At 51.5% G+C, this 179868-nt stretch carries 168 protein-coding genes, 6 tRNA genes, 4 rRNA genes, 1 other RNA gene, 1 pseudogene and 1 riboswitch; of the genes and pseudogenes, 62 read left to right on the top strand and 118 right to left on the bottom strand.

Annotated elements, in window-relative coordinates:
- A partial coding sequence (locus BIY29_RS02995; protein ID WP_147437134.1) for a transposase domain-containing protein occupies positions 1 to 151 on the top strand: 151 nt, incomplete at its 5' end.
- Positions 152 to 401: 250 nt separating this feature from the next.
- Here BIY29_RS02995 and BIY29_RS02990 read toward each other — a convergent pair.
- From BIY29_RS02990 to BIY29_RS02975, 3 genes are all read right to left on the bottom strand, one after another.
- A complete protein-coding gene (locus tag BIY29_RS02990) occupies positions 402 to 1538 on the bottom strand; it encodes a helix-turn-helix domain-containing protein (RefSeq protein ID WP_121573630.1) in 1137 nt (378 codons plus the stop codon).
- Complete coding sequence (locus BIY29_RS02985; protein ID WP_147437133.1) at positions 1535 to 2206, bottom strand: hypothetical protein; 672 nt, start codon at positions 2204 to 2206, stop codon at positions 1535 to 1537. Before BIY29_RS02985 ends, BIY29_RS02990 begins: the two co-directional genes overlap by 4 nt.
- Positions 2207 to 3217: 1011 nt before the next feature.
- A complete protein-coding gene (locus BIY29_RS02975) occupies positions 3218 to 4318 on the bottom strand; it encodes a DUF1615 domain-containing protein (RefSeq protein WP_121573626.1) in 1101 nt (366 codons plus the stop codon).
- A gap of 254 nt (positions 4319 to 4572) precedes the next feature.
- Between BIY29_RS02975 and metC the strand changes: the two genes are divergently transcribed.
- The 3 genes from metC (at position 4573) to dkgA (ending at position 7654) form a co-directional block, all read left to right on the top strand.
- Positions 4573 to 5766 (top strand): cystathionine beta-lyase, encoded by a 1194-nt coding sequence (gene metC, locus BIY29_RS02970; protein ID WP_121573624.1) that lies wholly within the window; start codon positions 4573 to 4575, stop codon positions 5764 to 5766.
- A 209-nt stretch (positions 5767 to 5975) separates the two neighbouring features.
- On the top strand, positions 5976 to 6635 hold the full coding sequence (locus tag BIY29_RS02965; RefSeq protein ID WP_121573622.1) for a DedA family protein: 660 nt from the start codon (positions 5976 to 5978) through the stop codon (positions 6633 to 6635).
- A 191-nt stretch (positions 6636 to 6826) separates the two neighbouring features.
- Complete coding sequence (gene dkgA, locus BIY29_RS02960; protein WP_121573620.1) at positions 6827 to 7654, top strand: 2,5-didehydrogluconate reductase DkgA; 828 nt, start codon at positions 6827 to 6829, stop codon at positions 7652 to 7654.
- Positions 7655 to 7706: 52 nt separating this feature from the next.
- Here the strand turns inward: dkgA and BIY29_RS02955 are convergent, their stop codons facing one another.
- Positions 7707 to 8453, bottom strand: a complete 747-nt coding sequence (locus tag BIY29_RS02955) for a GntR family transcriptional regulator (protein WP_121573618.1) — start codon at positions 8451 to 8453, stop codon at positions 7707 to 7709.
- Between the two features lie 476 nt (positions 8454 to 8929).
- On the opposite strand from BIY29_RS02955, the gene BIY29_RS02950 reads away from it, so the two are divergent.
- Both BIY29_RS02950 and BIY29_RS02945 read left to right on the top strand, forming a co-directional pair.
- Complete coding sequence (locus tag BIY29_RS02950; protein ID WP_121573649.1) at positions 8930 to 10354, top strand: purine-cytosine permease family protein; 1425 nt, start codon at positions 8930 to 8932, stop codon at positions 10352 to 10354.
- Positions 10351 to 11295 (top strand): PfkB family carbohydrate kinase, encoded by a 945-nt coding sequence (locus BIY29_RS02945; RefSeq protein ID WP_121573616.1) that lies wholly within the window; start codon positions 10351 to 10353, stop codon positions 11293 to 11295. The genes BIY29_RS02950 and BIY29_RS02945 overlap by 4 nt, the downstream gene beginning before the upstream one ends.
- Before the next feature lie 3 nt (positions 11296 to 11298).
- On the opposite strand, the gene ftsP is transcribed toward BIY29_RS02945, so the two are convergent.
- The 3 genes from ftsP to parC form a co-directional block, all read right to left on the bottom strand.
- A complete protein-coding gene (gene ftsP / locus BIY29_RS02940; protein WP_121573614.1) occupies positions 11299 to 12717 on the bottom strand; it encodes a cell division protein FtsP in 1419 nt (472 codons plus the stop codon).
- 147 nt (positions 12718 to 12864) lie between these two features.
- Complete coding sequence (locus BIY29_RS02935) at positions 12865 to 13620, bottom strand: 1-acylglycerol-3-phosphate O-acyltransferase (protein ID WP_121573612.1); 756 nt, start codon at positions 13618 to 13620, stop codon at positions 12865 to 12867.
- Positions 13621 to 13822: 202 nt separating this feature from the next.
- Complete coding sequence (gene parC / locus BIY29_RS02930) at positions 13823 to 16093, bottom strand: DNA topoisomerase IV subunit A (RefSeq protein WP_121573610.1); 2271 nt, start codon at positions 16091 to 16093, stop codon at positions 13823 to 13825.
- A gap of 356 nt (positions 16094 to 16449) precedes the next feature.
- On the opposite strand from parC, the gene BIY29_RS02925 reads away from it, so the two are divergent.
- The gene (locus BIY29_RS02925) at positions 16450 to 18831 is read left to right on the top strand and encodes a TonB-dependent receptor domain-containing protein (RefSeq protein ID WP_121573647.1); all 2382 of its coding nucleotides are present in this window, start codon (positions 16450 to 16452) and stop codon (positions 18829 to 18831) included.
- Positions 18832 to 19033: 202 nt separating this feature from the next.
- A complete protein-coding gene (locus BIY29_RS02920) occupies positions 19034 to 19615 on the top strand; it encodes an NAD(P)H-dependent oxidoreductase (RefSeq protein ID WP_121573608.1) in 582 nt (193 codons plus the stop codon).
- An 86-nt stretch (positions 19616 to 19701) separates the two neighbouring features.
- On the opposite strand, the gene parE is transcribed toward BIY29_RS02920, so the two are convergent.
- The 5 genes from parE to nudF form a co-directional block, all read right to left on the bottom strand.
- The gene (gene parE, locus BIY29_RS02915; protein WP_121573606.1) at positions 19702 to 21597 is read right to left on the bottom strand and encodes a DNA topoisomerase IV subunit B; all 1896 of its coding nucleotides are present in this window, start codon (positions 21595 to 21597) and stop codon (positions 19702 to 19704) included.
- Between the two features lie 129 nt (positions 21598 to 21726).
- Positions 21727 to 22308 (bottom strand): esterase YqiA, encoded by a 582-nt coding sequence (gene yqiA / locus BIY29_RS02910; protein WP_121573604.1) that lies wholly within the window; start codon positions 22306 to 22308, stop codon positions 21727 to 21729.
- Positions 22308 to 23135, bottom strand: coding sequence for a 3',5'-cyclic-AMP phosphodiesterase (gene cpdA / locus BIY29_RS02905; protein WP_121573602.1), 828 nt, complete (start codon positions 23133 to 23135; stop codon positions 22308 to 22310). The genes yqiA and cpdA overlap by 1 nt, the downstream gene beginning before the upstream one ends.
- An 85-nt stretch (positions 23136 to 23220) precedes the next feature.
- A complete protein-coding gene (locus BIY29_RS02900; RefSeq protein ID WP_121573601.1) occupies positions 23221 to 23652 on the bottom strand; it encodes a DUF1249 family protein in 432 nt (143 codons plus the stop codon).
- Between the two features lie 4 nt (positions 23653 to 23656).
- Positions 23657 to 24289 carry an ADP-ribose diphosphatase gene (nudF, locus tag BIY29_RS02895; RefSeq protein WP_121573598.1) on the bottom strand — a complete coding sequence of 211 codons (633 nt, stop codon included), beginning with the start codon at positions 24287 to 24289 and terminating at the stop codon, positions 23657 to 23659.
- Between the two features lie 341 nt (positions 24290 to 24630).
- On the opposite strand from nudF, the gene tolC reads away from it, so the two are divergent.
- From tolC to BIY29_RS02880, 3 genes are all read left to right on the top strand, one after another.
- Positions 24631 to 26040 carry an outer membrane channel protein TolC gene (gene tolC, locus BIY29_RS02890; protein ID WP_121573596.1) on the top strand — a complete coding sequence of 470 codons (1410 nt, stop codon included), beginning with the start codon at positions 24631 to 24633 and terminating at the stop codon, positions 26038 to 26040.
- Positions 26041 to 26471: 431 nt separating this feature from the next.
- Positions 26472 to 27140: a DUF1190 family protein gene (locus BIY29_RS02885; RefSeq protein WP_121573594.1), complete on the top strand. Its 669-nt coding sequence runs from the start codon at positions 26472 to 26474 to the stop codon at positions 27138 to 27140.
- Positions 27141 to 27150: 10 nt separating this feature from the next.
- Positions 27151 to 28311, top strand: coding sequence for a glutathionylspermidine synthase family protein (locus BIY29_RS02880; RefSeq protein ID WP_121573592.1), 1161 nt, complete (start codon positions 27151 to 27153; stop codon positions 28309 to 28311).
- A 201-nt stretch (positions 28312 to 28512) separates the two neighbouring features.
- Here BIY29_RS02880 and ygiD read toward each other — a convergent pair whose 3' ends face one another.
- From ygiD to rsmI, 3 genes are all read right to left on the bottom strand, one after another.
- Complete coding sequence (gene ygiD / locus BIY29_RS02875; RefSeq protein ID WP_121573590.1) at positions 28513 to 29298, bottom strand: 4,5-DOPA-extradiol-dioxygenase; 786 nt, start codon at positions 29296 to 29298, stop codon at positions 28513 to 28515.
- A 220-nt stretch (positions 29299 to 29518) separates the two neighbouring features.
- An RNA gene (gene rnpB / locus BIY29_RS02870) (RNase P RNA component class A) lies at positions 29519 to 29897 on the bottom strand.
- Positions 29898 to 29929: 32 nt separating this feature from the next.
- A complete protein-coding gene (gene rsmI / locus BIY29_RS02865; RefSeq protein WP_121573588.1) occupies positions 29930 to 30793 on the bottom strand; it encodes a 16S rRNA (cytidine(1402)-2'-O)-methyltransferase in 864 nt (287 codons plus the stop codon).
- 60 nt (positions 30794 to 30853) lie between these two features.
- On the opposite strand from rsmI, the gene BIY29_RS02860 reads away from it, so the two are divergent.
- Genes BIY29_RS02860 through dolP form a run of 4 tightly spaced genes read left to right on the top strand, consistent with a single transcriptional unit; the run spans position 30854 to position 34470 of the window.
- Positions 30854 to 32899, top strand: a complete 2046-nt coding sequence (locus BIY29_RS02860; RefSeq protein WP_121573586.1) for a penicillin-binding protein activator — start codon at positions 30854 to 30856, stop codon at positions 32897 to 32899.
- Positions 32896 to 33252, top strand: a complete 357-nt coding sequence (locus BIY29_RS02855; RefSeq protein ID WP_205680299.1) for a YraN family protein — start codon at positions 32896 to 32898, stop codon at positions 33250 to 33252. The genes BIY29_RS02860 and BIY29_RS02855 overlap by 4 nt, the downstream gene beginning before the upstream one ends.
- A 41-nt stretch (positions 33253 to 33293) precedes the next feature.
- Positions 33294 to 33884: a DnaA initiator-associating protein DiaA gene (gene diaA / locus BIY29_RS02850; RefSeq protein ID WP_121573583.1), complete on the top strand. Its 591-nt coding sequence runs from the start codon at positions 33294 to 33296 to the stop codon at positions 33882 to 33884.
- Between the two features lie 10 nt (positions 33885 to 33894).
- Positions 33895 to 34470, top strand: a complete 576-nt coding sequence (gene dolP, locus BIY29_RS02845) for a division/outer membrane stress-associated lipid-binding lipoprotein (protein ID WP_121573581.1) — start codon at positions 33895 to 33897, stop codon at positions 34468 to 34470.
- 85 nt (positions 34471 to 34555) lie between these two features.
- Here the strand turns inward: dolP and mtgA are convergent, their stop codons facing one another.
- The 4 genes from mtgA to mnmL form a co-directional block, all read right to left on the bottom strand.
- The gene (gene mtgA / locus BIY29_RS02840) at positions 34556 to 35287 is read right to left on the bottom strand and encodes a monofunctional biosynthetic peptidoglycan transglycosylase (protein ID WP_121573579.1); all 732 of its coding nucleotides are present in this window, start codon (positions 35285 to 35287) and stop codon (positions 34556 to 34558) included.
- Positions 35284 to 35937: an isoprenoid biosynthesis glyoxalase ElbB gene (gene elbB, locus BIY29_RS02835; protein WP_121573577.1), complete on the bottom strand. Its 654-nt coding sequence runs from the start codon at positions 35935 to 35937 to the stop codon at positions 35284 to 35286. Before elbB ends, mtgA begins: the two co-directional genes overlap by 4 nt.
- A 260-nt stretch (positions 35938 to 36197) precedes the next feature.
- Positions 36198 to 38561 carry an aerobic respiration two-component sensor histidine kinase ArcB gene (gene arcB, locus BIY29_RS02830; RefSeq protein ID WP_121573575.1) on the bottom strand — a complete coding sequence of 788 codons (2364 nt, stop codon included), beginning with the start codon at positions 38559 to 38561 and terminating at the stop codon, positions 36198 to 36200.
- A gap of 75 nt (positions 38562 to 38636) precedes the next feature.
- Positions 38637 to 39566, bottom strand: a complete 930-nt coding sequence (gene mnmL, locus BIY29_RS02825; RefSeq protein ID WP_121573573.1) for a tRNA modification radical SAM protein MnmL/YtqA — start codon at positions 39564 to 39566, stop codon at positions 38637 to 38639.
- A gap of 650 nt (positions 39567 to 40216) precedes the next feature.
- On the opposite strand from mnmL, the gene gltB reads away from it, so the two are divergent.
- From gltB to BIY29_RS02810, 3 genes are all read left to right on the top strand, one after another.
- Entirely contained in the window at positions 40217 to 44677 is a 4461-nt protein-coding gene (gltB, locus tag BIY29_RS02820; RefSeq protein ID WP_121573572.1) for a glutamate synthase large subunit, read from the top strand.
- Positions 44678 to 44686: 9 nt separating this feature from the next.
- On the top strand, positions 44687 to 46105 hold the full coding sequence (locus tag BIY29_RS02815; protein ID WP_121573570.1) for a glutamate synthase small subunit: 1419 nt from the start codon (positions 44687 to 44689) through the stop codon (positions 46103 to 46105).
- A 159-nt stretch (positions 46106 to 46264) separates the two neighbouring features.
- Positions 46265 to 47038 carry a (S)-acetoin forming diacetyl reductase gene (locus tag BIY29_RS02810; protein ID WP_121573568.1) on the top strand — a complete coding sequence of 258 codons (774 nt, stop codon included), beginning with the start codon at positions 46265 to 46267 and terminating at the stop codon, positions 47036 to 47038.
- Between the two features lie 327 nt (positions 47039 to 47365).
- Here the strand turns inward: BIY29_RS02810 and sspB are convergent, their stop codons facing one another.
- The 5 genes from sspB to zapE all read right to left on the bottom strand — a co-directional run bounded on the left by sspB (position 47366) and on the right by zapE (position 51137).
- A complete protein-coding gene (gene sspB / locus BIY29_RS02800; protein WP_121573564.1) occupies positions 47366 to 47866 on the bottom strand; it encodes a ClpXP protease specificity-enhancing factor in 501 nt (166 codons plus the stop codon).
- Positions 47867 to 47871: 5 nt separating this feature from the next.
- On the bottom strand, positions 47872 to 48513 hold the full coding sequence (gene sspA, locus BIY29_RS02795; RefSeq protein WP_121573562.1) for a stringent starvation protein SspA: 642 nt from the start codon (positions 48511 to 48513) through the stop codon (positions 47872 to 47874).
- A 423-nt stretch (positions 48514 to 48936) separates the two neighbouring features.
- Entirely contained in the window at positions 48937 to 49329 is a 393-nt protein-coding gene (gene rpsI, locus BIY29_RS02790; protein WP_011091939.1) for a 30S ribosomal protein S9, read from the bottom strand.
- A gap of 15 nt (positions 49330 to 49344) precedes the next feature.
- A complete protein-coding gene (gene rplM, locus BIY29_RS02785; protein WP_121573560.1) occupies positions 49345 to 49773 on the bottom strand; it encodes a 50S ribosomal protein L13 in 429 nt (142 codons plus the stop codon).
- Between the two features lie 233 nt (positions 49774 to 50006).
- On the bottom strand, positions 50007 to 51137 hold the full coding sequence (gene zapE / locus BIY29_RS02780; protein WP_121573559.1) for a cell division protein ZapE: 1131 nt from the start codon (positions 51135 to 51137) through the stop codon (positions 50007 to 50009).
- 221 nt (positions 51138 to 51358) lie between these two features.
- Between zapE and zapG the strand changes: the two genes are divergently transcribed.
- From zapG to degS, 3 genes are all read left to right on the top strand, one after another.
- Entirely contained in the window at positions 51359 to 51763 is a 405-nt protein-coding gene (gene zapG / locus BIY29_RS02775; RefSeq protein ID WP_121573557.1) for a Z-ring associated protein ZapG, read from the top strand.
- Positions 51764 to 51973: 210 nt separating this feature from the next.
- Positions 51974 to 53344, top strand: coding sequence for a serine endoprotease DegQ (gene degQ / locus BIY29_RS02770; protein WP_121573555.1), 1371 nt, complete (start codon positions 51974 to 51976; stop codon positions 53342 to 53344).
- A gap of 236 nt (positions 53345 to 53580) precedes the next feature.
- Complete coding sequence (gene degS, locus BIY29_RS02765) at positions 53581 to 54672, top strand: outer membrane-stress sensor serine endopeptidase DegS (protein WP_121573553.1); 1092 nt, start codon at positions 53581 to 53583, stop codon at positions 54670 to 54672.
- 65 nt (positions 54673 to 54737) lie between these two features.
- Here the strand turns inward: degS and murA are convergent, their stop codons facing one another.
- The 7 genes from murA to mlaF form a co-directional block, all read right to left on the bottom strand.
- Positions 54738 to 56000 carry a UDP-N-acetylglucosamine 1-carboxyvinyltransferase gene (gene murA, locus BIY29_RS02760; RefSeq protein ID WP_121573551.1) on the bottom strand — a complete coding sequence of 421 codons (1263 nt, stop codon included), beginning with the start codon at positions 55998 to 56000 and terminating at the stop codon, positions 54738 to 54740.
- A gap of 56 nt (positions 56001 to 56056) precedes the next feature.
- On the bottom strand, positions 56057 to 56311 hold the full coding sequence (ibaG, locus tag BIY29_RS02755; RefSeq protein ID WP_121573549.1) for a BolA family iron metabolism protein IbaG: 255 nt from the start codon (positions 56309 to 56311) through the stop codon (positions 56057 to 56059).
- Between the two features lie 123 nt (positions 56312 to 56434).
- On the bottom strand, positions 56435 to 56737 hold the full coding sequence (mlaB, locus tag BIY29_RS02750; RefSeq protein ID WP_121573547.1) for a lipid asymmetry maintenance protein MlaB: 303 nt from the start codon (positions 56735 to 56737) through the stop codon (positions 56435 to 56437).
- Positions 56738 to 56751: 14 nt separating this feature from the next.
- On the bottom strand, positions 56752 to 57381 hold the full coding sequence (gene mlaC / locus BIY29_RS02745; RefSeq protein WP_121573545.1) for a phospholipid-binding protein MlaC: 630 nt from the start codon (positions 57379 to 57381) through the stop codon (positions 56752 to 56754).
- Positions 57382 to 57393: 12 nt separating this feature from the next.
- Complete coding sequence (gene mlaD / locus BIY29_RS02740) at positions 57394 to 57960, bottom strand: outer membrane lipid asymmetry maintenance protein MlaD (RefSeq protein WP_121573543.1); 567 nt, start codon at positions 57958 to 57960, stop codon at positions 57394 to 57396.
- 4 nt (positions 57961 to 57964) lie between these two features.
- On the bottom strand, positions 57965 to 58747 hold the full coding sequence (mlaE, locus tag BIY29_RS02735; protein ID WP_121573541.1) for a lipid asymmetry maintenance ABC transporter permease subunit MlaE: 783 nt from the start codon (positions 58745 to 58747) through the stop codon (positions 57965 to 57967).
- A 7-nt stretch (positions 58748 to 58754) separates the two neighbouring features.
- Positions 58755 to 59570 (bottom strand): phospholipid ABC transporter ATP-binding protein MlaF, encoded by an 816-nt coding sequence (gene mlaF / locus BIY29_RS02730; RefSeq protein ID WP_121573539.1) that lies wholly within the window; start codon positions 59568 to 59570, stop codon positions 58755 to 58757.
- Positions 59571 to 59864: 294 nt separating this feature from the next.
- Between mlaF and BIY29_RS02725 the strand changes: the two genes are divergently transcribed.
- From BIY29_RS02725 to npr, 11 genes are all read left to right on the top strand, one after another.
- Positions 59865 to 60830 (top strand): calcium/sodium antiporter, encoded by a 966-nt coding sequence (locus tag BIY29_RS02725; protein WP_121573537.1) that lies wholly within the window; start codon positions 59865 to 59867, stop codon positions 60828 to 60830.
- A gap of 54 nt (positions 60831 to 60884) precedes the next feature.
- Complete coding sequence (kdsD, locus tag BIY29_RS02720; protein ID WP_121573535.1) at positions 60885 to 61871, top strand: arabinose-5-phosphate isomerase KdsD; 987 nt, start codon at positions 60885 to 60887, stop codon at positions 61869 to 61871.
- Positions 61872 to 61946: 75 nt separating this feature from the next.
- On the top strand, positions 61947 to 62513 hold the full coding sequence (gene kdsC, locus BIY29_RS02715) for a 3-deoxy-manno-octulosonate-8-phosphatase KdsC (protein ID WP_121573533.1): 567 nt from the start codon (positions 61947 to 61949) through the stop codon (positions 62511 to 62513).
- Entirely contained in the window at positions 62510 to 63076 is a 567-nt protein-coding gene (lptC, locus tag BIY29_RS02710) for an LPS export ABC transporter periplasmic protein LptC (protein WP_121573531.1), read from the top strand. Before kdsC ends, lptC begins: the two co-directional genes overlap by 4 nt.
- The gene (lptA, locus tag BIY29_RS02705; protein ID WP_121573529.1) at positions 63057 to 63629 is read left to right on the top strand and encodes a lipopolysaccharide ABC transporter substrate-binding protein LptA; all 573 of its coding nucleotides are present in this window, start codon (positions 63057 to 63059) and stop codon (positions 63627 to 63629) included. The genes lptC and lptA overlap by 20 nt, the downstream gene beginning before the upstream one ends.
- A gap of 3 nt (positions 63630 to 63632) precedes the next feature.
- Entirely contained in the window at positions 63633 to 64358 is a 726-nt protein-coding gene (gene lptB / locus BIY29_RS02700; protein ID WP_121573527.1) for an LPS export ABC transporter ATP-binding protein, read from the top strand.
- A gap of 47 nt (positions 64359 to 64405) precedes the next feature.
- Positions 64406 to 65839, top strand: coding sequence for an RNA polymerase factor sigma-54 (gene rpoN / locus BIY29_RS02695; RefSeq protein ID WP_121573526.1), 1434 nt, complete (start codon positions 64406 to 64408; stop codon positions 65837 to 65839).
- 23 nt (positions 65840 to 65862) lie between these two features.
- A complete protein-coding gene (gene hpf, locus BIY29_RS02690; protein WP_121573524.1) occupies positions 65863 to 66150 on the top strand; it encodes a ribosome hibernation promoting factor in 288 nt (95 codons plus the stop codon).
- 97 nt (positions 66151 to 66247) lie between these two features.
- Positions 66248 to 66721, top strand: a complete 474-nt coding sequence (gene ptsN / locus BIY29_RS02685; protein WP_121573645.1) for a PTS IIA-like nitrogen regulatory protein PtsN — start codon at positions 66248 to 66250, stop codon at positions 66719 to 66721.
- A gap of 136 nt (positions 66722 to 66857) precedes the next feature.
- Positions 66858 to 67715, top strand: coding sequence for an RNase adapter RapZ (gene rapZ / locus BIY29_RS02680; protein WP_121573522.1), 858 nt, complete (start codon positions 66858 to 66860; stop codon positions 67713 to 67715).
- Positions 67712 to 67984: a PTS phosphocarrier protein NPr gene (npr, locus tag BIY29_RS02675; protein ID WP_121573519.1), complete on the top strand. Its 273-nt coding sequence runs from the start codon at positions 67712 to 67714 to the stop codon at positions 67982 to 67984. Before rapZ ends, npr begins: the two co-directional genes overlap by 4 nt.
- A 36-nt stretch (positions 67985 to 68020) precedes the next feature.
- Here npr and pmbA read toward each other — a convergent pair whose 3' ends face one another.
- Positions 68021 to 69361 (bottom strand): metalloprotease PmbA, encoded by a 1341-nt coding sequence (gene pmbA, locus BIY29_RS02670; protein WP_121573517.1) that lies wholly within the window; start codon positions 69359 to 69361, stop codon positions 68021 to 68023.
- A gap of 208 nt (positions 69362 to 69569) precedes the next feature.
- Here pmbA and yjgA point away from each other — a divergent pair, with 208 nt between their 5' ends.
- On the top strand, positions 69570 to 70118 hold the full coding sequence (gene yjgA, locus BIY29_RS02665; RefSeq protein WP_121573515.1) for a ribosome biogenesis factor YjgA: 549 nt from the start codon (positions 69570 to 69572) through the stop codon (positions 70116 to 70118).
- A gap of 65 nt (positions 70119 to 70183) precedes the next feature.
- Here yjgA and tldD read toward each other — a convergent pair whose 3' ends face one another.
- From tldD to csrD, 8 genes are all read right to left on the bottom strand, one after another.
- Positions 70184 to 71629, bottom strand: a complete 1446-nt coding sequence (tldD, locus tag BIY29_RS02660) for a metalloprotease TldD (RefSeq protein ID WP_121573513.1) — start codon at positions 71627 to 71629, stop codon at positions 70184 to 70186.
- Positions 71630 to 71688: 59 nt separating this feature from the next.
- Entirely contained in the window at positions 71689 to 75507 is a 3819-nt protein-coding gene (yhdP, locus tag BIY29_RS02655; protein WP_121573511.1) for an AsmA2 domain-containing protein YhdP, read from the bottom strand.
- A 128-nt stretch (positions 75508 to 75635) separates the two neighbouring features.
- Entirely contained in the window at positions 75636 to 77105 is a 1470-nt protein-coding gene (rng, locus tag BIY29_RS02650) for a ribonuclease G (RefSeq protein ID WP_121573510.1), read from the bottom strand.
- Positions 77095 to 77688 carry a Maf family protein gene (locus BIY29_RS02645; RefSeq protein ID WP_121573508.1) on the bottom strand — a complete coding sequence of 198 codons (594 nt, stop codon included), beginning with the start codon at positions 77686 to 77688 and terminating at the stop codon, positions 77095 to 77097. Before BIY29_RS02645 ends, rng begins: the two co-directional genes overlap by 11 nt.
- A gap of 8 nt (positions 77689 to 77696) precedes the next feature.
- On the bottom strand, positions 77697 to 78185 hold the full coding sequence (gene mreD / locus BIY29_RS02640; protein WP_121573506.1) for a rod shape-determining protein MreD: 489 nt from the start codon (positions 78183 to 78185) through the stop codon (positions 77697 to 77699).
- Positions 78182 to 79153, bottom strand: a complete 972-nt coding sequence (gene mreC / locus BIY29_RS02635) for a rod shape-determining protein MreC (RefSeq protein ID WP_121573504.1) — start codon at positions 79151 to 79153, stop codon at positions 78182 to 78184. Before mreC ends, mreD begins: the two co-directional genes overlap by 4 nt.
- Before the next feature lie 227 nt (positions 79154 to 79380).
- Positions 79381 to 80424 carry a rod shape-determining protein MreB gene (gene mreB, locus BIY29_RS02630; RefSeq protein ID WP_009114770.1) on the bottom strand — a complete coding sequence of 348 codons (1044 nt, stop codon included), beginning with the start codon at positions 80422 to 80424 and terminating at the stop codon, positions 79381 to 79383.
- A 318-nt stretch (positions 80425 to 80742) separates the two neighbouring features.
- Complete coding sequence (gene csrD / locus BIY29_RS02625) at positions 80743 to 82674, bottom strand: RNase E specificity factor CsrD (RefSeq protein WP_121573502.1); 1932 nt, start codon at positions 82672 to 82674, stop codon at positions 80743 to 80745.
- Positions 82675 to 82795: 121 nt separating this feature from the next.
- Here csrD and acuI point away from each other — a divergent pair, with 121 nt between their 5' ends.
- The 12 genes from acuI to fis all read left to right on the top strand — a co-directional run bounded on the left by acuI (position 82796) and on the right by fis (position 93541).
- Positions 82796 to 83773, top strand: coding sequence for an acrylyl-CoA reductase (NADPH) (gene acuI, locus BIY29_RS02620; protein WP_121573500.1), 978 nt, complete (start codon positions 82796 to 82798; stop codon positions 83771 to 83773).
- Positions 83774 to 83935: 162 nt separating this feature from the next.
- Positions 83936 to 84937, top strand: coding sequence for a protein-methionine-sulfoxide reductase catalytic subunit MsrP (gene msrP / locus BIY29_RS02615; protein WP_121573498.1), 1002 nt, complete (start codon positions 83936 to 83938; stop codon positions 84935 to 84937).
- A 44-nt stretch (positions 84938 to 84981) separates the two neighbouring features.
- On the top strand, positions 84982 to 85581 hold the full coding sequence (msrQ, locus tag BIY29_RS02610) for a protein-methionine-sulfoxide reductase heme-binding subunit MsrQ (RefSeq protein WP_121573496.1): 600 nt from the start codon (positions 84982 to 84984) through the stop codon (positions 85579 to 85581).
- Between the two features lie 242 nt (positions 85582 to 85823).
- A complete protein-coding gene (gene aroQ / locus BIY29_RS02605; protein WP_121573494.1) occupies positions 85824 to 86276 on the top strand; it encodes a type II 3-dehydroquinate dehydratase in 453 nt (150 codons plus the stop codon).
- Positions 86277 to 86300: 24 nt separating this feature from the next.
- Entirely contained in the window at positions 86301 to 86771 is a 471-nt protein-coding gene (gene accB, locus BIY29_RS02600; RefSeq protein ID WP_121573492.1) for an acetyl-CoA carboxylase biotin carboxyl carrier protein, read from the top strand.
- Positions 86772 to 86782: 11 nt separating this feature from the next.
- Positions 86783 to 88126 carry an acetyl-CoA carboxylase biotin carboxylase subunit gene (accC, locus tag BIY29_RS02595; RefSeq protein ID WP_121573490.1) on the top strand — a complete coding sequence of 448 codons (1344 nt, stop codon included), beginning with the start codon at positions 86783 to 86785 and terminating at the stop codon, positions 88124 to 88126.
- A 120-nt stretch (positions 88127 to 88246) separates the two neighbouring features.
- Positions 88247 to 88489, top strand: coding sequence for a YhdT family protein (locus tag BIY29_RS02590; RefSeq protein ID WP_121573488.1), 243 nt, complete (start codon positions 88247 to 88249; stop codon positions 88487 to 88489).
- Positions 88479 to 89930 carry a sodium/pantothenate symporter gene (panF, locus tag BIY29_RS02585; protein WP_121573487.1) on the top strand — a complete coding sequence of 484 codons (1452 nt, stop codon included), beginning with the start codon at positions 88479 to 88481 and terminating at the stop codon, positions 89928 to 89930. The genes BIY29_RS02590 and panF overlap by 11 nt, the downstream gene beginning before the upstream one ends.
- 17 nt (positions 89931 to 89947) lie before the next feature.
- Positions 89948 to 90829 carry a 50S ribosomal protein L11 methyltransferase gene (gene prmA, locus BIY29_RS02580; RefSeq protein WP_121573485.1) on the top strand — a complete coding sequence of 294 codons (882 nt, stop codon included), beginning with the start codon at positions 89948 to 89950 and terminating at the stop codon, positions 90827 to 90829.
- A gap of 305 nt (positions 90830 to 91134) precedes the next feature.
- The gene (locus BIY29_RS02570; protein ID WP_121573481.1) at positions 91135 to 91875 is read left to right on the top strand and encodes a carbonic anhydrase; all 741 of its coding nucleotides are present in this window, start codon (positions 91135 to 91137) and stop codon (positions 91873 to 91875) included.
- Positions 91876 to 92255: 380 nt separating this feature from the next.
- Positions 92256 to 93221, top strand: coding sequence for a tRNA dihydrouridine synthase DusB (gene dusB, locus BIY29_RS02565; RefSeq protein ID WP_121573479.1), 966 nt, complete (start codon positions 92256 to 92258; stop codon positions 93219 to 93221).
- 23 nt (positions 93222 to 93244) lie between these two features.
- Positions 93245 to 93541 (top strand): DNA-binding transcriptional regulator Fis, encoded by a 297-nt coding sequence (gene fis / locus BIY29_RS02560; protein ID WP_012883002.1) that lies wholly within the window; start codon positions 93245 to 93247, stop codon positions 93539 to 93541.
- Positions 93542 to 94064: 523 nt separating this feature from the next.
- Here the strand turns inward: fis and BIY29_RS02555 are convergent.
- The 49 genes from BIY29_RS02555 to BIY29_RS02310 form a co-directional block, all read right to left on the bottom strand.
- The gene (locus BIY29_RS02555) at positions 94065 to 95720 is read right to left on the bottom strand and encodes an SGNH/GDSL hydrolase family protein (protein WP_121573477.1); all 1656 of its coding nucleotides are present in this window, start codon (positions 95718 to 95720) and stop codon (positions 94065 to 94067) included.
- 12 nt (positions 95721 to 95732) lie between these two features.
- Positions 95733 to 96620: a tail fiber assembly protein gene (locus BIY29_RS02550; protein WP_121573475.1), complete on the bottom strand. Its 888-nt coding sequence runs from the start codon at positions 96618 to 96620 to the stop codon at positions 95733 to 95735.
- The gene (locus tag BIY29_RS02545; RefSeq protein ID WP_121573473.1) at positions 96620 to 97378 is read right to left on the bottom strand and encodes a tail fiber protein; all 759 of its coding nucleotides are present in this window, start codon (positions 97376 to 97378) and stop codon (positions 96620 to 96622) included. Before BIY29_RS02545 ends, BIY29_RS02550 begins: the two co-directional genes overlap by 1 nt.
- A gap of 2 nt (positions 97379 to 97380) precedes the next feature.
- Positions 97381 to 97965, bottom strand: coding sequence for a YmfQ family protein (locus BIY29_RS02540; protein WP_121573471.1), 585 nt, complete (start codon positions 97963 to 97965; stop codon positions 97381 to 97383).
- Positions 97950 to 99023, bottom strand: a complete 1074-nt coding sequence (locus tag BIY29_RS02535; RefSeq protein WP_121573469.1) for a baseplate J/gp47 family protein — start codon at positions 99021 to 99023, stop codon at positions 97950 to 97952. The genes BIY29_RS02540 and BIY29_RS02535 overlap by 16 nt, the downstream gene beginning before the upstream one ends.
- Positions 99013 to 99462, bottom strand: coding sequence for a phage GP46 family protein (locus BIY29_RS02530; protein ID WP_121573467.1), 450 nt, complete (start codon positions 99460 to 99462; stop codon positions 99013 to 99015). The genes BIY29_RS02535 and BIY29_RS02530 overlap by 11 nt, the downstream gene beginning before the upstream one ends.
- On the bottom strand, positions 99459 to 99998 hold the full coding sequence (locus tag BIY29_RS02525) for a phage baseplate assembly protein V (RefSeq protein ID WP_121573465.1): 540 nt from the start codon (positions 99996 to 99998) through the stop codon (positions 99459 to 99461). The genes BIY29_RS02530 and BIY29_RS02525 overlap by 4 nt, the downstream gene beginning before the upstream one ends.
- A complete protein-coding gene (locus BIY29_RS02520) occupies positions 99989 to 101068 on the bottom strand; it encodes a phage baseplate assembly protein (RefSeq protein WP_121573463.1) in 1080 nt (359 codons plus the stop codon). The genes BIY29_RS02525 and BIY29_RS02520 overlap by 10 nt, the downstream gene beginning before the upstream one ends.
- Positions 101061 to 102320, bottom strand: coding sequence for a DNA circularization protein (locus BIY29_RS02515; RefSeq protein ID WP_121573461.1), 1260 nt, complete (start codon positions 102318 to 102320; stop codon positions 101061 to 101063). The genes BIY29_RS02520 and BIY29_RS02515 overlap by 8 nt, the downstream gene beginning before the upstream one ends.
- Positions 102320 to 104098 (bottom strand): phage tail tape measure protein, encoded by a 1779-nt coding sequence (locus BIY29_RS02510; protein WP_121573459.1) that lies wholly within the window; start codon positions 104096 to 104098, stop codon positions 102320 to 102322. Before BIY29_RS02510 ends, BIY29_RS02515 begins: the two co-directional genes overlap by 1 nt.
- Positions 104099 to 104196: 98 nt before the next feature.
- On the bottom strand, positions 104197 to 104580 hold the full coding sequence (locus tag BIY29_RS02505; protein ID WP_121573457.1) for a phage tail assembly protein: 384 nt from the start codon (positions 104578 to 104580) through the stop codon (positions 104197 to 104199).
- A 2-nt stretch (positions 104581 to 104582) separates the two neighbouring features.
- Positions 104583 to 104933, bottom strand: coding sequence for a phage tail tube protein (locus tag BIY29_RS02500; protein ID WP_095835522.1), 351 nt, complete (start codon positions 104931 to 104933; stop codon positions 104583 to 104585).
- Between the two features lie 9 nt (positions 104934 to 104942).
- On the bottom strand, positions 104943 to 106421 hold the full coding sequence (locus BIY29_RS02495) for a phage tail sheath subtilisin-like domain-containing protein (RefSeq protein WP_121573455.1): 1479 nt from the start codon (positions 106419 to 106421) through the stop codon (positions 104943 to 104945).
- A 2-nt stretch (positions 106422 to 106423) separates the two neighbouring features.
- A complete protein-coding gene (locus BIY29_RS02490) occupies positions 106424 to 106618 on the bottom strand; it encodes a DUF2635 domain-containing protein (protein WP_121573453.1) in 195 nt (64 codons plus the stop codon).
- On the bottom strand, positions 106599 to 107219 hold the full coding sequence (locus tag BIY29_RS02485) for a hypothetical protein (RefSeq protein ID WP_121573451.1): 621 nt from the start codon (positions 107217 to 107219) through the stop codon (positions 106599 to 106601). The genes BIY29_RS02490 and BIY29_RS02485 overlap by 20 nt, the downstream gene beginning before the upstream one ends.
- Complete coding sequence (locus tag BIY29_RS02480) at positions 107216 to 107758, bottom strand: phage virion morphogenesis protein (protein ID WP_121573449.1); 543 nt, start codon at positions 107756 to 107758, stop codon at positions 107216 to 107218. The genes BIY29_RS02485 and BIY29_RS02480 overlap by 4 nt, the downstream gene beginning before the upstream one ends.
- Positions 107758 to 108195 carry a gp436 family protein gene (locus tag BIY29_RS02475; protein ID WP_095835527.1) on the bottom strand — a complete coding sequence of 146 codons (438 nt, stop codon included), beginning with the start codon at positions 108193 to 108195 and terminating at the stop codon, positions 107758 to 107760. The genes BIY29_RS02480 and BIY29_RS02475 overlap by 1 nt, the downstream gene beginning before the upstream one ends.
- A complete protein-coding gene (locus BIY29_RS02470) occupies positions 108192 to 108620 on the bottom strand; it encodes a hypothetical protein (protein ID WP_121573447.1) in 429 nt (142 codons plus the stop codon). Before BIY29_RS02470 ends, BIY29_RS02475 begins: the two co-directional genes overlap by 4 nt.
- 63 nt (positions 108621 to 108683) lie before the next feature.
- A complete protein-coding gene (locus BIY29_RS02465; protein ID WP_121573445.1) occupies positions 108684 to 109586 on the bottom strand; it encodes a Mu-like prophage major head subunit gpT family protein in 903 nt (300 codons plus the stop codon).
- Positions 109586 to 110551: a phage protease gene (locus BIY29_RS02460; RefSeq protein WP_121573443.1), complete on the bottom strand. Its 966-nt coding sequence runs from the start codon at positions 110549 to 110551 to the stop codon at positions 109586 to 109588. Before BIY29_RS02460 ends, BIY29_RS02465 begins: the two co-directional genes overlap by 1 nt.
- Positions 110552 to 110762: 211 nt before the next feature.
- Complete coding sequence (locus tag BIY29_RS02455) at positions 110763 to 111596, bottom strand: phage head morphogenesis protein (protein ID WP_121573441.1); 834 nt, start codon at positions 111594 to 111596, stop codon at positions 110763 to 110765.
- Between the two features lie 104 nt (positions 111597 to 111700).
- A complete protein-coding gene (locus tag BIY29_RS02450; protein WP_121573439.1) occupies positions 111701 to 112147 on the bottom strand; it encodes a hypothetical protein in 447 nt (148 codons plus the stop codon).
- Positions 112140 to 112364 (bottom strand): hypothetical protein, encoded by a 225-nt coding sequence (locus tag BIY29_RS02445; RefSeq protein ID WP_121573438.1) that lies wholly within the window; start codon positions 112362 to 112364, stop codon positions 112140 to 112142. The genes BIY29_RS02450 and BIY29_RS02445 overlap by 8 nt, the downstream gene beginning before the upstream one ends.
- A gap of 11 nt (positions 112365 to 112375) precedes the next feature.
- A complete protein-coding gene (locus BIY29_RS02440) occupies positions 112376 to 112681 on the bottom strand; it encodes a hypothetical protein (protein ID WP_121573643.1) in 306 nt (101 codons plus the stop codon).
- Positions 112674 to 114254, bottom strand: coding sequence for a DUF935 domain-containing protein (locus BIY29_RS02435; protein WP_121573436.1), 1581 nt, complete (start codon positions 114252 to 114254; stop codon positions 112674 to 112676). Before BIY29_RS02435 ends, BIY29_RS02440 begins: the two co-directional genes overlap by 8 nt.
- Positions 114254 to 115825, bottom strand: coding sequence for a terminase large subunit domain-containing protein (locus BIY29_RS02430; RefSeq protein WP_121573639.1), 1572 nt, complete (start codon positions 115823 to 115825; stop codon positions 114254 to 114256). Before BIY29_RS02430 ends, BIY29_RS02435 begins: the two co-directional genes overlap by 1 nt.
- Positions 115826 to 115851: 26 nt before the next feature.
- On the bottom strand, positions 115852 to 116427 hold the full coding sequence (locus tag BIY29_RS02420; protein WP_121573434.1) for a DUF3486 family protein: 576 nt from the start codon (positions 116425 to 116427) through the stop codon (positions 115852 to 115854).
- Positions 116417 to 116695 (bottom strand): hypothetical protein, encoded by a 279-nt coding sequence (locus tag BIY29_RS02415; RefSeq protein WP_121573432.1) that lies wholly within the window; start codon positions 116693 to 116695, stop codon positions 116417 to 116419. The genes BIY29_RS02420 and BIY29_RS02415 overlap by 11 nt, the downstream gene beginning before the upstream one ends.
- Positions 116695 to 116982 carry a VpaChn25_0724 family phage protein gene (locus tag BIY29_RS02410; RefSeq protein WP_121573636.1) on the bottom strand — a complete coding sequence of 96 codons (288 nt, stop codon included), beginning with the start codon at positions 116980 to 116982 and terminating at the stop codon, positions 116695 to 116697. Before BIY29_RS02410 ends, BIY29_RS02415 begins: the two co-directional genes overlap by 1 nt.
- A gap of 10 nt (positions 116983 to 116992) precedes the next feature.
- Positions 116993 to 117295 (bottom strand): DUF2730 family protein, encoded by a 303-nt coding sequence (locus tag BIY29_RS02405; RefSeq protein WP_095835537.1) that lies wholly within the window; start codon positions 117293 to 117295, stop codon positions 116993 to 116995.
- The gene (locus tag BIY29_RS02400) at positions 117276 to 117506 is read right to left on the bottom strand and encodes a TraR/DksA family transcriptional regulator (RefSeq protein WP_095835538.1); all 231 of its coding nucleotides are present in this window, start codon (positions 117504 to 117506) and stop codon (positions 117276 to 117278) included. The genes BIY29_RS02405 and BIY29_RS02400 overlap by 20 nt, the downstream gene beginning before the upstream one ends.
- Complete coding sequence (locus BIY29_RS02395; RefSeq protein WP_121573430.1) at positions 117499 to 118107, bottom strand: hypothetical protein; 609 nt, start codon at positions 118105 to 118107, stop codon at positions 117499 to 117501. The genes BIY29_RS02400 and BIY29_RS02395 overlap by 8 nt, the downstream gene beginning before the upstream one ends.
- The gene (locus tag BIY29_RS02390; RefSeq protein WP_121573428.1) at positions 118095 to 118469 is read right to left on the bottom strand and encodes a hypothetical protein; all 375 of its coding nucleotides are present in this window, start codon (positions 118467 to 118469) and stop codon (positions 118095 to 118097) included. The genes BIY29_RS02395 and BIY29_RS02390 overlap by 13 nt, the downstream gene beginning before the upstream one ends.
- Positions 118444 to 118680 (bottom strand): hypothetical protein, encoded by a 237-nt coding sequence (locus tag BIY29_RS02385; protein WP_113865497.1) that lies wholly within the window; start codon positions 118678 to 118680, stop codon positions 118444 to 118446. The genes BIY29_RS02390 and BIY29_RS02385 overlap by 26 nt, the downstream gene beginning before the upstream one ends.
- Positions 118681 to 118682: 2 nt before the next feature.
- Positions 118683 to 119264: a glycoside hydrolase family 108 protein gene (locus BIY29_RS02380; protein ID WP_121573426.1), complete on the bottom strand. Its 582-nt coding sequence runs from the start codon at positions 119262 to 119264 to the stop codon at positions 118683 to 118685.
- 105 nt (positions 119265 to 119369) lie between these two features.
- The gene (locus BIY29_RS02375) at positions 119370 to 119681 is read right to left on the bottom strand and encodes a hypothetical protein (RefSeq protein WP_121573424.1); all 312 of its coding nucleotides are present in this window, start codon (positions 119679 to 119681) and stop codon (positions 119370 to 119372) included.
- A gap of 5 nt (positions 119682 to 119686) precedes the next feature.
- Complete coding sequence (locus BIY29_RS02370) at positions 119687 to 120091, bottom strand: Mor transcription activator family protein (protein WP_121573422.1); 405 nt, start codon at positions 120089 to 120091, stop codon at positions 119687 to 119689.
- Entirely contained in the window at positions 120081 to 120611 is a 531-nt protein-coding gene (locus BIY29_RS02365) for a hypothetical protein (protein ID WP_121573420.1), read from the bottom strand. The genes BIY29_RS02370 and BIY29_RS02365 overlap by 11 nt, the downstream gene beginning before the upstream one ends.
- Positions 120608 to 121138 (bottom strand): gp16 family protein, encoded by a 531-nt coding sequence (locus BIY29_RS02360; RefSeq protein ID WP_121573418.1) that lies wholly within the window; start codon positions 121136 to 121138, stop codon positions 120608 to 120610. The genes BIY29_RS02365 and BIY29_RS02360 overlap by 4 nt, the downstream gene beginning before the upstream one ends.
- Positions 121139 to 121224: 86 nt before the next feature.
- Positions 121225 to 121419, bottom strand: a complete 195-nt coding sequence (locus BIY29_RS02355; protein ID WP_121573416.1) for a hypothetical protein — start codon at positions 121417 to 121419, stop codon at positions 121225 to 121227.
- Positions 121420 to 121421: 2 nt separating this feature from the next.
- Positions 121422 to 122036 carry a DUF3164 family protein gene (locus BIY29_RS02350; protein WP_121573414.1) on the bottom strand — a complete coding sequence of 205 codons (615 nt, stop codon included), beginning with the start codon at positions 122034 to 122036 and terminating at the stop codon, positions 121422 to 121424.
- Positions 122033 to 122476 carry a hypothetical protein gene (locus tag BIY29_RS02345; protein WP_113865505.1) on the bottom strand — a complete coding sequence of 148 codons (444 nt, stop codon included), beginning with the start codon at positions 122474 to 122476 and terminating at the stop codon, positions 122033 to 122035. The genes BIY29_RS02350 and BIY29_RS02345 overlap by 4 nt, the downstream gene beginning before the upstream one ends.
- 8 nt (positions 122477 to 122484) lie before the next feature.
- A complete protein-coding gene (locus BIY29_RS02340) occupies positions 122485 to 122694 on the bottom strand; it encodes a hypothetical protein (protein WP_121573412.1) in 210 nt (69 codons plus the stop codon).
- A gap of 7 nt (positions 122695 to 122701) precedes the next feature.
- A complete protein-coding gene (locus BIY29_RS02335) occupies positions 122702 to 122938 on the bottom strand; it encodes a hypothetical protein (RefSeq protein WP_121573410.1) in 237 nt (78 codons plus the stop codon).
- A 1-nt stretch (position 122939) separates the two neighbouring features.
- Positions 122940 to 123191: a host nuclease inhibitor protein gene (locus BIY29_RS02330; protein WP_147437132.1), complete on the bottom strand. Its 252-nt coding sequence runs from the start codon at positions 123189 to 123191 to the stop codon at positions 122940 to 122942.
- Positions 123192 to 123196: 5 nt separating this feature from the next.
- Positions 123197 to 123394: a hypothetical protein gene (locus BIY29_RS02325; RefSeq protein ID WP_121573406.1), complete on the bottom strand. Its 198-nt coding sequence runs from the start codon at positions 123392 to 123394 to the stop codon at positions 123197 to 123199.
- Positions 123391 to 124347 carry an AAA family ATPase gene (locus BIY29_RS02320; RefSeq protein WP_121573404.1) on the bottom strand — a complete coding sequence of 319 codons (957 nt, stop codon included), beginning with the start codon at positions 124345 to 124347 and terminating at the stop codon, positions 123391 to 123393. The genes BIY29_RS02325 and BIY29_RS02320 overlap by 4 nt, the downstream gene beginning before the upstream one ends.
- 12 nt (positions 124348 to 124359) lie before the next feature.
- A complete protein-coding gene (locus BIY29_RS02315) occupies positions 124360 to 126345 on the bottom strand; it encodes a transposase domain-containing protein (protein WP_121573402.1) in 1986 nt (661 codons plus the stop codon).
- 10 nt (positions 126346 to 126355) lie between these two features.
- A complete protein-coding gene (locus tag BIY29_RS02310; protein ID WP_121573400.1) occupies positions 126356 to 126568 on the bottom strand; it encodes a helix-turn-helix domain-containing protein in 213 nt (70 codons plus the stop codon).
- Positions 126569 to 126762: 194 nt separating this feature from the next.
- On the opposite strand from BIY29_RS02310, the gene BIY29_RS02305 reads away from it, so the two are divergent.
- The 4 genes and pseudogenes from BIY29_RS02305 to argD all read left to right on the top strand — a co-directional run bounded on the left by BIY29_RS02305 (position 126763) and on the right by argD (position 130029).
- A complete protein-coding gene (locus tag BIY29_RS02305) occupies positions 126763 to 127410 on the top strand; it encodes a helix-turn-helix domain-containing protein (protein WP_205680297.1) in 648 nt (215 codons plus the stop codon).
- 268 nt (positions 127411 to 127678) lie between these two features.
- A pseudogene (locus BIY29_RS02300) lies at positions 127679 to 127885 on the top strand (cysteine ABC transporter permease); the annotation flags it as partial.
- 222 nt (positions 127886 to 128107) lie between these two features.
- Positions 128108 to 128683 carry an aminodeoxychorismate synthase component II gene (locus tag BIY29_RS02295; RefSeq protein WP_121573398.1) on the top strand — a complete coding sequence of 192 codons (576 nt, stop codon included), beginning with the start codon at positions 128108 to 128110 and terminating at the stop codon, positions 128681 to 128683.
- Between the two features lie 119 nt (positions 128684 to 128802).
- Positions 128803 to 130029, top strand: coding sequence for a bifunctional acetylornithine/succinyldiaminopimelate transaminase (gene argD, locus BIY29_RS02290; RefSeq protein WP_121573396.1), 1227 nt, complete (start codon positions 128803 to 128805; stop codon positions 130027 to 130029).
- Positions 130030 to 130155: 126 nt separating this feature from the next.
- Here argD and rrf (BIY29_RS02285) read toward each other — a convergent pair.
- The 5 genes from rrf (BIY29_RS02285) to BIY29_RS02265 all read right to left on the bottom strand — a co-directional run bounded on the left by rrf (BIY29_RS02285) (position 130156) and on the right by BIY29_RS02265 (position 135816).
- Positions 130156 to 130271: ribosomal RNA gene (rrf, locus tag BIY29_RS02285) — 5S ribosomal RNA — on the bottom strand.
- Positions 130272 to 130458: 187 nt separating this feature from the next.
- Positions 130459 to 133604, bottom strand: a 23S ribosomal RNA gene (locus tag BIY29_RS02280).
- A gap of 320 nt (positions 133605 to 133924) precedes the next feature.
- Positions 133925 to 134000, bottom strand: a tRNA-Ala gene (locus BIY29_RS02275).
- A 122-nt stretch (positions 134001 to 134122) separates the two neighbouring features.
- Positions 134123 to 134199, bottom strand: a tRNA-Ile gene (locus tag BIY29_RS02270).
- A gap of 74 nt (positions 134200 to 134273) precedes the next feature.
- Positions 134274 to 135816 (bottom strand): 16S ribosomal RNA (locus BIY29_RS02265).
- Together the 16S, 23S and 5S rRNA genes with 2 tRNA genes alongside form the textbook arrangement of a ribosomal RNA operon.
- Positions 135817 to 136419: 603 nt before the next feature.
- Here BIY29_RS02265 and purH point away from each other — a divergent pair.
- Both purH and purD read left to right on the top strand, forming a co-directional pair.
- On the top strand, positions 136420 to 138009 hold the full coding sequence (gene purH / locus BIY29_RS02255) for a bifunctional phosphoribosylaminoimidazolecarboxamide formyltransferase/IMP cyclohydrolase (protein WP_121573393.1): 1590 nt from the start codon (positions 136420 to 136422) through the stop codon (positions 138007 to 138009).
- 17 nt (positions 138010 to 138026) lie between these two features.
- Positions 138027 to 139313 (top strand): phosphoribosylamine--glycine ligase, encoded by a 1287-nt coding sequence (gene purD / locus BIY29_RS02250; RefSeq protein WP_121573391.1) that lies wholly within the window; start codon positions 138027 to 138029, stop codon positions 139311 to 139313.
- Between the two features lie 101 nt (positions 139314 to 139414).
- Here purD and BIY29_RS02245 read toward each other — a convergent pair whose 3' ends face one another.
- The 6 genes from BIY29_RS02245 to nudC all read right to left on the bottom strand — a co-directional run bounded on the left by BIY29_RS02245 (position 139415) and on the right by nudC (position 143846).
- The gene (locus BIY29_RS02245) at positions 139415 to 140113 is read right to left on the bottom strand and encodes a DUF1481 domain-containing protein (RefSeq protein ID WP_121573389.1); all 699 of its coding nucleotides are present in this window, start codon (positions 140111 to 140113) and stop codon (positions 139415 to 139417) included.
- A 3-nt stretch (positions 140114 to 140116) separates the two neighbouring features.
- Complete coding sequence (hupA, locus tag BIY29_RS02240) at positions 140117 to 140389, bottom strand: nucleoid-associated protein HU-alpha (RefSeq protein WP_009114799.1); 273 nt, start codon at positions 140387 to 140389, stop codon at positions 140117 to 140119.
- 186 nt (positions 140390 to 140575) lie between these two features.
- Positions 140576 to 141166 (bottom strand): YjaG family protein, encoded by a 591-nt coding sequence (locus tag BIY29_RS02235; RefSeq protein WP_121573387.1) that lies wholly within the window; start codon positions 141164 to 141166, stop codon positions 140576 to 140578.
- Between the two features lie 91 nt (positions 141167 to 141257).
- The gene (nfi, locus tag BIY29_RS02230) at positions 141258 to 141932 is read right to left on the bottom strand and encodes a deoxyribonuclease V (RefSeq protein ID WP_121573385.1); all 675 of its coding nucleotides are present in this window, start codon (positions 141930 to 141932) and stop codon (positions 141258 to 141260) included.
- 7 nt (positions 141933 to 141939) lie between these two features.
- Positions 141940 to 143004 carry a uroporphyrinogen decarboxylase gene (hemE, locus tag BIY29_RS02225; protein ID WP_121573383.1) on the bottom strand — a complete coding sequence of 355 codons (1065 nt, stop codon included), beginning with the start codon at positions 143002 to 143004 and terminating at the stop codon, positions 141940 to 141942.
- Positions 143005 to 143015: 11 nt separating this feature from the next.
- A complete protein-coding gene (gene nudC, locus BIY29_RS02220; RefSeq protein ID WP_121573381.1) occupies positions 143016 to 143846 on the bottom strand; it encodes an NAD(+) diphosphatase in 831 nt (276 codons plus the stop codon).
- Between the two features lie 103 nt (positions 143847 to 143949).
- Between nudC and rsd the strand changes: the two genes are divergently transcribed.
- The 7 genes from rsd (at position 143950) to thiH (ending at position 150266) form a co-directional block, all read left to right on the top strand.
- Positions 143950 to 144411: a sigma D regulator gene (gene rsd / locus BIY29_RS02215; protein WP_121573380.1), complete on the top strand. Its 462-nt coding sequence runs from the start codon at positions 143950 to 143952 to the stop codon at positions 144409 to 144411.
- A 139-nt stretch (positions 144412 to 144550) separates the two neighbouring features.
- A riboswitch (TPP riboswitch) is annotated at positions 144551 to 144692 on the top strand.
- 115 nt (positions 144693 to 144807) lie between these two features.
- Entirely contained in the window at positions 144808 to 146757 is a 1950-nt protein-coding gene (gene thiC / locus BIY29_RS02210) for a phosphomethylpyrimidine synthase ThiC (protein ID WP_121573378.1), read from the top strand.
- Complete coding sequence (thiE, locus tag BIY29_RS02205; RefSeq protein WP_121573376.1) at positions 146754 to 147404, top strand: thiamine phosphate synthase; 651 nt, start codon at positions 146754 to 146756, stop codon at positions 147402 to 147404. The genes thiC and thiE overlap by 4 nt, the downstream gene beginning before the upstream one ends.
- Before the next feature lies 1 nt (position 147405).
- Positions 147406 to 148155 (top strand): HesA/MoeB/ThiF family protein, encoded by a 750-nt coding sequence (locus tag BIY29_RS02200; RefSeq protein WP_121573375.1) that lies wholly within the window; start codon positions 147406 to 147408, stop codon positions 148153 to 148155.
- Positions 148152 to 148352, top strand: coding sequence for a sulfur carrier protein ThiS (gene thiS / locus BIY29_RS02195; RefSeq protein WP_121573373.1), 201 nt, complete (start codon positions 148152 to 148154; stop codon positions 148350 to 148352). Before BIY29_RS02200 ends, thiS begins: the two co-directional genes overlap by 4 nt.
- Position 148353: 1 nt before the next feature.
- Entirely contained in the window at positions 148354 to 149136 is a 783-nt protein-coding gene (locus BIY29_RS02190; protein ID WP_121573371.1) for a thiazole synthase, read from the top strand.
- Positions 149136 to 150266: a 2-iminoacetate synthase ThiH gene (thiH, locus tag BIY29_RS02185; protein WP_121573369.1), complete on the top strand. Its 1131-nt coding sequence runs from the start codon at positions 149136 to 149138 to the stop codon at positions 150264 to 150266. Before BIY29_RS02190 ends, thiH begins: the two co-directional genes overlap by 1 nt.
- Positions 150267 to 150473: 207 nt before the next feature.
- Here thiH and BIY29_RS02180 read toward each other — a convergent pair whose 3' ends face one another.
- Positions 150474 to 151892, bottom strand: a complete 1419-nt coding sequence (locus BIY29_RS02180) for an aminotransferase-like domain-containing protein (protein ID WP_121573366.1) — start codon at positions 151890 to 151892, stop codon at positions 150474 to 150476.
- A gap of 173 nt (positions 151893 to 152065) precedes the next feature.
- Between BIY29_RS02180 and BIY29_RS20775 the strand changes: the two genes are divergently transcribed.
- Positions 152066 to 152257, top strand: a complete 192-nt coding sequence (locus tag BIY29_RS20775) for a DUF1127 domain-containing protein (RefSeq protein WP_121573364.1) — start codon at positions 152066 to 152068, stop codon at positions 152255 to 152257.
- Positions 152258 to 152440: 183 nt separating this feature from the next.
- On the top strand, positions 152441 to 159787 hold the full coding sequence (xopAD, locus tag BIY29_RS02170; protein ID WP_121573362.1) for a XopAD/skwp family type III secretion system effector: 7347 nt from the start codon (positions 152441 to 152443) through the stop codon (positions 159785 to 159787).
- Between the two features lie 13 nt (positions 159788 to 159800).
- On the opposite strand, the gene shiA is transcribed toward xopAD, so the two are convergent.
- The 14 genes from shiA to BIY29_RS02100 form a co-directional block, all read right to left on the bottom strand.
- Entirely contained in the window at positions 159801 to 161135 is a 1335-nt protein-coding gene (gene shiA / locus BIY29_RS02165; protein WP_121573360.1) for a shikimate transporter, read from the bottom strand.
- 111 nt (positions 161136 to 161246) lie between these two features.
- Entirely contained in the window at positions 161247 to 165470 is a 4224-nt protein-coding gene (gene rpoC, locus BIY29_RS02160) for a DNA-directed RNA polymerase subunit beta' (protein WP_121573359.1), read from the bottom strand.
- Between the two features lie 105 nt (positions 165471 to 165575).
- A complete protein-coding gene (rpoB, locus tag BIY29_RS02155) occupies positions 165576 to 169604 on the bottom strand; it encodes a DNA-directed RNA polymerase subunit beta (RefSeq protein WP_121573357.1) in 4029 nt (1342 codons plus the stop codon).
- 330 nt (positions 169605 to 169934) lie between these two features.
- Positions 169935 to 170300 carry a 50S ribosomal protein L7/L12 gene (gene rplL / locus BIY29_RS02150; RefSeq protein ID WP_121573355.1) on the bottom strand — a complete coding sequence of 122 codons (366 nt, stop codon included), beginning with the start codon at positions 170298 to 170300 and terminating at the stop codon, positions 169935 to 169937.
- Between the two features lie 66 nt (positions 170301 to 170366).
- Positions 170367 to 170864, bottom strand: a complete 498-nt coding sequence (gene rplJ / locus BIY29_RS02145) for a 50S ribosomal protein L10 (protein ID WP_048636585.1) — start codon at positions 170862 to 170864, stop codon at positions 170367 to 170369.
- A gap of 299 nt (positions 170865 to 171163) precedes the next feature.
- The gene (gene rplA / locus BIY29_RS02140) at positions 171164 to 171868 is read right to left on the bottom strand and encodes a 50S ribosomal protein L1 (RefSeq protein WP_121573353.1); all 705 of its coding nucleotides are present in this window, start codon (positions 171866 to 171868) and stop codon (positions 171164 to 171166) included.
- A 3-nt stretch (positions 171869 to 171871) separates the two neighbouring features.
- Complete coding sequence (gene rplK / locus BIY29_RS02135; RefSeq protein WP_121573351.1) at positions 171872 to 172300, bottom strand: 50S ribosomal protein L11; 429 nt, start codon at positions 172298 to 172300, stop codon at positions 171872 to 171874.
- A 158-nt stretch (positions 172301 to 172458) separates the two neighbouring features.
- Entirely contained in the window at positions 172459 to 173004 is a 546-nt protein-coding gene (gene nusG, locus BIY29_RS02130; protein WP_121573349.1) for a transcription termination/antitermination protein NusG, read from the bottom strand.
- A gap of 1 nt (position 173005) precedes the next feature.
- The gene (gene secE / locus BIY29_RS02125) at positions 173006 to 173389 is read right to left on the bottom strand and encodes a preprotein translocase subunit SecE (RefSeq protein WP_121573347.1); all 384 of its coding nucleotides are present in this window, start codon (positions 173387 to 173389) and stop codon (positions 173006 to 173008) included.
- Between the two features lie 238 nt (positions 173390 to 173627).
- The gene (gene tuf, locus BIY29_RS02120) at positions 173628 to 174812 is read right to left on the bottom strand and encodes an elongation factor Tu (RefSeq protein WP_121573345.1); all 1185 of its coding nucleotides are present in this window, start codon (positions 174810 to 174812) and stop codon (positions 173628 to 173630) included.
- A gap of 108 nt (positions 174813 to 174920) precedes the next feature.
- Positions 174921 to 174996, bottom strand: a tRNA-Thr gene (locus BIY29_RS02115).
- A gap of 7 nt (positions 174997 to 175003) precedes the next feature.
- A tRNA-Gly gene (locus BIY29_RS02110) sits at positions 175004 to 175078 on the bottom strand.
- Between the two features lie 129 nt (positions 175079 to 175207).
- Positions 175208 to 175292, bottom strand: a tRNA-Tyr gene (locus BIY29_RS02105).
- Positions 175293 to 175307: 15 nt separating this feature from the next.
- A tRNA-Thr gene (locus tag BIY29_RS02100) sits at positions 175308 to 175383 on the bottom strand.
- Positions 175384 to 175714: 331 nt separating this feature from the next.
- On the opposite strand from BIY29_RS02100, the gene BIY29_RS02095 reads away from it, so the two are divergent.
- On the top strand, positions 175715 to 176263 hold the full coding sequence (locus BIY29_RS02095) for a GNAT family N-acetyltransferase (protein ID WP_121573343.1): 549 nt from the start codon (positions 175715 to 175717) through the stop codon (positions 176261 to 176263).
- Between the two features lie 218 nt (positions 176264 to 176481).
- Positions 176482 to 177432, top strand: a complete 951-nt coding sequence (gene coaA / locus BIY29_RS02090; protein WP_121573341.1) for a type I pantothenate kinase — start codon at positions 176482 to 176484, stop codon at positions 177430 to 177432.
- A gap of 42 nt (positions 177433 to 177474) precedes the next feature.
- Here coaA and birA read toward each other — a convergent pair whose 3' ends face one another.
- From birA to rrf (BIY29_RS02075), 3 genes are all read right to left on the bottom strand, one after another.
- Entirely contained in the window at positions 177475 to 178434 is a 960-nt protein-coding gene (birA, locus tag BIY29_RS02085; protein ID WP_121573339.1) for a bifunctional biotin--[acetyl-CoA-carboxylase] ligase/biotin operon repressor BirA, read from the bottom strand.
- Positions 178431 to 179468 (bottom strand): UDP-N-acetylmuramate dehydrogenase, encoded by a 1038-nt coding sequence (gene murB, locus BIY29_RS02080; RefSeq protein WP_121573632.1) that lies wholly within the window; start codon positions 179466 to 179468, stop codon positions 178431 to 178433. Before murB ends, birA begins: the two co-directional genes overlap by 4 nt.
- A gap of 181 nt (positions 179469 to 179649) precedes the next feature.
- Positions 179650 to 179765 (bottom strand): 5S ribosomal RNA (rrf, locus tag BIY29_RS02075).
- Positions 179766 to 179868 lie beyond the last annotated feature (103 nt).

Below are 179868 nucleotides of genomic sequence, written 5' to 3'. Positions count from 1 at the left end.
GATGGCGTCTATCCTGAGTCTGCTGGAAACCGCGAAACTCAACGGCCACGACCCGTATATCTGGCTGCGTGACGTATTAACGCGCTTGCCTATCTGGCCCAACAACCGGATCAGCGAACTGTTGCCTTACGCCGAAAATAGCTTTAGCTGATACCGACCAGTCTATAATGTTACTTCAGTCGCGCAATGTGAGTTCGCCGGACGCTTACCTAACATCCTGCAACTACCAGAAAGCTACCATAGCCAGAAAAGAAAAAAACCCACATTGGAACGAGGCATTATGGGCATTGGTGTCTGACTCAGAATTCTGAACGCTCTCACCAAGAATTCGTTGCCATAACAATGAAATCAATGAATAACAGTAAGTTACCTTTTCACTTCGATTCCGAATGTACACAAGTCTAAGGGCGTCGGTTCCTATATCTTGAGAACGGAATGACATTTGAGTGCGGTGATTCAATGACTCTCAGAGAGTTAATGTCAAAATCCAAAATTTGGTTGATGACGACATCATCGACTAAGAGTTCGTTAAGTAAATCATCCACCGTTTTGTTGTATGCCGATAAATAATTCTGGATTGCGTTGACTATTAGCTCCGAGCGCTCAAACGGGATGAGGTAATCGTCCTTCTCTTTTTTTGCCTCGTATTTCTTAAGCGTAATGATATGAGAGGTGTATTTGGCCTCAGTCAGTAGATCAAGTTGCCTTGCTCGGTATAACAGAGCAGCTTTGCTTACCCCCCAGCGTCCTTTAAGTTCTGAAAGCATACGCCAATCCATTCTTGCTCCAACCTTGAACTCTTTTATGAATACTGTTCTTGGCAGAAGAAAAGCACTGGCAAAACGGTTTGCTTGAGACTCTGTGAGCTTGCAACCGGTCTGAATACCTTGATGCATAACCAAGTGACCAAGCTCATGGGCTATATCAAATCTCAGGCGTCCTGGGCTATCTTTGGCATCATTTCTAACAATGATTGGCCTTCTGATTACACTTGAAAGTGCATCAACATCAGAAGATATTCCTCGGAAGAATGTTACAACTGCACCGGAACGTTCGACCAAACGAGTCGTATTAGATATAGGGCCGAATCCTAACTGCCAATAGTTTCTTGTATATTCAGCAGCCTGCTCTACATCACTTGCAGTTTCAACGACCTTCTTACTTGATGGAAAATCCACACTTGGAAAAGTGAGGTAATTTTCTAACAGGGTGATCAATCTCATGAAGAGATCAATGCTAGCTTTTGCTCTTAATCTGGATACTTGTTTCGCTGTCCTGTTACTTCTGAAATGTACACTTTCGTCATCCAAAACTGATGAATGAGGCGTATAAAAAAATTTAGGCCGGACATGCAGCAATGTACCAAGGGTATCAAGTAACTCATCCGTAGGGTGCTTAACTCCAGTTTCAAGTTGATGGATGAATTGCTTAGATTTACCGACACTATCAGCGATGTCAGATAAAGTTAGCCCGCTTATTAAGCGAGCTAATTTGATGTTGTAGCCGATAAATTCGCTATCGAACTTAACTTTTTTCATTGGTCATCTGGTGAATCTTCATCGAGTTTATCGTTAACTTGTTTTTTCACACTTTTCTGAGGCACTTTGGCCACAGCAGGGGAAAGCTCAACAGCTTCATGTTCCGTGTCATCAACACTGGTTGCAAAGGCAACCTTGTTAGCGTATTCCCAAACGCAAACCGCTTCTTTTAACTCATTAAAGCCAACAAAGTAAATATTGTAATCACGTTCATCTTCCAGACTTTCACTTACTTCGACAAAAAAGCGCCAAACTGAAGGTTTTCTAGCCTGTTCACTGCAAGAAGAACCATCAAAATCCATTTCCATCTGGCTTTCGATGATGAATTTCTCTCTCTGGATTGCCTCTGTGCCAGATACCAATAAAGTAGCGGGTTTACGAGGAGACTTATGCTCATCACGAGCAAAACGGAATGGAAGCCCTTCAATTGACATAACTAACCGATTACTGCCATCAGAGATTGTTAGCCAGTTGTATTTCAGTGCTAGTAACTTCAGCTTATTTTTTTGTCTGTCAAAACGAGTACAACCTCGTGAGTACCCAGAATCGTATGTAGATTGTAGGTCATCTTCCGTTGTGTAACATTCTTCAAGCAGCGCTTTTGCTAAGACATTTAAACGCTCTTCAGTAAGTACCTGCTCAAAATGCTGAGGATGAGGTGTGGACATTACTAGTTGGCCTTTTTTCGTAATCGTAAACCAAAATTTATGGTGAAAATTAGAATGAGTCAAGCCAGAAAGGAAAAAAAACAAGATAAGTCAAGCTTTGGCAGATCTTGCATTCAAAACCTCCTTTAGATAGACGTTGTGGAGGTCCATAGCTACTTTTGAGTGGAATTGCGCGATGGTTAGCTTCTCATGTTCACAAGCTGATTTTTATCCTTATTGACCTATTGTCCGTAGGTTAGGATACAAACTGTTAGAATGTCTACCCAATAGTTATCGCCCACTGTAAAGTTTGCGTGCCGGTTTCTCGTACTTATTAGTCTGTCAAATTTACTGGCCTCTCTTGTCAGTAAGGGGAGATTATACTCCTTCTTATCTATGCGACAGCCTCTCCAAAAAGTGTCCAAAATAGCGTTGTATAAAGCACGCTGGAGTCAATATGGTAGTCGATGAAATCATCGTGATTTTAAAAAACATAATAATATAATTATTTTCGAGTCAGGCTTTCGCACCATTGTATAAAATTAAGTCACCTCAGGGTCGGTAGCTGTCAACCTCGATTGCCAGCGCTTTCCGATTAAAATCACCGACTATGTTAAATAAGACTAAATTCAGGGGGGACTACACAGAAGAGGCCTGCGCGAAAGTCACTGCAATATGCGGTGATATTTCCTGGGCTGTTTTTCCGCAAGTGCCGATCACAGCACATTCCTAAAGCAGGTTGATATTTCACGGAGAAACAGTGCATCTGGTGTTATCGCCGGGCGTTCACTGTGGAAAGATTGTATTTCCCTTGATCGAAATGTTTCCAAAGAAAAATTATCATCAATTGCAGTATCTCGATTATGGGATATCCAGAAATTGCTGGAAAAATACCAAGCAAAATAACTGAATGAAGCGTAATCACATATTTTGATAATCTGGCCGTGGGTTGTACAATCTGCGGCCAGAAATACGTTAAAATAATCAATACATTCCCCGGCAATTTTCAGGCACCGCCATTCGTTTGCAACGTTATCGCGCCCTAACCATACAGCGCTGGCGACGTTCATCCACCCGCTTCGCGAACCACGCCGTCGTCAATTTACGGGTGATCTTCGGGCTTTCAAGCGTAATACCCGGCAGGATTTCACGGGGAACCTTTCCTCTTGCCGATTTATCGGCCAGCGCATAAACCCGTTGATATAGCCCGGTTTTTTCAAAATCCAGACTGTTGCCTTTTTCCAGTGCGCGTCGGATCGCTGCATCGTTCATATCCAGACGTTTACCCAGTGAACGCACCGCCAGTTCTGTCGAACCCGGTTTATCGGAACCGTAGTTGATCAAATCGCCATCCAGCGTCAGCGAAATACCGCTTAACTGACTGACCGCACGCTGGAATGCCGCATTCCGGCTGGCGTACCAGCCAGCATTAAAATCAGCAAAACGGTAGAGGGGCTGTGTGTAATTCGTCGGATAACCCAGCAAATGCATAATGCCGAAGTACATTCCCCCACGCTGGCTGAATACTTCCCGGCGGATCGTGCCGTCAACCTTGTACGGATAGCCTTTGGCGTTGGCCTCGGCGAACGCAATGCTCACCTGCATCGGCCCGCCGGTATGTACAGGGTTCAGACGACCAAACAGCTTTTGCCCCATCGGCACCATATTAATGAAATCGTCAAAAACGGCGCTCAACGCTTTCTCGCTGCGAACTGTATCCAATCGCTCACTGTAACTTTTGCCATTCGGTGATTTGATTAGCAGCGCAGTACGCACCAGCAAAGCCGGGATATGCAGTTTTTCCGCACGGCGATCAATCTCCTGCCAGGCGATTTTCGATAAGCCCGGCACCTGCGGATCGGCGTTAAAAGTAGATTCCTGTTCCGTCACCGCCAATACCGAACACAGGTTCTCATTGCTGGGATCAATGCCCTGCGCGCTAAAAGCAGCAGCAATATCCGTTGCCCATCCTTGACGATCGCTGACACTGGCAGGCAACAGTTGCATAAGCCGGGCCTTGACGTCCACCGGGCGAGGCGCTGGCTCCTGCGTGGTCTGACTCGAACACCCGGCCAGTACCAACAAAGCCGCCAGACAAAGTGGGCGACATTCGTAAACACGATAATGTGACATCTTATCCCTGAGAATGAGGAGAAAGGCTGAGAAACGTTAGCTTAACCAGCGTCGCTGATCCAGTGAACAAAAAGAGAGGACGGTACACTTTTTATCGTTTTACCTGGCATCATTAATCAAATGACTGGCAGCGTTTTTCACGTCAATCAGAAAAGCCCGCCCACGAACAGCTTAAGCCGTGATAACGTAGAAAGTATCAGCCAAATGGGGGTCAGCCCGGCACGTTCCAAAAAGAGAATAAGGTGATATCGGTTATGACAAGCAAGAAAACAGCAACAACTCTGGTCGCCGCAGGGCGAAGCAAAAAATTCACGCAGGGATCGGTAAACCCAGTCATCCAACGAGCCTCCTCGCTGGTATTCGATACCGTTCAGGATAAAAAACACGCTGCCGTTAACCGGGCTAAAGGCGCGTTGTTCTATGGTCGTCGTGGCACATTGACACATTTCTCTTTGCAGGAAGCCATGACCGAACTGGAAGGCGGCGCTGGCTGTGCATTATATCCCTGTGGCGCGGCGGCGATTTCCAACGCCATCCTTTCTTTTGTGGCGGCAGGGGATCATGTGCTGGTCACCGGCTCGGTCTATGAACCTACTCAGAGTTTCTGTAACACGGTTCTCCGTAAGTTGAATGTCGGCACTACCTATTTTGATCCGTTGATCGGTGCAGGCATCAGCGAACTCATACAGGAAAACACCAAAGTGGTGTTCCTTGAATCTCCCGGTTCCATCACCATGGAAGTTCAGGATATCCCGGCGATTGTGCAGGCCGTTCGCCGTATCAATCCGGAAATCGTTATCATTATGGATAATACCTGGGCGGCGGGTGTTCTGTTCAAAGCGCTGGAGTTTGACATCGATATCTCTGTGCAGTCCGGCACAAAGTACATTGTGGGCCATTCTGATGCCATGCTGGGTACAGCCGTCGCAAATGAACGCTGCTGGGTTCAGCTACGCGAGCATTCCTATCTGATGGGGCAAATGGTTGATGCCGATACCGCCTATGTCGCCAGCCGCGGCCTGCGTACCCTGGGGATCAGACTTAAACAGCATCAGGAAAGCAGTATTCGCATCGCAAGATGGCTATCGGAGCGCCCCGAAGTTGCCGTGGTTAATCATCCGGCCCTGCCTGAATGCAAAGGTCACGAATTCTATGTCCGTGATTTTAAGGGTTGTAATGGCTTGTTTTCATTTGTATTGAAAGAGAGGCTGAACAGCAAGCAGTTGGCCCATTATCTGGATAACTTTGAACACTTCAGTATGGCGTATTCATGGGGCGGCTTTGAATCGCTGATTCTGGCCAATCAGCCGGATGATTTGGCAACGATCCGACCGGTTGCCGGCGTTGACTTCAGCGGCACCCTGATTCGGTTACATATTGGACTTGAAGACTGTGATGATTTAATTGACGATTTGGCTACCGGATTTAACAGAATTCAGGAAGTGTGACCATTACAGCCCCCTATCCCTTGATTTAACTGCATCGGGAAAGGTAAAGCGTGTATCATAGAAAGCGATAAACTCTTACTAAAACCGCTTTACCTTAACTGAAATAAGCATATAGGCCTGCGCGGATATCAACGCACTAAGCACCCTATGCGTGGGTATTTATTTTGTTCCGTTTTCCTTGGGGCTTCAGTCATCTGGCAGGAAGTAATATGAGCATGGTTCATGAAATTATTCAGGCGCTATGGCAGCAGGATTTCAGCGCGCTGGCCGATCCCCATGTAATTTGGGTGATTTACGGTATTTTATTTACAACCCTGTTTCTGGAAAATGGTTTACTGCCAGCCTCTTTTCTTCCCGGCGATAGCCTGTTATTGCTGACGGGAGCCATGATTGCCAAAGGCGTCATGAATTTTATTCCCACCATGCTGCTGCTGACCGTGGCCGCAAGCCTCGGATGCTGGTTCAGCTATCTTCAGGGCCGCTGGCTGGGTGATAGCCGGTTGGTAAAAGGCTGGCTGTTGCAGTTACCCGCCCACTATCATCAACGGGCTTATCACTTATTTCGCCATCACGGCCTGGTCGCACTGCTGATTGGCCGTTTTTTGGCATTCATCCGTACTCTGTTACCCACTATCGCGGGTATTTCCGGACTAAATAATACACGTTTTCAGATATTCAATTGGCTTAGTGGTTTCCTCTGGGTCGGCGGCATCATCACACTTGGCTACACCATGAGCCACATTCCACTGATTAAACGCTATGAAGATCAGGTGATGACTGCGCTGATTCTGCTGCCCATCATTCTGCTGGTCAGTGGGTTAATCGGCATGGCTGTGATGGTATGGCGTAAAAAACACTCCACAGCCTGATCGATCCCCATACCAATCTGTAACTGTTATAAAGAATATTCCTTAGCCCGCTAAACAATAGCATCAGTTGTCGACTAGAATTACGTCATATACCCAATATTGTAGAGGAAACCGATATCGCATCGGCCACGACATTAATGGGCTACCTATCTCCGTTACACATTGATTAACGGTCGAAAAAGGAGAGTGATATGACGCAACCCAAACTTAAGCTGGCTGACGGCAATATCATACCCCAGTTGGGACTTGGCGTCTGGCAGGCAAGTAATGAAGAAACAGTGGCTGCCGTAACCGAAGCACTCAAAACGGGGTATCGCGCTATTGATACCGCCGCCATTTATAAAAATGAAAAGGGTGTCGGTCAGGCATTACAATTAGCTGAAATTCCACGTGAAGAATTATTTATCACTACTAAGCTCTGGAACAGCGACCAGAAAAACCCACAGAAAGCATTGGAAGAAAGCCTGAGAAAGCTGCAACTGCGCTACGTGGATCTTTATCTGATTCACTGGCCACAACCACAACAAGATATTTATGTGGATGCCTGGCGAGGGTTGATTAAATTGCAGCAACAGGGGCTGGTAAAAAGCATTGGCGTCAGTAATTTTCACACCCATCACATACAACGGCTGAAAGATGAAACCGGCGTGTTGCCGGTTATCAATCAGATTGAGCTTCATCCCCTTTTCCAACAGCGCCCGCTTCACACCTGGAATGCAACCCATCGTATTCAGACCGAGTCCTGGAGCCCGCTGGCACATGGCGGCGAGGGAGTATTCGATCAGCCTATTATCCGTAAACTGGCGACCAAATATGATAAAACCCCTGCGCAAATCGTGATCCGCTGGCATCTTGATAACGGATTGGTGGTCATCCCGAAATCCGTTACGTCTTCACGCATCAGAGAAAATTTCAACGTGTTTGATTTTCGTCTGGATAAAGATGAGTTAAGCGAAATAGCTAAACTGGACTGCGGCAAGCGTCTTGGCTCCGATCCAGACACCCTGAGGAACAACTGATACCGCCTTCCTCTTCGCCGGTCAGGCTGTTTTTTTACCGGCGATATTTCATTCACGAAATGCCGCCCGTCACCTGAAACTCATATACATCACTGCGGCAATAGATTTCACAGTATTCCAGCAGATCGCCCTGTGCGTTATACGTATGCTGACGGCATAACAGTAATGACGACCCTACCGGCACTTCCAGATACCCGGCAACATCGGTCGGTGATGCCACCGCCTTTAGCCGATAGCGTTTTTTATCCGGATAAATATTTCTGGCGGCCCAGTATTGATAAAGCGAATGTTCCAGTTGTTCCGGCTCTGGTAATAGCGCCAGCGGGATCCATGTCGTTTCCAGCGATACCGGTTTCTCATTAATTAACCGAACACGCCGCAGGTTCGTCGCCAGGGTATCTTGCGGTAAAGACATTTCTTTGGCGATCGCGGCCGGGAGGTTTTTCCTGCACCTTTCCAGCCAAAGATTGCCAGCAATCCCACCCTGTTGCAGAACCAATGAGGTAAAACCCGATTCATCGTCATCCAGCGAGTAATTTAAACGCTGGCTCACTCTGGTACCAACACCTTGCTTACGCACGATTAAACCTTTTTCTTCCAATAAGGCCATCGCACGGGAAACCGTTACACGAGACAATCCAATTTGTTGAGCAATCAATCTTTCAGCAGGTAAAAATTGGCCAGATAATGCTTTTCGCCGTTCAATTTCCGACTCAAGCAGCGACGCAAGCTGCATATAACGAGGCGCTGAAGACGGTTCAGTCAGCCCGGCCCTCACCCAAAGAAGTAACTCCTGCATATCGTAGCCTTTTTATTGCGTTATCCTGCTTTCAGCATACCCAATTGTTAAACACAAATGTTGAGCCAGATTAAGGTGTAGAACAGAATCCGCCTGGCCTTAGATTGGTATCATAAAGGCCTCGAATTGGCCTTGCGAATTTAGTTTGCTTTTCATAAACTGGCGTAAGATTTGCCAACACCAGGGTCACTAAACGACCAACAAAAAAACTCTGGCGACACCATCCTTGGTTGCCTATGTAGGCGACGAAAGGTGGCGCCATCAGAATGATGACCATAGAAACAGGTTCGCCAGTATTTTGGTTGAATCGAAAACATTCTTTTCGGCTCTAATAATAGATACATATCAAACTAACGCATTCACCATATCTTTACTATATTGGACTAGTCTAATAAGCCCGTACGCTGTCGGATCCGCTGGTACCGACTAAGCTTTATGATACGTTGCAGGCAGGTATGAAAAAGGAACATGCCAACATGGGTGAAGCACGGCAAAACGAAGAAGTACAACCACAAAATAAAACATGGAAAGTCGAAAATACCGGTATTGAACGAGTACCAGAGGCCGAACGGACAGGTCGACCTCTGGAATTATTTTGGATCTGGTGTGCGGCTAATATTGGCATCCTCGGTATTGTCTACGGCGCGATTGTCGTTTCGTTCGGCCTCTCTTTTATTCAATCAATGCTTGCCGCTATTCTTGGTATAGCCAGTTTCACACTGGTAGGCTTTACCTCATTTGCTGGCCAAATCGGCCGCACCACCACACTGACGCTATCGCGCACTATTTTCGGCTTTAAAGGTAATATTGCGCCCACGGCATTCAGTTGGTTCACGCTGATGGGCTGGGAGGCCGTTAACCTCATTACCGGCACACTTACGCTGTCTGCTCTGTTTGAAGCAACGGGGCTCAACAGCAGTCATGGACTGACCGCCGTTTGCCTGCTGCTTTTTGGCGGACTGACAATTGCCGTCAGCATTCTGGGGCAGAATACGCTGATCCTGCTGCAAAGCTGGATCACCCGGATTTTCGGCACCATGACGCTGGTGGTGGTGATTTATATTCTGTTCAACACCCCCTGGCATACGGTGCTGTCACTGCCGTCCGGCGACTGGTTAACGGGATTCCTGCCCGCCGTTTCGGTGATTGCTGCCGGCACCGGCGTAGGCTGGACTATCGCTGGCGCGGATTACAGTCGCTATCAGAATCCGTCGTCTAGCCGTCGCAGCGTGTTCGCGGCTGTAGTCGGCGGCTCGGCGTTACCGTTGATACTGCTGATGCTGGCCGGTATTTTGCTGTCATCCCAATTGCCCGACCTCTCCAGTTCCGCCAACCCGATTGCGCTGATCGGCACGATATTGCCAGCCTGGATGTCCGTGCCTTACCTGTTGACCGCCACGGCGGGCATCGTGACAATTGCCGTATTAAGCCTCTATTCTGCCAGCCTTAACCTGCTGACCATCGGCGTTAAGGTGCGCCAGTCGGTTGCAGTGGCATTTGATGCCGTACTGGTCGTGGGTATCGCTATCTATATACTGTTTATTTCCGATGATTTCCTTACCCCCTTTATCTCCTTCCTGATTTTTTGCGGTTTGTTTCTCGGCCCCTGGTCTGCGGTGTTTATCCTTGATTACATCCTGCTTCGCCGTCATAACGGCTACAGCGACGAGCTGGTGTTTGGCTTAAACGGCAGAAATCTTGGCGTACGCTGGGTACCGCTCTTTTGCTGGCTGCTGGGCGCCATCGCCGGTCTGATGGTGACAAAAACCGGCTTTATTGACGGACCGCTGGCGGTGGGCATTTTCGCCGACTCCAGTTTAGGGCTGTTTATCTCATTCGGTATCAGCCTGATCGCCTACTGGTTGTACCTGCTGGTTAAACCGCAAGAGAAAGCGCGATGACAACATTTACTCCTCAACGCCCTGTCGTCGTGGTCGGCGGTGCCTGCGGCGATATGCTGATAGCACTTCCCCGCCTGCCGCTCAGAGGTGAAGATATCGAGGGCAAAGATCTCGGCCAGCAGATTGGCGGCTGCGCGTTCAACGTGGCCCGTGTCCTATACCGTCTCAACGTTCCGATAATCAACGGTATGCCGGTCGGTAACGGGCCGTGGGGAAAGGCTGTCGAAACCGCTATGACGGAAATGAGCCTGCCGGTCTTGTTGCGTAATACGGAAATGGATAACGGCTGGTGCCTGGCGATGACGGAGCCTGATGGCGAGCGGACATTCATCGGCATGACCGGGTGTGAGGCACACTGTAGCCGGGAAATGCTGCAACGGCTGACGCTGCCAGAAAATGCGCTGCTGTACCTGAATGGCTATGAATTGTTCGGTACAGGCGGACAAGCATTGCGCGAATGGACGCTGGAGCAGACACAGCAAAAGCTGATTGATTTAGGCCCACGCTTACCGTTTATCCCATCGGACTTTATTACGGCGCTGTCTGGCAGCAACTCTATCCTGACCTTAAACCGCGATGAGACAAAACAGCTCTGCGGAGACGGCGATGTGGTTTCACAAGCCATGCGTTATGCGCAATGCAGCGGTTTAACGTTGATTTGTCGGCTGGATAAGGAAGGGGCCTGGATTTGCCCTCCTGATGGTAAGCCGACAGCGATCGCGGCCTACCCGGTGAAGGTCGTGGATACTATTGGTGCAGGCGACGCGCACAGTGGTGGTCTACTGGCTGGCTTATCATCGAACTGGCCGCTGGATGATGCCGTCAACCTGGCAAATCAGGTAGCAGCCTGCGTAGTATCCCTCCAGGGTGCGGCTGGCGCGCCGGACTGGGATACACTGCGCCAATATTTTCCTGACGCTAGTCCGCAGCGGACTGGTTAACCATCAGACCGGAGGCTGCTGAACAATAAGTTGCCCGGTTGAGCCGTGATCGGCCATTTCCAGCGTCTGGCTGTAGTAGAGGAAGGGAAAAGCCAGTGATGATGGTTGGGTGAAATAAACCAGCAGTTCGACATCGCTATCAACCCAAACCGTATCCTTCCAGCCGCTATCCTCTATCGGTACCGCCCCGCCGTTAATACTACGCAACAAAAACTTCACCCCCTGAATATGGAATGACTGAGGCGTATCCGCATGAATAAGCCAACGCTCACAGCGGCCAAGTTGGGTCTGGACATCGGCGCGGGTCATATCCCATATTGCGCCATTGATGCCCGGCAGGTTGTCACCCAGACGAAACTCACGCGTGCGGCTGATACTGCCTTCGATAATATTATCCGCCAGCAGGCGCATCGGCAGATTATCGGTCACCAGGGGTAATAACCCCGTCGGCTTAAGCGTTAGTATCTGCGTCGAAATTAAAATGCTGGACGGTTCAAACAGCCCGCGCAGACGATCCATAATGCCGGCTGACTCACCCGCGGTAAGCGTAACCTCTTCCCCTTGCGACATATCAATCAGGATTTCCCGCCGTTCGCCAGGCGCCAGAGAAAGTTGATTCGTCGCCATCGGGGCAGGCAGTAGCCCCTGATCGCTGGCGATAACGTGAATCGGTCGTCCGTCACTCAACCGCATAACATAACGGCGGGCATTCGATGCATTAACTAGCCGCAATCGTACCCAGCCACGGGACACCTCAACATAGGGATTCTGCACGCCATTAACCAGCAGCGTATCGCCGACAAAACCGCCACTGCCAGGTGGGTTATAAATCGGCACGCCAAAGTTATCCAGCCGCTTATCCTGAATAATCAGCGGAAAGTCATCCACGCCATAATGATTGGGAAGCGGTAATGATTTACTGGTGCTGTCTTCCACCAGCCAGAGACCCGCCAGCCCGTTGTAAATATGAGGAGCCATACGGTTTGGCGTGTTTGCATGATACCAACAGGAGGTTGATGGCTGCCGGATCGGCAATACAGGCGACCAGTCCATACCCGGCGATATAATACGGGCAGCCCCTCCCATCAGCGAACCGGAAACCTGTAATCCGCTGATCGTCATGGATACCGGTTCATTGAGCCGATTACTGTAAATCAGCTTAACGTCATCCCCATCAAACACCCGCACAGTCGGCCCCAGATATCGTCCGTTTATGCCCCAGACTGACGCCTTACGATCGCCGGTGAAAGCCCAATGGGCACGTTGCATGGTCAGAAACAGAGGTTGACCCCGGCGCGACTCCAGCAATGGGGGGATCGGTAATGGGGTTGCCGCTCCACTGACTCGCGCCGACAAAGGCTGACTCCCCGCCCACAACGCAAAACCCGATGCCTGTATAAACTGACGCCGGCTGAGTGACATAGTTGCTCCGTAAATCTGTTAAACCGTATGCAAAATTCAGCTTCCGAACGAGGGTACGCAAGATATAAATTCCTGACCCGAACGTTCAAAACCACGATCAATAATCAAACTACCCTCAACAGCGATATTGCCGGGTTTCATCGCGGATCAAAGGTTGCCGGCTGGCTTATTTTTTTCTGCCGCCTCGCGTTCTGCGACTTCTGCGTCTAACTGCGCCAGTTTGGCCACCATAATGTCATGACAGTGCGCGGCCAGTTCACGTACCTGCTCTTTAGTGTAGGAACGGGTATCGATCGGTGGCAACATTTCCACGATGACATAGCCATTATTCCAGCGATTCAGTTTTATTTTATTACTAGTGGTGGAAACGCAAATCGGCACGATCGGCACTTCCGCACTAATGGCGGCATGAAATGCCCCGGTTTTAAACGGCAGCAGCCCACGTCCGCGGCTGCGTGTTCCTTCCGGGAACATCCAGATGGAGATATTTTTCTCTTTGATATGCTTAACCACCTGAGCAATGGTGCCATGCGCTTTGGTGCGGTTTTCGCGGTCAATCAGCAGATTACCGGTCAGCCAATACAGCGGGCCGAAGAAAGGGATCCACAGCAGGCTTTTCTTACCCACGGTAACCGTGCCTGGTTGAACTGCATTTGATGCTGTGACCATATCGTAATTATTCTGGTGGTTTGCGATATAGATACAGTTACCATAATGCGCCGCCTCTTCCGGTATCCGCATTTCTACTTTTAAACCGAAAACCACCGACAGGCGACCGAAAAGACGACCGAATGTCGAGACATGATGTGGATTTTTAGGGCTGAAAAGACAGTAGATAGAGCCAAAAATACAGATCAGAAGCGAAAATACAATCACCACAATAAAACGAAGAATGAATAACATAACAACCTCATTAGCCAACAGCCGCCGCTAGTATAGCGGCTTCGCTATAAAACACACGGTGATTCCTTTTATAAAATAGTCGGTTTTCCCGCTGCATTGTGCGGAAGGCTGGCGATCTGTTCATTAGGTGAAACGAGAAAGGATCAAGACAGAGCGGGGAAAGCGCAACATCATATTGTCGCGTTTTCCCGGCGTTGATTATTTACTCTTCGCTACTGCCGTCGCCAGCCTGTTTAGGCGCATCGACATCAATGCGGTCAATACGTTGCAAACCACGCAGCAATGTGCCTTTCCGGCCACGTTCAGAGTAATATTTCTGTAGCTCGTTCGCACGCAGGGCCAGCTTGCGTTTACCAAAGTATAGCGTCACCGATGCCTGCGGCGGCAACAGCAGCAGCCAGCTTAGGCGATCCTTGCCGCTGGCGAAATCCGCTGACGAAATAGACACGATTTTATTGCCTTTCCCCTTCGACAGTTGCGGTAAGTCAGAAACCGGGAACAGCAGCATCCGGCCTGCGGCGGTGATCGCCAACAACATATTGTCATCACCGTTGATCTCCAGCGGCGGCAGTACCCTGGCATTGTCCGGCAGGGTGATAATCGCTTTCCCTGCACGGTTACGCGCCACCAGATCGTTAAAGGTGCAGACAAACCCATAACCGGCATCAGAAGCCATCAGCAGCGGTTGATCGTCTGCGGCCATCAGTACCTGCTCAATGGTCGCCCCCGGCGGCGGCGTCAGTTTGCCGGTCAACGGCTCACCCTGGCCGCGCGCTGATGGCAGCGTTAACGGATCGAGCGCATAGCTGCGGCCAGTCGAATCGATAAACACCACCGGCTGGTTGGTTTTACCGCGGGCGGCGGAACGGAAGCTATCGCCCGCTTTATAACTCAGCCCGGCGGGATCAATATCATGTCCTTTGGCGCTGCGTACCCAGCCCATCTCCGACAACACGATAGTGACAGGTTCAGAAGGCACGAAGTCATGTTCGCTCATGGCCTTCGCTTCACCACGCTCTTTCAGCGGTGAACGACGATCATCACCGTGGGTCTGCGCATCGGCCTGAATTTCTTTTTTCAGCAAATTACTCAGCTTGCGTTCGGATGCCAGTAACGCCTGTAGTTGATCGCGCTCTTTAGCCAGCTCATCCTGCTCGCCACGGATTTTCATCTCTTCCAGTTTGGCCAAATGACGTAATTTCAGTTCCAGAATCGCTTCGGCCTGCGTTTCGCTCAGGCTGAACTGGCGCATCAATACCGGCTTAGGCTCGTCTTCCGTGCGGATGATGTGGATCACCTCATCAATATTCAGGAACGCAACCAGCAACCCTTCCAGAATATGCAGGCGCTTAAGCACCTTTTCCAGTCGGTAATTCAACCGGCGGCGCACCGTATCACGACGGAATACCAGCCATTCAGTCAGAATTTCCACCAGCCCTTTAACCGCCGGGCGGCCATCCAGACCGATCATATTCATATTGATGCGATAGCTTTTTTCCAGATCGGTGGTGGCGAACAGATGGTTCATTACCTGATCCAGATCGATACGGTTAGAGCGTGGCACCAGCACTAAACGGGTGGGATTTTCATGGTCGGATTCATCGCGCAGATCTTCGATCATCGGTAATTTTTTGGCGCGCATCTGGCTGGCTATCTGCTCCAGCACTTTGGCCCCCGAAACCTGATGAGGCAGCGCGGTGATCACCACATCGCCATCCTCCTTCTTCCAGATGGCGCGCATACGCACCGAACCACGCCCGTTCTGGTAAATTTTACGCACTTCATCACGCGGGGTAATGATTTCCGCTTCTGTCGGGAAATCGGGCCCCTGAACGTGCTGTAACAAATCTTCCAGTGAAGAGTCAGGTTTATCAATCAGCGCCACCGCCGCCGCGGCAACTTCACGCACGTTATGCGGCGGAATGTCGGTTGCCATACCGACGGCGATCCCGGTAGTGCCGTTAAGCAGAATATTCGGCAGACGGGCAGGCAGCATTTTCGGCTCCTGCATCGTACCGTCAAAGTTCGGCACATAGTCAACCGTCCCCTGCCCCAATTCATTAAGTAGAATTTCAGCATATTTGGACAACCGGGATTCGGTATAGCGCATTGCCGCGAATGATTTCGGATCGTCCGGCGCGCCCCAGTTCCCCTGCCCGTCCACCAGCGGGTAGCGATAGGAGAATGGCTGCGCCATTAACACCATAGCTTCGTAACAGGCGCCGTCGCCGTGCGGGTGATATTTACCTAACACGTCGCCAACGGTACGGGCGGATTTTTTAAATTTGGCGCTGGAATTCAGGCCCAGCTCCGACATGGCATAAACAATGCGGCGCTGTACCGGCTTCAGACCATCACCGATAAACGGTAATGCCCTGTCCATAATGACGTACATGGAGTAGTTCAGGTAAGCATTTTCAGTAAACGTGTGCAGCGCAAGGCTTTCTGCGCCGTCATGCGTTATCTCGCTCATTTATCTCATTTCCTCACATCGCAACGCGATTATTGCTCTTTCCGACGGCGGTCTGTTTGGCGGGAATAGTACCTTATCCGGCCATGCTCTGTCACAGAGAACAGAGACCCGCGACAGCTAAAGGCTGCTTGGCTTAATAAGCAGGAATGACGGCGGCATGACATTTTTATTAAGAGTTCTTAATAAAATCACAATTGAAAAAGAGAATGATAACTTTTAATGTTTTGATAACAATTATCATTACGATAATTTCGTGTTGTTATTAAACACAGACTTCATTCCTGCTGAAGTCTATTGCCAGCGTGACCATGCCTTTGGTCGCTGGCCGGACAGCCGCCTATCAACAGAGTATCACTATGTTAATAAATAAGAATCTCAAAAAAATCATCCTCACCGGGATAGTGGCGGGTACAGCGTTGAACAGCGCTGCCGCCAACAGTCAAACCGCCTCGCAGACTAATCCGGCCCACGAGTCAGAACCGACAGGCGACGTAATGACCGTTTATGCGCCTGAAATCGAGAAAAAAGCGGGTTCTTCCGTCACGCTGACGGCTGACGACATGCAGAAAAACGGCGGTAATGATTTTGGCACCATTATGCGCTACCAGCCATTGATTAGCGCGACCGGCGCCAGCGGCGGTTCGACTGCAGGTAAAAGCGGCTTCGATCGCAGTGGTTATACCGGCTACAATATCCGCGGGATAGAAAGTAACCGTGTGGCCATCGATGTTGACGGCATCAGCCTGCCCAATGCCACCGGGCGCAGTTACGCCAGCCGTGCAGGATTCAATACGTTTGGGATGGGAAGAGACTACATCGACCCTTATATGTACGGACGGGTTAATATTGAGTCTGGCGTCACCTCTGCCGAGCGCGCAAATAATGCGCTTGGCGGTGCGGTATCTTTCCTGCCTAAATCAGCCGATGACTATCTGTCGGCCAGCAAACATTCATACTTTGGCTTCCAGAGTGATTACGACTCTGCCAACCATGGTTGGCATAACGGCATCACCGCCGCAGGTGGTGATGCCGAATTGCGCGGAATTATAGTGATCAGCCGCCGTGACGGGCAGGAAACCGAAAACAACAGCGGAACTATCGATGCGTATCCGGTCAACTGGCATTCGAACGCCATCATGGCTTCCGCCATCTGGCAACCGAATGACCAACACCAGTTCACCGGCACGGTGGATTACTATCATAAAACCAACCATACCCATTATGATTACTGGGGCAACGATCCGGTCAACAACACCATTGACGGCACCGCGCAGCAAAGCAGCCAGACCCGCCGCTGGAACATCAGCCTGAAAGATCGCTGGACACCGGTTAACAACACCCTGGTCGATCTTGTCGATAGCCGCATTTTCTTCCAGAACAGTGAATCACACGACAATACCTTGCTGCCAACGGCTCAAGAGGTGTTTTCCTCTCACGACAGTTATCGGGTTTATTCTGACTATAATGTCAAAACCTATGGACTGGAAACCCGTATGGTAAAAGCCTGGGATCGGCATGAATTCAGTTGGGGCTTCAACGCCAGCGAATCCAAAACCGATCGTCCGTTCAGACAAGATCCTATCCAGACCAGCGCCAATAACATCATGCAACCGGAGGCGAACAGCGAGAGCTATACCGTCGGCGGTTTCATACAGGACACCATCACCTGGGATCTGGCCGGGCACAATTTCGCCGTGGTTCCCGCCGCACGCGTGGTGCATCAACGCACAAAACCGGTGGATTTGAACAGTCTGAGCGTTGACAGCAGCGTTATTGACACCTCTGACGTCAACAACCTCTACAGCAAAGCCAACAGCGACACTCAGGTACTACCTTCCCTGAGTTTCCTCTATGACATCACGCCGAAGCTGACCACCTATCTGCAATATAAGCGCGGTGCCCAGTTCCCGGACGCCAGCCAGCTTTACGGCTCCTGGAGTCTGGACGCCAACTATGCGGGGCCGTTCCAGTATGCCTTTATCGGCAACAGCGATCTTGACACCGAAACCAGCAATAATTTTGAATGGGGCCTGAAAGGTGAAGCAACGGAAGGCGTGACGTTCCGCACCTCGTTGTTTTACAACACCTATAAAAACTTTATTGCCAACACCCGATATACCCGCGCTGGCAATCCTGACAAATTTGTCAATGTCCCCAGCAATATCAATACGACCTTTCAAGCGGAAAACCGCGACAAAGCCTATATCTACGGAGGTGAAATCAGTACCAAGATCAACTTTGGCACCTGGTTCCCCTCTGTTGACGGCCTGAGCACCACGCTGGCATTCGGTTACACCAAAGGCGCGGCCAAATCCAGCTATTTGGGCGACAAATACATCGACCTGGACAGCGTGGCACCGATGAAAGCCGTAGTGGGTATTGCCTATGATGATCCAGACCAGCGTTACGGCGCGGCGTTAACCTCTACCTTCCAGAAAGGCAGACAAGCAGAGGATACAAACAGGCAGAGCTATAACAATACCGGTACGGCCATTACGGATTCGACGGTCGAATATATGCGCGTTCCCGGTTATGGCTTGATTGACCTCACTGCATACTGGCGCGTACTGCCCAATGTGAAACTGAGCGGCGGTGTCTACAACATCACCGATCGTAAATACTGGGATTACCTGAGCAGCCGTAATATTGAAACGGCTACGGCGCAGGATCGATACGAACAGGCGTTAGCCGTAGCGCCAGGCCGCACCTTCCAGCTTGGCGTTAATGTTGATTTCTGATTAACAGAACAACAGGCGGAACCCATGTGTTCCGCCTGTTATTAGGCTAAACACCCCAAAGCCCCTCAAACGGCATTTATCCCGCCATCGTATTATTGCGTTTCAGCCAACTGTGTTGTGCCAATACGTATATTCCTCTCTTCCGCCAAAGCGCCTAAACTACGTCAACACGCTATGTAATCACGAATCTGGAACACCTATCATGCGAAATATTTTACTGATCAATGCGGGCAAATCATTCGGCCACTCTAAAGGCCAGCTCAACAATACGCTTACCGATATCGCAACCCATTTCTTACGTAATAAAAACTATGACGTACGCGTTACCGTTGTCGATCACGGTTATAATATAGAACAGGAAGTGCAGAATTACCTTTGGGCCGATACCATCATTTACCAGATGCCTGGCTGGTGGATGGGCGCCCCCTGGATCCTGAAAAAATATATTGATGAAGTTTTTACCGCAGGGCATGGCTTACTGTATGCAGATGATGGTCGAACCAGGGCGGACGCCAGCAAAAAATACGGTTCTGGCGGACTGTTGCAAGGCAAAAAATATATGCTGTCGTTGACCTGGAACGCGCCGCTGGAAGCCTTTGAAGACCCGGAACAATTCTTCCACGGCGTGGGCGTGGACGGTGTGTATCTTCCGTTTCATAAAGCCAATCAATTCATCGGGTTAGCCCCGTTGCCGACGTTTATCTGTAATGATGTGATGAAGCAGCCGGATGTACCCGCATATACCATCCACTACCAGCAGCACCTGGACGCTATTTTCCCCTGACAGAAGTGCGCCGCTATAAGAGAAGTTAACTCATGGCGGCGTGCAGTAGCGTGATTTCCCCTACCTGAAACCGGAAAACACATACGTTATACTTCGATCTCCGCCCGGTCGCCCTTCTCTTGCAGCCAGTTACGGCGATCTTCCGAACGTTTTTTCGCCAACAGCATATCCATCATCGCCATCGTCTGATCGATGTCGTCGTCATTAATGGTTAACTGCACCAGGCGGCGGGTATTCGGATCAAGCGTGGTTTCACGTAATTGCAACGGGTTCATTTCACCCAGGCCTTTAAAACGCTGCACGTTGGGTTTGCCTTTTTTCCGCTTGAGCTGTTCCAGCACGCCCGCTTTTTCCTCTTCATCGAGGGCGTAATAGACTTCTTTGCCAAGGTCGATACGGTACAGCGGCGGCATGGCCACATACACATGGCCACCTTTTACCAGCGAGCGGAAATGGCGTACGAACAGGGCGCACAGCAGCGTGGCGATGTGTAAACCATCGGAGTCCGCATCCGCCAGAATACAGATCTTGCCGTAACGAAGCTGACTTAAATCGTCGCTATCAGGATCAATGCCGATCGCCACCGAAATATCATGAACCTCCTGTGAGGCTAATACCTCATCGGAAGAGACTTCCCAGGTATTCAGGATCTTACCCTTAAGCGGCATAATCGCCTGAAATTCACGCTCCCGCGCCTGTTTCGCAGAGCCGCCTGCGGAGTCCCCTTCCACCAGAAACAGCTCGGTGAGATTCAGATCCTGCGAGGTACAATCCGCCAGCTTGCCGGGCAGCGCCGGGCCGCTGGTCAGTTTTTTACGTACCACCTTCTTGGCGGCGCGCATCCGGCGCTGGGCGCTGGCGATCGCCAGTTCAGCCAGTTGTTCCGCCATCTGAATATTCTGGTTCAGCCACAGGCTGAAAGCATCCTTAACCACACCGGAAACAAACGCCGCACACTGACGTGAAGAAAGACGTTCTTTGGTTTGTCCGGCAAACTGCGGCTCCTGCATCTTGACCGACAACACATAAGCGCAACGTTCCCAGATATCATCGGCGCTCAATTTCACGCCGCGCGGCAGAATATTGCGGAACTCACAGAACTCACGCATGGCGTCCAGCAAGCCCTGACGTAAGCCGTTAACGTGAGTGCCGCCCATCGGGGTGGGGATCAGGTTAACATAGCTTTCGGTCAGCAACTCTCCCCCTTCCGGCAGCCACAACAGCGCCCAGTCAACGGCTTCCGTATCACCGACAATCGAGCCGAGAAACGGTTTTTCCGGCAGGGTGATCAATCCATTCACCGCTTCACACAGATAATCTTTCAATCCATCCTGATAACACCAGCGTTGCTCGGTATTATTGAGCTTATCTTTAAAAACAATCTCGACGCCGGGACACAATACGGCTTTGGCTTTCAGTAAGTGCGTCAGGCGTGAAACAGAAAAACGCGGGCTGTCGAAAAATTTTTCATCCGGCCAGAAATGCACGCGAGTACCGGTATTACGGCGACCGCAGGTGCCGGTTACGGTGAGATCCTGTACTTTGTCGCCATTCTCGAACGCCATATCGTACACCTGACCATCACGCCGTACCGTCACTTCCACACGTGAAGACAGCGCGTTGACCACCGAGATCCCCACGCCGTGCAGACCGCCTGAGAATTGATAATTCTTATTGGAGAATTTACCCCCGGCATGTAACCGGCACAGGATCAGTTCAACCGCCGGCACCCCCTCTTCAGGGTGAATATCCACCGGCATCCCACGCCCATCATCAATCACTTCCAGCGACTGATCGGCGTGCAAAATCACATCGACACGGCGTGCATGCCCTGCTAATGCCTCATCGACGCTGTTGTCTATCACCTCTTGCCCCAAATGATTAGGGCGCGTGGTATCGGTGTACATTCCTGGGCGACGGCGCACCGGTTCCAGTCCGCTGAGTACTTCTATCGCATCAGCGTTATAACTTGATTGAGTCATGGTTTGAGTTAATTCGTTGTTTTAAAGGAATAAGTGGTGAACTGTACCGATGGTGTGTTATTCACCAGCGAATGACAGGCTACGTTCATTTTTGCCCTGTCGCTACTATCGCTGTTGGCATCCTGTTGATCAGTCTGTCGTAAGCCCCAAAAAATTCACTATGGGTGAAAAAAAGCGCTCAAATCCGACAAAGGCGTGATTGCCCCCTGATTCTACTGTTTGGCGACAGGCCGTGTAATAAGCAACCGCCTGGCGATAATCCAAAACTTCATCCCCGGTCTGAATCAATAACCACAGCAAATCTGGCGATTTCAGCGGATCAACCTGCATTATCTTCAGATCGAAAACATGCCGTGACTCTAGCACATATTGTTCGCCGGTGTAGGGGTTCTGATATTCCCCCAGGTAGTCAAGCAACAGCTCAAATGGCCTCACGGCTGGATTCACCACCACCGCGGGCAGGGTAAAACACTGGGATAGCCAGGTGGCATAATAACCACCGAGAGAAGAGCCAACAATCCCCAGCGGCCTACCGGCCCGCGCCATTACCAGCGACTCCATCATCTCGGCAGCCTCAGTTGGATAAGGAGGAAGCTGTGGCGTCAGTATCTCAATTTCAGGATGCCGGCTTGCCAGCCAGGTTTTCAGCGCCGTCGCTTTCGCTGAATGGGGCGTGCTGTTGAAGCCATGAAGGTAGAGTAAGGTCGGCATCAGTAACCATCCGAATCCATATCAGGCAAGAATTCACTCCCCGACAGACGAAACACCTCGGTTTCCAACTGACCATCCGGCATCAAGTCCAGATAACGCCAGCCAGGCGCCACATTGTCAATGGTGAAATTCGTGCAATGGGGTTTAAACTGAACGCAGGTAGATGGCGTTGCCAGCAGACGGCGGCCATGCCAGCCAAGATCCAACTCCTGATGAATATGTCCGCACAGAATAGTATTCACCCGTGGATAACGGGCCAGCACAGCAGCCAGATTATGGGCGTTACGCAAACTGTGTTGATCAAGCCAGGTGCAACCGGAAGGATGGGGGTGATGATGCAGTAATAGCAGGGTAAAGCGCTCCGGCTGGCTTTGCAGACTTCGCTCGAGCCATTCGAGCTGATAATCACTCAGTTCGCCATGCGGCACGCCAAACACCTGGCTATCCAGCAGAATAATCTGCCAGTTATCGCCCAGCAGTACATGTTTAGAGGGGGCGACTTCCGCTTCAGCCAGGGCATCGACCATCGCGGGCTGAAAATCATGATTACCCGGCAACCATACGCAGGGCGCATCCAACTGACGGATCCCACGAGAGAAATGACGATAGGCTTCCAGAGAATGATCCTGCGCCAAATCGCCTGTCGCGACGATTAAATCAAACGCATATTGCTGGGCCTGTATGGCATCCAGCACCGCGTGAAAACTTCGGTATGTATTAATACCAAGCAATGTTTCATGCTCACCGGCAAAAAGGTGGGTATCTGTTATTTGTAAAATCCTGATTCTGGCCCCACTCGCCACAGGAAGTGTCAACAGGCTTTCCAAATGATGGTGTCCTTGGTTACTTAAATCTGTCTATACCCGTTATCTTTCAAGTCGCAGCTGCGTTGGTTTACTACAACCGTGAAAGCTATTGGATATCAAAAACCGGAATCGACATCGAACCATACGCCAAACAATATTTTAGCCAATCAGCAAGAAACTGATTAATTTGATGCTTTTCGTCACGTTGATGTAACTTATTATTCGGGTAATCATAACGTGCCTTGAAGCGGAAGATCTGCTGACTGGCACACACTTCCGCAACCAGCGCGTCATGATATAGCCTGACCGTCATCATTGGCAGACTCCAGTAGCTTACTGCTGGCGCAGTTTGCTGAATTTCCACCAGTGAGGTGTAACGGGTTGATTCAAGAATGGTTAAGCGATAAACAGCATGATTAACGTGATAAACCGCAGTTTCGCCGACTTCGTCGATACGGGGCAGCAAACGCCGTAATTGCATGAAATTGGTTTCGCATAGCCTCATCATTGCCGGGAAATCCGGGGTATAACGCTTCATAAGTTCAATCCACCCACGCGTTTCTCAGTTTTTTATGGTGCAACGCCAACCATTGCAAGGCAATGACAGAAGCTGCGTTATCGATAATCCCTTCCTCAACCCACTGATAACTCTGTTCACGGCTGACAACATGCACCCGGATATCTTCATTTTCTTCCGCCAGCCCATGAATACCAGCCGCAGTCCGGGTATCCACTTCCCCTACCATAACAGCCAGACGTTCGCTGGTGCCACCTGGGCTGGCAAGATAGTTGACTATTTGTTGGCATCGACCGACAACCAAACCCGCTTCTTCCTGGGCTTCCCGCCGGGCAACCTCTTCCAGACTTTCTCCCGGTTCAATCATGCCAGCCACCAGTTCAAACAGCCAGGGGGATACGCTGGTGTCATAAGCGGCAATCCGTATCTGTTCAACCAGCACTACCTCATCGCGCACGGGATCGTAAGGTAGCAGAACAACCGCATGCCCGCGTTCAAAAATCTCGCGGCTGACTTCACCGCTCATTTCACCATTAAACAGGCGATGGCGAAAACGGTAGCGTACCAGTGAAAAAAAACCATTGTATAATTTTTCACGTGCAATAATTTCTACATCGTCTTTATTGAAAGTAACCGGACTGGGTACTGAAGACACCATGACTACGCTCCTGTAACGAGTACCATTGGAATTCATCATTGTATGGTGAAAATCCCAGTCATCATACTCGCTGTTGTTTGTGGTAGATTCACATAAATACAGAATCCGTCTCAGCAGGCATTATTACCGCAGACGGTTTTAATACGGCAAGTGCGATCTGTAATATGAAGGCCCTTCACCTCAGGCCCGAATAGGACGGAAACTTGCCTGATCGGGTCGGTTTCAGGGCAAGATGGCACATTCAGCTACCTTATCCTATTGGCAGATTCTGATAGAATCGGCGACTATTCGTCTATCGACAGCGCTACAATAGCGACATTGCTGCACAACAAGGAATGCAAATGAAGAAATTGCTCCCTCTTCTTATCGGTCTGAGTCTGGGTGGTTTTAGTGCCATAGGCCAGGCAGAAAATCTGTTACAGGTTTATCAGCAAGCCAAAACGACCAATCCTGATTTACGCAGCTCCGCAGCAACCCGCGATGCGGCGTTTGAAAAAATCAACGAAGCCCGAAGCCCGCTGTTGCCACAATTGGGTTTAGGCGCAGATTATACCTATACCGACGGTTTCCGGGATAACAATGGCATTAACAATGACGAAAAAAGCGCGTCATTGCAGTTAACCCAGACGCTGTTTGATATGTCTAAATGGCGTGCCCTGACATTGCAGGAAAAACAAGCCGGCATTGAAGATGTCACGTATCAGAGCGCTCAACAGACGCTTATCCTGGATACCGCGACCGCGTATTTCAATGTCCTGCGCGCCATTGATTCGCTGTCTTATATCAACGCCCAGAAACAGGCTATTTACCGCCAGTTGGATCAAACCAGCCAGCGCTTTAACGTCGGCCTGGTGGCGATAACCGACGTCCAAAACGCCCGTGCGCAATATGACAGCGTCTTGGCGAATGAAGTTTTGGCGCGCAATACGCTGGAAAACGCACTAGAAGTTCTGCGTCAGGTCAGCGGTAATTTCTATCCGCAGCTGGCGGGTCTGAATATCGAACGGTTTTCAACCCAGAAACCAGGGGGCGTTAACAATCTGCTGAAAGAGGCGGAAAACCGCAACCTGAATCTGCTGTCCGCCCGTCTGAGCCAGGATCTGGCGCGTGAACAAATCCGCTACGCACAAACCGGTCATATGCCTACGTTGGATTTGACCGCATCCTCCAGCGTGAGTGATACCAGCTATTCAGGCTCTAATGCGCGCGGCAGTTCGTATATTGACCGTGACGTAGGCCAGAACCAGGTGGGCATCAGTTTTAACTTACCGCTGTATAGCGGCGGAGCAACCAGTTCACAGGTGAAACAGGCTCAACACAGTTTCGTCAGCGCCAGCGAGTTGCTGGAAAGCGCCCACCGCTCCGTCATCCAAACCGTGCGCTCTTCTTTTAACAATATTTCCGCCTCTATCAGCAGCATCAGCGCTTATAAACAGGCTGTAGTCTCCGCGCAAAGCTCCCTGGATGCGATGGAAGCCGGTTATCAGGTAGGAACCCGCACTATTGTTGACGTGCTGGACGCCACCACCACGCTGTATAACGCCAAGCAGCAGCTTTCCAGCGCCCGTTATGATTACCTGATTAATCAACTGAACATTAAATCCGCTCTGGGTACGTTGAATGAAAACGATCTGCAAGCGCTGAATGCCGCGTTAGGTCAGCCGGTTTCGACCACGCCGCCAGTCACTGACGACAACAGCGGTACGCCGTTCGTCGACACCACAACGGCATCCGCAGTACCGCAGCAGTAATCATATCGGCTCAAAGGGAACACGCTGTTCCCTTTTGAGTTTGATGACAAACCCATAGTGGTGAGATCGAGATACCCGGGCTTATCGCACCGAGGGGCGCTCCGGCGGCTTACGCCGCTACGGCACCATCGGTACGCTGTCCCTAATATCGGACTTTGTCAGCAGTCTGAAAGGGAACACGCTGTTCCCTTTTTTTATAGCGGACTATCCCGCCCCTCTTATGGGCCGCCGCCAGCCACGTTTAAAATCACGCCCGGCGATTTTTTGTCTCCGCCAGCCGGATAAAGCGAAACACTGCACAACTGAATGTATAGCAACGTAAAGAGTCGCCCGGTTACTACCATTGGTGCTTTAAATTCAAACAACCTTCCCCTATTCTTAAGCGCATTGTTAATAATTGGGCCTGATGCCTTTTTTCTGGGATTAACACGATGAAACGTACCAAAAATATCAATCAGGAAACATTCCGGAAGGGATGGCGAACGTACCGACTGGCTCCCATCGCATTAGCGGTCAGTACCGTATTTATATTAGCTGGCTGTGAGCAGGCTGATGAAACCGTTTCTCTTTATCAGAATGCCGATGACTGTTCACGCGCCAATCCATCCATGAGCGAACAATGTACAACGGCTTACAATAACGCACTGAAAGAAGCCGAAAAAACCGCACCTAAATATGCAACCCGCGCAGACTGTGTGGCCGAGTTTGGTGAAGCGCAATGTACCCAGGCTCCAGCGCCCGCGCAGGCCGGGGTAGGCGCGGCCGCTGAATCCCAGCAGAGCGGCAGCTTCTGGATGCCGCTGATGGCCGGCTACATGATGGGCCGGATGATGGGCGGTTCAGGTTTTGCGCAACAGCCGCTGTTTACCTCTAAGTCGCCAACCAGTCCGGCCAACGGCAAATTTGTGGATGCAACCGGTAAAAATTACGGCAATGCCACCACAGGTCGTACCATTAACGTACCGAAAACGGCGCTAGCGCCGAAACCGGCTACCACCACAACCGTTACCCGCGGCGGATTTGGTGAGACCGTCGCCAAACAAACCAGTATGCAACGCAGCAGCGCCAGTTCCGGCACTTCCCGCTCAATGGGTGGCTGAGGCGTATTTGATGAAGCGGATTGACATTAAAGAACGTCCTGACTGGCGTGAGAAAGCCTCTGAATTCGGATTCCGTTTTCACACTATGTATGATGAGCCTTACTGGTGTGAAGAGGCCTATTATCAGTTTACGCTCGCCCAGATTGAAGAGCTGGAGGACACCACCGCAGAGTTGCACCAAATGTGTTTACAGGTGGTGGAAAAAGTCGTCAACAGTGAATCGTTACTGGCGAAATTCCGCATTCCCAAGCACACATGGGAGTTTGTCAGAACCTCATGGCGTACCAATCAACCTTCGCTCTATTCTCGCCTCGATCTGGCTTATGACGGCAAGACGCCGGCCAAACTGCTGGAAAATAATGCCGATACGCCGACATCGCTCTACGAAGCGGCATTTTTCCAATGGCTGTGGCTGGAAGATCAAATCAAAGCCGGGCAACTGCCGCAAACCGCCGATCAGTACAATAGCATTCAGGAAAAGCTGATCGACCGTTTTGACGATCTCAAACTGAATCACGGCTTCGGCCTGCTGCATTTTGCCTGCTGTCAGGATACCGAAGAAGATCGCGGTACGGTGCAATACTTACAGGATTGCGCACTGGAAGCCGGCCTGCCGAGTGAGTTTCTTTATATGGAAGAAATTGGTCTGGGCGAGAAAGGCCAGTTTACCGATCTGGAAAACCAGATCATCAGTAACCTGTTCAAGCTGTATCCCTGGGAATTCATGCTGCGCGAGATATTCTCCACCAAACTTGAAGATGCAGGTGTGCGCTGGCTGGAACCGGCCTGGAAAAGCATTATCTCCAATAAAGCGTTGCTGCCAATGCTGTGGGAAATGTTCCCGAACCACCCGAATCTGTTGCCCGCCTATTTCACGGAAGATGAGCACCCCGCGCTGGAGAATTACGTCATCAAGCCATTGTTTTCACGCGAAGGCGCCAATATTCAAATCGTGGAAAACGGCAAGGAGATTGCCGCTGTGGGTGGGCCGTATGGTGAAGAAGGCATGATCATCCAGCAATATCATCCCTTACCCAAATTTGGCGACAGTTATACGCTGATCGGCAGTTGGCTGGTAAACGATCAACCATGCGGCATCGGTATGCGCGAAGATCGTGCACTGATTACACAGGATCTGTCGCGTTTTTACCCGCATATCATTCTGGACTAGCGGGTATAACCTGAAAAAAGGCACGGTTTTTATACGATGTTGCTGACAAAGTAGCCGGTAAGCCTGAGATACACGGGCCTACCGTACCGAGGGGCGCTCCGGCGGCTTACGCCGCTACGCCCCCTAAGCACGCTCTCCCTAATAATGAGCTTTGTCAATGGTCTGAGGCACGGTTTTTATACCGTGCCTTAACAAAATAGTTTATCCCACCTGTACCGACAGCATACTCAGTGAACCCATTTCAATTCCATCCACCGGAATACTGATGGCTTCCTTACCATCCCAGCTTCCCAACACGTAAAGCAGCGGCAGATAGTGATCGGGCATTGGGTTGGATAATGCCGCGCCCTCATGCTGCATAAAGTTTATCAGGGGATGATTGTCTCCCTGATATTTCAGGTTATCTCGCACAAACTGATTGAACGAAATAGCCCAGGGATAGGGTTCTGCTTCCCCGTCCCATTTAACCATACGCAGGTTATGCACCACGTTGCCGCTGGCAACAATCATGATGCCTTCATCACGCAATCCAGCCAGTTTACGCCCCAGTCGGTAATGATACTCCGCAGGCTGTGCCCCGTTTACACTAAGCTGTACGACGGGGATATCGGCCTGTGGATACATTTTTATCAGTACCCCCCAGGCGCCGTGATCCAGTCCCCATTCGCTGCGATCCGCCGCTACCGGAATTGGAGCCAGAAGCTGTTGAATTTTTTCAGCCAACTCAGGCGAACCGGGCGCAGGATAGCGGGTATCAAACAATGCCTGTGGAAAACCGCCGAAATCATGGATCGTCCGGGGGCTTTCCATTGCCGTCACCGCTGTGCCGCGGGTGTACCAGTGAGCGGAAACCGCCACAATGGCTTTCGGGCGCGGTAATGTTTCCCCCAGCGTCCGCCATGCCTGGGTATAAGGGTTGTTTTCCAACACGTTCATCGGACTGCCATGACCGAGAAACAGTGCGGGCATACGGGAAGCGTTGTTCATAGCCGTATCCTTAACAAAATGTGAGCATTGTGCAGCAGCACGTTATGCAATTACTGTACGCCATTTACGCATTAGAAAAAGTCGGATATCGGTGATGAAGATCATCAAGAAATTTGAAAAGAATAGCTACGCATAAAAAAACGGCCAACATGCATGGTGAAACACATGTTGGCCGTATAAAAATGAAGGAAACCCGCCGGAGCGGAATTTTTATAAATAGAGTTGGAGTCGACCGTTAAGCCGGGTTCTGTCGTGGACAGTCATTCATCTAGGCCAGCAATCGCTCACTGGCTCAAGCAGCCTACCCGGGTTCAGTACGGGCCGTACCATGTGAACCCCTATTTGGCCTTGCTCCGGGTGGAGTTTACCCTGCCACGCACTGTTGCCAGCCGTGCGGTGCGCTCTTACCGCACCCTTTCACCCTTACCTGATCCCACTCGCGCAGGCCATCGGCGGTTTGCTCTCTGTTGCACTTGTCGTAGGCTTGCGCCTCCCAGGCGTTACCTGGCACCCTGCCCTATGGAGCCCGGACTTTCCTCCCCTCCGCCTGTCTCCCCCGAAAGGGACGGCAGCGAAGCGGCGACTGTCTGGTCAACTCCGGCGCGGATTGTATAGTGTTTTACTTTACCTGTCATCCTTCCTGCCGGTCGAGAGCATACTTATACAGCGCATTCTTCTTAACGCCGTGGATTTCTGCGGCCAATGCGGAGGCCTTCTTCAACGGCAGCTCTTTTTGTAACAGGGACAACGTGCGCAGTGCCTCTGCCGGCAAGGCTTCAACATCCACTTTATGCCCTTCCACAATCAGTACCATTTCACCTTTACGACGATTTTCATCTTCCTTCACCCAATCCAACAATTCGCCTACCGGCGCGCCGTGAATGGATTCCCAGGTTTTGGTGATTTCACGCGCCAGTACCACATAACGCTGCGGCCCCAGTACATCGATCATGTCCTGCAAACTATCCAATAACCGGTGTGTCGATTCATAAAAAATCAAGGTGCGCGGCTCTTCCAGTAACTCGCGCAGCGTATCCGTACGCGCCTTGGTTTTTGCCGGCAGGAAACCTTCATAGCAAAAACGATCGGAAGCCAGCCCGGCGGCTGAAAGCGCGGTAATCGCCGCACAGGCGCCAGGTAACGGAACCACCCGAATCCCCGCTTCGCGGCAGCGGCGCACCAGATGATAACCGGGATCATTAATCAAGGGAGTGCCTGCGTCAGAAACCAGAGCAATACTTTGCCCCGCCTGCAACTTCGCCAATAACGAGTCTGCTTTTTGTTGTTCATTGTGGTCATGTAATGCGAACAGCCGCGCATTAATGGCAAAATGTTGTAACAACAGGCCGGTATGGCGGGTATCCTCTGCGGCAATCAAATCGACGCACTGCAACACGGCCAAGGCACGCTGGGTAATATCGCCCAGATTGCCAATCGGCGTAGGGACGATGTAAAGGGTCGATGCAGAAATATCTGCTTGTTGGTCTTGATTCATTGTTTCATCCGGGTTGCCGATTTAATATTGAGCATCTCTAAAAAAATCACTGGATACAGTATGCTTCCCTTTCATTTCGTCCGTAGTCAGGCAGGGCGCATTATCCCTGTTTTGTTAGCGGCGCTGTTTCTTGCAGGCTGTCCAAGTCGGGCGCCGCAGAGCCCGCCGCCTGAGGTTCAAGGCAGGGCTGATGCCGCATCCGCTTATTATCTGCAACAGATGCAGCAAAGCGGCGATAATAACAAGGCTGACTGGCAATTACTCGCTATTCGTGCCTTATTGCAGGAAGGCAAAACACCGCAGGCAAGCCAGCAATTCAGCGCATTACCACCCAATTTAAGTGCGGTACAGCAACAAGAACAGCAATTGCTGGGCGCTGAACTGTCGGTTGCGCAAAACAATATGGATGCCGCGAATACGGCATTGAGCCAACTGGACGTCAGCACGCTCTCCCCTCATCAGCAACTTCGCTACTATGGGGCATATATTCAGGCGAGTCAGGGACGCCCATCCCTGACACTACTGCGTGCCTATGTCGCTCAGGAACCTTTACTGCAAAATAGCGCTCACCAACAGAATCTTGATCAAACCTGGCAAACGCTGGTGCAGATGACACCGCAGGAATCAGCATCATTACTGATTAATGCCAACGAAAACGTTCTTCAGGGGTGGATTGATCTGCTTAACACCTATCAGAACAACCGTCAGTCTCCCGATCGGTTGAAAACGGCGGTCCAGGACTGGCAAACCCGTTACCCGCGTCATCCGGCCTCCAAAACACTACCAACACAGTTAACACAGGTGGTCGATTTCCAGCAGTCACAGGTCAGCAGTATCGCGCTGCTGCTGCCATTAAACGGTCAGGCCCAGGTGTTTGCCAATGCTATCCAACAAGGGTTCAACGCGGCGAAAAACGGTCAGGCGGCGATGGCGGGAACGTCACTGGTAACCCAGCCTGCCAGCGACACCCAGCAAGAGAGCCTCCAGGATCAAAATACCGGGACTGCCGATGATCAGAATGGGCAAGATGAACAAAACGGCCAGGATGGTCAGGACCACGCGGAATACAGCGCCGACGTTAATGCCGTTGACACTCCCCCCACGGCAGTTCAGCCCCCAGTTTCCAGCGCTTTACCGGTAAAAGTGTATGACACCTCATCACAACCTTTATCGAATGTATTAACTCAGGCACAACAGGATGGCGCTTCCCTCGTCGTCGGGCCGCTATTGAAAAATGAAGTGGAACAATTAGCAGGAAGCCTGTCTTCGTTGAATATTCTGGCGCTCAATCAGCCTGAACATGCGCAGAACAGCCCTAATATCTGCTACTTCGCCTTATCGCCGGAAGATGAAGCCAGAGATGCCGCAAAATTTATGCACCAACAGGGTAAACAGCAGCCATTATTGTTGGTGCCACGCGGAAACCTGGGCGATCGCGTCGTCAACGCCTTTGCGCAAGCCTGGAACCAGCAAGGTGGAGGCAACCTGTTGCAGCAACGCTTTGGCAGCGCTTTTGAGCTAAAACAAGCTATTAACAGTGGGGCAGGCCTCAGCCTGAGTGGTCAGCCTGTCAATATGACGCCGCCGCAAACACAAACCGAAACAACCGTGGGCGGCTTAACTATCCCGGCTCAGGTGGAACCCGTAGTCAGTTCATCCATAAGCGGTAATATTGATGCCGTTTATATTATCGCCACACCCGATGAACTGGCGCTAATCAAACCCATGATCGATATGCGTACCACATCGCGATCACGTCCTGCGCTGTATGCCAGTTCCCGTAGTTTTCAAGCGGGTAGCGGCCCTGACTTCCGTCTCGAAATGGAAGGATTACAGTTCAGCGAGATTCCGCTGTTAGCCGGTGAAAATCCGGCGCTGATGCAACAGGTGATCAACCAGTTCAAAAATGATTACTCATTGGTACGCCTTTATGCCATGGGAATGGATGCCTGGACCCTGTCCAGCCACTTTGCCGAAATGCGCCAGATTCCCGGCCATCAGGTCGCCGGAGCAACGGGCATACTGAGCGCAACTTCCGATTGTGTGATTAGCCGGCAAATGACCTGGCTGCAATATCGTCAGGGACAGTTGGTGCCAGCATCCTGAACCGGCGAACAACGGGCGCAGATTACGAACAGCAGGCCCGGCGCTATCTTGAACGCGCTGGCTTGACCTTCACCGCAGCCAATGTAACGTTGCGCGGTGGGGAACTGGATTTAGTTATGCGCGATCGGCAAACCTGGGTCTTTGTGGAAGTCCGCTATCGGCGAAATGCCGACTTTGGCGGTGCGGCTGCCAGTATTACCCGACAGAAACAACAGCGGTTGCTCCATGCCGCCGCCGTCTGGCTGGCGCAACGGGGAGCCAGTTTTGATACGGTTGACTGCCGTTTCGACGTGCTGGCCATTACGGGAAACCAGTTTGCCTGGATCCCTAACGCCTTTAACGCGCAGAGATGACTCGTTTTTCATGGACTTTAATTAAAGTAGGTTAACTCAACGTGCTGGATAGAATAAAAGTTTGTTTTACTGAGAGTATTCAAACGCAGATTGCTGCTGCGGAAGCCTTACCAGATGCAATCTCACGTGCCGCAATGGCACTGGTGCAGTGTCTGCTGAACGGCAATAAAATTCTGTGCTGCGGTAATGGAACGTCGGCTGCCAACTCCCAGCATTTTGCTGCCAGCATGATCAATCGTTTTGAAGCTGAACGCCCTAGCTTACCGGCAATTGCACTTAATGCTGATAATGTGGTCTTAACTGCGATCGCCAACGATCGACTGCACGAAGAAATCTACGCCAAACAAGTTCGTGCGCTGGGACAAACCGGCGACGTATTACTGGCAATATCTACCCGCGGAAATAGCCGTGACATTGTAAAAGCAGTGGAAGCGGCAGTAACCAGAGACATGACAATTATCGCCCTGACCGGTTACGATGGCGGCGAATTGGCCGGGTTGCTTGGTCCACAGGATGTGGAAATCCGCATTCCTTCACACCGTTGCGCCCGTATTCAGGAAATGCACATGCTGACGGTTAACTGCCTGTGCGATTTAATTGATAATTCACTTTTTCCACACCAGAACGATTAAGGAGCACTACATGAGGATAAGTTCTGCATTTGCCGTGCTGTCTATCGCCCTCTTACTACAAGGTTGCGTTGGCGCGGTAGTTGTCGGAAGTGCCGCGGTTGCCACCAAAAGCGCCACCGATCCCCGCACGGTGGGAACACAGGTTGACGACGGCACGCTGGAAATACGCGTGACCAATGCAATCAGTAAAGATGCGCAATTGAAAAAAGACGCCCGCATTGTTGCTACCGCCTATCAGGGCAAAGTCTTGCTGACGGGGCAAGCGCCCAATACAGAACTCGCAAACCGAGCAAAGCAAATTGCACTTGGCGTGGAAGGCGCAGCCGAAGTCTATAATGAAATACGCCAGGGTACACCAGTTTCACTGGGAACTGCGTCAATGGATACCTGGATCACAACCAAAGTTCGTTCGCAGATCCTGGCGAGCGACACGGTTAAATCTTCAAACGTGAAAGTCACCACTGAAAATGGTGAAGTCTTCCTGTTAGGTCTGGTTACCCAGCGTGAAGGAGCGTCAGCCGCTGAACTTGCCAGTAAGGTCAGCGGAGTGAAGCACGTCACCACTGCTTTTACCTATCTGCAATAAGGCCTGACCACAACCGCCCTCGCTTTCGCGAGGGTTCATCCTAATAACTTATGCTTTGATAATAATTGGCTGCGTGATTATTCGTTCAGTTTAATCCATTTGAACGCAAAAAGGCTTCGCCGCCTATCTGGCGCATCTGGCGTAAAATCCATTGCTGGCGTTGGATCACATACCCGGACGGCGCACTCACGCGAAAACGGATAGGGTTTGGCAACACCGCCGCCAGCAAAGCCGCTTCGCTTGCGGTAAGCCTGCCGGCAGGCTTGTTGAAATAGCGCCTTGCGGCTGCCTCTACGCCAAAAATACCGGGACCGAACTCAGCGATATTGAGATATACCGTCAGGATCCGCCGTTTAGTCCATACCAGTTCAACGCCTGCGGTTATCCCGGCTTCGAGACCTTTTCGCAGCCAGCTACGACCATCCCACAAGAACAAATTTTTCACCGTTTGCTGAGAGAGCGTAGAGGCTCCTCGGACCCGCTGCGTATTACGTTCGTTATGTTTCAGCGCTGAGTTAATGGCGTCAATATCAAAACCCCAGTGCTGAGGGAATTTCTGATCTTCGGCGGCGATCACCGCCAGCGCCATCGCCGGAGCTATCTCATCCATAGAAACCCAGTCCGAATACGCAACATATGCAAAATCGCCGCGCAGCCACGCGCTGATCTGACGGTCAACCATCACGGCGGAAAATGGAACAGGCAGAAAAGAAAACAGCAGTATGCCTGCCAGCCAGAATCCCACTACCACCAGCAGGCACCGAATAACCAGGCGTTTAAAACGCATCAGCAGACCGTTGCGGCGGCTCAATCTCATTCAATAAAATCCAACACGCGCTGCACCAGTTTATCAATTCCCTTTGCCGCTTCACTAATCGAGTTAGCTAGCATGTAAGCGGGCGTGGTGACAATTTTATGTTCAGCATCCACCACGATATCATCAACCGGGCAAACCACGTGAATACCACCCATTTCTTCAACAATTTCAGCAGTATCAATATCATTACCGATGGTAATTCTGACTGGCTCTCCCAATAACGTTGGCAACAGGGCAGGGCTGATGCAAATAAAACCAATTGGTTTGTTTTGCTTATAAATTTCCTGTGTGAGTAATTTCAAAGATTCATCAACCTGACATGCCGAACCCTGGGTGGCGAAGTCGCTTAAATTTTTAGCTGAACCGAAACCGCCGGGTACAATTAACGCATCAAGTTGTTGCGCATCCGCTTCAGAAAGCGGCCGAATTTTCCCTCTGGCAATCCGTGCGGATTCAACTAAAACGTTGCGATTTTCATTGGTTACGTCACCCGTCAGGTGATTAACTACCTGTAATTGCAACTTATCTGGCGCAAAGCAAACCGCTTTGGCCCCTGCTCGATCAAGCGCAAGCAGCGTCAATACTGCTTCGTGAATCTCTGAACCATCATAAACACCACACCCGCTAAGGACGATACCGACTCTTTTCATGATCTTTTCCCTCATTTCATTACATCAACTAATTGATTTTTTAATTGACAAACACTAATCTACATCACACATTTTAATGATTCTTGTAACTAACGTTTCTGCATTTGCTATTTTGTTGCTTGATAAAGATGTAAATTAGCTAAGATTTAAATATCCGCACTTGCGAGTTCACGAACCCTGATATCTAAACGCAGGTGCCCGTTTTCCCTGGTGTTGGCGCAATAATTCGCGCACCCCGGCTTCGGTCGGGGTAATTTTTTTTACTCCCCACATCCCTGTGACTCGCTTTTCTCAAACGCCGCAACCCAATCCCGCAGAACCTGAACGTCATGACGCCAGTCATGCTTAAGCTCATCAATCCATTCCTGTACGTTATCCCACCAGGCCGGTAACGTTGGCGTCTGTATCTGTTGGGCAACCTGTTGCAGATGACGAAGACCAACCGATCCCGCCGCGCCTTTAATCTTGTGCCCCTCTTCGGTAATTCCTTTCTGGTCGCGCGCCGTCATGTTGGAATCAAGAATAGCCAGATATCCCGGCATCATTTGCTCGAACATATCCAGGCTTTGGTAAATTAATTTTGGTCCAACCAGATCCAAATACTGTTCCAGCATTGCAATGTCCAACAGTGTCTGGTTAACCATTTCGCCACTTTTGCCAGTAACAGGTGCATCTGCACATGCTATTTGATGATCCCAATATTGTTGGATGACGGTGGTCAGCGCAGGCACTGACAGCGGTTTACTCAGCACGTCATCCATACCGGCATCCAGATACTCTTTTTTATCTTTCAGTACGTTGGCCGTTAACGCAACCAGAGGCGGCAGGCTGCGGCTGGCATAACGTTTGCGTATACGGCGGGCTACATCCAACCCGGACATATCCGGCAATTGAATATCCAGCAAAACCAGATCAAACTCATCGGGATCGAACATATCCAGCGCGTCCTGCCCGGTCATTGCCACTTCCACACTGCTGCCCAATTTTTCCAGCACCGAGCGCGCCACCACCACATTCAGTTCAATGTCCTCCACCAGCAACACATGCAGCGCCGGTAGCGGCATTTCATCATCGGCATCCTGATTACTGATGCCCTCTTCAACACCTGGCGCCGTAACAGTCAGGGTGAAGCAAGAACCTTTCCCCTGAAGACTCGTAACATGGATGTCGCCCCCCATGTTTTGGGCCAGACGTTTTGAAACCGACAGACCGATACCCGTCCCGGTCGCAGGCTTCCCGCCATGCTGATCCGTCACCTGATAGTACATGGCAAAGATTTTTTCCAATTCATCCGCCGGGATCCCCATGCCGGAGTCCTCGACCTCAATGCGCAGGCGGTCACCTTGATCATGCCACACCCGCACCACAATTTTTCCTTGCGGAGTGAATTTCACGGCGTTACTGAGCAGGTTCCACAGGATCTGCCGCAGGCGAGTGCCATCGGTAATAATTTTCTGCGGCAAAGGCGGGTGCGGTTCCATAATCAGCTTCAGTCCTTTAGGTTGAGCCAGCAACCCGCCCAAATTCTCCAGATCGATCAGAAATCCGGTGAAATCTATCGGCTGGTTATCCAACTGCACCTTCCGACGTTCCTGCTTGTCCATTTCAATCACGTCATTGAAAATGTTGCCCAGCGTGATAGCACTGACATGAATCGTTTTTAAATATTTCTGCTGTTCTGCATCGAGCTGGGTATCCAGCAAAATACGGCTTAATCCGACAATGCCATTAAGCGGCGTACGCAGCTCGTGGCTGATCGTTGAGATAAAAGTGGTCTTCTCCCTGCTGGCATTCTCTAACGCGTCCTGGTAACGCTTACGCTCCGTTATATCGCGGCCAAAACCCATTAGCCCGTGACGTTTGCCCATTCGATCGTAAAATGGGACTTTTCGTAGTTCAAAACAGGCTTTGCGACCATCGGGATACACCAGCCACTGTTCATACGTGAGCGACACGTTATGGCGGAACACTTTCTCGTCGGTTTCCATCACTTTATCAGCAATGTCCGGCGGATAAACGTCCTGCGGCGTCAGGCCGATGAGTTGCTTCTGGCTTTTGCCCACCAGCAATTCCATCGCACGGTTACAACCAGAAAACTCTTTTTCTTCATTACGGTAATAAACCAGATCAGGGGAGGCATCGAGAAAAGATCGTAGCAACGCTGACTGTTGCTCCAGCTCAATCTGCGCCTGTTCACGGCGGGTCATTTCCTCTTTCAGCTTACTCACCACCCGCAGACGCGCTTCTTCTGATTTGATACGGTCGGCAATTTCCTGATTAAGCTGGGTAATGTTTTCCTGGAGCTGCTGGTTCAACTCAAGATCCCGGTGACGCATCTCTTCCAGTTTCGCCACCAGCTTTGACAGCCGCTGACGCGACTCTTCAAGTTGTTCCACGACCACGGAAAGAAAATAAACTGCCCACGGGGTAATCAACAAGCCGAAAAAGATGGAACGAACGACATCAATATTTTCCACTTCCCCTCTGAGCAGCAGGGTGACGGCCATCTGCACGACCATCGCCAGCAGCACCAGTACCGAAGCCAGCAGTAGTGAAAAACGGACAAGTCCCAGTTTTACCATTAAATCAACATAATACTGAGCTAACAGGCGGATTTGCTTCATAGCGGTTTCCTTAGGTCACGAACCACCGGATCATATCGTAAAATGACCAGTAAAATAGCCCCGATGGGATAGACGCTAAATAACACGGTATAGATAAGGCGTGCCCAATGCCGACCCCTGAACGCCATGAATCTGTAGATAACGATCCAACTCTACCATGCCGGTCCAGCGATTCTCACACCATAGCGGAGCCAGCAATGTCGGGCGGCGGGCACTGGCGGAAATGCGGTGATAGACAATCTTCGGCGGCGTGCGGCGAATCATCTCGCCGGCGGTCGATACATACTCTTCCAGCGACAGAGCGGGTAATCTGCCAGCTCGCCAGGCTTTCGCCATAATGCTGCCCTCCACGATGTGCAGCGGATGGAGCTTAATGCCTTCCACGCCGGTATCGATCACCTGGTCGAGCGTGGATAAACAACACTGCGCATCCTCGCCCGGCAGGCCAACGATCAGGTGACAGCAGACCTTCAGACCACGTTCGCGGGCGCGCCGGACCGTCTGCTGGTAACAGGCGAAATCGTGGCCGCGGTTAATCCGGCGCAGCGTTTTGTCACACGCACTCTGGAGGCCCAGCTCCAGCCACACCTCATAGCCCTGCTCATGATAACCGGACAGCAAATCCAGCACCGCATCCGGCACACAATCCGGTCGGGTGCCGACACACAGCCCAACCATATCCGCCTGAGCCAGCGCCGCCTGATACATATTTTCCAACACCTTAACTTCGGCGTAGGTGCTGGTATAGGCCTGAAAATAGGCCAGATAACGGTTTGCCCGGTTTATCTTCCCGGCCTGCGCGGCCAACTGTTGAATAATACTGCGCTGCTGCATCTGCTCATCAGCAAACGAGGCAACATTACAGAAAGTGCAGCCTCCCCGCCCCAGCGTTCCGTCCCGGTTTGGGCAGCTAAAACCACCATGCAGCGTGAGTTTGTGTACCTTTTCCCCATACCGGCGTTGAAGATTTCCACCAAACATATTGATTAATTTTTGTAATTGCATATTCTTACCAGCCCTCTTGAGGAAGAGCAGCCTACTCTGTCAGTCTCTGTGCCGTGATGACGCCGATCAATCCCCTATCTTCAGTTAAAATGAATTATTATTCGCTTTTAGTGCAAATAAAGTCACATTCCCGCTAATTAATTTTTCTTATCCGCCTACTTGACATTAAAAGATGACGAACAAATGAAAAACAGTGGCATAAATCAAAAAAAATAACAAAAGCAGTATAAAATTCCAAAAGGCACAAATATTGCAGCATGTAGCAGAGATATTATGATATATGCATAGTGATACAGCTCACAGTTCCAACATAACCAATAATGCGGCAGTAACGTATTTTATCTAAAAAAATCATTAACATTCATAGGTATAACTAAAAATTATCCCTTACTAACACTGTTTGCACTGGTATTTGACCTGAACAGGCTTTCTCGCTAATTTGGGGATCCGCTGGAAGCTTTCCTGATGAGTCCTCGACTCGTCATATTTATGCAGTAAAGAAGACTCCCTCTAAAAACAAGTCATTTACCACTTGTGAGACCGTCACGAGAGGCCGAAGAAGAGAGCGGCAGGTATACGCAGCTCAACGCCAAGGTGCTTTCTCGCAGTAGGTTGTGAGAGTCACACAGAGCCCGGGGAGGTTCACTATTATGTTGTACGATGCATCTCAAGAGAGAGACAACTGTGGTTTTGGATTAATCGCCCATATAGAAGGTGAGCCGAGCCACAAGGTAGTGCGTACCGCGATTCATGCGCTTGCCCGTATGCAACACCGTGGCGCAATCCTTGCTGACGGCAAGACCGGCGACGGCTGTGGCTTATTGCTTCAAAAACCCGATCGTTTTTTCCGTCTGGTGGCGGAAGAGCGCGGCTGGCGGTTAGCCAAAAATTATTCCGTCGGCATGATGTTTCTCAATCAGGATGAAGATCTGGCCCGCGCCACCCGCCGGATTGTGGAAGAAGAACTGCAAAACGAAACGCTTTCCGTGCTTGGCTGGCGCGAAGTGCCGACCAATCCTGACGTATTGGGTGAAATCGCACTGTCGTCTTTGCCGCGTATTGAGCAAATCTTTGTCAACGCCCCGGCCGGCTGGCTACAGAGCGATATGGAGCGCCGTTTGTTCATGGCGCGCCGCCGTATCGAAAAACGTATTGAAGATAAAGAGTTCTACGTTTGCAGTTTCTCCAATCTGGTGACGATCTATAAAGGCTTGTGTATGCCTGCGGATCTGCCGCGCTTTTATCTCGATCTGGCCGATCTGCGGCTGGAATCGGCGATCTGCCTGTTCCACCAGCGTTTTTCGACCAACACCGTACCGCGCTGGCCACTGGCGCAACCATTCCGCTATCTGGCGCACAACGGTGAGATCAACACCATTGCCGGTAACCGCCAATGGGCACGCGCCCGTGCTTATAAATTCAAAACCCCGCTGATCCCGGACTTACAGGATGCCGCGCCGTTCGTCAACGAAACCGGCTCCGACTCCAGCTCACTGGATAACATGCTGGAGCTGTTCCTCAGCGGCGGGATGGACATCATCCGCGCCATGCGTCTGCTGGTGCCGCCAGCCTGGCAGAACAATCCGGATATGGATCCAGAGTTGCGCGCCTTCTTTGACTTTAACTCTATGCACATGGAACCGTGGGATGGCCCGGCTGGTATCGTGATGTCCGACGGACGCTACGCCGCCTGTAATCTGGACCGTAACGGCTTGCGTCCGGCACGCTATGTCATCACCAAAGATAAACTGATTACCTGTGCCTCCGAAGTGGGCATCTGGGATTATCAGCCGGATGAAGTGGTTGAGAAAGGCCGGGTTGGCCCGGGCGAACTGATGGTTATCGATACCCGTCGTGGACGCATTCTGCATTCAGCCGAAACCGACGACGATTTAAAAAGCCGTCATCCTTACAAAGAATGGATGGAGAAAAACGTCCAACGTCTGGTGCCGTTTGAGGATCTGCCGGACGATCAGGTCGGTAGCCGCGAACTTGACGACGCGTTGCTGGAAACCTATCAGAAGCAGTTTGGTTACAGCAGTGAAGAACTGGACCAGATCATCCGCGTGCTGGGCGAGAACGGTCAGGAAGCGACTGGCTCGATGGGCGACGACACCCCATTTGCCGTACTTTCCAGTCGTCCGCGCATTATTTATGACTATTTCCGGCAACAGTTCGCCCAGGTGACCAACCCGCCCATCGATCCACTGCGTGAAGCACATGTTATGTCGCTGGCAACCTGCATCGGCCGGGAAATGAACGTCTTCTGTGAAGCGGAAGGCCAGGCCCACCGCCTGAGCTTTAAGTCTCCCATTCTGCTGTATTCCGATTTCAAGCAGTTGATCTCGCAAGATCAGCAACACTACCGCGCCGATATTCTGGATCTGACATTCGAACCGCAACAGCAAACGCTGCAACAGACCATCGACAAACTGTGCGATGAAGCTGAACATAAAGTTCGTGATGGTGCAGTGCTGCTGGTGCTTTCCGACCGTGAGATCTCCGCGAAACGCCTGCCGGTGCCGGCACCGATGGCCGTTGGCGCGATTCAACGCCGTCTGGTTGAGAAAAGCCTGCGTTGCGATGCCAACCTCATTGTTGAAACCGCCAGTGCACGCGATCCGCACCACTTTGCGGTGCTGCTCGGCTTCGGCGCCACGGCGATTTACCCTTACCTCGCCTACGAAACACTGGCGCGGATGGTAGACAACCACACCATTGAAAAACCCTATCGCACGGTGATGCTGAACTACCGTAACGGCATCAACAAGGGGCTGTATAAGATCATGTCCAAAATGGGCATATCCACCGTCGCCTCTTATCGCTGCGCCAAACTATTTGAAGCTGTCGGTCTGCATAAAGATGTTGCTTCACAGTGCTTCCTGGGTGTAGTCAGCCGTATCGGCGGGGCCAGTTTCAGCGATTTCGAACAGGATTTGCTGAACCTCTCCAAACGCGCCTGGCTGAAACGTAAAACGCTGGATCAAGGCGGGCTGCTGAAATTCGTCCACGGCGGCGAATACCACGCCTACAACCCTGATGTGGTCACCACCTTGCAGACTGCGGTTAAAAGCGGCGAATACAGCGATTACCAGCAATATGCCAAACTGGTCAATAACCGTCCGGCAGCGACCTTACGCGATCTGCTGGCATTGAAGCCGCAGGAAGGCAGCGCCATTTCTATCGACGATGTCGAGCCGGTAACAGAGATGTTCAAGCGCTTTGATACCGCGGCGATGTCAATTGGCGCACTCAGCCCTGAAGCGCATGAATCACTGGCTGAAGCCATGAACAGCCTGGGTGGTTTCTCAAACTCCGGCGAAGGCGGGGAAGATCCGGCGCGTTACGGCACCAACAAGGTTTCCCGGATCAAACAGGTGGCCTCTGGCCGCTTCGGCGTAACGCCAGCCTATCTGGTCAACGCTGACGTCATTCAGATCAAAGTGGCGCAGGGCGCCAAGCCCGGAGAAGGGGGGCAGCTACCCGGCGATAAAGTTACGCCTTATATTGCCAGACTGCGTTACTCAGTACCGGGCGTAACATTAATTTCGCCGCCGCCGCACCATGATATTTATTCAATCGAAGATCTGGCGCAGTTGATTTTCGATCTGAAACAAATTAACCCGAAAGCCATGATCTCGGTCAAACTGGTTTCCGAGCCTGGTGTCGGCACCATCGCTACCGGTGTGGCGAAAGCCTATGCTGACCTGATCACCATTGCCGGTTACGATGGCGGCACGGGCGCCAGCCCGCTGACATCGGTGAAATACGCGGGCTGTCCGTGGGAATTGGGCCTGGTGGAAACCCAGCAGGCGCTGGTGGCCAACGGTCTGCGCCACAAAATCCGCTTACAGGTGGATGGCGGCCTGAAAACCGGGCTGGACATCATCAAGGCGGCGATTCTGGGTGCGGAAAGTTTCGGTTTCGGTACTGGCCCGATGGTGGCGCTAGGCTGCAAATACCTGCGTATCTGTCACCTGAATAACTGTGCCACCGGGGTCGCCACCCAGGATGAAAAGCTGCGCCGCGATCACTATCACGGCCTGCCGGAACGCGTGACCAATTATTTCCAGTTTATCGCGCACGAAACCCGTATGCTGATGGCGGAACTGGGTGTTACCCGACTGGTGGATTTGATTGGCCGCACCGACCTGCTGATTGAGCTGGATGGTTTCACCGCCAAGCAAAACAAACTGGATCTGTCGCCGCTGCTGCATACGGCGCAACCTCATCCGGGCAAAGCGTTGTACTGCACAGAAAGCAACCCATCGTTTGATAAAGGGCTGCTGAACAGAGAACTTCTGGCGCAGGCGCAGCCTTATGTGGAGGCGAAGCAGAGTAAAGCGCTCTACTTTGATATCCGCAACACTGACCGCTCCGTCGGCGCCACCCTATCTGGCGCGATTGCTGCACAGTATGGCGATCAGGGGCTGGCGAGCGATCCGATTAAAGCCTACTTCTCCGGTACTGCCGGGCAGAGCTTTGGCGTCTGGAATGCGGGCGGCGTCGAACTGGCGCTGACCGGCGATGCCAATGACTATGTCGGTAAAGGCATGGCTGGCGGCAGCATTTCCATTCGTCCTCCAGTAGGTTCCGCGTTCCGCAGCCATGAGGCCAGCATCATTGGCAACACCTGCCTGTATGGCGCCACCGGCGGCAAGCTATTTGCAGCAGGCCGCGCAGGCGAACGTTTCGCCGTGCGTAACTCCGGCGCCATCACCGTGGTAGAAGGCATCGGTGATAACGGCTGTGAATATATGACAGGCGGTATCGTTTGTGTACTGGGTCGCACCGGCGTCAACTTTGGCGCGGGGATGACGGGTGGTTTCGCTTACGTTCTGGACGAAGATGGCGAATTTCGCAAACGCGTTAACCCTGAGCTGGTAGAAGTGCTGGATGTAGAACAACTGGCTATTCATGAAGAACATTTGCGCGGTCTGATTACCGAGCATGTACAACATACCGGTTCGCAGCGTGGCGAGGAGATCCTCGCCAACTGGCAGGCATGGGCATTCAAATTCGCTCTGGTGAAACCAAAGTCAAGTGATGTGAAGGCATTGTTGGGTCACCGTAGTCGTTCCGCAGCCGAGCTGCGGGTTCAGGCGCAGTAAGAGGTCATCATGAGTCAGAATGTTTATCAGTTTATCGACTTACAGCGCGTTGATCCGCCCAAAAAGCCGCTGAAAATTCGTAAAATTGAATTTGTTGAGATTTACGAGCCGTTCTCAGAAAGTCAGTCCAAGGCACAGGCCGATCGTTGCCTGTCTTGTGGTAATCCATACTGCGAATGGAAATGCCCGGTTCATAACTACATCCCCAACTGGCTGAAGCTGGCGAATGAAGGCCGCATCATCGAAGCGGCAGAGCTATCCCACCAGACCAACAGTCTGCCGGAGGTATGTGGCCGAGTTTGCCCACAGGATCGCCTATGTGAAGGGTCTTGTACGCTGAATGACGAATTTGGCGCCGTCACCATTGGTAATATTGAACGCTATATCAATGATAAAGCGCTGGAAATGGGCTGGAAGCCGGATATGTCCAGCGTTATGCCAACCGGTAAACGCGTGGCGATTATCGGCGCCGGACCAGCCGGGCTGGCCTGTGCTGACGTACTGGCGCGTAATGGCGTACAGGCAGTGGTGTTTGATCGTCATCCTGAGATTGGCGGCTTGCTGACTTTCGGCATCCCGGCTTTCAAGCTGGAAAAAGAAGTCATGATTAAACGCCGCGAAATCTTCAGCGGCATGGGTATCGAATTCCGTCTGAATACCGAAGTGGGTAAAGACATCCAGATGAAAGAACTGCTGGATGAATATGACTCCGTATTCCTCGGTGTGGGAACCTATCAATCCATGCGTGGCGGGCTGGAAAACGAAGACGCGCCAGGCGTCTATGACGCCCTTCCGTTCCTGATCGCCAACACCAAGCAACTGATGGGCTTCGAAGCATCACACGAAGAACCTTACATCACTATGCAAGGTAAGCGGGTTGTGGTGCTGGGTGGTGGCGATACCGCGATGGACTGTATGCGTACCTCGGTTCGTCAGGGTGCTACGCACGTTACCTGTGCCTATCGCCGTGATGAAGAAAACATGCCGGGTTCTAAACGCGAAGTGAAAAATGCGCGTGAGGAAGGGGTAGAATTCAAATTCAACCTGCAACCTCTGAGCATTGAAATCAATGGCGCTGGCAAAGTCTGCGGCGTAAGAATGGCACGCACAGAGTTGGGCGCGCCCGATGCCAACGGTCGCCGTCGTCCTGAGATTGTTGAAGGTTCAGAGCACGTGCTGGAAGCGGATGCAGTGATTATGGCGTTCGGTTTCCGTCCGCATAAGATGGCGTGGCTGGCGGAACACGGCGTTGAACTGGATAGCCAGGGTCGCATCATCGCCCCTGAAAACAGTAACAATGCGTTTCAGACCAGCAACCCGAAAATCTTTGCCGGTGGTGATGCCGTGCGCGGCTCGGACCTGGTGGTTACCGCCATTGCCGAAGGCCGCAAAGCCGCCGAAGGCATTGTCGACTTCCTGGAAGTCTAATCCCCTCCGCCTGGACCGCCGTTTCGGTCCAGGCATATCGTTCGCTCCTGATAATCTCGGCTAATGTCCCCCTTCTGCCTGGCACAATTTCTCTTAGCGTCTAGTATTGATACGTGCTTGCACGTTGATATTAGTAGTAATTTAACATTAGGAGATAACATGACAGTTAAAGTAGCGCTTGTTACTGGCGCAGGTCAGGGGATTGGCCGCGCTATTGCGCTTAGATTGGCAAAAGACGGCTTTGCCATCGCCGCAGTCGACTACAATGCGGATACCGCCCGTAGCGTGGCGGAGGAAATCGGGCAGTCTGGTGGTCAGGCTATTGCGATTCAGGCTGACGTTTCAGATCGGGACGCTGTTTTTGCCGCAGTCACAGAAACCCAGCAAAAATTCGGCGACTTCAACGTCATCGTCAGTAACGCCGGGATTGCCCCCACTACGCTCATTGAAGACATTACCCCGGAAATTGTTGACCGGGTGTACAACATCAATGTTAAAGGCGTTATCTGGGGGATCCAGGCCGCCGTCAAGGCTTTTAAATCCCTTAACCACGGCGGTAAGATCATTAACGCCTGTTCTCAGGCCGGCCATGTGGGTAACCCTGAACTTGCGGTCTACAGCTCGAGCAAATTTGCCGTTCGCGGCCTGACACAGACTGCCGCTCGCGACTTAGCCCCGCTGGGTATTACAGTAAACGGTTACTGCCCTGGAATTGTAAAAACGCCGATGTGGGAAGAGATTGACCGTAAAATTTCCGAAACAGCGGGCAAAGCGCCGGGCTACGGCACCGCCGAATTTGCAAAACGCATCACGCTGGGACGCCTCTCAGAACCGGAAGACGTTGCTGCTTGCGTATCTTATCTGGCAGGTCCCGATTCCGACTACATGACGGGACAGTCCTTATTGATCGATGGCGGTATGGTATTTAGTTAATCGCTTAACGACATACCCTACCCACAACCGGGCATCAGAGGCCCGGTTATTACCTCAAAGAAAGCGCTTGATGCCCCCTCCGTATTCATCCCATTGCACCGAAGCCCGCGTATAGCCTCTCATCACGCCTATAAAAAAGGCACAATAGATTGTGCCTTCAGACCATTGACAAAGTTCCTTATTAGGGAGAGCGCGCTGAGGGGTCGAAGCGGCGTAAGCCGCCGGAGCGCCCCTCGGTACGCTAGGCCCGTGTATCTCAGGCTTACAAGCGACTTTGTCAGCAACCTCAAGGCACAATAAATTGTGCCCTCATACAAGTGTGATAATTTATTTAACGACCCGTAATGAGGGTCTTCCCCCCTTGGGAGGCTGCGGCGGATCGTCATCAGGATTAGCGTCTTCATCCGTCACGACTGGCGGATTATTATCGACAATCGACATCACCGTGTTGGATGTGACATTTTCATCCTGAAAATCTTCAAATTCCCGCGCTGACTCATAAGCAGGTTCCGGCTCAAACATCGTGCCAGCACCATTTTCACGGGCGTAAATAGCCAACACTGCCGCCATAGGAACATAAACCTGGCGTGGTACGCCGCCAAAGCGGGCGTTAAAACGAACGCTGTCATCAGCTAACTCAAGGCCACCAACAGCACGGGGGGCGATATTCAGCACAATCTGCCCGTCGCGGGCAAACTCCATCGGCACCATGACATCCGGCAGAGTGATATCGACCACCAGATGAGGCGTCAATTGGTTATCCAGTAACCAGTCATAAAAGGCCCGTAATAAATACGGACGACGCGGAGACAGTTGAGACAACGCCATGTTGTTTAACCTCTGGTTTGCAAACGCATTTCACGTTCGGTTTCCGTCAGGGAAGCCAGGAACGCGTCACGCTCAAATACGCGTGTCATGTAGCCTTTCAATTCTTTCGCACCAGAACCGCTTAATTCAATCCCTAACTGCGGCAAACGCCATAACAGAGGGGCCAGATAACAATCTACCAGGCTGAACTCTTCGCTCATAAAGTAGGGCGCTTCGTTGAAGACGGGGGCAATCGCCAACAGCTCTTCACGCAGTTGTTTACGAGCGCTATCCGCTTCCTGAGCACTGCCCTGCATGATTCTCTTTAGCAGAGAGTACCAGTCGTTTTCAATACGGTGCATCATCAGACGACTATTACCACGCGCCACCGGATACACAGGCATAAGTGGCGGATGAGGAAAACGTTCATCCAGATACTCCATGATAATACGAGATTCATAGAGCGTCAGTTCCCTGTCAACTAGCGTCGGAACTGAACCATAAGGATTGAGATCAATAAGATCCTGCGGCAGATTATCCATGTCCACCTGCTCAATCTCGACACTCACACCTTTTTCCGCCAGTACAATGCGGACCTGATGGCTAAAAATGTCGGACGGACCAGAAAACAGCGTCATTACCGAACGTTTGTTGGCAGCGACAGCCATGAAAACCTCCAAGTTTATCGAGAAAATACGGCGAATAACCGATCTGCTATTATCCTGCGAACCCATATTCTGCGTTTTTGTCACCCGATATCGGGAAAAGCGACTTGCTGGAAAACAGGCATAAAATTGGCAAATAGTTTATCAGATTTTGTTCGTTTTGTGGGGATGTACGCGCAATTTCATCGTTAACATCCAGAAAATAAAGATTATTATTTCAACAAAAATAGTCTTTTGGACAGAAAAAATTTCCGGGGAAAATTTTTAACGTCGTAAATCGACGATCCGAAGGATAGCGGGCTGGAGCGTCTTTCAACGGCATACCATGACGGCCCGTAAGGTGGCGGACAGGATAGCCCGCCATAAAAAACCCGGTGACGAGCACCGGGTTTTCCGCATTGATTCCGCTGCAAAGCAGCAAGGAAATTAACGCTTGGAGAACTGAGGACGACGACGTGCTTTACGCAGACCGACTTTCTTACGTTCAACCTGACGAGCGTCACGGGTAACGAAGCCTGCTTTACGCAGTTCGCCACGCAGGGACTCATCATACTCCATCAGCGCACGGGTAATACCGTGACGGATCGCACCAGCCTGACCGGAGATACCACCACCCTTAACAGTGATGTACAGATCGAATTTACCAACCATGTCGACCAGTTCCAGCGGCTGACGAACTACCATGCGGGCAGTTTCACGACCGAAGTACTGTTCCAGACTACGCTGGTTGATAACGATATTGCCACTGCCCGGTTTGATAAATACGCGAGCGGCGGAGCTTTTGCGGCGACCAGTGCCGTAGTATTGATTTTCAGCCATTGCCTATAATCCCGATTAAATGTCCAGAACTTGCGGTTGCTGTGCCGCGTGATTGTGCTCGGTGCCCGCGTAAACTTTCAGCTTACGGAACATGGCACGACCCAGCGGGCCCTTCGGCAGCATTCCTTTAACCGCGATTTCAATCACGCGCTCAGGACGGCGGGCAATCATCTCTTCAAAGGTCGCTTGTTTGATACCACCGATGTGGCCGGTGTGATGGTAATAAATCTTGTCAGAACGCTTGTTACCGGTTACGGCAACTTTGTCGGCGTTCAGAACGATGATGTAATCACCCGTATCAACGTGCGGAGTGTATTCCGCTTTATGCTTGCCGCGTAGACGACTAGCCAGTTCAGTTGCGAGGCGACCTAAGGTCTTACCGCTCGCGTCAACAACGTACCAGTCGCGTTTTACGGTTTCTGGTTTAGCTGTAAAAGTTTTCATTAAAAGCTTACCCAATAATTAGTTACACGCAGGTGAACACCCAAACGCTCAAAAACAGTTGAGGCTCACACGACCATCAAGTCCAGCAAACCTACCCCTTCGAATAGCCATTGCCGGCACTATAAAGTTTTTGGGAAAAAAACTTTGTTGTAACGTGGGGTCGCAGGATTATAGAGAAGTCGCTACTAAAGATCGACCTTTTTTCTTAGCCAGGCCAGAAAAGCCGCTATTTTTTACACTAAATGCGGCTGGAGTAAATACTCCTCGCTCTGCATCTCCTGTAGACGTGATAAACAACGCTGGTATTCAAACTTCAGGTGCTCTCCCTGATAAATCTCAAGCATAGGTACTTGCGCAGAGATAATCAGTTTAATCCGGCGCTCGTAAAACTCATCGATCAACGCCAGAAAACGACGGGCGGTGTTCTCCTCTGCGCTTCCCATGACCGTAACATTGTGTAGCAACACGCTGTGGTAAAGACGGGAAAGTGCAATGTAATCATTCTGACTGCGCGCTTGCGTACACAGCGTAGAAAAATCGATGGCAAGCACGCCTTCACTCGCACCGAGCGTTGGCAATGGGTGGTGATTTATCTCAAGGATCGGCCCCGGCGTCGCCCATTGCTGCCCCGACAAACGGGTAAACATCTGCCGCATCGCCGCTTCAGTCTGTGCGTTAAGCGGGGTCAGATAAAGATGAGCCTGCGTCAGTGTGCGTAAACGATAATCAATACCTGCATCGACATTGCACACGTCACAATGCTGCTTAATCAGTTCAATCGCGGGTAGAAAACGCGCCCGCTGTAGGCCGTTACGATATAGTTCGTCCGGCGAAATGTTAGACGTCGCCACCAGCGTAATTCCACGGGAAAACAGCGCACGCAGCAGCTCGGCCAACAGCATGGCATCCGTAATGTCAGCGACAAAAAATTCATCAAAACACAGCACATCCGTTTCGGCTTTAAACCCATCGGCGACCTTTTCCAATGGGTTTTCCTGCCCCTGTAGCTGGTTCAGTTCCTCATGCACCCGCAGCATAAAACGATGAAAGTGCAGCCGTAATTTTCGTTCAGTTGGCAGACTGTGGAAAAACAGATCCATCAGCCAGGTTTTGCCGCGTCCCACACCGCCCCACATGTATAGACCCTGAACGGGAACCGATATACTTTTATTACTTAACCCCAGCCACGATCGCCACTTCCCCAACCTCCCTGCCGAAACATCGGTGGAATGCGCCGTGCGCTCGTATAATGCCTGATGGATAGTTTCTAACCGCGTCACGGTTTGATGCTGTACGTCGTCAGCTTGATAATCCCCGGCTGACAATGCTTGTTGGTAAAGCGCCAACGGTGTTGTTTGCTGCATAATGATCGCAATCCCTGAGAAAAAATTTAATGGTGTTTTGCTGCGCGTTGTCGTCGATATGAGCCGTAATCGTAGCAGTTAACTACCTTGATGCCAGATATGAGTCAACATGCCCCGAAGTCATCACGCTTCAGGATTCCACTAAGACAAGGTTAGCGGTTATAGTGACTATTATTAAGTGAAAAACTCTACGGAACAACGAAGTCAAAATAGGAGTCATTATGACCTGGGAGTATGCGCTGATTGGTTTAGTCGTCGGTATTATCATTGGTGCTGTCGCCATGCGTTTTGGCAATCGTAAACTGCGGCAACAACAGGTATTACAGCAAGAACTGGAGAAAAGCAAAGCAGAACTGGACGAGTATCGTCATGAGCTGGTCGGGCACTTTGCCCGTAGCGCGGAGTTACTGGACAACATGGCGAGTGATTACCGTCAGCTTTACCAGCATATGGCAAAAAGCTCCAGTAGCTTACTGCCCGATGTTCCCGGTCAGGATAATCCGTTTAAATACCGCTTAACGGAAGCCGAATCGGATAACGATCAGGCTCCGGTTGATATGCCGCCGCGAGACTACTCTGATGGCGCATCCGGCCTGCTGCGTGGCGAGAAACCGATCCGCAAATAAATACTGCTTATTGCGTGAGGCATAATCCGGCCTCACGTTTTCCGTGTTGTTCCTTCCCATAAAAGTCGGCTGCGTAAGCTATAGTTACAATCTACTGACGAAACACCAGTGAACTTTACACACTGATTGCCAGTCTGACTCTTCACCATGTGTTTAAGTTTATATATCATCATTTTATTCATCCGCAGGTCGTGAGAGAGTTAATCAACAATGAAGAAAAAATCTTTATTATTTAGTGCACTGGCGATGAGCATAAGCTTAACCCTGTTATCGTTTCCGGCGGCTAATGCCGCGTTGCCTGCGGTAGTTCAGGGGCAGCAGCTTCCCAGTCTGGCGCCGATGCTGGAAAAAGTCTTACCCGCGGTAGTCAGCGTGCATATCGAGGGCACACAGGTACAGCGCCAGCGCGTACCCGAAGAATTTAAGTTCTTTTTCGGCCCCAACTTTCCAACAGATAAACAAAGCTCCCGCCCCTTTGAAGGGTTAGGGTCTGGCGTCATCATCAGCGCCGCAAAAAGTTATGTCCTAACCAATAATCACGTCATTAATAATGCAGATAAAATTCGCGTACAACTGAACGACGGGCGCGAATACGAGGCAAAATTGATTGGCCGTGACGAACAGAGCGATATTGCTTTGCTCCAGTTGATCGATGCCAAAAATCTGGTTGAAATTAAAATGGCGGACTCTGATCAGTTGCGCGTCGGCGATTTTGCCGTTGCCGTGGGTAATCCCTTTGGACTGGGGCAAACAGCAACATCCGGTATTATCTCGGCGCTGGGTCGCAGCGGGCTGAATCTCGAAGGGCTGGAAAATTTCATTCAGACAGATGCCTCGATCAACCGTGGAAACTCCGGGGGCGCATTAGTAAACCTTAATGGTGAACTGATCGGCATTAATACCGCTATCCTGGCCCCAGGGGGCGGAAATATCGGTATCGGCTTTGCCATTCCCAGCAATATGGCGCAAAACCTGGCCCAGCAATTGGTCGAGTTTGGTGAGGTGAAACGCGGTGTCCTGGGCATTAAAGGCAGTGAGATGACGTCCGAGATGGCGAAAGCCTTCAAGGTTGATGCCCAGCGCGGCGCATTCGTCAGTGAAGTGCTGCCGAAATCCGCCGCAGCAAAAGCGGGTATCAAGGCAGGTGATGTCCTCACCTCACTGGACGGAAAACCTATCAGCAGTTTTGCCGAGTTGCGGGCTAAGATAGGCACAACCGCTCCCGGTAAAACCGTGAAAATCGGCTTACTGCGTGAAGGCAAGCAACAGGAAGTCTCCGTCGTCCTGGATAACAGCGCCACCTCTACCACCAGCGCGGAAACCCTGACCCCTGCGCTACAAGGCGCATCCCTGACCAACGGCCAGTTGAAAGACGGCAGTAAAGGCATACAAATTGATAACGTCGCCAAAGATTCACCGGCGGCTCAGATTGGGTTGCAGAAAGGGGATATCATCATCGGCGTGAATCGTGAGCGGGTAGAAAACATTACCCAGTTGCGTAAGATTCTGGAAACGAAACCTTCCGTTCTGGCGCTAAACATTGTCCGTGGCGACGAAACGATTTATCTGCTGTTGCGTTAAATGCCGAAAGCGGTGCTCCACCTTTAAAAAACACCGCCTCATGACGGCCCGGAGGGTGGCGAACAGGACGTTCGCCATAAAAAAACGTCGGGAGCGTTTTTTAACGTCGCTTGCGACGGCCCGGAGGGTGGCGAACAGGACGTTCGCCATAAAAAATCGGGCACTGCACTATGCGGTGTCCATTCATCTCATGATATTCTCACTACCATATTCCTTTTTTACAGTAAAACACGCTCATGTTTGTTAAGTTATTTCGTTCTGCGCTGCTTGGGGTGATCGTTGCTGGCCTTCTGCTGGTGGCACTTCCCATACTGCGCTCAAATACGCCATTGTTTAACAACAATGAGAGTAATGATAAAGCCTCCGACGATGCGCCGTTAAGTTACTATCAGGGCGTTCGCCGTGCGGCTCCCGCAGTAGTAAATGTCTATAACCGTGTTCCTAATCCAGCGCAGCAAAATGAACTCAACATCCGAACCCTCGGCTCTGGCGTTATTATGAATGACAAAGGTTATATTCTGACCAACAGGCACGTCATTAATAACGCACAACAGATATTGGTTGCACTTCAGGATGGACGGCTCTATGAGGCAATGGTCGTTGGTTCAGATAGTCTGACCGACCTGGCCGTACTGCGGATCGACGGTATCAATTTACCCGTTATTCCGATTAACCCGGATCGAACCGCTCGTATCGGTGATGTAGTGATGGCCATCGGCAACCCTTATAATCTGGGACAAACCATCACGCAGGGAATTATCAGTGCCACGGGCCGTGTCGGGCTTAGTGCCGCTGGGCAGGATAACCGCCAGAATGGTCGTCAAAACCTCCTGCAAACCGATGCATCCATTAACCGGGGCAACTCAGGTGGCGCTTTGGTTAATACGCTGGGCGAGTTGGTCGGCATTAATACCTTGTCTTTTGATAAAAGCAGCGACGGAGAAACACCGGAGGGCATCAGCTTCGCCATCCCCGTCGCACTGGCAACCAAAGTGATGGGCAAGCTCATCCGTGATGGCCGTGTAATCCGTGGTTATATCGGTATCAACGGTATACAAATGGAAAATATAGACAGCAAAGGTATTGAGCAGGGAAGATTAAGCGGAATTCTGGTCAAAACGGTCGACCCAGGAGGGCCTGCGGATAAAGCCGGTATTCAGATTGATGATATTCTGTTGAGCGTCGACAACAAGCCTACCCGCTCCGTTATCGAAACCATGGATCAGGTGGCGGAATTGCGTCCGGGAACCATGATCCCCATCACCATCGAACGCGATAAAAAATCGATAACGTTGAATATGACTATTCAGGAGTTTCCGGTTAACTGATATCGCCAGATAGCGCTGCGAGAATAAATCGAAGCCGGGTAGTCAACCCACCCGGTGTGCATTGATTATTCGCTTTCTTTCACACGTTCGATATTGGCGCCCAGCGCACGTAGCTTTTCTTCAATACGCTCGTAACCACGGTCAATATGATAGATACGATCAACGACCGTCACGCCGTCGGCAATACAGCCAGCCAGCACCAGACTGGCCGATGCGCGCAAGTCCGTCGCCATCACCTGCGCGCCGGACAACTTTTCCACCCCGTGACAAATCACCGTATTACTTTCGATTTCTGCCTGCGCCCCCATGCGGATCAGCTCCGGTACGTGCATAAAACGGTTTTCAAAAATCGTTTCGGTGATAACCCCCGTCCCTTCCGCCACCAGGTTCAGTAAGCTGAACTGCGCCTGCATGTCTGTCGGGAAGCCGGGATGCGGCGCGGTACGGAGAGTGACCGCTTTCGGGCGCTGACCGTGCATATCAAGGCTTATCCAATCCTCGCCGGTTTCTATATCCGCACCCGCTTCACGCAGCTTCGCCAGCACCGCATCCAGCGTTTCTGGGCGGGTATGACGACAAACCACTTTGCCGCCGGAAATCGCAGCCGCGACAAGAAACGTTCCGGTTTCTATACGGTCTGGCAGGACACAGTATACCCCGCCCCCCAAGCGCGCGACGCCTTCAATGGTGATTTTATCACTACCCGCGCCGCTGATTTTCGCACCCAGCGTATTCAGGAAGTTTGCCGTATCGACAATTTCCGGCTCACGGGCGGCGTTTTCAATGATGGTAGTCCCTTCAGCCAGCGTCGCTGCACTCATGATCGTCACCGTGGCCCCCACGCTGACCTTATCCATGACGATGTGCGCACCTTTCAGACGACCATTCACGGAGGCTTTAACATAGCCTTCTTCCAGCGTGATTTCCGCCCCCAACTGTTCAAGGCCGTTGATATGCAAATCAACCGGGCGCGCACCGATGGCGCATCCACCCGGTAATGAAACCTGACCTTGCCCAAAACGCGCCACCAGCGGCCCCAGCGCCCAAATGGAAGCACGCATGGTTTTCACCAAATCGTAAGGCGCACAAAACACGTTCACCGCACTGGCGTCAACATGTACCGAACCATTACGTTCGACACGCGCCCCCAGTTGGCCGAGTAATTTCATTGTTGTATCAATGTCCCGCAGCTTCGGCACATTCTGGATCTCTACCGGCTCTTCAGCGAGCAAGGCAGCAAACAGGATGGGCAGAGCAGCATTTTTGGCCCCGGAAATAGTGACTTCACCAGTGAGCCGGGTTGGCCCCTGCACACGAAATTTATCCATAGTTGCTGTTTCTCAATGTTTCAAATTCAATATTGCGACGTCACATAACCGCTGGCTTAAAAACCGTTAAGCTTGCGGTCTCGCTGCCATTCTTCCGGCGTATAGGCTTTGATCGACAGGGCGTGAATACGGTTATCCGCGATATACTCCGCCAAAGGCGCATAAACGGCCTGCTGTTTCTTCACCCGACTCATTCCGGCGAACAACTCACCCACAACAATAACCTGAAAGTGGCTGCCATCGCCGGATACATGGGCTTCCTCCAGTGCCAATTCTTTCATCAGCACATCTTTAATTTCATTATTTTCCATTGCTCTCGATTTCTATGCCAGGGGGAATGATAAACAGGGTGGTATCTTAGATGAATAAGGCGCTATCTTAAACAAAGAAATCCCCCTAAGCCTGAGGCAAACGGGGGATCGTTCAAATGCAAACTATTCTGCCTGAGACACCGGGATGATTTCATTCAGGTTATACAATGCTATCAGCGTTTTTAACCGATCGCCTGCCCCGGTAATGCCCAGTTCGACGCCTTTCTGCGACTGCTGGTGATAGAAGTGAATCAGCAAAGCCAGGCCGGCAGAATCAACACGGGTTAGCCCAGACACATCCAGCGATGTTTTATCTGCCAGTAACATGCCGCGTTGCTGCCAGAGTGGCAGCAACGTTTCACGATCCAACGCGCCCGATAAAACCAATGTCGATTGCTGCGACTGCCAGTTCAGTGCATTAACCATTTTTCTTACCCAGATTAGTTTTGCTTATCCAACGTAATAGGCTGTTTTGCGGCGGCGTCTAACTGCTGGGTCAGGCCGTCAACGCCTTTCTGACGCAATGTCGCCGCCCATTCATTCTGCTTGGTGGTAATCATACTTACGCCTTCCGCAATCATGTCATAAGCCTGCCAGTTGCCGGATTGACTATTTTTACGCCACTGAAAATCAAGCCGAACCGGCGGACGACCACCGTTATCGATAATCGTCACGCGAATAGCAATAATATCGGCATTCCCCAACGGCTGGTCGGGTGCTATCTGATAGGTTTGCCCGTGATATAACGCCAAAGCCTGACCATATGCCTGTTCCAGATAGGCTTCAAATGCTTTGAAATAAGCATCACGCTGGGCGGGAGTCGCATCTTTATAATAACGGCCAAGCACCAACGCCCCGGCATACCTGACCTGTACATATGGCAGAAGCTCTTCACGCACGACGCTACGCAGATAATCCGGGTTTTGTCTGATCCGTGGCTGCTCAGTTTTCAAGCGGCTAAAGGTTTTCTCCGCCGCTTCACTCATCAAACGATATGGGTTGGTTTGATCCGCGGCGCTGGCCAAAGGTGCAACCACCAGCAAAGCCACCATCAGTAAACGTTTAAACATACAGCTATCCTCTTATGGATGTGAAGTAACAGGTTGGCTCTGCGGCTCCGGTGTTACCGTAGGATCCGTTGCCGGTGCAGCACTCCCCTGACCGGCATTATCCTCGCTATTGCTGCCGCTCTTATATAAGAATTGGCCGATGAGATCTTCCAGCACCATGGCTGACTTGGTGTCCTGAATGACGCCGCCGTCTTTCAATATTGAGGTCCCCATCTCTTCGTCTTCAAAACCGACATTCAGTGCCAGATACTGTTCACCCAACAGACCGGACGTACGGATTGCCAGCGAACTGGTATCTGGAATATGGTCGTAACGCTGCTGAATATCTATCGCCACGCGAGGAAGGTAGGTTTTCTCATCCAGCGAAATATCCGCCACCCTGCCAATCACCACGCCGCCGATTCTGATCGGCGAACGGGTCTTAAGTCCGCCAATATTGTCAAACGTCGCGTACAAACGATACGTTGGCTCATTACCGATTGACTTGATATCGGCCACTTTCAGACACAAAAAGATAATGGCGCACAGCGCAATCAGCATAAATGCGCCAACCCAGATTTCATTTTTCTTCGTTTGCATCGACTCAGTTCCCAAACATCAGTGCTGTCAGCACAAAATCCAACCCCAATACCGCTAATGATGAATGCACCACGGTACGGGTCGTCGCACGGCTGATCCCTTCTGAAGTAGGGATCGCATCATAACCATTAAAGAGTGCAATCCAGGTCACGGTAATGGCGAACACGATACTTTTAATCACACAGTTCAGCAGATCCTGCCGCCACTCAACGGCGCCCTGCATGGCCGACCAGAAAAACCCGCTGTCTATGCCTTTCCAGTCAACGCCGACCAACGACCCGCCCCAGATACCAACAGCGACAAAGATGATCGCCAACAGCGGCATACTGATTAACCCGGCCCAAAAACGCGGGGCCACCACGCGCCGCAGCGGATCGACCGCCATCATTTCCATGCTGGATAGTTGCTCGGTGGCCTTCATCAGACCGATCTCCGCTGTCAAAGCCGACCCTGCGCGACCGGCAAACAACAATGCCGTTACCACCGGACCGAGTTCACGCAGCAGCGACAGGGCAACCATCATCCCCAGGCTGGCTTCGGCGCTATAGGTCGTCAGTACCAGATAACCCTGCAACCCCAGAACCATACCGATAAACAGGCCGGACACCATAATAATCAACAGCGACTGCACTCCCAGGCTGTAAAGCTGTTTCAGCAGTAGCGGCCACTGTTTCCTGAATTCAGGCTTGCCCACTAACGCATTAAACAGCATCAGTCCGGCACGGCCAAAAGAAGCACAGGTAGAAATTCCCTGACGTCCGAACGACGCCAATGCCTGTAATAACATGAATTAGTTAACTCCCTGCTGAACCTAACAGCGCGGTTTTATAATCACCCGCCGGGAAACGGAAAGGGACTGGCCCATCGGCAATACCATCCAGAAACTGGCGTACGCGGGAGTCGCCGTTGGTTTGCAATTGAGCCGCCGTTCCTTCAGCCACCACATGCTGTTCGGCAACAATGTAAGCATAATCGGCAATACTCATTACTTCCGGCACATCATGGGAAACAACAATACAAGTGACCCCCAATGCGTGATTCAGTTCATCAATCAGTTTCACCAGCGTTCCCATAGTTATCGGATCCTGCCCGACAAAGGGTTCATCAAACATAATCAGTTGCGGATCAAGCGCAATCGCCCGCGCCAGCGCCGCACGCCGCGCCATGCCCCCGGAAAGTTCTGCGGGCATGAGTTCTGCGGCCCCGCGCAACCCCACGGCTTCCAGCTTCATCATAACCGTGCTGTGTAACAGCGGCTCCGGCAAACGGCTGTGCTCACGCAGCGGCCAGGCGACATTATCAAACACATTCAAGTCGGTAAATAACGCACCGGATTGAAACAACATGCTCATTTTCTTGCGGGCGTCATACAGATCAGCACGTGAAAGACTTGGAATATTATCGCCATCAAACCAGATTTCGCCACTATCAGGCTGCAACTGGCCGCCTATCAAACGCAGCAGCGTGGTTTTACCAATACCTGAAGGCCCCATAATCGCGGTGATTTTACCTTTGGGGACTTTCAGCGTGATATCTGTAAAAATCTGTCGTTTCCCGCGACTAAAGCTCAGGCCGCGAATTTCAACCAGATTGGTAACGTTATGGCCCATTATCTTATATTCCTTACCGATCAGCGTGTTGCATATGATCGTCTGTTTTTAACGAATAGCTGTAATGCGAACTCATGTATAAAGCCTAACGGCTACCCCATGCAAAATGCGAGTTTTACAAAAAATTACGCTATGTTCTTGTCCAAAGAAGCGGAACAAAATCGCCACAGGTTTTACTTTTCCGCCTCACGCAGTCAGAATTAGCGCTAATAATGAAAACGCCTTTTTCGTTCAAAACTCATCCAGAACGACCAGTTGATTAATCGATGATTATACCTGAATAAAGGAAGCTGAATGCTTTTTGCGACAGTACTCTTGATTGTTGGTTTAGTACTACTGGTCTATGGCGCCGATCGACTGGTCTATGGCGCAGCGGTTCTCGCACGTTTTTTGGCTATACCGCCGCTGATTATCGGCATCACTATCGTAGGTGTCGGTACTTCCCTGCCCGAACTGATTGTCTCTGTTACAGCCGCGTTCAACAATCAGATCGATATGGCGGTCGGGAACGTTCTTGGCTCCAATATTGCGAATATTCTGTTAATCCTCGGCAGTGCTGCGCTGATTCGCCCTTTGACGGTTCATTCCAAACTGTTACGCCGGGAATTCCCGCCCATGCTTCTGGTCACCGTGTTGTGCGGCTTTTTACTGCACGATAGTTATCTGAGCCGCGCTGACGGCGTGATACTGCTGATCGCCGCCGGGCTGTTTATGCTGCTGGTGCTCAGAATGACACGACAGGCGCAGCACGAGGGCGTCGATAGCCTGGCCCAAGAGCAACTGGCCGAATTGCCGCAGGAAGACGGCAACCAGATGGTGGCCATTCTATGGCTCATCCTCGGCTTGATTATTTTACCTATGGCCGCCCGCATGGTGATCGACAATGCCACCGTGATAGCCCGCCATTTTAATCTCAGCGAACTGACCATCGGCTTGACTGTTCTGGCAATTGGCACCAGCCTGCCAGAACTGGCAACCGCGATTGTTGGCACACTGAAAAAAGAAGATGATATTGCGCTGGGCAATCTCATTGGCTCAAATATTTTTAATATCGTGATCGTTCTGGGCGTGCCGGCACTGCTATCTCCGGGCGCACTCAACCCACTCGCATTCCAACGCGATTATTGGGTCATGCTGGGGGCCAGCGCACTGTTGACTGCGTTTTGTCTCGGCAGCAAACGCCGCATCGGGCAAGGCGCTGGCGCACTTTTGTTATGCGCTTTTATTGCCTATCTTTCGGTGTTGTTGTTGTTTTCTTAACCAGAACGTCCAAACCATTAATCAGAACATCAAAATAAGCAGGACTATCCAGGTATGTCACATTTTAAACTACAACCCGGTTTTGATTTCCAGCAGGCTGGCAAGCAGGTACTGAACATTGAACGTGACGGACTGTCGCAGCTCGACCGGTACATTGACGATAATTTCACCCAGGCGTGTGAAAAAATATTCCACTGTCGGGGGAAAGTCGTGGTGATGGGAATGGGGAAATCCGGTCATATCGGTTGTAAAATGGCCGCCACCTTTGCCAGTACCGGTACACCAGCGTTCTTTGTTCACCCCGGAGAAGCAAGCCACGGCGATCTGGGCATGGTCACGCCGCACGATATCGTGATCGCCATTTCCAACTCTGGCGAATCTCATGAGATTCTATCGCTGATCCCGGTGCTCAAACGTCTGAACGTTTTCCTGATTTGTATGACAGGCAACCCCGAGAGCACGATGGGAAAAGCCGCCGATATTCACCTGTGTGTTCATGTCCCGCAGGAAGCCTGCCCGCTTGGGCTGGCGCCGACCAGCAGCACCACGGCGACACTGGTCATGGGTGATGCGCTGGCTGTCGCGTTATTACAGGCACGTGGCTTCACCGCTGAAGATTTTGCCTTATCCCACCCCGGTGGCGCGCTGGGTCGCAAACTTCTGCTGCGCGTCAGCGATATCATGCATTCGGGCGATGAGATCCCACACGTCTCCCATGATGCCTCCCTGCGTGACGCGCTATTGGAAATTACGCGCAAAAATTTAGGGATGACGGTAATCTGCGACGCAGACATGAAAATCCAGGGTATCTTCACCGATGGCGACCTGCGCCGGATTTTCGACATGAAGATTGACTTGAACAGCGCCCGCATTGCTGATGTGATGACCGCAGGCGGCATCCGCGTCACACCACAAACGCTGGCGGTAGATGCCCTGAACCTGATGCAGTCACGCCATATTACATCGTTGCTGGTCGCGGAGAATGATCGACTGATCGGCATCGTTCACATGCACGATATGCTGCGCGCCGGCGTAGTGTGATCAATCATTGCGGTGTAACAAATACCGCACCCGTCGCCAAATACGGTAGGGTAAGAGAACCAAGGATAAACGTGAATGAGTGAAACCAGGGCGCAAACCGATACCTGTTACGGGCCTGTCGAGCAACAGATACTGGATAAAGCCCGTAACGTTCGCCTGTTAATCTGTGACGTTGATGGCGTACTGTCTGATGGCCTGATTTACATGGGTAATCAGGGCGAGGAACTGAAAACGTTTAACGTGCGGGATGGCTACGGCATCCGCTGTATGCTGACGTCCGGTATTGAGGTCGCCATTATTACCGGTCGCTCGGCCAATATGCTGGTTGATCGTTGTAAAACATTGGGGATCGCTCATCTTTATCAGGGTCAATCGGACAAGCTTTTAGCCTTCAACGACCTGTTGGATAAACTGTCGGTGACCGCCGGCCAGGTGGCCTATATCGGTGATGATCTGATCGACTGGCCGGTTATGGCGCGGGTGGGCTTGAGCGTTGCGGTTGCTGATGCACACCCGTTGCTGTTGCCACGGGCGGACTATGTAACACGTATCGCGGGTGGGCGGGGCGCAGTACGTGAACTTTGCGATTTAATTCTGCTCTCACAGAATAAGCTGGAACATGCCAAAGGGTTGTCGATATGAGTAAAACCAGGCGTTGGTTGACAGCCTTGCTGGCACTGTTGGCGCTCGTCATGATCGGCTGGAATTTAGCCGATCATGACGATGCGCCAGCGTCAGATAACCAGAGTAATGCGGTGCCTATTTACACCAGTGAAAAAACCACCACGCAGGTTTACAGCCCCGCCGGGAAACTGAGTTACCGGCTGGATTCAGACGCAGCGGAGTATTTCAATGACGAACAGCTTAGTTGGTTCACCAAGCCCGTCGCCACATTGTTTAATGAACAAGGTTCGGCCACCTGGTCAGTTCGCGCCGATCGCGCCAAGCTGACCAAAGACAAAATGCTCTATCTGTACGGTCATGTCGAGGTCAACAGTCTGACCAATGACTCGCAGTTGGAGCGGATAAAAACGGACAATGCCCAGGTAAATCTGGTTACGCAGGACGTCACCTCCGACGATGAAGTCACCCTGTATGGCGCCAGCTTTACCTCTAACGGGATGAAAATGCGTGGTAATCTGCGTGAAAAAACAGCCGAGTTGATCGAAAAGGTAAAAACCTCTTATGAAATTCAAAACAAATAACCCGATGCGTCATGCCCTGCTCGCCAGTTCGCTGTTAGCCGTTAGCGTTCCGGCCTTAGCCGTAACAGGGGACAGCAACCAGCCCATTCACATCGATTCAGCCCAGCAATCCCTTGATATGCAAGGCAACACGGTGACTTTCACCGGAAACGTGGTGGTAAAGCAGGGAACCATTGAGGTTAAAGCTGATAAGGTGGTCGTGACGCGTCCGCAGGGTGAACAAGGCAGCGAAGTGATCGAAGGCTACGGCAACCCGGTCACGTTTTACCAAATGCAGGACAACGGCAAGCCAATGAAAGGCCATGCCCAAAAAATCCGTTACGAATTGGCCAATGACTTTTTGGTGCTGACCGGTAATGCCTATCTGGAACAGATGGACAGCAATATAAAAGGCGACCGTATCACCTATCTGGTGAAACAGCAGCAGATGGAAGCGTTCAGCGACAAAGGCAAACGTGTTACCACGGTCTTAGTCCCCTCGCAACTTCAGCAGAAAGAGAGCAAGGGGCAACCCTCCCCTGCTCAACAACCGCAACCACGAGTCACTGAATAACTTATGGCAACATTAATCGCAGAAAATCTGGCTAAAGCGTATAAAGGCCGTAAGGTCGTGGAAAATGTCAGCCTGACCGTCAATTCAGGTGAAATTGTCGGCCTTTTGGGGCCTAACGGCGCCGGGAAAACCACCACTTTTTATATGGTTGTGGGGATTGTCCCGCTTGATGAAGGGCGGATCATAATTGATGAGGAAGACATCAGCCTGCTTCCTCTTCACGATCGCGCACTTAGGGGTATCGGCTATTTGCCGCAGGAAGCCTCGATCTTTCGCCGGTTAACCGTGTATGACAATCTGATGGCGGTGTTGCAGATCCGTAAGGATCTGACCCCGGAGCAGCAAGAAGACCGCGCTAACGAACTGATGGAAGAATTCCATATTATTCATTTGCGCGATAGTCTGGGACAATCGCTCTCCGGTGGGGAGAGACGCCGGGTGGAAATTGCCCGCGCATTGGCGGCGAATCCTAAATTCATCCTGCTGGATGAACCTTTTGCCGGTGTCGATCCCATTTCGGTGATTGATATCAAAAAAATAATCGAACATCTGCGTGATAGCGGGCTGGGCGTGTTGATTACCGATCATAACGTCCGTGAAACGCTGGATGTCTGTGAGCGTGCCTATATCGTCAGTCAGGGGCAGCTCATCGCTCACGGTTCACCCACAGAGATACTGGCCGATGAACAGGTAAAACGCGTCTATCTGGGCGAAGGCTTCCGACTCTGATAGGGTAGGGTTTTTCATTGAACGATTTATAAGGAAGTTAGCGCTACATGAAGCAAGGTTTGCAACTCAGGCTTAGTCAGCAATTGGCCATGACTCCACAGCTACAGCAGGCAATCCGCCTGCTGCAACTGTCCACGCTTGAACTGCAACAAGAGATCCAACTGGCGCTGGAAAGCAATCCGTTACTTGAGCAAACGGACAACCACGAAGAAATAGAGTCATTTGAAACAATCGACAGTGATTCACTGGATACCGGTGAAGCACTCGAACAAAAGGATATGCCGGAAGAGCTACCGCTTGATGCAACCTGGGACGAAATTTATTCCGCAGGCACCCCCTCAGGCACCGGCACCGATTATCGTGATGAGGAGTTACCGATCTACCAGGGTGAAACCACCCAAACCCTTCAGGATTACCTGATGTGGCAGGTTGAGTTGACGCCGTTTTCCGATACCGATGCAGCAATAGCCACATCCATCGTTGATGCCGTGGACAACACCGGCTATCTCACCGTGCCGCTGGAAGACATTCTCGACAGCATTGGCGATGAAAACGTCACGCTGGATGAAGTGGAAGCGGTGCTTAAGCGGGTACAGCGCTTTGATCCCGTTGGCGTTGCCGCCCGCGATCTGCGCGATTGTCTGCTGGTTCAGCTTTCTCAGTTTGCCAACGATACCCCCCGTCTTGCGGAAGCGCGGCTGATTGTCAGCGACTATCTCGACCTGCTGGCAAATCATGATTTCCGTAGCCTGATTCGCTCCACCCATTTGAAAGAAGAGGTATTGAAAGAGGCGCTAGCGCTGATTCAGTCGCTCGATCCCCGGCCAGGGCAGTCAATTAATACCGGCGAGTCAGAATATGTCATTCCCGATGTTCTGGTACGTAAGATTCAGGGGCAGTGGGTGGTGGAATTAAATACCGACAGCGTTCCCCGGTTACAGATTAATCAGCAATATGCTGCGCTGGGCAACAGCGTGCGCAGCGACAGCGACGGCCAGTTTATCCGCAGCCATTTACAGGAAGCCCGTTGGTTAATAAAAAGCCTGGAAAGCCGTAATGATACCCTCCTCAAAGTCACACGCTGTATTGTCGAACAGCAGCAGGATTTCTTTGATCAGGGTGAAGAATTCATGAAGCCGATGGTATTGGCGGATATTGCCCAGGTGGTGGATATGCATGAATCCACGATTTCCCGTGTAACCACGCAAAAATTTCTGCACAGTCCACGCGGCATTTTTGAGCTAAAATATTTCTTCTCCAGCCACGTGAATACCGACAGCGGGGGGGAAGCCTCGTCAACAGCTATCCGGGCACTGGTTAAAAAGTTAATCGCTGCGGAAAACCCCGCCAAACCGTTAAGCGACAGCAAGCTGACCACATTGCTCTCTGAACAGGGCATCATTGTAGCGCGGCGTACCGTGGCGAAATACCGAGAGTCTTTATCTATCCCACCATCAAATCAGCGTAAACAACTGGTTTGATCTCAACTGAGAAGGAAGACACTATGCAGCTCAACATTACCGGACACCACATCGAACTTACGGAACCTTTGCGCGATTTCGTGCACACAAAGTTTGCTAAATTAGAGCAATATTTTGACCGCATTAATCAAGTCAATGTGGTACTTAAAGTGGAGAAAGTACAAAAAATCGCCGATGCCACGATCCATGTTAATGGCGGAGAGCTGCATGCCACATCCGAAGCGGAAGATATGTACGCCGCTATTGATTTGTTGATCGATAAACTGGCCCGACAGCTCAATAAGCATAAGGATAAGCTTAAGCAGCACTGATTTTTCTCCCTGCCATTTGGGCAGGGAACAGACCCGGCCCCTCTATTTTATGGGCCGGGCTCACCAGAAATGAAAAGTGTCGTTAAGTGAACATAAAATGAACAACGATCCTGTTTTGCAACTCAGTACCGTATTACGTCCCGAGTGCACCCGAAGCGCCGTCCATTGCCAAAGTAAAAAACGGGCATTGGAAATTATCAGCGAGTTGGCAGCCAAACAGCTTAATCTGCCTTCACAGATTATCTTTGACGCCATTCTCACGCGGGAACGAATGGGCAGTACCGGCATCGGTAATGGCATTGCCATCCCTCATGGTAAACTTGAGGATGATAACGCGCTGGGCGCAATTGGGGTATTTATCCAGTTAGAACAGCCTATCGCGTTCGATGCTATTGATAACCAAGCCGTTGATTTACTTTTTGCCTTGCTGGTTCCGGCAGAACAATGTAAAACCCATTTACATACCCTATCGCTTGTCGCCAAACGATTGGCCGATAAAACCGTTTGCCGGCGTCTGCGCAGCGCACAAAGCGATGAAGAGCTGTACCAGATTATGACGGAAGCCGGTTAAATCAGGTGGTGATGCGTATGATAACTGGCGGCATGATGGGTAATAGTCTTGTTCGAACCATTAATTGTGAAAACAATCATTACCAAAAAAATGGCAGTGCGGGTTCGTCATCACACTGCCAGGGGGGAGTCGTCAGATGGTGCTGATGATCGTCAGTGGTCGTTCAGGCTCAGGGAAATCCGTCGCCCTGCGTGCGCTGGAAGATATGGGGTTCTACTGCGTAGATAACCTCCCGGTGGTTCTGCTACCGGAACTGGCCAACACGCTGGCTGAACGCGATATCTCCGCCGCAGTCAGTATTGACGTGCGCAATATGCCGGAATCACCGGAAATATTTGAGCACGCCATGGCGCAACTACCGCAAAGTTTCTCGCCTCAGTTGCTGTTTCTGGATGCCGATCGCAATACGCTGATCCGCCGTTACAGTGATACCCGCCGTCTGCACCCGCTGTCCAGCAAGAATCTGTCGCTGGAAAGCGCTATTGATGAAGAAAACGATCTGCTGGAGCCGCTACGATCACGGGCCGATCTGATCATCGACACCTCTGAAATGTCAGTACATGAACTGGCGGAAATGCTGCGTACCCGGCTGCTTGGCAAAAGGGAGCGCGAGCTGACGATGGTATTTGAATCTTTCGGCTACAAGCACGGTATCCCCATCGATGCCGACTATGTGTTTGATGTGCGTTTCCTGCCCAACCCCCATTGGGATCCGAAACTACGCCCGATGACGGGCCTGGACAAGCCGGTGGCGGCCTTCCTCGATAGGCATACCGAAGTCCATAATTTTATCTACCAGACCCGCAGCTATCTGGAGCTGTGGTTACCCATGTTGGAAACCAATAACCGCAGCTACCTGACCGTAGCCATTGGCTGTACCGGCGGCAAGCATCGATCCGTTTATATCGCAGAACAACTGGCTGATTACTTCCGTTCACGCGGCAAAAACGTGCAGTCCCGCCACCGCACGCTGGAAAAACGTAAACCATCATGACGGTAAGACAAACCGTTGAAATCAAAAATAAGCTGGGAATGCACGCCCGGCCCGCCATGAAACTGTTTGAACTGGTGCAAAGTTTCGACGCCGAGGTGATACTGCGTAATGACGGCGGCACCGAGGCAGAAGCCAGCAGCGTGATCGCCATGCTGATGCTCGACTCGGCCAAAGGCCGTTTCATAGAAGTGGAGGCGACCGGCCTGGATGAAGGTCAGGCGCTGGCCGCCGTTATTGAGCTATTTGAAGCCGGATTTGACGAAGAGTAAACGCTCTCCCGCTTTATGCCAATGTTCGCGTGCCGATCACTCTCCCGCAATTTTCATCTCTGGCAATAAAACCGAACCACACTGAATATTACTCCGTGTTTCAATGTCATTTCCTACCGTCACGATATTGCGCAGCATCTCTTTCAGGTTACCCGCAATGGTAATCTCACTAACCGGATACTGAATTTCACCGTTTTCGACCCAAAAGCCTGATGCTCCACGGGAATAATCCCCCGTCACGCCGCTCACGCCCTGCCCCATCAGTTCAGTCACCAGCAGCCCTTTACCCATCTGTTTCAGCAAGTCGTCAAAGCCCTGCCCCTGCCCGGCAATGCGCCAGTTATGAATACCGCCAGCATGGCCCGTGCTTTTCATCCCCAGTTTACGGGCGGAGTAGCTGGTTAGCAGCCAGGTTTGCAACACGCCGTCTTTGACAATTTCCCGCCGGTCGGTGCGCACGCCTTCATTATCAAACGGCGTTGAAGCCAGCCCTTTGCGCAGATGCGGCAATTCCTCAATCGTCAGCCACGCTGGCAGGATTTGCTGCCCCAGCTTATCCAGCAGGAAGGTTGATTTACGGTACACACTGCTGCCGCTGATCGCACTGACCAGATGACCGAACAGCCCGGTTGCCACTTCGGCGGAAAACAGGACGGGCGCCTGCATAGTCGGCAGCTTGCGCGGCGACAAACGAGACAACGTACGGCGTGCGCACTCTTCTCCGACCCATTCCGGGGAACGTAATTCATCCAGCGATCGACCGATGGTATAGGCATAGTCACGCTCCATATCGCCGTTGACTTCCGCGATCACACAACTGGACATGGAGTGACGGCTGGAGCAATAGCTCTGTAACATACCGTGGCTATTGCCAAAAACCTTGATGCCATAATGGCTGTTAAAGCTGCCGCCTTCGGTATTGGTGATGCGCTTATCGGCTTTCAGCGCGGCCTGCTCGGCCCGGGCCGCCAGTTCAATACCGCGCTCCGCATCCAGTTCTGACGGATGGAACAGATCCAGATCCGGTGCGTCAAACGCCAGCAGATCTTTATCCGCCGGGCCGGCAAACGGATCGGCAGACGTGTAGCGGGCGATATCCAACGCGGCCTGTACGGTACGGGCAATAGCGTCCGGGCTAAGATCGGTTGACGATGCGCTGCCTTTGCGCTGCTGGTGATACACCGTAATCCCAAGCGCGCCATCGCTGTTGAATTCAACGTTTTCAACTTCACCATAACGGGTGCTAACACCAATCCCCGTCGTTTTTGACACAGCGACTTCCGCCGCATCAGAACCCGCACGCGCCAGCTCCAGCGCCTGTGCAACCGCCTGTTCCAGCGCTTTACGCTGTTGTACAACCTGAGTGATTATTGTCATCGTTCTGCCATAATAAGTGAGAAAGCCTGCACACCTGCAACTTGAAAACAGAAGGGTTAAAAAGGTGTAGCATAATGCCTTTGAGTCTAACAGGATCTTTAGATAATTTCGCACAAAGCCCAAACCTGTTAGGATCAGCCTCTTTTTAAAACGGGCCAACGCTTCGCGTTGTTAAAAGCGCTCCTGGAAATTTTTTAAGGATCCAATCATGAACAAAAAAACCGAAGACTGGCTCGATGAAGTCCCGGACAATAATGAAGACGATGATGATGAAATTATCTGGGTCAGTAAAAGCGAGATTAAACGTGATGCCGAAGCGCTGAAAGACCTGGGCGCTGAACTGGTTGAGCTGGGTAAAAATGCGTTGGAAAAGATCCCGCTGGATGACGATCTGCGTGCCGCGGTTGAATTGGCGCAGCGCATCAAGAAAGAAGGCCGTCGCCGCCAGTTGCAGTTAATCGGCAAAATGCTGCGTGCGCGCGATCCAGAGCCAATTCAGGCCGCATTGGATAAGCTGAAGAACCGGCATAATCAGCAGGTGGTGCTTTTCCACAAGCTGGAATTATTGCGCGACCGCCTGGTGGCTGAGGGTGATGACGCCATCCCCGACATTCTGGCACTCTATCCTGATGCCGATCGCCAGCAGCTACGCTCACTGGTACGTAATGCTCAGAAAGAAAAAGCGGCCAATAAACCGCCCAAATCCACCCGTCAGATTTTTCAGTATTTGCGCGAACTGGCGGAAGCCAGCGTATAAACCGGTAACGAGGCGGCTCTAAATGGCCGCTTTTTTAACTCCGTCATGTTCCGTTCAGTAATCGCTTACGCCGTGCCGCCCACGGTAAGGTTATCCAGTTTCAGCGTCGGCTGGCCCACTCCCACGGGCAGGCTCTGCCCTTCTTTACCGCAGACGCCTACGCCCTTATCCAGTTCCAAATCGTTTCCTACCATTGAAATCTGCTGCATGGCTTCAATACCAGAACCAATCAGCGTGGCCCCTTTCACTGGGGTTGTTATCCGGCCTTTTTCAATCAAATAGGCTTCCGAGGTGGAAAATACGAACTTGCCGGAGGTGATATCCACCTGACCGCCGCCAAAATTCGGCGCATACAGGCCATATTCCACGCTGGCGATAATCTCATCCGGCGTTGATTTTCCGGCCAGCATGTAGGTATTGGTCATACGCGGCATCGGTAAATGGGCGTAAGATTCACGGCGGCCATTACCGGTTGGGGCGACCCCCATCAGGCGCGCATTGAGTTTATCCTGCATATAACCTTTCAGGATCCCGTTCTCGATCAGCACGTTATACTGTCCCGGCACGCCTTCGTCATCCATCGCCAGTGAGCCACGACGGCCATCCAACGTGCCGTCGTCAACAACGGTGCAAAGCTCAGACGCCACCAGATTACCCATCTGACCGCTGAATACCGAGGTGCCACGACGGTTAAAATCGCCTTCCAGACCGTGACCAACCGCTTCATGCAGCAGTACGCCCGGCCAGCCAGCACCCAACACAACCGGCATGGAACCTGCCGGGGCTGCAACCGCCGACAGATTAACCAACGCCATGCGCACCGCCTCCTTCGCCCAGGCTTCGACACGCGCTTCGCCGTCCGTCACTTCCCAGAAATAGTCATAGCCACTGCGCGACCCACCGCCACTTGCGCCACGTTCGCGCTTACCCTCCGCTTCGACCAGTACGCTGATAGACAAGCGAACCAGCGGTCGGACATCCGCCGCCAGCGTACCGTCAGTAGCCGCCACCAGCACTAACTCGTACACCCCGGTCAGGCTGACGGTGACTTCCTGCACTCTGGCATCGGCGGCACGGGCTACCGTATCCGCACGCTGTAGCAGGGCTATTTTGTCTTCACGGGTCAGGCTATCCAGCGGATTAAACTGAGGATAAAGCGCACGATGGGAAATTTCACCCAGCGTATGGGCTGAACCTGCGCCCTGCTCACGCACAATACTGCGCGCTGCCTGAGCACTCTGGTGCAGAGCATTCAGTGTGATCTGGTCGGCATAGGCAAACCCGGTTTTTTCACCATTAATGGCCCGGATCCCCACACCCTGGTCGATATTGTAGGAGCCGTCCTTAATAATGCGGTCTTCCAGCACCCAGGTCTCATGATAGCTGGACTGAAAATAAAGGTCGGCGTAGTCCAGACGACGTTCATTTAACAGCCCCAGCACAGAGGACAGATCTTGAAGATTCAATTTGTTTGCGGTGAGTAATTGCTCACTGACAAAAGACAGACTCATATTTTTCACTCTTTATTAGATGAAATCGGGCGAACGAACCGTGCCAACCAGTTATGACGCTACTCACCTTTTTTACTCGGTTCACGCAGCACTTCCTGAATCTTCGGTTGATCAAGGCTACCGGAAATTTGGTAGCGGATCAGCGAAATTTTATTCCACAACGGCGCCAGCGCCTTGCTGGCCGCAAACACTGCGGCCCCCACCACCGGATTGATAACAAACGCGGTCGCCACCCCCACGGTGGCAGAGATCTCCGGTGCAACCACCGCTTCCATATTGATCTGCCGTCGCACCAGATCAACACTACCCTTCATGGCAATATCCGCTTCCAACCCATCAACCAGCATATCGTCGGTATGCAGAACACCGTCTTTGATCCATGCCGTGCTGCGAATAGAGTCAAAGTAGAAACCGCTGCCAAAGGTATCACTAAAATCAAACTTGAGCTTACGCAGCAAGGCATCGAAGCTGACCAAACGCAGCAATTGCCCAGCCTGACCTGTCCCCGCATCCGCAATTTCGCCTTTACCTATCCGTGCATGAAGTATGCCGCTCAGGCTGGCAATATCCGGCGCCCAGGGCGTACCACGCCAATAAAGATCGTAATCGACATCAAAAGACCCGGCATGTAGCGGCGTATCGATACCAAACCAATCGGCATTCTGCACCAGACTATCGCCCAGTAAGCGCCCCTTCAGAGCTGTACGGACACCTTCTGCGTTTTCCTGCCAACTGCCATTCACGGTCATTCGGGCCTTACCTGTATCAATGACGCCATCACGTAAGGTCAGTTTCTCTTTTTCAGGCTGCAACGTCCCCTGAATATGACCAACATTCTGCCCGGCAAACCAGCACTGCCGACAATTTATCTGCAATGCAGGCCAATCCTCAAAACTCATGTTTGAGTCGTTCAATGGCGATTTTTTCTCAGCCAGCGCCACAGGGTTGGTCGCTTCATTACCTTTCCACTGAGGATTGTAGTAAAGATAGCGAATATCACTGCGCCACATACCGCGGTTCGGTATATCAAGCGTTGCGTCAATCTCACGCCCCCGCGCCTGAACCTCATTACCGCTCAAGGTATTCTTACTGATAATCGACAGGTCGTGCCATTGCTGCCCCAGCAGTTGAAGCTCAGGCGTACGCAAGGTAACGGCTTTCGGGAAGCGGATGCGGCGAACAGCTTCATTATTCAGCGATGACCGTGCGGACGGCAGCAAGCCAAGCCAGCGTTCGCCATCCAGCGGAGGAAGATCGATAACCAGAGAGGATGACGGCGGCAAAGGCGGCAATGTGTCAGCCCCTTTGCGCAAGCTGGCGCGCGCCAGCGTTACCGTATCGCCTTTCAGTGACCACTGGCTGTTAAACCGATTATCCTTACCCAGATTACCCTGCATCGTGAAGCCATTCAGATCCCCTTTGACCTTCACCTGTAACGGTAAATTTTCTCCGGCAGGTTTATTCAGCGGGCTAGGTAAGTGACTACTTACTTTATTTAAATCCGCCAGTATATCTACGCTATACGTTGTAACGCCCTGATAAGGCAGAGTCACTGATACCGTGCTTTTCCAATCTGCGCTGCCTGATATCTCTTGTCTTACCGACGTTGGCACCCCCGGTAAACGGGACGGTTGCCATGCGCCCTGAAGCCCGACATTAACCTGAAAGGCTTTATCCTGCTCTTGCGTGGTAAAAGCCACCGTCATTGGCTGATCCAACCAGGTAGCCTGTAGGGTTTCACTGCGCAGATTACCGTTATCGTAGCGGAATTTACCGCTAAGATTTTTTATCGTGGTTGATAACGGCTTAAGGTAAAGGCTGTTGTTATTCAACACGATATCGCCGCTGGCCTGTACCTCGCCTCCCGCCAGCGGGATATTCAGATGCAGACCGCCCTTCACCGGCCCATCGATCTGTAATTCCTCAAGCGCAGCCCCCAGCGAAGACTTCAGCGGCGTTTGATTGATGTAGTTACCCACTTCCTGACCCGGCCCGCTTAACTCACCATCGATCAGTAATTGTTCTTGCTGGTAATCAGGAATGACCGCACTGATATTCTTGCCTTCTACTTCTCCCAGCCAGATCTGCGGCGCCAACATCCATAAGCCGTTATTGACAAAATTAAGATTGATATCCAACTGCGTTAACGCAGGCCAACCTGGCTGGAACTGAAAGGTGGAATTTTTTACCGGCACCCAGACTTCAAACTGTCCTTCATTGTGTGTGTAGGGAAAATGCTGCGGATCGCCGGCAAATATCAACGTGCCATTATCAGCCTGTCCGCCTTTAAGCGCGCCGCTCAGATAATCCACCAGTTCCTGCCCCATAAAGGGTTCAGGATAATAGCGCCAGGCATCAGCGGCATCCGTCAAACGCAGGCCCGCCAGAATATCCAGTCTGGGATCGCCTTTTTCGGGTTGCTGATAATGAAAATCTCCGTTTATCCACAATGATTTAGCCTGAACATCCAGCCCATCGCTCCACAGTTCCCATCCCTGACTGTTATAACGCCAGTTAAAGACGCCGCTGGCCTGGGTGATTTCCAGCGGCGCCCGAAACGTCCCGTTGTTCGGCAGCGTGCTGTTCGTCAGCCCCACATCCAACTGCCCGCGTTCGACACTGCCCATTACCGAGCCGGAAAAATGATCCACGCCCGGCAAACATTGCCACGCCTGCCAGCTCACATCATGCCATTCGGCCTGAAAACGGCTTTTCTCCGGCTGTTGCAGGGGAATATCCACCGCAAGCATACTGAGCCTGCCTTGTGGTTGCAGCGACGCCCAGCGTTCTTTTAATGCCGGCGTCGTGGCAGACAAGAGCGGCAGCAGCGCATCAATACGCGCCAGATCCAGATTGCTGGCGCGAATGCGTAATTCTTCCTGGCGGTCTGGCCCCAGCATAGGTTCATTCTTCGGTAGCCAAAGCGCAGAAAACTGGCCTTTCGGCCAGGCAACGCCATCGGTTGTCAGGTTCAGCGCAGGCACGGTAAGCTGCCAGCCATTTTTCTCACGGCTAACATGCAAAACCATATCGTCAACGTTCAGGCGATGGGTATTCTCAGCCTCGCCCCAGGTGGCGGTTCCCTGATTAAGAAACACATCCCCACTCTGAATATCGCCCTTACGCACATTAAGCCAGGCGGCCAGACTGAAATCCGCACTTTCCAATCCGGTGTTATTCTTCATCCAGCGGCTGAACCAGGGCTTCATATCAATATTGTCGGCCTGTAGGTAAAGCATCCCGTTGTTGAGTAACCCCTGATCGTCGTCCAAATCCATTCTCATCTGCACCACGCCATGCTGACCGTTAAAGCTCGACAGGCTGATAAGCCCTTCGGCGCGGTGGCGTTTGTCAGAATTCAGCCAGGTCAGTTGTGGTACGCTGAATTCCGCACGTGCGCCCGATGGCGTGAGAAAAGAGATATGGCTGTCGCGCAGATCAAAATGATCAAACTGACGCAGAAAGAGATCGTTCAGCTTTCCGGATACGATGAGCTCGCCATCCTGGCGCTTTCCGGCAAGCGTTGCATTGATATCAAGCTGTAGCTGATAGAAGGTGAGATCGCGGAACTGCCAGCGCCCATGCAGCAAGGATTGCCAGACATCCAGCGCCAGTGTAATACGCTCAACCCGCCAGTCCGACTCCGGCAGGGAAGTCTGAAAATTTTCAATTTCCAGCGTGGGGCCGAAAGATTCCCAGCGTCCTTTCAGCGATCCGATTTCCAGTGGAACCCCAGCGACAGACTGTGCCCATGCCACCAGTTGTGGCCGGAAGTGATCGAGCTGTGGCAGCACCAATCTTAAACCGCTGACTAACAGCGCAACAATCACAATAAGAGTGGCGCCCGTTGCTAATAATATTCCGGGCAGTCGCCTCACGTATTTCTCCTTGTTTTCGTCGCTGACCGACGAGCGAAAGCCGCTTTCACAGGGGTTGTGGTTATCGGAGTCATGCTGTCTCCAACCCTGAGCGCCCGGCAAAGACGCGTTCACGGTTGGCGTGAATCTTACATCATTACAACGTCAAACTGCTCCTGGCTATACAATGGTTCAATTTGTACCATGACCTGCTTGCCAACGAAAATCTCTACCTCAGCCAGTGCATGTGACTCTTCGCTTTTCAGCGCTTCACCCACCGTCGGCGATGCATAGACCAGGAAGCGATCGCTATCATAAGCATGATGAACGCGCACAATCTCACGCATAATCTCATAACAGACGCTTTCAACCGTTTTCACCGTACCGCGCCCGTGGCACGTTGGGCACTCATTACATAATACGTGCTCTATACTCTCACGGGTTCGCTTACGCGTCATCTCTACTAATCCTAGTTGAGAGAAGCCATTAATACTGGTTTTTACCCGATCTTTACTTAACGCCTGCTCCAGAGAGTGCAGTACGCGGCGGCGGTGATCTTCGTTGTTCATATCGATAAAATCAATGATGATAATGCCGCCTAGATTACGTAAACGAAGCTGCCGGGCCACCGCCTGGGTCGCTTCGATGTTGGTATTAAAAATGGTTTCGTCCAGATTACGGTGGCCGACGAATGCCCCGGTATTGATATCAATGGTGGTCATGGCTTCTGTCTGATCGATAATCAGATAACCACCTGATTTTAAGCCAACTTTTCTTTCCAGCGCCCGCTGAATTTCATTTTCCACATCAAACAAATCAAAGATGGGTTGTGTACCAGCATAATGCTCCAGTTTATTGGCCATTTCCGGGATATATTCTGCGGTAAACTCCAGCAGCGAGTCATAGGTCAGCCGGGAATCCACACGGATGCGATCCAGCGCCTCCCCGGCGAAATCACGCAGGATCCGCTGCGCCAAAGCGACTTCGCCATAGATCTGATATTTGGTCTGGTTACGTTTTTTACGCTCCATGACCTTACCCCACAAGCGCTTTAGAAAAGCGGCGTCCTGAGAAAGCTCTTCCTCGCCGATCCCTTCCGCGGCGGTACGAATAATGAACCCGCCTTGCTCATCACAATAGTCTGCAACCGTTTTCTTTAAACGCTCGCGCTCGGCTTCACTTTCGATTCGCTGTGAAACGCCAACATGAGACGCCCCCGGCATAAACACCAGATACCGCGATGGCAGCGTGATATCCGTCGTCAGGCGAGCGCCTTTGGTGCCCAGCGGATCTTTAACCACCTGCACCATCAGATCTTGTCCCTGACGTACCAGTTCAGCAATATCGCGCACATGGAAGTTTTTCTGTTCATCACCGGCAACACATTCCGTATGCGGCATAATATCGGAGGCATGTAGGAACGCCGCTTTATCCAGCCCGATATCCACAAACGCTGCCTGCATACCCGGTAATACCCGGCTCACCCGGCCTTTATAGATATTGCCGACAATGCCGCGCCTGGATTCACGCTCAATATGGATTTCCTGCAAAATACCGCCATCAATATAAGCAACCCGCGTCTCTGAAGGTGTGACGTTTACCAGTAACTCAGCAGTCATGTTTTCCTCTTGCAATCCGCAGCGCAGCAAAATTACTGAATAACTCATGGGTTTCCACCAACGGTAATCCTACCACGGCATGGTAACTTCCCTTGATCGACTTAACAAAACACCCGCCCTTGCCCTGAATACCGTAGGATCCGGCTTTATCCATCGGCTCCCCACTGGCGATATAGTTATCAATGTCCTGACGGGAAAGTGTGCGGAATACGACATCGGTCACGACCAGACTGCTTAACATATCGTGTCTGTCGGCCAACGCCACCGCAGTCATCACCTGATGTTGTTGCCCGGAGAGTTGTGTCAGCATCTGCGCAGCATGAGCTTCGTCACGTGGTTTTTCCAGCACTTGTCCGTTTAATACCACAATAGTATCTGCGCCCAGCACCGGCAAATCTGACGGCGCAACCAATACGCCCGCAGACGCTTTCCCATGCGCCAGACGACGCACATAGCTTTCAGCCGTTTCATTTGGCAAACGCCGCTCTTCCACCGCCACACTAAGAGGTGCAAAAGGCATATCGAGCAGCACGAGCAGTTCCCGGCGACGGGGGGAAGAAGACGCCAGATAAAGTTGAGTCATGAGCGGCCCTATTGCACGGTGAACTGACGGCGTATTTTACGCATCAGCAGGAACAGCCACGGCCAAAGTACGCCGTCGACCACGCTATTCCAGAATGTTTCCGGGCGGAAAGAGACATTAATCACCAGAAACTCCGCCCAGAACACAACCAAATCCATCAACAGCGAAAGCAGTATCACAATCAATGCCTGTTGCCATAGCGCCATATTACGGAAGAGCTGAAATTTAAACGCCACCAGATAAGCGACAAGACTCATGGCCAGCGCCCGTACACCTAATGTAGATCCTAAAATCAGATCCATAATCATGCCCAGCACGAATCCCGTTCCCACGTTAACCCGGTGCGGTAACGCCATGACCCAATAAATAAGAAACAACGTCAGCCAGGAGGGACGATAAACATAAATCTGCTCCGGCCACGGCATAATCTGCAATACCATTGCGATCAAAAAAGAGAGCCAGATAACCCAGTTACCATGTCTGCGGTAGCGATTCATTGGCGCACTCCCGGCGACATAGCAGGATCGGCAGCAGGCGGCGGCCCCATCTCATCAGGAGGCGGTAATACCTGTGGCATCATCTGCATCAGCCGCTCATTGGCGACACGGTGAACTTCCGCCGGTGGTAAAGCGGTGCTTGAATTTCTGTCCCCCCCCCACAGCAGTAACAGATAGCGCAAACGCTGCAAGCCAGCCGTAGGACGAGCCTGAATCACAGTATATGCCCGTTGAGTATCGATTGTTACCGATGACACCACCGCCACAGGATAGCCTTCCGGGAAGCGGCCCCCCAGTCCAGACGTCACCAACACATCACCGACGCGAATGTCCGTGTTATTGGGTAAGTGTTCCAGTTGCAGATCGTCTGTACAGCCATTACCGGCGGCAATCACACGGATATCATTGCGCAAAACCTGAATAGGCAGCGCATGGGAAACATCACAAATCAGCAAAACCCGGCTGGTAATCTGCCCAACCGCAACCACCTGACCGACCACGCCTTTGTCACTGATGACCGGCTGGCCCTCATACACGCCGTTTACTCGCCCTTTATCGATGACAACCTGGTCGCTATAGGGATCGGTTCCTGCAGAAATCACCTGAGTAACCATTTTTTGCTCATCCTGACGCAGCGGAGAACCCAGCAGTTCACGTAACCGGGCATTCTCTTGTTTGAGTTGCCCCAGTAGCAATAACTCGCTGTTTTTCATTAGCAATTCCTGACGCAACGCGGTATTTTCCAGCCCCAGTTGATTACGAGTCGCCAAAGATTCAGACATGTTATCCAGCACCTGACGCGGGCCATTTGCCAGAAAATAGAAGGGGCTGACGGCGGTATCCATGTACGTTCTGATTTTAACGAACGCACCAAGCCGACTGTCGGCAATAATCATAAAAATCGCGGTAACGACAGCAAGGAAAAGTCGTAGTTGCAGGGAAGGCCCCCTGCTAAAAATCGGCTTCATAAAATTGCGTATTCCTCGACAGCAAGATAAAAAATCGCCTGGAGCGATTTTCAACGTCGCACAGCGACGGCCTGGAAGGCGAGTCTCACGGATGAGACGAGTAAAAAATCGCCTGGAGCGATTTTCAACGTCGCACAGCGACGGCCTGCCAATTAAAAAAGGGGGCTGCCGAGCGGGATGAAAAATACACGCATTCATCCATACGGCGCCCCCTTTTCCTGGCCGGATTATTCTTCGCTGAACAAATCGCCGCCGTGCATGTCGATCATCTCCAACGCTTTACCGCCGCCACGAGCCACGCAGGTTAACGGATCTTCAGCCACCACGACCGGAATGCCCGTTTCTTCCATCAGCAGGCGATCTAAATTGCGCAACAGCGCGCCACCACCGGTCAACACCATGCCACGCTCGGAAATATCGGAAGCCAGTTCCGGCGGACATTGCTCCAGCGCCACCATCACCGCGCTGACAATGCCGGTCAACGGTTCCTGTAATGCTTCCAGAATCTCATTGGAATTCAGGTTAAAGCCGCGCGGTACGCCTTCAGCAAGGTTACGACCACGAACTTCAATTTCAAGCACTTCATCACCCGGATATGCCGAACCGATCTCATGCTTAATACGTTCCGCCGTCGCTTCACCGATCAGTGAGCCATAGTTACGACGAACATAGTTGATGATCGCTTCATCAAAGCGGTCGCCACCGATACGCACAGAAGAGGAATACACTACGCCGTTCAGTGAAATCACCGCGACTTCGGTTGTACCACCGCCGATATCCACCACCATTGAACCGGTCGCTTCTGAAACCGGCAGACCCGCGCCAATCGCTGCCGCCATCGGCTCTTCAATCAGGAACACTTCGCGCGCCCCGGCGCCCTGCGCCGACTCACGAATAGCACGGCGTTCCACCTGCGTCGCCCCGACAGGCACACACACCAGCACGCGTGGGCTTGGGCGCATAAAGCTATTGCTGTGCACCTGTTTGATAAAGTGCTGCAACATTTTTTCAGTCACAAAGAAATCAGCAATCACGCCATCCTTCATCGGGCGGATTGCAGCAATATTACCAGGCGTACGGCCCAGCATTTGTTTAGCGTCATGGCCTACAGCAGCTACGCTTTTCGGAGAACCAGCACGATCCTGACGAATAGCCACCACAGAGGGTTCATTCAGTACGATGCCCTGCCCTTTAACATAAATCAGGGTATTGGCGGTACCCAGGTCGATGGACAAGTCATTGGAAAACATGCCACGAAATTTCTTAAACATAACGAAAGGATAATCCTGCAAGCTGGGGGCGAAAAATAAATTCGCCTACTTTACCAACCACACGAAACAGCGACAAGGCACGAAAACGTTCTGCTTCGGTGAAAAAAGTCTGTGTCGTACACATCGGCTTTAAAAAGGAATACAGCGTGAAACTCCTTTTCTCCAAACAGCGGGGCAGATTATCACTTTCTGCCCAACAGAATAGTACTAGCACAGGACATAAAACCTGACATTTAATCCGATTACCGCTAATGTAAGCGCACACTAACCAAACCGGTCGCCGACTCATTCTACGTCAATTTGACCGGGACTTTTACACTAAACACGATAGTGCGGTGAATATTTTTTCAGCTCATCATTCACTGGAACCGAAGTGGCAAAAAAATCGCCCTGACCGCCATAAACGCCCTTATCCAATAGCGTCCGCCATTCTTCTTTGGTGCGAACACCGGCGGCAAAAACTTTGGTTTGCGTTCCCTTACAGGCTTCCGTCAGGCTCTGCACAAACAGCTGATTCTCCGGGCGTCGTTCAAGGCTGCGCACCAGACCGGGATGAAGTTTGATGATTTCCACCTGTAATGACTTAATGTAGGTGGTGCTGACCAGCGTTAATCCCGCCTGAGCGACCGCCAGACGACACCCAAAACTTAATATAAGGTTCAGTGCCGGACGCAAACGACCGATATATTGACAGACATCGGCCTCCGCAAGTTCAAATAAAATGCATTCTCGTTGCTTTTTCGGACATTGCAGCAGCGTTTCCTGCAACCAGCAAAGAAATGTCTTTTGCAAAAGTGAGTCCACGCTAACCGGCATAGCCAGTGTTTCACCAGGCCAGCTAACCGTTAATGCTATAATCCGGGAAACCAGTTGGCGGTCATAGCTGGCTGTCAGACCAAGCTGCTGCACCAGCGGCATATACTCCGCCGCCAGCAACTCTTGCGTACCATCATAAATACGACTCATCATTTCACGGTGATGCACCACATCATCCCTGGTAACCGCCGGTTTCTGATACAGTCTCGGCCCACCGCGGGCGAGCGTTTGCTCCAGCAACGTGCGCCATTTCACACTGCCGCGACCTTTGTCCGGCACCTGCCGGTCAAAAACACACCAGCCATTGCCGCCCTGCAGTACGGCATTACGCGTCGCATCCTCCACGCTTTCCATCACCTGTTCTGAACTTTGCCCGCTGCGATAGGCGCAAATTCCGATATGCAGAATATCCTCTCGATCGAGCAGCGGCGTGACGGGCAGAATATCAATGGCTTTCACTAACTGCGCCGCAATGTTATCCGCTTCCTTTAAGGTGCAATGCGGCAACAACACGGCAAAATCACTATTAAAATAGCGTGCCAATAGTGCTGACGGGTAGCGCATCACAAACGTCGACAGCAAATTCACCAGCGTAAAACTGTATTCCTGAATCGCTCCGCCATAGCCATGCGTTTCCTGCAAAGTTTCGAAATCAGGCAGGCGAATCATCATCACAATGCCGTGAGTGCCTACGTTTTCAATATCTTCCAGTTGCGTGGTCAGTTGATTATCAAAGAACAAGCGATTGTTCAGCCCGGTTTCCGCATCCTGCGCGGCAAAAGCACGGATCAGGGTATCTACCCGGCTGCGCTCCTCACGGGCTTCAACCAGATCAGCCAGCAGTTGATCGATGGCGCTGCTGGCATTCACCGGCCACTCTCGTACAGAACCATGCATGACGGACTCACGCTCTCCATTCAGAATGCGTATGGCCCGCGCTTCAAGCTGTTCCTCTCCTGCCGTTTGACGGTGTAACCAGCGAATGGACAAATACAGCACCATCAGGCAGATGGACAATAACACCGACAGCGTAAATATAAGAAAGCGCGGCATACCAAACAGGGGATCGATGTAGGTCACTTCAATCACCATACCCAAATGATGCATAAGCGGGAGCTGGGTATTACGGTACGCGTAGACGTGATGATCATCAGCCTCAGGCAGCCGCAGCGAATACAGCGTCGAGTCCACGTTCCGAATCTCCAGTGCGACGACGCCAACAGTTTTCATCATCGCCGGTAACCAGAATTTGATATTCCCAGGTGATTGCACCAAAAGCGCCTGATCAATGCTGACCGCCATCTCTCTTAACTGTTGCGTCATTTTCTGCTGGCTATAATAGAAGAGACTGAAAATGCTGCTGGAAAGCATTAAGAAAACAGCGAATGCCGTCAACAGTGTCATGAGCATAGAGAATCTGTTCGTAAATCCCATCCCTGCATCCTATTCCGGATATAACGTTGTTTCAGCGGGTTTGTTGTTTTTTATCAGTTTGCATACTACCTGTAACAAATATAGTCGCTAAATATTTTTATCCTGCCACAGGAGAGCATACATGCAGGCTCTAGTTCTCGAACAACTAAATGGACTCATCCAGCCACAGATCCGTGAACTCGATATGGATCAACTCCCCGCCGGAGATGTGATGGTAGACGTCGCTTGGTCCAGCATCAACTATAAGGATGCGTTGGCCATCACCGGCAAAGGTAAAATTATTCGCCAGTTTCCAATGGTTCCCGGTATCGACTTCGCCGGAACGGTACGCCACAGTGACAGCGACCGTTTTCAGCCAGGTCAATCCGTTATTCTTACCGGATGGGGTGTAGGCGAAAATCACTGGGGTGGTCTGGCCGAGCAAGCCAGAGTGAAAAGCGACTGGCTGGTAGCCTTGCCGCCTAAGTTGGATGTCCGCCAGGCCATGGTGATCGGCACCGCCGGCTTTACGGCAATGTTATGCGTGATGGCGCTGGAAGACGGCGGCGTAACGCCCGCAAGTGGAGACATAGTGGTGACCGGCGCCAGCGGCGGGGTGGGCAGTACAGCGGTAGCCCTGCTTTCCGCACTGGGCTATCAGGTCACCGCCGTAAGCGGTCGGGCCAGCAACATCGGCTATCTGCAAAAGCTGGGCGCTAAACAGGTGCTTGAACGCAGTGAGTTTAGCGGTGATGCCCGCCCATTGGAGAAACAACGTTGGGCCGGTGCGATCGACACCGTCGGCGATAACGTGCTGGCGACGTTATTGGCGCAGATGGATTACAACGCAACCGTTGCAGCCTGTGGCCTGGCTGGCGGCATTGCGCTTGCGACAACGGTCATGCCTTTTATCCTGCGCAATGTTCGCTTGCAGGGCGTTGACTCCGTTATGACGCCACCGCCGCGCCGCGAGTTGGCCTGGCAACGGCTGGCGGAAATACTGCCGTCTGCGTTCTATCAGCAGGTGACGCATGAAATCACGTTGCAAGACGTACCCGCCGCCGCCGCCGAACTGATGGAAAACAGGGTAACAGGCCGGACGTTGGTGAAGATCAAATAATCCGTTTTCCGCATTCAGGCCACCCTTATCGGGTGGCCCTTTCCCCCTGAGCGTAACACCCTGCAAAGAATTATTTTCACCTTAGCCCAACGTCTACCGCCTTAATTCATCTATAAATAAGTGATAACGCAAAGTAATAATACAGGCAGGAGAGAGTACACCATGCATAAAAATCGCAAGCTGACCGAGGCTGATATCACGCCGGAAAGCGTATTCTTCCAGCGGCGGCGCGTGTTAAAAGCACTGGGTATCACCACTGCGGCATTGTCGTTGCCATTATCTGCGCAGGCGGATTTGCTCGCCTGGTTTAAAGGTAACGATCGCCCCAAAGCCCCGCCGGGCAAACCGTTATCATTTACTCAGCCAGCCAGTTGGAAGCCGGATTTGCCACTCACGCCGGAAGATAAGGTCACGGGCTATAACAATTTCTATGAGTTTGGGATGGACAAAGCCGACCCGGCCGCCAATGCTGGCGGGTTGAAAACCGAAGGCTGGAAAATCCAGATCGATGGCGAGGTTGCCAAACCCATTACGCTCGACATCGATGACCTGCTTAATCGCTTCCCGCTGGAAGAGCGAATTTACCGCTTTCGCTGCGTTGAGGCCTGGTCGATGGTAGTACCCTGGGTCGGTTTTGAGCTGGCGAAGCTGATTAAGTTTGCCGAACCCACCAGCAACGCCCGCTATATCGCCTTCCAGACACTCTACGATCCCGAACAAATGCCGGGACAGAAAGACCGCTTTATGGGCGGCGGCCTCAGCTACCCTTATGTCGAAGGCTTACGGCTGGATGAGGCGATGCACCCGCTTGCGCTGATGACCGTCGGTGTCTATGGCAAAACGCTGCCGCCACAGAACGGCGCGCCAGTCAGATTGATTACCCCGTGGAAATACGGCTTTAAAAACATCAAATCCATCGTGCATATTCGCTTCACCCGCGACCGTCCACCATCCACCTGGAATCTGGCGGCTCCCGATGAATATGGCTTTTACGCCAACGTCAATCCGCATGTGGATCATCCTCGCTGGTCACAGGCGACAGAAAGGGTGATTGGCGCGGGCGGTATTCTGGATGTACAACGGCAGCCAACCCTGCTGTTCAACGGTTATGCCGACCAGGTTGCCTCGCTGTATCGGGGGCTGAACTTACGGGAAAACTTTTAATTGATACCGGAAAATACGTTTCTGATTCATAGGATAACGTCTGAATGCGGCTGACGATGCAACACATAAAATGGCTGAAAGTCATTATCCATCTGGCGGCTTTTTTACCGCTGCTGTGGTTGATACTGGCCATCGACCAAGGGTGGCTGAGTGCCGATCCGGCAAAAGACATCCAGCATTTTACCGGACGAACTGCGCTGAAATGGTTACTCGCTACGCTGCTGGTTACACCACTGGCGCGCTACGGTAAACAACCACTTCTTATCCGCTGCCGACGAATGATCGGGCTATGGTGTTTCACCTGGGCTACCTTACATCTGGTGAGTTACTCGCTGCTGGAGCTGGGACTGAATCATCTGGGACTACTGGGAGAAGAGCTGATCTCCCGCCCGTATTTAACACTGGGAATGATAAGCTGGCTGATTTTGTTGGCGCTGGCGCTGACATCCCCTCAAATTGTGATGCGCAAGTTGGGATCCCGGTGGCAAAAGCTACATAACTTCGTCTATCTGGTCGCCATTCTTGTTCCAATCCACTATCTTTGGTCAGTCAAAACACTCTCACCCCAACCCATTTTATATGCGTTGGCTGCCTTAATACTGTTATTGCTGCGTTATAAAAAATTTCGCCAGTGGTGGCGTTAAGCGCTCATCCACCGTGGCGACCATTGGCAGACAAGCAGCGCGCCTTGCAGGGCACGGGTTGAATATCTCCGCAGATAAGACCAGTATTTAGCTGCTAATTGCGACGAAATGGTTATAATGCACGGCTTTGTTTCTCGGCACCGGACAATTTGCGTCGCGAAAGGTGACAAACGAATGTCTTCGCGCTATTTTGTGCGACACCGTTTTTGTAATCTGGGCGAATCGCGGGAGATAGCAGCACAATGGCCGAAAAGTTTCACATTTTGCTTTTGAATGGTCCTAACCTGAATCTGCTGGGCACCCGTGAGCCGGATAAATATGGCAATACGACGCTGGCGGAGATTGTCAGCAATCTGGCAACCCAGGCGCAGGCGCTGGATGTGCGATTTTCTCATCTGCAATCCAACGCGGAACATGTTCTGATCGACAGAATCCATCAGGCCGGGGGAAACACGGATTTTATTTTGATTAATCCGGCTGCATTCACCCATACCAGCGTCGCACTGCGTGACGCTCTGCTGGCGGTTGCCATCCCGTTTATCGAAATTCATTTGTCCAACGTGCATACACGTGAGTCTTTTCGCCATCACTCCTACCTGTCTGATGTCGCGGTAGGCGTGATTTGCGGCCTCGGGGCAGATGGGTATAACTATGCTTTACAGACGGCGGTAAAACGCCTGTCAACTTCCAATTAAACAAAAGAGTACGGAACCACATCCATGGATATTCGTAAAATCAAAAAACTGATCGAACTGGTTGAAGAGTCCGGCATCGCCGAACTGGAAATTTCTGAAGGGGAAGAATCAGTACGTATCAGTCGTGCCCCGGCAGCACCAAGCTATCCGATGATGCAACAGGCCTATGCGCCGATGATGCAACAGCAACCGGCTCTGGCTGCCGCTGTCGCACCGGCCCCAGCGGTTGCGGAAACCACGGCTGCCCCTGCCGCGATTAGTGGTCACATCGTGCGCTCTCCAATGGTTGGCACCTTCTACCGTACCCCAAGCCCCGATGCAAAAGCCTTTGTTGAAGTGGGCCAGCAGGTCAATGTTGGCGATACGCTGTGCATCGTCGAAGCCATGAAAATGATGAACCAAATCGAAGCCGACAAAGCCGGTGTAGTCAAAGCGATTCTGCTCGACAACGGTCAACCGGTTGAATTTGACGAGCCACTGGTTGTCATCGAATAACGAGGCTTACCATGCTAGATAAAATCGTTATCGCTAACCGCGGAGAGATCGCGCTGCGTATTTTGCGTGCCTGTAAAGAGTTGGGCATCAAAACCGTTGCCGTTCACTCCAGTGCGGATCGCGATCTGAAACACGTATTGCTGGCGGATGAAACCGTGTGTATCGGCCCGGCGCCGTCCACCAAAAGCTATCTGAATATCCCGGCGATCATTTCAGCTGCGGAAATTACCGGTTCCGCCGCTATTCATCCGGGCTATGGCTTTCTGTCGGAAAACGCCGACTTTGCCGAGCAGGTCGAACGTTCCGGCTTTGTTTTCATTGGCCCGCGTGCCGACACCATTCGCCTGATGGGCGATAAAGTATCCGCCATCAATGCTATGAAAAAAGCCGGCGTACCTTGTGTACCGGGTTCTGACGGCCCGCTGGACGGCGATATGGATAAGAACCGCGCTTTTGCCAAACGCATCGGTTACCCGGTGATCATCAAAGCTTCTGGCGGCGGCGGCGGTCGCGGTATGCGTGTGGTGCGCAGCGATAAAGAGCTGGAACAGTCCATCAATATGACCCGTGCGGAAGCCAAAGCGGCTTTTAATAACGACATGGTCTATATGGAAAAATATCTGGAAAACCCACGTCACGTGGAAATTCAGGTACTGGCTGACGGTCAGGGTAACGCGATTTATCTGGCTGAACGTGACTGCTCCATGCAGCGCCGTCATCAGAAAGTGGTGGAAGAAGCGCCAGCGCCGGGCATCACCGACGAACTGCGTCGTTTTATCGGCGATCGCTGTGCGAAAGCCTGTATCGATATCAACTACCGTGGTGCGGGTACGTTCGAGTTCCTGTATGAAAACGGCGAGTTCTATTTTATTGAAATGAATACCCGTATTCAGGTGGAACACCCGGTGACCGAAATGATTACCGGCGTGGATTTGATCAAAGAGCAATTGCGTATCGCCGCAGGTCAGCCGTTGTCCATCAAGCAGGAAGACATCATCATCAGAGGCCATGCGGTAGAATGCCGTATCAACGCCGAAGACCCGAACACCTTCCTGCCAAGCCCCGGTAAAATCACCCGTTTCCATGCGCCGGGCGGTTTTGGCGTGCGCTGGGAATCGCATATCTACGCCGGGTATACCGTGCCGCCGTATTATGATTCCATGATCGGCAAGTTGATCACCTACGGAGAAACCCGTGAGGTGGCGATTTCGCGGATGAAAAATGCGCTGGCGGAACTGATCATCGACGGCATCAAAACCAATGTCGATCTACAGATGAAGATCATGAACGATGAAAATTTCCAGAAAGGTGGAACCAATATCCACTATCTGGAGAAGAAACTCGGTTTACAGTAAATACGTCCCTGGTTTCTGTCGTCATGCGTGTAAAAGGTCGGTGAAAACCGGCCTTTTTGTTTTCTTTCAATGCAGACCGTAAAATTTCCAGTTTCGTAATAGCTTACTGCGGGGAAAAAAATGGATACGCGTTTTCTTCAGGCTCACCGGGAAGCCCGCTGGGCGATGGGCCTGACGCTGGCTTACCTGATAGCCTGGACTCTGGCGGCTTACCTGCCTGACAGCACTCAGGGGATTACCGGCCTTCCTCATTGGTTTGAAATGGCCTGTCTGCTGCTGCCACTCATCTTTACCCTCTTGTGCTGGTTGATGGTTCGCGTCGTTTTCCACGATATCTCACTGGAGAATGACGATGCAAAATGAAGTGCTTATGCCGCTGCTGGGCTACCTGCTATTGGTTTTTGGATTATCGGTATACGCTTACCGTCGTCGGCAGGCGGGTAATTTTCTCAACGAGTATTTCCTCGGCGGGCGCTCAATGGGCGGCTTCGTGCTGGCGATGACCCTTATCGGCACCTATGTGAGCGCCAGCTCCTTTATCGGCGGCCCCGGCGCCGCTTATAAGTACGGCCTGGGTTGGGTATTGCTCTCCATGATTCAGTTGCCCACCATGTTGTTATCATTGGGTATCCTGGGAAAAAAATTCGCCATTCTGGCCAGACGTTACAATGCGATTACGCTCAACGATATGCTGTACGCCCGCTACGGCAGCCGATTGCTGGTATGGTTCGCCAGCATTAGCCTGCTCGTCGCCTTCATTGGCGCTATGGCGGTGCAATTTATTGGCGGCGCACGTCTGCTGGAGACGGCAGCCAACATTCCCTACGATATCGGCCTGCTGATTTTTGGCGTCACTATCGCGCTGTATACCGCTTTTGGCGGCTTCCGCGCCAGCGTATTGAATGATGCCATGCAAGGCATTGTGATGCTGTTAGGCACGGTGATTCTGTTGGTGGGTGTTATCCATGCGGCGGGCGGTTTGCACAGCGCAGTGGATAAGTTGCAACAGATCGATCCGGCGCTGGTCACCCCGCAGGGCAGCAATCAAATCCTGTCGATGCCCTTTATGGCGTCGTTCTGGGTGCTGGTCTGCTTCGGGGTTATCGGCCTGCCCAATACCGCCGTGCGCTGTATCTCCTATCGTGACAGCAAGGCGCTGCACCGCGGCATTATTATCGGTACTATCGTGATCGGCATTCTAATGCTGGGTATGCATCTGGCAGGCGCCCTGGGCCGGGCGGTTATGCCCGATCTGACCATTCCGGATCAGGTGCTGCCCGCACTGATGGTTGCCGTTCTGCCCCCACTGGCGGCAGGTATCTTTCTCGCCGCGCCAATGGCGGCTATCATGTCGAACATTAACGCGCATCTGCTCCAAGCCTCGGCCACAATAATAAAAGATCTTTATCTCAGTGTGCGCCCGCAGCAAATACGCAATGAACGGCGCATCAAGCGCCTTTCCAGCCTGACCACCCTGCTATTGGGCTTATTGGTGCTGCTAGCATCCTGGCGTCCGCCAGAGATGATTATCTGGCTAAACCTGCTGGCTTTCGGCGGGTTGGAAGCCGTATTCCTGTGGCCGCTGGTTCTTGGTCTTTACTGGGAACGCGCCAATGCGGCAGGCGCGTTAAGCGCCATGTTCAGCGGAGCAGGTTGTTATACGGCACTGGCCAGCTTTAATCTTCATCTGGCGGGTTTTCACCCTATCGTACCCGCGCTGACGTTAAGCCTGCTGGCGTTTATTATCGGCAACCGCTTCGGACACAGCGTACCTGAACCGGTTGCCGCCCCCACTTCACTTTAAATGTAATAGAGACTGCTATGCCGTGGATTCAACTGAAAATAAATACCTCAGGCAGCAATGCCGAACAACTGGGTGACGCACTGGTAACCAGCGGCGCGGTATCCGTTACGTTTCAGGATACACATGATACGCCGGTGTTCGAGCCGCTACCCGGCGAAACCCGCCTGTGGGGCGATACTGATGTTATCGGTTTATATGACGCGGAAACCGAGATGGCGGATGTCATCGCGACTTTGGAGCAAGAACCGCTGCTGGGCGCCGGATTTAAACATAAAATCGAACAATTGGAAGATAAAGACTGGGAGCGCGAGTGGATGGATAACTTCCACCCGATGCGCTTTGGCGAACGGTTATGGATCTGCCCAAGCTGGCGTGACATCCCCGATCCGACGGCGGTGAACGTCATGCTCGATCCCGGTCTGGCCTTTGGCACCGGAACCCACCCCACTACCGCGCTCTGCCTGCAATGGTTAGACGGGCTGGATCTACAGGGCAAAACCATCATCGACTTCGGCTGCGGCTCCGGCATCTTAGCCATCGCCGCGCTCAAGCTGGGAGCCGCCCGCGCTATCGGTATCGACATCGACCCACAGGCTATTCAGGCCAGCCGCGATAACGCCCAGAGAAACGGCGTTTCCGAGCGTCTGGCACTCTATCTGCCGAAAGATCAGCCTGCCGGCCTCTACGCCGATGTGGTGGTTGCCAATATCCTGGCAGGCCCGTTGCGTGAACTGGCCCCGCTAATCAGTGATTTGCCAAAAACCGCCGGTCATCTTGGCTTATCCGGCGTACTGGCAACGCAGGCAGCCAGTGTCTCGGAGGCCTATCAGGACAAATTTCAGCTTGATCCAGTGGCGGAAAAAGAAGAATGGTGCCGGATTACCGGCATACGTAAGTAACCTTCTGTTCACTCATTGCACCGTTGAAGAACGCCGGGCGCATTTTTCAACGGTTTAACCATATAAAAACAAGGTGTATTCTCGATGACTCGTCAGACTATCATCCGTTATTTAAACGGTTTGAATTAGAGTCTATCCCAGTAGACGTTATTGGCGCAGCCAGTTTGGACACGGACAGCGCGCAGAAACCGGAGCGTACACGTAGTACGAGAGGATTTCGAGCACTGCCCAGGGCCAAAATGGCAAGTGAAATAGTCCTAATGGATAGGCTCTTAGTCATCACATTGTTTTAAATGGATTATCCAATGAAGTATAAACTGATCTCCTTCCTTGCTTTTACCGCCTGTTTTTCACTGTCTGCCTCCGAACATGCTCACTGGAGCTATGAAGGACAGGAGGCGCCTTCGCACTGGGGACAACTCTCTCCCGATTTTTCCCTGTGTGATACTGGTAAGAACCAATCACCCATTGATATTCACGGCGCGTTGAAAACCATTCACGACGAATTACAACTGTCTTATCAGGTTGGCCCCCAGCATATCATCAACAATGGCCACACCATCCAGGTGGACGTCAGCGCTGGCAACACACTGGTGATAGATAACGATAATTTCACCCTCCAGCAGTTCCATTTCCATGCCCCCAGTGAGAACGAGATCGATGGCAAAATATTTCCGTTAGAAGCACATTTTGTCTACAACGACCAACAAGGTGCGATAACGGTAGTGGCGTTGATGTTCGAACAAGGTGAAACCAACCAGGAGCTGGAAAAAGCCTGGCAACAGATGCCGTTAACCCTCGATAAACCGGTCTTATTGAACACCCCCCTGAATATCGATGCGTTGATACCTGCAACCTACCGGCATAAATACTACCGTTTTAGCGGTTCACTCACTACACCACCATGCTCTGAAGGCGTACGGTGGCTGGTGTTGGATAAGCCAGCTACAATTTCGGCAGCTCAGATCGCCAGATTCACGGCGGCCATTCATCACGCAAACAATCGTCCTGTTCAGCCTTTAAATGGCCGCGTTATTATTAATTAGTACTGTTACTTTCCCTGCGGCTCCCAACCGATTCACGCTGGGAGCACGTATTTTGCAACGTTATGGTGCAAAAATTTATCCCTGTTCCTTGTTTTTTGACAACGCAATCCCCTGTGAATATTGGATATCGATGTAACTCCTGCTTAAATCACGGCAGATTACAGATAAATTACGATGAAACTGGAATATTTTCCTGAACAAAAACAATACATAAATAGCCAAAACTTATTGTTAAATATAGACAATATTTTCATTCATCATGATGAAACCTGTTTTCTTTGATCGCCCGCGACTGATTGGTCAAAGTTTGTCCTTTCATATCACGTAAAAAATGCGTAATATACGCGCCCTTACAGGCACAGTATGGTCACTCTTTGTCTATGCATATTGGACAATTTCAGCTTACCAATCGCCTGATAGCCGCACCGATGGCGGGTATCAGCGACCGCCCGTTCAGAGCACTCTGTCATGCGATGGGCGCTGGAATGACTGTGTCCGAAATGCTTATTTCCAACCCGGAAGTCTGGCGTTCGGACAAGTCACGTTTGCGCATGGTACATAGTGATGAACCTGGGATCAGAGCGGTGCAGATTGCCGGTTGTGATCCAGAGGAAATGGCTGCCGCAGCTAAAATGAATGCTCATTTCGGCGCACAGATCATTGACATCAATATGGGTTGTCCGGCGAAGAAGGTGAACCGCAAGATGGCAGGATCTGCATTGTTGCAGTATCCGGATTTGGTAAAACGAATCCTCTCAGCGGTAGTGAAAGCGGTAGACGTACCGGTAACACTGAAGATCCGTACCGGCTGGGCGCCAGAGCACCGTAACTGTGTAGAGATTGCCAAATTGGCTGAAAACTGTGGGATTCAGGCCCTGACCGTTCACGGACGCACACGTGCGTGCCTGTTCAACGGTTCGGCGGAATACGACAGCATTCGGGCAGTTAAGCAGGCCGTTTCCATTCCCGTTATTGCGAATGGCGACGTGACTTCCCCGCATAAAGCCAGAGCGGTTCTTGATTACACCGGGGCAGATGCTCTGATGATAGGACGAGCCGCTCAGGGAAGACCCTGGATCTTTCGGGAAATCCAGCATTATCTGGACACCGGGGAGTTGCTTGCACCACTGTCACTGGCAGAGGTTAAGCACTTGTTGATCAAGCATATACGGGAATTGCACGACTTTTATGGTCCAGGCAAGGGATTTCGTATAGCTCGAAAGCACGTATCCTGGTATCTCCGGGAGCACGCCCCAAACGACCAGTTTAGGCGCACATTCAACGCCATTGAGGATGCCAGCGAGCAGCTGGAGGTGTTGGAGGCATACTTTGAAAATCTTGCGTAAACAGAAAAAGAGCTGACAGAACTATGTTCGAACAACGCGTGAATTCTGACGTACTGACCGTTTCCACCGTAAACTCTCAGGCACAGGTAACCCAAAAACCCCTGCGCGACTCGGTTAAACAGGCACTGAAGAACTATTTTGCCCAACTGAATGGTCAGGACGTTAATGACCTGTATGAACTGGTATTGGCTGAAGTTGAACAACCCTTGTTGGACATGGTGATGCAATACACCCGCGGCAACCAAACCCGCGCCGCTCTGATGATGGGCATCAACCGCGGCACCCTGCGTAAGAAATTGAAAAAATACGGCATGAATTAATCAAAATTCATAACCGATTGTTTTTAAAAGGCGCTTGTCAGAAATGGCAGGCGTTTTTTGTTAATATTTATACAGATGTTTATACATAGAGCGCTGAACGACACCGAAAGCACAAAAACAAAAAAGGCCGCATGAGCGACCTTAATGTTTGTGCATCTGATTTATTTCCAACCCAACTAAACCCACCCCATCCCTTACGTCCCTGGTTCCCATATCCACTCATGACCACGATCTTTGCATTTGTAATAACGCTCAGAAGCATCTTTTCCATACGCATTAATTTCTCTCCCACCGGGATAAACTAAATTTACGTGTGAGGGCTCCTTTCTCCCCCGCATTTCCATACATCAAAGCCCACTAGCGATCCGAATATCTGGCACTATTACCGTCGAGATACAGGCTTTATCCATTGATAAGTTGGGAAGTTCATTAGTTGTCGGTTGTAGCGCGTCACGAAAAAAGAAAAAAAATATCATAAAAAATGGGAAAGTTAGTATTTTCCCATTTCCCATGGCGCAAAGATTTAGATGGTAATTAGTACAGCTTTCCATACAGTGTTAGAAAGAGTGAATGTTACCCTCAAATATGCATCTTTAGGACTATCAAGATTGCTGTGCGCCGTGGTGGTAAAGAGGTTCCCAGATGTGTTTTCCCCTATCACTGAAAAAGTAAGATTTCCATTATGATTGGTTGCCAGAAGTTTTGTTGTTTGTGTCCGAGTGTCCAGTTGAGATGAGAATACCTCAATAAGGATTTCGGCGGCAGAATTTTGGGGCACCACAAAATCGACATACTCCCCTGAATTTACCAAACCACTTCGTCGAATTTTTTCGGTTGTTGATACGGAATACCCGGGCTGGCCTGTTGTCGGATTTTGACTTGTATACCAATATTTTTGGATATCTCCGTCTTGTGTAACGATGCGCAAAGGTCTTGCAAACCGGTCATATTCAGAGAATGCGTAATTTTTGTCGCCTGTAGCCATCAGTGAGATATCTGCTTCTGTTGGGTTCGGATATAATGCGCTTCCCCCGACAGATAATAGCGTAGGATGAGACGCATCGGGCGCGGCCCAGCCATTTTCTTTTATGTTGTCACAGAAATCTTCGAACGCTGCCCAGAATGATGTTTGATGCCCAAGAAGGTTGGGATGCACTACCTGGCCTTCATCAAATAGTTCAGACTCGCCATATTTCGCTACACCATCAAACCAGTACCTTTCCGCATCAATCAGCACGCACCCCATCTCGGTTGCAATTTTACGAATAACATCATTTCCACGCAAGAAACGAACCGCCGCTTGAATATTGATACCATTCCAACTGAATGAAGCAACTGAGCCTGAAACCGGCGGAATCAAATCATTATCAGATACAGGCGCGGCCACCGCAGATGGCCAACTTTGCCCAACACTGGTGGGCATACTCCAGCTGTAATTTGCAATATAAGGATGGGGTGTGGTAACGAGAACAACATCTCCGCCAGCTGATTGCACAGTTCTGATAGCATTCCGCAGACGCTGCGAAAAACCATTTACTCCAAAAGTCTGCCCGGCGTTGTAGTTGGCCGTGGGAAAATCATTCATTCCGTACACAAAAACGGCCAGTTCTGGATATATTCCATCGCTAGTTGCGGTTTGCCATGCGGCATTAAACTGGTTAATGGTTGACCCATTTACTGAATAATTATCTGCCTGAATCGGATAAATAGATCCAGGATCTAGTGCTGCTCTTAAAAGCTCAGTAAATTTCATCACAGGGGCATTGGCGGAGGGGTTTGGTAACGTAGCTCCTACACCGACTGACGATCCAAATCCATAGATTCGAAATGTGTTTTGAGTATTTGGAACGCCATGACGAAACTCAGTGAGTTTTTTCATTAGCCGAGGAAACAAGCCAACTGATGCGCCTGATGCTCTCCTAGCAATGCGCCCAGATGTATTCAACCCAATAATTGATATAGCTTTGCTAATTTGATCAAATGATGTTTTGTCTGGAGAAATTCCAGCCACTTTCAGAACTTCCAACAACTCAGCCTGAATAATATTAAACCAGTCCGCACCTGGCCAACTGATACCACCTTCCATCTCACTTTCACCGAACCAGCGCGGGCTATTGCTTTGACGAGGTTTCGGCTCTGGCATTTCGGGAACGCCGCTTTGATTGTCTAAATGCCACATAATAGCGACTCCTTAAGGTTTTTCTGGCCAAGTGATATTAGGGGCGGTAGACGTGTCAACGCGGTTTAATTCGACGCGGTACGTCTCCCACAATGGTAATGCGGTTGTTTCGCTTTCTGAGGCGATTCCGTTATTAACTGCATACGTCAGAATAGATATTTGTTCCGTGGCGGCCGTTAATAGTCTGGCCTTTTGACGTTCAGCAAGATCAACGTAATAGGCGTGTTCGCTTTCTTCATTTTTTACCCATGCGCTGCCGTCCCATTCATCAAATTGCCCAGGGACTAATAGCGTATAATCGGCGGGCAGTGGCCCCAGTTCAGAAATAACCAGCGCCTCTTTTGTTTCTGTGGAATAGGCAACCTGACCGCGCAAGTCTTTCACATAAACCCATTCGTTGCCGTCCCATTGCGTGACGAACGTGGGCTTAGCATCCGGCGGTGCAACGAACGTATAGCCTTCAGGAATAGTGAAATAAGCATCTGTGACGATATTTTTATTGCCGTTGCTGTCGTAATACGCCTGGCCGGTTTTATCTTCAATTTGCGTCCATTCACCCTCGGTGAACAACAGCACATAGCCTTCATCAGTAGCGGGCGGGGGCTTTAAAATAGCCCAGCCCGGTAATGATTCCTGAATATTAGAAATAACAAATCCACGGCCACGCGAATTCCAGTATTGCGTACCGCGATTATCATCAACGTAATCCCATGACGTACCGTTAAATACTCCGGTGATATCCTCATCGCCATCGCCATCGCAGGGGATATGCGTTGAATTAGCGGGCAATCCTGTCCATGCTGGGACTTGATAAAAACTTTTACCGGTATAAACACCGCTATGGTCATAGTGATAAATCCATATCGCCCGTGGATCACCGGATAATGTAAACTCTGACATCAATATAACCTCGTAATATAATTAAAAGCCCTATTTTTCACCGTATTTTCTGTATTACCTGTCGCCAGAATAGTGGCTGTGTGTTTATGCGCCCCTAAAACGATGTTGTGAGCATGAGAGCCAGCGGAATTAGTTGAAAAGTTGTCACCCGTAGTCACTGTTCGAACCTGGGTATCATCAATAGACATACTCCAATATTGAACACCGAATGCATGGGAGTGTTCCCCGTTTTCCGTCGTGGTTTTTGTGCCTAAATCAGTATTATCAATCTCAATGCCATGCGCGTGGCTAATTACTCCATCCGCTTCATAGCTCAATACGGTACGCCCTGATCCAGGCTTCCCTTTAATTGTTAATGCCCGCATGTCTGGGATAATTAAATCAGGGTACGTCTCCGCTAATCTCGGATACGCGGTAGCGCTAAATGACTGGCCGACCATAAATGCAAATCGCTGGGGCATCATGGATGGCAAGGTATCTGACGGCCACGGCAACGGAATGCCGGGGGGGAGCATATAATCAGACGAAAAAAACCGAATAGCCTGGGCAAACTGGTCATGCTGATTTTTATCCGGGGTAATATTTGCCAACGCTAAAACATTCATCATTTCAGCTTGAATAATATTAAACCAGTCAGCGCCGGGGTAAGACGGCTGAATACCGTCACCGCCTTCGGTAAACCAACGGCGCTCGGTAAATAGTACCGGGGCCGTTTGGGGCATATCGACAACGCTGGAATCATTATCCAAGTGATACATAATTAAACCTCGTACTGAAAATCATAATCGTGACCACCCAGGCGATAGCGTCTTAAAAAACATTCCAAAATTTGAGCCTGATAACTAATTAACGGCGTCAACACATTACTGATGGTTTTAAATCGAATCATCGGCATATCTGTTACCGTGACTTGCATAATGAATCGATATTTGCGTGAATAAATGGGATACATAATATTGCGCAGGCAGTGATGCGGTAATATTTCCGTTACCTGGATGGTGAATCCCAATGCATCTTTAACTGCCTGTTCAATCTGCCAGGGCGCTAATCCACCCTTACGATGATATTTTTCAACCACAACATCACGGCGGCGTTCAAAGCCATCAGGAATGGCATTACATTCCGGCAAGCCTAAATAGTCTTCCCATTCTTCCAGCATTAATTCTGTCGTTTCCGGCCGCATCTCGTTAATCAGCAAGTCGGCATTGGCTTCAGCCGCGTGTAAACGGGCGCTAAACCCCTTTAAAAGTGACGTTAAAGCGGCCGTTTGATCGCGTGGCCAGGCTTTACCGCGCGGCATCAATTGCTGAAGGACGTCATGCCATTCGTCTACACTATGCGCCATGTGATCGCCCCCATCGTAATCAGTTCATAGTTCTCACTGTTCTGATTCGTCGTAAGGTCTAGCTCGTAGTCCGTCACGCCCGTAGCCGAGCCGATGGCGGTACGAATGGAAGACAGCAGCAATGTGTCGCCTGGCGAAACAGATCGGAACAACGCCGTCAGATTGCTTTGCGTTGCCGTTCGTGTGGCTTCCGTATCCGGCACGATACGAATTTCCATATCGACGGGCTTTAACGTCAGCGGTATCGGCCAGACCTCTATCCCACCAGGCTTGCCCACCCAGTCGCCCGTCGCCGGATTCTGATGCCGGTACAGATAGGCGAACATCGTGGCTCTGTCCGTCTCTGTTGGGATGATATCGGTGCGCTGGTCATAAACCCATGCGAGGCCAACCGTACTCAATCCGTGCCAACTATCAAACGCCCAGGCACGGCTAACGCCTGCCGTCTCCGTCGCCCAGATAACGTAATCATGCAGTGCGCCGCCTAGCGGCGGATTGCGCTTGCGATATAACAGACGGGTAAGTAGTTCGTTGATGGTTTCAATATCCGCGCCGCCGCTCACGCCCTCGGACGCCACCGAGCCTTCGCTATTTACCCCCGGCACTGGCGATATCAGTGTCAATACTTCGCCGCTGGCCAGGTTGCCGCCGGTGCCGACGTCTTCGGCCTGGACGATTACGCGTACCTGGCCGTTCGCCGGGTCGTCAGTCGCCGTAACGTAATAAACAACGCCGTCATCCGTTTGCATTTCCGTATCAAGCGGCAAAGGGTTAGTACCGGTGAATATTACTGGCCCGGATGCATACGCTGCCGCTTTACGAATAACGCCTTCATTTCGGGCGGTATCGACAATAGTGTCGTCATCTGATTTATCAGACGGAATAATTTGATTTTTAATCCACGTTTGATGGTCATATAAATCACGCAATGCGCCACTGAATGCCGTATTTAATGCGCGTTCAACACCGACGATCGGCAACTGCTGATTTAATTCAATCTCTAAGTCTTGAATGCCGGTGCGGATGAGTTGGCGAGTGGTCGGGACGTTATACGCCATTTGATATCGCCTCCCAGCGTTTATTTATTTCTACCGTCAGCGAGGATTTATCAGGTCGGGTCAGCACAATACTCAGCGCCAGCCAGTTCATGCGCGGAATTGTGGCAATAACCGTCGCGGTACGGGCGTAGCCGTAGCTGATCAAGGGTTGCATTGAAATGATGGCGTAGTTTTCCGCACGCAGCCGCACGGCTTCTGTGAGCTTTTCACGCTCAATTAGCCACAGCTTGGAACCCCAGGGAAAATCACTAAAGGAATCGCCAGGCCAGCCGCGCCGGTCATCCGTACCGTCGGGGATTTCGTCGCTGTCGGACGCGCGGGCATCGGTGAATAAGCAAATCAGCACTAAAGAAACAAGGCCCTCGTCAGACGAAAGGCCATTGTGTTCTATTTCAATATCGCCGCCAGCGGGCAGGTGCCAATTTACTCTGATGGTCATAACGGTTTCGTTGTGTTCGCACCGTCGCCATCCTTGTGAATGTGGTCGAGGAAACTTTTCCCCGCGACCTGAATATCTTCACTGAACGTTGTCGCGCCGGTGACATTAATGAGTGGACTCACAATGTCACAGGACTCCGCGCCAATCAGATTAACCTTTTTCCCCCTTATCTCTATGACGCCGTCTTGCTTGAGGGTAATGGTGTGGCCCTCACCGTGATACACGCAAACGTCGCCAGGATCTAGTCCTTTCGGGCGGCAGGTTTTATCCTCGACGGCGATGGCCACCAGGCCGGAACGTCTCCCGCCAATCGCCACCACAACCGCTTCAGAACCGGCGGGCGGCACGGACGACATCCCGTAATTTTGGAAGCGTTCGACGTTGTCATTCGTCTCGTCGGCCAGGCTCTGAACCTGTAGGTTTTGCCGCCCCAGGCTATCAGTCACAATGCGCACCACGGCGCGGTCAACCATCAGGCGCAGACGTCGGCCGATCGCGCTGATAGAGCGGGAGAAATTGCCTTCTTTCAGTCCCATGTTACCCCCACGCTTGCTTTTTTCCCTTTCTTCTTGGCCTTTTGCGATGGCATATCCATCGACTCAGGTGGAACCAGCGTTAGCACGGTCAGACGGCCGCTATCGCTTTCCATAAACGAGACGGTTTTAATCAGCCAGGTCACGTCCATTTGTTGAATAACGTCTTTGACTGGGATTAATCGGTTTGGCTGCCACAACGCGCCGGTTGCGCCGTTCTCCCGCCAGCCCGCCACGGTGATTTCGGTAGTATTGGCTTCACCCAACATCCGGGTTTTGTACCACTCGCCACGGGAGCTGGCACCGCCGACAGTGAGGTTATCTTCATTCACTAGGATTTTGGGACGATAGCGGGTTATCTCTGAGTCGGTGACAATGACCTGGCGGCCGCCGACCACTTTGACGGGCTGATCGTCCCATGTTGCGCCACCGGCAGCAGCGGATCCTTTGACGATGTATTGGCTGGCCCGTTCACGCCAGCTAAAGCGACCACGCGCCGCCAGGATGTTATCACCCAGTACCAGGGAAACACCGGCGCGAGTTGTTGATGCGCGGGTGATAACCAGCCGACCCCAGGCATCGGACGTCATCAATACGCCGCGTTGCTTTGCCAGACGATCAAGTAGTTCGAACCCGGTTTCTCCTTGTTCCAACGTGATGCTGCTGAAGGCTTCGCCGGTATCGGTTTCGTTGATAACGGCGATACCGTAGGGTTTGCAGATGGTCGACGCCAGTTGTTCCAGCGTCTGACCGCGCCACTGGCCTGATTTATCGACCACCGAGCTATCGACCAGATCACCCGTTTTGTCTCGTCCCAGCACGCGCAATGAAACATTCTCGGCGTCATAGCTGGGGATAAAGTCGTCGATGTATCCGGTCATCACGCGATCACTACCGATAGATACATAACACACCATCCCCGGCTTGATGGAGCGCGGCGCGGCGGCAGACCAGCGGGCAGTGATAGTAAGGTCGAACTCACCGGCGATGCTTTCAAGCGAGCGGTTAATCGTCATTTCCGTCCAGCCGCCCCAGATTTTACCGTCAACGTTCAGGGTTAATTCTTCACTCACTATCAACTACCTCAATCACCTGTGATGGCAGGATAAACGACGGATGGCGCATACGGTTACGCGTCACAAGGGCATCGCTCCGCTCGGCATCGCCCGTTTCACGCCAGGCCAACAGCATTACTGGCGTCGTCTGCGTCGTCGATATGCGCCTTAGCTCAGGGAGCTGGACGCTACGAATGCGCACGTCGTTAACCACAGCAAAACGCAAATCGCGCAGGCTACGCCACAGCTCACGCTGGCCGGATTCCACCGCATCTATCGCTTGCTCACCCAGCCGTTCCGCCAGTACATCACCGGTTCTTTCTGCGTCCTGGCTGGTTGCAAATGTCATGCTGGCCACGGTTTCAGCTTGGGCGACAAGGGAAGACACAATCACCAAGCGTTGAAACTCATCGATATTCGTTTGCATGGCATCGGAAATTTCAATTGTCGATGACCGGGTAACGCTGCTGGCAAATCCGGTTTCAACGTTGACCACGATGTTATCCGCCAGGGATTTGGTCGCCGCCTGGGCGGCGCGGTCACCGTCCCATTTATCGCGTAACTGGTCATAAACGCTCAGCGCCCAGGGCGGTTCTGTGACCAGGTCTTTTATGTCGCTGATAAGGCCGGTGACGTCGCGGATCAACTCGCCGGGCGCGGCGGCGATAATGCCCGCCTGGTCTTTAAATCGGTTTAGCCTGTCCATCCACTCATTTACCGCATCAGGGATGGAAGGCAGATTAGTAACAAAGCCGTCCAGGTCATCCAGTAGCGTATCCACCATGTTGCCGACGCCATCTAGCGCGGCAAAGTAATCGCCATTGGCCAAGGCTTCTTTGACGCTGTCGGCCGCACTCAGCGCGGTGGCCGTGGTGTCTTCGGTCTGCGTGGGGAAAAGCTGTTCACCCGCTTCGAATACTTCAAACGACACATAAGCAATGCCGCCTTGTTCTGTACTGAGTTTGTGCGTGACCTTGCCGATTTGCACTTGCTGCGCCCCAAACCAAGGATGCACCAGCTCACCCGGCCCGGCCGTATTCAATGCGGCCAACAGGCGGTAAAGCTGGGTTTGATAGTCATTGCCAAGCAAGATGGCGTTAATCTGCTGCTGGGTCAGTACCGCGCCATGGTCTTCCGTCCAGCCGACTTCTTTTTTTGGGTAAGCGTGGGGAATGGCGCGGCGGCCGCCAGTGCCTTCGACGTCAACAAAGTAAAAGGGGACGTTCCGAAATGACGCATCGCGCAGGTCTTCCCATTTAGTCGTGGCCATTAGTCTTGCTCCACGTTACTGATGCCGGTTTGCGCACTCATGGTTACGCCTGGCGTATTGATTTTTACCTTGCTGACCTGTACCCGGTCATCTTTAACCGTGACCTCGATTTCTCCCTGTAGCTGTTGAAGCTGCTGAGGAATGTAGGGGTAGGTTCCCATCATGTTGGGGTGCAATGCATCCCATTGCGGGGATGACGGCGGCGCGGGCGGTGCGGTCAGCCATTTCTTAATGTCATCCCACATTGTTTTGCGGTTGCTGTTATCCTGCGCCCGCTGGATGAGTGCGGCACGTTCTTCATCATTCTTTGGGAACGGCACCAGGGATGTGATTTCCGATGCGGTATTGATGGCCATGCCGAGTACGCCGCCCTTGTCGTACTTGCTTTTGTTACTACCTGGTAAGTCTGGGACGGGCCCGCCATTCCCCATGCCGCCCGCGCCCATATTGGTGACATAGACAGGCATAACACCGGATCCAAATACGTCGGCCACTCCGGCTGGAATGCCTTTTTTCCCCGGCCGTAAGAAGTCATATGCGCCTTTACCGATTTGGAATGCCTTACGTGCAACCAGCAACCCGCCCGTTGCCAAGGCCACGTTCTTGCCGATCTCCAGCCAGTTCTGTACTGTTTCCTGGTCTACTGAATTAAGCGCGTCGGCCAGTTCTTGCACGGGCTTTGCCAGATTACTATCTGTGAATTTTCCCCATGTGCCATTCAAACTGGTCATTGCTGATGTAAAGTCCTGCGCAACATAAGCGGCATCTGACATGATGCCCGAACCATCCGCGACAACAGCGTTATACCTGGCAAAATTCTCAGCACCTTTCCCCGTCGAAACACCGGAAATGATTAACCGGGAATAATCAGTAAAACCCGCTTTTGAAAGCCTTTCATCTTGGCGTTTCGAACCATCACTACCTGAGCGTTGTGCAATATCTTTTACGATGTCGTTGATGGGTAACAAATTTCCTGATTTATCGCGTAATTTTACCCCGCTTGCCGTCAGAATCTTGGCTATTTTCGGATTGCGAATGTCAGTAAGCAGGTTAAATGCCGCTGTAGTAGCAAGATCCTTATCTCCGACTGCATCCATTGCGGCTTCAAACACTACTCCCATTTCTTTAAGTGCAACCGCACCTTCCCTACCTGTTGCCGCATATGCAGAAAACACCTTGGTTCCTTTTTCAGCAAAATCCTTCAGTTCAAACCCACCTTCTTTACCCAATTGATTCAAAAAATCCATTGCCTGAAGGTTTTCTTGATCGGTTTTCGTCTTGAACTTCTCAAACGTTGCAAACAGTCCACCTATAGACTCACCATCTGAACCAGATGCAGAAATAGAAGCAGCCATCATGTCCTGATTTTTGACACCAAAATCTAGCGAACCGGTAATTTTATTAGCGTTAGCAAGAGCTTTAACAACCTCCGAGTCATCTACACGGAATTTGATAGCAGAATCCTGAGCATCAGAATATATCTGTCGCATCTCTTTACGTGTCTTTCCTGCGGCGACTCCCAGCTCAGTTAGTGTCCTGTCAGTTTTGGAAAACTCACGCAACATAGCACCGCCCGCGAATCCTGCAATCAGACCGGTATAGCGGTTTCCTAACATGTCCAACCCGCGCCCAGCCGCCGCGCTGGTCGCCTTAACAACGGACATTGCCCGCTCATTGCGGCGGGCGAACTCAGACATATTGGCACCGTACTGGCGGGCTTTGGCGGTAAGGTTTCCCGCCAGGTTGATGATGATTTCAGTGTCGAGGCGCTTGGCCATACGGCTTCCTCAGTTGTTCGGTGATGCGGAACAGTTGCCGCAACGGCAACTGTTCCAGGTATGACACACTAAAACGTGATGAGAGATTGACGAGAAGATTAGTCAGCGCCGCCGCCATCGGCATCAGCTCGCCCCCGGTTGCTTACCCCCGTCAGCAAATCATCCATGTCGCTGGCGCGTTCCGTCAGCAGATCGAGGTCTTTGGGGTGAAGCTGGTAAAGCTGCTTGAGACTGAGCGGGCCGGGGATATCCCCGACAGATGCAATCTGCCGGCGCAACATTTCCAGCCCCATCATGACTTCAGAGCAATAGGCATGCGCTTTGCCGTTCTCTCCGATAACCACGCGCTCACTGGCAAGCTGGGAGTCAATCACATCCTTGGTGTCCAGTTCGCGCAGTTCAACAACCATATGCCTGGCTTCATCTGCCGTGCCTTTGCCCGTGACCAGGCCATGAATCAGCGTTACCGTCATCTTTGCCATGCTTACACCTTCACGCACTTGGCGCCGATGAATGTGACTGAGATTTGCCCGTCAGACTCGGACAACTCGCTGGGGTTTTCCGCCGCCGCGCCGGTCATCATATAGCTCAGCCCATTGTCGCCTTCGAACATCACCGTGACTTCTTCCCAACCGCTGATCTCGATAACGTCCATATCTTCAGCGGCCGCGATAGTAAGCTGCACAGACGGATTAACCCGCTTACGGGACATGCCCCACGTTTTACCCGCGCCGTTGTGCGCCGTGCGGGCATAGCCGCCAGGGTTCAGCGTGGACGTCCCTTTAGTTTTGATTTCACGGCCATTCACGCGAATGGCTGCTTCGCCTAAAATCATGCTGCCCCCTTAGAGCTTGTACTGAATCAGACCAGCCAGGACACGCAACTGGTTAATAATGTTCGGGTGAATGATGAAGTTCAGCCGGTTGCGGTCTGCGGTATCACGCACTACGGACAACGTCTCTTTGTAGTCGTCAAAATCCTCGACTAACCCGGCAGGCTCCAGCTCCGTAAGAAAGATATCAATCAGTTCCTGCGTACACAGCTTGGGCGTCATGACCGGCTGGCCGGGTTCCAAAACGTCGAGCACATCATCATCCGCCAGCTTGTGACGGGGATAGCGGTTAGTGAACCGGTTCTTAATGACGTAACGAATATGGCCCAGTGTTGCCGGGGACGTGATATCCAGATAAGACGTATCGGCATCGCCAAAGCTGTTCACGCGGTACGTCGTGATTTCACGCTCAATGCACACATTGCCGGACGCATCGACGTAGTGCGTTGCCACCCCGTCAAACAGCAGCAGGTTGCGCTCTGTCATATCCCAGCGGACTTCTTTAGCCGGGGCCAGGATGCCAGGCAATGCCAATGTTTGAAGCGGCCGCGCCGGGTCAATCGCCAGGTAATACGCGGCGATCCCCGCGTAAGCAGCGGCCCACAGATAAGCCGGTTGCGGAGCCTGATTGGTTCCCATTGCGGTAATCAGAAAATTATTGCGGTTGCCGCCCCAGGTGCCGGTGGCGGCATGGGTGCCGCGAACGGCGGTATAGGCGATGGCTTCAATCATGCGCATCGGCCCCCAGCGGTTCAGCAATTCATCGCGCAGGGTGTTCAGGCTGGCCACATCGTTAAACGGGCAAACGATATGGTTAAACCATTCATCGCCCAGCGCCGCCACCACCGATGACATATCCGGGGTGCCGGTGCCGCCAGTGAACGCCGTCGGCGTTACGCTCAGCCCGGCCGGGGTCTGCTCGCCCACGTAGTAATTGACGCGCACGTCCAGGTCGTTGGTCGTCTGGCCTTTCCAGTTAGCCGTGAGCACCACCGTACCGGCCGCATCAGCTTTCACGGCGGCCGTAACCGGCAATGTAACCACGGCATTGACAGCCGACACAATTGACGCAGCCACCGTTTCGGCGGTATCCGCCGCGCTGACGCCAACTTGCACCGTTACGCCACATACCAACAGCGCCAGCGTACCAGCGGCGGTAGCCGGGCCAGTCACCACAATTTCAGCGCTGGCCGCGTTACCGGCCGCAAGGTCTTCAATACCCAGCGCCCAGGTTTCGGTATAGCTATTGCCTTTGCGCAATGTCTTCAGCATTTCCGCCAGCATGGAGCCGCGCCCATACAAATTATCGGCCGTGCTGTCGCTGGTAATGCGGTTTTGCGTCAACGGCGCGGCGCTACCGGACGCCAGTTGTTGGCCGATCACCAGAATCTTGTGTTGCTGTGCCGGGGCGCTGTCGAGCGCCATGGAATTATCGATTTCGATATAGACCAGCGGCACCCGGATATCATTCGGAATAGAGCCTAACGCCATGGTTATTTCTCCGCTTTAGTTGATTTGGTGGCCGTGACGGTAACGACGTCAGTGACTTCAAGGTCGCCTTCAGCGATACGACGCAACCAGTAGGATGACAGCGGTAAATCTTCGCCGTCGTCTTTTAAGTAGGTGCCGTCCGGCTTGCGTACCTTGACGCCGACGCCGCCCTTGGGCTTAAGGTGTTTGGTCTTCATTGTTTTCCTGTCCTCTTACGGGGATCACGGCTTCAATTACAGGGACGCCGCCGCGTGGCGTGGCTGTCATCCCCAGTCTGAGGAAATCAGGCAATTCGCTGATATCCGTTTCTTCATCGAGTTTGAATTCCTGGCTCCACATCACCGCCCACATCGTCAGCCCCAGGTTATCCAGGGAACCGCTGTAGATGTTGTCCGCTGATAACGTGTCGGCCTTGCGCTCCGCGCCCATCTCTTTGGCTGCCAGCGGGTTGGCAATACGTTTAGCCAACCGCGCCACCATCACTTCAGCGCGTAGATCTCGGCCATAGCCCCAATAGTCGGTTGCCATGACATAGGCGCACCAGGTAACCGTCCCAACCACGCCACCCGCTTGATGCTGGATGTCGCGGACGCGCAGGGCTGCGATGCGGATACAGCCATTTTTATCGGACAGATGACGCTTAACCTCGTCTGGGGTGTTGAACTGACCGATATGGCGCTCAACCAACGGCACCTGGTCGGGCGCTGTCCCTTGCAAAACCGGTTGCAGCCAGGTAACAATCCGTTCAGCGGCGGATATCGTGCTGCCAAGTGTTACCAGGCTAGGGCGTTCACTCACGGCAATACCTCTTTCCAAAAGTCGCGAACGGCGTGCAACAACTCTTCGCTATTGCTGTTTGACAGGCCCAGCCATTCTCGCTGGGGGATGTTCATCATGCGGCTATGCGCTTTCACGCTTTGCCATACCGGGTGTTTGAGTACCCGACCGAACGCTTGCTTAATCAGGCGCTGATGCGCACCAATCGCCACGCTGCCACTGTACCCGTCCTGATGAACGCCCGCGTATCTCAACGGGGAGCCGACGCGCACCTGGTTGCGGTCAACTATGGAGATCACGCTATCCAGCAAATCACCATTGCCTTGCAACAGGCTCTGATTGCCGTGGCGGGTCTTGGCATAGCCTTCCGACCAGTCTTGCCAGGCTGTACCGCCGGGCGATTCTTTCTCATCGGTAATGCGGCGGCGGGTCTGTGACTCAGCAATGGCCCCGATGCTTTCCAGCAGTTCGGCGCGGAGGCTGCTATCGGCCAACTTCTCCATTGCCTGGCGGATCTGCGCGAGCTTCTCAGCGCCCATCACTTCGACCTGTATCCCCATTACAGAACGCCTTTGAGGTTGTTACGGGTGAATAAACGCGGGTTTTCGCCGGTCATGAACACCTTGCCGCTTTCCCCCTCGGTAGGTTGTTCCAGCGTCGGCAGGCCGATATCGCGCTGACCGCTGGCGATTTCCTTCAACGTCTTGATGGCATCTTCATAGCGCTTGCGCACCAGCTCGGTGGCCACGTTGTCGCGGTCAGCCAGCCAGTAGAACGCGATGGATACCGCCACCCGGTTCAGAATGCGGGGAACCGTGGTTTCAAGCGGCAGTTTGTACCGGCGCGACAGCAACGAATTGATTTCCTCGTCGGTGTCTTCCAGCGCCTGAGCAATCGCGGCTTCATCCAGTTCATTGGTTTCCCTGTTGATCGCCACGTTCCAGACATAAGAACCGTCGGCGACCAATAAATCCTCACGGGTGGCGTAACTCATCATTCCCCCTGGATTTCATCCGTGACGGTCTGGATCACGGTCACACGCAGTTGCGGTTCAGCTTTCAGCCGTTCGGCAGTAGCCGCGCTAATAAAAGGCTGAATCGGCGTACCGTCATCAGCCTCACTTTCGGCGTTGTCGCCGTCCGGGTCATCACTGACGAACACATGCACGCCATCGAACGGCCAGAAGCGCCCGCAACGATAGAAGCCGTTCTTTGATACGGCTTGTACCAGCAGCGCTTCTACATCGGAGCCGGGGCCGATGGACTCCTCACCCGGCACCACGTCGAACCCTGACTGAATGACCGTTGATTCATGTCCGTCACCGTTGCTTTCAGTAAGCGATGCCACTTCCGGCGCTGTAACCTGGACAGTGCTATCCGTAGCCTTTTGCTGGCTCGCTGCCTTGTTTTTCGCTCCACTCATTTTCCATCCTCTTTAAAGGGGCGTTACAGCGGGTTTAATCCCGCTGTAAACCGGGTTAACAGGTTATGCCGGGGTGACGATGAACGGGCTGTTTACGATTTCCACGTCTTTGTAATAGATGTTGGAATCCCCGCCATCGACCAGTTGCGCATCAATAACCCGTTTCGCAGCCGCACGGTTTTTACGGCCTACAACCAGCGTGGTCGGTTTGATCCCCAATGGGCTGCCATCGGTACGTTGCATACCCTCCAGAATTTCCACGGCCTTTTCGTAGTTCGCCACCGTCAGTGGCGCACGGGAGCCGACAGCGGTCTGCCAGAAACCAAATCCAACGTTACAGCGACCATCAACGCCGTACAGGAATTCGTTATTCAGGAACGTATGTTCGTTACCGAAATCATCCAACGAAACGAATTTAAACGGGCGGCGATTTTGGTACAGGATAGGTTTCAACACCTGCGTTTCATCAATCAGGAACCACGGCTCGCCGGTATCCGTAGCAATATCACCCACGATATTGCTGTAAGTCCCGCCCGCCATGGGGTGGTCAGTGTCAAAGAAATACTGGCCATCAAAACACTCTGTATTGAAACCGGCGACCAGCAACGGGAATGACAACGTATCCGGGAACTCACCAACCTGTCGGCCGAATGCCTGGGCAATTACGCTCCATTGCCCAATCTGATCATCTTCAATGTTTTCCCGCTTGACGCGGATGGAGCTTTCCCAGGTCTTGTTGGAAATGGTGTAACCCTGCTGGCTCAACACGGCAAGCTGACGTTCAGCAACCCACTCCTTGATCCCCGGCAAATCGGACAGCCAGCCATAGGTGTTTGATGCCGAACTGCTCGGTACTTCGGTAGCAATACGCAGGTATTGCGGCTTGACGCCTGCCAGCCCGGCGGTAAATGCCGCGCTCAGAGAAGTCGTGAGCGCGTGTAAAACTTCTGCGGATGGGGTCGCCATTATTGCTGTTCCTCTTGTTTAGCTTTTGCAGCCAGGAAGTTTTCTTTGCTGATGCCCATGGCGCGGCAGGTCGCCAGCTCCACGTCGGTCAGTTCCTGATTGGTTTTTCCCGGCTTCGGTTTTTTGGCCTGGTCGCCACTGGCAATCACCGGCGCAACTTTGACGAACTCGGTAAACTGCTTGCGGCCTTCTTCGCTGCGGCACGTCGCCAGATACATTTCTTTGTTGGCCGGGGCCACTTTCCCTTCCTTGATTGCCAAATCCACCAGGGCTTCGGCTTCCTTATCAGCCTGTGCTTTCAGCTTGCCTTCGGCTTCCGTTGCCCGGTTCAACGCAAGTTGATGCGTCTCTACGGGAATGAACTTTGTCAAATCAGGATTTTCGGCACGGTTCAGCGCCACCTGTTCACTGTTTTTGATTTGCTGGATGGCCTTCACAGCGTCATCAACTGACGCGGTGGCAGACAGTCCAAGCACTGTCACAAGCTGGACAGGGATGGTCATATCGGGGTTCTCCGAGTTAAGGGCTGGTAAATCCAGGTTGGGTTTGTTGGTTAGTCCGACGCTGGACAGGCGAGTCACCTGGCCGTCGGCGGTAAAGAAAAAGGCGGGGCTGTAATACCGGTAATTCTTGCCACGAATAAGGTCTGCGCCATCGTTATTCCATTCGATGCGAGCATCAATAGAACCGTCATCACGCAAGCGCAGTGTGTCAATCCAGCCAACTGCCGGGGCTTTATCACCCTTTGGGCCTTTCAGTTCAGTGGAGTGCTCGGTATCTATCGGTAATTTCGGATAGATGAAAGACGCATCGATCACATTAGCGGGGTTGCTGTTCACCCACGAACGGCCATCACGGCCGGTGAATTGACCAGCGGGAATGACGGGGAGCCATTCCGGGAGTTTGTCGTCATCCAACGTTGGCAATTCAAAGCACAAGGCCAACAGTTCAAGCTGGGGATTCATTGGGTCGTCCGTAATCAGGAATACTGACGGACAGTGTGCGGGAGGCAAAGAAAAAGCCGGATTAACCGGCTTCACTCTAACTTAGATGGGGAACCACGTTTAAACCATGTTTAAAAACGCACAGAAACGTTTAACAAAATTTCCATGCGTCATCGTATCACAGACGGCGACAACGTCACCACGGCGGTTTTATGAAGACTAAAAGATAAGGTTATTGGTCTGCCTGTTGTTTGGCATTGAGCTGGCGCTCAAGCGCGGCCTGGCGATTGATGCCGGGATTATAGTTCCAGCCCGGATCAATGCCTTCGGGAATTAGCTCTTCCTCACCCGTGCGCTTGTTCAGCCACTTCACATTTTTGACCGGCGGTGCCTCGGTCTTCAGCGGTACTTTAGTCCGCGTGACCTGGCCTGTCGGCTGGCCGTCTTCATACACAGGTTCCGTGGCCGTGACGCCGTTCTTCACCATTTCGTCATACTCGTACTTACTGACCTGGCGCAGGCTGCATTTACATCCCCAACCGTTCGGGCAAGAATGCGTTAGCCAGAACGGATGTTCGACAGGTAAACAGGTATTTGCCCATTTCAGATGATCAACACGATGCTCGCGCGACGGCCCCAACGTATACAACAGATACGGCATGGCGCGTTTGGTTCGCTCAATGCGTTGCCACTGGCCAGCGGCGCGGGCGGTTCGCATATTGGTGTCGTAGATGGCACGCAGCCGTTGGTCGTTGCCAACCTGTACAGTTTTGTTTTCACCTGTCAACGGGTCAACCATCTCGACCACACCCCACCAACCGCGCTTCACAAGGCGCGGCTCTAATGCTTTCTGGAACTCTCTGAAGGTCTGTCCCTCTTCGAGTGCCTGGGTCAGCAGTTCCTTCACGTCGTTAAGCAAATCAAGGTTAGTCATCTTTGCGACGGTGAAAGCGGCGCTATGCTCTTCGAGCCAGACGTCACGATAGTCAAAGCCTGGCTTCAGCTTTTTGGCTTTGAACCAGGCAAGGGATTCTTTGGGGATGATGTCGGGAATTTTATCAGACATGCTTCCTACCGTAATAATAGCCATGGACTTGAGCAAAATACGTATGATGTTTCACCGGCCAGTATTCAGGCCGATGGAAATCAAGCCGCTCACGGCGTACATATTTAGTTCGCATCGGCGGTATCCTTTATCGTCTCGCTAATCCAACTCAGCCCATCGACTTTTTTGAACTGCCGGATAAGGCTGGCAGAACTGGAAAAGTATGGAACCCGGTAAGACATAGATTCATGCAGTGATGGGAAGTTTTTCTTAGCGCTCCGTTTACCGAATCGCTTTTCAATCTCTGCAACACGCTTTGGTGAATAATAGCGTTTCTTCTTCTCGCACCAGAAAAGTTTGGTCATAGGGTTGTAACTATCGCTTTTTTCTAAACCCCAGCCGACGCGAATTATGCCGTCAAAATAAATGGATAAGACTGTACGGCTTTCACCGGAACGCTCTCGCGCAACAGAAATTACCGTATCCTGATATTTGAATTCAACGTGACAGAAATAGCCCTGAAGCGCGTCGGCAATCTCTGCCCATTGGTCTTTGGTGATGGAACTAATCATCGGTGGTTTCCCTCACTGATAGAACGACGCTAGGAGCCATTGCAGGGATTTTCGGCCCCCTTGCCGGTGTAAATGGCATCAGCTTTTCCAGCGCTTCCAGGTGCGCCTTTGCTAACTGATGAATCATATGATTCTCAGGCCACAGAACCATTAAGCGCCGCAAATGATTAGGGTCATTTGCTAACGTGGCCATACGCTCTTTAGTCGAATTCAACATGATTATTCCCCTCAATCCCAGCACAGAACAGATGCGAAATAAGCGCCGCGACATGGGTTATCTATCGGGTGGTGCCAGCCGGAATAACCATCCTGCCCGCCGATAGGGCTTACCTTGTACCAGGTCTGGTAATAGCTGGCACCAGCCCAGTTTTTGGCATATTCCGTGTCGATAACATTTTGATTAACGGCCGCATGGATAATATCTGCTTCCGAGTAGTCGCCGCGCATGACTAAAAAGCGGGCGTCATCGGAAGTGAGATAATCAACTTCACCATCATTCTTGCCTTTTGATGTGGGCTTGATTACGTCATTCATCACTAACATCCCCCAATCCGCGCGCTTGAAAACACAGCCGCGCCAGTTGATCAACAAATTCACCGGCGTCCAGGCTGTCTTGCAGCTCCGGCAACCGGGCCAAAAACGATTCATAGCTATCCACTTCATTGGCCAGCGCTAACACAGGATTGGTAAACGCCGTACCGACGCGCTGCCAGTCGCTGATAGCATCGGCTGTTAGCTGGTCGATATCGTCCTGGGGCGATGTGCGATTGAGCGCGATTTGCTCCCGGTTCATCGCGGGCAACATGGCATAGCTACCCGATTGAGCATTAACCGGCAGCAGGATTTCCGCGCCTTCCTCCGGCTCGGCCAGGCCGAACTTGTCGCGCAGTTCGGACATCTGCACTTTCATGCCCCGGTCAATCAACGGGATCAGCGACTCGACCAGCGCCTTCAGGTCTTCAGGTTCATTGATGCGTAAACAAACGCGCGGATAGTTTTCCTGCCCGCCGTAGTTGAGCATGACGAACGGGCGGATCAGGAACTCATTCAGCGTGTTCTCAAGCTGCCGCGCATCCCATTTTGCAATGTCCATGCGCACCTGGTTATGTACGTTCGCCTGGCTCTGGCTGCTGCCGTCGTCCGTGGTCATAGTCTGGCCAAGCACCGCTTTACTGGTCTGTGCGTCGCACCATTCCGCCATACCTTCGAAAAGATCGCCGCCGCCCTGGCGGCTGGCGGTTTCTTTCATATCAATCAGCATTGATTGCGGGATGGCACAACCGGCATCGCTCGCAAGGGACGCAATCGCATCAATCAGGGTCTTGATATCTTGCGGGCTGGCATTCGGCCCATATTTGCCGATGACGATGGGCAGACCAAACTTTTCGCCGAACGCCCACCAGTCCCGCACGGTAAATGATTTCAGCATGTACATGACAGCGACCAGCCGCGCCAGGCCGTTACGCAACGGCAAGCCGGATTTCAGACGGGGTTGGTGAATGATGTACTTGTAAGCGGCCAGCGGTTCGCCGTTAAACGGTTCCGCTTCGGTTAACACATGCACCTTGCGCAACGTGTCGGCGTCCATTTTGAGGAAGCGCGGATCAACCCATGAGTAGTCGCGCGGCATCCAGGGAATCGTTGACGTGTCCCACAATATTTCCGCGACGGCGATACCTTTTCCCAGACCATCAAGCAGGTCAAACAACAGCTCGGGGATTTGCGGCCGTTCCATCATGACGCGCACCGCATCCGCCAGTTTGATGTCGTTTTCATCATCGGATGCAGCTTCTACCGTCGGGACGATCCCGGCGACGGTCAACTTACGGGTACGCAGAACGCTGGAATAATGGAGATCACGCTCTTCCATCTCTTCGGCCAGGATAAAGTAGTCTAGCGGACTACCATCAGCGGCATTACGCAACACCCCGGCCAGACGGCGAGGGGTAAGGGTACTGGCGACGCTGATACCGGCATTTGCCCGACGAATGCCCGTAGAACGGGCGCGGGTCTGCTCTTGCTGCAATGCCTCTTTGCTGACCTGAACCGGTTCCCCGGTGTCGGGGTGGAGCAACTTACGGATTGCTCCGGTGACTTTATTTAACATTACAACAGCCCTCGTTGATTCTTCAGCCCACGGGTGATCCGCATCTGGCGGCGTTCTTCTCGCTCGTCCGGCCGTTCGGGTTTATTTAAGCGATGCAGCTCGTAGCGGCGGCAATCTTCTTTGCTGGCCAGAAATGCCAGAAAGATGGCATAGGCGCTGTCGCCATGACGTTTATGGCCATCGCTCCCTTTGTTCTCTTTGTCGTCAATGCCCGGTACGCCGCGCAACACGACAATCTGGCCCAGGTCGTTAATGACGTCCTCATGCTTTGGCACCACCAGTTCATCGTCTTCAAATGCGGCTTTGAAGCGCGGCATGTTCTCCCGATAGTGGGCGACGGATGGCATCACCACTTCGACTTCATTGCCGTACCGTTCGGCGGCTTGCTCCGCCAGATAGTTACCATTGCCCCGGCCATCGAGCTTGATGCCATCGCGGCGCGGCAGACGGTCACAGATGAAGTAAAGCGCCTGTTCCTGCTGCTTGTACGGAACGTTGGCTAATTCGACCAGGAACGGCACCGTGCGCGTGGTGTCCTCGTTGACGGTAATGGGCGCGAATACGGTCAGATGGCCACTGCGGGCAAAGTCTTCACCCAGCGCGTGGCGCAGGGTGACGGGTAACTGATTGAGTACAGGCAATACGGTTTGCTCTAACCACTCCTGCATATCCAGTGCGCGGAGTGATTCGTGTAGTGCGTTGTATTCCGCCGTACCAGTAAAGCGCAGTACGGGGCCAGCACCACGCGCTGCACGCTCCCGGATGGAACGCGGTAAATAGGTGCCGCCGCCGTTCTTCGGCTCGCAATAGTATTCTTCGCGAGCATCTTCCTTTGTCGCGGTATCACTCAACAAGTTTGCCAGCCACTCAGCCTCTGCTTCCTGTGACCAGATTTGGTGAGTGACCTGACAGATACGCTTATAAAGCCCCTCGCGGATGGCCAGCTCGATATCAATGCGATGAACTGAGTAACGGCGCTTACCTGCCCGACATTCTGTAATCAGGATGTTAAACAGGTGTTCAATGCCGTTATGGGTAGAGATGATGCGAACTTTACTCCCCCACATTGTCAGCGCCAATGCCGCTTTCAGTAATGCAGCCAGATCCCCCTGAAACGCTGCCTCATCGATAACGACGTTGCCCTGCATACCGCGCAAGTTTGAAGGATTGGACGACAGCGCCTTAATTTTGAAACCGCTGGCAAAATTGATGACGTAAACCAGAATGTCTTTGTCTTCATCAGCCAGAACTTCCTCGCCAACATCATCCGCTGCAAGGTTGTAGGCTTTAGCCCACATCGCACAAGCATCAATAAACTCACGGGCCATATCCTTCGTCGTGCCAACATAGAAGGTATCGCAACCGCCCGCAGTTCGTGACATTGAGCCATTTAATGCCGCATCAGCGGCTTCAGCCCAGGTTAATCCGGTACGGCGTGACTTTTCTCCGATTTTGATTTGAGCCTGATCTGCAATCCAGCGGCGCTGATAAGGCAGGAGCACTTGATCCTCATCAAACTCACCTGCGAGAATGGCAGCCGCCGATGCACTAGTAATGGCGTCGTTGGCCATCGCATTGACGGGGAGCGTTGTAGTCATCAGACAATTCCAAGAATCTGGCGACGGATATCAGCGGCGGTTTCCGCAGACAGTCCAGCCTGTTTTGTAATTTGTTCAGCCTGTTCCGCCGCTTCTTCCGCGAACGCCTGGCGGATCTCTTTTTCGCGCTTGTGGCTGACCATCTGCGCGGACTCGATACGTTGGGCAACCAACGCCAGTTGCCCCAGCGCTTTCGGCTCAACGGCTTTGTCTTTCTCAGCCAGCGCCATGGACGTTTCAAACGCCAGGGTTTTCACAAATTCCATTAGCAGCTTGCCGACATCAGACGTCGGCGCGGAACCCAGCTTTGCCGCCCATATCTCAGCCATTTCACGGGAAGCGCGAATTTTAGAGCCAACAGACTCCATCCGGCTGGCGTAGCGGTTCAGTCCGGTGCGGCTAAGCTGCATATCGTCCGGTAGGTTGTGCTCGTCAATCAGTTCGTTGATGGCCTCACGGATCTGTTCCTGGGTGTACTGCTTGTCGCGCAGCATCTGATGCAAAGCATCGCGGATAGCAGTCGGCAACAAATCAATCTTTGAAGGACGGCCACGGGTCGGGCGTTCATCGGCCATTTTTGCTCCTCGCCATCATAAGCTGTTGCTTACGCTCTTTAGCGATGGCACGGCTTAGGGCTTTCCATGCTCTGTCATATTCAGCATTTTTGGAAAGAAACGTATTGCTGAAGCTGTCCGGGGCGCTCTTGTCATACGGCTTTCCGGTGGCCTTTTCAATGGCTCCCGCAATAACTTCCCGCTCAATTTCGAGACAAACCATGACCGCCGCAAGCTGATGAATATAGCGACGGGTGGCAGTGGTATACGGTTTAACAGTCGCCATCATTACCCCCGCGCCCGTGGTTTTTTGATGCCCGGCACCACGGCCAGCCCCCGCGCAACATCGTCACCGCGTCCGGTTATCGCCGCGACAAAGCACCCGACCACGTCGTCGAGATCGATAAGTCCCTGCTCAGATAACCAGTTCAAATGCGTACGAACCTGATCGCGGGAAACGCGGTGGCCGTAGGCCAGCAAACAGGTTTGCAATACTGATTCGTTGGCGCTATCGCCCGCATCAAGCAGTGAGCGCAAGATAACTAACCGCTGATCGCTATCCAGAATTTCACGCATGGCCATGGCCTCACTTATCCTTTAACTCATTTTCCAGTAACAAATCGCTAATCCGTTGAACCTGTGCCAACTTTGGGGCCAGTGCTTTCAAATCACCCCGCAAGTTGCTCATTTCCAACTGAAGCGCATGAAGCTCTTTTTGATTCGGCATTGATGCAATAACGGTTTCCATTGCTGTTACCCGCGATTTCAGCGTGTCAACTTCCTCACGCTTCACATAAGTCTTTGCCAAAAGAATCATGACCAGGTTTACCCCGGTCATCACCAGCGCCCAAATGATGCCCCAATACTCTTTAATGACTTGCCAGTCCACGCTGAGCCTCCCGCAATTCTCTGATTTCCTGACACGTCACACAGCAAACGGCATCGGGGTGCGCGGCCAGACGTTGGGCGGGAATGTCATCTCCACAGTCATTACAAAAGCCGTATTCAATCGGGGCTTCTTTAATACGGTTTAAATGGGCATTTAACACCCGTTCCCGTTCATCAATTTCCAGCGAACTGGCGCGATCAAAATCATCCATTGCTCAGCGGCACCTTGTGTTTGCTGGATTTGCTATAACGGGCAAAACCGTCAAGCGTTCTGAATCCCAGATATCCCAGGGCCGGGGTACACAGCATCAGCGCGATATCCCAGTCCGGTGCGGGCATTGTCATTACATGCCCGGTGGCCGTGACAATGGCGGCAATCTGCTGGCCGATGCTCATCATCAGCACATAGCCAATAGAGCTATACAGCGAGAGCCTGGCCATTTTGGGGCGTGTCTGGCGCACATACTCATCCGTCGCGTTATCCCCGTTCCTGATGGTTTCCTGCTGTTCGTGCTGCGCAGCCTGCTGGTCTGCCAGCGTGGCCTTTTCCCGTTCGAGCTGAATTTGCTGCAACTGAACTTTCAGGGACTCAAGCTGAACAAGTTGCTCCGGGGGAAGCGTCGCCAGCGCGTTTTCTAACACGCGCTGTTGGTCTTGTGGATTGACTGCGCTGTTAACGCTCTCAACGATACCGGCAACCGAATCGGCTGTTTTAGCCGCATCGCTGCCGAACCAGCCGCCGACGGTGCGCAGAACGGACGGGCCAGCTTTCAGCAACACACCGGCGATAGATGAAATGGTTATCGGATCCATGGAACTCCCCAGGCGGTTGCCGTTCTGTGTAAAACCAGCGGAGTAAAGCCAGCGACCAGGAAAAATAAGGAGCCGTATTCAACACCGACATAAGCAAGACACAAAAGCCAGGCGGCGCAGAATGCACAGCAACCGATGGCACCCAGGGCGATTTGATACATGAATCGATATGGCTCTTTATCAGGCAAAAACGCCGGGTGGTCGCGGTGATAGAAAAGGATTTCGCCGCCGACGACACAACAGGTGGTTATCACTCCACCCACCAGGCCAAAAAACAGGATGCCGCTCACTGCGACGGCGATAACTAATGCTGAACAAATGGCCCAGAACCATTTGCTATTGAATATTTTGCTCACGTTCACGTTGTATTTCCTTGTAACGCTGGCATTGAAAGACAATGTCGCGCAGGTCTACAGAGTTCCAACCCTTCATGTAATAACTGGCATGTGTTCCGTCACAGCCCCGGTAATCCGTTGGTTCTGGCTTCGGGCCGTTGGCCATGCGGTGAAGCACCTCGCGGGTGAGGCGATCACGACGGCCACGGCGCATAGACGACTCCCAGCCCTTACCCATGATTAGGCTCTCGCTACCGACGCAGAGCCGCCGACAACCTCCCAAGCGGCATTGGTGACGCTATCGAGGCGGTTGTACCAGCCGTTGAGGTATTTACCCTGGGATGAATTCGACTTGATGATGTCCGCGTAATAACGCGCACGGCGTAACAGATAACGGGTAAGCAACCATTCCGGATCGGCACTGGCGACGGCCGCGCGAGTAGCTTTCCCAACGATGCCGTCCGCTGTTACCCCTGCCGCGTCCTGCAATAGTTGCAGCGCCTTTTTAACGCCATGCTGTACAGCGGAATCAAAGACGAGCAGCGAAATGCCATCCGGCCATTCATTGCAGTACGCCGGATACCAGTAGTCGCGGTAATAAATCTGGCTGGCTTGTTCGAGGGTTAAACCTTTAATACGGACGTCGGGCTTTTTATCGCCGTCAATGTCCGTCATACCGTCGGCCACACCGTCGCGCAGGTCGGAAACGCCGAATTTGGTTTCGCCGCCTTTGTCGTTAGGGTCATTGACATAACCGCCTTCTTTGCCGAGCACAAAAGTAACGGCGTGGGTGAAGGTGGGAGAGGGAAGGAATTGGCTCACTGTTGCACCTCTGAGACACTCTCTGGATAAAAAAATCAGTAGTGTTCATAGTGCGGCAGGCATAAAAAAAGCCGGATTAACCGGCTTCATTGGAAATGAGATGCTCTATTGAAACAAGAAATCTTTATATGAAAAAGCCACTAAGGCGGCGAGGACAATAAACAGTAAAATACCATATTTACTTTTATCAGTATCCACAGGGTTTTCCTTCGCATACTGAATCAGTTTGTTTCTTCTGACCAAATAGACAAAGAAAGGAATAATGAACAAAGCACCTATGGCCCATACGAATGGTGATACGCCCGTATAGTTCCCCAACGCTGTCTTATACCCACCAATTTTGTTATTGGTCGCATCGAAAAATATCCAAAAAACACAAACATAGATAACCGCATCTATTAAAATATTCCCTGCCATCGTCGTTATTCTCCCAGATTTAAATCAAATTGATGTTTTTTTACTTCAAGCCGACGCATCCGTTTGATAGCTTTATACACCGTTTTGTAAGTCACTTGGTAGCGTTCAACCAGTTCCGGCACATTGTGGCCGTCAAAATCCCGCCAGATTTTCATATCCCTAACCAGGAATTCAAGCACCTGCCCGCGCGGAAAATAGACTTGCATACCGCCGATCTGCTTGCTAATGGCAACCACAAGTTCCAGCGAGTATCGCGGGTCACAACCCAGCCGTTTCAGTTCCTGACGCAGCAACGCATTCAGTTCGGCCAGCAGCGCCGGGAAACGGGAGCGTTCACTGTCATCTTCATCAAGATGATCGAGGATACTATCATCTTGTTTATCATCAAACATATCCAGATTATCCGCCATTTTTAGCGCCTCCGTTACGTTCCAGCCACTCGATTCCGCCAGGCAGTTTCGCAACATCCTGGCCAAGGCTATGCATATGCGATAAGTAATCATCCCGGCTTTTTTCCTGGTCTGTGACCCGGCTGTTCGCGTCCTTCTCCCGCGCCGCGACATTGCTGCTCTGGGCAAACAATTGTTCTGACGTGCGATAGACCTCACGTAAATAACTGTGATTGCTGAGCGGTTTTCTGTCCCCGTTGTTGCGCTTGGCCCGGATCCGTTCGACGGTTTCGCTCAATGCGTGGGTCAGTACGCGGCCGGGCTGGTGTTGTTCCAGCACTTCATTAACCAGCTTCACGGCGCGAGAGTTAGACAAGTTCGACTTCTCCGGGCGGAACAGACCGATATAAGCCACCATAGCCTTAGCTGCACCGCCGGGTAATTTCGTTAATACGGTAAGCAACTCCCGCGCTGCATCGTCTTCCAGGATGGCGTCAAGATGCAGGTCGGAATGGCAAACCGGACAACGTGCAATTTTCATCGGCGAGCCTCATACAAATTCACAATAACGCTGTAGTCCCGCGATGCTTTACCGTTACTCGGATTAATAACAAAACCTAACCGATCAAGAAGCATGGATTTAAGCATCAACCGTATATGCCATTGCTTGATTGATTCGAGAACGCGTGTAGCTAACGATGGATTCAGCCAACCCAATTCATCAACACCGTGGCCGTTATTTAGCGATGCTGTCATACGTTTTACATAAGCATTAAGCGCCGTATCATCGCCATTTTTAACAAAGCCGTGCCGGTGCATGGTGATCCATATGGCGCGGATTTTCGCTATTTCAGCCGTTTTAACTTTCGCTGGCGTCTTTTTAAAACTGCGTTTAAACCCTTTTTCACGCAACGCGGAATAAACACTTTCTAATTCCTTGTGGTTCATTTCGCTGCAACTGGTTTTACCATTGGCAATATTGGCTAACAACGCCCGGTAAGTTTCATCGTCAATTTTCAGCGTTCCTTTTGCGACGTGAATCAGCCTGATTAATTGCGGCTTATCCATATTTCACCTCGTAATACATTGATTTTGGCGTAAGCCGATACCGAAGGGTTTACGCCATATAAATCAGAATGAAAGTATTTAGTTAATTAATCTGCCGGTTTCAGTGAAGACAATTTCACAAAAAACGGTGCCAGACTAATTTCCACAACTGCCCCGGACTTCTCTAAATCCCGAGCAACATCTTTGGTTCTAACTACTTTCCCGCCGGTTTCAGCCGTGCCGGTCAGATAGATAAAGCGCGAACCGACAGCATATTCCCGGTTAAACTCTTTTGCGTTCATCGTCACACCTTCGCAATATCGAGGCTGATTTGCTGATACTGACCATCCTGTTTGCGCTCATAAATGCGCAGGTACTGGCTGGTGCCGGACACCTGGATAGAGTCAGCGATAGCAGACATAGCGGATTGCCATTCTGGATCGTCGATATCAATCTGGCGCAAGCTAAGCACCTGATTAACATCAATCCGACCTTGTTTGTTCACGCGGAAAGCATGGTTGATGATCGCTTTTATTTTAGGATCGGCATCGGCTCCCCAGCGAATAACCAAATCATCCAGAATCTTTTTTGCCGCCTGGATTCGCTCATCAAAGACGCGATGATCGCCAACGGCTCGACGTACTTGATAACGGCCGTCAAAACTGCTCAACAGCACGTTCCCTTTGGCCCCGCCGTACTCTACACCGTACTCACTGGCAGACAGATCAACAAAGTCGGCGATTTTAGCCATCGACTCAATCTTGAATTCAACCATTGCCTGGCGCTGTTCCTTCGCCTTATTAACGATATTCAGCACAACATCATCGCGCAGCTTATCGATAGGCTTGATTAATTCCTCCGGCACCAGATGGCCAAGGGAATTCATGCGGTAGCCTGCTGGTATAGTTTCTTTATTCATTTTTCACCGCCATTTTTATTTACGTTGGCCTGCTGATTGGCAAGTTTCTCTTCAAGATTCTTTGCATACTCACTGATGCCCTTAGCAGTCCATCCGCCAGCGATGGCATCTTGAGGTAAACCATCCAGAACCTGTTCTAACTGAGCAACACGCTGTAATGCGTCGTCCCTTTGTTTTTCAGCATCCCGAATGCGTTGGTTCAGTCCAGAAAGACCCTGCTTTAATGGAACGTTATCAATTAGATTTTCGGTACTAATTCCGTCGCAAGCATTGACGCAGGCGATAATACGCCTGGCGTCCGCCTCTGCCCTCTTTTGATGAGACGGGTGATTTGACATCATACATACCGTCATTGAATCGCTGACGATATCCCAACCATACGCGCCTTTAGGCAGACGAATACGCCACGGCAGCGGTGAGTTTTCCAATCTTTTATTCATAATTAACCTCAGTTAAATAAAATAACCTCGTTTAAGTTGTCACAAGCACGTTCCAATGCATCAAACGACTCTTCTATATCAAGAACGCCGTCACTGATATCAGCCATGAAAGCATCAACATCGGCTTGTTCGGCGGCGCAGATATCTTCTAAGTCGCCTTTAATCTTTTCTATCTTCTGAAATAAATCAGATAATTTCTTTTTCCTGTCCTTATTCATATCGACCTCAGTTCCAATACCGTGGCTTTTGATTAATCGGGATTTCGATTAGATTCTGTGTATTGGCATGATCAACACAAATATCGACTGCATGAGTATGAAATCCTTCCAGCAGTTCCTTATATTTGTGGATAAAATCATGAAATACTGAATCACCCTCAATATCGATACTTGTGGCCATACCTTCCGGTGTGGAGGTGATAATCATATTCAATTTCATAACTTGCACTTGTTTATTAGCCATCCTAACCCCCATTGCATTTATAAGTTTGTTTCACTTGTTTAGAGAAAAAGTACAGTTCGCTATAGGCCGAATGCCTGTTATCGGATTCAGCCATCCCTGGAACCAATAACACACCGCTATTTAACTTTCTGGCGTGGCTATTTACTGCTTGACGTAATTTATTGGGTTCCCCCGCTAAAATTAATGTTGCGTAATCAGGTACGTTCTTCCCAAACTCAATAACACCGCTTGCCCAGGCATAGGCAATTAACACGTTGTTTATCTCCAATAGATAATGCAGTCCTGGATCGTCGCCGCCGAAACCACATGATAATGGTGCGCCTTGCGCATCAGGTCGGCGTCTGGCGCAAACACTTCAACGATGGGCCGCGAACGGCTGACATTGACATGCTTGATTTCAATATTGCGGCGTTGCAGCCAGCCGAGCGTATTAACCAATTTCGTCGCGTTAATCATGATGAAAGCCCCTCTAAATCTTTAATAGCGGCACGAATATGACATTCGGATAACGGCTCGTTTTTACCATGCGCGAACATCGCGGCCAGGCGCAGGGTATGAGATATCGTTCTTAATGCGCCGGGTTTCTCTGATAACGCATGAATTAATTCACGCTCTGCGTTTTTATTTAAACCCCATGCATCGGAAATAGCGTCTACATCGGCCTTTTTGGTTTTCAGAATGGAAACCTTTTTAGCGATACGGCTAAATAAGCGGGCAAAATCCATATTGCGGCTATTACCACCGGTTAATTTCCCGTAAACCTGATGGTTCCCAACCAACGCCAGACCAACGCCAGTTTCTTCCTGCAAAATACGCAATTCCTCCAGCACGGAATAATCGAGGTGATCGGCTTCATCAACAATCACTATGCCATTGGTTCCGCGCAGTTTACGGCGAATGGCGCGGCCCAACTGACCGGAACGGCGCGGCGCATCGCCGATCCCCAATTCTAACGCCAGCTCATACAGGCATTCGCTAAGACTGGAGCGTGATGGGGAAACGGTAATCAGCCAGACGTTGGGACGTTCAGTAGCGAACTGTTGCAGGGCGCGCGTTTTACCCACGCCTGAATTGCCGTAAATAACGGTGATGCACTGCGCAAGCTGCGCGTATTGCAACGCATTCCAGATTTGTTTAACCGTGCGTGTAGCAATAAAGTCCGGCGCGATTGGCATTTCATTTGTGCGGCGCGAGCGGTTATCAAGCCATACAGTCAGCTTATTAGCGAGAGAATGATTATCCCCACGGTAGGCATCATTAACAAATTGTGAAAGCTGGCTATTTGAAACCCCGATTTCACGCGCGACGGCGGCATAATTAATATCGGAATTATCAACGGCATTACGTACCGCTGCGCGAACGGTATTAATAGTTTCTTGCTGTTGGTCTAAATCAATTACGTTAGTCATTCTGCTTCTCCGTTAAATATGGTTCTTTTGAAAATCGGTGTATAACTGGCTTACAGCATTGCCAAAGGCTTCTTCTGATTCTTCGTCGATCTCTTCCTCAACTAAATGGCGCTGCATGGTATTACCGGCAGGGCGCAGGATTTCCACCACCCGCGATTCAGGCGGGGCCGGTGGAACGGTATCTGGCATAAGCTCGGCCGCTTCCAGCGCCGACATGCGTCTCGCAGCTTGTGCGGCTTCTTTGGTACGTTTAACGAATTGGGTACGGTTACGTTTATGCTCACGCGCCGCCTGGGTATCCCCAAAGCCGGTTTTCTCAATACAGGCCGCTTCACAAATAAAGCGGCCGTCTAGCGTGTAGCAAAGAACGCTTTGATGCAGGTTTTGCGGGTCGAAACGCACCACGACTTTATTAGGTTTAAGGCCCAGTAAACGCTCGTTAAAGTAACGGTTTTTACGCGCCTGAACCTTGCCGCCCGCTTCCATGACAAACGTACCGGATTCACTGATGCGTACCGCTTCGGCAGGCAACAGCAGCAAACGGCGCTGTTCCGGCGTGGCTTTGCGGATAGTCGCTTGTTGATAGCTTTCTTCAAATGCGTCATCAAACGACATCATGCCCCGGCAGATCTCGGTATTACGGTTCGGGCGACGGTTCCAGAATGCGATCCCCTCGGCCAGCGCTTTCAAGAAAACATCGGCATCGACCACCCGGTCACCATAATTATCCGGCTTATCTATCGGATTTGGCCCAGTATGCGCCCCCGCCAGTAAAGGATGCTTATCAACCGCTTCGCCCAGGCCACCGTGAGAGAACGCACGTTCAACCGGTTTCGCCTGGCCATGGCCGCGCCCAAACATCACGCTAGTCCAATGCAACTCGATACCGAGCAAAGGAATAATCCCTTTCGGGTCATCCTCTTTAACTTTGAAGCGGTAGCGGTTAGGAACGCCGCCCGTTGTCCATTTGTTTGCCGCCGCCATCGTGTTATCGATTGTCAGCTTGCGCGGAATACCGTAGCGCTCAATCATGTCTGAGAGAGACAGACGGATCGAATCGCTGTTTTCGCTGACGTCGGTACGCCAGGCCAATATCTTGCGGGTACGAATGTCTTGCCAAATCCATGTTTTTGGTCGCAAAATTTCTCCATTGAACCAGCGCACAAACACGTTATGCTGATAACCATCGCCGTTAACCCATTCCATTGCAGCGATATCGGCAACGGTACGTTCCTGACAAGGAAATAGACGCATGGCCGCATGTTCGCCTTCACGCAACAGCACCCGCTGTTCAACCGGAATATCGCGTTCCAGCTTGCGGCGTATAGATGACAGGCTTGGAATAGTCCATCCGTTTGACTCAGCAGCTTCGGCTAAACGGGCATAGACGGTTCTGAGGGCCGGACGTTCCGGGCGCAGGTAATCAGCAAGAAAGAAATCCCACGCCTTCGGATCACAATCTGCTTCTTTCTTACGGCGGGTTTCGATGTTATGGCCATATTGCCCCAATAGCGACGCAACCCAGTCTTCACGCGCAAACTTACGCGCGGTGTAGTACCAGCGACGCACGGAAGCAACTGATGCATCATGTGTTTCGGCAACAGCATCGAACGCTGATACAACATCAACACCCTTCTCAACCAGCGCAGAGACAGTAATCACCGCTTCGGTTTTTTTCTGCGCCGCCAGCCGTTGCTTTTCAGTAGCGGATTCCCAACGATGCCAAAGGACTTCGCGGCAATAATTGTCTGAATCGTTTCTAGGTTTTATTTCATATGTTTTTCCAGAAACTAAAACTTTGCCTAACCGCTTTAGATGTTGAATCTGTGCTACAGAAGGTAAATCGACTAAAGAATACTCAATCGCTTTTCCTTGAACGCCCTCTCTTTTCCTCGACTCCCACCCTTGGCGTTTAGCCATCTTGTGAATACCTTGAATAGTCCCTGGGACGCCAGACAATCCAAGACATTGATAAGCTGATATCCATTGTTTAGACATGCTCAATCCCTCAATAAATATCGTAACGGCTTGGCCAAATATCTGAAGGGCTTACACCTATGGCTTCGGCAATGATTTTTTCCCCTTTGGGATATGGTCGTACCAGAGCATTGCGCAGTGTAGAGGAGCTTAATCCTGACTTACGTGATAAAGCCGCAAGCGTAGTCCCTCTCTTTTTTAGGGCTGCGCTCACATCAGCCTGATGCCAATCATTTTTAATCATTCACATAACCTCTATTTCGTTCTATGCTTTACGATCAACCAAAACGCTAACCGTTTTTACTTAGTCTTAGCGTTAAGTTTATTAATAAACCATAAAATATCAACCAGTTTATGTAAAAATTAGAAATTTTTTTCTTACCCTTTGATTTTAATTGATTTGTTTTTTCATAAACCAAGTTTAAGTAAAGGTGATTTATGATAAACCGGTGGATGTCACCAAAAGAGATAGCCGCCATCCCTGGAATGCCTAAGTCCATTCAAGGTGTTCACAAAAAAGCGAAACGTGATGGATGGGAATGCAGGAAGAGAGAAGGGGTTCAAGGACCAGGCTTGGAATATTTTGTCCCTGTAGATGATCTTTCATCAACTATTGATAAACCAAAACCTGAAGATAATAATGCTGAATTTCAATTTCTTGATGAGTTCGCGTTAGTTCCGGGTTACAGAGTGCAAGTTTCAGCCGGGTACGGTTCACTTAACGATACAGGGCTTTCCCCATGTAGATATTTGGCATTTAGGCGTAAGTGGTTGAGTTATAGAGGTTTTAACGAAAGAGACTTAGTAATTGTCTGGGCCAAAGGCGATTCTATGGAACCCACAATTGGTAATAACAATACACTGCTTATAAATACCGCGCGTAAAAAGCCTGTAGACGGCAACATGTATGTGATTCGCCAAGAAGATATGCTGTGGGTAAAGAGAATTCAGACGCAACCTAATGGGGCATTGTTACTTATCAGCGATAATACAGCTTATCCCCCGATGGAAATACGGCGCGACGAATTGCATAACTTTGAGGTGATTGGGCAAGTTGTGCACATCGCTAAAGATGTTGGCGACTAGGATTTAAACATAGTTTAAACGGAAGATTGCGGATAAGTGGATTTATCGAACTAAACGAACAAACATCCAAATCCACTTTTTTTCTCATTTTGATTTTTTCGACTAAACCCTGATAAAATGTTTCTCGTTATTGCTCCAGCCACCGCCACGCAAGGCTTGCCAATACCAACGTGATCCCGTTAATTTCCGCCAATTCCCTAGTTTCTGTTTTTAATTCTTACTGACTCATAACATCGGTAGCGTTCTTTAACCGCCAGGCTTGCTGTCATCCAATACGTTCATTTCTTTGATTAAAGACACATCACTTGCGGCCGTCATTACGTTTCTGGAAATGTTTTTATCCGCGCTGCGCATTGTGTCTGTCACCTACGAACAACTGATTCTTTATGTTGAAACTGCGTTGATTTATCTGATGTTCAGCACAGTACTGAGCCAGTTGCAGGTGAGGCTCGAAAAATATTACCAGCGTCATATCGTGCAATACAATAATGATTGCACCAGCCTGCTCATTTTCCTGCTGATGAAAATCTACAGCCGGAAGATGGCGTTGTCCTGTTTAAAGATACCAGCCATACCTTTACTATGTGATTCACGACGGTGCGTAGCGAAGCTCGGTGCCGTTATAGTTGAGCGTAAAGGTATAACAGGCGCGTTTTTCATCGCCAGTGAAAGTGGAGATTAAAATATTGGGTGATACATGTTGTTACTGATCGATAACTACGACTCCTTTACCTACAACCTGTATCAGTATTTTTGTGAGTTAGGTGCTGAAGTACTGGTGAAGCGTAATGATGAACTAGAACTGGAAGATATTGAACGGCTGTCACCAGCACAGTTAGTTATCTCGCCTGGGCCCTGCACGCCGGATGAAGCGGGCATTTCGCTGGTGGCCATCCGCCACTTTGCCGGCAGGTTGCCAATTCTTGGCGTTTGTCTTGGGCATCAGGCAATAGGACAAGCATTTGGCGCCCGTATTGTCCGGGCGCGACAGGTGATGCACGGCAAAACGTCGGTGATACAGCACAGCAATATAGGTGTCTTTACCGGATTGACCCAACCGCTGACAGTGACGCGCTATCATTCACTGGTGATTGAATCCGCTTCTCTCCCCGACTGCTTTGAAGTAACGGCCTGGAGTGAATGCAACGGCGAACGTGACGAAATCATGGGTATTCGGCATCGGTACTTGCCCTTAGAAGGTGTTCAGTTTCATCCGGAAAGTATTCTCAGCCAGCAAGGACACCAGCTTTTAGATAATTTTCTTAAAATATAGTCAGATAGAAAATTATTTTTCTTTCCGGCTCATTTAGCATTGTCTTAAATTGATTTTTTATGCATATTTATTGACTATATTTTCATTTTAAAGTGGCTAGTATCGGAGCATGGCAGCTAATGGCGACAGATAAAAAAACAGTTACTCGGGAAACTCACGACAAAGTTATTTTGCCGGTTTACGCACCAGCACAGTTTGTACCGGTAAGAGGTAAAGGAAGCCGGGTGTGGGATCAACAGGGACGAGAATACATTGATTTCTCTGGTGGAATAGCGGTTACAGCACTTGGCCATTGTCATCCTGCTCTGGTAGCCGCTTTACAGCAGCAGGGAGAAAAGCTGTGGCATACCAGCAATATTTTTACCAATGAGCCAGCGTTGCGGTTGGCCAGCAAACTGATTAATGCAACTTTTGCCGACCGGGTATTTTTTGTTAACTCAGGTGCAGAGGCAAACGAAGCGGCTTTCAAACTGGCACGCCACTACGCAATCAAACGTTACAGTCCATATAAAACTAAAATCATTGCATTTTATAACGCGTTTCATGGACGTACTCTGTTTACCGTGTCTGTTGGTGGTCAGGCTAAATATGCTGATGGTTTCGGGCCAAAACCTGCCGATATCGTACACGTTCCTTTTAATGACCTGGCGGCAGTCAAAGCCGTGATGGATGACCATACCTGCGCAGTAGTGCTGGAGCCCGTTCAGGGAGAGGGTGGTATTACGCCAGCAACACCGGAGTTCCTACAAGGCGTACGTGAACTGTGCGACCAGTATAAAGCTCTGCTGGTATTTGATGAAGTACAGTGCGGGATGGGTCGTACGGGCAAGCTGTTTACTTATATGCATTACGGCATTACGCCAGACATTCTCACAACGGCCAAAGCATTAGGTGGCGGATTCCCTATCAGCGCCATGCTCACCACGGAAGAGATTGCCTCAGTAATGACAGTTGGCGTACACGGCACGACTTATGGTGGCAATCCACTGGCCTGTGCAGTAGCGGAGGCGGCGCTGGATACCATCAATACACCTGAAGTGCTATCAGGCGTAAAGGATCGTCACGACCAGCTTGTCAGAGCATTAGAAAAGATTAACCAGCAGTATGGTATCTTTGAGCAGATCCGTGGTATGGGGTTATTGCTGGGAGCAGAGCTTAATCCACAATGGCATGGCCGGGCACGCGACTTTTTGGCCGCAGCGGCAGAACACGGTGTAATGATATTGATGGCGGGGCCGGATGTGATTCGTTTCGTGCCTTCTCTGGTCATTGACCCTAAAGATATTGAGCAGGGAATGGAACTGTTTACCAAGGCGGTAGAACAAATCGTTAATGCCGCCATTTGATTAGCGTGGTTTTATCTTTTACAACGAACGGCACCTCAATGTCTGGCTAATATTTCTCTATCGCAGCACCTCACCAGAATGCAAAAAGCCCCAGTCTTGCGACTGAGGCTTTCTACTTCGTTTGATGCCTGGCAGTTCCCTACTCTCACATGGGGAGACCCCACACTACCATCGGCGCTACGGCGTTTCACTGCTGAGTTCGGCATGGGGTCAGGTGGGACCACCGCGCTATCGCCGCCAGGCAAATCTGTTTCATCCCGACCGTTACGCTTTTCTTTTGCGCAACCACCGGAACCAATCTCAAAACAAGCTGAATATCTTCTGAGTCTATTCGTATCATCCTGATACCCTCCCCTTCGGGACCAGCGCTCCGCACTCCTCAAAATCGTTACCGTCGATTTTGTCTCAATAAAACACCTTCGGTGTTGTAAGGTTAAGCCTCTCGGGTCATTAGTACTGGTCAGCTCAACGTATCGCTACGCTTACACACCCAGCCTATCTACGTCGTCGTCTTCAACGGCCCTTCAGGGGACTCTACTCTGTCCCAGGGAAGACTCATCTCGAGGCAAGTTTCCCGCTTAGATGCTTTCAGCGGTTATCTCTTCCGCACTTAGCTACCGGGCAATGCAATTGGCATCACAACCCGTACACCAGCGGTGCGTTCACTCCGGTCCTCTCGTACTAGGAGCAACCCCTCTCAATCTTCCAACGCCCACGGCAGATAGGGACCGAACTGTCTCACGACGTTCTAAACCCAGCTCGCGTACCACTTTAAATGGCGAACAGCCATACCCTTGGGACCTACTTCAGCCCCAGGATGTGATGAGCCGACATCGAGGTGCCAAACACCGCCGTCGATATGAACTCTTGGGCGGTATCAGCCTGTTATCCCCGGAGTACCTTTTATCCGTTGAGCGATGGCCCTTCCATGCAGAACCACCGGATCACTAAGACCTGCTTTCGCACCTGCTCGAGCCGTCACTCTCGCAGTCAAGCTAGCTTATGCCTTTGCACTAACCTCCTGATGTCCGACCAGGATTAGCTAACCTTCGTGCTCCTCCGTTACTCTTTGGGAGGAGACCGCCCCAGTCAAACTACCCACCAGACACTGTCCGCAACCCCGCTCAGGGGCCCACGTTAGAACATCAAACATTAAAGGGTGGTATTTCAAGGTCGGCTCCACGCAGACTGGCGTCCACGCTTCAATGCCTCCCACCTATCCTACACATCAAGGCTCAAGGTTCAGTGTCAAGCTATAGTAAAGGTTCACGGGGTCTTTCCGTCTTGCCGCGGGTACACTGCATCTTCACAGCGAGTTCAATTTCACTGAGTCTCGGGTGGAGACAGCCTGGCCATCATTACGCCATTCGTGCAGGTCGGAACTTACCCGACAAGGAATTTCGCTACCTTAGGACCGTTATAGTTACGGCCGCCGTTTACCGGGGCTTCGATCAAGAGCTTCAGCTTGCGCTTAACCCCATCAATTAACCTTCCGGCACCGGGCAGGCGTCACACCGTATACGTCCACTTTCGTGTTTGCACAGTGCTGTGTTTTTATTAAACAGTTGCAGCCAGCTGGTATCTGCGACTGGGTCCAGCTCCATCCGCAAGGGACTTCACCAACCCCAGCGTGCCTTCTCCCGAAGTTACGGCACCATTTTGCCTAGTTCCTTCACCCGAGTTCTCTCAAGCGCCTGAGTATTCTCTACCTGACCACCTGTGTCGGTTTGGGGTACGATTGATTGTTACCTGGTGCTTAGAGGCTTTTCCTGGAAGCGTAGCATCGGTTACTTCAGCTCCGTAGAGCCTCGTCATCACGCCTCAGTGTTAACAATGACCCGGATTTTCCAAAGTCATCCACCTTCACGCTTAAACCGGGACGACCGTCGCCCGGCCAACCTAGCTTTCTCCGTCCCCCCTTCGCAGTAACAACCAGTACGGGAATATTAACCCGTTTCCCATCGACTACGCCTTTCGGCCTCGCCTTAGGGGTCGACTCACCCTGCCCCGATTAACGTTGGACAGGAAACCTTGGTCTTCCGGCGTGCGGGTTTTTCACCCGCATTATCGTTACTTATGTCAGCATTCGCACTTCTGATACCTCCAGCAACCCTCACAGGCCACCTTCAACGGCTTACAGAACGCTCCCCTACCCAACGAACGTATCCTTAAAACGCCTTGCCGTCTGTCGGCACTCAGCCCGACTCAACGTTTAGTGTGGCTTGAACGTGCCAGCTTCGCCGTCACGTTAAGCGTTTTAAGTGATACGTTCGCTGCCGCAGCTTCGGTGCATGGTTTAGCCCCGTTACATCTTCCGCGCAGGCCGACTCGACCAGTGAGCTATTACGCTTTCTTTAAATGATGGCTGCTTCTAAGCCAACATCCTGGCTGTCTGGGCCTTCCCACATCGTTTCCCACTTAACCATGACTTTGGGACCTTAGCTGGCGGTCTGGGTTGTTTCCCTCTTCACGACGGACGTTAGCACCCGCCGTGTGTCTCCCGTGATAACATTCTACGGTATTCGCAGTTTGCATCGAGTTGGTAAGTCGGGATGACCCCCTAGTCGAAACAGTGCTCTACCCCCGTAGATGAATTCACGAGGCGCTACCTAAATAGCTTTCGGGGAGAACCAGCTATCTCCCGGTTTGATTGGCCTTTCACCCCCAGCCACAAGTCATCCGCTAATTTTTCAACATTAGTCGGTTCGGTCCTCCAGTTAGTGTTACCCAACCTTCAACCTGCCCATGGCTAGATCACCGGGTTTCGGGTCTATACCCTGCAACTTGACGCCCAGTTAAGACTCGGTTTCCCTACGGCTCCCCTATGCGGTTAACCTTGCTACAGAATATAAGTCGCTGACCCATTATACAAAAGGTACGCAGTCACCCCACCCCAAAACATTCGCTTTCGCTGCGCGAACTCGCCTGTCTTTGCACGATGTGCAAAGCGCCCTGCGATATCTGCACTGCTGTTTTATTCGGTTTGACGTCGCTTCGCTCCGTCAACACGTTACAGCAAACGCTTTGGTGGTGGGGCTCCCACTGCTTGTACGTACACGGTTTCAGGTTCTCTTTCACTCCCCTCGCCGGGGTTCTTTTCGCCTTTCCCTCACGGTACTGGTTCACTATCGGTCAGTCAGGAGTATTTAGCCTTGGAGGATGGTCCCCCCATCTTCAGACAGGATATCTCGTGTCCCGCCCTACTCTTCGAGCTCACAGCCTCTGCGTCTTCGTGTACGGGACTATCACCCTCTGTCGTGCGACTTTCCAGACGCTTCCACTGACACACAAACTGATTCACACTCTGGGCTACTCCCCGTTCGCTCGCCGCTACTGGGGGAATCTCGGTTGATTTCTTTTCCTCGGGGTACTGAGATGTTTCAGTTCCCCCGGTTCGCCTCGCAACACTATGTATTCATGTTGCGATAGTGTGTCGAAACACACTGGGTTTCCCCATTCGGGTATCGTCGGGTATTACGGTTCATATCACCTTGCCGACGCTTTTCGCAGATTAGCACGCCCTTCATCGCCTCTGACTGCCTAGGCATCCACCGTGTACGCTTAGTCGCTTAACCTCACAACCCGAAGGTGTTTCTTTATTGGCGTGGCTGCGAAACCACCCTGCTGCGTTGTTCCGTGCTCGCCATCCTCATGGACATTCAGTCCACTGCGGTGGCTGTGCGCGGTACGCCTTGCCGGATGCTTTCTCGCTCACGCTACAACATCGATGTTCACTTCGCGCTGCGATTATTTGAGAGACTCTGATACAACTAAACCACTACCCTCGCAGATAATGTTCAGCCGTATCGTTTCAATTTTCAGCTTGTTCCAGATTGTTAAAGAGCAAAATACTTCGCAGCATACTGTCGCCAATACACTCTGAAGTCTTTTTTAATGGTGGAGCTATGCGGGATCGAACCGCAGACCTCCTGCGTGCAAAGCAGGCGCTCTCCCAGCTGAGCTATAGCCCCATGACTTACAGATACCTTCAGTACCACTCGTGAGAGAGTTAATTCTTTTCCAGGTAAGGCGTGCAATGGCGAAGCATACCGCAGTATGCGAGGCATTTCACAACGCAGCATGGGAGAGAATTTGGTAGGCCTGAGTGGACTTGAACCACCGACCTCACCCTTATCAGGGGTGCGCTCTAACCACCTGAGCTACAAGCCTATAAGGTATTTCTGCTCGTTATTTTCATCAGACAATCTGTTGTGGACACTGCACAGCCTGTATCAGGCTTTTACTAAGGAGGTGATCCAACCGCAGGTTCCCCTACGGTTACCTTGTTACGACTTCACCCCAGTCATGAATCACAAAGTGGTAAGCGCCCCCCCTGAGGTTAAGCTACCTACTTCTTTTGCAACCCACTCCCATGGTGTGACGGGCGGTGTGTACAAGGCCCGGGAACGTATTCACCGTGGCATTCTGATCCACGATTACTAGCGATTCCGACTTCATGGAGTCGAGTTGCAGACTCCAATCCGGACTACGACGCACTTTATGAGGTCCGCTCACCCTCGCAGGCTCGCTTCTCTTTGTATGCGCCATTGTAGCACGTGTGTAGCCCTACTCGTAAGGGCCATGATGACTTGACGTCATCCCCACCTTCCTCCGGTTTATCACCGGCAGTCTCCTTTGAGTTCCCACCATTACGTGCTGGCAACAAAGGATAAGGGTTGCGCTCGTTGCGGGACTTAACCCAACATTTCACAACACGAGCTGACGACAGCCATGCAGCACCTGTCTCTCAGTTCCCGAAGGCACAAAACTGTCTCCAGTCTCTTCTGAGGATGTCAAGAGTAGGTAAGGTTCTTCGCGTTGCATCGAATTAAACCACATGCTCCACCGCTTGTGCGGGCCCCCGTCAATTCATTTGAGTTTTAACCTTGCGGCCGTACTCCCCAGGCGGTCGACTTAACGCGTTTGCTCCGAAAGCCACGGCTCAAGGCCACAACCTTCAAGTCGACATCGTTTACAGCGTGGACTACCAGGGTATCTAATCCTGTTTGCTCCCCACGCTTTCGCACCTCAGCGTCAGTCTTTGTCCAGGGGGCCGCCTTCGCCACCGGTATTCCTCCAGATCTCTACGCATTTCACCGCTACACCTGGAATTCTACCCCCCTCTACAAGACTCCAGCTTGCCAGTTTCAAATGCAGTTCCCAGGTTAAGCCCGGGGATTTCACATCTGACTTAACAAACCGCCTGCGTGCCCTTTACGCCCAGTCATTCCGATTAACGCTTGCACCCTCCGTATTACCGCGGCTGCTGGCACGGAGTTAGCCGGTGCTTCTTCTGCGGGTAACGTCAATCAACAAGCTTATTAAGCTCATTGCCTTCCTCCCCGCTGAAAGTGCTTTACAACCCTAAGGCCTTCTTCACACACGCGGCATGGCTGCATCAGGGTTTCCCCCATTGTGCAATATTCCCCACTGCTGCCTCCCGTAGGAGTCTGGACCGTGTCTCAGTTCCAGTGTGGCTGGTCATCCTCTCAGACCAGCTAGGGATCGTCGCCTAGGTGAGCCTTTACCCCACCTACCAGCTAATCCCATCTGGGCACATCCGATGGCGTGAGGCCCTAAGGTCCCCCACTTTGGTCCGAAGACATTATGCGGTATTAGCTACCGTTTCCAGTAGTTATCCCCCTCCATCAGGCAGTTTCCCAGACTTTACTCACCCGTCCGCCGCTCGTCACCCAGGAAGCAAGCTCCCCTGTGCTACCGCCCGACTTGCATGTGTTAGGCCTGCCGCCAGCGTTCAATCTGAGCCATGATCAAACTCTTCAATTTAAGATTTGTTTGATTCGCTAACTTAATAGCTGTGCTCAAAGAATTATCAACTGTTTATTCGTAATGAATTTACTGTCAGTCACTCTTCAAGACTTTTTATATCGCTTGCCGATACCGTCTTGTGAGTGCCCACACAGATTGTCTGATTAAATTGTTAAAGAGCAGTGCCACATTACGCTGTGGCGCGGGCCGCATAGTCTATGCATTTCCGCTGTGAAGTCAAGTGATTAATGCCTGACTTCCTGCTGCCATCACAACCGCGCAAGCGCCGTTGCCGGGTCAGTGGTGGCGCATTATAGGGACTTCTGCGCAGGCCGCAATAGGTATTTTGCATAAAAATCATCGTTTGCTGCAATACACAGCAAAACACCAGCTTATACCCTTTTTCACACAAAGTTATCCACAGATAAGGTTCCAACTGAAATTAGACGAGCATCACGCAAACGTTTTCGCTACAATTCTTCCGCGAAAAATACGCCCTCTTGCTGTGGACGTTAACTGAATATTTTTCTTTATCTTGTAATCGCTGTTTTATAGGAAGAAAAAGACGATATTCACGTACTGTTCTTTACTGACTACCCAAATCCAAGGGATACCATCATCATGCAACAACCTCGTCCTATTCGCCGTGCTCTACTCAGCGTTTCCGACAAAGCAGGCATTGTCGACTTTGCTCAAGCCTTGTCTCAACGTGGGGTTGAGCTTCTTTCCACCGGGGGTACAGCGCGCCTGCTGGCCGATGCAGGTCTGCCGGTCACAGAAGTCTCTGACTACACGGATTTCCCGGAAATGATGGATGGACGAGTTAAAACCCTGCACCCGAAAGTTCATGGCGGCATTCTGGGACGTCGCGGTCAGGATGACGCTATCATGGCGCAACATGACATCAAACCGATTGATATGGTGATCGTCAATCTTTATCCCTTTGCCCAGACTGTGGCCCGCGAAAATTGTACGCTGGAAGATGCCGTCGAAAATATTGATATCGGTGGCCCAACCATGGTTCGTTCCGCCGCCAAGAACCATAAAGATGTCGCTATCGTGGTCAAAAACAGTGATTACCACACCATCATTAATGAAATTGACGCCAACGACGGCTCCCTGACTTATAAAACCCGTTTTGATCTGGCTATCAAAGCATTCGAACACACTGCGGCTTACGACAGCATGATCGCCAACTATTTCGGCGCATTGGTTCCGGCCTATCATGGTGAGACAGATAAACCGTCAGGCCATTTTCCACGCACGCTGAATCTGAATTACATCAAGAAGCAAGACATGCGCTACGGTGAAAACAGCCACCAGCAGGCTGCCTTCTATATAGAAGAGAATGTGACGGAAGCTTCTGTTGCAACATCTCAACAATTGCAGGGCAAAGCCCTATCCTACAATAATATCGCCGACACGGATGCGGCGTTGGAGTGCGTCAAGGAATTCACCGAAGCCGCCTGCGTGATCGTCAAACATGCCAACCCATGCGGCGTGGCTATCGGTAGTTCGATTCTTGATGCCTATGAACGGGCCTACAAAACTGATCCTACCTCTGCTTTTGGCGGCATTATTGCCTTTAACCGTGAGTTAGACGAACAAACAGCACAGGCCATCATCAGTCGCCAATTTGTTGAGGTAATTATTGCTCCATCAGCCAGCGAAGCCGCACTGAAAGTTACCGCAGCCAAACAGAACATTCGCGTATTAATCTGCGGAGAATGGCAACAGCGTCTGCCAGGCCTGGATTTCAAACGTGTGAATGGCGGTCTGCTGGTACAGGATCGCGATCTGGGTATGGTCAACGCCTCTCAACTGCGTGTGGTGACCAGGCGTCAACCCAGCGAACAGGAATTGCGCGATGCGCTCTTCTGCTGGAAAGTCGCCAAATTCGTCAAATCCAACGCGATTGTCTATGCCCGTGACAACATGACAATTGGTATAGGCGCGGGCCAGATGAGCCGGGTTTATTCCGCCAAGATTGCGGGTATCAAGGCCAGTGATGAAGGGCTGGAAGTGAGAGGTTCCGCTATGGCTTCCGACGCTTTCTTCCCATTCCGTGACGGCATTGATGCCGCTGCCGCCGTGGGCATCACCTGTGTCATCCAGCCGGGTGGTTCTATCCGTGACGATGAAGTCATTGCCGCCGCCAACGAACACGGCATTGCGATGATCTTTACCGATATGCGCCATTTCCGCCATTAATTCAGGATCTGACTAATATGAACATTTTAATCATTGGCAACGGCGGACGCGAACATGCGCTGGCCTGGAAAGCCGCTCAATCACCGCTGACGGATATCGTTTATGTCGCGCCGGGAAATGCTGGCACGGCGTTGGAGCCGGGATTGAGCAATGTCGATATCGCTGCCACCGACATTCCCGCGCTGGTCAATTTTGCGCAGCAGAATCAGATTGGCTTAACCATCGTGGGTCCTGAAGCCCCCCTGGTCATTGGCGTGGTCGATGCGTTCCGCACCGCTGGCCTGAATATCTTTGGCCCAACGCAGGCCGCCGCACAATTGGAAGGTTCTAAAGCCTTCACCAAGGATTTCCTCGCCCGTCACCGCATCCCAACTGCGGAATACCAGAATTTTACCGAAGTCGAGCCTGCGCTGGCCTATGTTCGTAGTAAAGGTGCGCCGATCGTGATTAAGGCTGACGGTCTGGCGGCAGGTAAAGGTGTTATCGTTGCCATGACGCTGGAAGAAGCCGAAAACGCTATTCAGGATATGCTGGCAGGTAATGCGTTTGGTGACGCAGGGCATCGCATTGTGATCGAGGAATTCCTTGATGGCGAAGAAGCCAGCTTTATTGTGATGGTTGACGGCGAACATGTGCTGCCGATGGCAACCAGCCAGGATCATAAACGGGTTGGTGACAAAGACACCGGCCCGAATACCGGCGGTATGGGCGCTTATTCCCCTGCGCCGGTGGTGACAGATGAAATTCACCAGCGTGTGATGGATCAGGTCATCTGGCCAACGGTGAGCGGCATGGCGGCTGAAGGAAATATCTATACGGGTTTCCTGTATGCCGGACTAATGATTTCCGCCGATGGTCAACCGAAAGTGATTGAATTTAACTGCCGTTTTGGTGACCCGGAAACACAACCCATCATGCTGCGTTTGCGTTCCGATCTGGTTGAGCTATGCCTCGCCGCCTGCGACGGCAAGCTCGATGAAAAAGACTCCGCCTGGGATGAGCGCCCTTCATTGGGCGTGGTGCTGGCGGCGGGCGGATATCCAGGCGACTATCATAATGGAGAAGTAATTTCTGGCTTACCGCCGCAAGATTCTGAAGATGGTAAAGTCTTTCATGCTGGCACAAAACTGGATGGCGCAAACGTCGTCACCAACGGCGGGCGCGTATTATGCGTAACAGCATTAGGAGACACAGTAGCCGATGCGCAGAAACGCGCATATGAACTGGCGAGCGGAATCCATTGGCAGGGGTGTTTCTGCCGTAAAGATATCGGCTATCGCGCCATTGAGCGGGAACAGGCCTGACAAACTGAGAAGCCCGGAGCAATCCGGGTTTTTTACGCTTCGCGTTTTTATTTTATGATTTAACCGATGCATTATTGGCGGGTGTTCAAGATGGCATTCTATTACAGACTCTCTGCCTCCATCTCCCATCGGCAGAAGCTCCCCTGATCGGCCAGCAGCAACTGCGTGCCCTCTGGCGCCTCCAGCCACGCAATACTCAGCGTGCCGATTAACTGTTGTCGACGTTGAACTATCCATCCCATTGAGAGACTGTCGAAGTAGGGGCGTACCCATTGCCCGGCACAAGTGACCACTTGTCCGTTCTGCCATGTTCCTTGTTTCAAAATGACCTTACCGGCCTGAAGCACCTCACTGAGCTCCAGTAAGCGTTTGGCATCCCACTGATAGAGCGTGAGATCTTCATCGGAGATGGACTCCCGTCGCTCTGCCAACTGACGTTGCATAAAGCTGACTGTTCCTTTTTCCGTAAAACGTATCTCAATATCATCTTTCTGCGTTTCCAGGGATCTCTTTATTTCACGTAAGTTACCCTGCTGATACAGATAGCGGGATACTACCGTATCATCGCCCTGAAGCGGGTTATAAACCACGATAAGCCTGATGATATTGTGCTGAGAGTCATCTTTACGCCATAGACGAACCACGCCACGATCGGAAATATAGCCGCTGGCAAAGACTGACGGGGGCGGAGTATGGCTACTACAGGCGACAGTCAACAATATCGCGGCGCCGATGCTGAACCGGCGTAATAAAAGCAAAAGGGGCGAAATCGCCCCCCTGCTTAAATGCTTAACCGGCATGGCTTATTTAACAGCGTCTTTCAGAGCCTTGCCAGATACAAACGCTGGCACGTTGGCGGCAGCAATTTTGATTTCTTTACCAGTTTGCGGGTTGCGGCCAGTGCGCTCGTTACGATGATTTACTTTAAACGTGCCAAAACCAACTAATTGTACTGCATCACCTTCTTTCAGAGACTCAGTAATTGCCGCCAGAGTTGATTCCAGTGCTGCTTTCGCCTGTACTTTGGAAAGATCAGCTTTGTCTGCAATTACATCAATCAGTTGAGTCTTATTCATAAGTTATCCTTACAGTGTGTTTATCGCTTGCTAAGATCGAGTGCGACGGATATGCCATGAAAGCACTCTCCTGCATACACGCACCGACAGCCACTTTTATTACGCCCCCCAAATGTAGACCAGACAGGGTGCGAATGTGAAGTATTAAGACATACCATTTCAGGCGTTAAATCACGTTTTATCGTGTTATTGGCTTAAATTTACACCAATGTTGCTGCTGGCAGCTTCACGCAGATCGGCGCGGAGCCCCTTTATCAGTTCGATATCACGCTCTTCGCAGGCAGCCAGCAGGCGGAAAATCTCCCATTGGATATCCCACTCGTCTTCAATTGCAGGCAGCACTTTCAATTCGTCATCGGTCATTTCTTTACCGGCCTGCGTCATTTCCAGCATGGCCACCGTGCGGATCGACGTCTCGCTGATGGCGATCGCATGTTCCAGCGTTTCACCACTTAACCGGGAATGAACCAGCTCACCCAAGGCGATGCAAGCATCAATTGCCGGGTAGACACCATAAATATCATAGTCATCAGATGCCGGAATCGCCTCTTCTAATTTTTCCAATTGGCTATCAAAATTAACTTTGGCATCTTTAACCACCAACGTTTCCCAAACCAGATCGAGAATGCGGCGGTAAACCATAGCCTCACCAAACCCGGTTTGCTGACAAAATTCATGGTAATTAGGATACATGCGTTCGCAAAGGCATGCCATAAATGTGACATGTTGCCAGCTTCCGAGCTTTTCCAAACGCAAATGAATTGGGTTACGTAACATTTTTATGCTCATTAGAGGCAATGGACGGCAGTGTACCTGAAATTACCACCGCGCCCTATGCCTGAATTCCTAAAAGTTTTGACGAGATCGCTCACAAAATTTGTTGCTGCCAGCGCTGAAACGCGGGCCGATCGGACGCCACCGCATCAGCCCAGCGAGTGGGTTCCGGCAGGCGGTAGCCACGCATACAACGTTTCACCCACAGCAAAGCGCTATCCAGACTAACACGGTGACCGGTCGCCACAAACAGGGGGTTGCAACGCGCCTTGCTGCGCCATACCCAGCCAATCTGTTCGCTTTTATCCAGCAGCGGCTGCTGGCTGCCCACCTCGTTCGATAATAGCTCGAAATGCCCACATAAGCGGCTTTTTGCCACGCCAATCGTCGGCACATTCGCCAATAGACCGAAATGGCTGGCCACGCCAAGCCGACGCGGATGTGAAATGCCGTGTCCGTCAACAAAGAGTAGATCCGGTTTTTGCTCCAGCAGTGTCCAGGCGGCCATTAAGCCTGGGCATTCGCGAAAGGACAGAAAGCCGGGAATGTACGGCATTGTTGTGCCGACACGGGCAATTTTGTATTCGACCAATTCCAGCGACGGGTATCGCAGCACCGCAATGGCCGCACGGGTCACCGTTCCGTCCTGTTCAAACCCTACGTCGGCGCCAGCAATCAACGCCGGCTGGTCAAACGGAAGATCGTCATAGCGAATAATTTCCGCCGCGTGCGTTAGTTGTTCGGTACGCAACAGTTGGGTATCAATCACACGCCCCCTATTGATGGTATACACGAGATAACTTATGCACCGCCTCAACAAAGACGCCAGCATGTTCGGGCGGCACATCCTGATGAATGCCGTGCCCCAGATTGAACACATGACCGTGGCCGTGGCCGAATCCCGCCAGAATCGTTCCAACTTCCTGCTCAATACGCGCAGGTTGAGCATATAACATGGAAGGGTCCATATTGCCCTGCAACGCGACTTTGTCGCCGACGCGGCGGCGGGCATCAGCAATGTCGGTCGTCCAGTCGAGTCCCAGCGCATCACAGCCGGTTTCCGCCATCGCTTCAAGCCACTGCCCCCCGCCTTTAGTGAACAAGGTGACAGGCACGCGGCGGCTTTCGCTCTCGCGCTGTAGACCATTAACGATTTTGTGCAGGTAATGCAGGGAAAACTCGCGATAATCGCGGCCACTCAGCACGCCGCCCCAGGTATCAAATATCATGACCGCCTGAGCGCCAGCGCGGATCTGCGCGTTCAGGTAGAGGATGACGCTGTCTGCCAGCTTATCCAATAGCAAGTGCAGCGTTTTCGGTTGCGCAAACATCATCTTTTTAATGATGGTGAATGCCTTGCTGCTTCCACCTTCAACCATGTATGTCGCCAGCGTCCAGGGACTGCCGGAAAATCCAATCAGCGGTACTGCGCCAGCAAGACTTTTGCGGATAGTGCGTACCGCGTTCATGACATAGCCCAGTTCCTGCTCCGGATCGGGAATCGGTAATTTCACAACGTCGGCATGGCAGGTAACCGGAGACTGAAAACACGGGCCTTCACCCGTTTCAAAGTACAACCCCAGTCCCATCGCATCAGGAATAGTCAGGATATCTGAAAACAGGATCGCCGCATCAAGATCGTAGCGCCGCAACGGTTGTAACGTTACTTCACAGGCCAATTCCGCGTTTTTACACAGCGACATAAAATCGCCCGCCTGAGCGCGGGTTGCCCTGTATTCAGGCAAATAGCGCCCTGCCTGACGCATCATCCACACTGGCGTCACATCAACAGGCTGGCGTAATAAAGCCCGTAAATAGCGATCGTTTTTCAGATCAGTCATGCTGTTTTCCTTTAGTCGTCATCCCGATTCATACGGTTATCGCGGTCAATTGTAACATGATGGTTACCGTTCTCATGATAAGCGCGGCAAAGCACAACCGTATCCTCAATCAAACGGCGGGCCACCGTGCCAGGCGGCGGTAAAATAGGAAGCTGGTCATAGCGGAACCAGCCAGCGTGGCGTAGCTCTGCCGGATCGTGCTTAACCTCGCCCCCCGCATAGTCTGCCATAAAGGCCATCATCAGCGAGTGCGGAAAAGGCCAGGGCTGAGAACTGATATAACGCAGATTATTAATCTGAATACAGCTTTCTTCCATCACCTCACGGGCTACCGTCTGTTCCAGTGTTTCGCCCACTTCAACAAACCCCGCCAGTACCGTATACATATTTCCGCGGTGGCGATTGTGCTGTGCCAGCAGGATTTCATCACCTCGTCGGATCGCGACGATAATACAGGGCGCGATCTGGGGATAATAACGCTCCTTACAGTGGTGGCACAGGCAGGCCAGTTCGGTTTTACTTCGTACCATTTCATGGCCGCAGTAACCGCACAATCGGTGGGCGCGGTAAAACTCCGCCAGTTGCACGCCCCGTCCCGCCATTTGAAAAAGACCGGCTTCCTGATCGATGAGCTGGCGGACAGATGTCATACCGCTTTCCCGATTCTGACAAACCAGCCAGACTGATTGTCCTTGCCATTCGCCGATTCGGCGGGCAACCTCACCCTGCAACGACCAATTTGCCGCCGTTCCCTGTGGTAATTCACCCTGCGGAAGCCATATTTGATTTGCGTAACTAACGACCCACCATCCTGTTTCGTTACCTTTTAGCGTTCGTTCCATATCTTTCTATTGCCCCTCTATCACTTCACTGGCATGTTACCATTCAGGGTGATGAGATAACTTTTATAATTACCGGTTATTTTTACCATTTACGGAGTCAATAATGCTAAACCAGTTACAAAGCCTGACTGAACTCGTCGGTGGCAATAATGCGTTAATCGACCAGTGGCTACAAGCGCGTAAGCAACTCCTGATTGCCTACTACCATCTGGTTGGCATCAAGCCCAATAAGGAAACGCACTCTTTATTGGATGAAGAAGCATTGAATGGCTTTTGCCAAAAACTGGTTGACTACCTATCGATCGGCCATTTCCACGTGTACGAACGCGTGTTGCGGGAATCAGCCCTCCTAAGTGAACAGAAGCAGGCTTTTTTCAGCCAGCTCGATCAGGCATTAAAAAACAACACACAGCAGATTATGGCGGCGTACGACGGCTACTTAGCGGCCACTATCGATCATGACAACTGCATTGAATTCCAACAGGCGCTTTCCAGCGTGGGCGAAAACCTGGCGGAACGTTTCTCGCTGGAAGATCAGGTAATCCGGCTAATTTTTGATAAGTAATCTCTTTTTTATTATCAGCAAAGTCATATTGTTACCGTTCAGCAACCGATTTGCCTTCACGGATACCCCTTTCCTGCTTTGACATGCCTGCACCATCGTCATAAAGTGTCATCGTTGTAATTAGCCTGCTAATACTGGGGCTATCTTGTCGGAGTGCCTAGCGCGTTTCTATTTTCTGATTTATTGATGAGAAAGAAAATGCACAGGCTGAGACCGTTAATTCGGGATCCGCGGAACCTGATCGGGTTAATACCTGCGAAGGGAACAAGAGTAATATGCCTGGCTGAACCATAGACTTTGTCTATACGTTTATCGCTCTGTGGCATTAAAATCCGTTATTACTCCCTCCGAGCTCCAGACAAGCAATTTTCCCTTTACGCCATACAGGAACTTGCTATGTCTACAGAAAAATCATCACCAAAACCGCAAAAGTCCAGCCGTCGTGAGCAACGGGCCGCCGCCCAACAATTTATTGATACGCTTCAGGGTACGGCGTTCCCGAATTCCCGGCGTATTTATCTCACCGGTTCGCGTGAAGATATCCGCGTCCCCATGCGTGAAATCCAGCTTAGTCCGACGTTAATCGGCGGCGAGAAAGATAACCCTCTGTATGTCGCCAATGAAGCTATCCCGGTTTATGACACCGCTGGTCCATACGGCGATCCGGCTGCACGCCCGGACGTACACGTCGGGTTAGACAGGCTGCGGGCGGGCTGGATCGCCGAACGAAACGACACGGAAGCCCTGTCCGCAGTCAGTTCGGACTTCACGCAGCAGCGTCTGGCGGATGCTGGCCTTGACCACCTTCGTTTCGAACATCTCCCCCGCCCTCGTCGTGCCAAAGCAGGGAAATGCGTCACCCAACTGCATTACGCCCGTCAGGGCATCGTCACGCCGGAAATGGAATTTATCGCCATTCGTGAAAACATGGGGCGAGAGCGTATCCGTGGCGAGGTATTACGCCAACAGCATCCCGGTGAGGGATTTGGCGCGCATTTGCCGGAAAACATCACCCCGGAGTTTGTACGTCAGGAAGTGGCCGCCGGGCGCGCCATCATCCCGTCCAACATCAATCACCCCGAATCCGAACCGATGATTATCGGCCGCAACTTCCTGGTGAAGGTGAATGCTAATATCGGTAACTCCGCCGTCACCTCCTCTATTGAAGAAGAAGTGGAAAAGCTGGTGTGGTCCACCCGCTGGGGGGCGGATACCGTGATGGACCTCTCAACCGGGCGTTATATCCATGAAACTCGTGAGTGGATCCTGCGAAACAGCCCGGTGCCGATTGGCACGGTGCCCATCTATCAGGCGCTGGAAAAAGTTAACGGCGTGGCGGAAAACCTGAACTGGGAAATGTTCCGCGACACGCTGCTGGAACAGGCTGAACAAGGCGTCGACTATTTCACCATCCACGCTGGCGTACTACTGCGTTACGTTCCCATGACCGCCAAACGGCTGACCGGCATTGTGTCGCGTGGCGGTTCTATTATGGCGAAGTGGTGCCTGTCGCATCACCAGGAGAGCTTCCTGTACCAGCATTTCCGCGAAATCTGCGAAATCTGCGCCGCCTATGACGTTGCCCTGTCGTTAGGCGACGGCTTACGTCCTGGTTCCATTCAGGACGCCAACGATGAAGCGCAGTTTGCCGAGTTGCATACGCTGGGTGAGCTGACCAAAATTGCCTGGGAATACGACGTACAGGTGATGATTGAAGGTCCCGGACATGTGCCGATGCAGATGATCCGCCGCAATATGACCGAAGAGCTGGAACACTGCCACGAAGCGCCATTCTATACGCTTGGCCCGCTGACCACCGACATCGCCCCCGGTTACGATCACTTTACCTCCGGTATCGGTGCGGCGATGATTGGCTGGTTCGGCTGCGCCATGCTCTGCTACGTCACCCCCAAAGAGCACCTCGGCCTGCCCAATAAAGAGGACGTCAAGCAAGGTCTGATCACCTACAAAATCGCCGCCCACGCTGCCGATCTGGCGAAAGGCCACCCCGGCGCGCAGATCCGCGATAACGCCATGTCAAAAGCGCGCTTCGAATTCCGCTGGGAAGATCAGTTTAATCTGGCGCTCGATCCACAAACGGCTCGTGCCTACCACGATGAAACGCTGCCGCAGGAGTCCGGTAAAGTGGCCCATTTCTGTTCCATGTGCGGGCCGAAATTCTGCTCAATGAAAATTTCGCAGGAAGTGCGTGACTATGCGGCAAAACAGGAAGCCGAAACGAAACCCATCGAAGTGGGCATGGCGCAAATGTCAGAGGCGTTTCGCTCACGCGGCGGCGAGTTGTACCACAGCGCCGCCAGTCTGCAAACGGAGGAGAATAAATGACCTCGCCCCAGGTAACCGAGCCTTTTGCCCCCACTGCGCATCGGCTCGGACTCTATCCCGTAGTAGACAGCGTGGAGTGGATTGACCGTCTGCTCGGCGTCGGCGTCAAAACGATCCAACTGCGCATTAAAGATCTGCCTGATGAACAGGTTGAAAAAGATATTATCCGGGCTATCGCTCTGGGCCGCCATTATCAGGCGCGGCTGTTTATCAATGACTACTGGTCATTAGCCGTGAAGCATCAGGCCTATGGCGTTCATCTCGGTCAGGAGGATCTGGACACCGCCGATCTCGCCGCTATTCGGCAGGCCGGGCTACGTCTTGGCGTATCCACCCACGATGACCGTGAACTGGCTCGTGCGATTGCCATACATCCCTCTTACATCGCATTAGGGCATATCTTTCCCACTCAAACTAAAGCCATGCCTTCCGCGCCGCAAGGGATTGCCGAACTCACGCGGCACATTGCCACGCTTGCGGATCGTTTCCCTACCGTCGCCATCGGCGGTATCAGCATGGATCGGGTTCCGGCGGTGTTAGCCACCGGGGTGGGCAGTATTGCGGTGGTCAGCGCCATCACCCACGCCACCGACTGGCGCCAGGCCACTGCGGGATTGCTTTCCATGATCGAAGGGCGGGAGGTGTAATGTGTTAAGCGATCAGGAATTTCTGCGCTACAGCCGTCAGCTTCTGCTGGAGGACATCAGCCCAGAAGGTCAGGAACGCCTCAAATCCGCCAGCGTTTTGTTGGTGGGGCTGGGCGGGCTGGGCGCGCCCGCCTCACTCTATCTGGCCGCAGCCGGCGTAGGCACGCTGCTGCTGGCGGACGACGACACGTTGCACATAACCAACCTACAGCGGCAGATCCTTTACCGCACAGGGGACATTGATAAACCCAAGGCGGTGCTGGCGCAACGGCAGCTACAGGCGCTAAACCCGCATGTGGAGGCTATTGCCCTGACGGAGCGGCTCAACGGAAAAACCTTACATCAGGCGGTAAACCGTGCCGACGTGGTGCTGGATTGCAGCGACAATATGCAAACCCGCCATGCGGTAAACGCCGCCTGCATCCACGCGGGCAAACCTTTGATCAGCGGCAGCGCCGTCGGCTTTAGCGGGCAACTGCTGGTGCTGACGCCACCCTATAGTCAGGGCTGCTATGCCTGCCTGTATCCCGATGCGACAGAGCCACATCGCAACTGCCGAACGGCAGGCGTGCTCGGTCCGGTTGTCGGCGTGATCGGCACACTTCAGGCGCTGGAGGCGATCAAGCTGCTGGCCGGGCTACCTTCTCCCCTGAGTGGCAAGCTGCGTCTGTTTGATGGAAAACAGCAAAGCTGGAACACCCTGCAACTCGCCCGATCGGCTCATTGTGCGGTATGCGGGGCGGGCGCATGAAGGTTACTCTCAACGACCAGACTATTGAGCTGGCAGATACGATAACAGTACAAGCCCTGCTGATGCAGATAAATCGTCTGCAGCCTGGCACTGCACTGGCCATCAATCAAACCATTATCCCGCGTGACGCCTGGCTTCAGCATCAGGTTCAGGACGGTGATGATATTTTGCTTTTTCAGGCAATAGCGGGAGGATGACATGCTGCACATTGCCGATACAACCTTTACATCCCGGCTGCTCACCGGCACCGGAAAATTCGCCACCTCTGAAATCATGCTGGCGGCGTTGCACGCCTCCGGCTCACAACTGGTCACTATGGCGATGAAACGCGTTGATCTGAAAGGCGGTAACGATGCCATTCTTGCCCCGCTGCGCCAGCTTGGCGTCAGGCTGCTGCCCAATACGTCTGGCGCCAAAACCGCCGATGAAGCAGTCTTTGCCGCCCGGCTGGCGCGTGAAGCGTTAGGCACTCATTGGGTGAAACTGGAAATTCATCCTGACATGAAATACCTGCTCCCCGATGCGATTGAAACGCTAAACGCCGCCGAACGGTTAGTAAAAGAGGGATTCGTCGTCCTGCCCTATTGTGGCGCTGACCCAGTATTGTGCAAACGGCTGGAAGAGGCGGGATGCGCGGCCGTCATGCCGTTGGGCGCGCCGATTGGTTCCAATCAGGGACTGCAAACCCGTGATTTCCTGCGAATCATTATCGAGCAAGCCCGCGTTCCCGTCGTCGTCGATGCGGGGATCGGCGCTCCCAGCCACGCGGTAGAAGCGCTGGAGATGGGGGCTGACGCCGTGCTGGTCAATACCGCCATTGCCGTTGCCCGTGATCCGGTAACTATGGCGCAGGCCTTCAGGATTGCGGTTGAGGCCGGGACGCTGGCTAATCAGGCCGGGTTGGGAAATAAACAGTATACCGCCAGCGCCACCAGCCCCTTGACCGGCTTTCTGCACCGGCAGACAGAAGGAGCGGCCTGATGGGGAACGACTTTCAAACCGCCTGGGAACAGCTCGACTGGGACGACCTCACATTAAGGATCAACAGTAAAACCTCAGGTGATGTTGAGTGTGCGCTCGGTGCCGCCCGGCTGAACCGGGAAGACTTTATGGCGTTAATCTCCCCTGCCGCCGCGCCTTATCTGGAACCGCTGGCGCAGCGGGCGCAACAGCTTACCCGTCAGCGCTTCGGCAACACGGTAAGTTTCTACGTTCCCTTATATCTTTCCAACCTGTGTTCCAATGACTGTACTTACTGCGGTTTCTCCATGAGTAACCACATTAAGCGCAAAACGCTGGATGAGGATGAGATCCTACGCGAATGCGCGGCGATCAAGGCGTTGGGGTTCGATCACCTGTTGCTGGTAACAGGCGAACATCAGCGAAAAGTGGGAATGGACTATTTCCGCCGCGTTTTCCCGCTGATTCGTCCGCACTTCAGCTCACTGATGATCGAAGTTCAGCCGCTGGCACAGGAGGAATACGCGGAACTGAAAACGTTGGGACTGGATGGTGTGATGGTGTATCAGGAAACCTATCATCCGGCAACCTATCAACAACATCACCTGCGGGGGCAAAAGCAGGACTTTCACTGGCGGCTGGCGACCCCGGACCGGCTTGGTCGCGCGGGGATCGATAAGATTGGTCTTGGGGCCTTGATCGGCCTGTCAGACAGTTGGCGAACCGACTGTTATATGGTGGCGGAGCATTTGCTGCATATGCAGCAGACGTACTGGAAGAGCCGTTACTCCATCTCGTTCCCCCGGCTACGCCCTTGTGCTGGCGGCGTTGAGCCTGCGTCGATAATGGATGAAACGCAGCTAATGCAGGTGATTTGCGCTTTTCGCCTGCTGTCGCCGGATATTGAGCTGTCGCTATCCACCCGCGAATCGCCTTTTTTCCGCGATCATGCTATTCCCATTGCGATTAATAACGTCAGCGCTTTTTCCAAAACCCAACCAGGGGGCTATGCCGATGATCACCCCGAACTGGAACAGTTTTCACCGCATGACGCTCGCAGGCCGGAAGAGGTGGCACAGGTCATTATTCAGGCCGGATTACAGCCGGTGTGGAAAGACTGGGACGGCTATTTGGGAAGAAGCACGCAATAAACGATGCACGTTGCACAAGAGGGGAATATTCCGCGGCGGGGCTTCGCAAAACAGGGAACGCGCTATCGTCAAAGGGAATGCCGGTAAGTAGAGTACCGGCGTCGGCGTTTCGCTGACCAGGGCGTGTCGCCACTTGCTGCTCTGCATACCAAATAAGCCGATACGGGTTTTACGCTTAACCGTATCGGCTCCTCCCTGAAACCGCGATTAATGGTCGGACATTATCTGACTGACCGTTTCACCCAGAATACGCAGCCCATTTCCTGTTTCGTCAGTGAACGGCAACGCGTAATTGAGCCTCAGGCAGTTACGGTATTTCCCGGAAGCAGAAAATAATGAACCGGCGGCAATCTGAATACCAGACTTGCGCACTTCACGGTTAAGCCGAAGAGAGTCAAACGACTCCGGTAACTCAATCCACATCAGGAACCCGCCCTGCGGACGGCTGACGCAGATCCCACAGGGGAAATAGTGGCGAACCCAACAGGTAAAGACATCAAGATTACATTTATATTGCATCCGCATCCGCCGCAGATGGGGTTGATAGTGGCCTTTCCGGATAAAATCCGCCACCGCTAGTTGCGTATGTGCAACCGTGTAACCCGTGCCGATGTACTTGGTGTGGATGACCCGCTCCAGATAGCGCCCCGGCGCGATCCAGCCGACGCGCAAGCCCGGAGCAAGGTTTTTGGAAAAAGAGCTGCACAGCAATACCCGTCCATCTTCATCGAACGATTTAATGGTTCTGGGGCGGGGATATTCATAACTCAGCTCGCCATAGGCATCGTCCTCAATGATGGCGAGATCGAAACGCTGCGCCAGCGTGATTAACGCTTTCTTATACTCGTTGGGCATCGTAAACCCCAGCGGATTATTGCAGCTAGGCACCAGCAACACCGCCTTGATGGGCCACTGTTCCAACGCCAGACCCAGCGCATCAAGACTGATACCGGTAGCGGCACAGGTCGGAATTTCAATCGCTTTAATCCCTAATCCGCGGAGAATCTGCATGGTGCCGGGAAACGCGGGCGATTCAACGGCAATAATATCCTCAGGCTGACAAACCGCCCGCACCGCGACGAACAGCGCTTCCTGACAGCCGGTGGTAATCACGATATCATCCACCGTAAGCTGACAGCCGCTGTCCACCGTCAGACGCGCCACCTGCTCACGCAATTCGGGCACGCCATACATGTTGTCATAGTTCAGCACCCGTTCATCCTGATGCTGGCACAGTCGGTTCAGCGCTTTCCATAGCGGTTTCACCGTTGACTGACTCACATCCGGTGTGCCGCTACCGAAGTTGAACCTGTTCTTCTCCGGGCCATTGTTAAACAGCTCCCGCACTGATTCCCACTGGGTGATCTCAACCGGGCGTTGAGCGGGACGGGTCAGCTCCGGCATCGGCGGCGTGGCCTTACGCGGCGCCACAAAATACCCGGAACGCGGCTGCGGCATAATAAGCTGGCGCGCTTCCAGCAGATGATAAGCCTGCTGCACGGTGCTGATACTCACGCCATGTTCCGAACTGAGCGCCCTAACGGACGGCAGGCGTTCGCCGCTTTGGTACAAACCTTGCTCTATGCGCTGTTGCAGCAGGGAAGCGAGGTATTGGTAACGCGTCATAAGTATCGTCTCTCAGGCAGGATTACAGACAGAATCAGTACAGATTGAGGTGAAAAATACCATTCAGATGCCATATTACACAATCTGTATGTTAGAAAAATGTATTTCCTGAGCCTGTATTAAAACAGCATTCCCTCGCATCATAGTGTCAAGTCATCAGGTAAGGGGGAAAAATGGAACATCAGGCAAATTGCTCACAACGCACAATTAGCAAGTCATTATGGCGGTTAATCTTTATTCTGCCTTACCGTAAATGGAAAGAATGGCGGTTAAGAGTGAAAACACGGCGAATATTAATGGCTATGAATGACGAAAGATTAAAAGATATCGGGCTGTCACGAAATGACATCAATCGTCTCAGGTAAGTAAAAAGATATCTAAGGCGCGGATAAATCCGCGCCGAATAACCCGTAGACATCCCCCCTCCGCAACCAGCGAATTTTATGGAACTACTGCCTTGATACGCCCACTCAGCAGAACGGGTGCGCACAATATATCTCTTCGCGCCTGAACATTATCGTTATAGCTGAGAGTTGGTAATATCACTTATGAGAATCCCGGCACGGTCCACCATCCGCCAACAACCACACGCAGCCAAACTGGCAGAAACGCCCGCTCCATCCCCAGCGAATATTCAGGATCGTACCGAATCTTCACAGACGCAACGCAATAACACCAATCGGGGCAATGCCCAGTTACGCGGTACAATAAGAGCAGGGCAAGTGGACATCCGACAGAAAAGCCGTTCCCGCCGCTCGCCAGACTTTGCCCATAACAGCAGGTCTGTACGGCAACGTCTGGATACCCATGCCTCCCCTCAGTCTCAGGTAAACCTGAGAGATGCGCTCAATTTTCCCGAACAACATCTCAGTGGACAAGAGAAAGCCACACTACAACAACAACGTTTAGCACAGCAAAGTCAGCTCCTGAAGTCTTACCCTATCCAACATTCTCCCCAGCAATGTGTTGATATGGCATATAACAACGTTCTCGCCGAACATAACGGTCTTGGGAGCGCACTGGTCTTCCTCCGAACAGATAACAATCACGACATAAACTTCAGGTTACTCAGCAATTATCTACATAAACTTAATATGCACACGCCGCATCCTCCTTCCCCCATGCTGATGTTGAAAACGCGTCAGTGCGCCAGCCTGGCAGCCAATTACCTTATGCATACCGACTGGTTCAGCAACGCTCATCCCTATTACTATACTCATCTGGCCAATAAGTTGAGTAAGCACACCAAGAGCCCCGAATGCATCAATGCCCTGGAATGGCTCGCCAGACAAATCCTGCACTCAGACCAGGATCAATTTCATGACCTGAAAGATTACGAAATCTGTATTCTGACATCCGGGTTTTTAAGAAACCCACAAAGTGAGTCATGCCGAGACGCCACCCTGTATGTCGCACATGAGTTGATGCAGCGGCAAACAGCATCGCAAGAGCAGCAAATGCGCAACACCGCCGCCTTGCTTACCGCATTCAGTCGCTGGCCTCAACATGACGGCATCAAGGAGATGGCGTTACAACTGGCTGAACGCATTGCGACAAACAAGTCATTGATACAATCCATGGATAAACTTGCGCTGTCCACCTGTGCTATCGCACTCGCCAAATGGCCGAAAAGCGAGAGAGCCAAAGAAGCCGTTTTGATGCTGACCAGAGACATTAGAAAGCATCCTGCTTTTCTGCATAAAATAGATGAGCAATGGGTGGCGAATATTCTTAACGCCCTCAGCAAATGGCCCGAAAGCGAGAGGGCTGGAAAGACGGTACGATGCATCGCCGGATACATCATACAAGATGCCCAACTACGACAAACCATGACCTCGCAAGGGGTTGCCAATTCATTGAATGCTTTGAGTAAATGGCCAGAATCCAGCGAAGTGAAAAACGCCGCTCTACAGTTGGCCGAGCGTATCATCGCTGATAAGCCGCTACGGCAGGCTATTCTCTGCAACGAATTAATCAGCAGCATGAATGCACTAAGTAAATGGTCTGATGCTCCCCAGATCAGGGAAGCCTGTGTCCTGCTGGCCGAAAATCTTATTGATAAGCCTCACCTGCGACAGTCGCTGGATTCACGGGAGGCCACTATTGTTTTAAATTCACTAAGTAAATGGCCCGATAGCGCCCGGACTACGGAACTGGTGCAACTACTGGCCGATCGTATCAGAAAAGACGTCGCATTTTGCCAAACGATGGAATCGCAGTCTGTCGCCAATGCTCTCAATGCATTCAGTAAATGGCCTGAAAACAACGTGATCAAAGATGCCGTGGTGCAGATTGCCATACATATCAGGAAGAACCAGACGATATGTCAATCGATGACCAGACAGGAAATGGCCAATTCATTCAATGCACTGGGTAAATGGTCTGACCTACCTCAACTCCTTGAAGCGACTCTGGTGCTGGCCGATCGTGTTATCACGGATACGCGATTGCGACAAAATCTGGAGGAACAATATCTCGCCAATATGTTAGCTGCACTGGGCAGGTGGCCGCAAAACGAGATTATCAAAAAGGCGGCTTTACTGCTGGCAGATCTCATCACGGAGAATAAAGCGTTGTGCCAGTCTCTGCCCTCCCATAACCTTTCCAGCATTATGAATGCCCTGAGCAAATGGCCGCAAAACGAACGCGCCCAGGCTGCGGGCAAGCCTTTGACCGCAAGGATTATCGCCGACAAGCCGTTACGGCAGTCGCTGACTGCCTTAGGGATCACCAACATTATTAATGCGTTGGGTACACTGAGCAAATGGGATGATGCGCCTCAAATCAAAGAGGCGGCCCTGCTGCTGGCCGATCATTTTTCCAGCGATGCATCGTTGCGCCAGTCAATGACGAAGACGAAATTGATTGTCAACATGCTTATCGGCCTGAGCAAGTTTGCCGAAGATAAACGCACCGAATCCTCAGCCCTATGGCTGGCCAAGCGTATCACCAACGATGAGCCATTACGGCAATCCATCCCCGAAAATATGATTGCCAACACCCTTAACGCGCTGAGTAAATGGCTGGATCTCCCCCGTATCCGTGAGACATTTATCCTGCTGATCGAGCGCATCGTCACAGAAGAGCCACTGGTGCCCGCTATGGATTTCAAAGCCATTAGCAGCGCCCTGAACGCCATCGGCAAATGGCCTGATAATAACAACCTGGTCAGGCAAGCCGCCTTGCGGCTGGTTGAGTCTCTCGTGGAGGATGAAACTCAATTACACGCCAGCCCCCCGCAGATATTCACCAATATATTCAATGATCTGAGCAGGTGGCAGAAAGAACCACCCATCCAGCAGATGGTATGGCAGTTGGCGACACTGCCGGGAAAAGACAATTATGCCTGGAAAAACTTTAACATCATGGATCTGACTCAGATCAGCAATACCCTGATGCGCATGGTCGGTTCAACTCAGAACAGCAATGAAGAGGAACTGGCACACATAACACCGATACTGCACGATATGGCCATCCACCTGGAGCTGCATCCGCAGCTCCTGAACACGGCCAAGCTCTGGCAGATAGGCATACTGTTCAAGTCATTCGCCAGCGTCCAGTTGTATCGATCACTGCGCCCGCTGGCTGCAACGGCCCTCGCTCACGTCCAGGCGCTTTGCAACAAAGACCAACTACGTGACCAGCATCTGGAAGCTATTGGCAATATTTGCCTCGGTTTCCTGCCCCTGCTACGCAGCCACGAACTCACCCGTTTTCGCCAGCCGGCGCTACTGACGTTTAACACATTACAGCCGATTATTGAGCAAAAGCTGCAAGGTTTTCTACGATCCCAAAAGACAGAACCGAGCATATTGTTACGTTATAAGGACGGAGATACAGCCTGTGATACCCGTTGCCCGGCGTTGACCTTCTACCAAATTCTTAAAGCATACAGCACGGTCAGCCGCCAGTGGCATGCCGCCTATATTGAAGGCGATTATCAGACGATAAAAGATCGCCAATCTGAACTAAAGCGGTGGGTCAACACAACGTTGGAGCGTACCCGTCACACGATTGAGGCCGATCTACAGGAAAATAGCTGGAATGTAATCGCACAAATTGAAGCTAATAATGATGTGCTGAATGCGCTCGATTTACGCTTGAGCAAAGAGGTGAAACAGATCACCCAGCGCCACCCGCCCAGTCAATTTGATCTGGCCTTGTCACACGCAGAAATGCGTACTCAGCCAGGGAAACTCAGGGCTGTATCGCCAAACGTGGGCGACACCGTTCATAAGATAGTCAATATAAACGGTCAACCGGTTAAAGATTCAGGGTTGGATGAAGATATGGAAAAACCCTACTCCCTATATGCCAGGCTGACCGGCCTTCCTCTGGTTGAAGTTCAGCTACCGGGAAAACTCAGCGCGTTTATGCTGGCACGAACGTTCCAGTACCAAGGGGAACCCTGGCGGTTCGATATATTCGGCGGTAGTCGTCTCACGCGCGGACGCATGAAACAGGTAAAAAGTATCCTGTCGGGAAAAGATCCGGTCAAAGGCCTGTTACCCGCCATCCGCTACACGGACAGCGCCCCCGGCAGCCCATTGATGACGCTGGTAAAAAAACTTGCTCCACAGCGCGAGGATTGGTCGCGTATGCAAAGAGCGCTGCTGGAGATGGTACCGCATGACCATGTGGTTGAAGGTACGCTGCGTACCGGCTGGTTCGCTGACGTTGCCGGCGCCCAACACCCATTTAGACCTATCAGCTCGAACGGTCAACGCCTTGCCCTATGCCCCAATGATGGTTGCGGCTTCTTAAAGATGGAAGTAGCGATGCGCATTCCGGTTATTCGAGACTGTATAGAAGCCTGGCCTTTAACCAACGAACAGAGAACCAATCATAGTTTTATCCCTCCACAGGCGTTACAGCATTATCCGCGTAATGACGCCGCATTGATGGAGGCGCGTGAAGTTATGCAACATCGGCTCCAGACGCTGGCCGAGCAAAAATATGGGCGCCAGGCCCAGGCTGGCGCATCGGCCACAGGGCAGTTTGTCGCGGGCGATATAGACTTGCTCACGCTCTACCAGTTGACCATCAGCGGCGGTTATAACGGCAAACGCATACGTGCAGTGCCATCGGCTGACGACAAACTTCACCTTCCGCCATCCACCAGCGCCGAATTCGACCGATACGGAGGCGACCTGCTGCTGGGCAAGCCGCCATACGATAAAGAAAACCTGCTGCCGCTTCCACCAGAGCAGGTAGCCACCGTCAGCCAGGGGGATGCCACCGCGCAATTATTGGCCGAGTGCTTCTCTATACAATATAGCTATACCGGTTTCGACGACCAATCAGGCCAGGATCTCGACATGCTGCACAGCAAGGGAATGCTAATTATTCTTCCGGCTGAAAGCTGGCCGCCGGAGTTTCGGAGCATGGATCTGGCCTGCTCCAAAGAAGATATGAAGATCATGTCCCGCTGGGTGAGTGGACGCGATCGCGCAGGCATCGCGCAGCAGATCGTCAGCACCGGTAGCCTGCGGGTCAAAGATATCTTGACGCCCGGCACGTTGGGAGCCATCCCTATCAGTGAACTAAGAAAGCGCAATATGGACACCGACGGCGACGATGCCTTTATCTACGCGGGTTATCCCAAATTATCGGCGGCGATTCGCCAAACCATGCAGGAACGCGACGACATACGCGGTATCGGACACTCATTCAAACCACCCAAAACGGCTCACTCAGCGTTTGACGACGACGGCAATTACCTGGCGGGACGGGGTAAAGAAATTCTGGCGGAGCAAGAGGGCGGAAAATTAATGGGACTGGCAAGCACCACCGCCACACTTTTCCTGGCTCAACCGGACGAACTGCGCCAGACAATGGCCTACAATATGATGTTCGGCACCTATGATGGTTTTGATCGTCAGCTGCGCAACGGCCTACGCGCTCTGCTGGAAAGTCGTGATAACGCCCCGTCACTGCAATCGCTGCAAGATATAGCGCAACAGGATATTGAGTGCGCTCATCTGCCCGAGGCTCGTCAGGCTTCAGGGGTGCTCTCCCAGTTGATACAGCAGTTGGCAGGGCAAAAAACTCAGCCACCGCCGCAACTCCCCGCTGAATTGGCGGAGCACTTCCCACCACTGGACCAGGCTTATAATCAGGCCGATAACACACCAAAGCGTATCGAGGCCATGTTGAATAACTACCCGGTATGTCGGCTGTCACACACTGAGTTTCCCAACGGACAACCGGGAATTGTCAAGGGCCAGCCAGAGCTGACCATGCGTAACCTCTTTACCATTGCGGTGAAAGTGGGCACGGATGCACTAAAATCAGATACAGGTACAAAATTGTTTACCCGTATTATGGAAAAGTGTGAGGCTTCGATACGTTCCGTATCCGAGCGGATACATCAGGTTCCCCATACCAAGCAGACGGCACGAGCCATACGCGACGGCCAGTTCGATCCCGAACAAGCCCGCAACATACTCGCGCGCATTCCTACTATGGCCGCTGGCGTAATGGAGACTGCAGTGGAAACACTGCAACAGGCCGGCTTACTATCCGCCCCGCTTACCCCAGCGATGCAACTGTCTGCATTACACCCGCAAGATATCACACAAAACGCACGAAACCTTAACTCGCACGCGGCTATGGCCGAGCCAGCCATTACCATCATGCTGCAAAATATGCTGAAAAACATCACTGGCGCACAGGCGCAACTGGCAGGCCTGAATCACGCGGTCAAATCAGTCAATTCGCTCAGTAACAAGTTGCGCTACCTGATAGCATACAAGTCTCTGCCCTTGCAGGAAGCGGTAGCAAAGGTCAACGACGCACTGCGCTACAGTATCGTGTTGCCGCATGACACCTTTACCCACGGATGCCGTCGTATTCTGGCGACACTCGACGATGCCGGGCATAGATTATCTCAGCGCATTAATCATTTCACCCAACAGGGGTATGGGTTCAGCGCCATCAGCGCCAAACTGAACAGCCCGGACGGACTGATATGGGAGATCCAGTTTCACACGCCACAGACGTTTGAGTTAAAAGAGCAGTTCCATGACTTGTACAAGAAAGCGCAGGCGGTGCGCTATCAGAGCACCAATTCTGAACAAGAGCGGGCAATTCTCCACCCTGCCAGAGAGGCGTTCCGAGCTGTTCCCCTGCCACCAGGTTGCGAAGAGCTGGACAATTGGGAGACTATGCATAAGCCCGCACAGACATCATCCCGACTAAAGCCACTGCGCCCCTCGGAAAAAACTCTCTCAATTCCACCTCACCTCGTCACACCCATGCGACAGATTGTCAGCCAGGCGCATGCGCTGGAAAAATGCATAACTCCCGTACTACTGCCGGTCTTGGCGCAGTTCAATGGAAAGCTGCAAGGAGATCAGAATTGGCAGTCCCATATTTTCAAAGCTGAAAAATCAATCGTACGCAAGATAGTACTACTGCAACAAAAAGAGCATTTATCCCCGGAAACGGCAGCGCAACAGGTTCGTGACGGGCTGCGTTACGTGACCATATTGCCTTTTGAGCGATTTTACGAGGCGGTACAAGGCATTGTTAATGCGCTGAAACAACATGCCATCACCGTGATGCGTATTAACAATGCCTTCACTACTCAGAATACCACCTATGCCGGTCTTAACATCAACCTGCACAGTGACGGCGCAGTACCAGGCGACTTTGAAATCCAGTTCCATACCCGCTCAAGCCTGCACAACAAACTCAAAACACATAAAGATTACGAGAAACTGCGTCAACTCCCTGATATACCAACCGGTGAGCATCAGGATGACGTCACCATTGAATTCACAGCCAGACGCGAGCAACTACAACAAAGACTGCGTGATGCCGCAGCTCTGGTCAAACGTCCTGAAAGGATTGACAACATTCCGTCATTCAACAGGTACGTCGACCAAGAGTAAGCCGGAGATGATATCAGTCCAGCGTTTGTGGTTTCATCCGCAGCCCGACAATAGCCGACAGCAGGCACCCCACCGCAAGGTAAGTCGCCACACCGTGCCAGGAACCGCCTAGAAATTCCACCAGCAAAACGGCGATAAAAGGTGTAAAACCGCCACCCACTACGCTCGCCACCTGATAACCCACGCCCGCCCCGCTGTAACGATATGCCGTGCCGAACAACTCGGTAAACATCGGCTGCTGTACGCTGACGATCATATCGTGAGCAATGTTGGCAAGCATAATGGCAAAAAACAGTATCCACAGACTGGCGTGCGCTTCCAGCGCCATAAAGAAGGGAAACGCGCTGGCGGCGCCGATCAGCGCACCGGTGACGTAAATCCGCCGACGACCAAAACTATCGGCCAGACGGGCAAAGCAGGGAATGGACAGGCAACTGATCCCTCCCACCAGCAGGCTGATATGAAGGAAGAACTCCCGCGACATCCCCAGATTAGCAGTGGAATAATTGAGCGCAAAAGCCGTGACGATATACATTGTCAGCAACTCACCCAACCGCAGGGCGATAATCAACAAAAAAGCCTTGGGATGCTTACGCAGCGCCTCAATGATCGGAAAAGAACGGATTTTTTTTGTTCTTTCCTGTAACTTTATGTTGGCCTCGAATTCCTGGGACTCCTCCATCCCGGAACGGATCCACCAGGCGATGGCAACCAGCACCACGCTGAATAAAAACGGCAGACGCCAGCCCCAGCTGACAAAATCAGCGTCCGTGGTGTAGTGACTAACCAGTGAAATCGAACCCGTCGCCAACAACAGGCCCACACCGTAACCAACCTGCACCCCACTGCTATAGAACGCTTTTTTCTTTTCAGGCGCATTTTCTACCGCCAGCAGCGCCGCGCCCCCCCATTCTCCCCCAACCGCAAAACCCTGGATGGCGCGCAATGTCACCAGCAACACCGGCGCCCACCAGCCAATGGTGGCGAAAGAGGGTAGTAAACCTATCAACGCCGTGGACAACCCCATTGTCCAGACGGTAATCATCAGCATACGTTTACGGCCCAGCTTATCGCCAAAATGACCGAAAACAATGCCGCCCAGGGGCCGGAACAAGAAACCCACCCCAAAAGTACCAAATGCCGCCAGCGTGCCCATGGTGGGACTTATCTGCGGGAAAAACTCAATATTAAACACCAACGCGGCAACAATGCCGTAAAGTAAAAAGTCATACCAATCGACCACCGCACCGATGAAACTGCCCCATGCTGCTCTTCGGGCTTGTCCGGGTGAAATGTGTGCGGCATCTCTGGCTGTAGATGAAGGTATTGAAACTGTCGAGGAATCCATGTCTGTCTCGCTGTCTATCTGGTATAACAAAAAGCCCCGGCTTTTTCGGCCAGGGCTTTCAGCAACGGATCCGCCCCCGAGGGAGCGGTTTTATACGGTGCTTAACGACGATTACTCGTCGTCGCTGTTACCGAAGCCAGCGTTCAGCAGTTCCGCCAGGTTGGCGGATGCTTCATCAGCACTTACCTGAGGCACAACCGGCGCCTCACCTGCCTGACGGCGACGCATACGATCCTGATGGTATGCATAACCGGTACCAGCCGGGATCAAGCGACCCACGATAACGTTCTCTTTCAGGCCACGCAGTTCATCACGTTTACCCGCAACAGCGGCCTCGGTGAGAACTCGCGTGGTTTCCTGGAACGACGCGGCGGAAATGAAGGACTCGGTTGCCAGAGACGCTTTGGTGATACCCAGCAGATCGCGGCTGTAGGTCGCCGAAATCTTGCCATCCGCTTCCAACTGGCGGTTGGCAATCTTGACGCGAGACACTTCTGCCTGCTCGCCTTCCAGAAACTCCGTGCTGCCAGCGTTAACGATAGTACCTTTACGCAACATCTGACGAACGATAACCTCGATGTGTTTATCGTTAATCTTAACGCCTTGCAGACGGTAAACTTCCTGAACTTCGTTGGTGATGTAACGCGTTACCGCATGTACGCCACGCAGACGCAGGATGTCGTGCGGCGATTCCGGCCCATCGGAAACCACGTCGCCACGTTCTACACGTTCACCTTCGAACACGTTGAGCTGACGCCATTTCGGAATCATCTCTTCGTAGGCATCACTGCCATCCAACGGAGAGATTACCAGACGGCGTTTACCTTTGGTTTCTTTACCAAAGGAAATGATACCGCTGATCTCAGCCAGAATAGCCGGCTCTTTCGGACGACGTGCTTCAAACAGGTCGGCAACACGCGGCAGACCACCGGTAATATCCTTGGTACCGCCTGATTCCTGCGGAATACGCGCCAGAGTATCACCCGCACTGATTTTCACGCCATCTTCCAACTGAACAATCGCTTTACCCGGCAGGAAGTATTGAGCAGGCATATCAGTACCTGGGATCAACACATCTTCGCCTTTGTCATCAACGATTTTAAGTGCCGGACGCAGATCTTTACCGCTGCCGGTACGCTCTGCGCTATCCAGAACCACAATGGAAGACAAACCGGTCAGCTCATCGGTCTGACGGGTAATCGTCTGACCGTCTACCATGTCCGTAAAGCGGATGCTGCCGCTCACTTCACTGATAACCGGCATGGTATGCGGATCCCAGTTGGCTACGGTTTCGCCGCCGTTAACGTCAGAACCATCACCCTTCGCCATTACCGCGCCGTAAGGCACTTTATAGCTTTCTTTGGTACGACCGAATTCATCGATCAACTTCAGTTCGGTATTACGTGAGGTAATAACCAGTTTACCGTTGCTGTTCACCACGAACTTGGCGTTATTCAGTTTCAGGCTACCTTTGTTTTTCACCTGAATGCTGGATTCCGCAGCCGCACGAGATGCCGCACCACCGATGTGGAAGGTACGCATGGTTAACTGTGTACCCGGCTCACCGATTGACTGTGCCGCGATAACGCCGATAGCCTCACCCTTGTTGATGATGTGACCACGCGCCAGATCGCGACCGTAGCACTTGGCGCAGACGCCGAAGTCGGTCTCACAGCTTACGACAGAACGTACTTTCACTACGTCGACGGAATTCTCTTCCAGCATGTCACACCATTGCTCGTTCAGCAGGGTGTTACGCGGAACCAGAATGTCAGCCGTACCCGGTTTGATGACGTCTTCAGCCGTTACACGACCCAGGACACGCTCACGCAGCGGCTCTTTAACATCACCACCCTCAATAACCGGCATCATCATGATACCTTCATGGGTACCACAATCGTCCTCGGTCACCACCAGATCCTGCGCCACATCGACCAGACGACGGGTCAGATAACCGGAGTTCGCTGTTTTCAGTGCGGTATCCGCCAGACCTTTACGCGCACCGTGAGTAGAGATGAAGTACTGGAGTACGTTCAGACCTTCACGGAAGTTCGCGGTGATCGGCGTTTCGATGATGGAACCGTCTGGCTTCGCCATCAGACCACGCATCCCCGCCAACTGACGAATCTGCGCCGCAGAACCACGCGCACCGGAGTCGGCCATCATAAAGATACTGTTGAAAGAAACCTGCTGCTCAACCACACCGTCACGGTTAACCACGTCTTCGACAGACAGGTTTTCCATCATCGCCTTGGCAACGCGTTCGTTGGCCGCCGCCCAGATATCGATAACTTTGTTGTAGCGTTCGCCAGCAGTAACCAGACCGGATTGGAACTGTTCCTGAATCTCTGCCACTTCGGTTTCGGCTTCTTCGATGATCTCTGCTTTCTTCTCGGGAATAACCATGTCATCAATACCGACGGACGCACCAGAGCGTGCGGCATAGGCAAAACCGGTGTACATGATCTGGTCAGCGAAGATAACGGTCGGCTTCAGACCCAAAATGCGATAACAGGTGTTCAGCATTTTGGAGATCGCTTTTTTGCCCAGCGGCTGGTTAACGATCGAGAACGGCAAACCTTTCGGTACGATCATCCACAGAATGGCACGACCGATGGTGGTATCGATAATCGTCGTCTGATGGGTTGATTCACCCTCAATGTTTTTGATCTCTTCCGTAATACGTACTTTGACACGCGCATGTAGAGAGGCCAGCCCCGCACGGTAAACGCGTTCGGCTTCTTTCGGCCCGGTCAGCACCATGCCTTCGCCTTTGGCGTTAACACAGTCACGAGTCATGTAATACAGACCCAATACCACGTCCTGAGAAGGAACGATGATTGGCTCACCGTTCGCCGGTGACAAAATGTTGTTGGTGGACATCATCAGCGCACGCGCTTCCAACTGGGCTTCCAGCGTCAACGGCACGTGAACAGCCATCTGGTCACCGTCGAAGTCGGCGTTATATGCGGCACAGACCAGCGGGTGCAACTGAATCGCTTTACCTTCGATCAGAACTGGTTCAAATGCCTGAATACCCAAACGGTGCAGCGTTGGCGCACGGTTCAGCAGTACCGGGTGTTCGCGAATCACTTCGTCCAGGATATCCCACACCACCGCCTCTTCACGTTCAACCATTTTCTTGGCCGCTTTGATGGTGGTGGCAAGACCACGCAATTCCAGCTTGCCGTAGATGAACGGCTTGAACAATTCCAGCGCCATTTTCTTCGGCAGACCGCACTGATGCAACCGCAGGTATGGACCAACGGTGATAACGGAACGACCGGAGTAGTCGACACGTTTGCCCAGCAGGTTCTGACGGAAACGACCCTGCTTACCTTTGATCATGTCAGCCAGCGATTTCAGCGGACGCTTGTTCGAACCGGTGATCGCACGACCGCGACGACCGTTATCCAGCAAAGCATCGACCGCTTCCTGCAACATACGTTTTTCATTACGCACGATGATGTCAGGCGCAGCCAGATCCAGCAGACGTTTCAGACGGTTATTACGGTTAATGACGCGACGATACAAGTCGTTCAGATCAGAGGTCGCAAAACGACCGCCGTCCAGCGGCACCAGCGGACGCAGATCCGGCGGCAGAACCGGCAGCACGGTCAGGATCATCCACTCTGGCTTGTTGCCAGACTGCACGAACGCTTCCAGCAGCTTGATACGCTTGGTCAGCTTCTTACGTTTGGTTTCAGAGTTGGTTTCATTCAACTCTTCACGCAATTGTTCGCATTCCTGTTCCAGATCCATGTTTTTCAACAGGGCCTGAATGGCTTCGGCACCCATCTTAGCGTCGAATTCATCACCGAACTCTTCGAGCGCGTCCAGATACTGCTCTTCAGTCAGGATCTGACGGCGTTCCAGGTTCGTCATGCCGCCTTCAACAACCACATAGGATTCGAAGTACAACACGCGTTCGATATCACGCAACGGCATGTCCAGCAATAGACCGATACGGGACGGCAGCGATTTCAGAAACCAGATATGCGCAGTGGGAGACGCCAGTTCGATGTGGCCCATACGCTCACGGCGCACTTTGGTCTGGGTCACTTCAACGCCGCATTTCTCACAAATGACACCGCGGTGTTTCAGGCGCTTATACTTACCGCACAAGCACTCATAGTCTTTTACCGGCCCAAAGATACGGGCGCAAAACAGACCGTCACGCTCAGGTTTGAACGTGCGGTAATTAATGGTTTCTGGCTTTTTAACTTCACCAAAAGACCACGAACGGATCATGTCTGGCGAGGCCAGAGCAATTTTGATCGCATCAAACTCTTCGGTTTTAGTTTGCGCTTTCAGAAACTTTAATAAGTCTTTCACGGATTGGCTCCTGTCGGAGTTAGACCTGTTGGGCACCTAAACCATGCCGTTAAAAAACACAGTTTAGGTACCCCTATGACGAACGCCAGCAACAACAGGCTGGAATTACTTTTCTTCCAGCTCGATGTTGATACCCAGCGAGCGGATTTCTTTCAACAATACGTTGAAGGATTCCGGCATACCTGGTTCCATCTGATGATTGCCATCTACGATGTTCTTATACATCTTAGTACGGCCATTCACGTCATCAGACTTAACCGTCAGCATTTCCTGCAGGGTATAGGCTGCACCGTAAGCTTCCAGCGCCCACACTTCCATCTCACCGAAGCGCTGACCACCGAATTGAGCTTTACCACCCAGCGGCTGCTGAGTAACCAGGCTGTAAGAACCGGTGGAACGGGCGTGCATCTTGTCGTCGACCAAGTGGTTCAACTTCAACATATACATGTAGCCCACAGTAACCTGACGCTCGAACTGCTCACCGGTACGTCCGTCGTACAACGTAATCTGACCAGAGGTCGGGATGCCGCCCATTTGCAGCAGTTCCTTGATTTCTTTCTCTTTTGCACCGTCGAATACCGGCGTGGCAATTGGCATACCTTTTTTCAGGTTCTCAGCCAGACGCAATACTTCTTCGTCGGAGAAAGTGTTCAGGTCTACTTTCTGGCGAACATCGTCACCCAAATCGTACGCTTTCTGAATGAACTCACGCAGCTTGGACACTTCTTCGTGCTGCTTAAGCATGGCGTTGATCTTCTCGCCGATACCTTTCGCCGCCATACCCAAATGGGTTTCCAGAATCTGACCAATGTTCATACGTGAAGGTACGCCCAGCGGGTTCAAAACGATGTCGACCGGCGTACCGTTTTCATCGTAAGGCATATCTTCGATCGGGTTGATCTTGGAGATAACACCTTTGTTACCGTGACGACCGGCCATTTTGTCACCCGGTTGAATCTGACGTTTTACAGCCAGATAAACCTTGACGATTTTCAGCACGCCCGGTGCCAGATCGTCGCCCTGGGTGATTTTACGGCGCTTGGCTTCAAGTTTTTTCTCAAACTCGTGCTTCAGTTCATCGTACTGTTCGGCCAACTGTTCCAACTGATTCTGTTTCTCTTCATCAGTCAGGCCCAGTTCTAACCAGCGCTCACGCGGCAGCGCACTTAGTTTGTCAGCTTCCACGCCGCCGGAGACCAGCACAGCGTGAATACGGGCAAACAGGCCGGCTTCCAGGATTTGCAACTCTTCGGTCAGGTCTTTCTTGGCCTGCTTAAGCTGCATCTCTTCGATTTCCAACGCACGTTTGTCTTTTTCCACGCCGTCGCGGGTAAAGACCTGTACGTCGATAACCGTACCGGAAACACCATTTGGCACACGCAGAGAAGAATCTTTAACGTCTGATGCCTTCTCACCGAAGATCGCACGTAGCAGTTTCTCTTCTGGCGTCAGTTGGGTTTCACCTTTCGGCGTTACCTTACCAACCAGAATGTCACCACCGGTCACTTCCGCACCGATATAAACGATGCCGGACTCATCCAGTTTAGAAAGCGCCGCTTCACCCACGTTCGGGATGTCAGCAGTGATTTCCTCCGGCCCCAGCTTGGTGTCGCGGGACACACACGCCAGCTCTTGGATATGAATAGTCGTAAAGCGATCTTCCTGAACCACACGCTCAGAGACGAGGATGGAGTCTTCGAAGTTGTAACCGTTCCACGGCATGAATGCGACACGCATGTTCTGACCTAACGCCAGCTCACCCAGATCGGTGGACGGGCCATCAGCCAGCACATCGCCGCGTTCAACCGGTTCCCCCAGAGACACGCAAGGCATCTGGCTAATACAGGTATTCTGGTTGGAGCGGGTGTATTTGGTCAGGTTATAGATGTCGATCCCGGCTTCGCCCGGATACATTTCATCATCGTTAACGCGGATCACGATACGTGACGCATCAACATACTGTACGGTACCGCCACGTTTTGCGACAGCCGTTACACCGGAGTCAACCGCAACTGCACGCTCCATACCGGTACCAACCAGCGGCTTATCAGCTCGCAGAGTAGGCACCGCCTGACGTTGCATGTTCGCCCCCATCAATGCACGGTTGGCGTCATCGTGTTCCAGGAAGGGGATCAGTGAAGCACCTACGGATACAACCTGCTGGGTGGATACGTCCATATATTCAACCTGATCGCGGCTGAACAAGCTGGACTCGCCTTTATTACGGCAGGTTACCAGTTCATCAATGAAGCGGCCTTCTTCATCCAGGTTGGTATTCGCCTGAGCGATAACAAAGTTGCCTTCTTCAATCGCCGACAGATAATGGATCTCATCCGTCACTACATTGTCACGCACGCGACGATACGGGGTTTCAAGAAATCCATACTCGTTAGTCTGCGCATAAACAGACAAGGAGTTGATCAGGCCGATGTTCGGGCCTTCCGGCGTTTCGATAGGACATACCCGGCCATAGTGGGTCGGGTGCACGTCTCGAACTTCAAAGCCAGCGCGTTCACGGGTCAAACCACCTGGGCCCAATGCGGAGATACGACGCTTGTGCGTGATCTCAGACAGGGGGTTGTTCTGATCCATAAACTGTGACAGTTGGCTTGAACCAAAGAACTCTTTCACCGCAGCCGAAATCGGCTTGGCGTTGATCATGTCCTGAGGCATCAACGTGTCGAGGTCGCCCAGAGAAAGACGCTCTTTCACCGCACGTTCTACACGAACCAAACCAACACGGAACTGGTTTTCGGCCATTTCACCGACGGAACGGATACGGCGGTTACCGAGATGGTCAATATCATCCACTTCGCCTTTGCCGTTACGGATATCAATAAGCTTTTTCATCACATCAATGATGTCTTCTTTGCTCAGAATACCCGAACCTTCGATCTCTTCACGCAGCAGGGAACGGTTGAACTTCATCCGACCGACCGCAGACAAGTCATAGCGATCTTCAGAGAAGAACAGATTCTCAAACAGCGTTTCAGCCGCTTCGCGTGTTGGTGGCTCACCAGGACGCATCATGCGGTAAATTTCAACCAGTGCGCTCAGGCGATCGCTTGACGGATCGACACGCAGGGTTTCCGACATGTACGCACCGTGATCCAGATCGTTGGTGAACAACGTGTCAATATGCTTGTGACCGGATTGGCTGAGTTTGGCCAGCAGATCCAGTGACAATTCCATATTCGCGGCGCCGATCAATTCACCTGTGCTTTCGTCGATATAATCTTTGGACAGAACTTTGCCGACGATATATTCAACGGGTACTTCAATACGCTCAATGCCGTCTTTCTCTAATTGACGGATATGACGGGCAGTGATACGGCGGCCTTTTTCAACGTAGACTTTGCCTTCCGCTTCAATATCAAAAGAAGCCGTCTCACCACGCAGGCGCTCAGGAACCAGATCCATCTGCAATTTGTTGCCATTGATTTCATAAGCAACTTTATCGAAGAACAAATCCAGAATCTGCTCAGTGGAGTAACCCAACGCCCGCAGGATGATGGTCGCAGGCAATTTGCGGCGACGGTCAATACGGACAAACAGGTTATCTTTCGGATCGAATTCGAAATCCAGCCAGGAACCACGGTAAGGAATAATACGGGCATTATACAACACCTTACCTGAAGAGTGGGTTTTACCCTTGTCGCTGTCGAAGAATACACCCGGACTACGGTGCAACTGAGAAACGATAACACGCTCAGTACCGTTGATCACAAAAGTACCGTTGTCGGTCATGAGCGGAATTTCGCCCATGTAGACTTCTTGCTCTTTGATATCTTTAACGGTGCCTACAGGCGCTTCACGTTCGTATATCACCAGGCGCAATTTAACACGCAGCGGCGCAGAAAACGTCACGCCACGGATTTGACATTCTTTAACGTCAAATACCGGCTCACCCAGGCGATAGCTAACATATTGCAGCTCTGAATTACCGCTATAGCTTTGTATGGGGAAAACAGAACGGAATGCCGCTTCCAAACCGTACTGACCTTCCGGATCTTGCTCGATAAACTTCTGGAACGAGTCAAGCTGGATAGAAAGGAGATAAGGTATGTCCAACACTTGTGGGCGTTTACCAAAATCCTTACGAATGCGTTTTTTCTCGGTATAGGAGTAAACCATAGGGTTCCTCAACTCGCTGAAAAGTCGAACCACTCTGTCCGTCCTAGCAAGGACAGGTCATGCAACACTATTTTATGTCTATCGGAAAATGGAGGTCTTTCCGTAATACATCTTTCTATTACTCTTAAACCATTTCATTGCTCTTGCTCAGGCAGGGAACCCGGACAGGGAAGCAGTATATTAAGTCGTCAATAGAAAAAGATATTGGGGGGTAAATCAATGGCTAAACAGTGTGAAACCCCATTGATGCCCTACAGCGCAAAAAGGCTGGTGACCAAAAAGTCACCAGCCATCAGCCTAATAAATCAGGCTGCAACCTGGAAAGATGGCTTATTTAACTTCAACTTCAGCGCCAGCTTCTTCCAGTGCTTTCTTCAGAGCTTCAGCGTCATCTTTGCTGATGCCTTCTTTCAGAGCTGCCGGAGCGGATTCAACCAGGTCTTTGGCTTCTTTCAGGCCCAGACCAGTTGCGCCGCGTACTGCTTTGATTACGGCAACTTTGTTGGCGCCGATAGCTTTCAGCACAACGTCAAACTCGGTTTTTTCTTCAACAGCTTCAACCGGGCCAGCAGCAACAGCGACAGCCGCTGCAGCAGAAACACCGAATTTTTCTTCCATAGCGGAAACCAGTTCAACAACATCCATTACAGACATAGCTGCTACTGCTTCCAGAATTTGATCTTTAGTGATAGACATAACAATTGTTCCTAAGAATCAGAAATAGTTTATACGTTAGCAAGTGCGGTAGAGAAAAAAGAGCAATTAAGCCGCTTCTTTCTGATCGCGAACAGCAGCCAGAGTACGAACCAGTTTGCCTGCAGCGGCTTCTTTCATGGTCGACATCAGACGTGCCAGTGCTTCTTCGTAAGTCGGCAGCGTTGCCAGACGGTCAATTTGCGCCGCCGGGATCAGCTCGCCTTCAAAGGCTGCAGCTTTGACCTCAAATTTTGCATTCGCTTTCGCGAATTCTTTAAACAAACGAGCAGCTGCGCCCGGATGTTCTAAAGAGTATGCAATCAGGGTCGGACCAACAAACGTGTCTTTCAGGCACTCAAAAGAAGTCCCTTCAACAGCACGACGCAACAAAGTGTTACGAACAACACGCATGTAAACGCCAGCTTCACGACCTGCTTTACGCAGTTCAGTCATTTTATCTACGGTGACGCCACGGGAATCCGCAACAACCGCAGACAGCGCACCTTTGGCTACTTCGCTGACTTCAGCAACAATCGCTTGTTTGTCTTGAAGATTTAATGCCATTAGCTTTTGCTCCTGGATTTAGCCGGAGGAAACCTCCGGAACTCACTTCACTTATCGCCAAAATGGAAATAAGCGTCGAAACACGGTGAGCAGAATCCAGCAAAGACAATAAGATGTTCTTCAGGCTCTGTCACCGTCTACGCAGGAAGATTAAGTCTCTTGCAAGACACCTGCGGTCTTGGACGGAGGCCTGGATAGGCCAGGCTCCAACCGAAAATTCTTCTTTAATTCCGCTAACGGTACAACGGGCGTAAGATTATAGGTAAATCCTAAGCCCGAGTAAAGCGAAACAAAAGCTATTAGACAGCTACTGCGTTCAGACCGCTTTGGTCAACAGCAACGCCTGCACCCATAGTGGTAGACAGGCTAACTTTCTTGATATACACGCCTTTCGCCTGAGACGGTTTGGCTTTTTTCAGCGCAATCAGCAGTGCTTCCAGGTTTTCTTTCAGTTTGTCAGCGTCGAAATCAACCTTACCGATAGTGGTATGAATGATACCGTTTTTGTCGTTACGATAACGAACCTGACCAGCTTTAGCATTTTTAACCGCTTCAGCAACGTTAGGCGTTACAGTGCCCACTTTCGGGTTTGGCATCAGGCCGCGTGGCCCCAGAACCTGACCTAATTGGCCAACAACGCGCATGGCATCTGGAGATGCAATAACAACGTCAAAGTTCATTTCGCCTTTCTTGATCTGATCGGCCAAATCTTCCATACCCACCAGTTCAGCGCCAGCAGCTTTAGCCGCTTCAGCATTTGCACCCTGGGTGAAGACGGCAACGCGAACAGAACGACCAGTGCCATGAGGCAGGACGGTTGCGCCGCGAACGTTTTGGTCTGATTTACGTGCGTCAATGCCGAGGTTCACAGCAACGTCTACGCTCTCTACGAATTTAGCAGTGGCCAGCTCTTTGAGCAGGGCAACGGCTTCGCTGATGTCGTACTGTTTAGTTACATCAACTTTGTCACGGATCACACGCATACGCTTGGTCAGTTTAGCCATTTATTAACCCTCCACTACCAGGCCCATGGAACGAGCAGTACCTTCAATGGAACGCACCATGGCTTCCACATCAGCACCAGTCATATCCGCAGCTTTGGTTTCTGCGATTTCACGAACCTGAGCACTCGTCACTTTACCCACTTTGTCTTTGTTCGGTTTACCGGAACCAGACTTGATGCCAGCCGCCTTTTTCAGCAGAACGGCTGCCGGAGGCGTTTTGGTAACAAAGGTAAAAGAACGGTCAGAATAAACGGTAATAACAACCGGAATCGGCAGACCTTTTTCAACGCTTTCAGTTTTAGCATTGAACGCCTTACAGAATTCCATGATGTTAACACCCTGCTGACCCAGAGCCGGACCTACCGGTGGACTTGGGTTAGCCATACCAGCCGCGACCTGCAGCTTGACGTAGGCTTGTACTTTCTTGGCCATTTAACTTTCCTCGAATGGGTGATAACGCCTTTTAAAAAGGCTCCCCGTGGTTTTAATACGCTTCAGGTGCTGTTAAACACCCAAAAACAAAAGGCGCGAAATTGTAGATTAATTTCGCGCCAGAGACAAGCTGAAGTTTAGCGGGCAGGATGAAAAGATTAACCCTTCTCAACCTGTCCAAAGTCCAGTTCTACCGGTGTCGCACGACCAAAGATCGAGACAGACACTTTCAGGCGACTCTTTTCGTAATCCACTTCTTCGACAACTCCGTTGAAGTCTGCAAACGGACCGTCACTGACACGAACCATTTCACCGGGTTCAAACATGGTTTTCGGACGAGGTTTATCACCAGCCTGCTGGAGGCGATTCATAATCGCGTCCACTTCTTTGTCGCTGATAGGCGCAGGACGGTCAGAGGTACCGCCGATAAATCCCATGACGCGCGGAACGCTGCGAACCAGATGCCAGCTCGCATCTTCCATAACCATCTGTACCAATACATAGCCGGGGAAAAATTTACGCTCGCTTTTGCGACGCTGACCGCCACGAATCTCAACCACTTCTTCAGTGGGAACCATGACCTCACCAAACAGGTCTTCCATGTTATGTAATTTGATATGCTCACGCAGCGACTGGGCCACGCGGCCTTCAAAACCGGAAAACGCCTGAACGACGTACCAACGTTTTTTTGGGGCTTCAGACATCTTAGAACCTCAGGCCTGTGATAAACGATACCAATCGGACCAGAATACCATCCAGCCCCCACAAAATCAGCGACATCACGGCAGTAACCGCGGCAACGATTAACGTGGTGTGTAACGTTTCCTGACGAGTCGGCCAAATCACTTTACGTACTTCGGTACGGGCTTCACGGGCAAACGTTACTGTTGCTTTACCTTTTGTGGTTAGCAATGCCACGCCACCGGCGGCAGCAATCAGGATAACAACCGCTAATGCGCGCAAGGGCAGACTAAATTCACGGTAGTAATAGTTGCCAACAATCGCAACTATCAGCAACACAGCCACTACCAGCCATTTAGTCGCTTCCAGGCCACGCCCACTTCCCTGAGCTTCGGTATTCGCACTCATAAACCAACCTGTCACAATGATTCAGACAAATAACTTTGCCCCGCGAAGCAGGGCAAACCAAACCGAAAGATGTTCTGTAAACGAATAATTCGGTATTTACGCCGTATCTACAGAGCCTATCTCACCAATGATTATATTCGACAATCGCTGATGAGATAGGTTCTACCACATGACAGCGTAGAAAAAGGGCATCAAATGATGCCCTTTTATCGCGTGTCACGTCAAACGTTATCAGCGATTAAGCGATAACTTTAGCAACAACGCCCGCACCAACCGTACGGCCGCCTTCACGGATTGCGAAACGCAGACCGTCATCCATCGCGATCGGGTGGATCAGGGTAACAATCATCTTGATGTTGTCGCCTGGCATCACCATTTCCACGCCTTCCGGCAGTTCGATGGTTCCCGTTACGTCAGTTGTACGGAAATAGAACTGTGGACGATATCCTTTGAAGAACGGCGTATGGCGACCGCCTTCATCTTTGCTCAGGATATACACTTCTGATTCAAACTGCGTATGCGGCTTGATTGAACCTGGTTTAGCCAGTACCTGACCACGTTCGATTTCTTCGCGTTTAATACCACGCAGCAGTACACCCACGTTCTCGCCCGCACGGCCTTCGTCCAGCAGCTTGCGGAACATTTCAACGCCGGTACACGTTGATTTCGCAGTATCTTTGATACCCACGATTTCAACTTCTTCGCCCACTTTGATGATACCGCGCTCTACACGACCGGTTACAACCGTACCACGACCGGATATGGAGAATACGTCTTCGATTGGCAGCAGGAACGGCTTGTCAATCGCACGCTCCGGTTCCGGGATATACGTATCCAGGAAGCCAGCCAGTTCGATGATTTTCGCTTCCCAGTCGGCATCGCCCTCCAGTGCTTTCAGCGCTGAACCACGAACGATAGGCGTGTCATCACCGGGGAAATCGTACTGAGACAGCAGCTCACGCACTTCCATCTCCACCAGTTCCAGCAGTTCTTCATCATCAACCATGTCGCATTTGTTCAGGAATACGATGATGTAAGGAACGCCAACCTGGCGACCCAGCAGGATGTGCTCACGCGTTTGCGGCATCGGGCCGTCAGTCGCAGCAACAACCAGGATCGCGCCGTCCATCTGCGCAGCACCGGTGATCATGTTTTTCACATAATCGGCGTGCCCTGGGCAGTCAACGTGTGCATAGTGGCGAGACGGGGTATCGTATTCAACGTGAGAGGTGTTGATGGTGATACCACGGGCTTTTTCTTCTGGTGCGTTGTCGATCTGGTCGAATGCACGGGCAGCGCCACCGTAGGTTTTAGCCAGAACGGTAGTGATAGCTGCAGTCAGTGTCGTTTTACCATGGTCAACGTGGCCGATAGTACCGACGTTAACGTGCGGTTTTGTACGTTCAAATTTTTCTTTAGACATCGATTGTCCCTCTAAGACACGGTTAAATCGGTGGTATCACCACATCAACCAAGCGTTTGCTTGCTGAATTTTTTAACAGAAAGAAAATCAGGAGGAAGAATAAAGAAGTGGTGCTGATAGGCAGATTCGAACTGCCGACCTCACCCTTACCAAGGGTGCGCTCTACCAACTGAGCTATATCAGCACATCTTTGGAGCGGGCAGTGGGAATCGAACCCACATCATCAGCTTGGAAGGCTGAGGTAATAGCCATTATACGATGCCCGCATCCTGGAACTCGGCTACCTGATTTTTCTGTAGATTTAGAAATTGGAGAATAACATTACCCTCCGCATCCTTCGATCCGGCTTAGTTTCACATACCGTATCGATTTTATCCTGTTACCAGGACTGAATTTGGTGGTGGGGGAAGGATTCGAACCTTCGAAGTCTGTGACGGCAGATTTACAGTCTGCTCCCTTTGGCCGCTCGGGAACCCCACCTGATTATGCACTTAATGGTGCCGGCTGCCGGAATCGAACTGGCGACCTACTGATTACAAGTCAGTTGCTCTACCTACTGAGCTAAGCCGGCATCAAGTGCTGCGCATTCTAGGTAGACCGAACGGCCTATGCAACAAAAAAATTGCGTAAAATGCGCTATCGCTTAGATTTTATCCAAATTTGAACACGAATCCACAATAGCGACAATAATTCGCACAAAGAAGCGCCAAACCTGACCAGCATCGATACCTGACTGATGAAATATTAATTCAACTCTGTTGCACCAAAACTGTGATAGTTGCCCCATCAGGATACATTTTTTTGGTATCCGTATTCACCCTTTTGTATATCCAGCCATTCATCGCAAATTGGAATGAATTTTGCTTTATTTAGAGTATGTTCCATGCTGTCAGGAGACTCTCATGAAAATCGTATCCCTCAACGTCGCTACCCTGCCTGTCTATCGTGGTGAACTTGCTCACCTACTGATAGATGCGGTCGCCAAAGGAGCCTCTGTTGGATACCAGGCCCCTTTGTCACATGAAGAAGCGGAGAGTTATTTCCACGGCTTACGCCCCTCGGTCGCGAAAGGTGAACGTATGCTATGGATCGCCCGCGACTCGGAAGGTGTCGCTGGCTGTGTACAATTAGAACTCTGTCAGAAACCAAATGGGCAAAATCGGGCGGAAATTCAAAAATTATTAGTGCATAGTCGGGCAAGAAGAATGGGTATCGGCAGACAATTAATGCAAACTCTGGAAAAAACCGCACTCCTGCAACAGCGAGGATTGCTTTATTTAGATACGCAGGCAGGTTCTCCTGCAGAGATTTTTTATCGCTCGTTGGGATACCGATATTTAGGCGAACTTCCCGACTATGCCAGTACGCCCGATGGTTATTATCACCCTACAGCTATCTATTATAAACGCCTCTTCGCAGTCAATCACGTAGAGCGAGCGATTGCCAGCTAACGCCAATGCCAGGTGCCCTTTGACATGGGCGTCGGGTATCAAGCTGATTTTCTCTTCTTTTTTTCCCTAGCAAAGTGTTAACCTGCCTGCAATCCAAATTATTACACCAAGAAAAGGTTCTACGGCCTGTAGTCGAGCTGATTATACTATGCAGCTCGTTTAGCTTAAGTGGGCAGAAGTCCCCTTTCTTACCTGTACAAGCAGGCAGAATCAGACTTATGAGAAATAGAGAGCAGTCTTTGGCTACGCCATATCTACAATTTGATCGCCGTCAATGGGCCGCCTTGCGCGATTCTGTCCCATTAACGCTGACAGAAGAAGAGATACTTAAACTCAAAGGGATTAACGAAGATCTTTCATTAGACGAAGTCGCTGAAATTTACTTGCCTTTATCACGTCTGCTTAACTTCTACATCAGCTCAAATCTGCGCCGCCAGGCAGTTTTAGAGCAGTTTCTGGGAACTGATGGCCAAAAGATCCCTTATATCATCAGTATTGCGGGCAGTGTGGCTGTCGGCAAAAGTACCACGGCACGTGTTCTTCAGGCATTACTCAGTCGTTGGCCTGAACATCGCAGTGTGGAACTCATCACAACTGACGGCTTTCTTCATCCAAATAAGGTTTTAAAAGCTCGCGATCTGATGAAGAAAAAAGGCTTTCCTCAGTCTTATGATATGCACAGTTTAGTGAAATTCGTTTCTGACATTAAGTCAGGGGCAGCCAAGGTCACAGCACCGATTTATTCACATCTCATCTATGATATTGTCCCGAACAATCACAAAGTGTTGGAACAACCCGACATTTTAATATTGGAAGGCCTAAATGTATTACAAAGTGGCATGGATTATTCCCATGACCCACACAGAGTTTTTGTATCTGACTTCGTTGATTTTTCAATTTATGTTGATGCTCCGGAGGACTTGTTAAAAAGCTGGTATATCAACCGCTTTCTTAAATTTAGACAAGGGGCATTTTCAAACCCAAGCTCGTATTTCCATAATTACGCAAAGCTACCAGAACAAGAGGCGATCGGTATTGCCTCACAACTGTGGCAAGAGATAAATGGACTTAATTTAAAACAAAACATTCTCCCAACACGCGAGCGAGCCAGTCTTATTATGACAAAAAGTGCCAATCATGCCGTGGAATATGTCCGATTGAGAAAATAAATAGCCATGTAAAATAAGGGGGTAATATATCATCCCCTTATTTTACAATCCTCTTAACGAGATTTCCCCGCCAATATACTGTATCAATTTACCATCACTCTCCAGTAATAATGCTCCTTGCTGATCAATCCCTCTATCAATTCCATGTATTTCTCTATTACCGATGATCAATTTAACTGGGCGATTGAAATAATTGTCCAATTGATCCCATCGGGAAATAAATGGGGACAATCCTTGCTGTTCAAACGTAGCCAATGAATGCCTAAACTCAGATATCAGCGTAGCGGCAAGTTTATTACGATCGATTGAGATCCCAGCCTCCTGAAGGTTTATCCACCCCTGATTGATCATATTACCCGTCGTCTCACACATCCGTAAATTAATACCAACACCAATCACCAGGTGTGCCACATCACCTGTTTTTCCAGTAAGCTCAACCAGAATTCCAGCCAGCTTACGGTCGTTCAAGTACAAATCATTCGGCCATTTGACACGAACCCCTTCCGCACCAAGCTTATGTAACACCTCAGCCATCACAATTCCAATGACCAGACTTACTCCAACAGCTGCCGCCGGGCCTTGTTCCAAACGCCAATATAATGATAAATAAAGGTTGGCCCCAAAAGGAGAAAGCCACTGACGTCCCCGGCGTCCACGTCCTGATTGTTGATATTCAGCAATACATGCATCCCCTGGAGATAACGAATTTAGTCTGTCTAAAATATATTGATTGGTCGAGTCAACCACCGGCAAAACCGTGACGCCACCTTCCGGCAGGGCACTGAGGATTTGTTTCTCATCCAGCAACTGTATCGGTGCAGGTAAGCAATATCCCTTTCCTGTAACGGTAAACACATCTATCCCCCACTCCCGGATAGTCTGAATATGTTTATTAATTGCCGCTCGACTCATTCCCATCATTTCACCCAGAACTTCTCCTGAGTAAAACTCACCGCCAGACAGAACGCTAATTAATTTAAGAGGAACTTTAATATCCTTCATGATAATACCTCGACAGCATCCACCTCTCCTCTTGCCGCAATAAAACGAACTTCTGGCTCCAGCCAGATAGTGAACCGATCAGCCACCTGATTGCGGACATGACGAGCCAAATTAACAACATCAAGACTTGTTGCATTATTCTGGTTAATCAGGACTAACGCCTGCTGGCTATGCACAGCGGCCCCCCCGATCTGGAACCCCTTAAGGTGACACTGGTCTATTAACCATCCTGCAGCCAGCTTAACCTGACCATCAGGCTGTAAATAATGGGGAGCATTTGGATATGCCTTCAGTATATCGGCGGCATTATGGGCTTTAATAACGGGATTTTTAAAAAAACTACCCGCATTACCGGTATCCACAGGATCAGGCAATTTACTACGCCGCATGTGGCAGACCATATCAAATATTTGCTGAGGTGTGACTCTTGCTGGATCCAGTTTAGTCAAATCGCCATAATCTAATATGGGAGACCAGCTCTTACTCAAAGATAAGCCAACGGCAATGATGACAAATCCATTTCGGTACTGATGCTTGAATATACTTTCCCGATAACCAAATTGACATTCAGAAGCAGTGAGGCGTTTTATCGTGCCATGGGTCAAATCCAATAGATCAACATACTCGCATACGTTCTTCAGCTCCACACCGTAAGCACCAATATTCTGAATAGGTGCTGAACCAACACAACCAGGAATTAAGGCAAGATTTTCTAAACCAGCGATTCCCAGTTTGAGAGTATATTCAACTAAATGATGCCAATTTTCTCCGGCACCGATATGAAGGTGCCAACCTTCTTCGCTTTCATTAACATTGATACCCTTAATCCGATTAAGCAGAATTATGCCCTCAAAATCCTCCAGAAAAAGGACATTACTGCCTTCTCCCAACAGTAAAATAGGGCTTTTCGATAAATGGGCAGCGCGCCATCCATTGATTAATTTTTCTTGTGTATTAGCTACAGTGATTTGCGACGCAGAAACAGGCAATGCGAAAGTATGATATGGTTTTAATGATATGACACCGTTCGTCATCATATGAGTACTCGTTAGCTCAGATATTCCATAGTCTACCCGATCTGGGTGGGATATTAGCGTGGTTTTATCTTTTACAACGAACGGCACCTCAATGTCTGGCTAATATTTCTCTATCGCAGCACCTCGCCAGAATGCAAAAAGCCCCAGTCTTGCGACTGAGGCTTTCTACTTATTTGATGCCTGGCAGTTCCCTACTCTCACATGGGGAGACCCCACACTACCATCGGCGCTACGGCGTTTCACTGCTGAGTTCGGCATGGGGTCAGGTGGGACCACCGCGCTATCGCCGCCAGGCAAATCTGTTTCATCCCGACCGTTACGCTTTTCTTTTGCGCAACCACCGGAACCAATCTCAAAACAAGCTGAATATCTTCTGAGTCTATTCGTATCATCCTGA

Source organism: Brenneria alni (assembly GCF_003666245.1).
Lineage (GTDB): Bacteria > Pseudomonadota > Gammaproteobacteria > Enterobacterales > Enterobacteriaceae > Brenneria > Brenneria alni.
The sequence above is the reverse complement of the archived record's forward strand: the minus strand, read 5'-3'. Positions and strand labels throughout refer to the sequence as shown.

Excerpts from the sequence above, each read along its gene's own strand:
- BIY29_RS02990 (WP_121573630.1), bottom strand. The coding sequence starts at position 1,538 with ATGAAAAAAGTTAAGTTCGATAGCGAATTTATCGGCTACAACATCAAA.
- BIY29_RS02985 (WP_147437133.1), bottom strand. The coding sequence starts at position 2,206 with ATGTCCACACCTCATCCTCAGCATTTTGAGCAGGTACTTACTGAAGAG.
- BIY29_RS02975 (WP_121573626.1), bottom strand. The coding sequence starts at position 4,318 with ATGTCACATTATCGTGTTTACGAATGTCGCCCACTTTGTCTGGCGGCT.
- metC (WP_121573624.1), top strand. The coding sequence starts at position 4,573 with ATGACAAGCAAGAAAACAGCAACAACTCTGGTCGCCGCAGGGCGAAGC.
- BIY29_RS02965 (WP_121573622.1), top strand. The coding sequence starts at position 5,976 with ATGAGCATGGTTCATGAAATTATTCAGGCGCTATGGCAGCAGGATTTC.
- dkgA (WP_121573620.1), top strand. The coding sequence starts at position 6,827 with ATGACGCAACCCAAACTTAAGCTGGCTGACGGCAATATCATACCCCAG.
- BIY29_RS02955 (WP_121573618.1), bottom strand. The coding sequence starts at position 8,453 with ATGCAGGAGTTACTTCTTTGGGTGAGGGCCGGGCTGACTGAACCGTCT.
- BIY29_RS02950 (WP_121573649.1), top strand. The coding sequence starts at position 8,930 with ATGGGTGAAGCACGGCAAAACGAAGAAGTACAACCACAAAATAAAACA.
- BIY29_RS02945 (WP_121573616.1), top strand. The coding sequence starts at position 10,351 with ATGACAACATTTACTCCTCAACGCCCTGTCGTCGTGGTCGGCGGTGCC.
- ftsP (WP_121573614.1), bottom strand. The coding sequence starts at position 12,717 with ATGTCACTCAGCCGGCGTCAGTTTATACAGGCATCGGGTTTTGCGTTG.
- BIY29_RS02935 (WP_121573612.1), bottom strand. The coding sequence starts at position 13,620 with ATGTTATTCATTCTTCGTTTTATTGTGGTGATTGTATTTTCGCTTCTG.
- parC (WP_121573610.1), bottom strand. The coding sequence starts at position 16,093 with ATGAGCGAGATAACGCATGACGGCGCAGAAAGCCTTGCGCTGCACACG.
- BIY29_RS02925 (WP_121573647.1), top strand. The coding sequence starts at position 16,450 with ATGTTAATAAATAAGAATCTCAAAAAAATCATCCTCACCGGGATAGTG.
- BIY29_RS02920 (WP_121573608.1), top strand. The coding sequence starts at position 19,034 with ATGCGAAATATTTTACTGATCAATGCGGGCAAATCATTCGGCCACTCT.
- parE (WP_121573606.1), bottom strand. The coding sequence starts at position 21,597 with ATGACTCAATCAAGTTATAACGCTGATGCGATAGAAGTACTCAGCGGA.
- yqiA (WP_121573604.1), bottom strand. The coding sequence starts at position 22,308 with ATGCCGACCTTACTCTACCTTCATGGCTTCAACAGCACGCCCCATTCA.
- BIY29_RS02900 (WP_121573601.1), bottom strand. The coding sequence starts at position 23,652 with ATGAAGCGTTATACCCCGGATTTCCCGGCAATGATGAGGCTATGCGAA.
- nudF (WP_121573598.1), bottom strand. The coding sequence starts at position 24,289 with ATGGTGTCTTCAGTACCCAGTCCGGTTACTTTCAATAAAGACGATGTA.
- tolC (WP_121573596.1), top strand. The coding sequence starts at position 24,631 with ATGAAGAAATTGCTCCCTCTTCTTATCGGTCTGAGTCTGGGTGGTTTT.
- BIY29_RS02885 (WP_121573594.1), top strand. The coding sequence starts at position 26,472 with ATGAAACGTACCAAAAATATCAATCAGGAAACATTCCGGAAGGGATGG.
- BIY29_RS02880 (WP_121573592.1), top strand. The coding sequence starts at position 27,151 with ATGAAGCGGATTGACATTAAAGAACGTCCTGACTGGCGTGAGAAAGCC.
- ygiD (WP_121573590.1), bottom strand. The coding sequence starts at position 29,298 with ATGAACAACGCTTCCCGTATGCCCGCACTGTTTCTCGGTCATGGCAGT.
- rsmI (WP_121573588.1), bottom strand. The coding sequence starts at position 30,793 with ATGAATCAAGACCAACAAGCAGATATTTCTGCATCGACCCTTTACATC.
- BIY29_RS02860 (WP_121573586.1), top strand. The coding sequence starts at position 30,854 with ATGCTTCCCTTTCATTTCGTCCGTAGTCAGGCAGGGCGCATTATCCCT.
- dolP (WP_121573581.1), top strand. The coding sequence starts at position 33,895 with ATGAGGATAAGTTCTGCATTTGCCGTGCTGTCTATCGCCCTCTTACTA.
- mtgA (WP_121573579.1), bottom strand. The coding sequence starts at position 35,287 with ATGAGATTGAGCCGCCGCAACGGTCTGCTGATGCGTTTTAAACGCCTG.
- elbB (WP_121573577.1), bottom strand. The coding sequence starts at position 35,937 with ATGAAAAGAGTCGGTATCGTCCTTAGCGGGTGTGGTGTTTATGATGGT.
- arcB (WP_121573575.1), bottom strand. The coding sequence starts at position 38,561 with ATGAAGCAAATCCGCCTGTTAGCTCAGTATTATGTTGATTTAATGGTA.
- mnmL (WP_121573573.1), bottom strand. The coding sequence starts at position 39,566 with ATGCAATTACAAAAATTAATCAATATGTTTGGTGGAAATCTTCAACGC.
- gltB (WP_121573572.1), top strand. The coding sequence starts at position 40,217 with ATGTTGTACGATGCATCTCAAGAGAGAGACAACTGTGGTTTTGGATTA.
- BIY29_RS02815 (WP_121573570.1), top strand. The coding sequence starts at position 44,687 with ATGAGTCAGAATGTTTATCAGTTTATCGACTTACAGCGCGTTGATCCG.
- BIY29_RS02810 (WP_121573568.1), top strand. The coding sequence starts at position 46,265 with ATGACAGTTAAAGTAGCGCTTGTTACTGGCGCAGGTCAGGGGATTGGC.
- sspB (WP_121573564.1), bottom strand. The coding sequence starts at position 47,866 with ATGGCGTTGTCTCAACTGTCTCCGCGTCGTCCGTATTTATTACGGGCC.
- sspA (WP_121573562.1), bottom strand. The coding sequence starts at position 48,513 with ATGGCTGTCGCTGCCAACAAACGTTCGGTAATGACGCTGTTTTCTGGT.
- rpsI (WP_011091939.1), bottom strand. The coding sequence starts at position 49,329 with ATGGCTGAAAATCAATACTACGGCACTGGTCGCCGCAAAAGCTCCGCC.
- rplM (WP_121573560.1), bottom strand. The coding sequence starts at position 49,773 with ATGAAAACTTTTACAGCTAAACCAGAAACCGTAAAACGCGACTGGTAC.
- zapE (WP_121573559.1), bottom strand. The coding sequence starts at position 51,137 with ATGCAGCAAACAACACCGTTGGCGCTTTACCAACAAGCATTGTCAGCC.
- zapG (WP_121573557.1), top strand. The coding sequence starts at position 51,359 with ATGACCTGGGAGTATGCGCTGATTGGTTTAGTCGTCGGTATTATCATT.
- degQ (WP_121573555.1), top strand. The coding sequence starts at position 51,974 with ATGAAGAAAAAATCTTTATTATTTAGTGCACTGGCGATGAGCATAAGC.
- degS (WP_121573553.1), top strand. The coding sequence starts at position 53,581 with ATGTTTGTTAAGTTATTTCGTTCTGCGCTGCTTGGGGTGATCGTTGCT.
- murA (WP_121573551.1), bottom strand. The coding sequence starts at position 56,000 with ATGGATAAATTTCGTGTGCAGGGGCCAACCCGGCTCACTGGTGAAGTC.
- ibaG (WP_121573549.1), bottom strand. The coding sequence starts at position 56,311 with ATGGAAAATAATGAAATTAAAGATGTGCTGATGAAAGAATTGGCACTG.
- mlaB (WP_121573547.1), bottom strand. The coding sequence starts at position 56,737 with ATGGTTAATGCACTGAACTGGCAGTCGCAGCAATCGACATTGGTTTTA.
- mlaC (WP_121573545.1), bottom strand. The coding sequence starts at position 57,381 with ATGTTTAAACGTTTACTGATGGTGGCTTTGCTGGTGGTTGCACCTTTG.
- mlaD (WP_121573543.1), bottom strand. The coding sequence starts at position 57,960 with ATGCAAACGAAGAAAAATGAAATCTGGGTTGGCGCATTTATGCTGATT.
- mlaE (WP_121573541.1), bottom strand. The coding sequence starts at position 58,747 with ATGTTATTACAGGCATTGGCGTCGTTCGGACGTCAGGGAATTTCTACC.
- mlaF (WP_121573539.1), bottom strand. The coding sequence starts at position 59,570 with ATGGGCCATAACGTTACCAATCTGGTTGAAATTCGCGGCCTGAGCTTT.
- BIY29_RS02725 (WP_121573537.1), top strand. The coding sequence starts at position 59,865 with ATGCTTTTTGCGACAGTACTCTTGATTGTTGGTTTAGTACTACTGGTC.
- kdsD (WP_121573535.1), top strand. The coding sequence starts at position 60,885 with ATGTCACATTTTAAACTACAACCCGGTTTTGATTTCCAGCAGGCTGGC.
- kdsC (WP_121573533.1), top strand. The coding sequence starts at position 61,947 with ATGAGTGAAACCAGGGCGCAAACCGATACCTGTTACGGGCCTGTCGAG.
- lptC (WP_121573531.1), top strand. The coding sequence starts at position 62,510 with ATGAGTAAAACCAGGCGTTGGTTGACAGCCTTGCTGGCACTGTTGGCG.
- lptA (WP_121573529.1), top strand. The coding sequence starts at position 63,057 with ATGAAATTCAAAACAAATAACCCGATGCGTCATGCCCTGCTCGCCAGT.
- lptB (WP_121573527.1), top strand. The coding sequence starts at position 63,633 with ATGGCAACATTAATCGCAGAAAATCTGGCTAAAGCGTATAAAGGCCGT.
- rpoN (WP_121573526.1), top strand. The coding sequence starts at position 64,406 with ATGAAGCAAGGTTTGCAACTCAGGCTTAGTCAGCAATTGGCCATGACT.
- hpf (WP_121573524.1), top strand. The coding sequence starts at position 65,863 with ATGCAGCTCAACATTACCGGACACCACATCGAACTTACGGAACCTTTG.
- ptsN (WP_121573645.1), top strand. The coding sequence starts at position 66,248 with ATGAACAACGATCCTGTTTTGCAACTCAGTACCGTATTACGTCCCGAG.
- rapZ (WP_121573522.1), top strand. The coding sequence starts at position 66,858 with ATGGTGCTGATGATCGTCAGTGGTCGTTCAGGCTCAGGGAAATCCGTC.
- npr (WP_121573519.1), top strand. The coding sequence starts at position 67,712 with ATGACGGTAAGACAAACCGTTGAAATCAAAAATAAGCTGGGAATGCAC.
- pmbA (WP_121573517.1), bottom strand. The coding sequence starts at position 69,361 with ATGACAATAATCACTCAGGTTGTACAACAGCGTAAAGCGCTGGAACAG.
- yjgA (WP_121573515.1), top strand. The coding sequence starts at position 69,570 with ATGAACAAAAAAACCGAAGACTGGCTCGATGAAGTCCCGGACAATAAT.
- tldD (WP_121573513.1), bottom strand. The coding sequence starts at position 71,629 with ATGAGTCTGTCTTTTGTCAGTGAGCAATTACTCACCGCAAACAAATTG.
- rng (WP_121573510.1), bottom strand. The coding sequence starts at position 77,105 with ATGACTGCTGAGTTACTGGTAAACGTCACACCTTCAGAGACGCGGGTT.
- BIY29_RS02645 (WP_121573508.1), bottom strand. The coding sequence starts at position 77,688 with ATGACTCAACTTTATCTGGCGTCTTCTTCCCCCCGTCGCCGGGAACTG.
- mreD (WP_121573506.1), bottom strand. The coding sequence starts at position 78,185 with ATGAATCGCTACCGCAGACATGGTAACTGGGTTATCTGGCTCTCTTTT.
- mreC (WP_121573504.1), bottom strand. The coding sequence starts at position 79,153 with ATGAAGCCGATTTTTAGCAGGGGGCCTTCCCTGCAACTACGACTTTTC.
- mreB (WP_009114770.1), bottom strand. The coding sequence starts at position 80,424 with ATGTTTAAGAAATTTCGTGGCATGTTTTCCAATGACTTGTCCATCGAC.
- csrD (WP_121573502.1), bottom strand. The coding sequence starts at position 82,674 with ATGGGATTTACGAACAGATTCTCTATGCTCATGACACTGTTGACGGCA.
- acuI (WP_121573500.1), top strand. The coding sequence starts at position 82,796 with ATGCAGGCTCTAGTTCTCGAACAACTAAATGGACTCATCCAGCCACAG.
- msrP (WP_121573498.1), top strand. The coding sequence starts at position 83,936 with ATGCATAAAAATCGCAAGCTGACCGAGGCTGATATCACGCCGGAAAGC.
- msrQ (WP_121573496.1), top strand. The coding sequence starts at position 84,982 with ATGCGGCTGACGATGCAACACATAAAATGGCTGAAAGTCATTATCCAT.
- aroQ (WP_121573494.1), top strand. The coding sequence starts at position 85,824 with ATGGCCGAAAAGTTTCACATTTTGCTTTTGAATGGTCCTAACCTGAAT.
- accB (WP_121573492.1), top strand. The coding sequence starts at position 86,301 with ATGGATATTCGTAAAATCAAAAAACTGATCGAACTGGTTGAAGAGTCC.
- accC (WP_121573490.1), top strand. The coding sequence starts at position 86,783 with ATGCTAGATAAAATCGTTATCGCTAACCGCGGAGAGATCGCGCTGCGT.
- BIY29_RS02590 (WP_121573488.1), top strand. The coding sequence starts at position 88,247 with ATGGATACGCGTTTTCTTCAGGCTCACCGGGAAGCCCGCTGGGCGATG.
- panF (WP_121573487.1), top strand. The coding sequence starts at position 88,479 with ATGCAAAATGAAGTGCTTATGCCGCTGCTGGGCTACCTGCTATTGGTT.
- prmA (WP_121573485.1), top strand. The coding sequence starts at position 89,948 with ATGCCGTGGATTCAACTGAAAATAAATACCTCAGGCAGCAATGCCGAA.
- BIY29_RS02570 (WP_121573481.1), top strand. The coding sequence starts at position 91,135 with ATGAAGTATAAACTGATCTCCTTCCTTGCTTTTACCGCCTGTTTTTCA.
- dusB (WP_121573479.1), top strand. The coding sequence starts at position 92,256 with ATGCATATTGGACAATTTCAGCTTACCAATCGCCTGATAGCCGCACCG.
- fis (WP_012883002.1), top strand. The coding sequence starts at position 93,245 with ATGTTCGAACAACGCGTGAATTCTGACGTACTGACCGTTTCCACCGTA.
- BIY29_RS02555 (WP_121573477.1), bottom strand. The coding sequence starts at position 95,720 with ATGTGGCATTTAGACAATCAAAGCGGCGTTCCCGAAATGCCAGAGCCG.
- BIY29_RS02550 (WP_121573475.1), bottom strand. The coding sequence starts at position 96,620 with ATGTCAGAGTTTACATTATCCGGTGATCCACGGGCGATATGGATTTAT.
- BIY29_RS02545 (WP_121573473.1), bottom strand. The coding sequence starts at position 97,378 with ATGTATCACTTGGATAATGATTCCAGCGTTGTCGATATGCCCCAAACG.
- BIY29_RS02540 (WP_121573471.1), bottom strand. The coding sequence starts at position 97,965 with ATGGCGCATAGTGTAGACGAATGGCATGACGTCCTTCAGCAATTGATG.
- BIY29_RS02535 (WP_121573469.1), bottom strand. The coding sequence starts at position 99,023 with ATGGCGTATAACGTCCCGACCACTCGCCAACTCATCCGCACCGGCATT.
- BIY29_RS02530 (WP_121573467.1), bottom strand. The coding sequence starts at position 99,462 with ATGACCATCAGAGTAAATTGGCACCTGCCCGCTGGCGGCGATATTGAA.
- BIY29_RS02525 (WP_121573465.1), bottom strand. The coding sequence starts at position 99,998 with ATGGGACTGAAAGAAGGCAATTTCTCCCGCTCTATCAGCGCGATCGGC.
- BIY29_RS02515 (WP_121573461.1), bottom strand. The coding sequence starts at position 102,320 with ATGGCCACGACTAAATGGGAAGACCTGCGCGATGCGTCATTTCGGAAC.
- BIY29_RS02510 (WP_121573459.1), bottom strand. The coding sequence starts at position 104,098 with ATGGCCAAGCGCCTCGACACTGAAATCATCATCAACCTGGCGGGAAAC.
- BIY29_RS02505 (WP_121573457.1), bottom strand. The coding sequence starts at position 104,580 with ATGGCAAAGATGACGGTAACGCTGATTCATGGCCTGGTCACGGGCAAA.
- BIY29_RS02500 (WP_095835522.1), bottom strand. The coding sequence starts at position 104,933 with ATGATTTTAGGCGAAGCAGCCATTCGCGTGAATGGCCGTGAAATCAAA.
- BIY29_RS02495 (WP_121573455.1), bottom strand. The coding sequence starts at position 106,421 with ATGGCGTTAGGCTCTATTCCGAATGATATCCGGGTGCCGCTGGTCTAT.
- BIY29_RS02490 (WP_121573453.1), bottom strand. The coding sequence starts at position 106,618 with ATGAAGACCAAACACCTTAAGCCCAAGGGCGGCGTCGGCGTCAAGGTA.
- BIY29_RS02480 (WP_121573449.1), bottom strand. The coding sequence starts at position 107,758 with ATGGGGATACAGGTCGAAGTGATGGGCGCTGAGAAGCTCGCGCAGATC.
- BIY29_RS02475 (WP_095835527.1), bottom strand. The coding sequence starts at position 108,195 with ATGATGAGTTACGCCACCCGTGAGGATTTATTGGTCGCCGACGGTTCT.
- BIY29_RS02470 (WP_121573447.1), bottom strand. The coding sequence starts at position 108,620 with ATGAGTGGAGCGAAAAACAAGGCAGCGAGCCAGCAAAAGGCTACGGAT.
- BIY29_RS02465 (WP_121573445.1), bottom strand. The coding sequence starts at position 109,586 with ATGGCGACCCCATCCGCAGAAGTTTTACACGCGCTCACGACTTCTCTG.
- BIY29_RS02460 (WP_121573443.1), bottom strand. The coding sequence starts at position 110,551 with ATGAATCCCCAGCTTGAACTGTTGGCCTTGTGCTTTGAATTGCCAACG.
- BIY29_RS02455 (WP_121573441.1), bottom strand. The coding sequence starts at position 111,596 with ATGTCTGATAAAATTCCCGACATCATCCCCAAAGAATCCCTTGCCTGG.
- BIY29_RS02450 (WP_121573439.1), bottom strand. The coding sequence starts at position 112,147 with ATGATTAGTTCCATCACCAAAGACCAATGGGCAGAGATTGCCGACGCG.
- BIY29_RS02445 (WP_121573438.1), bottom strand. The coding sequence starts at position 112,364 with ATGTTGAATTCGACTAAAGAGCGTATGGCCACGTTAGCAAATGACCCT.
- BIY29_RS02440 (WP_121573643.1), bottom strand. The coding sequence starts at position 112,681 with ATGAATGACGTAATCAAGCCCACATCAAAAGGCAAGAATGATGGTGAA.
- BIY29_RS02435 (WP_121573436.1), bottom strand. The coding sequence starts at position 114,254 with ATGTTAAATAAAGTCACCGGAGCAATCCGTAAGTTGCTCCACCCCGAC.
- BIY29_RS02430 (WP_121573639.1), bottom strand. The coding sequence starts at position 115,825 with ATGGCCAACGACGCCATTACTAGTGCATCGGCGGCTGCCATTCTCGCA.
- BIY29_RS02420 (WP_121573434.1), bottom strand. The coding sequence starts at position 116,427 with ATGGCCGATGAACGCCCGACCCGTGGCCGTCCTTCAAAGATTGATTTG.
- BIY29_RS02415 (WP_121573432.1), bottom strand. The coding sequence starts at position 116,695 with ATGATGGCGACTGTTAAACCGTATACCACTGCCACCCGTCGCTATATT.
- BIY29_RS02410 (WP_121573636.1), bottom strand. The coding sequence starts at position 116,982 with ATGCGTGAAATTCTGGATAGCGATCAGCGGTTAGTTATCTTGCGCTCA.
- BIY29_RS02400 (WP_095835538.1), bottom strand. The coding sequence starts at position 117,506 with ATGGATGATTTTGATCGCGCCAGTTCGCTGGAAATTGATGAACGGGAA.
- BIY29_RS02395 (WP_121573430.1), bottom strand. The coding sequence starts at position 118,107 with ATGGATCCGATAACCATTTCATCTATCGCCGGTGTGTTGCTGAAAGCT.
- BIY29_RS02385 (WP_113865497.1), bottom strand. The coding sequence starts at position 118,680 with ATGGGTAAGGGCTGGGAGTCGTCTATGCGCCGTGGCCGTCGTGATCGC.
- BIY29_RS02375 (WP_121573424.1), bottom strand. The coding sequence starts at position 119,681 with ATGGCAGGGAATATTTTAATAGATGCGGTTATCTATGTTTGTGTTTTT.
- BIY29_RS02370 (WP_121573422.1), bottom strand. The coding sequence starts at position 120,091 with ATGGCGGATAATCTGGATATGTTTGATGATAAACAAGATGATAGTATC.
- BIY29_RS02365 (WP_121573420.1), bottom strand. The coding sequence starts at position 120,611 with ATGAAAATTGCACGTTGTCCGGTTTGCCATTCCGACCTGCATCTTGAC.
- BIY29_RS02360 (WP_121573418.1), bottom strand. The coding sequence starts at position 121,138 with ATGGATAAGCCGCAATTAATCAGGCTGATTCACGTCGCAAAAGGAACG.
- BIY29_RS02355 (WP_121573416.1), bottom strand. The coding sequence starts at position 121,419 with ATGAACGCAAAAGAGTTTAACCGGGAATATGCTGTCGGTTCGCGCTTT.
- BIY29_RS02350 (WP_121573414.1), bottom strand. The coding sequence starts at position 122,036 with ATGAATAAAGAAACTATACCAGCAGGCTACCGCATGAATTCCCTTGGC.
- BIY29_RS02345 (WP_113865505.1), bottom strand. The coding sequence starts at position 122,476 with ATGAATAAAAGATTGGAAAACTCACCGCTGCCGTGGCGTATTCGTCTG.
- BIY29_RS02340 (WP_121573412.1), bottom strand. The coding sequence starts at position 122,694 with ATGAATAAGGACAGGAAAAAGAAATTATCTGATTTATTTCAGAAGATA.
- BIY29_RS02335 (WP_121573410.1), bottom strand. The coding sequence starts at position 122,938 with ATGGCTAATAAACAAGTGCAAGTTATGAAATTGAATATGATTATCACC.
- BIY29_RS02325 (WP_121573406.1), bottom strand. The coding sequence starts at position 123,394 with ATGATTAACGCGACGAAATTGGTTAATACGCTCGGCTGGCTGCAACGC.
- BIY29_RS02320 (WP_121573404.1), bottom strand. The coding sequence starts at position 124,347 with ATGACTAACGTAATTGATTTAGACCAACAGCAAGAAACTATTAATACC.
- BIY29_RS02315 (WP_121573402.1), bottom strand. The coding sequence starts at position 126,345 with ATGTCTAAACAATGGATATCAGCTTATCAATGTCTTGGATTGTCTGGC.
- BIY29_RS02310 (WP_121573400.1), bottom strand. The coding sequence starts at position 126,568 with ATGATTAAAAATGATTGGCATCAGGCTGATGTGAGCGCAGCCCTAAAA.
- BIY29_RS02305 (WP_205680297.1), top strand. The coding sequence starts at position 126,763 with ATGATAAACCGGTGGATGTCACCAAAAGAGATAGCCGCCATCCCTGGA.
- BIY29_RS02295 (WP_121573398.1), top strand. The coding sequence starts at position 128,108 with ATGTTGTTACTGATCGATAACTACGACTCCTTTACCTACAACCTGTAT.
- argD (WP_121573396.1), top strand. The coding sequence starts at position 128,803 with ATGGCGACAGATAAAAAAACAGTTACTCGGGAAACTCACGACAAAGTT.
- purH (WP_121573393.1), top strand. The coding sequence starts at position 136,420 with ATGCAACAACCTCGTCCTATTCGCCGTGCTCTACTCAGCGTTTCCGAC.
- purD (WP_121573391.1), top strand. The coding sequence starts at position 138,027 with ATGAACATTTTAATCATTGGCAACGGCGGACGCGAACATGCGCTGGCC.
- BIY29_RS02245 (WP_121573389.1), bottom strand. The coding sequence starts at position 140,113 with ATGCCGGTTAAGCATTTAAGCAGGGGGGCGATTTCGCCCCTTTTGCTT.
- hupA (WP_009114799.1), bottom strand. The coding sequence starts at position 140,389 with ATGAATAAGACTCAACTGATTGATGTAATTGCAGACAAAGCTGATCTT.
- BIY29_RS02235 (WP_121573387.1), bottom strand. The coding sequence starts at position 141,166 with ATGTTACGTAACCCAATTCATTTGCGTTTGGAAAAGCTCGGAAGCTGG.
- hemE (WP_121573383.1), bottom strand. The coding sequence starts at position 143,004 with ATGACTGATCTGAAAAACGATCGCTATTTACGGGCTTTATTACGCCAG.
- nudC (WP_121573381.1), bottom strand. The coding sequence starts at position 143,846 with ATGGAACGAACGCTAAAAGGTAACGAAACAGGATGGTGGGTCGTTAGT.
- rsd (WP_121573380.1), top strand. The coding sequence starts at position 143,950 with ATGCTAAACCAGTTACAAAGCCTGACTGAACTCGTCGGTGGCAATAAT.
- thiC (WP_121573378.1), top strand. The coding sequence starts at position 144,808 with ATGTCTACAGAAAAATCATCACCAAAACCGCAAAAGTCCAGCCGTCGT.
- thiE (WP_121573376.1), top strand. The coding sequence starts at position 146,754 with ATGACCTCGCCCCAGGTAACCGAGCCTTTTGCCCCCACTGCGCATCGG.
- thiS (WP_121573373.1), top strand. The coding sequence starts at position 148,152 with ATGAAGGTTACTCTCAACGACCAGACTATTGAGCTGGCAGATACGATA.
- BIY29_RS02190 (WP_121573371.1), top strand. The coding sequence starts at position 148,354 with ATGCTGCACATTGCCGATACAACCTTTACATCCCGGCTGCTCACCGGC.
- thiH (WP_121573369.1), top strand. The coding sequence starts at position 149,136 with ATGGGGAACGACTTTCAAACCGCCTGGGAACAGCTCGACTGGGACGAC.
- BIY29_RS02180 (WP_121573366.1), bottom strand. The coding sequence starts at position 151,892 with ATGACGCGTTACCAATACCTCGCTTCCCTGCTGCAACAGCGCATAGAG.
- BIY29_RS20775 (WP_121573364.1), top strand. The coding sequence starts at position 152,066 with ATGGAACATCAGGCAAATTGCTCACAACGCACAATTAGCAAGTCATTA.
- xopAD (WP_121573362.1), top strand. The coding sequence starts at position 152,441 with ATGAGAATCCCGGCACGGTCCACCATCCGCCAACAACCACACGCAGCC.
- shiA (WP_121573360.1), bottom strand. The coding sequence starts at position 161,135 with ATGGATTCCTCGACAGTTTCAATACCTTCATCTACAGCCAGAGATGCC.
- rpoB (WP_121573357.1), bottom strand. The coding sequence starts at position 169,604 with ATGGTTTACTCCTATACCGAGAAAAAACGCATTCGTAAGGATTTTGGT.
- rplL (WP_121573355.1), bottom strand. The coding sequence starts at position 170,300 with ATGTCTATCACTAAAGATCAAATTCTGGAAGCAGTAGCAGCTATGTCT.
- rplJ (WP_048636585.1), bottom strand. The coding sequence starts at position 170,864 with ATGGCATTAAATCTTCAAGACAAACAAGCGATTGTTGCTGAAGTCAGC.
- rplA (WP_121573353.1), bottom strand. The coding sequence starts at position 171,868 with ATGGCTAAACTGACCAAGCGTATGCGTGTGATCCGTGACAAAGTTGAT.
- rplK (WP_121573351.1), bottom strand. The coding sequence starts at position 172,300 with ATGGCCAAGAAAGTACAAGCCTACGTCAAGCTGCAGGTCGCGGCTGGT.
- nusG (WP_121573349.1), bottom strand. The coding sequence starts at position 173,004 with ATGTCTGAAGCCCCAAAAAAACGTTGGTACGTCGTTCAGGCGTTTTCC.
- secE (WP_121573347.1), bottom strand. The coding sequence starts at position 173,389 with ATGAGTGCGAATACCGAAGCTCAGGGAAGTGGGCGTGGCCTGGAAGCG.
- tuf (WP_121573345.1), bottom strand. The coding sequence starts at position 174,812 with ATGTCTAAAGAAAAATTTGAACGTACAAAACCGCACGTTAACGTCGGT.
- BIY29_RS02095 (WP_121573343.1), top strand. The coding sequence starts at position 175,715 with ATGAAAATCGTATCCCTCAACGTCGCTACCCTGCCTGTCTATCGTGGT.
- coaA (WP_121573341.1), top strand. The coding sequence starts at position 176,482 with ATGAGAAATAGAGAGCAGTCTTTGGCTACGCCATATCTACAATTTGAT.
- birA (WP_121573339.1), bottom strand. The coding sequence starts at position 178,434 with ATGAAGGATATTAAAGTTCCTCTTAAATTAATTAGCGTTCTGTCTGGC.
- murB (WP_121573632.1), bottom strand. The coding sequence starts at position 179,468 with ATGACGAACGGTGTCATATCATTAAAACCATATCATACTTTCGCATTG.